Source organism: Pseudomonas sp. IT-93MI4 (genome assembly GCF_949767635.1).
Classification (GTDB): Bacteria; Pseudomonadota; Gammaproteobacteria; order Pseudomonadales; family Pseudomonadaceae; genus Aquipseudomonas; species Aquipseudomonas putida_A.
Genome location: NZ_CATKPP010000011.1, coordinates 509,609 through 736,912 on the forward strand (window position 1 = coordinate 509,609; position 227,304 = coordinate 736,912).

At 59.6% G+C, this 227,304-nt stretch carries 212 protein-coding genes, 10 tRNA genes and 3 pseudogenes (2 of these 225 only partly in view); 84 read left to right on the forward strand and 141 right to left on the reverse strand.

All coding sequences use genetic code 11. The features are described from left to right. The 3 genes from ACM6I7_RS09535 to ACM6I7_RS09545 all read left to right on the forward strand — a co-directional run. Positions 1-785, forward strand: partial view of an RHS repeat-associated core domain-containing protein gene (locus tag ACM6I7_RS09535; RefSeq protein WP_414888447.1) — the final stretch only. It extends 3,901 nt beyond the left edge of the window; only the last 785 of its 4,686 coding nucleotides appear in the window; the start codon falls outside the window, past its left edge; it ends in the stop codon at positions 783-785. 6 nt (positions 786-791) lie between these two features. Then, on the forward strand, positions 792-1,079 hold the full coding sequence (locus tag ACM6I7_RS09540; RefSeq protein WP_115987052.1) for a barstar family protein: 288 nt from the start codon (positions 792-794) through the stop codon (positions 1,077-1,079). 353 nt (positions 1,080-1,432) lie between these two features. Further along, entirely contained in the window at positions 1,433-1,777 is a 345-nt protein-coding gene (locus tag ACM6I7_RS09545) for a hypothetical protein (protein ID WP_414888448.1), read from the forward strand. 228 nt (positions 1,778-2,005) lie between these two features. On the opposite strand, the gene ACM6I7_RS09550 is transcribed toward ACM6I7_RS09545, so the two are convergent. After that, the gene (locus tag ACM6I7_RS09550) at positions 2,006-2,821 is read right to left on the reverse strand and encodes a VanW family protein (RefSeq protein WP_414888449.1); all 816 of its coding nucleotides are present in this window, start codon (positions 2,819-2,821) and stop codon (positions 2,006-2,008) included. 215 nt (positions 2,822-3,036) lie between these two features. Here ACM6I7_RS09550 and ACM6I7_RS09555 point away from each other — a divergent pair, with 215 nt between their 5' ends. Continuing rightward, positions 3,037-3,843 carry a glycosyltransferase family 2 protein gene (locus tag ACM6I7_RS09555; protein ID WP_135296161.1) on the forward strand — a complete coding sequence of 269 codons (807 nt, stop codon included), beginning with the start codon at positions 3,037-3,039 and terminating at the stop codon, positions 3,841-3,843. A 329-nt stretch (positions 3,844-4,172) separates the two neighbouring features. Here ACM6I7_RS09555 and ACM6I7_RS09560 read toward each other — a convergent pair whose 3' ends face one another. From ACM6I7_RS09560 to ACM6I7_RS09590, 7 genes are all read right to left on the reverse strand, one after another. Next, complete coding sequence (locus ACM6I7_RS09560) at positions 4,173-4,757, reverse strand: hypothetical protein (protein ID WP_115989426.1); 585 nt, start codon at positions 4,755-4,757, stop codon at positions 4,173-4,175. Between the two features lie 85 nt (positions 4,758-4,842). Next, positions 4,843-5,025 carry a hypothetical protein gene (locus ACM6I7_RS09565; protein WP_027611616.1) on the reverse strand — a complete coding sequence of 61 codons (183 nt, stop codon included), beginning with the start codon at positions 5,023-5,025 and terminating at the stop codon, positions 4,843-4,845. Between the two features lie 11 nt (positions 5,026-5,036). Continuing rightward, a complete protein-coding gene (locus tag ACM6I7_RS09570; protein ID WP_414888450.1) occupies positions 5,037-5,279 on the reverse strand; it encodes a hypothetical protein in 243 nt (80 codons plus the stop codon). A 168-nt stretch (positions 5,280-5,447) separates the two neighbouring features. Then, on the reverse strand, positions 5,448-6,518 hold the full coding sequence (locus tag ACM6I7_RS09575; protein ID WP_183780808.1) for a lipocalin-like domain-containing protein: 1,071 nt from the start codon (positions 6,516-6,518) through the stop codon (positions 5,448-5,450). Beyond that, entirely contained in the window at positions 6,508-8,979 is a 2,472-nt protein-coding gene (locus tag ACM6I7_RS09580) for an ABC transporter permease (RefSeq protein WP_414888451.1), read from the reverse strand. Before ACM6I7_RS09580 ends, ACM6I7_RS09575 begins: the two co-directional genes overlap by 11 nt. Then, positions 8,976-9,629 (reverse strand): ABC transporter ATP-binding protein, encoded by a 654-nt coding sequence (locus tag ACM6I7_RS09585; RefSeq protein WP_027611612.1) that lies wholly within the window; start codon positions 9,627-9,629, stop codon positions 8,976-8,978. Before ACM6I7_RS09585 ends, ACM6I7_RS09580 begins: the two co-directional genes overlap by 4 nt. Before the next feature lie 304 nt (positions 9,630-9,933). After that, a complete protein-coding gene (locus ACM6I7_RS09590) occupies positions 9,934-11,631 on the reverse strand; it encodes a sulfatase-like hydrolase/transferase (RefSeq protein WP_414888452.1) in 1,698 nt (565 codons plus the stop codon). Positions 11,632-12,020: 389 nt separating this feature from the next. Here ACM6I7_RS09590 and ACM6I7_RS09595 point away from each other — a divergent pair, with 389 nt between their 5' ends. The 17 genes from ACM6I7_RS09595 to ACM6I7_RS09675 all read left to right on the forward strand — a co-directional run bounded on the left by ACM6I7_RS09595 (position 12,021) and on the right by ACM6I7_RS09675 (position 30,862). Beyond that, entirely contained in the window at positions 12,021-13,373 is a 1,353-nt protein-coding gene (locus ACM6I7_RS09595) for a UDP-glucose dehydrogenase family protein (RefSeq protein WP_096796216.1), read from the forward strand. Then, entirely contained in the window at positions 13,370-14,407 is a 1,038-nt protein-coding gene (locus ACM6I7_RS09600; protein ID WP_097088761.1) for an NAD-dependent epimerase, read from the forward strand. Before ACM6I7_RS09595 ends, ACM6I7_RS09600 begins: the two co-directional genes overlap by 4 nt. An 18-nt stretch (positions 14,408-14,425) precedes the next feature. Further along, positions 14,426-15,172 (forward strand): sugar transferase, encoded by a 747-nt coding sequence (locus tag ACM6I7_RS09605; protein WP_414888453.1) that lies wholly within the window; start codon positions 14,426-14,428, stop codon positions 15,170-15,172. Continuing rightward, the gene (locus ACM6I7_RS09610) at positions 15,172-15,819 is read left to right on the forward strand and encodes a CpsD/CapB family tyrosine-protein kinase (RefSeq protein ID WP_041066276.1); all 648 of its coding nucleotides are present in this window, start codon (positions 15,172-15,174) and stop codon (positions 15,817-15,819) included. The genes ACM6I7_RS09605 and ACM6I7_RS09610 overlap by 1 nt, the downstream gene beginning before the upstream one ends. Positions 15,820-15,840: 21 nt before the next feature. Continuing rightward, positions 15,841-16,866: a polysaccharide biosynthesis/export family protein gene (locus tag ACM6I7_RS09615; protein ID WP_414888454.1), complete on the forward strand. Its 1,026-nt coding sequence runs from the start codon at positions 15,841-15,843 to the stop codon at positions 16,864-16,866. A gap of 17 nt (positions 16,867-16,883) precedes the next feature. Beyond that, positions 16,884-18,476, forward strand: coding sequence for a GumC family protein (locus ACM6I7_RS09620; protein ID WP_097088755.1), 1,593 nt, complete (start codon positions 16,884-16,886; stop codon positions 18,474-18,476). After that, on the forward strand, positions 18,473-19,564 hold the full coding sequence (locus ACM6I7_RS09625; RefSeq protein ID WP_027611606.1) for a glycosyltransferase family 4 protein: 1,092 nt from the start codon (positions 18,473-18,475) through the stop codon (positions 19,562-19,564). The genes ACM6I7_RS09620 and ACM6I7_RS09625 overlap by 4 nt, the downstream gene beginning before the upstream one ends. Beyond that, positions 19,561-20,931 carry an O-antigen ligase family protein gene (locus tag ACM6I7_RS09630; protein ID WP_414888455.1) on the forward strand — a complete coding sequence of 457 codons (1,371 nt, stop codon included), beginning with the start codon at positions 19,561-19,563 and terminating at the stop codon, positions 20,929-20,931. Before ACM6I7_RS09625 ends, ACM6I7_RS09630 begins: the two co-directional genes overlap by 4 nt. After that, the gene (locus ACM6I7_RS09635; protein ID WP_414888456.1) at positions 20,928-21,896 is read left to right on the forward strand and encodes a glycosyltransferase; all 969 of its coding nucleotides are present in this window, start codon (positions 20,928-20,930) and stop codon (positions 21,894-21,896) included. Before ACM6I7_RS09630 ends, ACM6I7_RS09635 begins: the two co-directional genes overlap by 4 nt. Further along, the gene (locus ACM6I7_RS09640) at positions 21,889-23,025 is read left to right on the forward strand and encodes a glycosyltransferase family 2 protein (RefSeq protein WP_134786786.1); all 1,137 of its coding nucleotides are present in this window, start codon (positions 21,889-21,891) and stop codon (positions 23,023-23,025) included. Before ACM6I7_RS09635 ends, ACM6I7_RS09640 begins: the two co-directional genes overlap by 8 nt. A gap of 13 nt (positions 23,026-23,038) precedes the next feature. Then, positions 23,039-24,040 (forward strand): polysaccharide deacetylase family protein, encoded by a 1,002-nt coding sequence (locus ACM6I7_RS09645; RefSeq protein ID WP_027611602.1) that lies wholly within the window; start codon positions 23,039-23,041, stop codon positions 24,038-24,040. Next, positions 24,037-25,341 carry a lipopolysaccharide biosynthesis protein gene (locus ACM6I7_RS09650; RefSeq protein ID WP_027611601.1) on the forward strand — a complete coding sequence of 435 codons (1,305 nt, stop codon included), beginning with the start codon at positions 24,037-24,039 and terminating at the stop codon, positions 25,339-25,341. Before ACM6I7_RS09645 ends, ACM6I7_RS09650 begins: the two co-directional genes overlap by 4 nt. Continuing rightward, positions 25,338-27,257, forward strand: coding sequence for a hypothetical protein (locus ACM6I7_RS09655; protein ID WP_414888457.1), 1,920 nt, complete (start codon positions 25,338-25,340; stop codon positions 27,255-27,257). The genes ACM6I7_RS09650 and ACM6I7_RS09655 overlap by 4 nt, the downstream gene beginning before the upstream one ends. A gap of 215 nt (positions 27,258-27,472) precedes the next feature. Next, positions 27,473-28,162, forward strand: a complete 690-nt coding sequence (locus ACM6I7_RS09660) for an N-acetyltransferase (RefSeq protein WP_097088741.1) — start codon at positions 27,473-27,475, stop codon at positions 28,160-28,162. Between the two features lie 4 nt (positions 28,163-28,166). Beyond that, positions 28,167-29,351, forward strand: coding sequence for a GNAT family N-acetyltransferase (locus ACM6I7_RS09665; RefSeq protein ID WP_414888458.1), 1,185 nt, complete (start codon positions 28,167-28,169; stop codon positions 29,349-29,351). Further along, on the forward strand, positions 29,323-30,114 hold the full coding sequence (locus tag ACM6I7_RS09670) for a ChbG/HpnK family deacetylase (RefSeq protein WP_414888459.1): 792 nt from the start codon (positions 29,323-29,325) through the stop codon (positions 30,112-30,114). The genes ACM6I7_RS09665 and ACM6I7_RS09670 overlap by 29 nt, the downstream gene beginning before the upstream one ends. Positions 30,115-30,169: 55 nt before the next feature. Then, on the forward strand, positions 30,170-30,862 hold the full coding sequence (locus tag ACM6I7_RS09675; protein WP_285375835.1) for a GNAT family N-acetyltransferase: 693 nt from the start codon (positions 30,170-30,172) through the stop codon (positions 30,860-30,862). Between the two features lie 134 nt (positions 30,863-30,996). Here the strand turns inward: ACM6I7_RS09675 and ACM6I7_RS09680 are convergent, their stop codons facing one another. Together ACM6I7_RS09680 and ACM6I7_RS09685 are read right to left on the reverse strand one after the other, a co-directional pair. Then, positions 30,997-31,803: a class I SAM-dependent methyltransferase gene (locus ACM6I7_RS09680; RefSeq protein WP_103367642.1), complete on the reverse strand. Its 807-nt coding sequence runs from the start codon at positions 31,801-31,803 to the stop codon at positions 30,997-30,999. Between the two features lie 201 nt (positions 31,804-32,004). After that, positions 32,005-32,892, reverse strand: coding sequence for a LysR family transcriptional regulator (locus tag ACM6I7_RS09685; RefSeq protein ID WP_414888460.1), 888 nt, complete (start codon positions 32,890-32,892; stop codon positions 32,005-32,007). A gap of 129 nt (positions 32,893-33,021) precedes the next feature. Between ACM6I7_RS09685 and ACM6I7_RS09690 the strand changes: the two genes are divergently transcribed. After that, positions 33,022-34,038, forward strand: coding sequence for an alpha/beta hydrolase (locus ACM6I7_RS09690; RefSeq protein ID WP_414888461.1), 1,017 nt, complete (start codon positions 33,022-33,024; stop codon positions 34,036-34,038). Between the two features lie 206 nt (positions 34,039-34,244). Next, positions 34,245-35,672, forward strand: a complete 1,428-nt coding sequence (locus ACM6I7_RS09695) for a mechanosensitive ion channel domain-containing protein (RefSeq protein ID WP_414888462.1) — start codon at positions 34,245-34,247, stop codon at positions 35,670-35,672. Positions 35,673-35,864: 192 nt separating this feature from the next. Here the strand turns inward: ACM6I7_RS09695 and ycaC are convergent, their stop codons facing one another. The 6 genes from ycaC to ACM6I7_RS09725 form a co-directional block, all read right to left on the reverse strand. Beyond that, the gene (ycaC, locus tag ACM6I7_RS09700; RefSeq protein ID WP_007961287.1) at positions 35,865-36,488 is read right to left on the reverse strand and encodes an isochorismate family cysteine hydrolase YcaC; all 624 of its coding nucleotides are present in this window, start codon (positions 36,486-36,488) and stop codon (positions 35,865-35,867) included. Positions 36,489-36,556: 68 nt separating this feature from the next. Further along, a complete protein-coding gene (locus ACM6I7_RS09705) occupies positions 36,557-38,395 on the reverse strand; it encodes an amidohydrolase (RefSeq protein WP_103367640.1) in 1,839 nt (612 codons plus the stop codon). 30 nt (positions 38,396-38,425) lie between these two features. Continuing rightward, positions 38,426-39,052 (reverse strand): antibiotic biosynthesis monooxygenase, encoded by a 627-nt coding sequence (locus ACM6I7_RS09710; protein WP_095136682.1) that lies wholly within the window; start codon positions 39,050-39,052, stop codon positions 38,426-38,428. Further along, positions 39,045-39,461, reverse strand: coding sequence for a DoxX family protein (locus tag ACM6I7_RS09715; RefSeq protein ID WP_096796196.1), 417 nt, complete (start codon positions 39,459-39,461; stop codon positions 39,045-39,047). Before ACM6I7_RS09715 ends, ACM6I7_RS09710 begins: the two co-directional genes overlap by 8 nt. A 201-nt stretch (positions 39,462-39,662) precedes the next feature. Continuing rightward, entirely contained in the window at positions 39,663-40,586 is a 924-nt protein-coding gene (locus ACM6I7_RS09720) for a LysR family transcriptional regulator (protein WP_096796195.1), read from the reverse strand. Between the two features lie 57 nt (positions 40,587-40,643). After that, a complete protein-coding gene (locus ACM6I7_RS09725; RefSeq protein WP_263399141.1) occupies positions 40,644-40,775 on the reverse strand; it encodes a hypothetical protein in 132 nt (43 codons plus the stop codon). A 119-nt stretch (positions 40,776-40,894) separates the two neighbouring features. On the opposite strand from ACM6I7_RS09725, the gene ACM6I7_RS09730 reads away from it, so the two are divergent. Continuing rightward, positions 40,895-41,350 (forward strand): helix-turn-helix domain-containing protein, encoded by a 456-nt coding sequence (locus ACM6I7_RS09730; RefSeq protein ID WP_097088725.1) that lies wholly within the window; start codon positions 40,895-40,897, stop codon positions 41,348-41,350. Positions 41,351-41,384: 34 nt separating this feature from the next. Here the strand turns inward: ACM6I7_RS09730 and ACM6I7_RS09735 are convergent, their stop codons facing one another. Further along, the gene (locus ACM6I7_RS09735) at positions 41,385-41,954 is read right to left on the reverse strand and encodes a flavodoxin family protein (RefSeq protein ID WP_414888463.1); all 570 of its coding nucleotides are present in this window, start codon (positions 41,952-41,954) and stop codon (positions 41,385-41,387) included. A 354-nt stretch (positions 41,955-42,308) separates the two neighbouring features. Here ACM6I7_RS09735 and ACM6I7_RS09740 point away from each other — a divergent pair, with 354 nt between their 5' ends. After that, complete coding sequence (locus tag ACM6I7_RS09740) at positions 42,309-45,116, forward strand: ATP-binding protein (RefSeq protein WP_414888464.1); 2,808 nt, start codon at positions 42,309-42,311, stop codon at positions 45,114-45,116. Here ACM6I7_RS09740 and ACM6I7_RS09745 read toward each other — a convergent pair. Continuing rightward, complete coding sequence (locus tag ACM6I7_RS09745) at positions 45,081-46,550, reverse strand: ATP-binding protein (protein ID WP_414888465.1); 1,470 nt, start codon at positions 46,548-46,550, stop codon at positions 45,081-45,083. The two genes, ACM6I7_RS09740 and ACM6I7_RS09745, sit on opposite strands and share 36 nt — an antisense overlap. A gap of 90 nt (positions 46,551-46,640) precedes the next feature. Next, complete coding sequence (locus ACM6I7_RS09750) at positions 46,641-47,591, reverse strand: GlxA family transcriptional regulator (RefSeq protein ID WP_103367636.1); 951 nt, start codon at positions 47,589-47,591, stop codon at positions 46,641-46,643. 220 nt (positions 47,592-47,811) lie between these two features. Here ACM6I7_RS09750 and ACM6I7_RS09755 point away from each other — a divergent pair, with 220 nt between their 5' ends. Beyond that, positions 47,812-48,534 (forward strand): pirin family protein, encoded by a 723-nt coding sequence (locus ACM6I7_RS09755; RefSeq protein WP_095136690.1) that lies wholly within the window; start codon positions 47,812-47,814, stop codon positions 48,532-48,534. A 50-nt stretch (positions 48,535-48,584) separates the two neighbouring features. Here ACM6I7_RS09755 and ACM6I7_RS09760 read toward each other — a convergent pair whose 3' ends face one another. Together ACM6I7_RS09760 and ACM6I7_RS09765 are read right to left on the reverse strand one after the other, a co-directional pair. Next, positions 48,585-49,073: a hypothetical protein gene (locus ACM6I7_RS09760; RefSeq protein WP_223849601.1), complete on the reverse strand. Its 489-nt coding sequence runs from the start codon at positions 49,071-49,073 to the stop codon at positions 48,585-48,587. Positions 49,074-49,244: 171 nt separating this feature from the next. Then, positions 49,245-50,120, reverse strand: coding sequence for a LysR family transcriptional regulator (locus tag ACM6I7_RS09765; RefSeq protein WP_150369101.1), 876 nt, complete (start codon positions 50,118-50,120; stop codon positions 49,245-49,247). A 111-nt stretch (positions 50,121-50,231) separates the two neighbouring features. Between ACM6I7_RS09765 and ACM6I7_RS09770 the strand changes: the two genes are divergently transcribed. From ACM6I7_RS09770 to ACM6I7_RS09780, 3 genes are all read left to right on the forward strand, one after another. Then, the gene (locus ACM6I7_RS09770; protein WP_027611579.1) at positions 50,232-51,422 is read left to right on the forward strand and encodes a YbfB/YjiJ family MFS transporter; all 1,191 of its coding nucleotides are present in this window, start codon (positions 50,232-50,234) and stop codon (positions 51,420-51,422) included. A 61-nt stretch (positions 51,423-51,483) separates the two neighbouring features. Continuing rightward, positions 51,484-52,482: an NAD(P)H-quinone oxidoreductase gene (locus ACM6I7_RS09775; protein ID WP_414888466.1), complete on the forward strand. Its 999-nt coding sequence runs from the start codon at positions 51,484-51,486 to the stop codon at positions 52,480-52,482. Between the two features lie 109 nt (positions 52,483-52,591). Further along, entirely contained in the window at positions 52,592-53,536 is a 945-nt protein-coding gene (locus tag ACM6I7_RS09780) for an alpha/beta hydrolase (RefSeq protein ID WP_414888467.1), read from the forward strand. Here the strand turns inward: ACM6I7_RS09780 and ACM6I7_RS09785 are convergent. From ACM6I7_RS09785 to ACM6I7_RS09810, 6 genes are all read right to left on the reverse strand, one after another. Further along, a complete protein-coding gene (locus ACM6I7_RS09785) occupies positions 53,533-55,344 on the reverse strand; it encodes an ABC transporter ATP-binding protein (protein WP_414888468.1) in 1,812 nt (603 codons plus the stop codon). The two genes, ACM6I7_RS09780 and ACM6I7_RS09785, sit on opposite strands and share 4 nt — an antisense overlap. A gap of 332 nt (positions 55,345-55,676) precedes the next feature. Further along, the gene (locus tag ACM6I7_RS09790; protein ID WP_007961262.1) at positions 55,677-56,006 is read right to left on the reverse strand and encodes a hypothetical protein; all 330 of its coding nucleotides are present in this window, start codon (positions 56,004-56,006) and stop codon (positions 55,677-55,679) included. A gap of 106 nt (positions 56,007-56,112) precedes the next feature. Next, positions 56,113-57,141 (reverse strand): RNA 3'-terminal phosphate cyclase, encoded by a 1,029-nt coding sequence (gene rtcA, locus ACM6I7_RS09795; RefSeq protein ID WP_027611575.1) that lies wholly within the window; start codon positions 57,139-57,141, stop codon positions 56,113-56,115. 8 nt (positions 57,142-57,149) lie between these two features. Next, positions 57,150-57,938 carry a nucleotidyltransferase domain-containing protein gene (locus tag ACM6I7_RS09800; RefSeq protein WP_027611574.1) on the reverse strand — a complete coding sequence of 263 codons (789 nt, stop codon included), beginning with the start codon at positions 57,936-57,938 and terminating at the stop codon, positions 57,150-57,152. Positions 57,939-57,952: 14 nt separating this feature from the next. Further along, complete coding sequence (locus ACM6I7_RS09805; protein ID WP_414888469.1) at positions 57,953-59,179, reverse strand: RtcB family protein; 1,227 nt, start codon at positions 59,177-59,179, stop codon at positions 57,953-57,955. Between the two features lie 335 nt (positions 59,180-59,514). Continuing rightward, complete coding sequence (locus tag ACM6I7_RS09810; protein WP_414888470.1) at positions 59,515-61,062, reverse strand: RNA-binding protein; 1,548 nt, start codon at positions 61,060-61,062, stop codon at positions 59,515-59,517. A gap of 204 nt (positions 61,063-61,266) precedes the next feature. On the opposite strand from ACM6I7_RS09810, the gene rtcR reads away from it, so the two are divergent. Then, complete coding sequence (gene rtcR, locus ACM6I7_RS09815; RefSeq protein WP_414888471.1) at positions 61,267-62,868, forward strand: RNA repair transcriptional activator RtcR; 1,602 nt, start codon at positions 61,267-61,269, stop codon at positions 62,866-62,868. 180 nt (positions 62,869-63,048) lie between these two features. Continuing rightward, the gene (locus tag ACM6I7_RS09820; RefSeq protein ID WP_027611570.1) at positions 63,049-63,309 is read left to right on the forward strand and encodes a hypothetical protein; all 261 of its coding nucleotides are present in this window, start codon (positions 63,049-63,051) and stop codon (positions 63,307-63,309) included. A 30-nt stretch (positions 63,310-63,339) separates the two neighbouring features. Here ACM6I7_RS09820 and ACM6I7_RS09825 read toward each other — a convergent pair whose 3' ends face one another. The 12 genes and pseudogenes from ACM6I7_RS09825 to thrS form a co-directional block, all read right to left on the reverse strand. Then, positions 63,340-63,762, reverse strand: a complete 423-nt coding sequence (locus ACM6I7_RS09825) for an RDD family protein (protein WP_414888472.1) — start codon at positions 63,760-63,762, stop codon at positions 63,340-63,342. Positions 63,763-63,844: 82 nt separating this feature from the next. After that, a complete protein-coding gene (locus tag ACM6I7_RS09830; protein ID WP_098964618.1) occupies positions 63,845-64,192 on the reverse strand; it encodes a hypothetical protein in 348 nt (115 codons plus the stop codon). Between the two features lie 96 nt (positions 64,193-64,288). Continuing rightward, positions 64,289-64,950 (reverse strand): annotated as a pseudogene (locus ACM6I7_RS09835) (DUF2625 domain-containing protein). 79 nt (positions 64,951-65,029) lie between these two features. Next, positions 65,030-65,106: transfer RNA gene (locus ACM6I7_RS09840), tRNA-Pro, on the reverse strand. An 88-nt stretch (positions 65,107-65,194) separates the two neighbouring features. Continuing rightward, positions 65,195-65,551: a MerR family transcriptional regulator gene (locus tag ACM6I7_RS09845; RefSeq protein ID WP_003179985.1), complete on the reverse strand. Its 357-nt coding sequence runs from the start codon at positions 65,549-65,551 to the stop codon at positions 65,195-65,197. Next, complete coding sequence (gene ihfA, locus ACM6I7_RS09850) at positions 65,532-65,834, reverse strand: integration host factor subunit alpha (protein ID WP_002553164.1); 303 nt, start codon at positions 65,832-65,834, stop codon at positions 65,532-65,534. Before ihfA ends, ACM6I7_RS09845 begins: the two co-directional genes overlap by 20 nt. Positions 65,835-65,837: 3 nt before the next feature. Next, positions 65,838-68,216, reverse strand: a complete 2,379-nt coding sequence (pheT, locus tag ACM6I7_RS09855) for a phenylalanine--tRNA ligase subunit beta (protein WP_414888473.1) — start codon at positions 68,214-68,216, stop codon at positions 65,838-65,840. A gap of 26 nt (positions 68,217-68,242) precedes the next feature. After that, positions 68,243-69,259, reverse strand: coding sequence for a phenylalanine--tRNA ligase subunit alpha (gene pheS / locus ACM6I7_RS09860; protein ID WP_003226365.1), 1,017 nt, complete (start codon positions 69,257-69,259; stop codon positions 68,243-68,245). Between the two features lie 109 nt (positions 69,260-69,368). Continuing rightward, on the reverse strand, positions 69,369-69,725 hold the full coding sequence (rplT, locus tag ACM6I7_RS09865; RefSeq protein ID WP_002553161.1) for a 50S ribosomal protein L20: 357 nt from the start codon (positions 69,723-69,725) through the stop codon (positions 69,369-69,371). A 28-nt stretch (positions 69,726-69,753) separates the two neighbouring features. Beyond that, complete coding sequence (gene rpmI, locus ACM6I7_RS09870; protein ID WP_002553160.1) at positions 69,754-69,948, reverse strand: 50S ribosomal protein L35; 195 nt, start codon at positions 69,946-69,948, stop codon at positions 69,754-69,756. Between the two features lie 60 nt (positions 69,949-70,008). Then, positions 70,009-70,560: a translation initiation factor IF-3 gene (gene infC / locus ACM6I7_RS09875; protein ID WP_170929410.1), complete on the reverse strand. Its 552-nt coding sequence runs from the start codon at positions 70,558-70,560 to the stop codon at positions 70,009-70,011. Further along, positions 70,560-72,482: a threonine--tRNA ligase gene (gene thrS, locus ACM6I7_RS09880; protein WP_007961251.1), complete on the reverse strand. Its 1,923-nt coding sequence runs from the start codon at positions 72,480-72,482 to the stop codon at positions 70,560-70,562. Before thrS ends, infC begins: the two co-directional genes overlap by 1 nt. A 382-nt stretch (positions 72,483-72,864) precedes the next feature. Between thrS and ACM6I7_RS09885 the strand changes: the two genes are divergently transcribed. Together ACM6I7_RS09885 and ACM6I7_RS09890 are read left to right on the forward strand one after the other, a co-directional pair. Then, positions 72,865-73,164 carry a hypothetical protein gene (locus ACM6I7_RS09885; RefSeq protein ID WP_003226370.1) on the forward strand — a complete coding sequence of 100 codons (300 nt, stop codon included), beginning with the start codon at positions 72,865-72,867 and terminating at the stop codon, positions 73,162-73,164. A 292-nt stretch (positions 73,165-73,456) separates the two neighbouring features. Beyond that, a complete protein-coding gene (locus tag ACM6I7_RS09890; RefSeq protein ID WP_003179963.1) occupies positions 73,457-73,669 on the forward strand; it encodes a cold-shock protein in 213 nt (70 codons plus the stop codon). Between the two features lie 72 nt (positions 73,670-73,741). Here ACM6I7_RS09890 and ACM6I7_RS09895 read toward each other — a convergent pair whose 3' ends face one another. Next, entirely contained in the window at positions 73,742-74,059 is a 318-nt protein-coding gene (locus tag ACM6I7_RS09895) for an I78 family peptidase inhibitor (RefSeq protein WP_007961248.1), read from the reverse strand. A 168-nt stretch (positions 74,060-74,227) separates the two neighbouring features. Next, the gene (locus tag ACM6I7_RS09900) at positions 74,228-74,533 is read right to left on the reverse strand and encodes a hypothetical protein (RefSeq protein ID WP_097088685.1); all 306 of its coding nucleotides are present in this window, start codon (positions 74,531-74,533) and stop codon (positions 74,228-74,230) included. 132 nt (positions 74,534-74,665) lie between these two features. Here ACM6I7_RS09900 and ACM6I7_RS09905 point away from each other — a divergent pair, with 132 nt between their 5' ends. After that, positions 74,666-74,878, forward strand: a complete 213-nt coding sequence (locus ACM6I7_RS09905; RefSeq protein WP_096796226.1) for a hypothetical protein — start codon at positions 74,666-74,668, stop codon at positions 74,876-74,878. A gap of 33 nt (positions 74,879-74,911) precedes the next feature. Here ACM6I7_RS09905 and ACM6I7_RS09910 read toward each other — a convergent pair whose 3' ends face one another. From ACM6I7_RS09910 to ACM6I7_RS09945, 8 genes are all read right to left on the reverse strand, one after another. Beyond that, positions 74,912-75,940 (reverse strand): nucleoside hydrolase, encoded by a 1,029-nt coding sequence (locus ACM6I7_RS09910; protein WP_096796176.1) that lies wholly within the window; start codon positions 75,938-75,940, stop codon positions 74,912-74,914. Positions 75,941-75,984: 44 nt separating this feature from the next. Then, positions 75,985-76,389: a D-ribose pyranase gene (gene rbsD / locus ACM6I7_RS09915; protein WP_027611553.1), complete on the reverse strand. Its 405-nt coding sequence runs from the start codon at positions 76,387-76,389 to the stop codon at positions 75,985-75,987. Beyond that, positions 76,386-77,303 (reverse strand): ribokinase, encoded by a 918-nt coding sequence (gene rbsK / locus ACM6I7_RS09920; protein ID WP_096796175.1) that lies wholly within the window; start codon positions 77,301-77,303, stop codon positions 76,386-76,388. The genes rbsD and rbsK overlap by 4 nt, the downstream gene beginning before the upstream one ends. A 24-nt stretch (positions 77,304-77,327) precedes the next feature. Continuing rightward, positions 77,328-78,347, reverse strand: coding sequence for a LacI family DNA-binding transcriptional regulator (locus tag ACM6I7_RS09925; RefSeq protein ID WP_027611551.1), 1,020 nt, complete (start codon positions 78,345-78,347; stop codon positions 77,328-77,330). A 3-nt stretch (positions 78,348-78,350) separates the two neighbouring features. After that, a complete protein-coding gene (locus ACM6I7_RS09930; RefSeq protein WP_007961238.1) occupies positions 78,351-79,328 on the reverse strand; it encodes an ABC transporter permease in 978 nt (325 codons plus the stop codon). Next, on the reverse strand, positions 79,325-80,878 hold the full coding sequence (locus ACM6I7_RS09935; RefSeq protein ID WP_027611550.1) for a sugar ABC transporter ATP-binding protein: 1,554 nt from the start codon (positions 80,876-80,878) through the stop codon (positions 79,325-79,327). Before ACM6I7_RS09935 ends, ACM6I7_RS09930 begins: the two co-directional genes overlap by 4 nt. A gap of 57 nt (positions 80,879-80,935) precedes the next feature. Beyond that, positions 80,936-81,892: a sugar ABC transporter substrate-binding protein gene (locus ACM6I7_RS09940; protein WP_003226388.1), complete on the reverse strand. Its 957-nt coding sequence runs from the start codon at positions 81,890-81,892 to the stop codon at positions 80,936-80,938. A 202-nt stretch (positions 81,893-82,094) separates the two neighbouring features. Further along, positions 82,095-82,550 carry a hypothetical protein gene (locus ACM6I7_RS09945; protein WP_027611549.1) on the reverse strand — a complete coding sequence of 152 codons (456 nt, stop codon included), beginning with the start codon at positions 82,548-82,550 and terminating at the stop codon, positions 82,095-82,097. 348 nt (positions 82,551-82,898) lie between these two features. Here ACM6I7_RS09945 and ACM6I7_RS09950 point away from each other — a divergent pair, with 348 nt between their 5' ends. From ACM6I7_RS09950 to ACM6I7_RS09960, 3 genes are all read left to right on the forward strand, one after another. Next, positions 82,899-83,987, forward strand: coding sequence for an asparaginase (locus ACM6I7_RS09950; RefSeq protein WP_027611548.1), 1,089 nt, complete (start codon positions 82,899-82,901; stop codon positions 83,985-83,987). A gap of 177 nt (positions 83,988-84,164) precedes the next feature. Continuing rightward, positions 84,165-84,455 (forward strand): DUF1654 domain-containing protein, encoded by a 291-nt coding sequence (locus ACM6I7_RS09955; protein WP_003226395.1) that lies wholly within the window; start codon positions 84,165-84,167, stop codon positions 84,453-84,455. Between the two features lie 4 nt (positions 84,456-84,459). Further along, the gene (locus ACM6I7_RS09960; protein ID WP_003226397.1) at positions 84,460-85,149 is read left to right on the forward strand and encodes an endonuclease; all 690 of its coding nucleotides are present in this window, start codon (positions 84,460-84,462) and stop codon (positions 85,147-85,149) included. Between the two features lie 55 nt (positions 85,150-85,204). Here ACM6I7_RS09960 and ACM6I7_RS09965 read toward each other — a convergent pair whose 3' ends face one another. Beyond that, positions 85,205-86,116, reverse strand: coding sequence for a siderophore-interacting protein (locus ACM6I7_RS09965; RefSeq protein ID WP_103367622.1), 912 nt, complete (start codon positions 86,114-86,116; stop codon positions 85,205-85,207). Between the two features lie 86 nt (positions 86,117-86,202). Next, positions 86,203-86,571, reverse strand: a complete 369-nt coding sequence (locus ACM6I7_RS09970) for a sporulation protein (protein ID WP_047293271.1) — start codon at positions 86,569-86,571, stop codon at positions 86,203-86,205. A gap of 250 nt (positions 86,572-86,821) precedes the next feature. On the opposite strand from ACM6I7_RS09970, the gene csrA reads away from it, so the two are divergent. Further along, positions 86,822-87,016: a carbon storage regulator CsrA gene (csrA, locus tag ACM6I7_RS09975; RefSeq protein ID WP_003179932.1), complete on the forward strand. Its 195-nt coding sequence runs from the start codon at positions 86,822-86,824 to the stop codon at positions 87,014-87,016. A 225-nt stretch (positions 87,017-87,241) separates the two neighbouring features. On the opposite strand, the gene ACM6I7_RS09980 is transcribed toward csrA, so the two are convergent. From ACM6I7_RS09980 to ACM6I7_RS09990, 3 genes are all read right to left on the reverse strand, one after another. Next, positions 87,242-87,697: a DUF2214 family protein gene (locus tag ACM6I7_RS09980; RefSeq protein WP_115989376.1), complete on the reverse strand. Its 456-nt coding sequence runs from the start codon at positions 87,695-87,697 to the stop codon at positions 87,242-87,244. Between the two features lie 37 nt (positions 87,698-87,734). After that, positions 87,735-87,998, reverse strand: a complete 264-nt coding sequence (locus ACM6I7_RS09985; protein WP_414888474.1) for a hypothetical protein — start codon at positions 87,996-87,998, stop codon at positions 87,735-87,737. Between the two features lie 224 nt (positions 87,999-88,222). Next, positions 88,223-88,299, reverse strand: a tRNA-Val gene (locus tag ACM6I7_RS09990). Between the two features lie 184 nt (positions 88,300-88,483). On the opposite strand from ACM6I7_RS09990, the gene ACM6I7_RS09995 reads away from it, so the two are divergent. After that, positions 88,484-89,767 carry an NAD(P)/FAD-dependent oxidoreductase gene (locus tag ACM6I7_RS09995; protein ID WP_414888475.1) on the forward strand — a complete coding sequence of 428 codons (1,284 nt, stop codon included), beginning with the start codon at positions 88,484-88,486 and terminating at the stop codon, positions 89,765-89,767. 145 nt (positions 89,768-89,912) lie between these two features. Here the strand turns inward: ACM6I7_RS09995 and ACM6I7_RS10000 are convergent, their stop codons facing one another. From ACM6I7_RS10000 to leuC, 23 genes are all read right to left on the reverse strand, one after another. Continuing rightward, positions 89,913-90,884: an XdhC family protein gene (locus ACM6I7_RS10000; RefSeq protein WP_150369129.1), complete on the reverse strand. Its 972-nt coding sequence runs from the start codon at positions 90,882-90,884 to the stop codon at positions 89,913-89,915. Position 90,885: 1 nt separating this feature from the next. Beyond that, positions 90,886-92,121, reverse strand: coding sequence for a c-type cytochrome (locus tag ACM6I7_RS10005; protein ID WP_414888476.1), 1,236 nt, complete (start codon positions 92,119-92,121; stop codon positions 90,886-90,888). Between the two features lie 2 nt (positions 92,122-92,123). Next, on the reverse strand, positions 92,124-92,663 hold the full coding sequence (locus ACM6I7_RS10010; protein WP_414888477.1) for a (2Fe-2S)-binding protein: 540 nt from the start codon (positions 92,661-92,663) through the stop codon (positions 92,124-92,126). Beyond that, complete coding sequence (locus tag ACM6I7_RS10015; protein ID WP_414888478.1) at positions 92,656-95,487, reverse strand: xanthine dehydrogenase family protein molybdopterin-binding subunit; 2,832 nt, start codon at positions 95,485-95,487, stop codon at positions 92,656-92,658. Before ACM6I7_RS10015 ends, ACM6I7_RS10010 begins: the two co-directional genes overlap by 8 nt. Positions 95,488-95,987: 500 nt before the next feature. After that, positions 95,988-96,064 (reverse strand) — tRNA-Asp (locus tag ACM6I7_RS10020). 94 nt (positions 96,065-96,158) lie between these two features. Continuing rightward, positions 96,159-96,235: transfer RNA gene (locus ACM6I7_RS10025), tRNA-Asp, on the reverse strand. 55 nt (positions 96,236-96,290) lie between these two features. Next, positions 96,291-96,366: transfer RNA gene (locus ACM6I7_RS10030), tRNA-Val, on the reverse strand. Between the two features lie 168 nt (positions 96,367-96,534). Beyond that, positions 96,535-97,311 carry an SDR family oxidoreductase gene (locus tag ACM6I7_RS10035; RefSeq protein WP_027611540.1) on the reverse strand — a complete coding sequence of 259 codons (777 nt, stop codon included), beginning with the start codon at positions 97,309-97,311 and terminating at the stop codon, positions 96,535-96,537. Beyond that, on the reverse strand, positions 97,308-98,519 hold the full coding sequence (locus ACM6I7_RS10040; RefSeq protein WP_027611539.1) for an O-succinylhomoserine sulfhydrylase: 1,212 nt from the start codon (positions 98,517-98,519) through the stop codon (positions 97,308-97,310). The genes ACM6I7_RS10035 and ACM6I7_RS10040 overlap by 4 nt, the downstream gene beginning before the upstream one ends. A gap of 80 nt (positions 98,520-98,599) precedes the next feature. Next, a complete protein-coding gene (gene purF, locus ACM6I7_RS10045) occupies positions 98,600-100,105 on the reverse strand; it encodes an amidophosphoribosyltransferase (protein ID WP_003226416.1) in 1,506 nt (501 codons plus the stop codon). Between the two features lie 41 nt (positions 100,106-100,146). Beyond that, complete coding sequence (locus ACM6I7_RS10050) at positions 100,147-100,707, reverse strand: CvpA family protein (RefSeq protein ID WP_027611538.1); 561 nt, start codon at positions 100,705-100,707, stop codon at positions 100,147-100,149. 98 nt (positions 100,708-100,805) lie between these two features. After that, the gene (locus tag ACM6I7_RS10055; RefSeq protein ID WP_414888479.1) at positions 100,806-101,459 is read right to left on the reverse strand and encodes an SPOR domain-containing protein; all 654 of its coding nucleotides are present in this window, start codon (positions 101,457-101,459) and stop codon (positions 100,806-100,808) included. Continuing rightward, positions 101,443-102,750 carry a bifunctional tetrahydrofolate synthase/dihydrofolate synthase gene (folC, locus tag ACM6I7_RS10060; protein WP_414888480.1) on the reverse strand — a complete coding sequence of 436 codons (1,308 nt, stop codon included), beginning with the start codon at positions 102,748-102,750 and terminating at the stop codon, positions 101,443-101,445. The genes ACM6I7_RS10055 and folC overlap by 17 nt, the downstream gene beginning before the upstream one ends. After that, positions 102,747-103,667: an acetyl-CoA carboxylase, carboxyltransferase subunit beta gene (accD, locus tag ACM6I7_RS10065; protein ID WP_027611535.1), complete on the reverse strand. Its 921-nt coding sequence runs from the start codon at positions 103,665-103,667 to the stop codon at positions 102,747-102,749. The genes folC and accD overlap by 4 nt, the downstream gene beginning before the upstream one ends. Before the next feature lie 200 nt (positions 103,668-103,867). Next, positions 103,868-104,512: a phosphoribosylanthranilate isomerase gene (locus tag ACM6I7_RS10070; RefSeq protein ID WP_027611534.1), complete on the reverse strand. Its 645-nt coding sequence runs from the start codon at positions 104,510-104,512 to the stop codon at positions 103,868-103,870. A gap of 64 nt (positions 104,513-104,576) precedes the next feature. Continuing rightward, entirely contained in the window at positions 104,577-105,401 is an 825-nt protein-coding gene (gene truA / locus ACM6I7_RS10075; RefSeq protein ID WP_177439981.1) for a tRNA pseudouridine(38-40) synthase TruA, read from the reverse strand. A 267-nt stretch (positions 105,402-105,668) separates the two neighbouring features. Then, positions 105,669-108,305, reverse strand: coding sequence for a FimV/HubP family polar landmark protein (locus ACM6I7_RS10080; RefSeq protein ID WP_414888481.1), 2,637 nt, complete (start codon positions 108,303-108,305; stop codon positions 105,669-105,671). A 209-nt stretch (positions 108,306-108,514) separates the two neighbouring features. Continuing rightward, complete coding sequence (locus ACM6I7_RS10085) at positions 108,515-109,525, reverse strand: aspartate-semialdehyde dehydrogenase (RefSeq protein WP_027611531.1); 1,011 nt, start codon at positions 109,523-109,525, stop codon at positions 108,515-108,517. Between the two features lie 247 nt (positions 109,526-109,772). Then, on the reverse strand, positions 109,773-110,885 hold the full coding sequence (gene asd, locus ACM6I7_RS10090; RefSeq protein ID WP_003226428.1) for an aspartate-semialdehyde dehydrogenase: 1,113 nt from the start codon (positions 110,883-110,885) through the stop codon (positions 109,773-109,775). A gap of 66 nt (positions 110,886-110,951) precedes the next feature. Continuing rightward, positions 110,952-112,034, reverse strand: coding sequence for a 3-isopropylmalate dehydrogenase (gene leuB / locus ACM6I7_RS10095; protein ID WP_027611530.1), 1,083 nt, complete (start codon positions 112,032-112,034; stop codon positions 110,952-110,954). 54 nt (positions 112,035-112,088) lie between these two features. Further along, positions 112,089-112,856: a class I SAM-dependent methyltransferase gene (locus ACM6I7_RS10100; RefSeq protein WP_414888482.1), complete on the reverse strand. Its 768-nt coding sequence runs from the start codon at positions 112,854-112,856 to the stop codon at positions 112,089-112,091. Positions 112,857-113,001: 145 nt separating this feature from the next. After that, on the reverse strand, positions 113,002-113,646 hold the full coding sequence (gene leuD / locus ACM6I7_RS10105) for a 3-isopropylmalate dehydratase small subunit (RefSeq protein WP_007969234.1): 645 nt from the start codon (positions 113,644-113,646) through the stop codon (positions 113,002-113,004). Positions 113,647-113,659: 13 nt separating this feature from the next. After that, positions 113,660-115,078 (reverse strand): 3-isopropylmalate dehydratase large subunit, encoded by a 1,419-nt coding sequence (gene leuC / locus ACM6I7_RS10110; RefSeq protein ID WP_414888483.1) that lies wholly within the window; start codon positions 115,076-115,078, stop codon positions 113,660-113,662. Between the two features lie 141 nt (positions 115,079-115,219). Here leuC and ACM6I7_RS10115 point away from each other — a divergent pair, with 141 nt between their 5' ends. Continuing rightward, the gene (locus ACM6I7_RS10115; RefSeq protein WP_103367614.1) at positions 115,220-116,110 is read left to right on the forward strand and encodes a LysR family transcriptional regulator; all 891 of its coding nucleotides are present in this window, start codon (positions 115,220-115,222) and stop codon (positions 116,108-116,110) included. 68 nt (positions 116,111-116,178) lie between these two features. After that, positions 116,179-119,457, forward strand: a complete 3,279-nt coding sequence (locus tag ACM6I7_RS10120) for a PAS domain S-box protein (RefSeq protein WP_414888484.1) — start codon at positions 116,179-116,181, stop codon at positions 119,455-119,457. A 48-nt stretch (positions 119,458-119,505) separates the two neighbouring features. On the opposite strand, the gene ACM6I7_RS10125 is transcribed toward ACM6I7_RS10120, so the two are convergent. The 10 genes from ACM6I7_RS10125 to gltX form a co-directional block, all read right to left on the reverse strand. Then, positions 119,506-119,949, reverse strand: a complete 444-nt coding sequence (locus tag ACM6I7_RS10125) for an Hsp20 family protein (RefSeq protein ID WP_007969230.1) — start codon at positions 119,947-119,949, stop codon at positions 119,506-119,508. A gap of 121 nt (positions 119,950-120,070) precedes the next feature. Next, complete coding sequence (locus ACM6I7_RS10130) at positions 120,071-121,030, reverse strand: tRNA dihydrouridine synthase (protein WP_096796151.1); 960 nt, start codon at positions 121,028-121,030, stop codon at positions 120,071-120,073. A 97-nt stretch (positions 121,031-121,127) separates the two neighbouring features. Next, positions 121,128-121,577: an acyl-CoA thioesterase gene (locus ACM6I7_RS10135; RefSeq protein WP_096796150.1), complete on the reverse strand. Its 450-nt coding sequence runs from the start codon at positions 121,575-121,577 to the stop codon at positions 121,128-121,130. Between the two features lie 46 nt (positions 121,578-121,623). Beyond that, positions 121,624-122,457 carry an alpha/beta fold hydrolase gene (locus ACM6I7_RS10140; RefSeq protein ID WP_096796149.1) on the reverse strand — a complete coding sequence of 278 codons (834 nt, stop codon included), beginning with the start codon at positions 122,455-122,457 and terminating at the stop codon, positions 121,624-121,626. Positions 122,458-122,487: 30 nt separating this feature from the next. Then, positions 122,488-123,027: a TetR/AcrR family transcriptional regulator gene (locus ACM6I7_RS10145; RefSeq protein WP_007969225.1), complete on the reverse strand. Its 540-nt coding sequence runs from the start codon at positions 123,025-123,027 to the stop codon at positions 122,488-122,490. Positions 123,028-123,208: 181 nt separating this feature from the next. Continuing rightward, positions 123,209-123,284 (reverse strand) — tRNA-Glu (locus tag ACM6I7_RS10150). Positions 123,285-123,365: 81 nt separating this feature from the next. Then, positions 123,366-123,441, reverse strand: a tRNA-Ala gene (locus ACM6I7_RS10155). Between the two features lie 53 nt (positions 123,442-123,494). Further along, positions 123,495-123,570 (reverse strand) — tRNA-Glu (locus ACM6I7_RS10160). Positions 123,571-123,649: 79 nt separating this feature from the next. Then, positions 123,650-123,725: transfer RNA gene (locus ACM6I7_RS10165), tRNA-Ala, on the reverse strand. A 203-nt stretch (positions 123,726-123,928) separates the two neighbouring features. After that, positions 123,929-125,410, reverse strand: a complete 1,482-nt coding sequence (gltX, locus tag ACM6I7_RS10170; protein WP_414888485.1) for a glutamate--tRNA ligase — start codon at positions 125,408-125,410, stop codon at positions 123,929-123,931. A gap of 229 nt (positions 125,411-125,639) precedes the next feature. Between gltX and ACM6I7_RS10175 the strand changes: the two genes are divergently transcribed. Together ACM6I7_RS10175 and ACM6I7_RS10180 are read left to right on the forward strand one after the other, a co-directional pair. Beyond that, on the forward strand, positions 125,640-126,689 hold the full coding sequence (locus ACM6I7_RS10175) for an HlyD family secretion protein (RefSeq protein ID WP_027611523.1): 1,050 nt from the start codon (positions 125,640-125,642) through the stop codon (positions 126,687-126,689). Next, a complete protein-coding gene (locus tag ACM6I7_RS10180) occupies positions 126,679-128,229 on the forward strand; it encodes an MDR family MFS transporter (RefSeq protein ID WP_414888486.1) in 1,551 nt (516 codons plus the stop codon). Before ACM6I7_RS10175 ends, ACM6I7_RS10180 begins: the two co-directional genes overlap by 11 nt. A 114-nt stretch (positions 128,230-128,343) precedes the next feature. On the opposite strand, the gene uvrB is transcribed toward ACM6I7_RS10180, so the two are convergent. Then, a complete protein-coding gene (gene uvrB / locus ACM6I7_RS10185; protein ID WP_007969222.1) occupies positions 128,344-130,359 on the reverse strand; it encodes an excinuclease ABC subunit UvrB in 2,016 nt (671 codons plus the stop codon). Between the two features lie 337 nt (positions 130,360-130,696). Between uvrB and ACM6I7_RS10190 the strand changes: the two genes are divergently transcribed. Beyond that, positions 130,697-131,893: an amino acid aminotransferase gene (locus tag ACM6I7_RS10190; protein WP_027611521.1), complete on the forward strand. Its 1,197-nt coding sequence runs from the start codon at positions 130,697-130,699 to the stop codon at positions 131,891-131,893. A 220-nt stretch (positions 131,894-132,113) separates the two neighbouring features. Further along, positions 132,114-132,314, forward strand: a complete 201-nt coding sequence (locus ACM6I7_RS10195) for a hypothetical protein (protein WP_027611520.1) — start codon at positions 132,114-132,116, stop codon at positions 132,312-132,314. Here the strand turns inward: ACM6I7_RS10195 and ACM6I7_RS10200 are convergent. Next, a complete protein-coding gene (locus ACM6I7_RS10200) occupies positions 132,311-132,541 on the reverse strand; it encodes a hypothetical protein (RefSeq protein WP_003226459.1) in 231 nt (76 codons plus the stop codon). The genes ACM6I7_RS10195 and ACM6I7_RS10200 overlap by 4 nt on opposite strands. Before the next feature lie 228 nt (positions 132,542-132,769). Here ACM6I7_RS10200 and ACM6I7_RS10205 point away from each other — a divergent pair. Beyond that, positions 132,770-132,845 (forward strand) — tRNA-Asn (locus ACM6I7_RS10205). A gap of 186 nt (positions 132,846-133,031) precedes the next feature. On the opposite strand, the gene ACM6I7_RS10210 is transcribed toward ACM6I7_RS10205, so the two are convergent. Further along, positions 133,032-134,555, reverse strand: coding sequence for a nucleobase:cation symporter-2 family protein (locus tag ACM6I7_RS10210; RefSeq protein WP_096796934.1), 1,524 nt, complete (start codon positions 134,553-134,555; stop codon positions 133,032-133,034). A 253-nt stretch (positions 134,556-134,808) separates the two neighbouring features. On the opposite strand from ACM6I7_RS10210, the gene ACM6I7_RS10215 reads away from it, so the two are divergent. Beyond that, on the forward strand, positions 134,809-135,093 hold the full coding sequence (locus ACM6I7_RS10215) for a BrnT family toxin (RefSeq protein WP_103484283.1): 285 nt from the start codon (positions 134,809-134,811) through the stop codon (positions 135,091-135,093). A 3-nt stretch (positions 135,094-135,096) separates the two neighbouring features. Continuing rightward, positions 135,097-135,429 carry a BrnA antitoxin family protein gene (locus ACM6I7_RS10220; protein WP_414888487.1) on the forward strand — a complete coding sequence of 111 codons (333 nt, stop codon included), beginning with the start codon at positions 135,097-135,099 and terminating at the stop codon, positions 135,427-135,429. Between the two features lie 2 nt (positions 135,430-135,431). Here ACM6I7_RS10220 and ACM6I7_RS10225 read toward each other — a convergent pair whose 3' ends face one another. Both ACM6I7_RS10225 and xth read right to left on the reverse strand, forming a co-directional pair. Further along, positions 135,432-136,259 carry an arylamine N-acetyltransferase family protein gene (locus ACM6I7_RS10225; RefSeq protein ID WP_414888488.1) on the reverse strand — a complete coding sequence of 276 codons (828 nt, stop codon included), beginning with the start codon at positions 136,257-136,259 and terminating at the stop codon, positions 135,432-135,434. 100 nt (positions 136,260-136,359) lie between these two features. Beyond that, a complete protein-coding gene (gene xth, locus ACM6I7_RS10230; RefSeq protein WP_096796937.1) occupies positions 136,360-137,154 on the reverse strand; it encodes an exodeoxyribonuclease III in 795 nt (264 codons plus the stop codon). Positions 137,155-137,281: 127 nt separating this feature from the next. On the opposite strand from xth, the gene ACM6I7_RS10235 reads away from it, so the two are divergent. After that, the gene (locus tag ACM6I7_RS10235; RefSeq protein ID WP_414888489.1) at positions 137,282-137,866 is read left to right on the forward strand and encodes a GNAT family N-acetyltransferase; all 585 of its coding nucleotides are present in this window, start codon (positions 137,282-137,284) and stop codon (positions 137,864-137,866) included. Positions 137,867-137,956: 90 nt separating this feature from the next. After that, positions 137,957-138,256, forward strand: coding sequence for a hypothetical protein (locus tag ACM6I7_RS10240; protein ID WP_096796939.1), 300 nt, complete (start codon positions 137,957-137,959; stop codon positions 138,254-138,256). Positions 138,257-138,348: 92 nt separating this feature from the next. Here ACM6I7_RS10240 and ACM6I7_RS10245 read toward each other — a convergent pair whose 3' ends face one another. The 4 genes and pseudogenes from ACM6I7_RS10245 to ACM6I7_RS10260 all read right to left on the reverse strand — a co-directional run bounded on the left by ACM6I7_RS10245 (position 138,349) and on the right by ACM6I7_RS10260 (position 141,739). Further along, positions 138,349-139,917, reverse strand: a complete 1,569-nt coding sequence (locus ACM6I7_RS10245) for a diguanylate cyclase (RefSeq protein ID WP_414888490.1) — start codon at positions 139,915-139,917, stop codon at positions 138,349-138,351. Positions 139,918-140,153: 236 nt separating this feature from the next. Next, positions 140,154-140,678 (reverse strand): hypothetical protein, encoded by a 525-nt coding sequence (locus ACM6I7_RS10250; protein WP_097088632.1) that lies wholly within the window; start codon positions 140,676-140,678, stop codon positions 140,154-140,156. Positions 140,679-140,826: 148 nt separating this feature from the next. Further along, positions 140,827-140,937: pseudogene (locus ACM6I7_RS10255) on the reverse strand (PAAR domain-containing protein); the annotation flags it as partial. Positions 140,938-141,073: 136 nt separating this feature from the next. After that, positions 141,074-141,739 carry a ribonuclease T2 gene (locus ACM6I7_RS10260; protein ID WP_027611510.1) on the reverse strand — a complete coding sequence of 222 codons (666 nt, stop codon included), beginning with the start codon at positions 141,737-141,739 and terminating at the stop codon, positions 141,074-141,076. 165 nt (positions 141,740-141,904) lie between these two features. Here ACM6I7_RS10260 and ACM6I7_RS10265 point away from each other — a divergent pair, with 165 nt between their 5' ends. The 6 genes from ACM6I7_RS10265 to ACM6I7_RS10290 all read left to right on the forward strand — a co-directional run bounded on the left by ACM6I7_RS10265 (position 141,905) and on the right by ACM6I7_RS10290 (position 147,186). Then, a complete protein-coding gene (locus tag ACM6I7_RS10265; RefSeq protein ID WP_098964677.1) occupies positions 141,905-142,375 on the forward strand; it encodes a hypothetical protein in 471 nt (156 codons plus the stop codon). Positions 142,376-142,477: 102 nt separating this feature from the next. After that, positions 142,478-144,184, forward strand: coding sequence for a copper resistance system multicopper oxidase (locus ACM6I7_RS10270; protein ID WP_414888491.1), 1,707 nt, complete (start codon positions 142,478-142,480; stop codon positions 144,182-144,184). An 11-nt stretch (positions 144,185-144,195) separates the two neighbouring features. Further along, on the forward strand, positions 144,196-145,062 hold the full coding sequence (locus ACM6I7_RS10275) for a copper resistance protein B (RefSeq protein WP_414888492.1): 867 nt from the start codon (positions 144,196-144,198) through the stop codon (positions 145,060-145,062). 32 nt (positions 145,063-145,094) lie between these two features. Then, a complete protein-coding gene (copC, locus tag ACM6I7_RS10280) occupies positions 145,095-145,469 on the forward strand; it encodes a copper homeostasis periplasmic binding protein CopC (protein WP_414888493.1) in 375 nt (124 codons plus the stop codon). A 3-nt stretch (positions 145,470-145,472) separates the two neighbouring features. Beyond that, positions 145,473-146,342: a copper homeostasis membrane protein CopD gene (gene copD, locus ACM6I7_RS10285; protein ID WP_414888494.1), complete on the forward strand. Its 870-nt coding sequence runs from the start codon at positions 145,473-145,475 to the stop codon at positions 146,340-146,342. Between the two features lie 58 nt (positions 146,343-146,400). After that, positions 146,401-147,186, forward strand: coding sequence for a transporter substrate-binding domain-containing protein (locus ACM6I7_RS10290; protein ID WP_097088620.1), 786 nt, complete (start codon positions 146,401-146,403; stop codon positions 147,184-147,186). Here the strand turns inward: ACM6I7_RS10290 and ACM6I7_RS10295 are convergent. Then, a complete protein-coding gene (locus tag ACM6I7_RS10295; protein WP_414888495.1) occupies positions 147,155-148,006 on the reverse strand; it encodes a helix-turn-helix domain-containing protein in 852 nt (283 codons plus the stop codon). The genes ACM6I7_RS10290 and ACM6I7_RS10295 overlap by 32 nt on opposite strands. 161 nt (positions 148,007-148,167) lie before the next feature. Here ACM6I7_RS10295 and ACM6I7_RS10300 point away from each other — a divergent pair, with 161 nt between their 5' ends. Continuing rightward, the gene (locus tag ACM6I7_RS10300) at positions 148,168-149,079 is read left to right on the forward strand and encodes an alpha/beta hydrolase (RefSeq protein WP_414888496.1); all 912 of its coding nucleotides are present in this window, start codon (positions 148,168-148,170) and stop codon (positions 149,077-149,079) included. Between the two features lie 259 nt (positions 149,080-149,338). On the opposite strand, the gene ACM6I7_RS10305 is transcribed toward ACM6I7_RS10300, so the two are convergent. From ACM6I7_RS10305 to ACM6I7_RS10325, 5 genes and pseudogenes are all read right to left on the reverse strand, one after another. Next, complete coding sequence (locus tag ACM6I7_RS10305; RefSeq protein ID WP_027611503.1) at positions 149,339-149,554, reverse strand: hypothetical protein; 216 nt, start codon at positions 149,552-149,554, stop codon at positions 149,339-149,341. 102 nt (positions 149,555-149,656) lie between these two features. Then, positions 149,657-150,436, reverse strand: coding sequence for an EAL domain-containing protein (locus tag ACM6I7_RS10310; RefSeq protein ID WP_414888497.1), 780 nt, complete (start codon positions 150,434-150,436; stop codon positions 149,657-149,659). 136 nt (positions 150,437-150,572) lie between these two features. Continuing rightward, a complete protein-coding gene (locus tag ACM6I7_RS10315) occupies positions 150,573-151,445 on the reverse strand; it encodes a methyl-accepting chemotaxis protein (RefSeq protein ID WP_401065649.1) in 873 nt (290 codons plus the stop codon). Next, positions 151,431-152,507, reverse strand: a pseudogene (locus tag ACM6I7_RS10320) (methyl-accepting chemotaxis protein); the annotation flags it as partial. The pseudogene ACM6I7_RS10320 and the gene ACM6I7_RS10315, both read right to left, overlap by 15 nt. 447 nt (positions 152,508-152,954) lie before the next feature. Next, positions 152,955-153,317, reverse strand: coding sequence for a DUF6124 family protein (locus ACM6I7_RS10325; protein ID WP_414888498.1), 363 nt, complete (start codon positions 153,315-153,317; stop codon positions 152,955-152,957). Positions 153,318-153,758: 441 nt separating this feature from the next. Between ACM6I7_RS10325 and ACM6I7_RS10330 the strand changes: the two genes are divergently transcribed. From ACM6I7_RS10330 to ACM6I7_RS10350, 5 genes are all read left to right on the forward strand, one after another. Further along, positions 153,759-154,304: a PAAR domain-containing protein gene (locus ACM6I7_RS10330; RefSeq protein WP_414888499.1), complete on the forward strand. Its 546-nt coding sequence runs from the start codon at positions 153,759-153,761 to the stop codon at positions 154,302-154,304. A 10-nt stretch (positions 154,305-154,314) separates the two neighbouring features. Next, complete coding sequence (locus ACM6I7_RS10335; protein ID WP_414888500.1) at positions 154,315-155,097, forward strand: hypothetical protein; 783 nt, start codon at positions 154,315-154,317, stop codon at positions 155,095-155,097. After that, complete coding sequence (locus ACM6I7_RS10340) at positions 155,082-155,447, forward strand: hypothetical protein (protein WP_414888501.1); 366 nt, start codon at positions 155,082-155,084, stop codon at positions 155,445-155,447. The genes ACM6I7_RS10335 and ACM6I7_RS10340 overlap by 16 nt, the downstream gene beginning before the upstream one ends. Before the next feature lie 51 nt (positions 155,448-155,498). Then, positions 155,499-155,951, forward strand: a complete 453-nt coding sequence (locus ACM6I7_RS10345; RefSeq protein ID WP_414888502.1) for a hypothetical protein — start codon at positions 155,499-155,501, stop codon at positions 155,949-155,951. 105 nt (positions 155,952-156,056) lie between these two features. Next, positions 156,057-156,440, forward strand: a complete 384-nt coding sequence (locus ACM6I7_RS10350; RefSeq protein WP_414888503.1) for a hypothetical protein — start codon at positions 156,057-156,059, stop codon at positions 156,438-156,440. 129 nt (positions 156,441-156,569) lie between these two features. Here ACM6I7_RS10350 and ACM6I7_RS10355 read toward each other — a convergent pair whose 3' ends face one another. Then, positions 156,570-157,517 carry a hypothetical protein gene (locus ACM6I7_RS10355; RefSeq protein WP_414888504.1) on the reverse strand — a complete coding sequence of 316 codons (948 nt, stop codon included), beginning with the start codon at positions 157,515-157,517 and terminating at the stop codon, positions 156,570-156,572. A gap of 252 nt (positions 157,518-157,769) precedes the next feature. Here ACM6I7_RS10355 and dusA point away from each other — a divergent pair, with 252 nt between their 5' ends. After that, positions 157,770-158,756: a tRNA dihydrouridine(20/20a) synthase DusA gene (gene dusA, locus ACM6I7_RS10360; RefSeq protein ID WP_414888505.1), complete on the forward strand. Its 987-nt coding sequence runs from the start codon at positions 157,770-157,772 to the stop codon at positions 158,754-158,756. Between the two features lie 52 nt (positions 158,757-158,808). Here the strand turns inward: dusA and ACM6I7_RS10365 are convergent, their stop codons facing one another. Continuing rightward, positions 158,809-159,642: an undecaprenyl-diphosphate phosphatase gene (locus tag ACM6I7_RS10365; protein WP_027611490.1), complete on the reverse strand. Its 834-nt coding sequence runs from the start codon at positions 159,640-159,642 to the stop codon at positions 158,809-158,811. A 508-nt stretch (positions 159,643-160,150) separates the two neighbouring features. On the opposite strand from ACM6I7_RS10365, the gene ACM6I7_RS10370 reads away from it, so the two are divergent. The 3 genes from ACM6I7_RS10370 (at position 160,151) to ACM6I7_RS10380 (ending at position 163,596) form a co-directional block, all read left to right on the forward strand. After that, a complete protein-coding gene (locus tag ACM6I7_RS10370; protein WP_414888506.1) occupies positions 160,151-160,891 on the forward strand; it encodes a winged helix-turn-helix domain-containing protein in 741 nt (246 codons plus the stop codon). Between the two features lie 278 nt (positions 160,892-161,169). After that, on the forward strand, positions 161,170-161,814 hold the full coding sequence (locus tag ACM6I7_RS10375) for a winged helix-turn-helix domain-containing protein (RefSeq protein ID WP_096796999.1): 645 nt from the start codon (positions 161,170-161,172) through the stop codon (positions 161,812-161,814). 387 nt (positions 161,815-162,201) lie between these two features. Further along, the gene (locus ACM6I7_RS10380) at positions 162,202-163,596 is read left to right on the forward strand and encodes an undecaprenyl-phosphate glucose phosphotransferase (RefSeq protein ID WP_414888507.1); all 1,395 of its coding nucleotides are present in this window, start codon (positions 162,202-162,204) and stop codon (positions 163,594-163,596) included. Positions 163,597-164,291: 695 nt separating this feature from the next. Here ACM6I7_RS10380 and ACM6I7_RS10385 read toward each other — a convergent pair. The 6 genes from ACM6I7_RS10385 to galE form a co-directional block, all read right to left on the reverse strand. Continuing rightward, positions 164,292-166,370 carry a YjbH domain-containing protein gene (locus ACM6I7_RS10385; RefSeq protein ID WP_414888508.1) on the reverse strand — a complete coding sequence of 693 codons (2,079 nt, stop codon included), beginning with the start codon at positions 166,368-166,370 and terminating at the stop codon, positions 164,292-164,294. Then, positions 166,367-167,128, reverse strand: coding sequence for a capsule biosynthesis GfcC family protein (locus ACM6I7_RS10390; RefSeq protein WP_414888509.1), 762 nt, complete (start codon positions 167,126-167,128; stop codon positions 166,367-166,369). The genes ACM6I7_RS10385 and ACM6I7_RS10390 overlap by 4 nt, the downstream gene beginning before the upstream one ends. Beyond that, positions 167,125-167,790, reverse strand: coding sequence for a YjbF family lipoprotein (locus tag ACM6I7_RS10395; protein WP_414888510.1), 666 nt, complete (start codon positions 167,788-167,790; stop codon positions 167,125-167,127). Before ACM6I7_RS10395 ends, ACM6I7_RS10390 begins: the two co-directional genes overlap by 4 nt. Positions 167,791-167,798: 8 nt before the next feature. Then, entirely contained in the window at positions 167,799-168,860 is a 1,062-nt protein-coding gene (locus tag ACM6I7_RS10400) for a polysaccharide biosynthesis/export family protein (RefSeq protein ID WP_096797780.1), read from the reverse strand. A 144-nt stretch (positions 168,861-169,004) separates the two neighbouring features. Further along, positions 169,005-169,241: a hypothetical protein gene (locus tag ACM6I7_RS10405; RefSeq protein WP_003226528.1), complete on the reverse strand. Its 237-nt coding sequence runs from the start codon at positions 169,239-169,241 to the stop codon at positions 169,005-169,007. A gap of 231 nt (positions 169,242-169,472) precedes the next feature. Then, on the reverse strand, positions 169,473-170,489 hold the full coding sequence (gene galE, locus ACM6I7_RS10410) for a UDP-glucose 4-epimerase GalE (protein WP_285373630.1): 1,017 nt from the start codon (positions 170,487-170,489) through the stop codon (positions 169,473-169,475). A 389-nt stretch (positions 170,490-170,878) separates the two neighbouring features. Here galE and galU point away from each other — a divergent pair, with 389 nt between their 5' ends. After that, entirely contained in the window at positions 170,879-171,712 is an 834-nt protein-coding gene (gene galU, locus ACM6I7_RS10415) for a UTP--glucose-1-phosphate uridylyltransferase GalU (protein ID WP_414888511.1), read from the forward strand. Between the two features lie 38 nt (positions 171,713-171,750). Next, positions 171,751-172,155, forward strand: a complete 405-nt coding sequence (locus ACM6I7_RS10420) for a mannose-1-phosphate guanylyltransferase (RefSeq protein WP_414888512.1) — start codon at positions 171,751-171,753, stop codon at positions 172,153-172,155. A 90-nt stretch (positions 172,156-172,245) separates the two neighbouring features. On the opposite strand, the gene ACM6I7_RS10425 is transcribed toward ACM6I7_RS10420, so the two are convergent. From ACM6I7_RS10425 to ACM6I7_RS10460, 8 genes are all read right to left on the reverse strand, one after another. Then, positions 172,246-173,373: an SGNH/GDSL hydrolase family protein gene (locus ACM6I7_RS10425; RefSeq protein ID WP_414888513.1), complete on the reverse strand. Its 1,128-nt coding sequence runs from the start codon at positions 173,371-173,373 to the stop codon at positions 172,246-172,248. A gap of 214 nt (positions 173,374-173,587) precedes the next feature. Continuing rightward, on the reverse strand, positions 173,588-174,631 hold the full coding sequence (locus ACM6I7_RS10430) for an acyltransferase family protein (protein WP_414888514.1): 1,044 nt from the start codon (positions 174,629-174,631) through the stop codon (positions 173,588-173,590). Positions 174,632-174,643: 12 nt separating this feature from the next. After that, a complete protein-coding gene (locus ACM6I7_RS10435; protein WP_003226536.1) occupies positions 174,644-175,747 on the reverse strand; it encodes a hypothetical protein in 1,104 nt (367 codons plus the stop codon). Next, complete coding sequence (locus tag ACM6I7_RS10440; RefSeq protein WP_414888515.1) at positions 175,738-176,967, reverse strand: polysaccharide biosynthesis C-terminal domain-containing protein; 1,230 nt, start codon at positions 176,965-176,967, stop codon at positions 175,738-175,740. The genes ACM6I7_RS10435 and ACM6I7_RS10440 overlap by 10 nt, the downstream gene beginning before the upstream one ends. Continuing rightward, a complete protein-coding gene (locus ACM6I7_RS10445) occupies positions 176,964-178,076 on the reverse strand; it encodes a polysaccharide pyruvyl transferase family protein (RefSeq protein ID WP_414888516.1) in 1,113 nt (370 codons plus the stop codon). The genes ACM6I7_RS10440 and ACM6I7_RS10445 overlap by 4 nt, the downstream gene beginning before the upstream one ends. Before the next feature lie 15 nt (positions 178,077-178,091). Beyond that, a complete protein-coding gene (locus tag ACM6I7_RS10450) occupies positions 178,092-179,174 on the reverse strand; it encodes a glycosyltransferase (RefSeq protein WP_414888517.1) in 1,083 nt (360 codons plus the stop codon). A gap of 39 nt (positions 179,175-179,213) precedes the next feature. Then, entirely contained in the window at positions 179,214-181,442 is a 2,229-nt protein-coding gene (locus ACM6I7_RS10455; RefSeq protein WP_414888518.1) for a polysaccharide biosynthesis tyrosine autokinase, read from the reverse strand. 38 nt (positions 181,443-181,480) lie between these two features. Then, the gene (locus ACM6I7_RS10460; protein ID WP_027611472.1) at positions 181,481-181,921 is read right to left on the reverse strand and encodes a low molecular weight protein-tyrosine-phosphatase; all 441 of its coding nucleotides are present in this window, start codon (positions 181,919-181,921) and stop codon (positions 181,481-181,483) included. Between the two features lie 291 nt (positions 181,922-182,212). Here ACM6I7_RS10460 and ACM6I7_RS10465 point away from each other — a divergent pair, with 291 nt between their 5' ends. Next, complete coding sequence (locus tag ACM6I7_RS10465; protein ID WP_027611471.1) at positions 182,213-183,163, forward strand: hypothetical protein; 951 nt, start codon at positions 182,213-182,215, stop codon at positions 183,161-183,163. A 207-nt stretch (positions 183,164-183,370) separates the two neighbouring features. Next, complete coding sequence (gene tal / locus ACM6I7_RS10470) at positions 183,371-184,297, forward strand: transaldolase (protein ID WP_027611470.1); 927 nt, start codon at positions 183,371-183,373, stop codon at positions 184,295-184,297. Between the two features lie 214 nt (positions 184,298-184,511). Here the strand turns inward: tal and rssC are convergent, their stop codons facing one another. Next, positions 184,512-184,994, reverse strand: coding sequence for an anti-sigma factor antagonist RssC (rssC, locus tag ACM6I7_RS10475; RefSeq protein ID WP_003226553.1), 483 nt, complete (start codon positions 184,992-184,994; stop codon positions 184,512-184,514). Beyond that, on the reverse strand, positions 184,991-186,175 hold the full coding sequence (gene rssB, locus ACM6I7_RS10480; protein WP_414888519.1) for a two-component system response regulator RssB: 1,185 nt from the start codon (positions 186,173-186,175) through the stop codon (positions 184,991-184,993). The genes rssC and rssB overlap by 4 nt, the downstream gene beginning before the upstream one ends. Before the next feature lie 274 nt (positions 186,176-186,449). Here rssB and ACM6I7_RS10485 point away from each other — a divergent pair, with 274 nt between their 5' ends. Next, on the forward strand, positions 186,450-186,749 hold the full coding sequence (locus ACM6I7_RS10485; RefSeq protein ID WP_134786945.1) for a PilZ domain-containing protein: 300 nt from the start codon (positions 186,450-186,452) through the stop codon (positions 186,747-186,749). A 52-nt stretch (positions 186,750-186,801) separates the two neighbouring features. On the opposite strand, the gene ACM6I7_RS10490 is transcribed toward ACM6I7_RS10485, so the two are convergent. Further along, entirely contained in the window at positions 186,802-187,491 is a 690-nt protein-coding gene (locus ACM6I7_RS10490) for a VacJ family lipoprotein (protein ID WP_115989289.1), read from the reverse strand. A 197-nt stretch (positions 187,492-187,688) separates the two neighbouring features. On the opposite strand from ACM6I7_RS10490, the gene ACM6I7_RS10495 reads away from it, so the two are divergent. Both ACM6I7_RS10495 and ACM6I7_RS10500 read left to right on the forward strand, forming a co-directional pair. Then, positions 187,689-188,309, forward strand: a complete 621-nt coding sequence (locus ACM6I7_RS10495) for an HAD family phosphatase (RefSeq protein WP_150369279.1) — start codon at positions 187,689-187,691, stop codon at positions 188,307-188,309. 109 nt (positions 188,310-188,418) lie between these two features. Then, the gene (locus ACM6I7_RS10500) at positions 188,419-188,682 is read left to right on the forward strand and encodes a DUF4404 family protein (protein ID WP_247269278.1); all 264 of its coding nucleotides are present in this window, start codon (positions 188,419-188,421) and stop codon (positions 188,680-188,682) included. 193 nt (positions 188,683-188,875) lie between these two features. Here the strand turns inward: ACM6I7_RS10500 and queF are convergent, their stop codons facing one another. Then, a complete protein-coding gene (queF, locus tag ACM6I7_RS10505) occupies positions 188,876-189,706 on the reverse strand; it encodes an NADPH-dependent 7-cyano-7-deazaguanine reductase QueF (protein WP_027611464.1) in 831 nt (276 codons plus the stop codon). A gap of 61 nt (positions 189,707-189,767) precedes the next feature. Continuing rightward, positions 189,768-190,301, reverse strand: coding sequence for a plastocyanin/azurin family copper-binding protein (locus ACM6I7_RS10510; protein ID WP_096797165.1), 534 nt, complete (start codon positions 190,299-190,301; stop codon positions 189,768-189,770). 154 nt (positions 190,302-190,455) lie between these two features. Between ACM6I7_RS10510 and ACM6I7_RS10515 the strand changes: the two genes are divergently transcribed. Both ACM6I7_RS10515 and ACM6I7_RS10520 read left to right on the forward strand, forming a co-directional pair. Then, the gene (locus tag ACM6I7_RS10515; RefSeq protein WP_027611462.1) at positions 190,456-191,136 is read left to right on the forward strand and encodes a heavy metal response regulator transcription factor; all 681 of its coding nucleotides are present in this window, start codon (positions 190,456-190,458) and stop codon (positions 191,134-191,136) included. Then, positions 191,136-192,485 (forward strand): heavy metal sensor histidine kinase, encoded by a 1,350-nt coding sequence (locus ACM6I7_RS10520; RefSeq protein ID WP_414888520.1) that lies wholly within the window; start codon positions 191,136-191,138, stop codon positions 192,483-192,485. Before ACM6I7_RS10515 ends, ACM6I7_RS10520 begins: the two co-directional genes overlap by 1 nt. A gap of 163 nt (positions 192,486-192,648) precedes the next feature. On the opposite strand, the gene ACM6I7_RS10525 is transcribed toward ACM6I7_RS10520, so the two are convergent. From ACM6I7_RS10525 to ACM6I7_RS10535, 3 genes are all read right to left on the reverse strand, one after another. Then, the gene (locus ACM6I7_RS10525; protein ID WP_414888521.1) at positions 192,649-193,893 is read right to left on the reverse strand and encodes a lipoprotein-releasing ABC transporter permease subunit; all 1,245 of its coding nucleotides are present in this window, start codon (positions 193,891-193,893) and stop codon (positions 192,649-192,651) included. A 64-nt stretch (positions 193,894-193,957) separates the two neighbouring features. Beyond that, the gene (gene lolD, locus ACM6I7_RS10530; RefSeq protein ID WP_164747873.1) at positions 193,958-194,641 is read right to left on the reverse strand and encodes a lipoprotein-releasing ABC transporter ATP-binding protein LolD; all 684 of its coding nucleotides are present in this window, start codon (positions 194,639-194,641) and stop codon (positions 193,958-193,960) included. Positions 194,642-194,648: 7 nt separating this feature from the next. Continuing rightward, complete coding sequence (locus ACM6I7_RS10535; RefSeq protein ID WP_336838500.1) at positions 194,649-195,899, reverse strand: lipoprotein-releasing ABC transporter permease subunit; 1,251 nt, start codon at positions 195,897-195,899, stop codon at positions 194,649-194,651. Between the two features lie 94 nt (positions 195,900-195,993). Here ACM6I7_RS10535 and ACM6I7_RS10540 point away from each other — a divergent pair, with 94 nt between their 5' ends. Further along, positions 195,994-196,575, forward strand: a complete 582-nt coding sequence (locus tag ACM6I7_RS10540) for a PilZ domain-containing protein (protein ID WP_007968195.1) — start codon at positions 195,994-195,996, stop codon at positions 196,573-196,575. 14 nt (positions 196,576-196,589) lie between these two features. After that, positions 196,590-197,312 (forward strand): glycerophosphodiester phosphodiesterase, encoded by a 723-nt coding sequence (locus ACM6I7_RS10545; RefSeq protein WP_047600122.1) that lies wholly within the window; start codon positions 196,590-196,592, stop codon positions 197,310-197,312. 42 nt (positions 197,313-197,354) lie between these two features. Here the strand turns inward: ACM6I7_RS10545 and sthA are convergent, their stop codons facing one another. After that, positions 197,355-198,749, reverse strand: coding sequence for a Si-specific NAD(P)(+) transhydrogenase (gene sthA, locus ACM6I7_RS10550; RefSeq protein WP_003226580.1), 1,395 nt, complete (start codon positions 198,747-198,749; stop codon positions 197,355-197,357). Between the two features lie 197 nt (positions 198,750-198,946). Further along, positions 198,947-199,996, reverse strand: coding sequence for an FAD:protein FMN transferase (locus ACM6I7_RS10555; RefSeq protein ID WP_330207083.1), 1,050 nt, complete (start codon positions 199,994-199,996; stop codon positions 198,947-198,949). A gap of 72 nt (positions 199,997-200,068) precedes the next feature. On the opposite strand from ACM6I7_RS10555, the gene ACM6I7_RS10560 reads away from it, so the two are divergent. Further along, on the forward strand, positions 200,069-201,370 hold the full coding sequence (locus ACM6I7_RS10560; protein WP_096797170.1) for an MFS transporter: 1,302 nt from the start codon (positions 200,069-200,071) through the stop codon (positions 201,368-201,370). Between the two features lie 181 nt (positions 201,371-201,551). Here ACM6I7_RS10560 and ACM6I7_RS10565 read toward each other — a convergent pair whose 3' ends face one another. Continuing rightward, positions 201,552-203,015 carry a glyceraldehyde-3-phosphate dehydrogenase gene (locus ACM6I7_RS10565; RefSeq protein WP_003226583.1) on the reverse strand — a complete coding sequence of 488 codons (1,464 nt, stop codon included), beginning with the start codon at positions 203,013-203,015 and terminating at the stop codon, positions 201,552-201,554. A gap of 354 nt (positions 203,016-203,369) precedes the next feature. Here ACM6I7_RS10565 and mfd point away from each other — a divergent pair, with 354 nt between their 5' ends. From mfd to ACM6I7_RS10580, 3 genes are read left to right on the forward strand one after another with little or no spacing between them, the layout of a single operon-like run. Then, on the forward strand, positions 203,370-206,819 hold the full coding sequence (gene mfd / locus ACM6I7_RS10570) for a transcription-repair coupling factor (RefSeq protein ID WP_096797171.1): 3,450 nt from the start codon (positions 203,370-203,372) through the stop codon (positions 206,817-206,819). Between the two features lie 10 nt (positions 206,820-206,829). Continuing rightward, complete coding sequence (locus tag ACM6I7_RS10575) at positions 206,830-207,396, forward strand: CsiV family protein (protein ID WP_027611454.1); 567 nt, start codon at positions 206,830-206,832, stop codon at positions 207,394-207,396. Between the two features lie 11 nt (positions 207,397-207,407). Continuing rightward, positions 207,408-210,098 (forward strand): DEAD/DEAH box helicase, encoded by a 2,691-nt coding sequence (locus tag ACM6I7_RS10580; RefSeq protein ID WP_414888522.1) that lies wholly within the window; start codon positions 207,408-207,410, stop codon positions 210,096-210,098. Positions 210,099-210,223: 125 nt separating this feature from the next. On the opposite strand, the gene ACM6I7_RS10585 is transcribed toward ACM6I7_RS10580, so the two are convergent. The 4 genes from ACM6I7_RS10585 to ACM6I7_RS10600 all read right to left on the reverse strand — a co-directional run bounded on the left by ACM6I7_RS10585 (position 210,224) and on the right by ACM6I7_RS10600 (position 216,152). Further along, positions 210,224-213,517: an SNF2-related protein gene (locus tag ACM6I7_RS10585; protein ID WP_414888523.1), complete on the reverse strand. Its 3,294-nt coding sequence runs from the start codon at positions 213,515-213,517 to the stop codon at positions 210,224-210,226. 9 nt (positions 213,518-213,526) lie between these two features. Continuing rightward, positions 213,527-214,264, reverse strand: coding sequence for an S-methyl-5'-thioinosine phosphorylase (locus tag ACM6I7_RS10590; protein ID WP_414888524.1), 738 nt, complete (start codon positions 214,262-214,264; stop codon positions 213,527-213,529). 11 nt (positions 214,265-214,275) lie between these two features. Continuing rightward, complete coding sequence (nagZ, locus tag ACM6I7_RS10595; RefSeq protein WP_414888525.1) at positions 214,276-215,286, reverse strand: beta-N-acetylhexosaminidase; 1,011 nt, start codon at positions 215,284-215,286, stop codon at positions 214,276-214,278. Positions 215,287-215,444: 158 nt separating this feature from the next. Then, positions 215,445-216,152 carry a TetR/AcrR family transcriptional regulator gene (locus ACM6I7_RS10600; protein ID WP_007961819.1) on the reverse strand — a complete coding sequence of 236 codons (708 nt, stop codon included), beginning with the start codon at positions 216,150-216,152 and terminating at the stop codon, positions 215,445-215,447. A 229-nt stretch (positions 216,153-216,381) separates the two neighbouring features. On the opposite strand from ACM6I7_RS10600, the gene lexA reads away from it, so the two are divergent. Further along, positions 216,382-216,990, forward strand: coding sequence for a transcriptional repressor LexA (gene lexA, locus ACM6I7_RS10605; protein WP_003226590.1), 609 nt, complete (start codon positions 216,382-216,384; stop codon positions 216,988-216,990). A gap of 10 nt (positions 216,991-217,000) precedes the next feature. Beyond that, positions 217,001-217,474, forward strand: a complete 474-nt coding sequence (sulA, locus tag ACM6I7_RS10610; protein WP_097088550.1) for an SOS-induced cell division inhibitor SulA — start codon at positions 217,001-217,003, stop codon at positions 217,472-217,474. Positions 217,475-217,568: 94 nt separating this feature from the next. Here sulA and ACM6I7_RS10615 read toward each other — a convergent pair whose 3' ends face one another. The 7 genes from ACM6I7_RS10615 to ACM6I7_RS10645 all read right to left on the reverse strand — a co-directional run bounded on the left by ACM6I7_RS10615 (position 217,569) and on the right by ACM6I7_RS10645 (position 225,977). Continuing rightward, positions 217,569-217,802: a hypothetical protein gene (locus tag ACM6I7_RS10615; protein WP_003226592.1), complete on the reverse strand. Its 234-nt coding sequence runs from the start codon at positions 217,800-217,802 to the stop codon at positions 217,569-217,571. Between the two features lie 106 nt (positions 217,803-217,908). Further along, the gene (locus ACM6I7_RS10620) at positions 217,909-218,433 is read right to left on the reverse strand and encodes a DUF6586 family protein (RefSeq protein WP_097088548.1); all 525 of its coding nucleotides are present in this window, start codon (positions 218,431-218,433) and stop codon (positions 217,909-217,911) included. A 144-nt stretch (positions 218,434-218,577) separates the two neighbouring features. Continuing rightward, positions 218,578-221,208 (reverse strand): type I DNA topoisomerase, encoded by a 2,631-nt coding sequence (gene topA, locus ACM6I7_RS10625; RefSeq protein ID WP_414888526.1) that lies wholly within the window; start codon positions 221,206-221,208, stop codon positions 218,578-218,580. Between the two features lie 114 nt (positions 221,209-221,322). Then, positions 221,323-221,559 (reverse strand): DUF1653 domain-containing protein, encoded by a 237-nt coding sequence (locus tag ACM6I7_RS10630; RefSeq protein WP_414888527.1) that lies wholly within the window; start codon positions 221,557-221,559, stop codon positions 221,323-221,325. A 100-nt stretch (positions 221,560-221,659) separates the two neighbouring features. Then, positions 221,660-222,835 carry an acetyl-CoA C-acyltransferase FadA gene (gene fadA, locus ACM6I7_RS10635; protein ID WP_047600135.1) on the reverse strand — a complete coding sequence of 392 codons (1,176 nt, stop codon included), beginning with the start codon at positions 222,833-222,835 and terminating at the stop codon, positions 221,660-221,662. Positions 222,836-222,864: 29 nt separating this feature from the next. Then, complete coding sequence (fadB, locus tag ACM6I7_RS10640) at positions 222,865-225,012, reverse strand: fatty acid oxidation complex subunit alpha FadB (protein ID WP_024013640.1); 2,148 nt, start codon at positions 225,010-225,012, stop codon at positions 222,865-222,867. Positions 225,013-225,539: 527 nt separating this feature from the next. After that, a complete protein-coding gene (locus tag ACM6I7_RS10645; RefSeq protein WP_027611444.1) occupies positions 225,540-225,977 on the reverse strand; it encodes a hypothetical protein in 438 nt (145 codons plus the stop codon). A gap of 103 nt (positions 225,978-226,080) precedes the next feature. Between ACM6I7_RS10645 and ACM6I7_RS10650 the strand changes: the two genes are divergently transcribed. Continuing rightward, positions 226,081-226,518 carry a universal stress protein gene (locus tag ACM6I7_RS10650; protein ID WP_330207089.1) on the forward strand — a complete coding sequence of 146 codons (438 nt, stop codon included), beginning with the start codon at positions 226,081-226,083 and terminating at the stop codon, positions 226,516-226,518. A gap of 180 nt (positions 226,519-226,698) precedes the next feature. Here the strand turns inward: ACM6I7_RS10650 and ACM6I7_RS10655 are convergent, their stop codons facing one another. Next, a protein-coding gene (locus ACM6I7_RS10655; protein ID WP_098964816.1) for an ATP-binding cassette domain-containing protein crosses the window boundary here: on the reverse strand, positions 226,699-227,304 show its end. The gene runs 1,317 nt beyond the window's last position; 606 of the gene's 1,923 nt are visible here — the last part of the coding sequence; its start codon lies beyond the right edge, outside the window — the gene reads right to left on this strand; its stop codon occupies positions 226,699-226,701.

The following is a 227,304-nucleotide window of genomic DNA, read 5'->3' on the forward strand; positions in this document are numbered from 1 at the left end:
CACTGGCGATGCTCGATGGCGAAGGCCCGCGCAAAGCCACGCCGTTTTACTACCAACTCGACCACCTCGGCACACCGCAGGAACTTACCGACTACAGTGGCGAGATCATGTGGTCGGCCAAGTACCGCGCCTACGGTAACCTCGCGGCGCTGGACGTCAGCGAGATCGATAACCCGTTGCGCTTCCAGGGTCAGTATTTCGACGCCGAGACGGGGTTACATTACAACCGCCACCGCTACTACAATCCGGGCACAGGACGGTTTTTGACGCCGGATCCGATCAAGCTTGCGGGTGGGTTGAACAACTACCAGTACGTGCCTAACCCTACGGGGTGGGTGGATCCGTTGGGGTTAGCAAGTAAAGAGTGTGATGAGCCAGAACCCTATGACAACTCAGCTCATAACGCCGCCAAATACGAAGCCATGAAACGTGACCTTAGAACGACTGAGGCTGCCAACCCCTTAGTCGAAAGTTTGCGAGCCACTGGTGATCTTCCCCCAAACTACGTTACTAAAGCTCAGGCAACACAAAGCGGATGGAAAAAAGGTAAAGCAGTCAACAATAGCGTTCCTGGTGGGCAGCTAGGCGGGGATGTTTTCTATAATGATACAAACGTACTTCCATCAGCCCCTGGCCGAACCTGGTATGAAGCTGACGTAGGTCTCAATAATACGATGTCTCGAAGCAATCAGCCTGGAACCAGATTGCTCTACTCAGATGACGGACTACTTTACATCACTAGCGATCACTACGAAACTGTCACCCCTATTGGAAAGTGGAAGTAAATCAAAATGATAATTGAGCTTGATGGATTATCCATCTCATCCGAGCAAGAATTCCATAAGCGAATAGCATCTGCTTTTTCCGTTACCCAATATTATGGAAACAACCTCAATGCTCTTTGGGACCTGCTCAGCACCGACGTAGAACGTCCAATTGAATTAATTTGGACGAACTCAAAACATTCAGAAGAACGAATGGGTGATGCATATAAAAAAATCTTAACCATTCTTGATCGAGTAAAAAGTCAAGATGAAAGCTTTGGACTGGATGAAAAATTCAGCTACCAACTGAAATAGAGAAAGCAAACTATAAAAAAATTGGCAGTTTCGTCTTTTATCGCTGAAAAATAAACTGCCTTTTTTCCGAATAAATGGCGAACAACAAAGGACAACCTGAACCACTCATTTAGCATGACTAAATACAGTGGCACGTTTTGGCGTCGAGGGCACCTGCAACAAAGGTGACAGATTTATTATTAATAGATGACCCAAAAGGCATTAAAAATGGATTCGTCATTTTGCTTACTAAAAGAGGGTGAAAACTCACTTACGCACTTGCTTTGAGACCCCTGCAGATCAAGACTTCGGCACAGCTGATGATGAACATTTGAGTATGGTATGATCACGTTAATACCAACGGGGAAATTTCCATGAAATTTAAATCAGCCGGCACGGAAATCAATTTAAACACGGTCTCTTACAGGAGCCTTGGCTTTGGAGAGAAATCTATTCTTGAAACAAAAAAATACGCGATAACGATAAAAAACGATGAGTTTCCGGAGCAATTCATCAAACACGCAAACTCATTTATTATCGAGTGCAAAGTTGAAGACTCTAAGCAAGGCCACGCGGACATTCCAGAGCTTGAAAAGATAAATTACCCAACCTTTGATAAAATTTTAAAAACCCATCACTATTTAGCGGCCAGCCTTATAAAAGATTATCTTTATTTCGAGCTTTCTTTATTTTCTATTTCAAAAATCAGAAAAACCTGAACTAGTTATAAATAGCATAAAAGATGTAAAATCAGATGAAATATCAATTACGATCATGGGTGATACGTATCCAGCTCAGAAAAGTTGATGAACAAAAGGTGACAAATTTATTTTTCAACTCTAATCTAAAGAGATTGAAATAAACCCGCCTCCTTTTACACGACCACACTTCGCATACGGAGTCTCGCCGCCCATTAAATGATTTTTTCACCATCTACAATATAGCAATCATCTCTCCACCATTTCTTCCGCCACCTCATACTTAACCACCACCCGATTCCGATACAACCTCACCCGCTCCACTAATTCCCCCACCTGCCCCTTCTCCCGCACTTCCCGCCAGATCTCATTCTCCCGATACACCCGCTCCCCCTCCCGCACAAACCGATGCCCTTCCTGAAACACGTGATACCGATACGCCCGCACCCGATCGCACAACAACTCCCCCTCCAACTGCGTGTCCCCCACGTTCAACTTCAACTGAAACGTCCGATCAGTCGGGTTGTGCAATACCAAGTCAACGTAGTTGTAGAAAATCGCCGCGCCAGAACCGAATGGCAGGACTCGTCCTTCGTCCGGGAAGGGATCGAAGCTGTGGTTGGAGCGTTCAACGACTATCAGTGGCGAGTGAATCGCCATCCAGTGGATCAGGTTGCTCAGTTGGCAAATCCCGCCGCCAATACCGCTGCGTGCTTCGCCGAAGGACAGTTCCATGCCTTCGACGTAGCCGCGTTTGCGGGTTGGGCGGCCGACGAGGCGGCAGAAGGAGAAGTGTTCGCCGGGGGCGATGATGAGGCCGTCGATGGCGGCGACGGCGAGTTTGAGGTTGATGACTTTGTTGTGTTGCAGGGCGAGGTCGGAGTCGCCGAGTTTGCGGATGAGTTTCGAGGTGTGTTTGAGGTAGCGGAATGGCAGACGGTCAGCGCCGGCAACCAGGCGTGCGTAGCGTTTGCTGGAGCAACGCCAGGCGATCTGGCGGAACAGTCTTTTTTGCCACACGCGCAGCCAGTAAAGGGCCGGGTGGTAGAGGGAAAGTGGTTTCATCCGTGAGGCAACGGCAGGCGCCGTTTTGTCCTTAAAGCGTGTTAGGGGCGCGCAGTTTAGCCTGTGGGACGGCTTGCGTCGTGCGCGAGATGTCGTGGCTCGACACACTTCGAATTGCTTGCTGAACGGCGAATTAAGCTTCAACTAAGCTTGCGTCGCTAGCATCCCGGCCCGAGAGACACCTGTCGCCGATCAACCGCGGATGAGCTTACCGAATGAGCCAGTTTGATTTACCAGCCGTTACGCAGCCGAATTTCAGTCTTGTATTGGTAAATTACAAAACCCCGGACATCACCCGGATGTGCCTGGAGTTATTGCGTCAGCACGTTCAGGCGCAGCGCATTCCGGTTTGGGTGGTGGACAATGATTCGGCGGATGCCAGCCTGGATTACTTGCGTTCGCTGGACTGGATCAATCTGATCGAACGTCCCTCCCCCGGCAAAGAAGCGGGACATATTGCGCATGGCAAGGCGCTGGATCTGGCGCTGGAAAAAGTTGAAACCGACTATCTGTTTCTGCTGCACACCGACACCTTTGTCTACGACAAGGAAGTCTTCGCGATGATGCTGCGTGAGTGTACAAAGTCTGCGGACATCGCCGCAGTCGGGTGTGTCGAGCAAATCAATCGAGGGATTCTGAGAGACACCTGGCGACTAACTTCGCGGTTTTGCAAACACTATATTCGCCGGGCGAAAACTGCGTTGGGTTTGCGCAGTAAAGAGCCGAAACCTTATCGGGAAACTCACCTCAAGAGTTTCTGCACTTTGTGGAACGCCAAGTTGATGAAGTCCCATGGACTGCACTTTTGCATGGATGACCGAGTGCCCGGTTATACCCTGCAGGATCGAATGGTCGGTCTGGGCTATGGCATCAAGCTGCTGTCACCACGCAAGATTTTCCGCTATCTGGATCACATCCAGGCAGGAACCGTCGCCGCCGCCGGCACGTACGGCAAAAACCACCGCCGCACCAAGATGTATGAAGCCACCCTCAAACGATTTGAGGGGCAGGCATCGGCATAATCGCGAACACAAAAAAGGGCGACTGCAAAGTCGCCCTTTTTTTATCTGAAATTGTATACATCCGCTCCGAAGAGGTGTTCGCCCAGTGTAATGGCCTGGCAATCCATGCACCGGTAAAGAGCCCTGACACTGGGCGAACGGGAAGGATTTTAATAGAAGTTGGCAGATATGTCGTCATACACAAAGGTAAATTTTATGTACGAAAAAGTTAATAGATATTTATCGACGAAATCCTTTCGTGAAACTTTCAAAGCACGGCTCAGCTCATTTCAGATGATTGTTCTCATACAATAATCTGTACAAGAACAATCATCTTGTAGAGTTAATACTCAGCTTTCATGCTGACTGGTCACTTTTAATACATCGGTATAAGTGACAACTACGCTCTGCCCGACTTTCAAATCTTTCAGCTTGGCCTGAATTTCAGGCTTTTTGACGTCGAGGATTTTCGACTTACCTTGAGGGTTTTCCAGGGTCACCTGATTATTCTTCAAATCAATTTTGGTGATTTTCAGTTGCACCTGAATCTGGCGATAAGCCTCGCCGCCCGGGTTTTCGCTGCCCGGTGCCTTGCGCAGCTCGCCGCTACGCTCGACGGTGCCAGGCAGACCTTTATCCACATCGGTATCGAGGTAAGCCGCCACCGAGCGTTGTACTTCGACTTTTACCAGATCGCCGACCTGAAGATTGGCGAGGTTTTTCGCCTTGTCGCTGAGCTGAACGTGAACCTGACGACCTTCGGCGCCTTCGAGCACGACCTGATGGTTGGCCGCATCGACGGCCAGCACTTTGGTGGTGACCTGATCGGCCTCGACGGTAGCAGAAAGCGGAATATCGGCCGCCATGGCGCCGAAGCTGGTGGCGGACAGGACGGTTGCGAGGGTGATGGCCTTGGCCAGAGCGTGGAACTTCATAAGCGGTACTTTCCCTGTAATGAATGGCAGCAACCGGCGCCAACGTGTGATTGGCGCCGAATGTGCCACTGAGCATAGACGCTGTTCAGGGCTTGGCTTTCGTTTCTGCCGCGGCGGTCTCCTGCGCGGTGGATTCGCCACTGGTGGTGCCCTTGCCGCTGTCCTCGCGCTGTTTGGGGTCGGTCGGGCGCAGGGCGTCGTTGTCGCGCTCGGTTTCTCCCGGTGGCCGGGGTTCGTCGGGGTGTTCGCTGGGGGATACGGGTTTCATGGCGGGGCTCCTCAGGCTTCAGGGTCATCCAGTTCATTGGCGACGTTCACGGCAGGCGAATCCTTGTGCAGGTTATCGGCTTTGGCACGGAGGATCTGCCACTGCTCCAGATCGATCGCGCCCTGGCCGAGCAGGTCGTCGGCAATGCGTTGCAGGTCGAAATAGTGAGCGTCGGGGGATTGCTGCCAGTAGGTCTGGTCGTCGAACAGGCGCTGCCAGGTGGTGAGGTCTGGGGGTTGCAGGTCGTCGCTCATGGTCAATCCTCCACGGGTATTACGTTGTAGAGGCTGCGCGACGAAACGGAGTTCAACCCAATGTAGGAGCTGCCGAAGGCTGCGATCTTTTGATCCTGTTTTAAAAAATCAAAGTCAAAAGATCGCAGCCTTCGGCAGCTCCTACAGGGATTGGTTGCGGGGTGCCGGTCAGTACCCGGTCATTTCCAGATAGCCGCGCCCGCCATGGCTGCCGCTGATCCGCACCGGCCCTTCCCAGTAAGGGATGCGCAGGTTCATCCAGGCGGCGGGATTGAGCGCGTCGAGGCTGATGTCGAGGTGTTTGTCGGGAATGCTGATCGACCAGCGCACCGGCATCTTGCGTCCTGCGACTTTGGCGGTGTCCTGAGGGGTGAGTTTGATCTGCTCGCCGTGCAGGGTTTCGGTCCGGCCGTCGGCGTTAATCCAGGTGCCGGTCAGATACGGCGCGCCGTCGGTTTGCCGGGTGCGGAACAGCATCAGCGACTCACCACTGTCCAGGTGCAGGGAAAACCAGTCCCACCCGGTCTGATTGGCCGCCAGCGGCTGACTGCTCCATTCACGATCCAGCCACGCCGGGCCGTTGACGGTGTAGGTCTGGCCGTCAATTTGCAGGGTGCCGCTGGCCTGAAAAAAAGGCTGACTGTAATAGTACGAAGCCTGGCCTTGTTCGGATTTGCGGCTGAAGCCCTTGTCACCCTGCAACACCAGCGGCCGACTGGAAGTGAGGTGCAGTTGATAGCTGAAAGCTTTGTCGCTGGCACTGAGTTGCAGATCGGTCAGCGGATCCTGCGCCTGACTGGCGAAGCGCCAATCATCGATCCACGCCTCGAACGGCGCGACGTTCACCCCGGCCTGCCCCACTCCGCCTCGGGCATAGCGCTCGGCGGCATGGTGCGCGGTGGCCGACGTCACCGCGGCATGCCCGAGCCAGATCGTCTGATTGCCCCAGCCCGGCTGCTCTGCCGCAGGCTTTAACGCACTGCGAAACAGAGTCCATTGCACACCGAAATCGTGACCCTGCCGGTCCTTGAGATTGGCGGTGACGTACCACCACTCGATACGAAAACCGTCATGCGCGCCGTGATCCGCCGGAAAGCTGAATACCCGCCCCGGCACCACAGCGGTGAACTGCGCAGCCTGATCGCCAAGCCCGGCGAAGCCCTTCTGCTCAGGCACAGGCTGATCGCAACCGGCCAACAGCAGCAGCGCGAACAGCAGCGCAACCCGGTTAATCCTCATGAGCAAACGTCCTCAGCAGATCCGCCGGTTGTGTGCGGTACAACGAATACAGCGGCCACGCCGAGGCCAACAGCGTCGCCAGCAACGCCAGCCCGAGCAACTGCAGCAGTTGCAGCGGAAAAATCCGCAACGGCAGACGCCAGCCGAATGCCTGCACATTGATCACCGCGTCCAGACACCACGCCAACGCGATCCCCAACGGCAACGCCAGCACCAGCGTCAACACCGCCAGCAGCCACGTCTGGCCAAGGTTGAGCAGCATCAACTGGCGGCGCGTCACGCCCAAGGCCCACAGCGGCGCCAGTTGCCCGAGGCGGCTCTGGCTCTGAGTCAGCAGGCTGATGAACAGCGCCACACCGGCCACCGCCAGGGTCAGGCTGTTGAGCGCGGCGGTGGCGGCGAAGGTGCGCTCGAAAACCTGCACCGACCAACCCTTGAGTCGCGCCTGATCGACGATGCGGCTGTCATCAAGCTGAAAGCGCGTTTGCAGTGCGCGCAAAAACGGCGGGATGTCCGGCGGCGCGATGCGCAAGTTGAAACGGTTCGGTGTCAATGATGGCCACAGCCGCAGCAGATGATTGCTGTTGACCAGCACGTGCCCCTTGGGATTGCCGTAGTCGGCGTAGATCCCGACGATCCGCGGTGACCACGCCCCGCCCGGTGTCGGCACGTTCAAATGATTCCCCACCCGCACCTTCAGCCGTCGTGCCAGTTGTTCGCTGAGCATCACTGAATCGTCGTTCGCCAGATGCGCCCACGGATCTCCGGCAATCGCCTCGAGCAACGGCCAGTGCTGCCGGTAATACGGATGATCGATCACCCCGAAGACATCCGCCGGCCAGCCTTGCAGGGTCACCGCGACTTGCCAGTTGGGCAACACGGCGCTGACGTTCGGTTGTTGTTTGAGCCAGGCGTACATCTCGCGCGATTGCGCCGGATTGACCGGGTTGAGGTACAGCTCGGCACTGAGGCGTTGTTCGAGCCAGTCGTCGAAGGTCTGGCGAAAACCGGCGGTCATGCTGCCCGCGCCGATATTGGCCGACAGCGCCAGCAGCAACGCCATCAGCGCCAGGCTGAGTGCCGGCAGTTGCTGGCGGCAATCGGCGAGAAACCACTGACCGAGCACCGAACGACTGCGCCCGAGCAACGGATTGAGCACTGCGCTGAGCACCACCGGCAACGCCAGCGCGGCGCCGAGCAGCAACCCGGCCATCAACACAAAACCACTGCTCAGGCTGTCACCGAACAGCAACGCCAGCAGCGCGATCAGTCCCAACACCGCCGCCAGCCAACCCTGACGGCGCAACCAGCGCGCATGTTGCTGATGCCAGGCCTGCGGATCCGCCACCGCCAACAGCGGCAAACGTGCCGCACGCAACAGACTGTTGGCACCGGCCAGCAACGCGCCGAACAGGCTCAAACCGATACCGCTGAACCACCACCAAGGACTCAGGCGCAACTGCCCCGCCACTTCCGCGCCGTACAGACCGCGCAGGCTGGCGGCGACATCCGGCAGCAACACGCTCGCCAGCCAGTAACCGCTGATGACCCCGAATACCCCGCCAACCAACGCCAGCACACCGAGTTCGACGATCAGACAGCCGATCAGCATCCGCGCACTGACCCCGCAGGCACGCAACGTGCGCAACAGACCACGACGCTGTTCCAGCGCCAGACCGATGGCCGCGTGCACGATGAACAGCCCGACCAGAAACGAGAGAAAGCCCAACGCATCCAGGTTGAGGTGAAAGCTCTCGGTCAGGCGCGCCAGATTGTTTTCCTCGGCGCTGCTTTTGAGCTGCAGCCGGCCATTGAACGCGGCCGGCAGCTCGCCATGAAAATCCTTCGGCAGTAACAAGCGCGATAATTGCCCGGGCTGTTCGAGCACGGTTTGTGCGACACCGATGTCCACCAGCAACACGCCCGGCGCCATGTCTTGTTGCGCGTGCAGGGGCGGCAGTGTCTGGCCGTTGACGGTTTGCGGCGTGGCGCCTTCGGTCAAGCCAAGGGCGTGCAGGGTTTCCGGTGAAATCCAGGTGCTGCCCGGCGGCGAGAAGAACGCGACGATGCGCTCGATCGGCATAGCCTGTCCGGCCACCGCAGCGTCCGTGGGCAGCGACACCGGTTCGATGCCCATCAGTTGCAGGCGCTGGTCCGGGTGATCCTTGAGCAGCAGCCGTCCCTGCAGCAGCGGCGACACCGGCCAGCCTGCGCGGCGCAGATCGACAAACCACTGCTGACTGAAGGTCGCACCGCTCGGTGTGGCCAGACTGGCCTGGGGTTCGCCACCAATCATCTGACTGGCCCGGGCGTAACTGTCGCGGGCCTGACTGTTCAGCGCCTCGACCCCGGTCAGCAGACTGGTCGCCAGCCACAACCCGGTCAGCACACTGAAAAACTGCACCGGATGCCGCCGCCAGTGGCTGAGCAGCGCGCGCAGGGTTTGCAAGAACACGTTCACGTCAGGCGACCGTTGGACAACACCACCCGTTGCGCCAATCGCGCCGCCACGCGTGGGCTGTGCGTGACCATCAGCAGCGTGGTCGGGGTGTCGTCGAGCAGCTCCAGCAACAGGCGCAGCACTTCATCACTGGTGGCTTCGTCGAGGCTGCCGGTGGGTTCGTCGGCCAGCAGCAGTTTCGGCCGCGACGCCAATGCCCGCGCCAGCGCCACCCGCTGCTGCTGGCCGCCCGACAACTGCTCGGGATAACGCTTGAGCAAATCGCCCAGCCCCAGACGCTGCACCAGATGCGCCTGCCAGCGCGGTTCATGGCGCCCGGCCAGACGGGCCTGAAACGCCAGATTATCCTCGACCCGCAGACTGCCGATCAGGTTGAACTGCTGGAACACCAGACCGATTTCCGTGCGGCGCCAGTCGGCCAGTTGCGCTTCGTTCATCTGCTCCAGCCGATGCTCGCCGCTGTGGATGCTGCCGCGATCAACCTTGTCGAGGCCGGCAATCAGGTGCAGCAAGGTGCTTTTGCCGCTGCCGGATTCGCCCATCAGCGCCAGACTGCTGCCGGCTTCGAGCGTCAGGTCGACGCCTTGCAGCACCGGGAGCGGACCTTGGGGGGTGAGGTAACTTTTGAACACGCCTTGAACCTGAAGCATGCCGCCATCCGTTGGGTCAATGTGGGGCAAGGATAGCGGATAGCGGCCTGATTGGATCAGTGGTGTTCGTACTGGTCTCATCGCTGGCAAGCCAGCTCCCACAGAGATTGAGGTTGCTCACAAATACTGGACTCACCATCAAACACCGTAGGAAATATCTTCAGATCAGCGGTGTTTGAACTGGCCCCATCGCTGGCAAGCCAGCTCCCACAGGGATTGAGGTTGTCCACAAATACTGAGTACACCCCAAAACACTGTGGGCGCTGGCTTGCCAGCGATGAGGCCAGTGAAACCGGCACAAATCTCACTCCCCGGTCGCCACACTGGTCGCCGCCGCACCCGGTGTGACGATGGTCTTCAGATCAATGTGCTTCCACTCAGGCTTGGCCCCCAGCCGCGCATTGAAGCGGTAGTTGAAGGTGAAGTCGTCCGCCGTCGGCAGCGTCAACGGTTTGCCGTACAGCGCCTCGACTCCAGCCAGGTCATAACCCATCAACTGCAGCAGCGTCGGAAAAATGTTGTAGTGACTGGAGCGATCCTTGTTCGCCGGCAACGCTTGCGCCCAGTCCGGCCCGTGCAGCTGATCGCCCTGAATCACCACCAGTGGCACCAGCCCTTCTTCCTCCACCGGATCGCCGCCGCAGTGGGTATTGAGCCCGGGGTTGCCGCGTTCATGCAGGTCCTGACCGTGATCGGAGGTGTAGATGAGCAGCGCATTGTGCAAATTGGCCTGGGCAAATACCCGGGCGAAGAACTCGCCGACATTCCACAGCACGGTGTTCTTGTAGGCGCTGCGGTACAGCACCCAGTCATCCGGCTGGCCGTTGAAACCGTCGCGTTTGCCGGTGTCGGCGACTTCGGTGAATTGCCCGCGCGGCAAGGTCGGACGGTAGGTCATGAAGGCGTCGGGGTATTTGTCGTGCACCGGGAAATGCGCGCCGACCTTGTTGATCACCACCAGCTCCGGTTGATCATCGTTGAGCAGCTCGATCAGCTTGGCGGCGGCGGCCATGTCGCGGTCACGCACGCTGGTCTGGTCAAACTGGACGAACTCGTCGATGTCTTTTTTCTCGGTGTCGGTCATCAGGTTCTGCAGATTGCCGGCAGTGCGCTGAGCGTCGATGTACACCGTGCGCAACCCGGCCTTTTTCGCGTACTGCCAGATCGACGGCAGCGTGCTGTTGATGCGCATGTAATCGTCGCGGGTGCCGCCGTAGCGCAACGTGACGTTGGTGTCGGCGCTGCAATTGGCGATGGATGCGGCGTAGCCGTAGTTGAAAATGTCGACGCCCGGATGCGCCTGATTCAGGTTGCTGTGCACGCCGAACGGCGCATTGATGTCCAGGTAATTGCCGGAGATGCTTTCATCGATGATCAGCACGATGTCGTGATTGACCGCCACTGCGTTGCGCGCCAGCGTCACCGGCTCGCGCGGGCCGACCGTGTTGTGCAGCGCTTCATAAGCGAACAGGTTCAGATAGGCCAGCGGCGTGTACATGATCGGCAAACCGCGCGCGCCCTCGCCCGCCCGCAGGAACAACACCGCGCTCAACAGCAGCACACCACACACCGGCGCCGCCACACGCAACGCGTTGGGCACCACCAGTGCATGGCGCGGTTTCAGACCGATGCCGAACAGCAACAGCAGACCACTGAGCGCGCCATGAATGATCGCGTCGCGATACTGGTAGGCGGCCTCCTGAATGAAGCCGCCGGAGTACACCAGCGAGACAAAACTGCTGTAGCTCAGGTAATCCGCGGTGACCCGGGTATAGACATCGAAAAACACCGCCGAGACAAACAGTGTTATTGCGAATAAGTGGCGAATGAGAGCCTGACGAATATAAGCCGTTAGATATAACGCTAAAGTAAGCGCCAAAAACATCGCGCCAAAAAGAAGTACAGCAAAACCGACGCCGATAGCATTTAACCGATCAACGTAATATTCGGAATAAAGCAGCAAATAAACAATTAAAAGTACTTCTTTGGCATATCTGAACATGGCGATACCGCTCGTGCAAAACGGCAGGGAGTCAAAGGTTTGTCGGTCAGAACCTGACACTAGCACCCAGCCATCAAAGCGCAAGAATTGACTGTTTTCTTTAGAAAGCGTCAAAAAACCGGTGACTCAAATCTGACACACACCAAACGCTAGAAGCCTTTAAATTAAAGACTTACAACCGTTTATCGCTTATTTTAAATCTGAACAAATCTGCAAAAAAACAACAAATCCAATCGCAGCAATGACTTGATGGCCAATCGCCAAAAAGCGCTCAAGTGTTATACAGGTGCAACATGTCATTTTGCTGACACGCTTTCCAAACCCTGCGCTATACCCCTTTTACAGTCTTCTTCCGAACTTCTTCTTTTCGCTCTATCGAGGGTGCGCAGATGGACGTGAGCGTATTTGGCACCGGCTATGTCGGATTAATTCAAGCCGCCGCACTTGCAGATGTAGGGCATCGGGTTTTATGTGTCGATATTGACCCCAACAAGATCAAGCAACTGCAACAAGCCGTGCCACCTATTAGTGAGCCAGGTCTTTCCAGCACCCTCGAAGAAAACATCAAGGCCGGCCGCTTGCTCTTTAGCACCCAGGCCAGCGACGCGGTGGAGCATGCCGAGCTGATTTTCATCGCCGTGGGCACGCCGGCCGATGAAGACGGTTCCGCCGACCTGACCCATGTGCTGAACGTGGCTCGGGAGATCGCCTCGCACATGGAGGCCGATCGCACCCTGATCATCAAGTCCACGGTGCCGGTCGGCACGGCGGACCAGGTCGCCGCCAAGGCCAGCGAAGAGTTGCTGCGTCGCGGCAAAAGCGCCCTCAAGGTCCGCGTGGTGTCCAACCCCGAATTCCTCAAGGAAGGCAGCGCCCTCGCCGATTGCATGCGCCCGGACCGGATCATCGTCGGCACCCGCGATGACGAAGCCCGCGAACAGATGAGCGAGCTGTACGCGCCGTTCTGCCGTAACCACGAAAAACTGATGTTCATGGACAACCGCAGCGCCGAGCTGACCAAGTACGCGGCCAACGCGATGCTCGCCACGCGCATCAGCTTCATGAACGAACTGGCCAACCTCACCGAACTGCTCGGCGCCGACATCGAAGCGGTGCGCAAAGGCATCGGCTCAGACCCGCGCATCGGCTACCACTTCATCTATCCCGGTTGCGGCTTCGGCGGTTCATGCTTTCCTAAGGATCTGCGCGCCCTGCTGCATACCGCCGAACACAACGGCATGCCGCTGAAACTGCTGCGCAGCGTCACCGACGTCAACGACAGCCAGCGGCACATCCTCTTCGGCAAACTCAAGGCGCAGTTTCCGCAGGGTCTGGCCGGCAAGTCGATTGCGATTTGGGGCCTGGCGTTCAAACCCAATACCGATGACATGCGCGAAGCCCCCAGCCGCTACCTGATGGACGCGCTGTGGGCCGAAGGCGCCAGCGTGCAGGCCTACGATCCGGAAGCCATGTCCGAATGCCGGCGCCTGTACGGCTATCGCAACGACCTGCACCTGTGCGCCACCCGCGACGACACCCTGGAAGATGCCGATGCGCTGGTGATCTGCACCGAGTGGAAGAATTTTCGCGTAGTGGATTTCGAGCTGCTGGCGAGCAAGCTGCGCTCGAAAGTGATTGTCGACGGTCGCAACCTCTACAACCCGGAACACGTGGCCGCCGCCGGTCTGCATTACAGCGGCATCGGCCTGCGCCACATCGCTCCGGAAGGACTGCGCCCATGAAAATCCTGGTCACCGGCGCAGCCGGCTTCATTGGCGCCCATTGCGTGTTGCGGCTGATGCGCGACGGGCATGCGGTGGTCGGCCTGGATAACTTCAACGGCTATTACGACCCGCAGCTGAAACACGATCGGGTGCAATGGGTGCGCGATCAGGTCGGGCATTTCCCGCTGGCGCGGATTGATCTGGCCGATGCCGCGGCGATTGAAGCGCTGTTTGTCCGCGAGCAACCGCAAGTGGTGATCCACCTCGCGGCGCAGGCCGGGGTGCGCTACTCGCTGGAAAATCCGAAGGCCTACCTCGACAGTAACCTCTGCGGTTTCCTGAATATTCTCGAAGGCTGCCGGCACCATCCGGTGGAGCACTTGATCTACGCCTCGTCGAGCTCGGTGTATGGCGCCAACCAGCACACGCCGTACTCGGTGCATGACGGGGTGAATCATCCGCTGTCGCTGTACGCCGCGACCAAAAAAGCCAACGAGCTGATGGCCCACAGTTACAGCCATCTGTTCGGCATTCCCAGCACCGGTCTGCGCTTTTTCACCGTGTACGGGCCATGGGGTCGGCCCGACATGTCGCCGATCCAGTTCGCTCGGGCGATCACCGAAGGCACGCCGCTGAAGCTGTTCAACTACGGCGAGCACCAGCGCGATTTCACTTATATAGACGACATCGTCGAAAGCATCGCGCGCCTCACCGACCATCCGCCGCACAGCCACCCGGAGTGGGATCGTGAACATCCCGACGCGGGCAGCAGCATGGCGCCGTGGTGCCTGTTCAACATCGGCGGCCACCACCCGGTGGAGCTGAAAACCTATCTGGCGCTGATGGAAAAACACCTCGGCCAGAAAGCCATTGTCGAGCTCTTGCCCCTGCAACCGGGCGATGTGCTCAACACCTGTGCCGAGACCGATGATCTGGCCCAGGCCACCGGGTTCCAGCCCCGGATCGAGCTGGATGAAGGACTGGGGCGTTTCATCGCCTGGTTTCGCGACTACTACCCCACTGCCTATCGCCCACGCGCCGCTCGCGGCTGAACATCAGCGGAGGACCCCATGACTGGACATGAACAAGGTGTACCGATCAATCAGATGCGCCGCGACAAGCGCATGGATCCCGAGCACCGAATGCGCCTCGATTCCGCCATCCACCGGCAGGGCCGTGGCTGGCTGACCGGCCGCGACGGCGGCCGGCCATGGACGCTGTCACGCACCAACCGGGTATTGGCCTGCTTCGGTGCGCTGCTGATTCTGGTGGTGTTTTCGCCGCTGCTGCTGGGCCTGGCGCTGGCCATCAAATTCACCAGCCCGGGCCCGGTGATGTTCGTGCAGAAACGCACCGGTTATCGCGGCCGCACCTTCGGTATGTACAAGTTCCGCACCATGGTCTGCAACGCCGAAGAACTCAAGGAATCGCTGCGCCACCTCAACAAGCATGGGATCGACGCCATCGATTTCAAGATCGACAAGGATCCACGCATCACCGGCATCGGCGGTTTTCTGCGGCGTACCAGCCTCGACGAACTGCCCAACCTGTTCAACGTGGTCAGCGGTGACATGCGCCTGGTCGGCCCGCGGCCGACCTCGTTCAACGCCTACCGCTACAAGGACAACCACCTTGCGCGCCTGAGCATCTACCCCGGCATGACCGGCCTGTGGCAGATCTCCGGGCGCAGCAACATCGACTTCGACCAGCGCGTTGAGTTGGACCTCAGCTATATCGCCGAGCAAAGCCTTTTGCTTGATCTGAAGATCTTGTTGAAAACCCCCTTCAAAGTATTCAGCGGCCACGGAGCAAGCTAATGGACGGTTCAACCAACAAAAGCCTGAGCATTGCCAACCCCAGCGAATCGAACCTGATTTCGACCGTGCTGGATCTCGATCTGCGGATCCTGTTCCTGACCGCCGCCAACCCCGGCGCAGGCACCACCACCAGTGCCCTGGCACTGGCCAGCCAACTGGCGCAGATGAGCAGCGGCCAGGTGTTGCTGGTCGATGCCAGCCAGTCGGCGGGCAGCCTCACGCAGCAATTGAACCTGGGCAAGGAGCGTGGGCTGCGCGACCTGCTGTTCAACCCGGACAACCCGCCGCTGTTGCAGGACTGCGTGGTGCAGGTGTCGAGCCTGCCTTTTCATGTGCTGCCCAATGGCCGGCCGATCCGCACCCTCGAACACCTGACCGCCGAGCGCCTGAGCCCGCTGCTCGACCGCCTGGGCACCCAGTACCGCTTCGTGGTGATCGACGGTGACGCGGTGTATTCCGCCGCCGACACGCTGGTGCTCGCCACTCAGGTCGATGGCGTGGTGTTTGTGGTGCGCGCCGAAGACACCCGCTGGGAAGTTGCCCAGGCCGCCGTGCAACGCCTGACCCAGGCCGGGGCAAAAGTGGTCGGCAGCGTGTTCAACCGGCGCAAGTACTACATGCCCAAGTGGCTCTACAAAAACCTGTAAGCAAACGCGAAGGATGACGCCATGAACGCCAAGATACTGGTTCTGCTGATGCTGCCGCTTGCAGGCTGCTCGAGCAATTCCGAAACCCAGAACATGCCGGTGAACATTCTCACCGCCACCCCGGCCAACGCCCAGGCCACCGACATGCCGAAGATCGAGCAGACCTTGCGCCCGCAAGACGTGCTGGATGTGATCTTCCACATCAGCACCAGCGGCTCGGACGCCTACCGCGTGCAGTCGGGTGACCAGATCGGCCTGAACTTCACCGCCGCCAGCCAGCTCAATGGCAACCAGTTGGTGCTGCCCGACGGCACCATCAACCTGCCCGGCGCCAACACCTCGGTGAAAATCGCCGGCCTGACCGCCGATGAGGCGCGCGATGAAATCCAGCGTGCCTACCAGCGCAAACAGCTGTTCCAGCCCAACCGCAATCAGTTGACGGTGCAGGTCATCAGCCCGCTGACCAATGAGCAGAACCTGAAAAGCGCACTGAATCACCCGGCCACCGGCATGAGCCGCGAGATCACCGTGGGCAATGACGGTTATGCGAGTTTTCCGGAAATCGGCGCGGTGCCGCTGCAAGGCATGACCATCAACCAACTGGAAACTTTCCTCAACCAGAAGTACGCGCAATTGCCGGGGCGGATGAGCGTCGATGTGATGCTCAAGTCCACCGCCGGCAACGAGATCTACGTGCTCGGCGAAGTCGGCCAACCGGGTTCCTACCCGATCCGCCGTCCAGTGTCGGTGCTTGAAGCGCTGACCCTGGCGCGCGGCACCAATGTCAAGGCGCGCCTCGACTCGGTGGTGATCATGCGGCGCAACGGCAACCAGGTGCAGGCCGTGCACTACGACGTGGAAAAAGCCCTGTCGGGCGATGCGTCGCAGATCGCCTATCTGCAACCGGACGACATGCTGTTCGTGCCGAAAACCAAACTGGCGAGTGCCGGCGATCTGGCCCGGCAACTGGCGGACGTGGTGCTGTTCCAGGGCGTGGGCTTCAGCTTCGGCTACCGCGTCGACAACAAAGACAGTAACAACAACTGACTCTCAGGTGACCGATCATGAATCCAAAGGAAAACTACCTGCATGAGTTCTTCAGGATCTTCTTCGCCAACAAGCAATTGGTGAAACGGGTCTTCCTGATCTTTGCAGTCATCGCGTTGCTGCTGCCGTTGGTGCTCAAACAGAGCTTCGATATCACCGCTCAGGTGATCGTGCAGTCGAAAAAACTCTCCCAGGGTGACGCCACCACGTCACTGACGGTCGATAACGCCACCTTCATTCCGCCGTCGCTGGCGGACATGGAAACCGAAAGCAACATCCTGCGGTCCCCGGCGCTGATCCGCCAGACCATCAGCGAGCTGCGCGACAAGGGCGAGTACAACCCGCCGGTGGGCGTGTTCGCCAAACTGGTGAGCGAACCGTTCCGCCGCTATGTCACGTCGCCGCTGCGGCAGTACCTGATCAACCCGCTGCGCAACATGCTCGGGCTGCAAACCGATCCGGTACGTGACACCGTGCTCGACGGCCTGACGCAAGATGCGATCAACAGCCTGAAAATCGAGACCCTCCCAGGCTCCAACGTGATTTCGATCGTCTACAGCTTCCCCGATCCGCATCAGGGCACGACGTTCGTCGCCACCCTGCTGCAGAACTATCTGGGCAGCCGTCAGGCGCTGCAATCGATCGACCTGCCGCAATCCTTCTACGAAACCAAGAAGCACCTGTATCAGGTGCGTCTCGACGGGCTGGAAGGTAATCGGCAAGCGCTGCTGGAAAGTGTTGCATCGTCCGATCCGAAGGAAGAAATCACCTTCCGCCTGAACGCGATCAACACCGAAGAGCAAGCCCTGAACCTGTACCAGGATCGTCTGCTACAGAGCCAGCGCTGGCTCGAATACCTGAAAACCGCGCTGACGGCCGCCAGCAGCAACAAGCTCAACGACTACACCTTCCCCTTCACCTTCACCACCACCGTCGATAACGTGGCGTTCGAGGATCGGGAAATCAAACAGTTGGGCGAGCAACTGACCACTCAGGTCAGCCGCTACATGAATGACCTCGCGGTGTTCCAGCCCGGCAGCGAGCCGATGCTGCTGACCCGCGAGCAGATAGCCCGTACCCGCCAGCAGTTCCTCAAAGTGGTGAGCAACCGCATTCAGGAACGCACCAACGACCTGGCCGTGGTGCAACAGGTGATCAATCAGAAAACCGCGCGCATCGCCGAGTTCAAGAACCGCATCCACACCTTGCAGCAGACCCAGAGCAAGCTGCGGCAGATGGACACGGAAATCGACGCGCTGCACACGGCGTTCTCGACCTACGCGCAACGCTTTGCCGAAAGCAGCACCGCCGGTTCGCTCAACGACGACCTGTCGAACGCCAAGGTGCTCAGCCCGCCGTTCGAGCCGACCGAGCCGGCGTTCCCCAAACCGCTGCTGATCATTCCGTTCGGGCTGTTCACCGGTCTGCTGCTGGCGATTGCCCTGGTCTATGTGCGTGAGTTCTTCGATCACCGTTTCAAACACCCGGCGCAGATCACCCACGAACTGGGCCTGCCGGTGTTGCTGGTGATCAACGACGAGAACGTGCTGCCGAGCAATCCGCACAAGAACTGGACCGTGCCAAGCTTCGTGCACTGGGTGCGCAATTGAACACGCTGTCCACCCCGAACGCCGCGCTGCCGATCATTCACTTGCTCAGCAGCGGCGGCTTCTATGGGGCCGAGCGCATGTTGCTCGATCACTGCCTGGCGACACCGGGGCAGCACCAGGTGCTGTTTCTCGATGCGCCACCGGCATTGATCGCGCGCTTTCGCGAGGCCGGGGTGGACTGTCGTGGTTGTGCCGGGCTCGGCGAGTTGTTGCGCCACCTACGGGCGCGGCGCAGCGAACGGCCGCTGATCAATACGCACAACTTCAAGGGGCTGTTGTTCGGCTGGGTCGGTGCGACGCTGTTGCGTTTGCCGCTGGTCATCACCCAACACGGCTTCACCCCGCGCAGCCGCAAGCAGAAGTTCTACACCTGGCTGAGCCTGCAGTTGTGCCGCACGGCGTCGGTGGATCGGGTGGTGTGCGTGGCCGAGAGCATTGCCGTGCTGCACCGTCAGGCCAGCGTGCAGGCGGAAAAACTCCAGGTGATCCCCAACGGATTGCCCGCCGCCGACGCGCTGGTCAGCACCGTTGACCGCCAGCGCTGGCTCGCCGGTTACGTCGGGCGCCTGAGCAGCGAGAAAGGTCCGGACCTGTTTCTCGATGCGCTGATTCCGCTGTGTCACCAGCATCCGCAACTGGACGCGGTGATGCTCGGCGACGGCCCGGAACGCGAGGCGCTGCAGGCGCGGATCGACGCCGCAGGTTTGCAGCAACGGATTCGTCTGCCCGGCTACCAGACCGCCATGCAAACGTGGTGGCAGCGCCTGGATGCGCTGGTGATCAGCTCGCGCACCGAAGGCACGCCGATGATTCTGCTCGAAGCGATGCAGAGCGGCGTGCCGGTGGTGGCGTTCGCCGTCGGCGGCATTCCCGATGTGCTCGAGCACCGGCATAACGGTCTGCTGGCGACACCCGCCGACAGCGCCGACCTCGCCCGTCAGCTCGACAACCTGTTGAGCGAGCCGAAGCTGGCCCGGCATTTGTGCGACAACGCAAAGCGTACGCAACAGGATCGCTACGACCTCAAGGCCCTGGCCGAACGCTGGTCGCAGCTGTACATCCGCACGGCACGGGAGGCACGCGCATGATTTTCCCGCTCTCGATCGTCACGCTGCTCGGTCTGGTGTGCATCGGTTTGCTCGCCAGCCCTTATCCATTTCTCGCACCCGGCGCGGTCATTGGCCTGGTGGGTTTCACAGTGTTGTATCGCAAGCCGGCCTGGGGTCTGCTGGGCATTGCCGCGCTGGTGCCGTTCGAAGGTTTCTTCAAGGACAGCGCGCTGTCCGGGAGCAAACTGATCGGCGCTTCGCTGGCAGTGATCCTGATGCTGCAACTGGCCATGCATCAGATTCCTTCCGAGCGCCTGCGCAGCAATATCTGGCGGTTTCTGCTGTGGTTTCTGGCGCTGTATTTCCTCAGCCTGTTCAACACCGATGACCTGGGCATGTCGCTGGGGCATCTGCGCGAACTCAGCGTCGGGCTGATCCTGTTTGTCATCACCCTGCTGATCGGCCGTGAACTGAACCTCGACCTGTTCGCCCGACTGGTGACCCTGAGTGTCAGCGCCACCTGTGCCATGGCGATGTTTTCAGTCAAATTCCAGGATCAGGGCCGCGCTGCCGGTCTGCTGGAAGACCCCAACGCCTTCGCCCTGCTGATCGCCTTCGCCATTCCGCTGGCGCTGCTGCTGGTGATTCGCGGGCCGAATCTGTTGCATCGGCTGTTCTGGGGCGCTTGCTGCCTGTTGCTGCTCGGCGGCATGACCAAGACCGAATCGCGCTCCGGGCTGGTGGTGGTGGCGTTGAGTCTGCTGATCGGCTGCTGGCACTACCGCGCGCAACTGACCCGCATTCGCCCACGGCACCTGGGATTCGCCATGCTCGGCGCAGCCATCGTGATTCCGCTGGCGATCTACGCCATGCCCGCCGGTTACCTCGCGCGCATTCAGTCCCTGAGCGTGTTGAGCGCCGGGGCCAAGGGCCACGACGACGAATCCCTCGGCCGCCGTGCCTCGTACATCGTGGTCGGCGGGCAGATGATCCGCGAGAACCCGCTGCTCGGCTCCGGTCCCGGCACCTTCCCGCTGCACTACGCGACCACCGGCTACGCCAAAGCGTTTTCCGCCAACCGCAAGATCGGCGACCTGTACCGCCGTGCCCACAACACTTATCTGGAAATTTTCAGTGAACTGGGGATTCCCGCCGGCCTGCTGTTTGTCGGCATGCTCGGCCTGGGCCTGTACAACCTGATCCGCGCCCGCGCCGCGTGGATGCTGCGGCGCGATTGGCAGCAGGCGGACCTGATGACTCACCTCGGGGTGAGCTTTCTGTCGCTGACCCTGTTCCTGATGTTCCTCAGCGCACCGAACCAGAAGTACGTGTGGATCATGCTCGCGCTGACCAGCGTCCTGCGCCTCAAGGCCGAACAGGCGCCACTGACCGAGGCCAGAACATGAGCCGGATCAGCATCATCATCCCGATGTACAACGAGGCCCGGCACATCGGCCGTACGCTGCTGGCGGCGCAAAAAGCCGCACATGCGGCCGATGTCGAGTGCGAGTTGATTGTGGTCGACAACGGTTCGAGCGACGACGGTCCGCACATCGCCCGTCAGTTCGGCGCGCAGGTGCTGGTGCTGCCGGGCCTGCTGATCGGTGCACTGCGCAATCGCGGTGCCGTGCTGGCAAGCGGCGAGTGGATCGCGTTCATTGATGCCGACGTCGAAATGCCCGAAGACTGGCTCAAGCCCTTGTTCGAACTGCAAGCCGAGGGTCAAGCCGAAGTGTTCGGTCTCGACCTGCATACCCCCGCCACTGCGCCGTGGTACGCCGCCGCCTGGCAACGGCGCACGCTGCGCCCGTCCAGCCAGAGCTCGCACCCGGTGGACTGGCTGCCCAGTTCCAACCTGCTGATGCGCCGGTGCTGGTTCGACAAGGTTGGCGGCTTCAACGAACACCTGCGCACCGGCGAGGACAAGGAGTTCACCCTGCGCCTGCACGAACAGGGCGCGCGGCTGCTGTCGGTGAACAGCAGCGTGGCCCTGCATTGGGGCTACGAGATGAACTGGCGCGAGTGGATGGGCAAGGAAATGTGGCGTCAGGGCAGTCATCTGCAACTGCTGCGCACTCACGGTTTCAGCCTGCGTCTGTTGCGCTTTCCGCTGCTGTCGATTGCGGTGTGGATCCTCGACTTTCTGGCGATTTCAGCGTTGCTCGACGGCTTCCCGCATCACGCCGCGTTCATGGTCGCGTTGACCCTCCTGCCGGGGCTGGTGCTAAGCGTGCGGCAGAGTATCAAACACCACGACATCGGCCTGACCGTGCAACTGTGGGGCCTGCACTGGGTGCGTCTGCACCTGGCGGGCGCCGCGTTCATTCTCAGTCTGTGTCATTGGAACGCCAGGAGGCCTGCCCGTGGCTGAATTCATTTTCTGGATGTGCCTGTTGCTGCCGGTGTACGCCTACCTTGGCTACCCGCTGCTGCTGACTGTACTGGCGCCGCTGTTCCCGGCCTGGCGTCACAGCCCGGCGCCGCCGCTGAACATCAGCATCGTGATTGCCGCGCACAATGAGGCGCGGCACATCGAGCACAAGTTGCGCACGCTGCTGGCGCAGGACTACCAGCCGGCCACGCTGCAGATCATTCTCGCCAGCGATGGCTCGACCGACGACACCGTGGCTTGCGCGCACAAAGTGGTTGATTCGCGAATCACTGTCCTCGACCTGCCGCGCCAGGGTAAAGCCGCGACGCTGAATGCCGGCGTAGCCCTGGCGACTGGCGATATTCTGGTGTTCACCGACGCCGACAATCAGTGGTCGCGGGAAACCCTCGGCTATCTGCTGGCGCCGCTGAGTGACCCGAATGTCGGCGCCTGCGCCGGGCACATGGTGATTCCGGTGACCGGCGGCGGCCTCAGCGTCGGCGACAGTCTGTACCGGCATTACGAGGGCTGGCTGCGTCGGGTGGAGAACCGCACCGGCTGCATGGTCTCGGCCGACGGCGCCCTGCTCGCCCTGCGCCGCGAGCTGTTCCAGAGCGTGCCGGCGGAGGTCAACGACGACTTCTTTCTCAGCACCTGTGCACCGGTGGCCTTCAAGCGCATTGTGTACGTGCCCGAGGCGCAAGTGATCGACCACGGTGTCGACGAAGCGGACAAACAGTTCCGCCGCCGTCAACGCGTCACCGTCGGTGGCCTGCAAAGCCTCGCCCAGCGCAGTGAGCTGCTCAACCCGCTCAAACATGGCCTGTATTCGCTGGCGCTGATCAGCCACAAACTGATCCGGCGCCTGGCACCGATCCTCCTGCTGCCGCTGCTGCTGAGCAACTTCTGGCTGTGGGATGACCACGGTTTCTATCGACTGGCCCTGATCGCCCAACTGTTCGGCTACGCCATTGCGCTGGCCGGACTGCTGGATTCGCAACATCGCTTGCCCAAACCGTTTCGTCTGGCCGCGTTCCTGCTGGTCACCCTCGCCGGGATGAGTCTCGGCCTGTGGCAGTTCCTGCGCGGCCACCGATATGCCCAGTGGAACCCTGAACAAAACCGTTGAGAGGACCGAAGCCATGGCGATCAAACAATTAATAAAACGCACCAGTGGCTGGCTTTACCTCAACTCGCCCGTGGGACGAAACCAGTTGCACGGCGCCGGGGTGATTCTGATGCTGCATCGGGTGCTGGCCAACGACCGCGCCGCCGACTTGCCGCACCGCAATGAGCTGTGTGTCGGGCCCAAGGCGTTCGAGCACCTGCTGGTGTGGCTGCGCCGGCACTTCGATTGCGTGCCGCTGATGGACATCCTCACGCCCACTGCATTGCGCAGCGAACGCCCACGGGTGGCGCTGACCTTCGACGATGGCTGGCGCGACAACGCGGTCAATGCGTTCCCGTTGCTGCAAAAACATCAGGTGCCGGCGAGCATTTTCCTCTCCACCGATTTCATCGGCAGCCGTCAGCGCTTCTGGTGGGAAAGCCTTGGCGAAACCCTGTGGGGCAGCCACGGCGAAAAGGCCCGCATGCATCTGATCGAATGCCTGCACATGATCCATCACCCGGTGCCGGTGCTGGTGGATGACATCGACGTCGATCGCCGCAGCCTGTCGCTGCTGCATTACCTGCAAAGCCTGAAAAACCTTGAACCGGCGATGCTCGAACGCCTGACCGACGAATGCCCGCCCGAAGCGCAGCCGCAAGCGCTGGACTGGCATCAGGTACGGGCGCTGGAAGCCTCGGGGCTGGTGCGCTTCGGCCCGCACGGCGCCAGCCACGCGATCCTCACTGAACTGGACGATGTGCGCCTGAGCGAAGAAATCAGCCGCAGCCGCGACGCCTTGAGCAACGGCTGCAACCGGCCGTTACCGGTGTATTGCTACCCCAACGGCAACAACGACGAGCGAGTCAGAAAACAGATTGCCGCGCACGATTATCCGTTCGCGCTGGGCACCGGCACCGGGATTTATCGCGGTGAAGGCGATCCGCTGAACCTGCCGCGTTTCGGCGTCAGCCAGCGTACTGCGCGCAATCCTGAGCTGCTTTCGTGGCGCATCTTTCGTGGAAACCGGCCATGAGCCGCAGCCATTACCTCAAGCATCTGGCGCTGAGCATGGGCACCAAACTGGCGATGATCGCCTTGCGCCTGCTGCGTAACGTGTTGCTGGCGCGGATCCTCGGGCCGAGTGAGCGCGGGTTGTTCGCGCTGCTCAGCACATTGCCCGACCTGATCAGCGCCGCCACCAGTGGCGGGCTGAATTCGGCCGTGGGGTATCAAGCCGCCAAACAACGGCCGATGGGCCTTCTGCTGAGTCAGGTGCTGGTCTTCGGTTGTTTGCTCGCGGGTCTGCTTACCCTGCTGGTGGTGGCGCTGGTACGTGAGTTCGGCAGTGAGCTGGATGTGACTGTGCAGCTCGGTCTGCTGGCCTGGCTGTTGCTGCTGGCGGTGCCGCTGACCGTGCTGAAAAGCGGCCTGCTGACTCTGCACAACGCCTCCGGTGGCGTGGTTGCGTTCAACGCCTTGCGCCTGACCGAATCACTGGCGCCGTTGCTGCTGTTTCTCGCGCTGTTCTGGATGTGGAAAAGCGCGGCGCTGGAAGCCGCGTTGATCAGTTGGCTGGCCGGGATCAGCCTGGTAGTGCTGGCCGGTTGGGTCTGGCTGAAACGGGCGCAACCGCTGCAGTTGCAGTGGGATCGCGCCAGCCAGAACGAACTGCTGCGCTACAGCGCGCGCAGCCATCCGGATCTGCTATTCCAGCAAGTGATTCTGCGCTCGGATTACCTGTTCATCGGCGCCCTGCTCGGCAGCACCGCACTGGGTCATTACGCGATGGCCAGCGCCGCCGCCGAACTGCTGCTGATCGTTCCGGAAGCGGTGACCACGCCGCTGATGAAACGCCTGTTGCAACAGGACGAAGGCATGGACAAGGTCACCCCGCTGGCTCTGCGCCTGACCGCCACGGTGATGCTCGGCGCGTGCCTGAGCATGGCCGTGATCGGCAACTGGCTGATCGTCACCCTGTTCGGCATCGCCTACCAACCGGCGTATCCGGCGCTGCTCGCCTTGCTGCCGGGGCTGCTGGGGCTGTGCTATGCGAGCATCCTGCGTCTGGACCTGCTGGGGAAAAACCGCCCCGGTACGGTGTCGCTGCTGATGGGCCTCGGCGCCCTGCTCAATCTGGCGCTGAACCTGGTGTTGATTCCGGCCTACGGCATCGTTGGCGCAGCGGCGGCTTCATCGATTGCCTATCTGGCCGTGACCGTGGCGATGCTGGTGTTGTACTGCCGTCTGAGCGGCGTGGCGTTCTGGCAAACCCTGATCATCCTGCCCAGCGACATCGCGCCGATGTGGCAGATGTTGCAACGGAAGGCCGCATGAAAGGCCTGGTCCTGCTGCTCGGTCTCGGCCTGTCGCTGGACGCCTTTGCCGCGTCGATGCGCTGGGGCGAGATCCGCGACGGCAGCCTGTATCTGCAAACCGACCGCCCGGACAGCGTGACCGTGCGCTGGACCCCGGCGTGGCAGGCCGATGCCAACGAAGAGCATCTGTACCTGCTCGACGGTCAGGGCAAATTGCAGGGCGAGCGCTTGATCAAAGCCAGCGAAACCCGTGGCACCCAGAGCTGGGCGTTGCTGCCGGGTGCCGCCAGTTATCGCCTGGAAATTCCCGGCTACAGCTTCCGCAATTACCGGGTCGAACACAACGACCGAACCGTAGCGCTGTTCGAGCCGGCCAAGGTGCATTTCAGCGCCCAGACGCAGAATGGCGACGAGCTGTATTTCAAGGTCGCGCCGGGGGAACACGCGGTGCTCGCCGGCAAGTTCCATGGCGGGGTCAATGCGTTGCAGGCGCAGCGGGTAGGCGAAGATCAGTCACTGACGCTGACACTGAAACCCTATCGCGCCTATTGGCAGTTCGATCAACTGGCGTTGCCGGTCAGCGAGCGCGAACAGGTCTGGCGCCTGCGCCTGCAAGGCAGCGGCAAAGCAGCATTCTGGCTCGACGGCACGGCCAATCGGTTTGCGCAGACTGCGCAGCAACTCAAACCCGTGCGCGAAGAGACCGGCCAGATCCACCTGACCCTGCACGACAAAATCCTCGGGCGCACGCCGGATCTGGGCATCGCTCTGCCCTACGTGATGCCACCCGCCAGTAGTCACGCGGTGCTGGATGCGCTGAAAGCGACCGCCGCCAGCTACTACAGTTTTGTCGATGTCACGGCGAAGAATCCGCACTTCGAAGACGCGTTCCGCCAGGCTTATCAGGAGCGCTTCGGCATCCGTCAGGACATCACCCTGCTCGCCGGCAGCCAGCGTCAGGCCGATCTGCGCGCCGACGTGCAAAGCAATGGCGGCCTCGATGCATGGCTGGCCGGCACGCGCGCGCTCGGCGGCAAGGGCACGCACTACATCGGTTTTGCTGATGAGCCGAACCTCAACTATTCGAGCTTCGAGCAATACCGGGCGATTTTCGCCAGCATGGCCAGGCAAGTGCGCAGCGATCCGGCGAATGCCCGGGCCGGGGTGCGCATCGCCATGCCGGCCAGCTCACGACTGGTCAACGGGCCATTCGCCGATAACGCGGCAGACAAGCGCGGCATCGACTGGGCGCGGCGCCTGCTCGGTGAATCCGCCGAACAGATCGACGCACTGGCGTGGCACGAATGGATGATCCGCGACCTGCTCGCCACCCGGGTCTACCGCGACAGCGTGCGCCGCGCCGCCGAACTGGTCGGCCTCGACGCCCACGGTCAGCCGCGCAAGGCCTTGCTGCTGGATCAGACCAATATGTCCAGTGGTTCCAGCCTCAGCCCCTACGATCAGGAGACGCACTACGCCTCGCTGTGGTGGGCGTCGGTGGTGATCAACGCTTCGCAGGACGGTTTGCTGACGATGCTCAACTGGTTTCAGGCCGCCGATGAACCGCAGTATCCCAAGGGCATGATCCGGGTTTTGGGCGATGAGCGTTTTGAGCTGAAACCGGTGGGTCTGGCCCAGCAGTTCATCGCGCAGCATTGGCTGCACCAGGTGCTGTGGCTGGAGAACGATGGCTTTGAAGTCGATGTGCTGGCGATGGCCGGCGACGAGCAGCGGGGCCTGCTCGGTGTGAACAAAGGCACGCGTTTGCAACGTGTTGACCTGAGTGGCGCCAAGTGCCCGCTGAACAACGGTGCGCTGCGTTACTTCGGCACGGACAACCGCAGCCGCGACGCACCATTCGCCTGCCGCGACGGACGCGTCAGCTTCGACTTGCCAGGGGAAACCCTGTTCGCCCTGAGCTGGAGCGCGTCATGAAGCCAATTCCGAATATCAGAAAAGGTAAAGCGAACAAAGATTTGTGGGTAGGGAGTTTTTGTGGCGAGGGGATTTATCCCCGATCGGCTGCGCAGCAGTCGTCGCTTTTAGCCTGTAAATGCGGGGCCGCTTCGCAGCCCATCGGGGATAAATCCCCTCGCCACAGAGCCCCTCGCCACAGTTGTTCGCCCTGCCGGAACGCCGGAGTACAGAACATGGGTACCGTCAGCAAACTCAGCCAGCACATCAAACAAAAAGGCCTGCGCGCCACCCTCGCCAAGGCGTGGAAGCACTACGTGTTTTTTCATCAGGAATTGCTGTGGATGGAGCGCGACCTGGTCAGTCCGGTGCCACCGCACAGCCTCAAACCGTATCCGCCACTGCGGGTGGTGAAGATCACCGCCAACAACGCCAGCGCCTTCGCCCGCTACTTCGGCGACCGCGTCGGGACCATGGCCGAGCTGGCCAACGAAGGCCACACCGGGCACATGCACCTGGACGATCACGGCGATGCCGTGGCGTTCATCTGGGGCAGCGCACGGGACTACTTCGACCGGCATTACTACGGCTGCCTGTTCCCGGTGAAACCCGGCGAGTTCTTCGAATTCGGTGGCGAGCTGACCCGTGCCTACTGGGGCAGCGAACTCTCGGTGGACCTGCAACTGGAACTGTGGAAAGCCATGGCGGCCCAGGGCTGCAACAAGGTGGTGGACGTCTGCGAGTTCCACAACGTCCCGGCGCTGAAACTGCACCTGCGCATGGGTTACACCGAGCAAGGCCGGATCATGAATGTCTACACCCTGTTCGGTCGCTGGCGTTTCTACCGCGAAACCCGCTACAGCGGTTCGCGACTGGATGCGCTGCGCAAACCGTCCCGTCCACCTGTCACAGCCACGGCGGTCTGAGCCTATGACGGCGCGATTCGAATGGCGCACTTCACTGTGCGCCGCCGACTTCCCGGCAGCCGCCTATGAAGCGCTGCGCCTGCAGGTGACGGATCACACGCCGTTCAACCACCTGGGCTGGTTGTGCGCGGCGGAGCAGGCACTGGTCGCGGGTGAGCGCCTGCACATCCTGCTCGGCTGGGAAGCGGACGAATTGCGCCTGTGCCTGCCGCTGGTAGCGGGTCGCGAGCGTTTTGCCGGCGTGCCGTTTCGTGTACTGCACCACTTGGGCTATCCGCTGGCAGACCGGCTGGCGCTGCTGTCATTGCTCAAGGGCGAAGACATGCGCGAAGCCTTGCACCTGATCCGCCGACAGCTGCCGCACGCCCTGCTGCAACTCAACGAATTGTCCGAGCCGGCGGGTGAGGAAAGCGCCCTGACCGAATGGATGGCCCACAGTTCTGCGGGCGAACGCCGCCTCAGTTGCCGGGTGCCGGTGCATCTGATCAGCGACGCCGATCATCAGGAAGTCTCCGGCGACCCGCGTTACAAGCTGCGGCGGGCGCGCAAACGAATTGTCGCGTGTGGCGCCCAGGTGCGGCGCATCACTCCCGACGCGCTGAGCATGGGTCCGCTGTTGCGGGCGATCAGCGAAGTCGAAGCGGTGAGCTGGAAAGGCGACGAAGGCGTAGGGATCTTTGCCAGCGAACGCAGTCGGCAATGGATCGAACGCGCCTTCACCGCCCTCGCCGGCCAGGGCCTGGTGCGGGTGGTGACGCTGGAACTCAACGGGCGTTGCATCAGCTATCGCCTCGGCTTGCTGGAGCAGGGCCGACTCTACGATTACAACCTCGCGTTCCTGCCGCAATACGCCGATCTGGGCAGCGGCCGGGTGCTGCTGGAGGAATGGATTCGCTGGGGGCTGGATGAGCATTGGCGCTGGATCGATGCCTCGCGGGTCAGCCTGAAAAACTCCAGCCACCAACTGCACGAACGCATGACCGGACAACTGGAACACTGGCGCTGGAGTTTCTATTCCTGGCGCCCCAGCGGGATGTTGCTGGGGCTGGGGTTGCGGCTCTGGCAGCGCTTGAAACCGACGGTGCAGCAATGGCGCGCGCGACGTGCGGCCAGACCGGCATCGGCGCCCACACCTGTCGTCATCACCACGGAGGGCGATCATGCCTCGCCAAGTCATAGTCAACGCTGACGATTTCGGTTTGAGCCCGAACGAAAACGCGACGATCTTCGCCGCGTTTCAGGCCGGGGTTATCAGTAGCGCCACAGCCATGGCCAACATGCCGGCCTTCGAAGCGGCCTGCGCGATGGCCCGGCATCCGTCGCTTCAAGGTCGGGTCGGGTTGCATTTCAACCTGACCTACGGGCGACCGCTGAGTACCTCGATCCTGCGCAGTCGAACCTTCTGCGACGGCCACGGCGTGTTCGACCTCAGCCTGCCACGGCACAACTTTTGGCTCAGTCGCGAAGATCGCGAAGCGGTGCGTGAAGAGTTGCAGACGCAGTGGCAGCGCTGCGTCGAACATGGCGTGCGACCTAGCCATATCGACTCGCATCAGCACGTGCACAACATCTGGCCGATCGGCGAAATCGTCGCACGGTTTGCCGCTCAGCAAGGCGTGCCGATTCGTCTGGCGCGCAATTTGGGGCAGAACCTCAGCCTGCCGAAACGCATATTCAAAGGTTTGCTCAACTGGCGCTTGCAGAGTCTGGCCGGAGCCGCGGCGGACTATGTGTGCACGCCGGTGGATCTGCGTAACGACCCCGCGCCGAGCGACGGCGTGCTGGAAGTCGTTGCCCACCCGAATCAGCTGGGCAGCGATTTCGGTGATGCCTACCTCAATCCCGGAGAATCCCTGAGCCGCGTGCTGGAGCAACGGCTGTCGGGTGTGCCACGGGTCTCCTATTCCGATCTGCACAAGGATTTTTTACGCGGTGCCGCGGCACTCGATTGATTCATCCCCACAACAGCAACATCCACCACACCGGGCTTCGGCCACGGAGGGCAACATGAGTGTTATCGAAAAACTGCGCGAACGCATTCGTCAAAAAGGCCTCGGCCGTCTCTTCGCCACCCTGTGGAAACGCTACGTGTTCTTCCACTGGGAGCTGCTGTGGATGGAGCGCGATCTGGTTTCCCCGGTGCCACCGCACAAGCTGCGCCCGTACGAAGGTTTGCGCAAAGTCGATATCACCCAGCTCAACACCGGGGCCTTCGCCAAGCACTTCGGCGACCGCGTGGAAACCATGGCCGAACTCGCCGCCGAGGGCCACACCGGGCACATGTACCTGGATGCCGACGGCCACGCGGTGGCATTCATCTGGGGCAGCATGCGCGACTACTACGACCGCCACTATTACGGCTGCTGGTTCCCGGTCAAACCCGGCGAGTTCTTCGAATTCGGTGGCGAAATGGCCCGCCCGTATTTCGGCACCAGCCTGTCGGTGGACGTGCAAGTCGCCCTCTGGGAAGCCATGGCTGCCCAGGGTTGCGACAAAGTCGTCGATGTCTGCGAAACCCACAACATCCCGGCGCTGAAACTGCACATCCGCATGGGCTACCACGAACAGGGCCGCGTCACCCACGTCTACGGCCTGTTCGGCCGCTGGCGCTTCTACCGCGAAAGCCGCTATGACGGCTCACGCCTGGACCCCCTGCGCAAACCTGGGCGGCCGGTGGTGAGTGCGGCGGCGCAGGCGTGATCAATCGTTAGAGGCATGGCGGCCATTTGGCCGCCATCGCGAGCAGGCTCGCTCCCACAGTGGATTTGTGTACGACACCGATCACGTGTAGGAGTGAGCCTGCTCACGATGAGGCCAGATGGAGCAACAAATTCTCAGGTTTTGCGAGCGACCAAGGTGAAGCACAACGGCATCTGCGCCTCGCGATTCAGATACTGGTCATACACCTCCTCCCGATTCGAGTGCGCATACTCCTTGAAGTGCGCGATGTTCAGCCCGGCCGCGATGGCGCCGCTGAAGATCGCGCCGAGGGTGTGTACGAACCAGTAGGACTTGGCAGCCTGCTGCTCGACCTTGCCGACGTAGACGATCGGTTCTTCCTGCACGAATGGCTCGGCGCGGAAGTAGGAGCTGGCGAGGCGGTACGGGTCTTCGGCGTCGGGGTCGACCATTTCCAGAAACGGATGGGTTTCGTAGATCACCAGTTTGCCGCCCGGCTTCAGGGTCAACGCCACGTGGCGAAAGAACTCGCCGATGTCGGGCATCCAGTTCAGCACGCCGATGGTGATCAGCGCGACGTCGAAGCGGCTGTGCAGCGCAGCCGGCAGGTGATGGATATCGCTTTCGATGAATTCGGCGTTGTACGGCGAGCGCTGGTTCAACTCACGGGCCTGTTCGAGAAACGCCTCCGATTGATCGACGCCGACCACACTGCACGCACCGAGGGCGAACAGCGACAGGCTTTCGCGACCATTGTTGCAACCGAGTTGAATCAGCGCTTTACCGTCGACGCCGACCTGTTCCAGCACGCCACGCAAGGTGTCGTCGAGGCAAGAGAAATCAGCCTTTGACACGTCGTTCAACAGCGCTTGCCATTCCGCCGACTCACGGTGATGACGAGCAGAATCGTTCCACGCCTGTCGATTGCTGTCGATGGCGGTTTTATTGTCGGGCACTTCCATGGCGCACTCCGGGCGATGCTCGTGATTGAGCGGACCCGAGTCTAGAACAGCCCGATCAGTACGGTTGTTGCGACTTTGTAAGCCGCACCGCCGTTCCACTGTGGGAGCGGGCTTGCTCGCGAAGGCGGTGAGTCAGGCAACGGAGATGTTGGCTGACAGGACGCTTTCGCGAGCAAGCCCGCTCCCACACTTTTGGCGTGGTCACATCTGGTTCAGGCGTTCGCGCAGGAATTCGACCAGTGCCTGCACCGGGCGCGAAGCCTGGCGGTGCTGCGGATACACCGCCGACAAGGTCAGCGGTTCAGGGCGGTAATCGTCGAGGACAGGTACCAGACGCCCGTCCTTCAGCGCCGCGCCGACGATGAACGTCGGCAGATAAGTAATCCCCATCCCCTGCACCGCCGCGTCCCTCAGCAGCTCGCCATTGTTCACCCGCATGCGTCCGGTGACATTGACCAGCAGCGGCTTGCCCTGCCCCGCATTGAAGCGCCATTGCACCGAACGACCATGGCCGTACGGCAGGCAGTCGTGGCTGTGCAGGTCTTCGGGATTGAGCGGCGTGCCGCGTTCGGCCAGATATGCCGGGCTGGCGCAGTACACCCGTTCGATGGCGGCGATGCGCCGGGCGATCAATGTTGAGTCTTCCAGTACACCAATGCGCAGTGCCAGGTCATAACCTTCGCCAAGCAGATCCACCGGGCGGTCGCTCAAATCCACCTCCACGGTGACATCGCGATAGCGCTGCAGAAACAGCGGCAGCAGACAGCCCAGATGCGCGACGGCAAACGACAGCGGCGCACTGACGCGAATGGTCCCGCGCGGCTCGGCGGTCTGCCCGGCGATGCCCTGCTCGACCTGTTCCACTTCGCTCAGCAGACGCAGCGCCGATTCGTAGTAGCTCTGGCCCAGTGGCGTGACGTCTAGGCGTCGGGTGGAACGGTTCAACAGCCGCACACCGAGGCGCTCTTCGAGCTGCATCAAACGGCGGCTGACGAACTGCTTGGACAGGCCCAACTGATCGGCCGCAGCAGTGAAACTGCCGGAGTCCATGACCTGGCAAAAAATACGCATGTCTTCGAACGGGTTCATTGTCACTCTCTGGTAGACAGTCAAACGCTTTATAGCCGCTTTTTCACTTTTCGACAGCTCATTAATCTGTGCTCACGGTTTGAAAACAGCCCGACACAACACCAATAACTTTCGAAAATGGAATTGAGCATGAACATCAAAAAAACCCTGACCGCATCCCTCCTCGCCCTGTCCATCGGCAACGCGTTCGCCGCCGGCAGCCCGGGTGTCGAACACAACACCCAGGCGTTCCTCGAAGCCCTCGCCGCCGGCGGTGGCAAACCGCTGGAGCAACTCAGCCCGAAGGATGCCCGTGCGGTGCTGACCGGTGCGCAAGCGTCGGTAAAGGTTGACCTGTCCGGGGTTGAAGTCAGCGACAAGGCAGTCAAGGTCGATGGCCAGACGATTAACCTCAAAGTGGTGCGGCCGGCCAAGGTCAAAGGTGAATTGCCGGTGTTCATGTTCTTCCACGGCGGCGGTTGGGTATTGGGCGATTACCCGACGCACCAACGCTTGATTCGCGATCTGGTGGTCGGCTCTGGAGCGGTCGCGGTCTACGTCGATTACACGCCGTCGCCGGAAGCGCAGTATCCGACAGCGATCAATCAGGCTTACGCCGCGACCCAATGGGTCGCGAAAAACGGCAAGCAGATCGGGGTCGACGGCAAGCGTCTGGCGGTGGCCGGCAACAGCGTCGGCGGCAACATGGCAGCGGTCGTGGCGCTGATGGCCAAAGAAAAGCAGAGCCCGGCCCTGCGCTTCCAACTGCTGATGTGGCCGGTGACCAACGCGCAGTTCGACGACGGCTCGTACCAGCAATTCGCCGAGGGCCACTTCCTCACCAAGGGCATGATGCAATGGTTCTGGGACAACTACACCACCAACCCGGCCGAGCGCGCACAGATCCACGCCTCGCCACTGAACGCCAGCAGCGAACAGCTCAAGGGCCTGCCCGCCGCGCTGGTGCAGACCGCCGAGTTCGATGTGTTGCGTGATGAAGGCGAAGGCTATGCGCGGCATCTGGATGCGGCCGGTGTGCCGGTGACGTCGGTGCGTTACAACGGGATGATTCATGACTTTGGCTTGCTCAATCCGCTGAGCCAGATTCCCGAAGTGAAAGCGGCCGTGCGCCAGGCCGCGGCTGAGCTGAAAACACATCTGAACTGAGCCCCCTCCCTCGCCACACCTGACGGTGTGGCGAGTTTTTTGTCTGCAGGAACCCTTGTGGTGAGGGGATTCATCCCCGATGGGTTGCGAAGCGACCCCGCCGCTAACCAGAAAGGCAGGGGACTGCTGCGCAGTCCATCGGGGATGAATCCCCTCACCACAAAAGCCTCTTCAACACCAACGTTCATGCAGTTCCGGAGATCGCCATGTCCATCCTCCTCACCCACCCACTGTCCTGGAGCGCCGCCCTGCTGCTGCTCGACGCGCTGCTCTGGCACCTCGCCCCGTTCAAGCATCGCGCACCGAGAGTCGGCATTCGCCTGGCGCTCTTTCTGGCGTTCAGCGCATTGATCCTCAACGCCGAGATCAGCCCGTTGCAGGCGCCGCTGTTCGCCGACGACCGGGTGATGCAACTGGGCGCAACGGCGCTGGGAATTGTCTGGTGGCTGTACGCCGCGCGGGTGCTGACCGAAGTCATCGGCCTGGCGCTGATGCGGCGCATCGGCCACAGCGGTCGGCTGTTGCAGGATGTGATCGGCGCGCTGGTGTTTCTGGCGGCGATCGTCGCGGCCGCCGGCTATGTGCTGGAGCTGCCGGTCAAAGGTTTGCTGGCGACTTCCGGGGTGGTGGCGATCGTCGTCGGTCTGGCGCTGCAAAGCACCTTGAGCGACGTGTTCTCGGGGATCGTGCTCAACACCACCAAGCCGTATCAGGTCGACGATTTCGTGGTGATCGACGGCGTCGAGGGCAAAGTCATCGACATCGACTGGCGCGCCACGCATCTGTTGACCAGCACCGGAACCCTGGCGGTGGTGCCGAACTCGGTGGCGGCCAAGGCGAAAATCGTCAATCTCAGTCGCCCGACCAACCTGCACGGCGTCTCGATCAGCATCAAGGTGCCGAATCACATTCGCCCACGACGGGTACTCGACGCCCTCGACCGCACGCTGCAGGGCAGCAGCAGTCTGCTGCTCAATCCGCCGCCCAAAGCCGTGTTGAAAGAGGCCGGCGAGGAGATGTCGGAGTACGTCGCCAGCGGTTTCATCAGTGAACTGAGCAAGAAAGGCGAAGTGCGCAATCAACTGTTCGACCTCGCCCACCGGCATCTTGAAGCCGCAGGAATTTCCCGGCATCCGGATGGCGTGATCGAACCCTCGACCCGCGCCCGGGCACTGCTTGATGAAGTGAAAGTTTTCCGCTCGCTGAGCCATGAGGAACGTGATCGCCTCGCCGAATCGATGGTCGCGCAGCAGTACGCGGCCGGTCAGGTGGTGTTGGGTCTGGATGAGGTGCCCGACAGTCTGTTTGTCATCGCCACTGGCGTGGTCAGTGCGACCGTGCCCGATGGCAGCGGCCAGACCGAAGCCGGACGCATGGGGCCGAGCGAGGTCATGGGCGAACAGAGCATCCTCGCCGATACCCCGTCGCAGGCCACGTTCACCGCGCTGACGTCGAGCATCATCTACCGCCTCGATAAAAACCTGACCCGTCAATGCATGGAGCAGCGCAGCGAAGTCGGCCAGGCGTTGAACAAATTGCAGGCCGTGCGACAGCAGAACAGCCGGCTGGCGTTGATGGCCAAACCGGTGGCGGTGCGCAAGGGTGGTTTTTTGGGTTGGCTGCAAAAGCGCTGATGCGAAAGCAAGATCAAGAGCCCCCCTCACCCCAACCCTCTCCCCCAAGGGGGCGAGGGGGAAAGGGAGCCGATCTCCGGGTACTTCAATTTCGGAGATCGGCTCGGTATTGCAGGTCGGCGTATCGCGAACAAACCCCTCGGTCAGTCCCCTCTCCCTCTGGGAGAGGGCTAGGGTGAGGGGCTTCAGGCATCACTTGGCCGTGAACTTGGTGTAGCTGTTGATCAGGTTGCGATAGTTCGGCAGACGTTCGGACAGCAGATGCGCCAGACCTTCCATGTCGTTGCGCCAGTCACCTTGCAGCTCGCACGCCACCGAGAACCAGTTCAGCAGGTGTGCACCGGCGGCCGACATGCGCGCCCACGCGGCTTGTTGCACGGTGGTGTTGAAGGTGCCGGAAGAATCGGTGACCACGAACACTTCGAAACCTTCAGCAATGGCCGACAGGGTCGGGAATGCTACGCAGACGTCCGTCACCACACCGGCGATGATCAGTTGCTTGCGGCCGGTGGCCTTGATCGCCTTGACGAAGTCTTCGTTGTCCCAGGCATTGATCTGCCCAGGGCGCTGAATGAACGGTGCATCGGGGAATTGCTCGCGCAGCTCAGGCACGATCGGGCCGTTCGGGCCGGCATCGAAACTGGTGGTGAGGATGGTCGGCAGCTTGAAGAACTTGGCGATGTCGCCCAGCGCCAGCACGTTGTTCTTGAACTCGTTGGGGGTGAAATCCTGTACCAGCGAGATCAGTCCGGTCTGGTGGTCGACCAGCAGCACGACCGCATCATCTTTGTTCAGACGCTTGTAGGGAACGCTCATGGGAAACTCCTCGGTGGATGGTTGTTGCGTGAGGCGCCGACCGGATGGCCGGCGCTTTTTTGTAGTGATCAGAAAGCGAAACAGGAACAGCCGAACGCGCCCCAGAAACCGGCGAAGTCGCTGACCGGTGCGTTCGACAGTCGGGCTTTTTCATGGCTGTGCGCGTGCACTGCGCAGGCACCGACGCACTGGTGCACTTGCGCCTGCAACGGCGAGTTCGGGCGCCAGTGGCCCGGCACCTTGACCACCGGCGACCAGTCCGGCAGCACGGGGATCGAGCGTGGGCCGAGGTCTTCGAAGTCGCCGGCGGCGTAGACGATCTTGCCGCCGACCACGGTCAGCACCGACTCGATCCACTTGATCGCTTCTTCCTCGACGTGGAAGAAGTCCGCGCTCAGCGCCGCCAGATCCGCCAGTTGCCCGACCTTGATCTGGCCCTTCTTGCCCTGCTCCGACGAGAACCAGGCGCTGCCGTGGGTGAACAGTTCCAGTGCGGTAGTGCGTGGCAGACCTTCTTCGTACAAGGCCAGACCGCCGACGGTGCGACCGCTGACCATCCAGTACAGCGAGGTCCACGGGTTGTAGCTGGAAACCCGCGTGGCATCGGTGCCGGCGCCGACCGGTATGCCTTCGGCGAGCATGCGTTTGATCGGCGGCGTGGCTTCGGCGGCTTTCGCGCCGTAACGGTCAACGAAGTATTCGCCCTGGAACGCCATGCGATCCTGAATCGCGATGCCGCCGCCCAGCGCCCTCACCCGCTCGATGTTCTGCGGGGTGATGGTTTCAGCGTGGTCGAAGAACCACGGCAAGCCATTGAACGGAATGTCGCGATTGACCTTCTCGAACACGTCGAGCATGCGGCTGATCGATTCGTTGTACGTGGCGTGCAAACGGAACGGCCAGCGCTGCTCGACCAGATGGCGCACCACCGGTTCCAGCTCCTGCTCCATGGTCTGCGGCAGGTCCGGGCGCGGTTCGAGGAAGTCTTCGAAGTCGGCCGCAGAGAACACCAGCATCTCGCCCGCGCCGTTGTGCCGCAGGTAATCGTCGCCCTGGTGCAACTTGACGCTGCCGGTCCAGTTCTGGAAGTCGGTCAGCTCTTCTTTGGGCTTCTGGGTGAACAGGTTGTAAGCGATGCGCACGGTCAACTGGTCGTCCTTGGCCAGTTGCTCGATCACCTGATAGTCGTCGGGATAGTTCTGGAAACCACCGCCGGCATCGATCGCGCTGGTCAGGCCGAGGCGATTGAGTTCGCGCATGAACTGCCGGGTCGAGTTGACCTGATATTCCAGCGGCAGCTTCGGCCCCTTGGCCAGCGTCGAGTACAGAATCATCGCGTTGGGTTTTGCCACCAGCATCCCGGTCGGATTGCCATTGGCATCACGGACGATCTCGCCGCCCGGTGGGTTCGGCGTGTCGCGGGTGTAACCGGCGACGCGCAGTGCGGCACGGTTGAGCAGCGCGCGGTCGTACAGATGCAGAACGAACACCGGGGTGTCCGGCGCCGCCTGGTTGAGTTCTTCGAGGGTCGGCATGCGTTTTTCGGCGAACTGGAATTCGTTCCAGCCACCGACCACACGCACCCATTGCGGAGTCGGCGTACGGTCAGCCTGCTCCTTGAGCATGCGCAGTGCATCGGCCAGCGACGGCACGCCTTCCCAACGCAGTTCGAGGTTGTAGTTGAGGCCGCCACGGATCAGGTGCAGGTGCGAGTCGTTGAGGCCGGGAATCACGCAGCGCCCGTGCATGTCGATCACTTGCGTGGCCGAACCACGCAGGGCCATGGCCTGGGTGTCGTTGCCAACGACGACAAAGCGGCCGTCCTTGATCGCCACGGCACTGGCCAGCGGCTTGCTGCGGTCTACGGTATGAAATTGGCCATTGAACAGAATCAGATCGGCGTTCATCGCAGTTCCTTTCGAGTAGATGAATGGGTGTCAGCGTGACGGCTGTTTCGCCGGCTCGACGTGAGCATGGGCCTGACCGGCTTCCAGCCACGGCGCGAACAACCGGGTCACGCGGGGCATGAACACGTACACCACCGACAGGACGATGGTCAGGGTGATCAGGAACGTGGCGACCACGTAGTTGGACAGCAGCGGGTGCAGCTTGAGCAGCGGCCCCCAGATCAGCGGCACCAACAGCGTGTGCGGCAGAATCACCAGCAGGGTGATCACCGCTTGCTTCCAGCGCGGCGGCGGCTTCGCGGCATCGGCCAGCGGCGCGAACCAGAATTCGTTGACCGGTGCGACTTCAGTCTGGTCGCCATCGGCGAGCATCGGCGCCGCCTCATCCACCAGCGCCTGACGCTGCGGCGACTCCAGCCACAGCTGCATGGCCTCGGTGGAGGAAAAGCGCAGGACGCAGGTGTAGGTGTCGAGACCGGCCAGTTTGCCGCGCACCACGTCGACCCCGAGGTGACCGTCGCGCTGCCCGGCGACCCGGACGATGTTGCGCAACCACGCCTCGTAAGGCTGTTCGAATCCGGCCTTGACCCGGTGCTTGACGATCAGGGTCACGGTTTCACCGACCCCCGGTGCTTTTGGACTCAGGGCTTCAGGCATAACGCAGCACTCCGGGCAGACGAACATTGAGCGCCAGGCGTCCCGGCCCGGCGATAAACACAGTGGCGAACAGGATCAACAGCAACCAGCCGAATTGCCCCTCGGCCACACTCCATTGCGGATGCACGACCAGCAGCGCCACCAGCAGAACAAAAAGAATAGGCAAGCAGGCCAATCGCGCCAGCACCCCGGCGACGATCAGTAGCGGGCAGAGGACTTCAGCGAAAATCGCCAGGCAGAGTGTGAGGTGCGCACCGAGGTGGAACGGGTCTTCGATCTGCTGCAATTGCGCGTTGAAATCCAGCAGCTTGGGCAAACCGTGGACCCACAGCAGAAACAGCCCGCCGCTGACCCGCAGAAACAGCAGACCGATATCCTGTGCCTGTTCATCGTGTTGTGATGCGCTCATGACCCTACCCTTAAATCCTTATCGGGTTGAATCATGCTCGGTGCGGGCGAGGGAAAATTGAATGGATGTGCTCTCTTTCAAGCCATCCGGGCTTGTGTAGGAGTGAGCCTGCTCGCGATGCGGTGTGTCAGGCGCCAACAATGGTGACTGTGGAGATACCTTCGCGAGCAGGCTCGCTCCTACCGGGCTATTGCGGTGTCTTCAGGCGGGCGGGATATCCAGCGGCGCCGCCATGAACTGGCTGATCCGCGAACGCAGCCAGCGCTCGGCCGGGTCGTTGTCATGCACCCCGCTCCAGGCCATCGACAGCTGTGCGGCGTCGATCGGGAACGGTGGATCTTCAGCGCGCAAGGCGCAACCTTCGACCAGCGCACACGCGGCATAGTCCGGCACGGTAGCAATCATTTCGGTGCCGGCGAGCAACGCGCGCAAACCGCTGAACTGCGGCACGCCGAGCACCACGCGCCGACGCCGGCCAACCTTGGCCAGGTCCAGGTCGATGTTGCCGCTCAAGTCACCGGAGAACGACACCATCGCGTGCGGGCGCTCGCAGTATTCGTCCAGCGTCAGCGGCCCCGGGCGATCATCGCCGCGTAGCACTTTGCAGGGAATGTCGCGCAGTTTCTTGCGCTTGGCGTTGGCCGGCAGATCGGTGGTGTAACTGACCCCGACCGAGATTTCCCCGGACGCCAGCAGCGCCGGCATCAACAGATAATTGGCACGGCGCACCACCACGACAATCCCCGGTGCTTCCTGCTGAAGCTGTCGCAGCAGCGGCGGAAACAGACCGAACTCGGCGTCGTCCGACAGGCCGATGCGGAACACGTCGCAACTGCTGGCCGGGTCGAACTCCTTGGCCCGGCTGACCGCACCGGAGATCACATCCATCGCCGGTTGCAGCTCCTGCAGAATCGCCAGCGCGCGGGCGGTCGGCTCCATGCTGCGACCGTTGCGCAGCAGCAAAGGATCATCGAACAGGTCGCGCAAACGACCCAGCGCCGCACTGACCGCCGGTTGGCCCATGAACAGTTTTTCAGCGACGCGGGTCAGGTTCTTTTCGAACATCAGCGCTTCGAAAATCACCAGCAGGTTCATGTCGACGCGACGCAGATCGTTACGGTTCATGGGCTCGAGTTCCTTGCTTGAGAAGTCATGTTCAGTCAGGTGCGATAGCGCCGTACTTTACTTGATCAACGGTACGCTGGCCGCACGTTTGTATGGGCCGTATTTCACCGGCACCCATTGGAAGTGTTTGTCGATGGCGACGACTTGCAGCGATGTGCTGAGTTCAACGTTTTGCGGCGCAATTAACAACGTTTAACTCGTCAGTCTTCCGGCCCCGTCCAACAATGAAACCCTCTGCGAAACATTGTTTTTTTGACCAGAGGGAAACGTGCCGAGCGTGCGTTACCCCCCCGACACGGACATTGGCCATGGCTCACTTACAACAAACAGTCGCCCTCGCCCCCTCCAGCGAATCCCGCACACCGCGCATCGGCGGCCTCAGTCCGCAACGCGAACGGCGGGCCAAACAGTTGATCCTCGATCGCCTGGGTGAAAGCCTGGAAGTCACCGAACTGGCAGAGGCCTGTTCGTTGTCACGCAGTCATTTTTCCCGGGCGTTCAAATGCAGTACCGGACTCTCGCCACAGGACTGGATCCGCACCCAGCGCATCGCTCGCGCCAAGCAGTTGATCCGGTTCACTCACTTGAGCCTGACGCAGATCAGCCTGGAGTGTGGCTTCTGTGATCAGGCACACTTCTGCCATATCTTCACTCGCAGCGAAGGGATCAGTCCGTTCGCCTGGCGGTGTCGTGAGGTGCCGGGCATGAAGCCCGAAAGACCGCAGTCAGCGGCCGCGCCTGTCGGCATACGCCTGGCGGTCTAGACGCTGTCGCGCGCCAAGCTCATTTCCCTGCGCTTCATTGCTGCCTCAAGCGCTGCGCCACTTGCGCCACCCGCTCGCCCAGGTGTGCCGCCGTGCGCCGGTCTTCGAGCGGCGGAGCCTGCTCGGGGGGCTGTTCGACATTGGATTGGGACATGGCCCCGAGCGCGCTGCCCAGACGATTCAACTGTCCATCGAAGCAGCCCGCCACCGAGCGCGCCGGGAGCAGGTCGAGACCCACCCAGATCATCGAATGCTGCGCGGCGAACACCGCCATTTGCAGCAATGTATTGAGCTTGTCCCCGCACAGGCTTCCGGAATTGGTGAACCCGGCGGCAACCTTGTTGCGCCATGGTTTTGCCAGATAGAACGCCGCGCTGGCCTCCATGAAATGCTTGAAGCCCGCCGACGCGCTGCCCATGTAAGTCGGCGCACCGAAAATGATCGCGTCGGCGCGGTGCAACTCATCCCAATAGCGTTCGACTTCCTCTACCGCCACCAACCGACAGGTACTGCCCAAGTGCCGTTCAACGCCTTGCGCCACGGCTTCTGCCATGACCCGTGTGTGGCCATAGCCGCTGTGATAAACCACCACCACGTTGCTCATTGCGCCGTCCTCCGCTCGGGTGCACTCCATTGCAGCCATCAGGTCCTGGCCTGAGGCCAGCTTGATTCAGCGGATTTTTGGGCTTGAAGCGAACACAGACGAGTTAATCGTTGTTAATTGTCCGCGAGACAAAGCGCTGGTCTGAACATTGCAGCGGGCAAAAATGCCAATCGCTGCATCGCTTTCGAGTATTGCCGGCAATCTGCACGTTGCACTGACGCCAGAACCTGCGGAATATGTCGGCAAAACTGCGGATTAGAAGGCTTGCGTGCCGCTGACGCTGATCCGCGCTGCCCTTCACGGAGGCTTCACACGCCGTGGGCAGGATTATAAAAATTTCGCAGGAGTGAGCTGTTGAGTCTTCCCCCGAATCAGGCCCTCGGTTTCGGCCCCTATCGGATTCAACCCGGCAAACGGCTGCTGCTTGAGGGCGAGCAGCCGTTACGCCTGGGCCGACGTGCCATGGACATTCTGCTGATCCTGCTGGCGCATGCCGGCGATGTCGTGAGCAAACAGCAACTGATGGCCGGCGTGTGGCCGGACAGCATCGTCGAAGACATCAATCTGCGGGTGCACATGGCGGCTTTGCGCAAAGCCCTGGGCGACGGTCAGGGCGGGCAGCGATACATCGTCACGGTGGCGCAGCGCGGCTACAGTTTTGTCGCACCGATCAGGCTGCAATCGATCGAACAGCACACCTGCGCCGAAACCGGCACCCGGCATAACCTGCCACTGCGCCGCACGCGAATGATCGGCCGCCAGCCGCTGGTCGACAGCCTGATCAGGCAGTTGCCGCGCCAGCGCTGCATCACACTGGTCGGCCCCGGCGGCATCGGCAAAACCACCGTGGCCCTGCGCGTTGCCGAGCAGATGATCGGCCACTATCGGGACGGTATCCGGCTGCTGGATCTGTCGCCGATCAACGACGCACGAATGATCTGCTCGCACCTGGCGGCCCTGCTGGACGTGGTGCCGCATGACAACGATCCGCTGACCCACCTCGTCAATGCGCTGCGCGAGCGCCAGATGCTGCTGGTAATCGACAATTGCGAACACCTGATCGACGCCATGGCACTGCTCAGCGAGAGCATTTTGCGCGGTGCGCCGCAGGTTCACATTCTGGCCACCAGCCGCGAGAGCCTGCGTGCCGAAGGCGAGTATGTGCAACGTCTCGAATCCCTCGATTACCCGCCGCCGATTGCCGTGCTTGATCGTGCGCAGGCGTTGAGTTTTTCGGCACTGCAACTGTTTGCCGAACGCGCCCTGGCCGCGCACGAGGGCTTTGAATTGAGCGACGCCGAGTTGCCCGATGCGCTTGAAATCTGTCGGCGTCTGGATGGCATTCCACTGGCGCTGGAGCTGGCGGCGGCGCAGGTCGGAGAACTCGGCCTGCAGGGTTTGCTCAGCCAGCTGCAAGGGCGTCTGCCGGTATCGGCTGCCGGCAATCAGAGCAGCGTGGAGCGCCACCAGACGCTGCGTGCCACGCTGGACTGGAGCTTCAACCTGCTGACCGATTGCGAACAGACCTGCCTGCGTCGACTCGGTGTGTTTCGGGGTGGCTTCACGCTGGAGTCCGCCGCTGCGGTGATCGGTGGACAGCACATCCAGCCCGGCGAGGTGTTCGCTTCAATCACACAACTGGTCGCCAAATCGTTGCTCAACGTCGAAGTCGGTGACGAAGAAGTGTTCTATCGGTTGCTCGACACCACGCGTCGCTATGCCCTGGAAAAACTCGAGCAAGGCGCCGAACTCGCCGAAACCCGCGAACGCCACGCTGAACGTTGTCTGGCGCTGATGTATCAGGCGCAGACCGATTGGGAAACCACCTCAACCGCCCTGTGGATCGAACGCTACGCACGCGGTCTGGAAGACCTGCGCGCGGCGCTCGACTGGAGTCTGAACGGTGCAGGCCCCAATGATGTGGGGATTTATCTGGCCGCGACCTCGGCGCCCCTGTGGCAAGAGTTGTCGCTGCTCAAGGAATACGGCGGTTACGTGCGTCAGGCGCTGGCCCTGCTGGAAAACGCTGCCGAACCTTGCCCTCGGGTGAAGATCGCGCTGAAACTGGCGCTCGGCAGCGCCTGCTACCACACCTGGGGTGGTACCCCGGAAACCATCGCCGCATTCGTCGATGCCCATGCGCTGGCGCAAGAGTACGACGACGTGGCTGGCCAGCTGCGTGCAGTGTCCGGGCACATGGCGGTCAACCTCAGCTGTGGCCACTATCGATCGGCGCTGGAACAGAGCGAACAGTTCGATCGCCTCGGCCTGCACGGCGACCCGCAGTTGTCGCTGAGTACACATCGCCTGCGGGTGTTGGCGCTGCATTACGCCGGCGACCAGCAGCAGGCACGCCTGCATGCCGAGCAAGTGATTCAGCACATGGCGCAAAACGGCAATCCCAACCGTTTCACCCATGGCTTCGGCGTGCAGTACGACCAGAGCGTCGCCTCGCTGACGGTGCTGGCCCGGGTGTTGTGGCTGCAAGGTTTCCCTGAACAGGCCTGGCGTACGGCCAGGCAGGCACTGGACATCGCCGTGCAAATCAACCACGGCACCTCGATCTGCTACACCCTGGCGCTGGCCAGTTGCCTGATTGCTCATTACAACGGTGACGCGCAAAACGCCCGTGCTTTGCTGCAGCTGTTGCTGGAGCAGGCGCAGAAGCATTCCGTATTGCTGTTCTATCGCTGGGCACGGCAATACGCGCAGGTCCTCGACGCCGATGCCGCCGTGCCGATAGCGACCGATGACAGCGGTCTGATCAGAGAAATCATGGTGACCCTGGACAGCCGCTTTGTTGATGATGCGTTGCTTGAGCGGGCACACAGCGGAGCTGCAGGCTGGAGCACGGCGGAGATTCTGCGGGCTCGGGCCGATCGCATGTTGCTTGAACAATCGGCTTGCCCCGACAGCAGCACCCGGCAAGCCGAAAAGGTCTTGCTCCAGGCACTGTCGATCGCGCAAACCCAGGGCGCCCTGGCCTGGGAACTGCGCAGTGCTACTTCGCTGGCGCAGTTGTGGCAACGGCAGAACCGCTACCGCGAAGCACTGGAGTTATTGAACCCGATCTATCAACGCTTCACCGAGGGCTACGCCACCCCGGACTTGCGCAAGGTGCGCTGGTTACTCGACGAGTTGAGCAGCCAACTGCGAGCCTGACACCCAACGACTGCGGCTGACAAAGCGCGCATACCGGCGCTCGTACTCGTTGGATTCACCACTGCCTTCCAGTTGTTCGCGGGCGTAACGACGGGTGGTGTTGAGCATGCGATAGCGCAACCCGGCACTGCCCCGCTCCACCGCCAGCAAAGACTTCTGCGCCAACCGATCAATCATCAGGGCCAACGTCGACGGGGGTAATAGCGCGCAACTGATGACGCCCATCGCCGCATCAATGGCAAACGCCGTTTTGAAGACCGACAGGCGTTGCAGCACCCGCTGTTCCTGCTCACTCAGGTGCTGATAGCTCCAGTCCAGCGCGGCTTTCAGGGTTTGATGGCGTGGCACGGCAGTACGCCGACCATGGCTGAGCAGCTGTAAACAATTGTCGAGTTGTGACTGCAAGCCGACCAACGCCAGCGCATCAATGTGCGCCGCCGCCAGTTCAATCGCCAGTGGCAGCCCATCGAGCCGCCGACAGATGTCGCGCACAGCATTGAGATCCTGTTCACGCAGGGTAAAACCCTGCTGCCGGGCTCGGGCACGACTGACAAACAATTGCACGGCCGAATAGCTCATGGTCTCTTCGACACTGCCCAACGCTGAGGACTTGGGAATGGCCAGTGGCGGCAGGATTTGCACGGTCTCCAGACTGGCCTGCAATGCTTCGCGACTGGTCGCAAGAATCGACAACCGTGGCGCGGCCTCCAGTAAACGTTCAACCAGAGCCTTGCAGGCTTCACGCAGATGCTCGCAGTTATCCAGCACCAGCAAGCTGTGACGCGCTGCCAGCGTGACGAGATCGGTTTCGAGGGTGTGCAACAGATAATCGAGCAGTGGCGTGGCGTCGTTGACTACCGCCAGGTCCACCAGCCAGACCCCGTCGCGAAAATGCTGTAACAGCAACTCTGCAGCACGCAACGCCACCGTGGTTTTGCCGACACCCGCAGGCCCCGTCACGGTCATCAATCGGCACAGTGGCAATTGCCGCACCATCGAGCCCACCACTGAATCGCGACCGGTCACCGGCGTCAGCCGCACAGGCAAGTTGTGTTGTGGCGCTTGCAGGTGTTCCAGGGCCACGTGCTCGAAATTGTCGCCGTGCACCGGAGCAACAAAGCTGTAGCCACATTGCGGCACATTGACGATGTAGCGTTGGCCGTTCTCACCGTCACCGAGCGCCCGGCGCAGGGCGGCAATGTGGACGCGAAGATTGATCTCTTCGACCACCGAAGTGGGCCAGACCCGTGCAATCAACTCTTCCTTTCTGACCACTCGGCCTGCACGCTCGACCAGCACCTGCAGAATGTCCAGCGCCCGCCCGCCCATGCGCAGTTGCCGATCCCCGTCGAGGATCAGCCGTTGGCGCAAATGAAAGGCGTAAGGGCCGAAATACAGGACTGACGCCGAGTGCAAATCGTTGAGGCTGTTCATGCCAACTATCTTGGCAGCCTGCGATGACGGCACAACCTTCACACAGGGCGCAGCACGGACATCCGGGTGCGCACAACGGACAGAACCGCTCTAGCTGAACTGTTCGCGGTATTGCACAGGGGTAAGGCCGAGTTTTTCCGCGAACAACAGACGCATGTGCCGAACACTGCCAAAACCACTCTTGTAGGCCACGGTTTTCAAAGGCAGGTCAGTGGTTTCCAAAAGATTTCGTGCGCAGTCGATACGCGCACTTTGCAGGAACTCCATCGGCGTCATATTGATGTCGCGGACAAACGTCCGCGCGAAGTGCCGTGCACTCATGTTGGCCAATCCTGCCATGCGCTCGACAGTGAACACTTCGTCGAGATGGTCCAGGACGTAATTCTGTACTCGGGTGATCGGTGTTTCCTGAGGCGCCACCGCCGCCATCAAGGGGCTGAACTGCGCCTGTCCGCCTTGACGTTTCATCACCACCAGCAGCACTTTGGCGACGTCCTGGGCCAACTTCTTGCCGTGATCCTGCGCCACCAGCGCCAGCGCCAGGTCGATGCCGGCCGTGACCCCGCCAGAGGTGATCAGATTGCGATCCTCAATGAAAATCTGGTCGGTGGCGACGCTCGCCTTTGGAAATGCCTTGATCAGGCGTTCGGTGTAGTTCCAATGAGTGGTCACCCGATAGCCGTCGAGCAACCCGGCATGGCCGAGCACGAAGGCGCCGGTGCAGATCGAACCATATCGCTCGGCACAGGGCACGGCCGCTTTCAGCCAGGCCAGCAACGCCGGGTGTTTTTCGTTGTAAGCCCCCGGCCCTCCTGGCACCAGCAGCAAATCGTAGCGCTCAAGGGCTTGTTCGATATGCCGGTCGGTGTGTACCAGCACACCGTTGGACGCACGCAACGGCCCGCGCTCGGTGCCAAGGGTCGTCAGCTGATAGTGCGACTCCGGTTTCAAATAGCGATTGGCCACCGAAAACACTTCCAGCGGCCCGGCCATGTCGAGCAGCAGAAAGTCGGGGAACAACACCATGGCCACGGTTTTCATGGGGTACACATCACTGATAATCAAAAGTAAGCGGACAGGACAGGCTGAGCATTATGGCCAACTGCGGCACAGTCGTCGGAAAAAAATACGTGATCGAGCGCACACAACTGTCAACCAGAAACGGACAGTATTTCAATTTCCATCTACTTATTACCCCGCAGAGTAAACAGTAATCTTCTCCTCACTCGGACGAATTCACGTCCCCCAAGGAGATTTCATCATGCTGACTCTTCGCAAAGCCTCCGATCGTGGCCTCGCCAATCATGGCTGGTTGAAGTCGTTCCACACCTTTTCCTTTGCCAGCTACCGCGACCCGCGTGAACAGGGTTTTTCCGACCTGCTGGTGATCAACGATGACCGCGTTGCCGCCGGTAAAGGTTTCGGCCAGCACCCGCATCGTGACATGGAGATCTTTTCCTACGTGCTCGAAGGCGCACTGGAACATAAAGACACGTTGGGCACCGGCTCGGTGATCCGCCCTGGCGACGTACAACTGATGAGCGCCGGCAGCGGCGTGGCGCACAGCGAGTTCAACCATTCGGCCACCAAACCCGTGCACTTTTTGCAAATCTGGATTGTGCCGGAGATCAGCGGCGCCAAACCGCGCTATCAGCAGGAGCACTTCAGCGCGCAGAAAAAACGCGGTCGTCTGCAACTGATCATCTCGCCGGACGGCAGCGATGGTTCGCTGACAGTGCGCCAGGATGCGCGGGTTTACGCCGGGTTGTTCGACGGCAAGGAAAGCGCCACCCTGAAACTGTCCGCCAACCGTTACGCCTACGTGCATGTGGCTCGCGGCAGTGTTGAACTCAACGGCCAGTTGCTGCAGGAAGGTGACGGCGTGCGGGTTCGCGAGGAACAGGCGTTGACCCTGAGCAATGGCGTGGATGCCGAAGTGCTGGTGTTTGACTTGCGTCCGCAAGAACTGCCGCAAATGCCATGAGGCATGGGCTTCCTAGCCAACAAAAACGGCCTTCGATTGAAGGCCGTTTTTTATTTTGGCAACACCGATGATGGCTGCTCGGCAGGCTTGGCTGCACCGACATCTTTGCCTGCCTGAACCGCCGCCAATGTTGTTTGTATCGCTGCATACAGGTTGGCCTGACTGGCGAAATAGCCACCGACGACAATGCTGACCACACCAAACAGATGCACAGCCGTTGCCATCCAGACGTTGGCATTTACGGTACCCGCCTTTTTGAGCGCCTCTCTGGACTCGATGGCAATGCCTTGAATCATCGAGTCGTAGCGTTTATCCCGTTCGACCTGAATGCGCTCATTCGCCTTGTCTCGCTCTGCCTGGGAGCAAAGGAACTCTCGAATATCGGCGTGCACTCGCTCTACCCGAGCATCCATCCTTGCCTCGATGGTCTCGATCCTGGCGTTGAATTCTTCACGGCTGATAGCGTTCATGATTTGTGTGTTACGACCTTTGCTCAATGTGTCGAAGCTTTGATATTGCTCGAATTCCCTGGCTTTCAATCCGATCCCCTTCCCTGGGTTAGCGATACCTTCTCTGGCGCACCGATTTCCTGGCGCTGCGAGTTGCATCAACCTTAAGGCTGGCGCTCCAAGCCCACAAGCCGGCAGATTCTGCTGTGGATGTAGGGCGTTTCGTCAGACGCTGTAGCTTGTCCAAAACGCTTTGAGCCGTCACTCATTCTCCAGTGCAAACGCCTCGACAATCTGCTCAATCACCGCCCTGACCCGTGCGGTGTGGCGCAAGTCCGCGTGGGTCACCAGCCAGACCTCATACGGTTGCGGGCGATTGCGCTCCGGCCAAAGCCTGACCAGGCCATCGCGCTCACCCATGTACACCGGGATTTCTCCTACGCCCAGGCCAGCCGCAATCGAGCGGCGTACCAACAGACTGGAACTCAGGCTGGCGACAATCCGCCCGCGATGCAGCGGTTCGCAAACCAGCGTCATGTCTTTGTGCGCCTGCAAATACGGCTGGTAGACCACCAGGTCATGGCCTTCGAACGCCGTACCCTGCGGCGGGATGCCATGGGCGTCGATATACGCCTGTGAAGCGAACAATCCCACGGGCCAGCGTGCAATCCGCCGCGCGATCAGATCGGGATTGTCAGGCCGGGTATTGCGCACAGCGATGTCCGCCTCGCGCTTGGCCAGGCTAAGGATCTGCGTGGAGGCGTCCAGTTGCACACGCACGTCCGGGTGCAGCGCGTGCAGGCGACTAATGGCCGGAATCAGAAAGTCGATGGCCAGTGAGTCGGTGGTGCTGACGCGTACGGTGCCGGTCAGACGATCATCCAGGCCCTGAATCTGCCGCTCAAGTTCCAGCGCCGAATGCTCCATTTTTTCCACGCTTTTGAGCGCGGCTTCGCCGACTGCGGTCAGTGCGAAGCCGTCGGAGGTGCGCAGGAACAAGGTCGCGCTCAGGGACTTTTCCAGCGCCGTGATCCGTCGCCCGACGGTCGCCTGATCCACCCCCAGAACCCGCGCTGCGCCGCGTAATGTCGACTCCCTGCATACCGCGAGAAATACCCGCGCATCATCCCAGTTCATGCTGCCCCCAACCGATGCGAATTTGCATCACTATAAAGCCAAATCGCTGCATTACCGCAGCAAAGATAGCCGATATCCTGAGCGCCATAGACCTTCCTCAGGAATGCTGTCATGCGTACATCCACCTCAGCGTTACCGATTTTCTCAGGACTCTGCGCCAGCCTGGTCGGCATTGGGCTGGCGCGTTTTGCCTACACACCGCTTATTCCCTCGCTGATTCAGGCGCAGTGGTTTTCTGCCAACGACGTGGTCTACCTCGGCGCAGCCAATCTGGTCGGCTATCTGATCGGCGCCCTGCTCGGCCGGCCGATAGCGCGGCAACTGGGCAATAAAAACGCCCTGCGACTGATGATGCTGCTGGTCACCGCAGCGTTTTTTGCCTGTGCATTTCCATTGTCGGTGATCTGGTTCTTTGGCTGGCGGTTGTTGTCGGGGATTACCGGCGGCGCAATTATGGTGCTGGTGGCGGCGACTGTTCTGCCCCACGTGCCGGCATCCCGCAAAGGACTGGCCAGCGGTGCGATTTTTCTCGGTATCGGCCTGGGCATCGCCGCCTCCGGAACCATCGTCCCGCCCTTGTTGAATATGGGCCTGCACGCCACCTGGTTGGGACTGGGCGGATTGTCGTTGTTGCTGACCGCAATAAGCTGGTTTGGCTGGCCTGCTGATCTACCGCACCCGACCGCCACTCACGCAGGCGCGACGGTTGAGCCAACCCCCTCCGCCGTCTATTTGCTGTTCGGCCAATACGCATTCATGGCCGCAGGTCTGGTGCCGGCCATGGTGTTTCTGGTGGATTACGTGGCTCGCGGGCTCGGTGCCGGGGCGCAGATTGGTGCACTGATTTGGGTGATGTATGGCCTGGGCGCAATTGTCGGCCCGGTAAGTTACGGCTTTCTCGCGGATCGGCTTGGCGCGCGGATGGGCATTCGGCTGGTATTGGTGGTGCAGGCGATTGCGCTGGGACTGCTGGCGGTTTCCCACTCTTTCATGGCGTTGGCCGTACTGGCAGTGATCATCGGTTCATTCCCGCCGGGCATCGTCCCGCTGGCCTTGGCCCGCGTGCATGAACTGGTACCGGATCACCATCGCCAGCAAATCGCCTGGAGCCGCGCCACCGTATCGTTTGCCACGTTTCAGGCGCTGGCCGGTTTTGCCTATTCGGCGCTGTTCAATGCCACGGGCGGTCAGCACGCAATGCTTTTCGTGATCGCCGCCGGGGCGATTGTCGTGGCGATTTTGTTGGAGCACGCCCTGAAATGGCTGCCCTCAGCGACTGAACCACGCGTCTGTGAAAATTGAAGGGAATCATTGCCTGCGGGCTGCGCTCCCATCTTCAGAACCTCAAGCAACAGGAATCGACATGACTTTGCCCAGCGAAATGACCCGTATCGAAATCACTCAACCCGGTGGCCCCGAAGTCTTGCAGGCCAAACACGTGCCCCTGCCCGTCGCTGCAGCCGGCGAAGTGCTGATTCGCGTGCATGCCGCCGGGATCAACCGCCCCGACGCCCTGCAACGCGCCGGCAAATACCCGATGAAGCCGGGGATGAATCCGATCCCCGGTCTGGAAGTGGCCGGCGAAGTAGTGGCGCTGGGTGCCGGTGTCAGTCAGTTTGCCGTCGGAGACAAGGTCTGCGCGCTGACCAACGGTGGCGGTTACGCCGAATACTGCAACGTCCCGGCCGGGCAAACCCTGCCGATCCCCGTCGGACTGGATTGGGTGCAGGCCGCCGCTATCCCGGAAACCTTCTTTACCGTGTGGGCCAACCTGTTCGGCCTCGGCGACGCCCAGCGTGGTCAGCGCGTGCTGATCCACGGCGGCACCAGCGGCATCGGCACCACCGCACTGATGCTGTGCCGCGAATTCGGCATCGAAGCCTTTGCCACCGCCGGCAGTGCCGATAAATGCGCGGCAATCAGCAAACTGGGTGGGCAGCCGATCAATTATCGCGAGCAGGATTTCGCCACGGTCATCGCCGAAAAAACTGCAGGCCAAGGGGTGAACGCGATTCTCGACATCATGGGCGCCTCGTACCTCAACGGAAATGTCAGCGCATTGGCAATGGATGGCCGGCTGGTAATGCTCGGCTTTCTCGGCGGCGGACGGGCCAACGACGTCGACCTGCTGGCGATCATGGCCAAACGCACGGTGATCACGGGTTCGTTGCTGCGTGCGCGTACCTCGGAGGAAAAGGCCGCAATTGCCGAGCAATTGCGCGAACACGTGTGGCCGGCGCTGACCGCCGGACGCTGCTTGCCGATCATCGACAAGGTTTATTCGCTGAACGATGCGGCCCAGGCGCATGCGCGCATGGAAGGTGGCGACCACATCGGCAAAATCGTCCTGCGCGTGGGCTGAGCTGCAGCATTTTGTAATCGTTGCGAGTAGACGGTGGTCGAAAAAGTCACGCGCAGACCGAGCCTTCTGGTAAAAAGCCTTCTTTGTCTGCGCTGTGGTGAACCGTTTAATGTTCCTGTCCTTCATGACCCGTTTGCGTCGTCGCCGTCTGGCGTTCGCCTGCATGGCTGCGCTGATCATTGGCGTGCCGACGAGTTGTGCGGTGCTCGAACACACCGAGCGCACACTGCTGTTTCGCATCGAACCGGGCACGGCCGGCTGGTATCACGGCTTGCCGGGCAGCGTGCAGGAACTCGACTTGCAGCCCAAGAGCTTCAAGGCCGGGCAGAATATTCATGCCTGGTGGTGGCCGGCAGAAAAAACCAATGCACCGGCAATTCTCTATCTGCATGGTGTGCGCTGGAACCTCACCGGACAGCTGTTCCGCATCGAGCAATTGCGCGCGGCCGGCTACTCGGTACTGGCGATCGACTACCGTGGTTTCGGCCAGAGCAAGGGCGATCTGCCTTCGGAAAGCAGCGTGTACGAAGATGCCCGTGTGGCGTGGGAGCGCTTCAAACTGCTGCAGCCCGACCCGAGCAAGCGCCTGATCTACGGTCACTCCCTGGGCGGTGCCGTGGCGATTGATCTGGCCGCCGAACTCGGCCAGGACGCGGCTCGGGACCATACCCCGCTGCCGGTCAAAGGCCTGGTGATCGAGTCGACTTTCACCTCTCTCGCCGATGTGGCGGCGGCGGTGGCCAACACTTCGCTGCCGGTACGCTGGCTGCTGTCGCAGAAATTCGACTCCATCGACAAGATCGCCGAGATTCACATGCCGCTGCTGGTGGTACACGGCATGGCCGACGCGCTCGTGCCGCCGCGCTTCAGCGAGCAGCTGTTCAACGCCGCCCGACAACCGAAACGACTGCTGTTGGTGCCGGGTGCCACCCACAACAACAGCATGGCGCTGGGCGGGCAGAATTATCGCAAGGCGATCGATGCGCTGATGCAGTCCAAACCCGCGCCGCGCGTAGCAGGCCCAGCATTGGTGCGCAGCGCGCAGGATTCCTAGCGATAGCCGCGAGCCTGCAGATCGAACAGCTTGGCGTAGTGCCCGTTTGCAGCGATCAGGCTGTTGTGATCGCCCTTCTCCAGTATCCGTCCGCCCTCCAGCACCATGATCTGATCGGCATTGCGCACACTGGAAAAGCGGTGGGAAATCAACAAGGTCATGCGCCCTTCGGTGTGTTGGCTGAAATGCTCGAACACTGCCGCTTCCGCTGCCGGATCCAGCGCCGAGGTCGGTTCGTCGAGAATCAGGATGTCGGCATCGCGGCGCATGTAGGCCCGGGACAAGGCAATCTTCTGCCATTGCCCGCCCGACAACTCCTGACCGCCAGCGAACCATCGGCCTAATTGCGTTGCATAGCCACGGTCGAGCCCTTCAATGAACGGCGCGGCCATGCCTTCGGCCGCTGCGGCCTGCCAGCGCGATTCATCATTGAACGCCGAGGTATCCCCCACGCCGATGTTTTCGCCCAAGGTGAACTGGTAGCGAATGTAGTCCTGAAAAATCACCCCGATACGCCGCCGCAATGTGTTCTCTTCCCAATCCTGCAAATCGCTGCCATCAAGCAGAATCCGCCCCTGATCGGGCCGATAAAGGCGCGTCAGCAATTTGATCAGCGTGGTTTTGCCTGAGCCGTTCTCCCCCACCAGCGCCACACTCTTGCCCGGCACCAGGTGCAGGTCGATGCCTTCCAGTGCTGCACGGCTGGCCCCCGGATAGCGGAAACCGACGTTCTCAAAACGCAGGCCATCACCCGGATGCGCGCCGACGGTGAGATGACCGCAATCAGCCAACACCGGTTCGGCCAGATACTCATACAGGCTCGACAGGTACAGACCGTCCTCATACAAACCGCTGATCGCACTCAGGCTGCTGCTGACCGCACTCTGCCCCTGCTTGAACAACACCAGGTACATGGTCATCTGACCGAGACTGATATTGCCGTGCACCGCATCAATCACCACCCAGGCATAAGCCAGATAGAACGCCCCTGTACCGAGCAAGCCGAGACCGAAACCCCAGCCATCACGACGCAATGTCAGGCGCCGATCCTCGGCGTAGAGCTTGGCAAAAGTGTCCCGATAACGCTGCAGCAGCAACGGCGCAAAGCCGAACAGCTTGACCTCTTTGATGTAGGCCTCATGGGACAGCAAGGTTTCGATGTAATTTTGCTGCCGACTCTCCGGAGCGCGGCGGGTGAACAAGCGGAAAGCGTCGCCGGAGAAGTGCGCCTCGGCAAAGAACACTGGCAACGCGCCAATCACCAGCAACAACAGCGCCCACGGCGAAAAATGCACCAGCAGCACACCGAAGCTGATCAGCATGATCAGGTTCTGGATCAACCCCAGCGACTTCATCACCAACGCCAGCGGCCGGGTCGAGGCTTCGCGGCGCACGCGCACCAGCTTGTCGTAGAACTCGGAGTTCTCGAACTGCACCAGCGACAGGGTCTGCGCCTTTTCCAGAATCAGCGTGTTGACCTTCTGCCCCAACTGCACCCGCAACAACGACTGCTGCACCGAGAGCGCCCGTTGCGTACCGGACAACAACGCCAACACCCCCGCCTCCATCAGCACATAACGCAACACCGGCCACAGCGGTGCAGCGCCCTGCTGCGCATGCAACTGCATCGCCGCCACCACCGCATCGACGATCCGCTGGCCCAGCCATGCGGCCAGCGCCGGCAGCACACCGGCAATCAGAGTGGCCAGCACCAGACCCAGAAACAAACCGCGAGATGTCGCCCAAACCAGTAGCAAGGCGCGCCGGGCCTGATCGAACAAAGCGTGGAAGCGGGAAATCAAAGGCATGGAACACAGAGCTCGACGGCGGATGGAGCGTGCCATGGTACTCCGCAGGTTTGATCCGTGCTGAAACTGCGCTTTTTCATGAGAAAAACACCTGGAAAAACTCTGGCCTTTGCAGCGTCCAAAGCTCTGCTATGTTTTAGCCGCCCTTCGCGGAACCTGGCGAAAATCGCCTCTCTCCGCGCCTACTGCCAGGAACCCCCGCCATGCGAATCAATCCCTGCCTGATCTTCAACGGCAACTGCCGTGAGGATTTCAATTGCGAGACTGACAAGTGACGCTGACTTTTCGTCAGGCATGAAAAAGCCCAACCTCTTCAGGTTGGGCTTTTCGATTTATCGCTGGGCCAGCTCATGCCGCACGCATTGTTCATAATAGGTCTGCTTGACCGCTGCCGGCTTGAGCTTCGAGGTGCTGTTGTAGGTCTGCTCGGTAATCCCCATTGCCGTCATGCGCATCCAAGGTTGCTGGAACTTGCGCACCTGCAACTGCTTGCGCGCGCCGTACAACGAGATCCCCGACAGCTTCGACTGCTGCGCCCCGGCGGCGATGTCCGAGCCCCAGGTACAGGCGAACCGGTGACTCTTGCTCAACTCCCTCGCTTCAATGGCCGAAGCGAAGGCAGCCAGGGAAAGCGTTGCAACGGTTATGACAATCGTCCGCATATAGCCAACCTAACCTTTTGAAAAAAGGCGATTTTGCCGGGGAAGCCCAAGCCTGGGGGCCAGCAAATTGCCGCATTCGCGAGATTGATCCGGGCTTGCGACGCGGTCAGCGACCGTTGCGGACCTCAACCCGCAGACGCTCGGGGCCCGCTTCCGAGCATTCGATAGTGACCGGCAAGAAGCGCTCGATCACCGCGATGTTGCTGTGCAGATGCTCGGTCATTCTTGGGGTAGTGAATGATCCGCCACCGGCCAGCGCCATCGGCAGCAGCAACTGGTCGGCGAGGTGTTCCGCCACCGCAGCGTCACTGCGTAACCAGTCTGTCGCCTGATTGATTGCGCTATCAGCGACCTTCTCCGCCCGTAACAACACCTGGCCAAAGGCACTGAAGACTTCGGTGACCTGCTCGAACACGTACTCCAGTAACAGCACGTTACCGGGGCCACGCGCCGGGTCGAGCGTGATCGGATGCAAAGTTTCCGCTGCCCAGCGCATGCGTTTCGCCACCTGATTCAGTTCACGCTCGGCGACGCTCGGTGCGAGACCGGCCGTCAGCGCCAAGGCTTGCTGCGACAGCAGCGCCCCACGCTCACACAGGTCCAGCGGCGTCAGTTGCGACGGCTGCACCGTGACGTCGATCTCACCGCCACCGGCCGGGACAAAGCCGTGACGCAGCAGATCCAGCTCAATGCCGGCACCCATGCGCCGCATCAACGGCAACCAGCTGCGCGTAAGGAAATCGACAGGCGGCGCCAACGGATTATGCGTACCGCCGCTGATCCGTACGCGACTTGTGCCCGGCGCCTGCAACAGTGCCGGCAGCAATGTCTGCAACACCAACGTGCAACTACCGGCCGTGCCGATCGCAAACCGGTAATCACCCGAACGAATCGCTCCCGGCTCGAAAAACAGCGCCTGCGAGCCCAGTTCCGCTCCCGCGATCCGTGCGCCGCAGACTTCGGCGGCCGCCATCACTGCCGTCAAATGCTGGCGTAACAATCCCGGCCGACTGCGGCGGGCACGAATCTGTTTAATGCGAAACGCCTGGCCCGTCACCATCGACAGGCTCAGCGCGCTGCGTAACACCTGACCGCCGCCAATCGCGCCGTCCAGTTCAATCACTTGCGGTTCCATTTCAATCCTTACGCATACAACCTGACGATGTCCCTGAGGTAGTCATCCAGTCGTCGCGAGTCTTCCTGAGTTCTGAGTAATGTGGGCACATCGCGTTCGAGTTCGGCATTGATGAACCTGTGCAGCGCCGGACGACGCGGGCCGTAGGCGCGCTCGTCGGCATTGCGTTTAAGTGCCAGCAGCTCGTCGACTTCAGCCAGCAGTGCCCGGTCGTCGACCGTGGTCAGCAGGTCGGCGAAGGTCATCGGTGGACGCCCGCGCCCCTGATCGATCCAGCGCACCGCCAGCAACGGCCGCAGCACGTAGAAGTACTTCTTGAACCGTACGCTGTCGCCTTGCAGGTACTGGCGAAAGTTGTTTTTCGCCATCGACAGATAGTGGTTGCGGGCTGCCGGCGGGCTGTAGAACGCTTCGGCCAGTTCCCGCAGTTGCGCAACCTGCGCGCTTTCGCTGCGGTACACCAATGGCGAGTCGAGCCACTCCAGCAACGTCGGATTGGACTTGCGCAATAACCCGAGGGTCTTGCGCAGTTCCCAGCCGCTGACGTCCAGCTCGTCGTCCAATGGCCGCTCGATCACAGCGCGCGGCGTGTCGACCTGAACGAACCACTGCGGTTTTTCCACGTACACGAACCGTACGTCGTAGTCGCTGTCGGTCGAGGCAAAGCCCCAGGCCCGACTGCCGGACTCACAGGCGTACAACACCGTGACATTGCGCTCACGCTCTATACGCGCCAACTCTTCCAGTACCCGCGCACGCATCGTGGCGCACAGCGGGTGGCGTTCTGCAAATTCCATGACTGCTGATCCTTTTATCCTTTGACGCACACCACTTGCCGCAGGGTGTGCAGCACTTCCACCAACTCGCGCTGGGCGTGCATGACTTTGTCGATGTCCTTGTAGGCCATCGGAATTTCGTCGATCACCGCTTCGTCCTTGCGGCACTCGACATGCGCCGTGGCGCGGATCTGGTCTTCGACGGTGAATGTATTCTTTGCCTTCGTTCGGCTCATGGTGCGGCCAGCGCCGTGGCTGCAGGAGCTGAACGACTCTTCGTTGCCCAGGCCGCGCACAATGAAACTCTTGGCGCCCATCGAACCCGGAATGATCCCGAGTTCACCTTTCTTCGCCGACACCGCGCCTTTGCGGGTGACCAGGATTTCTTCGCCGAAATGCCGCTCTTTCTGCACGTAGTTGTGGTGGCAGTTGACCGCTTCCAGCGCCACCTCGAACGGCTTGCGAATGATCTGGCGCGTGGCATGAATCACCGCGCGCATCATCAATTCGCGGTTCTGTCTGGCGAAGTCCTGCGCCCAGCTCACCGCTTCCACGTAATCATCGAAGTGCTGGCTGCCTTCTTCGAAGTACGCCAGGTCACGATCCGGCAAGTTGGCGATGTGTTGCCGCATATCCGCCTGAGCCATCTGAATGAACAGGTTGCCAATGGCGTTGCCGACACCGCGAGAACCACTGTGCAACATGAACCAGACCCGGTTGGCTTCATCCAGGCACACTTCGATGAAGTGGTTGCCGCTGCCGAGCGTGCCCAGATGCCCACGGTTGTTGGTGTTGGTCAGTTTCGGGTACTTGTCGGTGATCAGTTTGAAACGTGGCTGAAGCCCCGCCCAAGCCTGATCGGCTTGCTGCGGAATCTCGTCCCATGCGCCCTTGTCGCGCCGAGAACGGTTCGAACTGCGGCCATGGGGCACCGCTTGCTCGATGGCGCTGCGCAGACCTTGCAGATTGTCCGGCAAGTCGGCTGCGGTCAGCGACGTGCGTGCGGCGATCATGCCGCAACCGATGTCCACGCCGACGGCCGCCGGGATGATCGCACCCACAGTCGGAATCACGCTGCCAATAGTCGAGCCCTTGCCCAGATGCACATCCGGCATCACCGCCAGATGCTTGAAGATGAATGGCATCTTTGCCGTGTTCATCAGCTGCTCGCGGGCCTCGTTTTCCACCGGGACGCCTTCGGTCCAGAGTTTGATCGGCTTGCCGTTGGCGACTTCGAGCAGTTGGTAAGTGTGTGCTTTCATTTCTCTATTCTTTATTCGTTGGCCGATGATTCGGCGTTGTTCCGTCATGTGCAGCGACAAAAAAACAGACACTGTGGCTCTGCCAGTCGAGCCCCCGTTGCCGGGGCGGGATTCGAACCCGCGTTCCGATGGAGTACCTGTTGCATTCGCTGCTTTCTTTTCCAATAAGGTGGCACGACAAAAGTTGATGACTGTTGCGCGTCGCCGCGCACCGGGGTTAACCGGCCTCAGATGTACAGCCATCAGGCATTCGTGCCGTCACACACGCTGACAAGGGTTTGATGAGACGTCTTGGATGTAGTCCCACCGGCATTCAGCGCCTGTGACAAATCAATTCATTGCATCTTCTCGATCGCTTCGACCCAGTGCTGGGCACCGTAACGACCGCTGGTGAACTGCTCGACCACATCGAACACCGCATCGCTGAAACCGCCGACATTCAGGATGTCATCGCGGTCGGCTGCCTGCGTTGCATAACCCGGCTGGATATCGATGCACACCAGCCGTGCCTGCGGGTTGATCCGCTTGATGCGCTCCCACTGGAGCATGGTCTCACTGGCACCACGGCGCCGCGTGTCGATCCAGGACTCGTTGTCCGATACCAGAATCAGCGTATCGACCCTGGCCTTGCTGTCCGCCAGTTTCTTCAATGGCGCCGAGCAGTTGGTGCCGCCGCCAAAGGCCGCGGCCAGTTTCTCCGCATTGCTGATCACGCTGTCCCGTGGATTGAGCTTGATATCCACCACCTTCACTTCGAACGGCATCACCCGCGCCGCCGGCTGTTTGCGCAACACCGCTGCCGCGACCAGTGCCGCCACATCGATGCAACGCACCGCCGTGGTCGCGCCCTGACGATAACCGGTCGCCGGGCTGCCCATCGAACCCGATACGTCCGGGCAAACCACCACCGCGCCTTGCAGCTTCGGCACGTTGGCCAGCGACAGCTCAAGTGCATCCTGCAACGCCTCGCGGATCTGCAGCGGTACGTTATCGCCAACCATCCGATAGGCCGCCAGCAACTGGTATGGATAAACCCGCGCCTTAGCCACTTCTTGCGGATCTGCAAGTCGCGCTGCCACGTACTCGACGCAACCCGGTACCTCGAACGCGCCATGCCGCTCCAGGGTGTTGAGGTTGATGCGCAATCCCTGCCAGCCCATGTTGTAAGCCTGCGCAGCCCATTGCTCTTTGCTCAGGGTTTCGTTGCCGAGCAGTTGGAACGGTACCGCGGGTACTTGATGACTCGCGCCGCTGCGAAATGCCAGCAGATCGCGGGTCAACTCAGGCAATGCCTGCACATCCACCGGTTTACCGATCAACCACGCGAAGAACGCTTCGCGCCAGGCCTCAGCCGGCTTTGGGTGAACCATCTTCACCACGTCCGCCAGCGATGGCTGGTTGCCAATCGACGCTTGTAGCAGTTGACGTTCGGTCGCGCCGTTCAGCCAGTTCTGCACCAGACGTTTGGGTTGCGAACCAAGGGATTTGCGCCCGGTGGCGCCACTGCGCAGGATCTGCACGTAGTTGCGCAACATCTTGCCGCTGTCGATCACTTGTTCAAACACCTCAGGCACCAGCGTCGAACGGTTCGCCGTCAACGCCGCCAGCAACAACGCCGGCATGTCTTTCATGTGGCCCTTATGGCGAGCGTAGACAGCAGCCTTCGCCACGAAACGGCTGTCGAGTTCAGCCACCAGCTTCAATACTTGATCCAGTTGACTCTCTGCACTGGCGTAAAACGTCTGGTTCAGGCAACCGGTGACCGCCAGTTGAGCCAGTTGATGCTTCGGCGTGTAGGCATATGCCGAGGCGCCGGAGGCATTCAAAGTGTCGCAGGCTGGCAGTTGTTTCGATTGCGTGTTGAAGAGTTTGAAGTTGGCCATCGTGGCGTCTCGCTCTGTTGTCCTGTTCGTTGCGATAGGTATTGCAGCGGCTGTGCCAGTTTTTGAGAGGCGCAAAATTTATTTTTTATCTTATTGATTTATATAGTTTTTTTATTTTTTATCGATTTCTTTGAGCTGAACCGAAGACAACCCCAGTGTGAGAAACCTATCATTTGATATCGTCATTTATCTTTTGAGATAGCCATGCCCAACAAACGCACCGTCGCCATCGGTTTTATCGGCGCCACCCTGGACCGCGTTGGCAAAGGCGCCAATCGCTGGAGCCACTGGCGACCGAGCGTTGGCCTTTGCCAGCAACCGGACGTGCTGATCCATCGCCTGGAACTGATTCACGGTATCGACGCGCGCGACATCAGCCTCGCTGAACGGGTTCGCGCCGATATCCAGCAGGTCTCGCCGGAAACCGAGGTACACCTGCACCCCATGTCACTGCGCAATCCGTGGGATTTCGAAGAGGTCTACGGCGCACTGCATGACTTCACGACGGCCTACAGCTTCGATACCGAGCACGAGGACTATCTGGTTCACATCACCACCGGCACCCACGTCGCGCAGATTTGCTGGTTCCTGCTGACCGAAGCACGCTATCTGCCGGCGCGCCTGATCCAGACCTCCCCCGCCCGACGCAAAAGCGAAGATGAACAAGCCACCGGCACTCACGCGCTGATCGACCTCGACCTGTCGCGTTATGACCGCATTTCCTCGCGTTTCGCCAACAAACGCCTCGAGGGCCTGGAGTTCTTGAAGTCCGGCATCGCCACCCGTAACGCGGCGTTCAACCGCTCCATCGAACAGATTGAACGCGTGGCCGTGCGCTCCAAGGCGCCCATGCTGCTGATCGGCCCGACCGGCGCCGGCAAATCGTTTCTCGCCCGACGCATCTATGAACTCAAACGCAGCCGCCATCAAATGCAGGGCCGGTTTGTTGAGGTGAACTGCGCCACCCTGCGGGGCGACGGTGCGATGTCGGCTCTGTTCGGTCACGTCAAAGGCGCATTCACCGGAGCGCAGAACGCCCGCGACGGCCTGCTACGGGCAGCGGACGGCGGCATGTTGTTTCTCGATGAAATCGGTGAGCTGGGCGCGGACGAACAGGCGATGCTGCTCAAGGCTATCGAAGAAAAGCGCTTCTTTCCGCTTGGCTCCGACAAGGAGGTCGACAGCGACTTCCTGATCATCGCCGGCACTCACCGCGATCTGCGCAGCCGCGTCGCCGAAGGCCTGTTCCGCGAGGATCTGTACGCACGCATCAACCTCTGGACATTTGATTTGCCCGGCCTGGCCGGCCGCCGCGAAGACATCGAGCCCAACATCGATTTCGAGCTCGAACGTCACGCTCGCGATCACGGCCAACTGGTGCGCTTCAACCTCGAAGCGCGCCGACGCTACCTCGCCTTCGCCAGCTCTCGGGAAGCGGCATGGCTGGGCAACTTTCGCGAACTGTCAGCGTCGATTACCCGGATGGCCACGCTGGCGGACAGCGGACGAATTGATGAGGCGCAAGTGCAGGAAGAAATTGATCGACTGCGTTATGCGTGGGGACTGGCGCAAGCGGACGGCGTGTCGGATGACCTCCCGGGAGACGTCGATAGCCTCGACCTGTTTGATCGACTGCAATTGAAAGCGGTGCTTGAAGTATGTCGGCAAGCGGACAGCCTGTCGGATGCCGGACGCAGACTGTTCGGCGTATCGCGCCAAGCCAAGGTGCAGCCGAATGATGCAGATCGCTTAAGAAAATACCTGAGCCGCTTCGGGATTGAATGGGCCGACTTGCAAGGCCGCTAAATATAGCGCGGTGCTTTCGCGGCGCTCTGTCGCAGTCATGTTTGTGGTCGGCGTGGTAGAAATCCTTCTGCTTTCACATTGGGCCGGGTATCTGTGACCTTACCGCTCGTCCAACGGCCAGCACCTTAAGCCTGTTCATGCCTCCAAAGAGTTACCCCCATCGCGCGGAAGACTCAGATCATGAACAAGTCGATTGCAACCCTGACGCTTGCAAGCCTGCTGTTGACTGGCTCGCTCTTCACGCAGACCAGCTCGGCAGCAACACCGACAGCCTCCTCCGGCACAAATCAGGCGCAAAGCTCAGAGTCCAACGAGGAAAAAGCCAATAAAAAAGGCGAAGAAGCGTCAGGCTCAAACTCCGGCGCCGAACCGCAAGAAACGCAGAAGGACGCCGCAACCTCCAGTGACTCGGAGGATATTCAGCAAGATTCGAAACCTTAACACTTGGGCGACTGCCGTCGCCCACTTGACTCACCTGACACGAATCACAATTGTTGACGCAAGCATGTCGCCCAGGCGTTTGCGCGAGCCAAAGAAAATGAAAATCCAGTCGAGGATGTTCAGAAACGGCGTTGTGATATTGCGTATGAACGATTGATACAGATTGCAGTTCAAGTAGCTACGCTCATCAATCACCGACATCCCCAGCAGCTTTTTACCCAGGCTTTGCCCGTTGGGCATTGCGTCGGAAAACAGGTAATACGCCACACCCGTACCAAGAGCCAGGACAGCCACCACATTTGGCGGCAAACCAATAAACTCCGCCAGCCGTCCTACGAAGAGGATCAAAAAGTAGGTGATCAACGTATCGGTGATCTGCCCACCCCAGCGACGGCCCAGCCCGGCAAGATTTTTCGGCTTTTGATATTCACTGCTGGTATTGCTGATGTCCATGCGCCTTCGCTCGATCGGAATTTAGATACCGGAGTATCGGCAACCGATCGCCAATATTTAATGGCGCTTCAGGGGAGTGCGGTCAATCAAACCCACAAGATTGCTCCGAATGAATAGGCTCACTGAAGGTAAAGAAGTAGAACGATATTTTCTCGTCCTCTACGTCTTTTAATTCATATCTGATCCTGTCGAGCCCACGATCGATTCGGGTAACGACGAGCTCCATGAATTGAGTCAATCCGCCGCCAAAGCCACTTAGATCAAGCGCACTGACATCCTGAAAATTTATAGTGATCGCGCTTTCTGCTGCGTCATCGAGCGACGACATCGTCAAGGCCAGATTGTACTTGAAGTCTTGAATTTCGATATTCAGCGAAACGACTGCATTGTGTTGAATCAAAAGCGAGTTCAAGCGAGATAACTTATCCATTTTCTTATGAACCAATGACGGAAAAGATGTGGCCTGCAACATTCGTGTATTTGAGCGAGCATCTTCAGCCCTGGCAGGCAGAGTATCAACCCGACATCAGAGTAACTGCGCAGAACCTTTGCCGAGCTTGCGTGCCAACTCGACATTCATTTCGAACTGTTCGCTGACATCAATCGCCGTACGGCGACTCTTTTCGACTGAGCCTTCCCGAGTCCAGAGAAACGGGAAAAACGAAAAGCACTGATCCGCTTCCAGCGCCTGCAGGTCGTGAATCCAGCCGTTCCAGCGCAAACCGTCGTAGAAGGTCGCGAGCCGATCACTCAACGCCCAACCCAGAAAGTCGGTGTAAGCAATGTGCAATGGCTCCCACAACAGCGTGTCAGGCGCCCAGTAATACATCGCCCCAACCTCTTCACCCAAACCACCGCCATTGAGAGCAAAAAAACCTCCAGCGGCATCGTCGGCGACCAACATATAAGCATCAGCACGGCCGCCATTCCAATCCAGAAGATTTCGCGGTAATTGCGGATGACCGGAGCCGAGCACACGTAACCAGCCGCGATCAATCAACAGCCCACCCGTTTCGAAGGCGATCGCACCCAACGTCGATTTAGTCGTGAGCTGAAGACTGAAAGAACTCTGCCATTTTCGGTGGAGGGAGGGAGTAACTGATAGTTGAGTACGGCTTCCCCCAGCATTTTTTCAATGATGGGCAGCGCCGGATCCCGCTTGTCTATCAAGTGATCCAAACTTTTCATCCAGCGACCTTTTTTTGCCCAGGCACAAAAAAGCCGATCTAGATGATCGGCTTAAGTGTCTGATTTTACTCAGGAATAATGGTCGGGACGGAGTGATTCGAACACTCGACCCCTAGCACCCCATGCTAGTGCGCTACCGGACTGCGCTACGCCCCGACTGGTTTGAAACCCGCCCCTCGTCTCGAAGAGCGCTCAAGAATATATCGCAAGCTTTTGAAAACTGGAAGTATTCAAACGCAGCTTTTTATTTCTTGAGCACCACCAGTACATCTTCAAGCTCAGCGATCATCTGGCGGATCATTTGCTTGTATTGGGTGGTGTCGTCTTTGGCTTCATCACCGGACAAGCGCAGACGCGCGCCGCCGATGGTGAATCCCTGATCGTAAAGGAGCGCGCGGATCTGCCGGATCATCAGCACATCCTGGCGCTGATAATACCGGCGGTTTCCGCGGCGTTTGACGGGGTTGAGTTGAGGAAACTCCTGCTCCCAGTAGCGCAGCACGTGTGGTTTTACCGCACACAGCTCGCTGACTTCACCAATGGTGAAGTAGCGTTTGCCCGGGATGACGGGTAGTTCGTCGTTATGACTTGGTTCCAGCATAAGCCTCAACTCGGGCCTTCAACTTCTGCCCTGGACGAAAGGTGACCACACGGCGAGCCGTGATCGGGATTTCTTCCCCCGTTTTCGGGTTGCGGCCAGGCCGCTGGCGTTTGTCCCGAAGGTCGAAATTGCCGAAACCGGACAATTTGACCTGCTCGTTGTCTTCAAGAGCGTGCCTGATTTCCTCGAAAAACAGTTCAACCAATTCCTTGGCTTCCCGCTTGTTCAGGCCCAGCTCTTCATACAGACGTTCCGCCATCTCAGCTTTCGTCAAAGCCCCCATACGTCACTTCCTTAACGTGGCGTTCAACCTTTGTTCGAGCGAGGTGAGGATATTTTGCGTCGTCGAATTCACCTCATCGTCATTAAGAGTGCGCGATGGATGCTGCCAGGTCAAGCCAACTGCAAGGCTTTTTCTATCAGGATCAATGCCTTTACCCTGATACACGTCAAACAGCCTGAGATCCGTGAGCCATTCGCCTGCATTTTCACGGATTACGTCCAGTACAGCCGAGGCCGCGACGTCTTTGTGCGCGATCAGCGCAAGGTCACGACGCACTTCAGGAAAACGCGACAACTCGTGGAATTGCGGCATTTTTCCGGAAGCGACTTCAGCCAGAACCAGCTCGAAGACGAAGACCGGACGATCCAGACCCAGGGCCTTGGACAGCTCCGGGTGAATCGCACCGATAAAGCCGACTTCACGCCCGTCCCGTTCGATGCGCGCGGTTTGACCCGGGTGCAGCGCCGGGTGTTTACCCGGAGTGAAAGTGAAGGTATCCAATGCACCGGCAAAGCCCAACACCGCTTCAACATCAGCCTTCACGTCGAAGAAATCGACGGTGTCGCGACCCTGCGCCCAACCTTCCGGCAGACGGCTGCCGCAAACAACACCCGACAGCATCGGTTCTTGCTTCAGACCTTCCAGCTGACCGACGAAGCGCAGACCGCTTTCGAACAGACGCACGCGATCCTGCTGGCGGTTCAGGTTGTGCTGCAACGCCTTGACCAGGCCCGGCCACAGCGAGGAACGCATGGCAGCCATATCATTGGAAATCGGGTTGGCCAGCAACAGCGGCTCAACGCCCGGGTTGAACAGTTCGAACTGTTTCGGATCGATGAAGCTGTAAGTGATCGCTTCCTGATAACCACGGGCTACCAGCAGACGACGCAGCTCAGGCAATTCGCTGCGTGCTTCAGCCTTCGCTTGCGGCGCCAGACGCGCTTGCGGGTAACGAACCGGCAGACGGTTATAGCCGTACAGACGCGCCAGCTCTTCGATCAGATCGACTTCCAGACTGATGTCGAAGCGGTGACTTGGCACTTCTACTCGCCACTGCCCTGCGCCGTCAGCGGAAATCTTCAGACCCAAGGCGCTGAGCAGACGCTCGACCTGCGCCGAATCCATTTCCATCCCCAGCATTTGGGTGATGCGCTGCGCACGCAAGGTGATCGGCGCGATCGACGGCAGGTGCTGTTCGCTGACGGTCTCGATGATCGGGCCGGCTTCACCACCGGTAATTTCCAGCAGCAGGCCAGTGGCGCGCTCCATGGCTTCACGGGCCAGTTGCCAGTCCACGCCACGCTCGTAACGGTGCGAGGCGTCGGTGTGCAGGCCGTAGGAACGAGCCTTGCCCGCCACAGCGATCTGATCGAAGAAGGCACTTTCCAGGAAAACGTCGCGAGTGGTTGCGGACACACCGCTGTGCTCGCCACCCATTACGCCGGCAATCGCCAGAGCGCGGGTGTGGTCGGCAATCACCAGGGTTTCGCTACGCAGGCTGACTTCCTGACCGTCGAGCAAAACCAGCTTCTCACCCTCTTCCGCCATACGCACGCGGATGCCGCCATTGATTTCGGCGAGATCGAAAGCGTGCAGTGGCTGACCCAGCTCAAGCATCACGTAGTTGGTGATGTCGACGACAGCGTCGATGCTGCGCACATCGGCGCGGCGCAGACGTTCAACCATCCACAGCGGGGTTGGTTTGGACAGATCAACGTTACGGATGACACGACCCAGGTAACGCGGGCAGGCGGCAGGCGCCAGCACTTCTACCGGACGCACTTCGTCGTGCACAGCCGGAATGGTCATGACCACCGGGCGAGTGACCGGCGTGTCGTACAGCGCACCCACTTCACGGGCCAGACCGGCCAGCGACAGGCAGTCGCCACGGTTCGGGGTCAGGTCGACCTCGATGCTGGCATCTTCCAGATCCAGGTACACACGGAAATCTTCGCCCACCGGCGCATCGGCCGGCAGTTCCATCAGACCGTCGTTGCCTTCACCAACCTGCAGCTCGGCTTGCGAGCACAGCATGCCGTTGGACTCGACGCCACGCAGCTTGGCCTTCTTGATCTTGAAGTCGCCCGGCAGTTCGGCACCGATCATGGCGAACGGAATCTTCAGGCCCGGACGCACGTTTGGCGCACCGCACACGACCTGGAAGGTTTCCGCGCCATTGCTGACCTGGCACACACGCAACTTGTCGGCATCAGGGTGCTGCTCGGTGCTCAGCACCTCGCCCACGACCACGCCGCTGAATATACCGGCGGCCGGGGTCACGCTATCGACCTCCAGACCCGCCATCGACAGACGAGCAACCAGCTCGTCGCGACTTACCTGCGGGCTAACCCAGCCACGCAGCCATTGTTCACTGAATTTCATCCTGCTCTCCTAAGAATTCGTTACGACTAGCGAAATTGCGCGAGGAACCGCAAGTCGTTGTCGAAGAACAGACGCAAGTCGTTCACGCCGTAACGGAGCATTGCCAGACGCTCGACACCCATGCCGAAGGCAAAACCGGAGAACTCTTCCGGATCGATGCCGGACATGCGCAGCACGTTCGGGTGCACCATGCCGCAGCCCATGACTTCCAGCCAGCCGGTCTGCTTGCAGACGCGGCAGCCTTTACCGCTGCACATCACGCATTCCATGTCGACTTCAGCGGATGGCTCGGTGAACGGGAAGTACGAAGGACGGAAACGGACGGCCAGCTCTTTTTCGAAGAACACCCGCAGGAATTCTTCGATGGTGCCTTTGAGGTCGGCGAAATTGATGTCGCGATCGACCAGCAGGCCTTCGACCTGGTGGAACATCGGCGAGTGGGTGATATCGGAGTCGCTGCGATACACACGGCCTGGGCAGACGATGCGGATCGGCGGTTGCTTGGACTCCATGGTGCGGACCTGTACCGGCGAGGTATGGGTGCGCAGCAACATGTTCGCATTGAAATAGAAGGTGTCATGCATCGACCGGGCCGGGTGGTGGCCTGGGATGTTGAGCGCTTCGAAGTTGTGATAGTCGTCTTCGACCTCAGGGCCTTCGGCGATGCCGTAGCCGATGCGGGTGAAGAATTGCTCGACTCGTTCCAGAGTCCGGGTCACCGGATGCAGACCACCGGAGGTCTGGCCACGGCCCGGCAACGTCACATCAATGGATTCGGCAGACAGTTTGGCAGCCAGTTCAGCTTCTTCAAACAGAGCCATGCGCGCATTGAGAACGCCTGTGACACGCTCCTTGGCAACGTTGATCAGGGCGCCGACTTGCGGACGCTCTTCTGCCGGCAAATTCCCCAGGGTCTTCATCACCTGAGTCAATTCACCCTTTTTGCCAAGGTATTGAACCCGGATTTGCTCCAGGGCATTGATATCTTCAGCGCTTTGCACAGCCTCTAGTGCTTGAGAGACCAGCGCATCCAGGTTTTCCATGTACAGACTCCAGATACAAAATAGGGGAAGAGCTTGAAGGCTCTTCCCCTATTTATGACGTTTAACACCTGGCCCCACAGAGGTGAGGCCGGGTGACTGTCGGGGGTACTTAAGCCAAGGTGGCTTTAGCTTTCTCGACAATCGCAGCAAACGCCGCTTTTTCGTTCACTGCCAGATCAGCCAGAACCTTACGGTCGATCTCGATGGACGCTTTTTTCAGGCCAGCGATGAAACGGCTGTAGGACAGACCGTTAACACGAGCACCAGCGTTGATACGAGCGATCCACAGAGCGCGGAACTGACGTTTTTTCTGACGACGGTCACGGTAGGCGTATTGGCCTGCCTTGATTACCGCTTGCTTGGCAACACGGAATACGCGGGAGCGTGCGCCGTAGTAGCCTTTAGCAAGTTTCAGAATTTTTTTGTGACGCTTACGGGCAATGACGCCACGCTTTACACGAGCCATGAGTTACTTCCTCTATTCTTGACTAAAATTAACGAAGGCGCAGCATGCGCTCGACTTTTGCCACGTCAGACGGATGCAGCAAGCTGCTACCGCGCAGTTGACGCTTACGCTTGGTCGACATTTTGGTCAGGATGTGGCTCTTGAAAGCGTGCTTGTGCTTGATACCGTTAGCAGTTTTCAGAAACCGCTTAGCAGCACCACTTTTGGTTTTCATTTTTGGCATGTTCGGATACTCCGCATTCAGTTGATAAACATAATCAGAAGGCCTGCCGTGCCCTGTTGATTACTTCTTCTTTTTCGGGGCGATGACCATGATCAGCTGGCGTCCTTCCATCTTAGGATGCTGTTCGACCGAACCGTACTCGAGCAGGTCAGCTTCAACCCGCTTGAGGAGTTCCATCCCCAGCTCCTGGTGGGCCATCTCACGGCCGCGGAATCGCAAGGATACCTTGGCCCTGTCCCCGTCACTCAGGAAACGTACCAGGTTGCGCAGTTTTACCTGGTAATCCCCTTCCTCCGTCCCTGGACGAAACTTGATTTCTTTTACCTGAATCTGCTTCTGGTTTTTCTTCGCTGCTGCAATCTGCTTCTTCTTCTCGAAGATCGATTTGCCGTAGTCCATCACCCGGCAAACCGGTGGGACTGCGTCAGCAGAGATTTCTACCAGATCAAGCTTTGCTTCTTCAGCAATACGAAGCGCTTCATCAATCGAGACGATGCCAATCTGCTCGCCATCAGCGCCAATTAACCGAACCTCGCGTGCCGAGATATTCTCGTTGATCGGGGCTTTCGGTGCAGCTCGTTTATCTTGTCTCATTTCACGCTTAATAATAATTACTCCGAATCTGGGCGACCACGCCGGGAAACCGCTTGCGCGAGAAACTCAGCGAACTGGGCGACGGGCATCGAGCCCAGGTCAGCACCTTCACGAGTACGCACAGCGACAGTCTGCATCTCGACTTCCTTATCTCCGATAACCAAAAGATAGGGAACCTTGAGCAAAGTATGCTCGCGGATTTTAAAGCCGATCTTTTCATTTCTCAAGTCGGACTTGGCACGAAATCCGCTTTCGTTGAGAGTTTTTTCAACCTGAGCGACGAAATCTGCCTGTTTATCAGTGATATTCATGATCACTGCCTGGGTTGGCGCCAGCCACGCAGGGAATGCACCTTCGTAATGCTCGATCAGAATCCCGACGAAACGCTCGAACGAACCCAGGATCGCACGGTGCAGCATCACTGGGTGTTTGCGGCTGTTGTCTTCGGAGACGTATTCGGCGCCCAGACGGACAGGCAGGTTGAAATCGAGCTGCAAGGTACCACACTGCCAGACGCGACCGAGGCAATCTTTCAGCGAGAACTCGATTTTCGGACCGTAGAACGCACCTTCACCCGGCTGCAGATCATACGGCAGACCCGCAGAATCAAGGGCTGCAGCCAGTGCCGCTTCGGCGCGATCCCACAGCTCGTCGGAACCTACGCGTTTTTCCGGACGAGTGGACAGTTTCATCTCGACGTCGGTGAAGCCGAAATCGCGGTAAACGTCCATGGTCAGCTTGATGAACGCCGCGGATTCGGCCTGCATCTGCTCTTCGGTGCAGAAAATGTGGGCGTCGTCCTGAGTGAACGCGCGCACACGCATGATGCCGTGCAACGCACCCGACGGCTCGTTACGGTGGCACGCACCGAACTCGGCCAGACGCATCGGCAGCTCGCGATAGCTCTTCAGGCCCTGGTTGAACACCTGCACGTGGCACGGGCAGTTCATCGGTTTGATGGCGTAGTCGCGGCTTTCCGACTCAGTGGTGAACATGTTGTCGGCGTAGTTGGCCCAGTGCCCGGATTTCTCCCAGAGGCTGCGGTCGACCACTTGCGGGGTCTTGATCTCAAGGTAGCCGTTGTCACGCTGCACTTTGCGCATGTACTGCTCGAGCACTTGATACAAAGTCCAGCCGTTCGGGTGCCAGAACACCATGCCCGGCGCTTCTTCCTGGGTGTGGAACAGGCCCAGGCGCTTGCCGATCTTGCGGTGATCGCGCTTTTCCGCTTCTTCGATGCGCTGGATGTAAGCCGCCAGCTGCTTCTTGTCAGCCCAGGCGGTGCCGTAAACGCGCTGCAATTGCTCGTTCTTGGCATCGCCGCGCCAGTAGGCGCCGGACAGCTTGGTCAGCTTGAAGGATTTCAGAAAACGCGTGTTCGGCACGTGCGGGCCGCGGCACATGTCGACGTATTCTTCGTGGTAGTACAGGCCCATGGCCTGCTCGTTCGGCATGTCTTCAACCAGACGCAGCTTGTAGTCTTCGCCGCGGGCCTTGAACACTTCAATCACTTCGGCGCGCGGAGTGACTTTCTTGATGACGTCGTAATCCTTGTCGATCAGCTGATGCATGCGCTGTTCGATGGCGGCCATGTCGTCCGGCGTAAAAGGACGCTCGAAGGCGATGTCGTAATAGAAGCCTTCGTCGATGACCGGCCCGATGACCATTTTCGCAGTCGGGTACAGCTGCTTGACCGCGTGGCCAACCAGGTGCGCACAAGAGTGGCGAATGATCTCCAGCCCCTCTTCATCCTTTGGCGTGATGATTTGCAGCGTCGCGTCGCTGTCGATGATATCGCAGGCGTCGACCAGCTTGCCGTTGACCTTGCCGGCCACGGTGGCCTTGGCCAGGCCTGCACCAATGGAGGCGGCGACCTCGGCTACGGAAACCGGGTGATCGAATGAACGTTGACTGCCGTCGGGAAGAGTAATAGTTGGCATGGCGCCTCCTCTCCTAGTGGTGACCCCTACCAAAGGTCACGTGGGTTGGGATGAGCCAGTACAAGATCCGATCCAGGCCATTCAATGACGAACGCCTGCCTTACAGCGGCAGGAGCCTTGCGGCCAACCGGAAAACCGAACCAGAGTGACTGGGATTCAAATCAGAATTTTTCGCACGCTGACCGCTGCCGGGGCTGAAGGCCAACCGGAGCCTGAGAACGCTTGAGCCCGGCATGCTAGCACAGATGAGCGGTCATCGACGTCATCGAATTGAGGTGTTGCTGATTTGCGCATTTTTGCGGCGCGAAGTGAACTTGGGATATACGCTTTGCCTCAAATAGGCTGAGAATCGTCGCCGATATCAACCCAAGGAGTTTCCGACATGCGCCTCATCCGACTTTTTGCTTTCGCGGCCCCGCTGGCCCTGCTGCTGCCGCTGAGCGCCAACGCGGCCTGGCCTGCCGGCGTCAAAGCCCAATACATGAACGACTGCACCGCCGCAGCCAGCAAGAGCGTCAATCCGGCCGAAGCCAATAAACATTGCGCTTGCGGTGCCGACGTTCTGGAAAAGAAATTCACCACGCAAGAGATCGCGCAACTGATGGACAAGAACACCCCGCCAAGTGGTGAACTGGGTCAGCGCGCACTGAAAGAAATCTCGGTTTGCCGAGTCCAGAAATAAGCGCTGACGAATGTTTTTTCCGGCGTCCAGCAGGCTGAAAACCGCCAAAAAGACCCCAAAATCGATAATTTACGCAGGTTTTATAGCTTTTTTTACACCCTCTTCACTCGGCTGAAAGCCACTGAAACCGGGGCTTGCAGACATTTCAGAGGTTGAAATCGATGCAATATGAAAGCAAACAGCACGTCCGGGGGGCTACCAAAGCGAACATTTCGACTATGATACTCCGGTGTGCCCAGTTGGCCTGAGCAGCACAGTACTACTGAAAATATATGTTTCTTGGAGATACACCATGTCTAATCGCCAAACCGGCACCGTTAAATGGTTCAACGATGAAAAAGGCTTCGGCTTCATCACTCCTCAAGGTGGCGGTGACGACCTGTTCGTACACTTCAAAGCTATCGAATCCGACGGTTTCAAAAGCCTGAAAGAAGGCCAGACCGTCTCTTTCGTGGCTGAGAAAGGCCAAAAGGGTATGCAAGCTGCACAAGTTCGCCCAGAGTAATTTCCTGGCGCACTAAAAAAACCCCGTCCATGTGACGGGGTTTTTTATGCCTGCAACAAAAGCGTTCTGCGATCAGCCGCAGTTGACGCGAGTGACCACCAGGTTGTTGTCGGTGTTCAGATTCAAGCGATCGGAGCGGTACTCCAGAGTGATCATGTCGGTTGGCTTGAGGAAGCGGGCGTTTTGCGCGCCAGCCTTGGCACGAGCCTGATCGAGCAGTTCCGGCGAAGCCTTTTTCCCGATGGCAAATTCCGCGGCTTTTGCTTCACAGCGGCTATGACCGGCATCGGTCGCCACAGGATCCTTTGCCGACTCGCTGGAGGTTGTGCTGCAACCGGCCAACATGGCAACGGCCATAAGTGCACCCAGAGACGCGAACTTCAAAGGCATGAAGCCTCCTTCTTTCAAATGGTTAAGCTGAGATCGTGCGACCGCCAATCCGGCGTTTGGTTTCACAACCGATGCTGTCACCCTGCCCCACGATCCGGAAAAACGCTGAGTCTGCCTGAAGTGCGCGCATCGCATCCTCACGCAATCGTCACCGAATATTAACGAAGCTCAATAGACGTCGATGTAATCGTGCGGCGGATTCGGCCAGTTGTCTTTCAGCGCATTGAAAATCTGCATCACCCAGACTTCATCACTGGCCGCGACCTTGCCGACATACCCCGAGCCCTTGGCCCAGGTCTCCAGGCGAAACAGCAGGCCATCAATATCCTGGCCGCCGGTCACACCGGAAGAGATATAGGCAATCCCACCCTTGGTCACACGCAGCTGCGTGTGCACATCATCGCTGGCCGACGCCAGCAACTGGCGCACAGCGTCGAGTGTGAGGCCGTCGGGGGTGTTCAAATCGATCTGCACAGCACATTCCTTGGATCAGCCGGAAAAGACCAAGTGTCGCATAGCGACGCGCTCATGCCTAAGTCGCAGTGCCAAACGCCCGCCAAAGTGGTTAACTCGCTTTCAGACATTTCCGACTTTTCGAGCGCACTCATGAACACCGTAAGCATCTCCGCCGACATCAAGGTTCATTGGCCGAAGGGGCACAGCTCGTACAGCCCGGGCAGTGCGGAGGAGTTGGCATTGATCAGCATCGATCTGCTGGTCAAGACGATGGGAACCCAGGGCGCACAAACGTTTATCGCCCAGGTGTTCGAGCGGTACCAGCATGACGGCGAGAACACGCAGGACACCGAGAGAAAATAAAAACCCGCAGGTTGGCACCTGCGGGTCACAGCCTTACTTCAAGCGCTTCAGACGCTCGGTCAGCAGATCGAAGAAGCCTTGAGCATCCCCATTTTCCACCCAGAAGGCGTTCTTCGGCGCCTTCAGACCGTCATACCAGTCAACGATGGTCTGGCCAAAAGTCGGACCTTCGCGACTATCCACCACAACATTCACCGAACGACCGGTGAACAGCTCAGGCTTGAGCAGGTAAGCGATAACGGTAGCGTCGTGCACCGGGCCGCCCGGGATGCCGTAGTGCTCCATGTCACCCTTGATGTACTCGTTGAGAATGTCGCCAACAATCTTGCTTGCGTTGTTGTTCAGTGCAGCGATCTGTTTCAGGCGTGCGTCGCTGGTGAGGATCTTGTGGGTCACGTCCAGCGGCAGGTAGGTCAGTTTCACGCCGCTCTTGAGTACCACTTCCGCCGCTTGCGGGTCGGCGAACAGGTTGAATTCGGCCACCGGGGTGATGTTGCCGCCATTGAAGTGCGCACCGCCCATGATCACCACTTCCTTGATGCCATTGACGATCTCCGGCTCCTGGATCAGCGCCAGCGCCAGATTGGTTTGCGGGCCAAGCATGGCGATGGTGATGCTGTGCGGCTTGGCTTTTTTCAGGGTGTCGATGAGGTAGTTGACCGCATTGCCTTCGGCCAGGCCTTTTTTCGGCTCATGCACGGTGACACCCGACAGGCCTTCCTTGCCATGGATGTTCTCGGCGTAGATCGGCGTACGCATCAGCGGTTTCGGCGCACCGGCATACACCGGAACGTCTTCGCGTCCTGCCCACTCGCGAGCCAGGCGCGCGTTGCGCGATGTCTTGTCGAGGCGCACGTTGCCGGCCACGGTAGTCAGTGCACGAATGTTCAGTTCGTCCGGCGAAGCCAGGGCGAACAGCAAAGCGACCACGTCGTCGGCACCCGGGTCGGTGTCGATGATCAGGTCGATCTTTTCAGCAGCCTGAGCGCCGGTGGCGGTAATAAAAGACAAAAGCAGCAGACTCCGAAGCAATTGGTGGAGTTTTTGAGCATAGCGGTGCATGGCGCATTCCTTGTGCTGATGAAAATGAAAGGGTCGGAACCCGATTAGAACGTTACCCCGGCCACCAGCACGATGTTGCAGTACGGCTGACATTCGCCTGTACGAACAATCGCCCGTGCCTGTCGGCTGAGAACCTTGAATTGCTCATGCGTCAGCAGATCGCGCCGACCGAGGGCGCCCTCTTCCTGCAACTCGTCCAGCGCGACCAGGGCGGTCGGCTGCTTGTCGAGAATTTCGTTGGCCAGCACATGGCTTTCCACCTGCATCTCGCTGAGCACGACTTTCAGGGTACTGACAAAATCCGGAACGCCGTGGGTCAGCGCCAGATCAATCAATTCAACACCCGGTGGCACCGGCAGTCCGGCGTCACCGATGACCACCATGTCACCATGGCCCAGGGAGGCGATCAGCCGCGACAACGCGACGTTGAGCAGAGGAGTCTTTTTCATGCGGGTTTGAACGCCTGTACGTCGGACATGGTTGGAATGGAAGGTTGTGCGCCGGCCCGGGTCACAGATAGCGCTGCCGCGACTTGCCCGTACCGGATCGCCTCGGCCTCGGATTTGCCACTGGCCAGCGCCGCGGCAAACCCGCCGACGAAGGTATCGCCGGCGGCGGTGGTATCGACAGCCTTCACTTTCGGCGCCGGGAAATGCTCGAAACCTTTGCCATTGGCAAACAGTGAACCTTGCGCACCGAGGGTAATGATGACCTTGCCCGCGCCCATTGCGATCAACTGGTTGGCAGCGCTTTCTGCGCTTTGCAGCGAATCGACCGGCAACCCGCTCAACGCGGATGCTTCACTTTCGTTGGGGATCAGGTAGTCGATGGCGGCAAACCAGTCTGCCGGTAGCGGACGACTGGCCGGCGCCGGATTGAGGATCACCGTCTTGCCCAACGCACGTGCACGCTTGAGCGCATGCCCTACCGTTGCATCCGGGATCTCGAGCTGGCAGATAATCACGTCGGCCGCTTGCAGCACCGCATCAAAACGGTCGATCACTGCCGGAGTCATTGCACCGTTGGCGCCAGCAACGATCACGATGGCGTTCTGACTGTTGTCATCGACCACGATCAGCGCCACGCCACTGGAATCTTCGACCGTGCTCACCGCCTGACAATCGATCTGCTCGGCCAGCAATGCCTCACGCAATTGCACGCCGTAGTCATCGTTGCCAACACAGCCGACCATTGCCACCCGCGCACCCAGGCGCGCAGCAGCAACTGCCTGATTGGCGCCCTTGCCGCCGGACACGGTGGCAAAGGAATGACCGATCAGCGTTTCACCGCCCTTGGGCAGCCGTGGTGCCCGGGTGACCAGATCCATGTTCAGGCTGCCTATTACCACTACATTTGCTGGCATACATCACTACTCGTCAATTCGGTTTCAGCGGTACTCGGTGAATACGCCGGACAGCGGCGCAGTCGATTCGCGCAAGACAATACTCGGGGTCACGATCCGTTGATCGGTGACCAGACTCGGGGTAGCAATCCTTCGCAGCAACACTTCGGCAGCCATCTCGCCCAACTGCAGGATCGACTGGCCAACGGTGGTCAGCGCCGGGTACACGTAGCGACTCATCTGGATATCGTCGAAGCCGATCACCGACAGCTCGCTCGGTACGCGGACATTGCGCTCGGCCGCCGCGCGGAGCACACCGATACCGATCATGTCGTTACCGGCGAAGATCGCACTCGGCGGATTGCTTTCAAGCAGGATCGCCGCCGCGTTGTAACCGCCAGTGCTGGTGAAATCGCTTTCCAGCATGCGCTCGGCCCGCACCTTGATGCCCGCCTCCTGCAGCGCCCGACAAAAACCGGCCTGACGCATTTGCGCCACGCTGGTGCTCGACGGACCACCGATGGTGGCGATATCGCGATGGCCCAGCTCCAGCAGATGCCGCGTCGCCAGATAAGCGCCATATTCATGGTCGATACGCACCAGGTCGGCGTCGACGCCATCCAGCCCGCGGTCGACGATGACCATCGGCGTCTTCACCCCGGCCAGCCCTTGCGCGAGCCCGATGTCGCCACCGGCGGAGGCGACGATCAGGCCGTCAATACGCTTCTCCAGCAGCACGCGCAAATAGCTGCGCTGTTTTTCCGGGTTGTCGTCAGAATTGCAGAGGATCACGCAGTAGCCGTTACGCTCGCAGTAATCCTCGATGCCCCGTGCCAACTCGGCAAAATACGGGTTGAGACTGTTGGGCACCAATAAGCCAATGGTCGCAGTGGTCTTGGCTTTCAGCGAACGCGCCACCGCACTCGGCACATAGTCGAGGCTTTTGATGGCCGCCTCGACCTTCAACCGCACTTCCTGGCTGACCGGGCGCGTCTTGTTCACCACGTGAGAAACCGTGGTGTAGGAAATCCCCGCGAGCGCCGCCACATCCTTGATCGTTGCCATCTGTTAGCCCCGTCGACTGGCGCGCTGGCTGCGATAGGTATCGAGCACTACCGCGATGACAATCACCGCGCCGGTGATGATGCGTTTGGTTGGCTCGGTCGCGCCGATCTGCGCCAGACCGGCGGCCAGTACCGAAATGATCAACACACCGAAAAAGGTGCTGATCACCGAACCACGGCCACCCATCAGACTGGTGCCACCGATCACCACGGCGGCGATCACTTGCAATTCGAGACCGGAGCCGGCATTCGGGTCTGCAGCTTCCAGACGGGAAATCTGGAACAGTGCGGCAATCCCGGCCAGCAGCCCCATCAGGCTGAACACCAGAATCTTGTACGGTTTTGGATTGATCCCGGCCAGCCGCACCGCTTCCTCGTTGGTGCCGATACCGATCAGGTAACGACCAAACACGGTGCGGGTCAGCACAGCTTGCGCAATAAATATCACCAGCAAGGCAATGATGAACGACGGCGAAATGCCGAACGCGATCGGGTTCGACAGCCAGGCAAACGAATCACCGATGTACGCGGTGCGCGAACCGGTCATCTGGTACGCCAGGCCACGGGCCATTTCCAGCACACCGAGCGAAACGATGAACGACGGAATGCGCCACGCCACGGTGATCGAACCGGTCACCGTACCCGCCAGTGCCGCTACCGCCATACCGAGCAACGCGGCCGGTAACACGCTCCAGCCCCAGCCGAGAATCGCCACGCTGACTGTCGAGGCGGCAAGTGCCAGCACCGAACCGACCGACAGGTCGATGCCGCCGATGATCAGTACAAAGGTCATGCCCACCGCCAGCACCATCAGATCGGGAATCTGGTTGGCCAGCGTGCTGAAAGTGTCATAGGACAGAAAGTGGCTGCTCATCATCGAGAACAGCGCCACCATCGCCAACAAGGCCCCGGCCAGGCCCAGATAGGTGCCCAGACCGTAGAAATTGCCACTACGTTTGCCGGCGGAAGATGCAGTTTTCATGGGAGATCCCTAGGCGCCGCTTCATTGAGCAACGCATCACGTTTTTGGTAGCCGGCGAACGCGGCGGCAAGCAAATCATCCTGGGTCCAGCTGTCGCGCTCGAAGGTATCGATCAAACGCCCTGCCGACAGCACACCAATCCGGTCGCAGATCAGCATCAGCTCGCGCAGGTCACTGGACACCACCACCAGCGCCTTGCCCTGACGCGTCAACTCGCCCAGCAAGGCGTAGATATCGAACTTGGCACCGACATCGATGCCGCGGGTCGGCTCGTCGAACAACAGCACCGAGCAATCGCGCTCCAGCCAGCGGCCGATCACCACTTTCTGCTGGTTGCCGCCAGACAATTCCGACACCAACTGAGTTGGGCTGGAACTGCGGATGCGCATGGCGTTGATCTGACGCTGCGCCAGGGAAATTTCGTCGCTGGCATTGACGATTCCTGCCCTGGAAATCTCCGGCATGTTGCCCAGGGCGATGTTGGCGCTGATCGACTGACTGAGCAGCAAGCCTTCACCCTTTCGGTCTTCGGTGATCAAGGCAATGCCATGGTTCACCGCATCAACCGGCGAACGCACACTGACCACCTGCGCCGGCGAACCCAGCGCGATCGTGCCGCTGTCGGCCAGGTCGGCGCCGAAAATCAGCCGCAGCAATTCGGTGCGCCCTGCCCCGATCAGCCCCGAGATCCCGAAGATCTCGCCGGCACGCACTTCGAAGGAAACATCACGCACTTTGTCGGAGCGGGTCAGGCCCTTGACCGTCAGGGCCGGGGCGCCGATCTTGCGCGGGCCCATGTCGATGTGTTCGCCCAGTTCGCGACCGACCATCAAGGTGACCAGTTGCTCACTGTTGTAGTTGGCCATCGGCTCGACGCAAACCAGGTTGCCGTCGCGCAGTACGGCAATGCGTTGCGCGACGCGCGCCAGCTCTTCGAGACGATGGGAGATATAGATGATGGAGACGCCACGCGCCTGCAAACGAGTAATCTGCTCGAAGAGCATTTCCACCTCGCGGGCGGTGAGCATCGCAGTCGGTTCATCAAGGATCAGGACATGGCAATCGCCGATCAGGTTGCGTGCGATTTCGACCATCTGTTGATGGCCAATGCCCAGTTCGCCGACCAGGGTGTCCGGGTCAATGGCATCGAGGCCAACCTGCGCCATGGCCTCGATCGCGGCTTTGCGCAATTGCTTGCGACTGATCCAGCCGCCGTTGCTGGGCAGATTGTCGAGAAACAGGTTTTCCGCCACCGACAGGGTCGGCAGCAGATTGAGTTCTTGCATGACCATGCGCACGCCAAGCTCTTCGGCCTGGGTGCGACTGCCCGGACGGTAGTCCTTGCCCTGGAATTGCATCTGACCGGTGGTGGGCGTAACCAGACCACCAATGATCTTCGACAGCGTGCTTTTACCGGCGCCATTCTCACCGGTCAGCGCCAGCACTTCACCGCGCATCAGCGTCAAGTCGATGCCCGTGAGCACCGGTTGCGCATAGGTCTTACCGATACCGCTGACCGAGAGGACAGCGTTCGGGGCGGAAACTGACATAAAAAACTCTCCATGCGCTCGTCCGGACGGACGAGCGCCGTTGTGTCGCCGGAAGACTTACTTAGTGACCAACTCGACTGGCGTTTCGATCACGCCATTGACGCCGCTGTCGACTTTTTCGCCCTTGAGGATTTTCAGCGCGGTCTCGATACCGAACACGGCCTGCTTGGCAGCGAACTGATCGGCCGTCGCCAGTACACGACCATCCTTGAGCATCGGCTTGATCGCATTGATGTTGTCGTAACCGACCACTTGTACCTTGCCCGCCTTGCCGGCAGCACGCACAGCGGAAACAGCGCCAACGGCCATGCTGTCGTTACCCGCCAGCAGCGCTTTCACATCCGGGTATTCGCTGAGAATCGAAGCGGCAACCTTGTTGCCCTTGTCGATCTCCCAGTCACCGGATTGCAAGGAGACCACCTTGATCTGCGCCGCCTCCATCGCATCCTTGAAGCCTGCGGTGCGTTGCTGGGCGTTGGTGGTGGTGGATACGCCTTCGATGATGCCGACTTCGTCACCGGCCTTCAGTTGCTTGGCCAGGTATTCGCCGACCAGACGCGCACCTTTGCGGTTGTCCGGGCCTACGAATGGCACGCTGATGTTTTTGCTTTTGACGATCTGCGGATCGAGCTGGTTGTCGATGTTGATCACGGTGATGCCGGCATCGACGGCTTTTTTGATCACCGGCACCATGGCTTTGGAATCGGACGGTGCGATAACGAGCGCGTTGACCTTGGCCAGAATCATCTGCTCGACGATACGGGTCTGGCCGGCGGTATCGGTCTCGTCCTTGATGCCGTTGGAGATCAGGTCGAAGTCGGCGGAGTGTTCTTTCTGGTAGGCCTTGGCGCCATCTTCCATGGTCAGGAAGAATTCGTTGGCCAGGGATTTCATGACCAGTGCGACTTTGGGTTTTTCCGGGGACTCGGCGAAAGCCGAAGAGACAGGTAGTGCGGCGGCTGCGGCAGCCAGCATAGCGACAGCAAGAAGACGTCCAGCGAATGGCAGCTTCATGGGTTCACTCCGATCTTATGATTATTGTGAGCAACGCTCGCGCTGGCGTAAGCTTCAGCGCTCACTTCCGGACAATAGTGCACCGGGGAAGCCGCGCAAACGTTTGCGTAGACCGAACTATGCGAATCCCGCCGACATTTGTCAACAATCAGAAATCGTCGTTGTATTGCGGGGCGCAATCGTCTGATTCGCCCCTTACCGCTTAAGCCGTGGTGCTGACCAGGTTGCCGCTGGTGGAATCCTTGGACATTTCCTTGACCAGTGCCGCTGCGACTTCCATCAGCGCGCCGCTGGTTTGCGCGATCTGCCCCTGAACGGACATCACCGCCTGTGACTTGGCCTCGGGCGTCGGATAGCTCGCCGCCTGAGCCGCCGCCAGTTGCTGTTGCTGCTCCTGCAGTTGCTTCTGCAATTCCTGCATGCGCTTGAGCAACATTTTCACGGTCACGCTCAGACTATCGCCGCTGTCAGCGCTATCCGCCTTGCTGGCTTCTTGCGCGGGACCACCGGTGCGAACTTGATTGCTCGGTTCTTTTTCAACGCCAAGCGCCTCGTCGGCCGCATCTGCTTCCGCCTGGTTCATTGCATTGATTGTCGCTGCGGTTTTACCGCCAATGGTGACTGAGCCGGGATTTGAAAAACCGATCGTCAGTGACATGTGAACTCCCTAAATAAACGTTTCCTTCCACAGCCATCGGCCTGCTGACGGGTTTCTTTAGCGGAAAACCTGAACCGGCAAGCCGTTGCGGTCGCCAGGAGGTGTAGTCCCTTTCGGTGAACCGAACACGAAAGCTTCCTTTGTTCGGAAACCCGGATAAGCCATTCACTCAAGAATCCGCCAACTTAGAAAATATTGATATAAATCATCAGGTTAAACATTTCTCTAAAGCAAAGTAGCACTGGTACAGATCCTGCTCCCTAGCCTGCACCCCGGGCATTCAGATCGGCTCGGGGCGCATCTAGATGAACCTGCATCAGCACCGTCTCACTACTAGAGAGAAAAATAATGAAATCTGCTTTCAACACCTTGGTTCCGGGCGCTTTGGCCCTCCTCCTGCTCCTGCCCACTGCCCTTCAGGCAAAAGAAGTCGAAACCCAGACCAAACTCGCCAACGTCGTGGTGCTTGCCACGGGCGGCACCATTGCCGGTGCCGGCGCCAGCGCAGCCAACAGCGCCACCTATCAAGCGGCCAAAGTCGGGATTGAACAACTGATCGCCGGCATCCCCGAACTGAGCAAACTGGCGAACGTGCGTGGCGAACAAGTCATGCAGATCGCTTCGGAAAGCATCACCAACGACAACCTGCTGCAACTGGGTCGCCGCGTATCCGAACTGGCCGACAGCAAAGACGTCGATGGCATCGTCATCACCCACGGCACCGACACCCTGGAAGAAACCGCGTACTTCCTGAACCTGGTGGAAAAAACCGACAAGCCGATCATCGTGGTCGGCTCGATGCGTCCGGGCACCGCCATGTCGGCGGACGGCATGCTCAACCTGTACAACGCCGTCGCCGTCGCCAGCAGCAAAGAAGCGCACGGCAAAGGCGTGCTGGTGACCATGAACGACGAGATCCAGTCCGGTCGCGACGTCAGCAAGATGATCAACATCAAGACCGAGGCGTTCAAAAGCCCTTGGGGCCCGCTGGGCATGGTGGTCGAAGGCAAATCCTATTGGTTCCGCTTGCCGGCCAAGCGTCACACCATGGATTCGGAATTCGACATCAAAAACATCAAGAGCCTGCCTGACGTAGAAATCGCCTACTCCTACGGCAACGTCGACGACACCGCTTACAAGGCTCTGGCCCAGGCCGGCGCCAAAGCGATCATCCATGCCGGTACCGGTAACGGTTCGGTGTCTTCGCGCGTAGTGCCATCCCTGCAAGCCCTGCGTAAAGACGGCGTGCAGATCATCCGTTCGTCCCACGTCAACGCCGGCGGCTTCGTCCTGCGTAACGCCGAACAACCTGACGACAAGTACGACTGGGTGGTCGCTCACGACCTGAACCCGCAAAAGGCCCGCATCCTGGCCATGGTCGCCCTGACCAAAACCAACGACAGCAAAGAACTGCAGCGGATGTTCTGGGAATATTGATTGGCCCTCGCCTGACCCTTTCGGGTCGGGCAACCTGCTCACCACTCGCCCGTGCGGCGGGTGGTGCTGCCACTTACGCTGAGCGCGACTTTTTCATACAAAATAATCGACCCGACCTACACCAAAATCGGAAAAGCGCTGTCAGAGGATTTTCTTGAATTTTAAGCAGTTGCGAAAATGCTTACAGTTAAATACTGTATGCACGTACAGCTTAATAAGGATAACCTCGTGGCCACCTCTCCTGATGCTCCTGACGCTTACGAACGCATGGGCATGCGCGTTCAGAAAATCATCAATTCTCCTACCGCACAAAAAGCCAAAGCCGCACTGATCTTCCGCCTGCCGGACGAGCCTGTGGATGCATGGGAGCAACTGCTCGAGGAAATCGACGAGAACGACAACGTCACACTCGCCTATCGCGACGATGGCGGCGTGCAGATTTTTTGGGTTGTGCCGAAGGAAGATTGATTCAATGAGTGTCCGCTGTTTTGCTTTGCTGCTGCTGTTCATCGCTTTTGGCGCCCAGGCTGGCGCGCCCCGCACCTTTACCGAGGCCAAAAAGGCCGCCTGGAAACTCTATGCACCGCAGTCCACCGAGTTTTACTGCGGGTGCAAGTACACCGGCAACAAGGTGGACTTGAAGGCATGCGGTTACGTGCCGCGCAAGAATGCCAAGCGTGCTTCACGCATCGAATGGGAACACATTGTCCCGGCGTGGGAGTTCGGTCACCAGCGTCAATGCTGGCAGTCGGGCGGGCGCAAGAACTGCACCCGCTATGACCCGAGTTACCAGAAAGCCGAAGCCGACCTGCACAACCTGGTGCCGAGCATTGGTGAGGTCAACGGTGACCGCAGCAACTTCAGTTATGGCTGGCTGCCGGTGCAATCCGGGCAGTACGGCTCGTGCCTGACCCAGGTCGACTTCAAGGCCAAGAAGGTCATGCCGCGCCCGTCGATTCGCGGCATGATCGCGCGCACCTATTTCTACATGAGCAAGCAGTACGGCTTGCGCCTGTCGAAACAGGATCGGCAACTGTACGAAGCGTGGGACAAAACTTATCCAGTGCAGGACTGGGAACGTCAACGCAATCAGAGCGTGGCTTGCGTGATGGGACGCGGCAATGAATTTGTCGGGCCGGTAAACCTGAAAGCCTGCGGCTGATTCTTCAGCGCAAAAGAAAAGGCCTCGAACGTGATGTTCGAGGCCTTTTTTGTTTTTAGCTGCCAGCCTTGTTGTAGCGCCAGTAGCCCATCAGATTGAGTGACTCGCGGGGGATACCGCACTCCCTGATCAGGTATTTGCGCAGACGCATGACCGCCGCGCTTTCTCCGGCAATCCAGCCATAAAACCCTTCAGGGGCCGTGTTGGCGATCTCCCAGAGTATGTCTTTGTCGATATCGACTTCGGCGAGTTCGGCAGCTTGCCCGACCGATGAATCCTCTGCCGGCAGGAACGCCTGCTGCACTGCCTTTACCATCAGCGCCCCAGCCACTACTTCTGGCGCCTGATCGCGAATCAGCCACTGCACCGACAGCCCAGGCCAATCCGGCACCGGGAGCATGTCTGGTGCGCTGTCCACTTCAAAGTAAGCCTGAGTCTGAGGCGGTTCAGCCATGGCAGCCAACTCGTCAAGAATGCCCATGGCGGCCGGCAATGCCGTGGCATCGGCCACCAGCAAAACCTCCTTGAGCACCTGCGGCGGTTTCCATTCGAACCCTCCGGCGTCCTGCGCGGAAAAACCGCTGTCAGGAGCGAGAATCTGCATCGACGCTCCTGGCTGCGCACGCAGCGCCCAGCGCGACGCGGGACCGGTTTCGCCATGCAGAACAAAGTCGATGTCGACCTCGCCTTGCTCGGCGCGCAAATGACGAATGGTGTAGGTACGCATTGCTGGCCGCCGGCTCGCCAGCATCGAACGAAAACGCGCGTACCAGCCCTCCTCCTGCGCAAGCCGTGCAGGCGATCCATCTTCAGCAGGGAAGAACAGTTTGACGCGCTGATCCGGCGCCCAAGTGGCCATGCCACCTATCGAAGGGTCGGCGAGCGTGATCCGCATCATGTGCGGACTCACCAGCGTCTTGCGGTGCAAAACCGCATTGAAGAGTTTATAGGGAGCGGCGGAGGCCATGCGGAGCTCCTTCGGGAAATCGTGATTGACTCGTATAAGACGAATCGCCCGCGATGTCCTTTAGGCCGCTGCGCTGAAAGTGCTGCTTACGGCGCGAGCGGATGCTCGACGATCACCGACTCGACGTTCTGCTTCTTGGCCTTCACCAATGCCGCATCCACCTCTACCTTGCGCGCTTGCGCGTCGGCCTGGGAGTTGAACGGACCAATCAGGATCCGCGTCTTGCCGCTGCTGTCCTTGATCACGGTCGGCACGAACGCATGCTCGATCAACCAGCCACTCAGGTCACTGACAGCCTGAGGCGTTTCGCCGCGTACTTCGAGGTCCCATTGCGGGGCGGACGCTGCCGCAGGTGCGGCCGCGACGGCCGTTTTCGGCTTCTGCACGTCTACACTCTTGCCTTCACCACATCCCGCCAATGCCAGTGCCGCGACCATCCAGACCAGTTTGCGCACAACGCTTTCCTCGAAAATCACAAAGCGGCGATCTTAACATTCATAAATACTTCGCGAGGCCCGCAAAATGGGCACAAAACAACGAGATTGATGATTGCAGCCTCTGTATAGTTACGCCCTGGGAATTAATGCCGCATCTGCGCGTCAGAAAGAGGCACCCAAACCGTGAGACTTCGCACTAATCTATACGTACCACCGACCTCTGCACTGTCTGAATCAGGTGCCCTACAAAGCAATCAAGGAGAAGACCATGCTGATACTCACCCGCAAAGTCGGTGAAAGCATAAATATTGGTGATGACATTACGATCACCATCCTCGGCGTAAGCGGTCAGCAAGTCCGTATCGGCATCAACGCCCCGAAAAACGTTGCCGTGCACCGTGAAGAGATCTATCAGCGCATTCAGGCTGGCCTGACCGCCCCGGACAAGCCACAAACTCCCTGAGCCGCATTGCAGTCAGTAGCCAGTCCGTTTGCCTCTGCGTAATGACTGGCTAAAGATTCACGCGCCGTACTGCCATCCGCTCCCCAGTCCACTGGGCACGGCGCCTGACACATCCCTTCTCCGCTTCATTCGCTTCCCTTCCTTTCTCCAGCAGCGCGATACTACCTGCGACTGCCAAGCCTGGCTGTCAGACATTTCCGAGAGGACGCAGGGAATTGCTCCCTGCTAGCCGAACGTCACGCCGCGCGCCATGCCGGTAGCTGCAATCATCATCAGTACCAACAGCAGCGCCTCGACATGGCTGATCCGTGCGAACAGCTTTGCACGTCCGGTATCGAGCGCCTTGCCCCGCGCCAATGCGATCCGCCATTTGACCAGCGTGATCATCGGCGCCAGCTCTGTCAGCAGAATCAGCACGAACAACGTCATCTTCAAATGAAACAGCGGCTGGTGCAGATAATAGTCAGTGCCCTTTTCAAAGCCACCGAAGGCGCGCATGCCACCGGTCACCAGTAGCACCAGCGCAGCAATCCCCCACAGATTATCAGCGAGCAAAACCCGCTTGGCCTCACCGACGCCAGCGGCCAGACGACTGAACGCCGTGCCACGGGTCAACACGGCCCAGAAGCCCAGTGCAAAAGCCAAGAGATGAATCGCGGCGAGAAACCAGTGAACCAGCATCGACGAACTCCTTTGAGAAAGCCCTGGAAAACGCCAGTCAGTAGTAGTCGAAAAAAGCCGGTTGCGCCCGCACACAGCAATGGGGCTGGAAAGCTTCGCACTGGAAGCCGGGAGACAAAAAGCGCGATTCACCAAATCGCAGGCAAAAAAAATCCCAAGCAGCTGATGGAAGCTTGGGATTTAAAAATGCATAAACCGTGGTGGTGAACGCGGGGCAGATGTTACTGAAATTCACGAACTGCAACAACATTTTTTTGATAACCGGTCGGTTAAAAATACCGGTAACCCCTTCAATATCCACACTTTTTCGACGGATCCAAAAAAAGAACAGAACGCCATATCAACAGATCGTGTTATTTCGAAACACGCTAAGCGCTTGGGTAACGGAAGAGATGCAGTGTTGGAAGGTGCGCTGAGGTGGGGGTTTTGAAAAAGCTTTGCAAAAGTTTTGCAAATCGCAGACAACAAAAAAGGGCCCACCTTTCGGTGAGCCCTTCTAGACCGCCCAGCAGAGCGGATTTTGTTTGGTAGGCGCGATTGGACTCGAACCAACGACCCCCACCATGTCAAGGTGGTGCTCTAACCAACTGAGCTACGTGCCTGCTGTGAGGCGGCATTCTACGGAATTCCGGAGGGGTGTCAACACCTTTTTTTCACCTAACCCTATGAATATGCAAAATATTTAATTTCGGGCCGGCAGATAAGATTTTTCCGGTGGCTGGCGGAGGTTTTTCAACTCGGGTAGGATCGACGCACTCGTAAAATATATTAAACAGAGGCTGCAGGATGGCGAACACCCCTTACCCAGAGTCTTATTACGCTGCGTCGGCCAATGCCGTACCGCCACGTCCGGCCTTGCAGGATGATGTGGAGACGGATGTCTGTGTGATCGGCGCCGGGTATACCGGGCTGTCCTCGGCGTTGTTTCTGTTGGAGAACGGTTTTCGCGTGACAGTCCTGGAAGCGGCCAAGGTCGGCTTCGGTGCGTCGGGGCGTAATGGCGGGCAGATCGTCAACAGCTATAGCCGTGACATCGACGTCATCGAGCGCACGGTTGGCCCAAAGCAGGCGCAACTGCTCGGGCAGATGGCCTTCGAAGGCGGACGGATAATCCGTGAGCGCGTGGCCAAGTACGACATCCAGTGCGACCTGAAGGACGGCGGCGTGTTCGCCGCGCTCTCCGCCAAGCAGATGGGACACCTGGAATCGCAGAAGCGCCTGTGGGAGCGCTTTGGCCACAAGCAACTGGAACTGCTCGATCAGCGCCGCATTCGCGAAGTGGTGGCGTGCGATCAATACGTCGGCGGCATGCTCGACATGAGCGGCGGCCACATTCATCCGCTGAACCTGGCGCTCGGTGAAGCTGCTGCGGTCGAGTCCCTCGGCGGCACCATCTATGAGCAATCGCCAGCCGTGCGCATCGAGCGTGGTGCCAACCCGGTGGTGCACACGCCGCAAGGCAAGGTCAGGGCCAAGTTCATCATCGTTGCCGGCAACGCCTACCTCGGTAATCTGGTGCCGGAACTGGCGGCCAAATCGATGCCGTGCGGCACCCAGGTAATCACCACCGAACCGCTGGGCGATGAGCTGGCGAAAACTCTGTTGCCGCAGGATTACTGCGTTGAAGACTGCAACTACCTGCTCGACTACTACCGCCTGACCGGCGACAAGCGCCTGATCTTCGGCGGCGGCGTGGTTTATGGTGCGCGAGATCCGGCGAACATCGAAGCGATCATCCGCCCGAAAATGCTCAAGGCGTTCCCGCAACTGAAGGACGTGAAGATCGACTACGCGTGGACGGGCAACTTCCTGCTGACCCTGTCGCGCCTGCCGCAGGTTGGGCGTCTGGGCGATAACATCTACTATTCGCAAGGCTGCAGCGGCCACGGCGTGACTTACACGCATCTGGCCGGCAAGGTACTGGCCGAGGCGTTGCGCGGTCAGGCCGAGCGTTTTGATGCGTTTGCCGATCTGCCGCACTATCCCTTCCCGGGCGGGCAGTTGCTGCGCACGCCCTTTGCGGCATTGGGTGCGTGGTATTACGGGTTGCGTGACAAGCTGGGGTTCTGATCAGTTTTCTTGACTGACAAGAAACTGTGGCGAGGGAGCTTGCTCCCGCCGGGTCGCGCAGCGGACTCTCTTTTATCTAAAAAGAAGGCCTGCTGCGCAGTCCAGCGGGAGCAAGCTCCCTCGCCACAAATTTGCAGAATCCAGATCAGAGCTGGTCTCGGGCAATTCCGCTACGAATCCGCAAGATATCCGCCAGCACCGCCAAAGCGATCTCCGCCGGTGTCTTGCTGCCGAGGTTAAGCCCGATCGGCGCATGAATCCGCGCCAACTCGACCTCCCCCAGCCCACCAATCCTGCGCAGGCGCTCGAAGCGTTTCTGCGAAGTCTGCTGCGAACCCATGACGCCGATGTAAAACGCCTCGGTGCGCACCGCTTCCATCATCGCCAGATCGTCGATGCGCGGATCATGGGTCAGCGCCACCACCGCGGTATCGCGATGACAACCACCATCGGCGATGAACACTGACGGCAGTTGCCGACGAATCTCCACACCATTCAGCACCACGCCTTCGAGCACTTCATCGCGCGGATCGCAGAGAATCACTTCGAAACCCAGACCCACCGCGAACTCGGCACAGGCCTGCGCCACGCTGGAGTATCCCGCCAGCAACAGACGCTGAGCAGCACCCACGCGAATCCGCACCCGATCGATCTCGCGCTCGATGCGCGCACCCTGCTCGCGATCAGTGAACAGACTGCGCGCACCGCTGGCCAGATCGACCTCGCGAATCAAACGGCGCTGGCCGAGCAATGCCGATTCGAGTTCACGCAGATGCGCCTGCACCTCGCAGTCGGCGTCAAATTTCTCTACCAGTACGTCGAGAATGCCGCCACAGGGCAGGCTGACCCGCGAGCGCGGATCATCACCTTCGCCGTAACGCACCACGTTGACCGCATCGAGAAACGCGCCCTCAGCCACGCGCTCGAGAAAGTCTTCCTCAACACAGCCACCGGACAGCGACCCGATCCACTGGCCGCTATCGTTCACCGCCAGCAGCGAACCCGGCGCACGCGGCGCCGAGCCGTAAGTGGTCAGCACCGTGCAGAGCCAAATGCGCTGCCCCGCCACCGACCACTCCAGTGCCCGCCGCACAACCTGTAGATCGAGATGCTGCATGTCAGTGCGCCTTGTGCTCGACGGCCGGAGCGTCAGCCTGCAGTTTCTGCACGTCGCTCACCGCCAGTTCAGCCGATTGACCGCCCCAGCCTTGACGCAGGTAGTTCAGCAGATCAGTCAGTTGCTCAGGTTTGAGCTTGTCGGCGAAACCCGGCATCGGTTGCATGTGTTCGAACCCGGCGAATTTCTGCTCGCCGATGCCGTCCTCGATCACCCGCACCAGGTTGCGCGGATCTTCCAGGCGCAGCGTGGTATTGCCACGCATGGCCACGGCGATGTGCGGTTTGCCTTCACCACCAGCGGCATGGCAACCGGCGCAGACGTTCAAATATTCCTGACGGCCGCGCTGGGCGCTCGGGCTGAGCTTGTCCAGCGACACTTCAGTCAGCTCTTTCGCCGCTGGCGGCTGGTCGCCAAGCAGGAACGTCGCCATCGCCGCCAGATCCTGATCGTTCAGACCCTGAGTGCTGTTGTGGAACACCGGGAACATCTCGTTGAACATCGTGCCCTGGGCGCTCATGCCGTGCTTGAGGAACGTGCTCAGATCCTGCTGATTCCAGCCGCGCGCCGCCAGATCGGTGGCGAGCAGGCTCGGTGCCAGATAACCGTTGAGGATGCCGCCGGTCAAGCGCTTATCCAATTGCATCGCGCCCGGCAGGCCGCGTGGCGTGTGGCATTCGCCGCAGTGACCGAGCACTTCGACCATGTACTGGCCGCGCTTCCAGGCTGCGCTTTTGCCTTCGGTAGATTCCAGCTTCAAGGCCTTACCGTACAGCATGTTCCAGCCGATCAGGCCCGGACGCACGTTGAACGGAAAGCTCAAACTGGTGACCGGCGCGGCGCGCTCTATCGGCTCGATGGTTTTCAGATACGCGTGAATCGCATCCGAGTCTTCCCGCGGCATCAGGTGATACGAGGTGTACGGCATCGCCGGATACAGATTCGCCCCGTCGCGACGCTTGCCTTCGGTCAGTACAGCGAAGAATTCGTCATCGCTGTACAGGCCGATGCCGTGCTCTTTGCTCGGGGTGATGTTGGTGCCGTAGATCGTGCCGAATGGCGAGACGATCGGCAGCCCGCCGGCAAACGGCGCGCCGCCCGGCGCGGTGTGGCACGCCATGCAGTCGGCGGCGCGAGCAAGATATTCGCCGCGCTTGACCTGATCATCAGCGTGAGCAAACAACACGGGCGCAGCCAGCCCGACCGCCAGGGTCAGGCGGGTGAATAGATGCTTCATGCTCAACCCTCCTTGACCAGGCCGAGATCGGTCAGCACGTTGCGCGTGGCGTTGTAGTAACGCACGTACCCGGTGCAACGGCAGATGTGGTGGCCGAGGCTGTCCTCGATGACTTTTTCCAGTTGGCTTTTGACGATCGGCTGGCGCTGCAGCTTCTCTACCAGCACCGTCGCGGCGTTGACGAAGCCCGGCGCGCAGTAGCTGCACTGGAAGGCGAATTCGTCGACGAAACGCTGCTGGATCGAGTTCAGCTCAGTGACCTGGCCACTCTCATCACGCTTGGCGTGACTTTCGATGGTGCGGACTTTCTTGCCTTCGAAGTAATGCGCGCCGGTGATGCAGGTGCGCACTTCTTCACTGGTGCCGTCCGGGTTGTCGACGATCACCACGCAGGCGTGGCAGATACCCTGGCCGCAGCCCAGGCGCGAGCCGGTGAGGTTCTTGTATTCGTGCAGATAGTCGATCATCGGCAGGTCATCAGGGATGTCCACCGGGCCGACGGATTGACCATTGAGGGTCAGTTGAAGCGGACGGTTAGCCATTGAGGACCTCCTTGATGCGCGCAGCAGTGATTGGCAGATCGCGAACACGTTTACCGATGGCATGCGCCACGGCGTTACCGATGGCACCAACCACCGGGATCATCACCACTTCGGCGATGCCTTTGGACGGATCGCTAGGCGACAGCGGCGGCAGAATCTCCGCGGTCTGCTTCCACACCGCCACGTGGCGGGCCATCGGCAGGCGATAACGGTTGAAGTTCCAGTCACCCTCCCCCGGTCCGCCTTCGTACAGCGGCATCTCTTCCATCAGCGCGTGACCGATGCCCATGGCGATCCCGCCTTCGAGCTGGCCCTTGACCAGTTCTTCGACCAGCACCCGACCACACTCGACCCACGAATGGTGGTTGAGCACTTCGACTTCCGCCGAGCCTTTGTTGACCTTCAATTCCACCAAGGTGGCCACCGGGCTGTAGTAAGTCACCGCCGCATTGTTCAACTGAACCACCGGGTAGTTGATGTTCTGGCGATCCAGCAGGTGGAAACCCGCCGTGCTCATCAGCGCTTTCTTCGCCTTCGGCGCGCCGTCCCCGTACTTCACTGCGAGACCGTCGAGTGGCAGACGCTCGCGCACGCCGTCGATGCTGTACTCGGCCTCGGCCCAGCTCCAGCGGTTGAACGCGTGAACGGTGGCGCCGGTCACCAGACCACGCTCGTGAGCACGCTTGGCCAGCTCTTCGAAGCTCAATGGCTGCATGCCGTTGGCAGTGAGCTTGCCATCGACCCAATGCGCATCTTCACGACGCACCACGTAAGGGTTGGCTTGACCGCCGTAAGGGCCCTGACGCCAGATTTCCATGGCCGCCGGCCACAAACCGTTGTTGAACAGCACGCGCGCCGCTTCACGGGTGGCGTGACTGAAGTAGTAGGCCGAGTTGGTCGCGGACGACGCCGAGGCCAGCTTGCCAACCCAGCGCGGGTTGCGCAGCAGGTTGTCCTGTTCGGCCTGGCTCATGATGTAAGGGTTGCCGCTGGTGATCAGCTGCATTTCCTTCCATTCGGTTTCGCCGGTCTTCACGTCGTGCGCCGGGCTGCCAAGGAAATCGGCCACCACCAGCGCCTGCGAAGTGGACATGCCAGTACCGATTTCAATGCCGATGTGACGCAGGGTGATGCGACCTTCAGCAGTGAATTCGATGCTGGCCATCGGCGCTTCGGAACCGGTGCCGAAGTCTTTCTGGCAAATGGCAAAACCCACGCCGTACCAGTTGTCCGGGTCGGCAGCTTCGCGCTGTTTCTTGATCGCGTCGCGGTTTTTCCAGACTTCGTGCACCGAGGCCTTGTCGAGAATCTCGTGCAGGCGCAGGGCACCGGCCGGAATCGCGCCCTGGGTGTTTTTCATGCCCGAACGCAAGGCGTTCTTGCGACGCAGATCAATCGCGTCAACGCCGAGGCGGTTGGCGATTTCGTCGACCATCATTTCGGTCGAGGCCATGCTTTGCAGGGTGCCGTAACCGCGCATCGAACCCGCTTCAACACCACGTGAGTGATAAGCGGTGACCTGCAGATCGTTCTGCGGCATGTAATAGATCGACTGCGCTGCCGTGGCACCGACTGCCGCTACCGACGGGCTGTAGTTGATACGGCCACCACCGTCGACGCTCATCTCGGCACGGAAAATCTTGAAGCTGTAGTCGTTCTTGTCCACTGCGAGCTGATAGCGGATATCGAACGGGTGACGCTTGATGCCGCTCTGGAACTGCTCGTAGCGGTCGTTGGCCAGACGGATCGGCACACCGGCGCCGTACAGCGCAGCGAGGGCCGCGTAGTAGACGAAGATGTTGTGGTCTTTGGAACCATAGCCCACGGTGTAACCCGGGTGCATGTTCAGGTTAGCCAGGCCGAAGCGCGACGGCGCGATCATTTTCGCGGTCTCGGTCGCAGCTTCCAGCGGGCACTGGGTGGCGACCACGAAGTGCAGGGTCTTGGTTTTCGGGTCGTACCAGCCGTTGCCGTTGTCCGGCTCCATGGCGGCCGGTTCGATCGACGGGGTCTTGTAGCGCTCGTCGAACACCAGCCAGTTGTCCGGCGGCGTATCGATCTCTTTTTTCATGCGGTCGGCGTAGAACAGGCCGCGCTCGGTCAGGTTGCCGTGCAGGTTCGGCTGGGAATTCCACACCGGACGCCGGTTTTTCAGCATCGGGAACAGAATCGAGTCTTTCAGGCTGGCGAATTCGTCTTCGTCGGCCGAGGTCGCGCCGCCCACGCGCACGTAGCGGAAGCTGCCATAAGGGTCGCCTTCGTAGTACGGCACTTGTGCACCGTAACGAATCGCCTTGTCATTGAATTTGAGTTTGTTCTTGGCCTGGCGGAAACGCTCGAAATCGTTCCAGATCAGGATCGCCACCGGGTGGCCGATGAACATCGGCACTTTGCCTTCCGGCAGCAATGGATCCGGCGCGTGTTCTTCAGGGAACACGATGCCGTCCTTGTCCAGATCGGCCGCTGTGACAATGCGGTCAGGTTGCAAGTCGGCGCCCAGCCACGACAGGTCGTAGCCTTCGTAGATTCGGTCGGCCTTGATGGTTTTCAGCAGCATGGCGTGGCCTTGCTGTTCAGGCCAGCCCGGCATGTCCTTGGAGCGAATGTCGCGGGCAAATACTTTGCTGCCGCAGACCTTGGACAGGGCGTCGTTACGTTGGCGTGCCTTGCCGTTGTTGCCGAGCCACTTCTCGGACGGCACGGTGACGCTGTTTTCCATCAAGGCAGCCAGCGCCTGACTGCTGAGCGGCGTGAGCGTGACGCTCACACCCGCCACCAGCCCGCCTTGGAGGAACGAGCGCCGGGATATATCACGGTTGGACATGGATCATCCTCTGGGCGGTTATGTGTCCGCCCTTCTGGTTATCTACTGGGAATCTCGAGTCTTGCAGAAGCCCTTCTTGGCGAAACAAAGGGCGTGTTGACAGTGCAAAGCTGACCGAAAGGTTAACTTTAAAGGTTTCTGAGCGTCCGGCAAACAACCAGTTACAAAAATTTGACTAAAGAATCAAAAAATCAATGCGACGTGGCACCGCAGCAGATCGCAGGGCACACAGACAACCCCCTGTGGGAGCGGGCTTGCTCGCGAAGGCGTGGTGTCAGGCAGCCCTTTTTCAACTGACATACCGCTTTCGCGAGCAAGCCCGCTCCCACAGGGGGATTTGTGTTGGATTCCAGGGTGGAGGCACGAGTCAAAGGAGGGAAAAGCCAAATTTCAGACACAAAAAACCCCGGCCTTTCGACCAGGGTCTTTGCTATCGATTCCGAAACAACCAACGGTTGCTTTCGGTGTTTCAAGGCGTTCAGTGGTCCTTGAAACAGATATGGCGCAGCGGACGGGACTCGAACCCGCGACCCCCGGCGTGACAGGCCGGTATTCTAACCGACTGAACTACCGCTGCGTATCGCTTTGAGCTTGCGCTCAAGTAACTCGTTTTGACTGAAAGCTTCGGTGCTTTGCAATCGCGAACCAGACAATGTCTGACTCGTAAAATATGGCGCAGCGGACGGGACTCGAACCCGCGACCCCCGGCGTGACAGGCCGGTATTCTAACCGACTGAACTACCGCTGCGCGTCGGTGGAGGCACTTTCAGCCTACCTCTTGCTTTCGCAAGTTTCTCGGGGAGTGGTGGGTGATGACGGGATCGAACCGCCGACATTCTGCTTGTAAGGCAGACGCTCTCCCAGCTGAGCTAATCACCCGTTTGCATCTCCGAGGCCGCGAAATTTACGCAGGTAGCGAACCTAAGTCAATAGCAGGATTGAAGTTTTTCTGAAAAAGACGAAATTGCTTCATTCCTTGAAGAAAGCAACAACCCTGAAACCGCTATCGCGAGCAGGCTCACTCCTACAGGTTTGCGGCTTCGCTTCTTAGTCCGTGTAAATCATCTTCTTGGTCATGCCGCCATCCACGACGAATTCCTGCCCGGTGACAAACCCGGCATTGCGCGACAACAGCCACGCGACCATCGCCGCCACATCCTCGACCGTCCCTACCCTGCCCGCCGGATGCTGAGCATGATCGGCATCGGCCAAAGGTTCTGCTCGCCGCGCAGAAGGATCCCGGGCATCAATCCAGCCAGGGCTGACCGCATTGACGCGAATTTCCGGCCCGAGGCTGATCGCCAGCGCGTGGGTCAGCGCCAACAACCCGCCCTTGCTCGCCGCATACGCCTCGGAATCAGCCTCCGACTGCCGCGCACGGGTCGAGGCCAGATTGACGATCGAGCCGTTGTGCGCGCGCAGATACGGCGCACAGTGCTTGGCCAGCAGCATCGGCCCGCTGAGATTCACCGCCAGCACCCGATTCCAGTACGCCAGATCAAGACTTTCCAGGGTGATGTTGTGCGGGTCAGCGACTGCCGCGTTGCACACCAGCGCATCGAGACGACCAAATTGGCCGAGCACCTCGGCAACGCCCAGCGCGACCTGACTTTCATCCGCCACGTCCATGGCGATGAACCAGGCATTCTCGCCCAGCACCTTCGCCACTTTCGAACCGCGCACACGATCGAGATCAGTCAACACCACTTGCCAGCCTTCGCTGATCAACCAGGCCGCGATACCCAAACCGATGCCGCGCGCAGCACCGGTAACCAGCGCCACGCGGCCATGGGTGCCCGCCTTCGGAGTAGACAACTCGATCACAACGCCGCCAGACCGCGCGACAGATCAGCCTGCAGGTCCGCCACGTCTTCCAGACCGACCGCGATGCGGATCAGGCTGTCACGAATCCCTGCTGCTTCACGCTCCTGTGGCGCCAGACGGCCATGGGAGGTGGTGCTCGGATGAGTGATGGTGGTTTTGCTGTCACCAAGGTTGGCGGTGATCGAGATCAACCGGGTGGCATCGATAAAGCGCCACGCGCCCTCTTTGCCGCCCTTGACCTCGAAACTCACCACCGCGCCGAAGCCCTTCTGCTGACGCTGGGCCAGTTCATGCTGCGGATGGCTCTTGAGACCGGCGTAATGAACCTTCTCGATACCGTCCTGCTGCTCCAGCCATTCGGCCAGTTGCTGGGCGTTGGCGCAGTGCGCCTTCATCCGCAGATTCAGGGTTTCCAGGCCCTTGAGGAAGATCCACGCGTTGAACGGACTCAGTGTCGGCCCGGCGGTGCGCAGGAAACCGACAACTTCTTTCATCTGCTCGCTGCGACCGGCCACCACACCGCCCATGCAGCGGCCCTGGCCGTCGATGAACTTGGTCGCCGAGTGCACGACGATGTCCGCACCGAGTTTCAGCGGTTGCTGCAAGGCAGGCGTGCAGAAGCAGTTGTCGACCACCAGCATCGCGCCTTTGGCGTGAGCGATTTCCGCCAGTGCGGTGATATCCACCAGCTCGGCCAACGGATTGGACGGCGACTCGACGAACAGCAGCTTGGTGTTCGGCTTGATCGCCGCATCCCAAGCCGAGAGATCGGCCAGCGGCACGTAGTCAACTTGCACACCGAAACGCTTGAAGTATTTCTCGAACAGGCTGATGGTCGAACCGAACACGCTGCGCGACACCAGGACGTGATCGCCGGCACTGCACAGGCTCATCACCACCGCCATGATCGCGGCCATGCCCGTGGCGGTGGCGACCGCTTGCTCAGCGCCTTCCAGCGCAGCGATACGCTCTTCGAACGCGCGCACGGTCGGGTTGGTGTAGCGCGAGTAAACGTTGCCCGGCACTTCCCCGGCAAACCGCGCGGCCGCGTCGGCAGCGGTGCGGAACACGTAGCTGGAAGTGAAGAACATCGGATCACCGTGTTCGCCTTCCGGCGTACGGTGCTGACCGGCACGTACGGCCAGGGTATCGAACGCTACGCCTTCGAGGTCGCTGTCCAGCCGACCGGCATCCCATTCCTGACTCATGCTGTCACTCCTTGCCCTGTTCTGAATAAATGAAAGTCTTTTGCCAGATACAAAACCGGCCCCTCAGGGCCGGTAGAAACTCAGTTGTTGTACAGATCGATGATCGCACTGACCGCCTGGGTCTTGACCTTGGAGGCATCGTTGCGTGCCTGCTCGATCTTGTCCAGGTAGGCCTCATCGACGTCGCCGGTGACGTACTTGCCGTCGAACACCGCGCAATCGAAGTTTTCGATCTTGATCTTGCCGCCACCGACTGCTTCGATCAAGTCAGGCAGATCCTGATAGATCAGCCAGTCTGCACCGATCAGATCCGCCACATCCTGAGTCGAACGATTGTGTGCGATCAGTTCGTGAGCGCTCGGCATGTCGATGCCGTAAACGTTCGGGAAGCGTACGGCCGGGGCCGCCGAGCAGAAGTAGACGTTTTTCGCGCCGGCTTCGCGGGCCATCTGGATGATCTGCTTGCAGGTGGTGCCGCGTACGATCGAGTCGTCGACCAGCATCACGTTCTTGCCGCGGAATTCCAGCTCGATCGCGTTGAGCTTCTGGCGAACCGACTTCTTGCGGGCAGCCTGGCCCGGCATGATGAAGGTCCGGCCGATGTAACGGTTCTTGACAAAGCCTTCGCGGAATTTCACGCCCAGGTGGTTCGCCAGCTCCAGCGCGGCGGTGCGGCTGGTGTCCGGAATCGGGATGACCACGTCGATGTCGTGCTCCGGACGCTCGCGCAGGATCTTCTCGGCGAGTTTCTCGCCCATGCGCAGACGCGCCTTGTACACCGACACGCCGTCGATGATCGAATCCGGACGCGCCAGGTAAACGTGTTCGAAGATGCAGGGGGTCAGGGACGGGTTGGTCGCGCACTGACGGGTGTGCAGTTTGCCGTCTTCAGTGATGTAGACCGCTTCGCCCGGGGCCAAGTCGCGGATCAGGGTGAAACCGAGCACGTCTAGCGAAACGCTTTCGGAAGCGATCATGTACTCGACGCCTTCGTCGGTGTGACGCTGGCCGAACACGATCGGACGGATGCCGTGCGGGTCACGGAAACCGACGATGCCGTAACCGGTGATCATCGCCACCACCGCGTAACCGCCGACGCAACGGTTGTGCACGTCGGTCACGGCGGCAAACACGTCTTCTTCGGTCGGCTGCAGCTTGCCGCGCTGGGCCAGCTCGTGGGCGAACACGTTGAGCAGCACTTCCGAGTCGGAACTGGTGTTGACGTGACGCAGGTCGGATTCGTAGATCTCCTTGGCCAACTGTTCAACGTTGGTCAGGTTGCCGTTGTGCGCCAGGGTGATGCCGTAAGGCGAGTTGACGTAAAACGGCTGCGCTTCGGCCGAGGTCGAGCTGCCGGCAGTCGGGTAACGGACGTGGCCGATACCCATGTGGCCGACCAGGCGCTGCATGTGACGCTGCTGAAACACGTCACGCACCAGACCATTGTCCTTGCGCAAGAACAACCGGCCATCATGGCTGGTCACGATACCGGCAGCGTCCTGGCCGCGGTGCTGGAGCACGGTTAGCGCGTCATACAGCGCCTGATTGACGTTCGACTTACCGACGATACCGACGATGCCACACATGCGACGCAACCCCTACTTAATGGATCTGAACTGAACAACACTCACTGAGGCGTTTTGGCCGACGGCAAGAGTTGCTCCTTGAACGGAATATCAGCGGGTACGCTGATTCCGCTGGCAAGCCACCGACTGCTCCACCCGAGAATCAGGTTTTTGGACCAGTCGGCGACCAATAGAAACTTTGGCACGAGCTGTGATTCTTTCCACCACCCGTCCTGCTGTACCGGCCCCAGGCTCAACAGCCCGACTGCCACGACCACCAGCAACACGCCACGCGCCGCGCCGAAGGCCATGCCCAGGAATCGATCGGTGCCGGACAATCCGGTCACCCGCACCAACTCGCCGATAAGATAATTGATCATTGCGCCCACGATCAGTGTGGCGACAAACATGATGGCACAGCCCGCGATCACGCGAGCCGATGGGGTTTCGATGTATCCGGCGAGGTACTCGGACAGTGAGCCACCGAACATCCAGGCAACCGCTCCTGCGATGATCCAGGTCACCAGCGATAATGCTTCCTTGACGAAGCCGCGGCTCAAACTGATCAAAGCGGAGATGGCGATGATTGCAACGATCGCCCAGTCAACCAGGGTAAATGGCACAGTGCAGCCTACAGACGGATAAGGCGGCGCATTTTAGCAGAGCGCACCGCTGTCGGTAAGCTGCGATTTTCAGTGCATTTCAATCGAATCGATAGATCCTAGCCGCGCTCGGGCTGGAAGCGCACGACAAAACCCTTGAGGTTCTGCTGGCGGCTCAATAGATCACGCAGACGATCGGCCTCGGCACGCTCGATCAGCGGCCCGACGAACACCCGATTCTTGCCATCGGCGGAACGGATATAGGCGTTATAGCCTTGGCTGCGCAGAGTTTTCTGCAGGCTTTCGGCGCTGGCGCGACTCGACAGGCTGGCCAGTTGCACCGACCAGCTGACCGACAGACCGTTGGCATCGACGCGACTTTGCGTGGTGTCAGGTTTCGACGCAGCAGCAATAGGCTGAGCAGGTGCCGGAATCGGTTTGGCCACCGCAGGCGGCGCAGGCGGCTTGGCGATTGCTATGGGCGCCGTCGGCGCCGGGGCTGCCGCGATTGGTGCAGCAGGCGCAGTATCTTCTGCGACTTCTTCATCCGCTGGCACCGGTTCTTGTGGCAAAGCTTGCGGCTCAGGCACGGCCACCGACTCCATTTGCACCTGCGGCATCGAAGGGGCTTGCGGCGCGGCAGGCGCCTCGACCGTCACTTGACGTTGCTCGTCCTGGCGGGAAAACAGCATCGGCAGGAAAATCACCGCCAGTGCCACCAGCACCAGGGCGCCAACCATGCGCTGCTTGTACGCTTTATCCAGCAAAGCCATTTGCCGCTTCCTCCGTGGAGCGCCGGGCCAGCCATTCAAGGGCCTCGGCGACACAATAAAATGATCCGAACAACAGAATCTCGTCGTCGCTGGTTGCGATCTCGCACTGCCCTTCCAGCGCAGCCGCGACACTGTCATAGGACGTGACGGACGCGCCAAGGTTCTGCAATCCGGCGTGCAATTCACTGACCGGACGCGAACGCGGCGAATCCAGCGGCGCGACCGCCCAATGCTGGACACTAGCATTCAATTCGCCGACAACACCATCCAGATCCTTGTCGGCCAGCAAGCCGAACACCGCCAGGCGCTTGCCTACCGGCGGCCGACTGGCCAGGCGCCGCGCCAGATACTCCGCCGCGTGCGGGTTATGCCCCACGTCCAGTAGCAGGTTCAGGCGCTTGCCGTTGAACTCGAACGAGCGGCGATCCAGCCGACCCACCACACGGGTGGCCTGCAAGGCCGCAACAATTTGCGACGGATTCCACGGCAAGCCGAGCAGCAGATACGCCTGCAACGCCAGCGCTGCGTTTTCCATCGGCAGATCGAGCAGCGGCAAATCATGCAATTCGACCACCTGACCTTGGGCGTCAGTGCCGCGCCATTGCCAGTCGTGATCGGTGATCCCCAGATCGAAGTCGCGCCCGCGCAGAGAGAACGGGCACGCCAACTCGCGGACCTTGTCGAGCAACGGTTGCGGAGGATTCAGGTCACCGCACAGTGCAGGTTTGCCCTGACGGAAAATCCCGGCCTTCTCGAAGGCCACGGATTCGCGGGTATTGCCCAGGTATTCGGCATGATCGACGCCAATGCTGGTGACCAGCGCGATATCGGCGTCCACCACATTGACCGTGTCCAGACGCCCGCCCAGCCCGACTTCCAGCACCACAGCGTCAAGTTTTGCCTGTTGAAACAGCCAGAACGCCGCCAGGGTGCCCATTTCGAAGTAAGTCAGGGAAGTGTCGCCACGCCCGGCCTCCACCGCAGCGAAGGCTTCGCACAGCTGAGCATCAGTGGCTTCGACGCCATTGAGCTGCACCCGCTCGTTGTAACGCAGCAGGTGCGGAGAATTGTAGACACCCACGCTCAGGCCCTGCGCCCGCAGCAATGAAGCCACGAAAGCGCAGGTCGAACCCTTGCCGTTGGTGCCGGTGACCGTAATCACCCGAGGCGCCGGCTGGCCCAGTCCCATGCGGGACGCTACCTGTTGCGAACGCTCCAGCCCCATGTCGATGGCCGATGGATGCAACTGCTCAAGGTAGGCGAGCCACTCGCCAAGGGTACGCTCGGTCATACGTTGGCAGGCACCGGTGGAACGACGATTGGCTCGACAGGAGCGGCGACGTAGGTCGGAGTCGGCTGGCCGGTCAGTTGCGCCAGCAGATTGCCCAGGCGTGGACGCAGTTCACGACGATCGATGATCAGATCGATCGCGCCATGCTCCAGCAGGAACTCGCTGCGCTGGAAGCCTTCCGGCAGTTTTTCACGCACGGTCTGCTCGATCACGCGCGGACCGGCGAAGCCGATCAGGGCTTTCGGCTCACCGACGATCACGTCGCCGAGCATTGCCAGGCTGGCGGAAACGCCGCCGTAGACCGGATCGGTCAGCACCGAGATGAACGGAATGCCTTCTTCACGCAAACGCGCCAGTACCGCCGACGTCTTGGCCATCTGCATCAGCGAGATCAGCGCTTCCTGCATGCGCGCACCACCGGAGGCGGCGAAGCAGATCATCGGGCAACGGTTTTCCAGGGCGTAGTTGGCGGCGCGCACGAAGCGCTCACCGACGATGGCGCCCATGGAACCGCCCATGAAGCTGAATTCGAACGCCGACACCACCACCGGCATACCCAGCAGGGTGCCGCTGACGGAGATCAGCGCGTCTTTTTCGCCGGTCTGCTTCTGTGCAGCGACCAGACGGTCCTTGTACTTCTTGCCGTCGCGGAATTTCAGACGGTCAACCGGCTCCAGATCTGCACCCAGCTCGTTGCGGCCTTCGGCATCCAGGAAGATGTCGATGCGCGCCCGTGCGCCGATGCGCATGTGGTGGTTGCACTTGGGGCAAACGTCCAGGGTCTTTTCCAGCTCAGGGCGATACAGCACAGCCTCGCAGGACGGGCATTTGTGCCACAGACCTTCAGGCACCGAGCTCTTCTTGACCTCCGAACGCATGATCGAAGGGATCAGTTTGTCTACCAACCAGTTGCTCATGCTTTCTTTCTCCAGTACCGGCGGCCCGAACGCTCTGGTTCGCAGCCCCGCGTATGCCCTTCAGCTAAATTCATGTGTGTGGCGATGATTGATGGAACGCCGCGGTCAGCGCGGAACATGACCTGCGTGCAACTCCAGAAACCCTCAGCCTCGCCTGCTTTGTGCAAGTGCATTGATGGACGGCGGCAGTTCGCCAGCCGTCACATCGAAGTAGACGCTCCCTGCGAGCTTCTACGTACGGCATTGATGAACGCGCGGATCTTCGCATGATCCTTGATGCCCTTGCTCGCTTCTACCCCGCCGCTGACATCGACCGCGTACGGTTTGACCCGGGCCACAGCGTCGGCGACGTTTTCCGGGGTGAGGCCACCGGCCAGAATCAGTGGCTTGCTCAACGCTTGCGGAATCAATGACCAGTCGAACGCCTCGCCGGTTCCGCCCGGCACGCCTTCGACGTAAGTGTCGAGCAGCACGCCACTGGCACTCGGATAGGCATCGACGGCAGCCGCGATGTCGTCGCCGGCCTTGACCCGCAATGCCTTGATGTACGGACGATGCCAGCCTTCGCACTGTTCAGCGGTTTCGTCGCCATGGAACTGCAACAGATCCAGCGGCACGGCATCGAGGATTTCCCCCAACTCGCAGCGGCTGGCATTGACGAACAGGCCCACCGTCGTCACGAACGGTGGCAAGGCCTGGATGATCGCCCTTGCCTGCTGCACGCTCACTGCACGCGGGCTCTTGGCGTAGAACACGAACCCGATCGCGTCCGCCCCGGCCTCGACCGCTGCCAACGCATCTTCTATGCGGGCAATCCCGCAGATCTTGCTGCGAACGGCTGACATATCGAGAAAAACTCCGCGTCAAATTCGGGAAAGTCCCGGATGGTAACAAAAGCGCTCGAGGGCGTCAGCCGTCAAGTTCCGAGAAACCCGTAAGGAAATGTGGCCCGATAAAACGCTCGGGCAACGGAAATTCATCGTGATACTCGACCTGCACCAGATACAACCCGTACGGATGCGCTGTCACGCCACCGGAACGGCGCTCGCGGCTTTCCAGCACTTCCTTCATCCACTCGACCGGGCGCTCGCCAGCACCGATGGTCATCAACACACCGGCGATGTTGCGCACCATGTGGTGCAAAAAGGCGTTGGCGCGGATATCGAGCACGATCATCTTGCCGTGACGGGTCACGCGCAGGTGGTGCATTTTCTTGATCGGCGACTTGGCCTGGCACTGGCCGGCGCGGAACGCACTGAAATCATGAGTGCCGATCAGGTATTGCGCCGCTTCAGCCATGCGCTCAACGTCGAGTGGGCGGTGGTTCCAGGTGATCTCTTCGTTGAGATGCGCCGGACGAATCTGATCGTTGTAGATCACATAGCGATAACGCCGGGCGATGGCTTTGAACCGCGCATGGAAATGCGCCGGCATCACCCGCGCCCAACTGACACTGATGTCGTGGGGCAGATTGATATTGGCGCCCATCACCCAGGCTTTCAGCGAACGATCGACTGGCGTGTCGAAATGAACCACTTGTCCGCAAGCATGCACCCCGGCATCGGTACGCCCGGCGCACTGCAGCGAAATCGGCGAATTGGCGACTTTCGACAAGGCTTTTTCGAGCTCTTCCTGCACCGTGGCCACGCCGGTCAACTGACGCTGCCAGCCGCTGTAGCGCGAGCCTTTGTACTCGACACCCAGTGCCACACGGTAAAAGCCTTCGGGTGCCATTTCGGCGACCGGGTTATCTATGTTTGCCAAGGTGGGACAGCCTGCTGATGTACAAAGGCGGGCATTATAAGGCTGTGAGTCGGGGATGCCAGTCAGTTCTGTGTTGACCGATCCGGCCTCTTCGCGAGCAAGCCCCCTCCCACAGGTAGAGCACATTTCAAATGTGGGAGCGGGCTTGCTCGCGAAAGCGCCATTCCAGGCGCTGCAGAATCCAGCCCAAACAAAAACGGCAGCCTCAATGGGCTGCCGTTTTTATTTACTGCTGGCTCATGCCAGGTGCGAAAGCATTTCCTTGGCTTCGCCACGCTGCTTTTCGTCACCCTCGGTCAACACTTCGTTGAGGATGTCGCGTGCGCCGTCGCTGTCGCCCATATCGATGTAGGCCTGGGCCAGATCGAGTTTGGTCGCGGCTTCGTCGGTGCCGGCGAGGAAGTCGAAATCGTCCTCGCCCAGATCATCGCCCATGGCCGCATCGGCTTCGGTGAAGGTCGGCTCGGCGATGCTCTGCGACAGGCGATCCAGCTCGGCGTTGACGTCATTCAGTTCCGCTGCGAATGCGTCAGGCTCGGCCGCCGGGTTGCTGTCCATTTCATCAGCCAGCGACAGATCGAAATCCGCCGGCAGCTCCAGATCGTCCTGTGGCACTTCGTTGGCGACCACAGGCTCGGCCGGCGACAGATCTTTCACGCCTTCGTCCAGATCCAGCAGGAAGTCATCATCCGCCAGATCCGCCGCCGGGGCTGGCGCAGGCTCGGCCCCCAGATCCAGATCGAGGTCGAAGTCCGACAGGTCGTCGAGGTTCTCTTTGATCTCGGTCTGCTGTTGCAGCACCGATTCAAAGCTCAGATCGTCGTCTGCCGGGAATTCGTCCAGCTCTACCGGCGCGTCAGGCTCAACAACAGGTGCAGGCTCAACCGGAGTGATGTTGTCGAGATCGTCCAGGCTCAGGTCGAACGCGCTATCGAGATCGTCTGCCGCAGGCTCAGGTGCAGGCACCTCAGGCTCGTCGAGCAGCAGCTCCTTGACGTATTGCGCGTCCAGCTCGGCGGCGGCTGCCGCTGCAGCCAGACCCGCGACAGCGACGACCGCCATGGCCGGGAAGCGTTTTTTCAGCTCTTCGACCTTGGCGAAGTTATCACCGTTGGCCACCAACTGACGCTCCTGCCCCACGAACGCATCGCGATCACCCTGCTGACCGTAGACTTCCATCAGCTTCAGACGCAGATCACTGCGTTGCGGCTCGAGGCTGACGCCCTCTTCCAGCAACGCTGCGGCCTGATTCAGGCGACCGGCATTGATGTGCGACTGCGCCTTGTCCAGCACGTCATCGGAACGCTCGGCGGACGGTGCGACCAATGGCGCGGCAATCGGCTCAGCCATCACCACCGGAGCCACTACCGCAGCAGGCGCTGGCGCAGGTGCCGGGGTGTTGAGCTTGACGCTGGCAGCAGGTGTTTCCAGGCCTTCGAAGCTGCTTTCCGGCAGATCCTGCTCGGCGGAGAACTCTTGCTCTTCCGCCAGAGCGCGGGCCATGCGCAGGTGTTTCTCGGCTTCCTGCTGGGCTTTGCGGCGACGGGCCAGCAGCAACAGCAGAAGCAGCAACACCACCGCACCGCCACCGATCAGACCCAGCAGGATCGGATTGGTCAGCAGTTCATTGAAGGTTTTGTCTTCATCGACTACCGGTTTTGGCGCAACCACTGGCGTCTCGGCAGGCGTGTCGACCGGTGGCGCAATCGCCGATTCAGGTGTTGGCGCCGCTTCTGCCGGGGTGGCTGGAGGGGTTGCAGCCAGTTCGGCGGTGATCGCCGGTACGGCAGCAGTGGCGGCTGGCGCAGCGCCCGGGCCTTCGGCCTGCATCTTCGCCAGTTGATTGTTCTTCAGCTCGATCAGGCGTTGCAGCTTGTCCAACTGACTTTGCAGATCGGCCATGCGGCTTTTCAGTTCCTCGTTGTCACGACGGGTCGTGTCGAGGCTTTCCTGAGTCACCGCCAGCTTGTTGCTCAAGGCCTTGGCATCGCCGGCCGGGCCTTTGCCACGCCCTTTGGCGTTTTCGGCAGAGACCAGACTCAGGTTGTCCTTGGCATTCTGGCCGGCGCCGACATTGCTGCGACCACGCTTGGTGGCATCGAGCTGCTGCTGGCCGGTACCCGGCTTGGCCACATAGCGACGACCCTGACGCCAGGCTTCGTTCTGCGCGGCGACTTCGGCAATCGCTTTCGATTGCGGCAGCGCGGTGCTTTCCACCGAGTCCGGCAGGCGCAGCACCTGACCGGTTTTCAGCCGGTTGATGTTGCCGTCGATGAACGCATCCGGGTTGAGCGCCTGAATCGCCAGCATGGTCTGCTGCACCGAACCGCCGGTGCGCGCCTTCGCGGCAATTTCCCACAGGGTGTCGCGCGGCGTGGTGGTGTATTGCGACGGGTGCGTGGCGCCGGTGGTCGGTGCGGTGATGGTCTGCGACGGTGCCGGTTGCGCAGCGGCGTCAGCGGTCTGTGGCGAGAATTTCGACGGATCCAGCAGCACACTGTAATCGCGCAGCAGACGGCCATTCGGCCACATCACCTGCACGAGGAATTTCACCATCGGTTCCGACAGCGGCTTGCTCGAAGTCACGCGCAGCACGCTTTTGCCGCTGGCGTTGAGCACCGGGGTGAACGTCAGGTCGTTGAGGAAGGCCTGGCGATCGACGCCGGCCTTGGCGAAATCTTCGGGTGAAGCCAGGCTCGGCACCACTTCGGCAGCAGTGAGATCCTTGACGTCGAGCAGCTCGATCTCGGCCACCAGCGGCTGGTTCAGGGTCGACTTCAGGGTCAGCTCCCCGAGCCCGAGGGCATGCGCCATACCGGAGGACAGCGCCGAGGCGGCCGCTATTGCTAACACCAGTTTGCGAACTTGAACCATAGCCTCATCCTTTGTTTGAACGTTCCTCGGCCAGCGAGAAGATGTTGATTGCCGCTGCCGTAAGGCATTGCGCGCGACGACGACAGACTGCCGCGCGCGATCATTTCTTTGATGCCCCGGAAAGTCCCGGAGGGTGACACGTTATCAAGTGCTCCGGGCAAGCATAGCGCTCACCTAGAATCAGTCGACAAATTGTTGCCAAGTATCTTTTACAGCAGGTCTTTTATCAACAATTCAGCGACCTGCACAGCATTCAGGGCCGCGCCTTTGCGTACGTTATCTGACGTCAGCCACAGATTAAGTTCCGCCGGGTCGTCGACACCGCTGCGCACCCGACCGACATAGACAACGTCCTGCCCCACCGCGTCACCCACCGCAGTCGGATAATCGCCGGCCTCAACCAGCTCGATGCCGGGCGCATCCTCAAGCGCAGCGTTGACCTTTGCCAGGTCAACCGCACTCGCTGACTGCAAGGTGACGCTATAGCTATCGCCAAAAAACACCGGGGCTTGAACGCAAGTGGCGGAAATCTTTAATAAAGGCTGCTTCAGCACCTGACGCAACTCGCGCACCAGCCGTTTTTCCAGCAGCGTGTGGCCTTGAGCGTCGGGCGTGCCGACCTGGGCCAACAGGTTGAAGGCCATCTGCCGATCAAAGAAAGTCGGCTCCAGCGGACGCATGTTCAGCAACTCAGCGGTCTGCCGCGCCAGCTCGGTCACAGCTTCGCGACCTTGGGCGGACACGGCCAGATTGGCGGTGACGTTGACGTATTGCAGTTCGAGCAAATCGAGCAGCGGCGCCAGCACCACGGCCAGCGTCGTCGCCGAAGGGCTTGGGCTGCTGACCTGGAACGGTGCTTTCAGACCGGCAATGACCTCGGCGTTGGCCTCCGGCACCACTTGCGGCGCCTGCTCGGCCGGCAACGCGCCGGACAGGTCGATCAGCGAGCAACCGGCCGCGTGGGCACGCGCCGCGTAACTCAGGGAAACGGCAGCGCCAGCGGCAAAGAATACCAGTTTGACCTTGCTGAAATCGAACTCGTCGACTTCACGCACGCGCACGTTCTTGTTGCGAAACAGCACCGAACTGCCGGCGGATTCGCTGCTGGCCAGGAGGTGCAGGTTGCCTACCGGGAAGTCGCGCTCTTCGAGAATCTGAACGAGGGTTTCGCCGACAGTACCGGTGGCGCCGACGACGGCAATATCAAGGGTCTGGGTCATGGTTCTACCTCTGGCGAAACGGGGGGAGCGGCACTTTACCGGGTGAGTGAGATGCAGGCAATTTCTGTCGGAATGCACAGTGTCTGCACCGAACCCTTCGCGAGCAGGCTCGCTCCCACAGGGGAACGCATTTCAAGGGTGGGAGCGGGCTTGCTCGCGAAGGCGCCAGACCTGACACCGGGAACCCTCAGGCATAAAAAAACCCGCACCTCTCACAAGGCACGGGTTCTTTCATTGCATCAAGCGATCAACGCTCAAGCAGGATCCGCAGCATGCGACGCAGCGGTTCGGCCGCGCCCCACAGCAGTTGGTCGCCGACGGTGAAGGCACCGACGAATTGCGAGCCCATGTTCAGCTTGCGCAGACGACCCACCGGTACGTTCAGGGTGCCGGTGACCTTGGTCGGGCTCAGCTCCTGCATGCTGATGTCGCGGTTGTTCGGCACCAGTTTGACCCAAGGGTTGTGCTGGCTGATCAGCCCTTCGATATCAGCGATCGGCACGTCTTTGTTCAGCTTGATGGTCAGCGCCTGGCTGTGGCAACGCATGGCGCCGATGCGCACGCAGATGCCGTCGACCGGGATCGGGCTCTTGAAGCGGCCGAGGATCTTGTTGGTCTCGGCCTGGGCCTTCCACTCTTCGCGGCTCTGGCCGTTCGGCAGTTCCTTGTCGATCCACGGAATCAGGCTGCCGGCCAGCGGTACGCCGAAGTTTTCGGTCGGGTACGCGTCGCTGCGCATGGCTTCGGCCACGCGACGGTCGATGTCGAGGATCGCGCTCGCCGGATCGGCCAGCTGATCGGCCACCGCAGCATGGGTCGCGCCCATCTGCTTGATCAGTTCACGCATGTTCTGCGCGCCGGCACCGGAGGCCGCCTGATAAGTCATGGCGCTCATCCACTCGACCAGACCGGCCTCGAACAGACCGCCCAGGCCCATCAGCATCAGGCTGACGGTGCAGTTGCCGCCGATGTAGTTCTTGGTGCCCGCGTCCAGTTGCTGGTCGATGACCTTGCGGTTGACCGGGTCGAGAATGATGACGGCGTCATCGTTCATCCGCAGGCTGGAAGCCGCGTCGATCCAGTAACCCTGCCAGCCGGCTTCGCGCAGCTTCGGGAACACTTCGCTGGTGTAGTCGCCGCCCTGGCAGGTCAGGATCACGTCGAGGGTTTTCAGCTCTTCAATGCTGTAAGCGTCCTTGAGCGGAGCAATATCCTTGCCCACGGACGGGCCTTGGCCACCGACATTGGAAGTGGTGAAAAACACCGGCTCGATAAGATCGAAATCCTGCTCTTCCAGCATCCGCTGCATGAGCACGGAACCGACCATGCCGCGCCAACCGATCAGACCTACACGTTTCATCGCAACTACACCTTCTTGAAAAGTGGGCCGCTGCTTTGTATTGAATTTCGCAGCGGGCCCGAGAGATTACAGATTCCGCAGCGCGGCGACTACTGCGTCACCCATTTCCTGCGTTCCGACTTTAGTGCAACCGGCCGAATAAATGTCACCGGTGCGCAAGCCTTGATCCAGCACCACGCTGACGGCTTTCTCGATGGCATCGGCCGCATCGTGCAGATTGAAGCTGTAACGCAGCATCATCGACACCGACAGAATGGTCGCCAACGGGTTGGCAATGCCTTTGCCGGCGATGTCCGGGGCCGAACCGTGGCACGGCTCGTACATGCCCTTGTTGTTCGAATCCAGCGAGGCCGACGGCAGCATGCCGATCGATCCGGTAAGCATCGAGGCTTCGTCGGAGAGAATGTCGCCGAACATGTTGTCGGTGACGATCACGTCGAACTGCTTCGGTGCGCGCACCAGTTGCATGGCGGCGTTGTCGACGTACATGTGGCTCAACTCGACTTCAGGGTAATCCTTGGCGACCTGCTCGACCACTTCACGCCACAGTTGGCTGGACGCCAGCACGTTGGCCTTGTCCACCGAGCACAGCTTTTTGCCGCGAACCATGGCCATGTCGAAACCGACGCGGGCGATACGGCGGATTTCGCTTTCGCTGTACGGCAGGGTGTCGTAAGACTGACGCTCGCCGTTTTCCAGGGTGCGGGTGCCGCGTGGCGCGCCGAAGTAGATGCCGCCGGTCAGCTCACGGACGATCAGGATGTCCAGCCCGGCAACGATTTCCGGCTTCAGGCTCGATGCATCAGCCAGTTGCGGGTAGAGGATCGCCGGACGCAGGTTGCCGAACAGACCCAGTTGCGCACGAATCTTCAGCAGACCGCGCTCAGGGCGGATATCACGCTCGATGGTGTCCCATTTCGGGCCGCCCACTGCGCCCAGCAGCACGGCGTCGGCAGCACGGGCACGCTCGAGGGTTTCGTCGGCCAACGGCACGCCATGCTTGTCGATGGCCGCGCCACCGATCACGTCATGGCTCAGCTCGAAGCCCAGGCTGTACTTGTCGTTGGCCAGCTCCAGCACCTTGACCGCTTCGGCCATGATTTCCGGACCAATACCGTCACCTGGGAGAATCAGAATCTGCTTGCTCATGCTTTCCTCGTGTCTTCAATCGGTGCGCCACTCAGGGCGCGCCCGGAAAAATTCTTAGCGCTCAGCCATCAATACGATTACATCTGTACTGAACGAGCCGTCGGCATCAATCTCAAAATATTCTCGTACTTCGTTGCCCATCGACTGCTGCAACTGGCGGATCGCCGCGCGCATCACCTCGGGCGTGCGCATGCGCTCGACCCAACTGCGGTACTCCAGACGCAGGCGCTGACGCGTGGTGCTGCGGGTATGCAGCCCGGCCTCGCTGACCTGACGCAACCACTCGCCGGCGGAATAATCGCGCACGTGGCTGGTGTCGCGCAGCACTTCGACGCTTTGCAGGTAAGTGTCGAACAACGGACTGCCCGGTGACAACACGTCGATGAACGCTGCCACACCGCCCGGTTTCAGCACCCGACGCACTTCACGCAGGGCCACCCCGAGGTCGCTCCAATGGTGCGCCGAATAACGGCTGAACACGTAATCGAATTCGCCATCGGCAAACGGCAGGCGCTCGGCGGCGCCGTTGACCGTGGCAATGTTGTTCATGCCGCGATCAACCGCCGCAGCGGCCACCACATCGAGCATCTGCTGCGACAGGTCGTAGGCCACCACTTCCTTGACCAGTGGCGCCACATGAAAACTCACATGACCGGCGCCGCAACCCAGGTCCAGCAGCCGGGCTTCGCCCTGCCCGGCCAGTTCAGCCTGTAGCAGCGCGAATTCGGTGCCTTGAGCGTGAACAGCGCTGCTCAGGTAGGCGGCGGCCTGTTCACCGAATTGCTTTTGTACAACCTGACTGTGTTGGGCGGTGCTGGTCATAGGGACTTCCTTTTGATCTTGTGGTGCCTGTTCCGGCCTCATCGCTGGCAAGCCAGCTCCCACATTGATTTGCAGCGTTCACAAAACCTGTGGGAGCTGGCTTGCCAGCGATGGGGCCAGCTCTGACTACATCAGCTTCGAATCATTACGCGTCGCGGAACAACCACGGCTGGCTCACACGATGCTTGGCCTCGAACGCGGCAATCGCATCACCGTCCTGCAAGGTCAGGCCGATATCGTCCAGACCATTGAGCAGGCAATGCTTGCGGAACGCGTCGATCTCGAAGCGGTACACCTTGCCGTTCGGGCTGGTCACGGTCTGCTCGTGCAGATCGATCTGCAATTGATAGCCCGGCTCGGCCTCGACCTGCTTGAACAATTCATCGACTTCAGCGTCGCTCAGGATGATCGGCAGCAAGCCGTTCTTGAAGCTGTTGTTGAAGAAGATGTCGGCGTAGCTCGGCGCGATGATGCTGCGGAAACCGTATTCTTCCAGCGCCCACGGCGCGTGTTCACGGCTGGAGCCGCAACCGAAGTTCTCGCGGGCCAGCAACACACTGGCGCCCTGATAACGCTCGGCGTTGAGCACGAACTCCTTGTTCAACGGACGCTTGGAGTTGTCCTGATACGGCTGACCGACATCCAGGTAACGCCACTCGTCGAACAGGTTCGGGCCGAAACCGGTGCGCTTGATCGACTTCAAAAACTGCTTCGGGATAATCTGGTCGGTGTCGACGTTGGCACGATCCAGAGGCGCGACAAGACCAGTGTGCTGGGTAAAAGCTTTCATGCTGCGCTCTCCTTCAGATCAATTCACGAACGTCGATGAAACGACCGTTCACCGCCGCCGCAGCGGCCATGGCCGGGCTCACGAGGTGGGTACGACCACCGGCGCCCTGACGGCCTTCGAAGTTACGGTTGGAGGTCGAGGCGCAATGCTCGCCAGACTCCAAACGGTCCGGGTTCATCGCCAGGCACATCGAGCAACCCGGCTCACGCCATTCGAAACCGGCTTCGAGGAAGATCTTGTCGAGACCTTCGGCTTCCGCCTGCGCCTTCACCAGACCCGAACCCGGTACGACAATCGCCTGCTTGATCGTCGAAGCGACTTTGCGGCCCTTGGCAATCACTGCCGCAGCGCGCAAGTCTTCGATGCGCGAGTTGGTGCAGGAGCCGATGAACACGCGATCCAGCTGAATGTCGGTGATCGCCTGATTGGCGGTCAAACCCATGTATTTCAAGGCGCGGACGATCGAATCGCGCTTGACCAGATCCATTTCCTTCGCCGGATCCGGCACGTTCTGATCAACGGCCAGCACCATTTCAGGCGAAGTGCCCCAGCTGACTTGCGGCTTGATCTGTGCAGCGTCCAACTCAACTACGGTGTCGAACTTGGCGTCGGCGTCGGAGACCAGGTCTTTCCAGGCTTCAACCGCCTGATCCCACTGCGCGCCTTTCGGTGCGAACGGACGGCCCTTGACATACTCGACAGTCTTTTCGTCCGCAGCCACCAGACCCACACGGGCGCCGGCTTCGATGGACATGTTGCAGATGGTCATGCGGCCTTCGATGGACAGGTCGCGGATCGCGCTGCCGGCGAATTCGATGGCATGGCCGTTACCGCCGGCGGTGCCGATCTTGCCGATCACCGCGAGGACGATGTCCTTGGCGGTCACACCGAATGGCAACTGACCTTCGACGCGCACCAGCATGTTCTTCATTTTCTTCGCGACCAGGCACTGGGTGGCGAGCACGTGCTCGACCTCGGAAGTGCCGATCCCGTGCGCCAAGGCACCGAACGCGCCGTGGGTCGAGGTGTGCGAGTCGCCGCAGACTACGGTCATGCCCGGCAAGGTTGCGCCCTGCTCCGGGCTGATCACGTGGACGATGCCTTGGCGGATGTCGTTCATCTTGAACTCGACAATGCCGTACTCATCACAGTTGTCATCGAGGGTCTGAACCTGCAAACGCGAGACCTGGTCGGCAATCGCGGCGATGCCGCCCTTGCGCTCCGGTGTGGTCGGTACGTTGTGGTCCGGGGTCGCGATGTTGGCATCGATTCGCCAAGGCTTGCGCCCGGCCAGACGCAGGCCTTCGAAGGCTTGCGGCGAGGTCACTTCGTGGATGATGTGACGATCGATATAGATCAGCGCCGAGCCATCGTCGCGCTGTTTGACCAAATGCGAATCCCAGAGCTTGTCGTAGAGCGTTTTGCCGGCCATCAGACGGTTCCTCATCAGCTTGTTTCTATGCCCTGGGCTTATCAATAACCCTTTGGCTTGTGAGGCCGATCCTATGGGGTTAGATTAAATAACTCAAATTCATATTTTTTATGCTTTGGATAACCAACTGGAATACGATTCATGGATCTGGCCAACCTCAACGCTTTTATCGCGATTGCCGAGACCGGCAGCTTCTCCGGCGCCGGTGAACGCCTGCACCTGACGCAACCGGCGATCAGCAAACGCATCGCCGGACTGGAGCAACAATTGAAGGTGCGGCTGTTCGACCGACTCGGTCGTGAAGTCGGCCTGACCGAGGCCGGCCGCGCCCTGTTGCCCCGGGCTTATCAGATTCTCAACGTGCTGGACGACACCCGCCGTGCCCTGACCAACCTGACCGGCGAAGTCAGCGGTCGGCTGACCCTGGCCACCAGTCACCACATCGGCCTGCACCGCTTGCCGCCCCTGTTAAGGGAATTCACCCGCCGCTACCCACAGGTGGCGCTGGATATTCAGTTCCTTGATTCGGAAGTGGCCTACGAAGAGATTCTCCATGGCCGTGCGGAACTGGCGGTGATCACCCTGGCGCCAGAGCCGCACACACTGGTCAAAGCCGCGCCGGTGTGGGACGACCCGCTGGATTTCGTGGTGGCGCCGGAACATTCGCTGATCAGCAATGGCGCGGTGAGCCTGGCGGACATTGCCGGTCATCCGGCGGTTTTTCCCGGAGGCAACACCTTTACTCATCACATTGTCCAACGCTTGTTCGAAGCCCAAGGGCTGACGCCGAACATCGCCATGAGCACCAACTACCTGGAAACCATCAAGATGATGGTCTCCATTGGTCTGGCCTGGAGTGTTCTGCCCCGCACCATGCTTGATGAACAGGTGGCGCGCATACCTTTGCCGGGCATACAGCTCAGTCGCCAGCTAGGCTATATCGTGCACACCGAACGGACGCTGTCGAATGCGGCAAGGGCTTTCATGGCCTTGCTGGATGCGCAAATCGATCTGCCAGGGACTCCAGGCTAACTTGTGCTACTCCTATAGAGCCGCTGTCCCTGTGCCTAACGCCACCATCAGCTCAAGGCCCGTTAACAATGCCGAAATCTGTTGACCGAATTCCGCCGATGCCGCGTATTCAGGCCATTGATCCGCGACGTTCCGAGCAGAGCTGGGAGAGTGCGCCGCAATTGCTCGCCGCACTCAACGGCGCCCGGCTCGGCGCCTGGTATTGGGACATCGAGCGCGGGCAGATCAGCTGGTCACGGGGCACCCAGGCGCTGTTTGGCTTCGATCCTCGGCAACCGCTGCCCCAGGATCTGGAATATCTCGACCTGCTGCCGCCCGAGGACCGGGCGAAAACCGTGCGCGCCTTCCACGCGGTGATTGCCGGTGCGCCGCTGGAACAGGCGATGCACCACCGCATCCGCTGGCCCGACGGCAGCCTGCATTGGCTGGAAATCAGCGGCAGCCTGCTGCCGGACAAAAACGGCCGGCCCCGAATGATCGGGGTGATTCGCGAAATCACCCACCAGCGCCAGCGCGAACAGGCTCTGAGCAGCTCGGAGAAACGTTTCGCCACACTTTTTCACCTGTGCCCGAACATGGTGCTGCTGACGCGCCAGGAAGACGGCCTGATCACCGAAGCCAACCAGTATTTCGAAAGCCTGTTCGGCTGGCCGGTCCAGGACGCCATCGGTCGCACCACGCTGGAACTGGGCCTGTGGGTGCACCCGGAGCAACGCGCCGAACTGGTGAAAAAGACCAAGGCCAAAGGCGAATTGATCAGCATGGAAGTGCAGTTCCGCGCCAGCGACGGGCAGATTCATGACGGTATCCTCAGTGCGCAAAAGGTCGAACTCGAAGGCCAGCCGTATCTGCTCAGCACGTTTCTCGACACCACCGAACGCAAAGCCGCCGAACACGCCTTGAAAGACAGTCAGGAACGCCTTGATCTGGCGCTGGACTCGGCGCAACTCGGCACCTGGGACTGGCACATTCCCAGCGGCATGCTCTACGGCTCGGCGCGGGCCGCGCAACTGCACGGGCTGGAGCCGATCCCGTTTCACGAGTCGTTCGAGGAGTTTTTCGAAGGCGTGCCCGGCGAGGAGCGCGACAGCATGCGCGACGCCTACCGCAGCCTGCGCGAAGGCCCGGCCGGCAACTATCAACTGACCTATCGCGTGCAACTGGCGGATGGCAGCTCACGTTATCTGGAAAGCCGCGCCCGCCTCTACCGCGACGAAAATGGCGCGCCACTGCGTATGGCCGGGACCTTGCTGGACATCACCGATCAGGTCGAGCGCGAGCAACGTCTGGTCGCTTCGGAAGAGAAATTCGCCACGCTGTTCCAGGTCAGCCCCGACCCGATCTGCGTCACCCGTCAGGACAGCGGCGAGTTCATCGAAATCAACAACAGCTTCACCCAGACCTTCGGCTGGAGCGCCGCCGACGTGATCGGGCGCACCGCCGAGGACATCGGCCTGTGGGACGCCTCGGCGAAAAGCCTGCAACGTATCGAGCGGGTGATCCGCGAACAGGGCCTGAGCAATGTCGCGATCATCGTCCAGCACAAGGACGGCCAGTCGCTGACGTGCGTGATTTCCAGCCGGCAGATCAGCGTCGGCAATCAGCCGTGCATCGTCACCACCCTGCGCGACATCACCCAACAACAGCGCTCCGAGGCCGCACTCAAGGCCAGCGAAGAGAAATTCGCCAAGGCGTTTCACTCCAGCCCCGACGCGATCACCATCACCGAACGTGACACCGGGCGCTATCTGGAGGTCAACGACGGTTTCTGCCGCCTCACCGGCTATCGCGCCGAAGAAGTGGTGGGCAAAACCGTGTACCAGATCGGCATCTGGGCCGAAGAGAAACAACGCTCGGCGCTGCTTGCCGAACTGCAGATCAAGGGCCGCGTGCACCATCAGGAAATGCTCGGGCGCAACAAGCGCGGTGAGTTGCTGACGGTGGAAGTGTCGATCGAACCGATCACCCTCAACGAAACCGCGTGCCTGCTGCTGACCGCCCGGGACGTCAGCCTGTTGAAAAACGCTGAAGCACAGATCCGCCATCTGGCCTATCACGATCCGCTGACCAATCTGCCCAACCGCGCCTTGCTGATGGATCGCCTGAGCCAGCAGATCGCCCTGCTCAAGCGCCACAACCTGCGCGGTGCGCTGCTGTTCCTCGACCTCGATCACTTCAAGCACATCAACGACTCGCTGGGTCATCCGGTCGGCGATACGGTGCTGAAAATCATCACCGCGCGGCTTGAAGCCAGCGTGCGCATGGAGGACACGGTGGCGCGTCTCGGCGGCGATGAATTCGTGGTGCTGCTCAGTGGCCTCGAAGGCACGCGCAACGAGGTCAGTGCACAAGTGCGGGAACTGGCCGACACCATTCGCGAACTGCTCTCGGAGCCGATGTTCCTCGACGGCCAGCGCCTGCAAGTGACACCGAGCATCGGCGTGGCACTGATTCCCGATCACGGCTCGACCCCGACCGACCTGCTCAAGCGCGCCGACATTGCGCTGTACCGAGCCAAGGATTCCGGGCGCAACACCACGCAGATGTACCACAACACCATGCAGAAGGCGGCCAGCGAACGGCTGCGCATGGAGACTGACTTACGTCTGGCGTTGTCGCGCGGTGAATTCAACGTGCACTACCAGCCGCAGGTCGATGCGCGGGACAACCGCATCATTGGCGCCGAGGCGCTGGTGCGCTGGAATCACCCGGAACTCGGCGCGCAATCGCCCACTGAATTCATCAAGGTGCTGGAAGACAGCGGGCTGATTCTGGAGGTCGGTACCTGGATCCTCGATGAGGCCTGTGAGGCGTTCAAACAATTGATCGCGCTGAAACTGGTCGACCCGCTCAACTTCAGCCTGTGCGTAAACATCAGCCCACGGCAGTTCCGCCAGAACGACTTCGTCGAACGCATCGAACACAGCATGAGCAGCCACGGCCTGCCCTGCTCGCTGCTGAAACTGGAGATCACCGAAGGCATCGTCATCCAGAACCTGGAAGACACCATCAGCAAGATGCGTCGCCTGAAAAAACTCGGCGTGAGCTTCGCCATGGACGATTTCGGCACCGGCTATTCATCGCTGACCTACCTCAAGCGCCTGCCGGTGGACACCCTGAAAATCGACCAGTCATTCATCCGCGACGCGACCACCGACCCCAACGACGCCGAGATCATCCGCGCCATCGTCGCCATGGCCCGCAGTCTGGAACTGGAGGTGATTGCCGAAGGCGTGGAGACGCCGGAGCAACTGGCGTTCCTGCAGGGGCTGGGCTGCCATTTGTATCAGGGTTATCTGCACAGTCGGCCGGTGGCGTTGGAGGCGTTGAAAAAGATGCTCGAATGACGAGCACAAAAAAAGGGCGCCAGTGGCGCCCTTTTTTCTTGCTCGGCCTTATTGCAGAACCGGCTTTTGCGCTCCGTTGATCGGGATGCGCTTGGCTTTCGCTTCTTCCGGGATCACGCGCAACAGGTCGATGCTCAGCAGACCGTTGCTCAGATCGGCGGCCTTGATCTCGATGTGATCGGCCAGGCGGAAGGACAGCTTGAAAGCACGCTGGGCAATGCCTTGATGCAGGAAGGTCACGCCTTCGTTGGCATCACGCTTGCCGCCACTGATGGTCAGCACACCCTTCTCGACTTGCAGCTCCAGGTCTTCTTCCTGGAAACCGGCGGCCGCTACGACGATACGGTATTGATCGTCACCGTGTTTTTCCACGTTGTAGGGTGGGTAGGTGCTGCCTGGCTCGTTGCGCAACGCGGTTTCGAACAGGTCGTTGAAACGGTCGAAACCCACCGAGGAACGGAACAGTGGTGCCAGGGAAAATGCAGTACTCATGGTTCAAATCTCCTGAAAACAATCAGCAAGGTTTTTTGACTCCGCGACCCGAATTCGGCATCGCGTAACCCTTAGATAGGGACCGCCAAAATGATTTCAAGAGAGTATTTGCAGATTTTTTTCAGGCTGCGGCGGCGACCGGCAAACCCAGTAAACGCGAGACTTGATCCGGTTCTGTCTCGCGACGCAGCACGGTAAACAGCTCGGTCGCCTCGGGATAATTGCGCGTCAGCATCGCCAGCCATTGCTTCAAGCGACCCGGCGATTGCCGTGCGGTCATCTGCGCCTTGGCTTGCAGCCAGAAGTCCTGAATCAGCGGCAGCAGCTCGGCCCAGGTCATTTCGACCACTTCTTCACCGGCGCGCGCGGCAGCGATCTGCCGGGCCAGATCCGGGCGCGACACCAGACCGCGTCCGAGCATGATGTCTTCGACACCGCTGATCTCGCGGCAGCGGCGCCAGTCCTCGACGCTCCAGATATCACCGTTGGCGAACACCGGCACCTTGACCACGTCCTGCACCCGCGGAATCCACTCCCAATGCGCCGGCGGCTTGTAGCCATCAACCTTGGTCCGGGCATGCACCACAATGTGTTCGGCGCCGCCCTCGGCCAGCGCCGTGGCGCAGACCAGCGAGCCGTCCGGGCTGTCGAAACCGAGGCGCATTTTCGCGGTGACCGGGATGTGCGCCGGCACGGCGCGACGCACGTGTTCGACGATGCTGTTGAGAAGTTCTGGCTCCTTGAGCAGCACTGCCCCGCCCCGGGATTTGTTGACGGTCTTGGCCGGGCAGCCGAAGTTCAGGTCGATCACTTCCGAGCCGAGCTCGCAGGCCAGCGCCGCGTTTTCCGCCAGGCACACCGGATCGGAGCCCAACAATTGCACGCGCAACGGCACACCGGAACGGGTGCGGGCGCCGTTGAGCAGCTCCGGGCCGAACTTGTGGAAGTAGGCCGGAGTGAGCAACTGATCGTTGATCCGAATGAACTCGGTCACGCACCAGTCGATGCCGCCAACGCGGGTCAGCACGTCGCGCAGGATGTCGTCGACCAACCCCTCCATGGGCGCCAGGGCAATTTGCATGGGGAAAACACTACTCAGGAAGAAAAAACGTGCGGCAGTTTACTGGATTACGAGAAAAACCGCAGATCCCTTGCAGGAGTGAGCCTGCTCCCACAGGTTAGATTTTCGCTACCCCTGAAGTCTGGATTGCCGGGCCGTAACCCTCGATGAACTCCGCCGGCATGCGCTTGGGTTTGCCGCTGGACAGTTCGATGCAGACGAAAGTGGTCTGGGCGCGCAGCAGGGTGGCGTTGTCGCTGGGGCGGATCAGCTGGAAGTGCCGGGTCATTTTCAGGCGCTGATCCCAATCGACGATCCAGGTCGCCAGTTGCAGTTCGTCGCCTTCGTAGGCCGCCGCCAGATAATCGATTTCGTGACGCACCACGGCCATCGCCCGATCCAAGCGCCGGTATTCGACCAGATCCAGCCCCAGACGCTGCGAGTGGCGCCAGGCGCAGCGCTCGAGCCAGGTCACGTACACCGCGTTGTTCGCGTGGCCCAGCCCGTCGATGTCCTCGGCGCCTACTTGCAGATCAATGGTGAACGGCGTTGCCCGATCCCAGCCCATGCCCCACTCCCGGTCAGATGATTCAACCGGGGCAGTGTAACGGATGTCAGGCCGATTGCCGCGCTTGAAGGCTGCGCCCCGCCAACAGTGATAACACGCCATCAACCACTCGAGGGTCGGCCAGCACCCGCTGGTGGCCGCCGCTTTCCAGGCGCAGCAGGCGACTGTCGAACCATGACTCGTGGATCAATTGCGATTCCTTGACCGAGACAAAGGTGTCGTCCTCGGCATGCACGATCAGGCCCGGCATATCCAGTTGATAGTGCGCGACATCGAGGGTCGCGGCGCGCATGCCGACGTCCTGCTCGACCTGGCGGATGAACGCCGAGCGCGCCCGCGGTGGCATGCCGACATAGCGGGCAAAACCGCGCAGTACGCCGAGGATCCGTGCGGGGGCTGCGATGCTGACCAGGGTTTCGGTGCGCAGGCCCAGTTGCACCGCGAGCATGGCACTGGCGCCGCCCATGGAGTGGCCGATGACGGCTTGAAGAGGAGGCAATTCGGCGGCCGCTTCGAGCATGGCGCGGGCGAACAGTACGACGTTGGCTTCACGCCCCGGCGAACGACCATGGGCCGGGCCATCGAGGGCAACGACGGTGTAACCGGCCTCAACCAGCGCCGTGATCAACGCCGCAAACTGGGTGGGCCGCCCTTCCCAACCGTGCATCAACAGCACCGCCGGCCCCTGCCCCCAACGCAGCGCCGACAGGCCGAAGCGCAGCGTGATGCGTTCGGCACTCGCCAGCAGCGGCAGCTCCCAATCACGCAGCGGCAACGTGCGCGGCGTCATGAACGCCTGACGCATTTTGCTTGCTACTCGTTGCGGTGCAATCCAGCCCAAGGTGCCATTAACGCCACGAACCCACTTCAACGTGTTCATCGCTTTCTCCTCAGGCGTGTTGCCTTCAGGTCAACGCACCGCCGACTTGGCAGCGCGCAGCAATCGATCGGATAAATCGCCCGGGCCCAGCGCGCGTGCCAGCGCCAGACCACCCACCATCAACGCCACATCAGCCAATGCTTTGTCGGTGTCCTCGGGGCTGGACGCCAACTGCGCAATCATCAGTTCCAGGTGTTCGTTCAGCGCAATGCGGAAGGATTCCGGCAGACGCCCCAGTTCGCCGATGGAAGCCGGAATCGGGCACGCGGCATCGCTGGAATCACGGTGCTTGCGTGACAGATAGAACGCAGCGACCAGGGCACGACGCTCTTCGCCAGTCAGCTCGGAATCCATGTCGGCAATCAGGTCGCGTCGACGGCTGAGCAGTTGTTTGAACGCCTCGAGCATCATCGCGTCCTTGCTTTCGAAGTGCGCGTAGAAACCACCGACGGTCAGGCCGGCGGCGCCCATCACTTCGCCCACGCTGGGATCCGCCGGGCCACGCTGCATCAGTGCGGCGCTGGCCGCCTTGAGGATGCGTTCGCGGGTTTGAGCTTTTTTATCGTTCATCGTTGCCTCCGAATATTACGACTAGAATATTATTCGCATAATAATATTCCGCAAGTCGAGGATATGACCGCTGGTCTGAAGCACAGTGTAAGGAAAAAGGAGAGTTGGCCAAACGCCAGACAAACAAAAGGGCCATTCAATAATTGAATGACCCTTATAAATCCCGCAGAGCGGGTAATCGTGGCGTCCCCTAGGGGACTCGAACCCCTGTTACCGCCGTGAAAGGGCGGTGTCCTAGGCCACTAGACGAAGGGGACACAAACCCTTCTATACAGCTGATCAGTGCTGAGATCTGATCTGATTCAAGGCCGGTGTGGCCAGACCTTGAACTGTAAAATTGGTGGAGCTAAGCGGGATCGAACCGCTGACCTCCTGCATGCCATGCAGGCGCTCTCCCAGCTGAGCTATAGCCCCGGATTTTTCGCCTCGCGGCGGAGCGACATCTTGCAACATCGCTTCTGTAAAACTGGCGTCCCCTAGGGGACTCGAACCCCTGTTACCGCCGTGAAAGGGCGGTGTCCTAGGCCACTAGACGAAGGGGACGCAAACCCTTCTATACAACTGATCAACGCTGAGTGTTGATCGCTTCGGAGCCGGTGTGGCCAGGCTTCGAAGTGTAAATTGGTGGAGCTAGACGGGATCGAACCGTCGACCTCTTGCATGCCATGCAAGCGCTCTCCCAGCTGAGCTATAGCCCCTCATCGTTGATGTCATCGCTGAGGACGGGGCGAATCTTAAGGGCGTATCGAAAGCCTGTCAAACTTATTTTTGAAAAATTTCAAAGTTTTTTGTCGGCATAACAATCACTTACCGCCCTCCCCCCGAAAATCCGGGGGAAAAACGCCGAAGGCCGGAATCAAACGATCCCGGCCTTCGGCGGTTACCGCAGAGTCAGACGTGCTTAAGCAATCGCGCCCAGCAGCTTTTCCCACTCTTTGTTTTCTTTCTTCGACACGCCACCCAGCAGGTCAATCGCCTGGCGCAGACGGAAACGAGTCAGGTCCGGACCGAGGATTTCCATCGCATCGAGCACCGACACCGAACTGGCCTGCCCGGTGATCGCGGCAAACATCAGCGGCATCGCATCGCGCAGCTTCAGTTCGAGGGATTCGACCACCGCCTGAATCGTTGCAGTGATGTTGTCCTTCTCCCACTGCCGCAGGTTTTCCAGCTTCCACAGGATCAGTTGCATCAGTTGACGCACCTGATCGCCCGAGAGCTTTTTCGACTCGAACAGCTTGGCATCCGGGTTCACGCCACCGGCAAAGAAGAAGCCGCCCAGCGGTGCAACCTGGCTGAAGGTTTCCACGCGCCCCTGCACCAGCGGTGCGATCTTCATCATGTATTCGGCGTTGAATGCCCACTTCTGCACTCGCGCGGCGAATTCTTCCACCGGCAGATCTCGCAGCCACTGGCCGTTGAGCCACGACAGCTTCTCGATGTCGAAGATCGGTCCGCCGAGGGACACACGCTTGAGGTCGAAGTTGTCGACCATTTCCTGCAGCGAGAACTTCTCGCGTTCGTCGGGCATCGACCAGCCCATGCGACCGAGGTAGTTGAGCATCGCTTCGGGCATGAAGCCCATGCGCTCGTAGAAGGTCACCGAGGTCGGGTTCTTGCGCTTGGACAGCTTGCTCTTGTCCGGGTTACGCAGCAGCGGCATGTAGCACAGCTCCGGTTGTTCCCAGCCGAAATATTCGTAAAGCAGAATCAGTTTCGGCGCCGATGGCAGCCATTCTTCGCCGCGCAGCACGTGGGTGATGCCCATCAGGTGGTCGTCGACCACGTTGGCGAGGAAGTACGTCGGCAGGCCGTCGGTCTTCATCAGCACTTGCATGTCCATGCGATCCCACGGGATCTCGACATCGCCACGCAGCATGTCCGGCACCACGCAGACGCCTTCGGTCGGCACTTTCATGCGGATCACGTGCGGTTCGCCGGCGGCCAGACGGGCGGCGACTTCTTCCTTCGACAGCAGCAGCGCGCGGCCGTCGTAACGCGGGGTCTCGCCGCGCGCCATTTGTTCGGCGCGCATCTGGTCCAGTTCTTCAGCGGTGCAGAAGCATGGGAACGCATGGCCCATGTCGACCAGTTGCTGGCAATACTTCTGATAGATATCGCCACGCTCGCTCTGCCGGTACGGGCCGTGCGGGCCGCCAACGTCCGGGCCTTCGCTCCAGTCGATCCCCAGCCAGCGCAGGGCGTCGAAGATCTGCTGTTCGGACTCGCGGGTCGAACGCAACTGGTCGGTGTCTTCGATGCGCAGGATGAACTCACCGCCATGCTGCTTGGCAAAGCAGTAGTTGAACAATGCGATGTAAGCGGTACCTACGTGGGGGTCCCCGGTAGGCGATGGCGCGATGCGAGTGCGGACGGTGGTCATGGCATGTCTCGAAAAGAATGAAAAGCAAAACAATCAAGCGGCGAATGGTAACAGGCGACACCCGCCCCGCTCCAGCGGGCAGGGCATTTAAGCCAAGTTTGCGTCTGTAACGCCCATAGACCGTGGTGACGGGCCGAATATCAGCCATCGGCATTTACCGTTTATCGGCGGTATGCCAGATTCAGCCGCAGATAACTTTCCTTACAATTCCTCGACTACAGTTTGCCTCATGCCTGCCCAACTCAAGCGTCGCCTGTTTATTTTCCTGCTCCTGGTGCTGTTGATTGCCGGGGGCTTCTTCGCCCATTGGTTTTTCAAGGGGCGCTTTTATGAAAGCACCGATAACGCCTATGTCCAAGGCGAGATCACCCGCGTCTCCAGCCAGTTGAGCGCACGCATCGACGAAGTGCTGGTGCAGGACAACCAGCACGTGGAAAAAGGCCAGTTGCTGGTGCGCCTCGAACCCAACGATTTCCGCCTGGCCGTCGACCGCGCCAATGCCGCCCTCGCCACCCGCGAAGCCGAGCGTTTGCAGGCACAAAGCAAATTGACCCAGCAATCGAGCCTGATCGCCGCCAGCGACGCGCAAGTGGCGACCACCCAAGCCACCCTTGGCCGTTCGCAGATGGATTTATCGCGCGCCGAAACCTTGCGCAAACCCGGTTACGTTTCCGAGGAACGGGTGACTACCCTCTCCGCTGACGCCCATATCGCCCGCTCGCAAGTGGCCAAGGCCCAGGCCGATGCGCAGAGCCAGCGCCAGCAGGTCAACGCACTGACTGCCGAGATCAAACGCCTCGACGCGCAGATTGCCAACGCCCGCGCCGATCTGGCGCAAGCCGAGCTCAACCTGACCCGCAGCGAAATCCACGCGCCGATCAGCGGCATGGTCGGCCAGCGCGCCGCACGCAATGGCCAAGTGGTGCAGGCCGGCGCGTATCTGCTGTCGATCGTCCCGGACGAAGACATCTGGGTGCAGGCCAACTTCAAGGAAACCCAGATCGGCCACATGCAGCCCGGACAGAAAGCCGAGCTGACCTTCGATGCCTACAGCGACACGCCGATCGAAGCGCGGGTCGACAGCCTGTTCGCCGCCTCCGGTGCCCAGTTCAGCCTGTTGCCGCCAGACAACGCCACCGGCAACTTCACCAAAGTCGTGCAGCGGATTCCGGTAAAACTCACCTTCAAGGCCGACAACCCACTGCACGGCAAGATCCGCCCGGGCATGTCGGTCACCGCCACCGTGAACATCAAAGACGCCCCAGACAATGGCCGGTGATTCGCTGATCCGCCCGGTCGGCGAACCGACCCGGCGGGACTGGATTGCGGTAATGAGCGTGATGCTCGGCGCCTTCATGGCGGTGCTCGACATCCAGATCACCAACTCCTCGCTCAAAGACATTCAAGGCGCGCTGTCGGCGACGCTGGAAGAAGGCTCGTGGATTTCCACCTCGTATCTGGTCGCGGAAATCATCATGATTCCGCTGACCGCGTGGCTGGTGCAGTTGCTCTCGGCGCGACGCCTGGCGGTGTGGGTGTCGCTGGGTTTTCTGATTTCGTCCTTGCTGTGTTCGATGGCCTGGAGCCTCGAAAGCATGATCGTCTTTCGCGCCATGCAGGGCTTCACCGGCGGCGCGCTGATCCCGCTGGCGTTCACCCTGACCCTGATCAAACTACCCGAACACCACCGCGCCAAAGGCATGGCGATGTTCGCCATGACCGCGACCTTCGCCCCCTCCATCGGCCCGACACTGGGCGGCTGGCTCACGGAAAACTGGGGCTGGGAATACATCTTCTACATCAACATTCCGCCGGGGCTGATCATGATCGCCGGGCTGATGTACGGGCTGGAGAAGAAGGAAGCGCACTGGGAACTGCTGAAAAGCACCGACTACACCGGAATTCTCACGCTGGGTGTCGGCCTCGGTTGCCTGCAGGTGTTTCTTGAAGAAGGCCACCGCAAGGACTGGCTGGAATCGAACCTGATCGTGACCCTCGGCAGCATTGCCCTGCTGAGCCTGATCACCTTCGTCATCGTGCAGATCTCCAAACCCAATCCGCTGATCAACCTCGGCATCCTGCGCAATCGCAACTTCGGCCTGTCGAGTATTTCCAGCCTGGGCATGGGCGTCGGTTTGTATGGCTCGATTTATCTGCTGCCGCTGTACCTGGCGCAGATCCAGAATTACAACGCCCTGCAAATCGGCGAAGTGATCATGTGGATGGGCGTGCCGCAGCTGTTTCTGATTCCGCTGGTGCCCAAGCTGATGAAATTCGTCTCGCCGAAGTGGCTGTGCACGCTGGGCTTCGGGTTGTTCGGGCTGGCGAGTTTTTCGTCGGGGGTGCTCAACCCGGATTTCGCCGGGCCGCAGTTCAATCAGATCCAGATCATCCGCGCGCTGGGTCAGCCGCTGATCATGGTCACCATTTCGCTGATCGCCACCGCGTACATCCTGCCGCAGGACGCGGGATCGGCATCGAGCCTGTTCAACATCCTGCGCAACCTCGGCGGCGCGATCGGCATCGCCCTGCTCGCCACGCTATTGGATGCACGCACCAAAACCTACTTCGATTATTTGCGTGAAGCGGTGGTGCCGACCAATCCGCAAGTGGCCGAGCGGCTGGCGTCGATGACAGACCGGTTTGGCAGTGACACGGCGGCGCTCGGCAAGTTGAGTGAGATCGTGCATCAGCAGGCGCTGATCATGGCCTACAACGATGCGTTTCACTTTGTCGGGATTGCGCTGGGGGTCAGCATGCTGGCGATCTTGTTGACCAGGAAATTGCCGCGAGGGCTGAAGGCTGGGGAGTCTCATTAAGATCGCGTTGCCGCCATTCGCGAGCAGGCTCGCTCCCACAGGGGATTTGTGAACGACACAGATCCAATGTGGGAGCGAGCCTGCTCGCGAAGAGGCCCGGTCAGACGATGAAGATCAAACCGCCAAAAGCCGCTCACGCAGTTTGGCAATCTCATCGCGCATCTGCGCCGCCGCTTCGAACTCCAGATCCCGCGCCAACTGGTACATCTTCTCTTCCAGCGCGCGAATGCGTTTGGTGATTTCGCTTGGCGAACGCAGTTCGGCTTCGTACTTGGCGTTTTCTTCGGCAGCCTTGGCCATGCCCTTGCGCTTCTTGCTGCGCGAGCCAGGTACGGTGGCGCCCTCCATGATGTCGGCGACGTCCTTGAATACGCCTTTCGGGGTGATGCCGTTTTCCAGGTTGAAGGCGATCTGCTTGTCGCGACGACGCTCGGTCTCGCCAATCGCCCGTTCCATCGAGCCAGTGATGCGGTCGGCGTAGAGAATCGCCCGGCCATTTAGGTTCCGCGCGGCCCGGCCGATGGTCTGGATCAGCGAGCGCTCGGAACGCAGGAAGCCTTCCTTGTCCGCGTCGAGAATCGCCACCAGCGACACCTCCGGCATGTCCAGACCTTCACGCAGCAGGTTGATCCCCACCAGCACATCGAAGGTGCCCAAACGCAGGTCGCGGATGATCTCGACCCGTTCGACGGTGTCGATGTCCGAGTGCAAGTAACGCACGCGCACGCCGTGGTCGGCGAGGTAATCGGTGAGGTCTTCGGCCATGCGTTTGGTCAGCGTGGTGACCAGCACCCGCTCCTCGACCGCCACGCGCTTGGTGATTTCCGAGAGCAAATCGTCGACCTGAGTCAGCGCCGGACGCACCTCGACTTGCGGGTCGACCAGACCGGTCGGACGCACCACTTGCTCGACCACGCGACCGGCATGCTCGGCCTCGTAGTTGCCCGGCGTTGCCGAGACAAAAATCGTCTGCGGGCTGACCCCTTCCCACTCGTCAAAGCGCATGGGCCGGTTGTCCAGTGCCGACGGCAAGCGGAAGCCGTATTCGACCAGGGTTTCTTTACGCGAACGGTCACCCTTATACATCGCGCCGACTTGCGGCACGCTGACGTGAGACTCGTCGATCACCAGCAAGGCGTCGGCCGGCAGATAGTCATACAGCGTCGGCGGCGCGGCACCGGCCGGACGTCCGGACAAGTAGCGCGAGTAGTTTTCGATGCCGTTGCAGTAACCCAGTTCGAGGATCATTTCCAGGTCGAAACGGGTGCGCTGTTCGAGGCGCTGCGCCTCCACCAGTTTGTTGTTGCTGCGCAGGTATTCGAGGCGTTCCTGCAATTCGACTTTGATGTGTTCGATGGCGTCGAGCAGGGTCTCGCGGGGCGTCACGTAGTGACTCTTCGGATAGAAGGTGAAGCGCGGCATCTTGCGGATGACTTCGCCGGTGAGCGGGTCGAACGCGGAGATGCTCTCGACCTCGTCATCGAACAGTTCGATGCGGATCGCTTCCAGATCGGACTCCGCCGGATAGATGTCGATCACATCGCCGCGCACGCGGAACGTCGCGCGGGCAAAATCCATGTCGTTGCGGGTGTATTGCAGATCGGCCAGACGCCGCAGCAAGGCGCGCTGATCGAGTTTGTCGCCGCGATCGACGTGCAGCACCATCTTCAAATAGGTTTCCGGGCTACCGAGACCGTAGATGCACGAGACCGTGGTAACGATGATCGCGTCCTTGCGTTCGAGCAACGCCTTGGTCGCGGACAGACGCATCTGCTCAATGTGGTCATTGATCGACGCATCCTTCTCGATGAAGGTGTCGGACGACGGCACATAGGCTTCGGGCTGGTAGTAGTCGTAGTAGGAAACGAAATACTCGACCGCGTTGTTCGGGAAGAACGCCTTGAACTCACCATACAGCTGCGCGGCGAGGGTCTTGTTCGGCGCCAGCACCAGCGTCGGGCGCTGTACCTGCGAGATGACATTGGCGATGCTGAAGGTCTTGCCCGAGCCGGTCACACCGAGCAGCGTCTGGTGCGCCAGCCCGGCTTCGATACCCTCGACCAATTGGCGGATCGCTTCTGGTTGATCGCCGGCGGGCTCGAAGCGGGTGACTAGCTGGAATTCGGACATACACACCTCTGGGATCGCGGCTCGCGCAGAAAACAGCCGAGCCGCGGGGATGACCGCAAACGACCGTTGTCGCCCAAGGAAAAACGAAGATTGTGCTCAATGTGGAGCCGATTGCCTCGCCTTTCAAGGCAAACGTCCTACATCCGGTAAAGTCTCTGACAGAGTCAATCGACTAACGGTCAAGAAATAATCGGAAAAACTTGCTGGAAAAGCTGAATCGCCTGTCGCCATTGCTCAGTGATGGCCTCTATACTAGCTCCCCGTTTGTGCACCGCTCTAGTGCATTCGGCTGGAGCGCGACACGTCCCTCCACTCTCCATTCAGAGCCGCCGTAATAATGAGCCTGTTCTCCGCTGTCGAAATGGCACCCCGCGATCCAATCCTGGGCCTCAACGAAGCATTCAACGCCGATACCCGGACCACCAAGGTCAACCTGGGTGTAGGTGTTTACTGCAACGAAGAGGGGCGAATTCCCCTGCTGCGCGCGGTGATCGAAGCCGAAACCATTCGCGCTGCTCAGCACGCCTCCCGTGGCTACCTGCCGATTGACGGCATCGCGGCCTACGATCAGGCGGTGCAAAAGCTGCTGTTCGGTAACGACTCGCCGCTGATCGCTGCCGGTCGCATCGTGACCACTCAGGCTGTCGGCGGTACCGGCGCACTGAAAATCGGTGCCGACTTCCTCAAGCAACTGCTGCCGAACGCCGTTGTGGCGATTAGTGACCCGAGCTGGGAAAACCACCGCGCGCTGTTCGAAACCGCTGGTTTCCCGGTGCAGAACTACCGTTACTACGACGCCGCCACCCATGACGTGAACCGTGCCGGCATGCTCGACGACCTCAACGCCCTGCCGAACGGCTCGATCGTTGTGCTGCACGCCTGCTGCCACAACCCGACCGGCGTCGACCTGACCCCGGCTGACTGGAAAAACGTGCTGGACGTGGTCAAGGCCAAAGGTCACGTACCGTTCCTCGACATGGCTTACCAAGGTTTCGGCGACGGCATCGACGAAGACGCCGCGGCTGTGCGTCTGTTCGCTGAATCGGGCCTGACTTTCTTCGTTTCGAGCTCGTTCTCCAAGTCGTTCTCGCTGTACGGCGAGCGCGTTGGTGCATTGTCGATCGTCAGCGAATCGAAAGAAGAAAGCGCGCGCGTGCTGTCGCAGGTCAAGCGTGTGATCCGCACCAACTACTCCAACCCGCCGACCCACGGTGCAAGCATCGTCGCCGCTGTGTTGAACAGCCCGGAACTGCGCGCCCAGTGGGAAGCCGAACTGGCAGAAATGCGCCTGCGCATTCGCGGCATGCGCGAGCAGATGGTTGCTCTGCTGGCGGAAAAAGCCCCGCAGCGTGACTTCAGCTTCGTCGGCCGTCAGCGCGGCATGTTCTCCTACTCCGGCCTGACCACCGAACAGGTGCATCGCCTGCGCAACGAGTTCGGCATCTACGCCCTGGACACCGGCCGCATCTGCGTCGCGGCACTGAACCAGAGCAACATCAAAGCGGTCACGGATGCGATCGTTCAGGTCATCTGATTTCGCCTGGCAATGAAAAACGGGAAGCCTTGGGGCTTCCCGTTTTTTATTTGTCCGAAGGAATCCAACATTCCCTCTAAACTGCACACAAATCTGAATTGTGGGAGCGAGCCTGCTCGCGAATGCGGTGGGTCAGTCGCCATTGTTGGTGGCTGACAGCATTCGCGAGCAGGCTCGCTCCCACAGGTTTCGTACATCCAGGAATTTTGTGAGAACCCAAATGAAAAACGACAACCTGCGCGCCGACCGAGACGACCTGGATGACTTCATCCCCCGCACCCCGGCCAAACGCGAAAAAAGCTTGGTGCTGCAAGTCGCAGCGGGCGTCTTCCTCGGCGGCCTGGCCCTGTGGCTGGTGCAACTGGCCGCCACCGCCGCTTACGCCAAACTGATGCTCGGTACGATCACCTTCGGCGGTTAGGCGAGTTCCGTCGCCCGTTGACTGGCCGCATCGTCATACGCGACGTAGAGCGATTCGGCGATCTGGCTCTTGATCGCCTTGGTGCTTTCCAGACCGAGCACGAACCCTTCGGCCTTGCCGCCAGCACGGTTCAGCTCTTCAGCGGTGCTGGCCTGGGTGATCGCGTCGAAGAGTTTCTCGGCGTGCGGGCCAACGCCCTTGGGCAGACTGATTTGCGTGACGCTCATACGAGCACCTCGCGTGAAAGGGAAACAACAACGGTTCGAGTCATGGCGCGTACCTTTTCGGCGAATGGCCGGCAGCGCGTGTCACCACTTCCGGGCAACCATGGTAGACCTGTGAGGCGGTTCTGGTAACCGCCAATCGCTGACAAAACACCGTCCGTCCTGCCTAACGCAGAAAATTTACACCCGACGCTTGACTTCTCTTTTTGAATCAGTAACATACGCACCAATTCCGCAATAGCTCAGTTGGTAGAGCAAATGACTGTTAATCATTGGGTCCCTGGTTCGAGTCCAGGTTGTGGAGCCAAATAGCAAAGCCCCTGAATCGCAAGATTCAGGGGCTTTTTTGTGGGCGCTCGAAAAGTCAAAAGATCGCAACCTGCTGCAGCTCCGATCCCCTGTAGGAGCTGCCGCAGGCTGCGATCTTTTGCTCTTCAAACCAAAAAGGCCGATCTGTCTCACAACAGATCGGCCTCTTTCATCCATTCAGCGCTCAAACATGCTCGCTGCTCTTCATCTGGGTCTTCGGCGCACCATGCCCATGATCGTGTTCATCAGGCTCGATCACCGGCACTTCCTTGCCATCGCAATCGTGCAGCTTGCCGTCGCTGAAGTAATCGCCTTCACGCAGCGCCGCCAGGTCGCGATAACGCAGGGTGCGCTCTTCTGCGGCGGCAAACACCGACTGTTGGTCAGAGTTGCCGGCGGTAAAGTGGTTGAAGGTCAGATTCAGCACAATCGCCATGATCGCCGACGAGCTGATGCCCGAGTGGAAAATGGTCGCGAACCAGCTCGGGAAATGATCGTAGAAGTTCGGCGCGGCAATCGGGATCATGCCGAAGCCGATCGAGGTGGCGACGATGATCAGGTTGACGTTGTTGCGGTAATCGACCTTCGACAGTGTGCGAATCCCGCTCGCCGCCACCGTCCCGAACAGCACGATACCGGCGCCGCCCAGCACCGAGGTCGGCACCGCAGCGATCACCCGGCCCATGAACGGTAGCAGCCCGAGAATCACCAGGAAGATGCCCCCGGTAGCCACCACATAACGGCTCTTGATCCCGGTCACCGCCACCAGCCCGACGTTCTGCGCGAAGGCGCTCTGGGTGAACGATCCGAAGATTGGCGCAAACATGCTCGACAGCATGTCCGCGCGCAGGCCGTTGCCCAAGCGCTTGGAGTCGACCTTGGTGCCGATGATCTCACCGACCGCCAGAATGTCCGCCGAGGTTTCCACCAGGGTCACCATGACCACGATGCACATCGACAGGATCGCGGCGAAGTGGAAGGTCGGCATGCCGAAATGGAACGGCGTCGGGAAGCCGAACATCGGCCCTTGGGTGACACTGGAGAAATCGGCCATGCCGAGGAACACCGCCAGAATCGTGCCGATCACCATGGCCAACAGGATCGACAGACGCGAGATGGTCGAGCTGCCGACCTTGCTCAGCAGCAACACCAGCACCAGCGTCACGGCCGCCAGACCGATGTTCTGCATGCTGCCGAAGTCCGGCGCATGGCTGTTGCCGCCCATGGCCCAGCGCGCAGCCACCGGCATCAGCGTCAGGCCGATGGTGGTGATCACGATGCCGGTGACCAGTGGAGGGAAAAACTTGGTGATTCGCGAGAACACCGGGGTGATCAGCAAGCCGATCAACGATGCGGCAATCACCGCGCCCAGCACCGACTGGAAGCCGCCCTCCCCGCCACTGCTGACGATCGCGACCATGGTCGCCACACCGGAGAACGACACGCCCTGCACCAGCGGCAACTGACAGCCAAAAAACGGTAGACCCAGGGTTTGCAGCAGTGTTGCCAGCCCCCCCGCAAACAATGAAGCAGCAATCAACAAACCAATGTCCGCCGGCGACAGCCCGGCCGCCTGGCCGATGATCAGTGGCACCGCAACGATACCGCCGTACATGGTCAGAACATGTTGCAGGCCGTAAGCCATATTCGCGCCGACCCCGAGATTTTCGTCCTCGGGCCGTTGGTGTGAAACATGGGGCGTTTTCATGTGGGGGGTTCCCTGGTTTTTGTTATGCGCACACTGTATTCAATACTCGGGACAAATGTCCATAGAGTTGTATACAACTTGTCAGTCACATAATGGATAGGTAGCCATCCAAGCTTCTATCTCGCCACCTCCATCTCCCACAAATCCGGCAACACATCCCCTCCTGCCCCCGGTTCTTATCGCACTAGGCTGAATTATTCATGGCGACCAGCGGTGCACCGGCGCTCTTTTTTATACATATAAAGTATGCATAATTAAGTCATTCGAAATTCAGTACGACAAAAGCAAGAACGCAGCCAACAAACTCAAGCACAGGGGCGTCAGCCTTGCCGAGACCGAGCCGGTCTTTCATGACGAACGCGCGCTGACGATCGAGGACAACGACCATGACGAACAGCGCTGGATCACCCTCGGTCTCGATGGCAAAGGACGTTTGCTGGTGGTTGCGTACAGTTATCGCGAAGCCAACGTCGTACGAATCATTTCTGCACGTGTCGCCACACCGAGCGAACGTTGCGCTTATTTTCAGGAGGCTTGAACGATGAAAGACGAATACGACTTCTCGCAGGGCAAACGCGGAGCCTTGGCGTCCACCAAGGGCAAGACTCGCATCACCATCATGCTCGATGACGCGGTCATCGAAGCCGCCCGCAGCGTGGCGGAAAACGAAGGCTTCGGTTATCAGACGGTGATCAACAACACTCTGCGCCATGCCCTGCTGGAGGCAGGCAGCAAAAAGCAGGAAGCCGAGCCGCCCCACTCCGGGCAATTCAAGAAAGGCATCACCGCCGCCGACCTCAAGAGTCTGGAAAAAAAGCTCTCGGCGGCGGTCGGGGAAATCCGCCGGGTACTGGAACCGGAGGCCAAGCCCTGAGATCAGGCCGGTACGAGCATCCGCGCCAGCGACTGACGCACGTGCGGCTGGTCAGGCAGACGCAAGCCGAACTCCTGCTCCAACACCTCGATCAACTCATCGACATCCGCCACCTCGCGCCGCTCGCTGTCGGCGCCCATGTGATGAATCGCGAAGCTGCCGTTGTTCAGGGTCCGCCGCCAGCCATCGCCAGTGCGCGCAACCATCAGCCGTTTGGCGAACGGCGACTCGGGATGGGTCGAGACGTACCAGTTGCCGAGGGTGTAATCGATGTCTTCCTGGCGTTGCAGATCAAACAGGTACATCGCGCGCCACTCGCCTGCGACACCGGCGCGCAGCATGTAGCCGTCGGCCTGTTTTTCGATGCGATAGGATTCATGCGGCGTCGGTTGTTCAGCCTCGGTATCGAGCAGCAACGGCGCGGTCGGCACCATGCCACCGAAGCCGACATCGGTGATGTAACGCTCGCCGTCGATGATCACCAGGCTCAAGCGATGCGTGCGGGCCGTCCAGGTGCCCTCGGGTTGCGCCAGCACCACGCGCCCGGAGATGCCACGGGCCTCGAAGCCCAACTCCTGCAGCAACGCCAGAAACAGATTGTTCAGTTCGTAGCAGTAACCACCCCGACCACCGTGGAGAACTTTTTGTTCGACCGACGCCAGATCGATCAGCACCGGCGCGCCAGTGATCGTCGACAGGTTCTCGAAGGGAAAGACGCCGGTATGCCGCAACTGCAACTGCCGCAGGGTTTCCAGGGTCGGTGCCGGTGGAGCGTCGAACCCCAGGTGTTGCAGGTACAACGTCGGATTCGCCAGACGTGGCTCGCTCATTGCTCAGTCCTTTTGCATGTGGCCGCGCATTGCTGCGCCGATGGCCGACATGTATACGGGATCGCCCCCGGACTCCGACAATTGATTTCGCCAATCAGCGCTACCGACGCTTGCGCGAACCGATGCGAATCCAGGTCGGCGCATGGTCGCTGGCGTGCGGTTCGTTGCGCACCCAGGCGTCGACGCCGGCCTCGTGCAGATACGGACTGAGTGCCGGGTTGAGCAGCAGATGATCGATGCGCAGACCGGAGTTGGTTTGCCAATGCTGGCGAAAGTAATCCCAGAAGGTGTAGAGGCGATCATCGGGATACAGATGGCGCAGCGAATCGGTCCAGCCTTGATCAAGCAGCCGTTGATAACACTCGCGGCTTTCGGGTTGCAGCAGCGCATCCTTGAGCCAGGAGCGGGTGTTGTAGATGTCCATGTCAGTAGGCACCACGTTGTAATCGCCGGCCAGCACCACCGGATGGTCGCTGCTTTGCAAATCCTTGGCGTAGCGGATCAAGCGTTCGAACCAGGCCAGTTTGTAGTCGAATTTCGGCCCCGGCTGCGGATTGCCATTGGGCAGGTACAGGCAGCCGACCAGCACACCATGCACAGCCGCCTCCAGATAACGACTGTGCTTGTCCTCGGGATCGCCCGGCAGACCGCGGCGGCTCTCCAGTGGCTGCGCGTCGCGGGCGAGAATCGCCACGCCGTTCCATGACGCCTGCCCGTGCCAGATCGCGCCGTACCCCGCTGCCTCCAGTTCGGCGGCGGGGAATGCACTGTCGACCGACTTGAGTTCCTGCAGACAAGCGATGTCCGGTTGCTCGCGCTTGAGCCACGCCAGCAGGTTCGGCAAGCGTGCGCGCAGGCCGTTGACGTTGAACGTGGCGATCCGCAGGTTTTTCATCGTTCAGGCTCCGGCGAACAAGGTGTGAAAATTGTGACCCTGTGCTAACGGCGGTGGTTGCATCGGATCAACCGGCTGCGGCGTAATAGGCGCTCGTCACTGCCCCGAACTGCCGAGACTTGATTCCATGCTCACCACCCTGCAAGGCCCGCGCATCCTCCTGCGCCCGCTTCAGTACAGCGACGCCGACGCCCTGCTCCGCGCTGCCGCCGACGGCGAATTGTGGAACCTCACCGTCACCGTGGTGCCTTCGGCGAGCACTATCGACAGCTATCTGAAAAAAGCCCTCGACGGTCGTGATGCCGGCACGGTCATGCCGTTTGTGATCGTGTTGAAGGATAGCGGCGCAGTGATCGGCTCGACCCGGTTCTGGAAGATCGACCCGCTCAATCGCAAGCTGGAAATCGGCAGCAGCTGGATCTCGGCACGCTGGCAGAAATCCTTCGTCAACACCGAAGCCAAATACCTGATGTTGCGCCACGCCTTCGAGGTGCTCGACTGCGTGCGAGTGCAGTTCACCACCGACGAGAACAACCAGAAGTCGCGCAACGCGATTCTGCGCCTCGGTGCGCAACAGGAAGGCATCGTGCGCCACGAGCGGATCATGCCCGACGGCCGCAAGCGTAACTCGGTGCGTTTCAGCATCATCGATGACGAGTGGCCGCAGGTGCGGCAGGTGCTGGAGCAGAAACTGGCTGAGGATCGAGGCTGAGGCTCGACAACCGCTCGTCAGCCAATCGGCACCAACAGCTGCGGCCGTCAGACCAAAGTCAGGTAACCGAACCTTTTTGGGAGACGTACCATGACAACGCGCAAACTGACTTCCCTGTTGCTCGCCGGGCTGCTGGCCACCGCCTCGGTCGGCGCCTTTGCCGCCAATGACGGGGCGGATGCCTCCGGCACCAAATCCGGTGCTACAAGCGGCACCAACATGCCACCCAACAGCACCCCCGGCGCTCCGAAAAACGGTGACAGTACCGATGGCGCCGGCAAGGGTACCGGCACCAACAGTGGCACCATGGGTTCTGGATCGGGAGCGGGGGGCGGCACTGGTTCGGCCGGCGGCGGAACTGGCGGTGCCGGTGGTGGCACAGGCAGCTGAACGAATAAGCGTGACCGCTGGTGATCCGGCATGAAGGCATGAATCTGTGGCGCTGGAATCCGATTCCTCGCCACAGATCAAGCGCGGAGGCTTTAGCGATCCGACCGCATCAACTCGGCAACACCCTCCTCCAGCGACAACACCGCCGCGCGATTGCGCCCGGCATTTTTTGCCTGATACAACGCCGCATCAGCACGCTGGATAAACACTTCAAGGCTGTCATTGCCGCTCGGAATAAATGAGTAGCAGCCCAGACTCACCGTCAGGTAACCGGTGGGCGAACCGCTGTGAGTAATGCGTTTATCCATCACGCTGCGGCGAATCTGCCCGGCAATCGCCAGCACGCCGTTGATGTCGGTATCCGGCAGCAACACCGCGAACTCTTCGCCACCGTAACGCACCGCCAGGTCAGACTTGCGTTGAGAGCAATGCTTCAACACCTGGGCCACCTGAGTCAGGCAGTGATCCCCTGCCACGTGCCCGTAGGCATCGTTGTATCGCTTGAAGAAATCGATATCGAGCATGATCAAGCCGACTGGACTCGACTGCCGTTCACCGCGAGCAAATTCGATCTCCAGCGATTGCTCGAACAGGCGCCGATTCGCCAGCCCCGTCAGGCTGTCGTGGGTCGCGATCTGCTCCAGTGTGCGTTGTGCCTTGCGCAGGTTTTTCTCGATTCGCTCGCCGTCACGCACCTGATGAATGAACACCCAGCCGAACAGGCCGACGCCAAGAATCACCAGCGCCACAATCACGCTGGACTGAAAGGCCCGCTCATACCAACCCTTGAGAATCGTGTCGCGCGAAGAGGCGGACGCTACCACCAGCGGATAAGCCGCCAACTGGCGGTAGCCGTACAAGCGCACCACGCCGTCGACCACCGACTTGATCATCGCGGTGCCGGCCGGGGCTTCGGGCAGCAGCTTCTGGTAGATCCTGCCTTGCGCCAGCGACGAACCGATCAGGCCTTCGTCGAACGGTCGCCGCGCCAGCAGCGTGCCGTCCTTGAGTCCGAGAAACATGATGCCGTTGTCATCGAGGCTGAAACTTTTGAAGAACCGGTCGAAGTACGCCATCTTGATCCCGGCCATCAGCACGCCCTGGAAATTGCCGGCGCGGTCGTTGATGCGTTTCGAGATCGGGATGATCCACTCGCCATTCTCGCGGCTGCGAATCGCCGGGCCGATGTGCGCCACGATAGAAACGTTCTGCTGGTGAAACCTGAAGTACTCGCGGTCGGCCACACCCTTGCCACGGGGCAGGTCCGGGAACGAGGTGATCACCCACTGGCCCTCGCGATCGAAGAGGAACATGCCGTGCAACTGCTCCAGTTGTTGCACCCGACGCGCGAAGGTTTTTTGCAGACGTGGTCGCTGCGCGGCGCCATAACCATCGTCCTCGACCCAATCAGCGAGACTGGTGAGCACCAAATCGGCGGCCAGAAACGTGTCTTCGGCCTGCTGCGCCATGGCTCGGGTCAGGTTGGTCGACGCGATCTGCGCGTTCGCCAGGTCCTGACGCCGTGTCTGCTCGAGTTGCAGATAAAGCAAGCCGGACAGGCACAGGCATACCGCAACGATGAACAGCGCTGCCGCCTTGCGCAGTGGCAGGCGTTTAAGCGTGCCGGGAGTCTGATGGGGGTCGTGAATGGGGATTGGCAAAAACGTGTCCTGGGCAGGTACGACAGGGGCCGCAGCCCGAAACCCTTACTTTTCATGAGCGTAGCCCAGCGGGGTGCGCACAGCAAACCCGCCCCGCCAACACACGCCTGCCCCGTTGTATCGGCGCGCAAGGGATTTGGATGATCTCCGCACGTCGATTTATTTTCAGTGGTGGTTTTGCGGGTGATCGCCCTCGCGTATCTGCGTAGGGCAATCGCGCAGTGCACCGATGACGGCTATCGGGGTTTGTTGATTTCCCGCAGCAAATCCGCGACCGGCAGGTTCATGGTGTTTGAGTAGTAGGGTTTGTAGCCGTACGCGGTGACGACGACTTTGCAGGGGATTTGTTGTTTGTTCGCGAGGAGTTGATTCAGTTCTGTTACTGAAAGATTTCTCTCAGAACTTCGGTTGCTGGAAGTTTCACTGAGGAATGCGCGAGTAAGGTAGGAAAACTTTCCCTTGTTGTTTTCATTTTTTTCCGATCGTATCAAACCGGATGCGGAGAACTGTATGGCTTTGCCTACTGAGAAATCATGATCATCCGCCAATGCGCAATGAAGCATGCCCGAAATCATCCCAACTCGCTCCCCGCGATCAAAAAGATCCAACACATCAACGTCCGACTGATACCGGATGATGTATAGCAGCGACTTTTCTCTTTCCACAGATTCGAAGTTCAGGTTTGCGGGAGGCTTTGTATGGTCTTTCGCACAACCTGAGCAAATAGCGAGCAAGCAACAAATGAGCACCCTGTACATCATGGAAAATCCTTCATGATTGAGTCAAAAAGCATATCGGCTGCCGATTTGCTCCCCGCGATACGGGCAGTAAACAACCCCAAAGCATTTGCATGATTTGTGTCTACATTGACGTTTAATGAAGGGCCAAAGGAGATAAGCCACTTTTCACCAATCCGTCGAAATTCACATTCGGCGAGCCACTGGCAATCGGATTGGTGCCATGTCCCGGGAGTGGGCAGGCGGTCGGATCGGTGACGCGGGCGGCGGGTTTTCCGCTCATGAACAGCTCCTTGCAGTGTGGCGGGTCATCCTTTTGGGGCGCGCAAGCATGCGTGAATTTTCCGGGTGCTTCAAACCTTCAGGCAAAAAAAAGGCGCCCGCTCGGGCGCCCTTTCCTGTTCGTGGAACCGCTCACATCACCGCGACGGCGGCACCCGAATATCCCCCGCCCGGCACTGGGTCTTCACGCCCTTGCCGCACGCGCCGAACTGCAGATCCTTGCCCATGCACACCCGCACTTCCGAAAGCTCCGGGCCGCTGCAGATCACCGCGATGCCATTGGCCGGGATCCCCGGGTTGGCCTTGCGGAACAGGTCGGCGATTTCCTGGGCTTCGAAGTAATACGAGGAGCTGAACGGTTGCAGCTCCTGCGGAATTTTCACCGCGCCAACTGCTTTGTCCGCTTCATCCAGATAACCCATCGCGCCGAGACCGCTGCAGGTGCCGTGCTTGGACCATTCGTGATCGAGCAGTTTCTTCGTCGGGAACAGTGTCAGGCCCTTGGTGGTTTCCGCCGCCGACAACGTGGTCAGCGGTGGGCAGGATTCCGGCCAGCCGCCGTTGGCGTATTGCGGCCACAAGCCGTGCAGCACGAAGCCGTAGCCCTTGCCGGAGCATTGCACGTCATCTTTGTGGGTGAGGCAGAAGGTTGGCGACCAGGACAGCGTCAGCAGGTAGTAATCGAACTGCCCCGCTACCGCTTCCGTTTGCACCTTGCTGGCGTTCGACTGACGCGCCGAACTCAGGCCGATGCTACCGGCCGTCAGCGCGATCAGCGCCAGAATTGTAAACAGCTTTTTCATGTACCCGCTCCTTGGGACGCCTGCGTCCGTGGTTTTTGATGCTGACCAGACTTGGCCAGCGCTGATTTCGCCATGCTTGTGTTGCAAGCGCATGACGCAAGGCAAGGCCGTACGCCGTTGAACGGTCTACGATTAACAGGCAGACATCAAACCAAGGGATCCGAAATGAGTAAAGCAGACGAACTGGCCGCCAAACTCAAGCAAACCCGGCACACCCATGCGGATGCCGCGCTGGAGATCGATTGCTGGCCGGCGCAGGTCTACGATCTGTACCACCGCATCGAGGCCTGGCTGCAACCCGTCACCGAAGTCGGCCTGAAAATCCGTCGCAACCCGACCCACGTTTGCGAAAGCTCACCCGATGGTGAAAGCCACGATTACGCGATCGACCAACTGGTGATCGAAGCCAATCAACAAACCCTGACATTTGATCCCATCGCCCGGTTTACCGAGGACGGCGCCGGTCGCGTGCAGATCACCCTGCCCGAGCGCAACACCTATCTGCTGCGCACCGTCGATGAACATCATGAGAGCCATTGGTGGTTGCAAACGGTGGAAACCGGGCAGGAACTGGATGCCATTGCGCTGACCGAGAACAACCTGTTGCAGGTGGTGCAGGAAGGGCTCGGTCTGTAACGCGAGCGGCCAAACTGTCAAAACTGTAATCCCCCTCTCAGCCAACTGAAAGCCAGCGCTGGGTAGCCTCCCCGTCATGAATCAAACGGGGACTTCCAGCGCATGCCTTCCAACACCTCAAGACGCACCTTCGTCAAAGGCCTGGCCGCCAGCGGCCTGCTCGGCGGCCTCGGTCTGTGGCGCGCGCCGGTCTGGGCGTTGCCCCCGCCTGGGCAGATCAACGAACTGAGCAGCAGCGAATTCGAGCTGTTCATCGGCGAAACCCCGGTCAACTTCACCGGCAGCCCGCGCACTGCGCTGACCATCAATGGCAGTCTGCCCGGCCCGTTGTTGCGCTGGCGCGAGGGTGACACGGTGACGCTGCGGGTGCGCAATCGGCTCAAGGACAGCACCTCGATTCATTGGCACGGGATCCTGCTGCCGGCCAACATGGACGGCGTGCCGGGTCTGAGTTTTCACGGCATCGAACCGGGCGGCGTGTACGTCTACCAGTTCAAGGTGCGGCAGCACGGCACTTACTGGTATCACAGCCATTCCGGCTTGCAGGAGCAGGCCGGGGTTTACGGGCCGCTGGTGATCGACGCCAGAGAACCGGAGCCGTTCCACTACGACCGCGAGTTCGTGGTGATGCTCAGCGACTGGACCGACGAAGACCCGGCCAGCCTGATGAAGACCCTGAAAAAGCAGTCCGACTACTACAACTACCACAAGCGCACCGTTGGCGATTTCATCGACGACGTCAGCGAAGAAGGCTGGGGGGCCAGCGTCGCCGACCGCACGATGTGGGCCGAAATGAAGATGAACCCCACCGATATCGCCGACGTCAGTGGCGCCACCTACACCTTCCTGATCAACGGCCACACGCCCGACAGCAACTGGACCGGACTGTTTCGCCCCGGTGAAAAACTGCGCCTGCGGCTGATCAACGGCTCGGCCATGACTTACTTCGACGTGCGCATTCCGGGGCTGAAAATGACCGTGGTCGCGGCAGACGGTTTGCACGTCAAACCGGTCAGCGTCGACGAGCTGCGCATCGCCGTGGCGGAAACCTACGACGTGATCGTCGAGCCTGACAGCGAGGCCTGCACCCTGTTTGCCCAGGCCATGGATCGCAGCGGTTACGCCCGCGCCACCCTCGCCACCCGCGCCGGTCTGGTAGCACCGGTGCCTGCGCTGGACTCGCGCCCGTTGGTGACCATGGATGACATGGGCATGGCCGGCATGGATCACGGCTCGATGGACATGAGCGCCATGGCGGGCATGGATCACTCGGCGATGGGCCCGATGCAATCGCACCCCGCCAGCGAACAGGACAATCCGCTGGTGGACATGCAAGCCATGAGCACCGCGCCGAAACTCGACGACCCTGGCCTCGGCCTGCGCAACAACGGCCGTCGCGTGCTGACCTACGCCGACCTGCGCAGCACTTTCGAAGACCCGGACGGCCGCGATCCCGGGCGCACGATCGAGCTGCACCTGACCGGGCACATGGAGAAATTCGCCTGGTCGTTCAACGGCATCAAATTCTCCGACGCCGAGCCGCTGCGCCTCAAGTACGGCGAGCGCATTCGTCTGGTGCTGGTCAACGACACCATGATGACCCACCCCATCCACCTGCACGGCATGTGGAGCGATCTGGAAGACGAGAACGGCAACTTTCAGGTGCGCAAACACACCATCGACATGCCCCCCGGTACCCGTCGCAGCTATCGGGTGACGGCCGATGCATTGGGCCGCTGGGCCTATCACTGCCATCTGCTTTATCACATGGAAACCGGCATGTTCCGCGAAGTGCGGGTGGAAGAATGAAGGGGCCGAACATGACTCGATTCGCAGCGTTCTCCTTGTTAATCATCGGCAGCTCCGTCATGGCCGCCGACGACATGCAAGGCATGGATCACAGCCAGATGCCCGGCATGGATCACTCGATGCAGAGCATGGACGACGGCATGATGCAGCCCGCCGCGCCGACAGAAAGTCGTACGCCGATCCCGGTGCTGACCGACGCCGACCGCGCCGCCGTGTTCGTCAGCCCCGGCGGCCATCAGGTGCACGACAGCGCGATCAACAGCTACTTCCTCGCCGACAAACTCGAATGGCAAAACGCCGATGACGGCAGCGCTTTGGCCTGGGATCTGTCCGGCTGGATTGGCGGCGACATCGATCGCCTGTGGCTGCGCTCCGAAGGCGAACGCAGCAACGGCAAGACCGAGGACGCCGAGCTCCAGGCATTGTGGGGCCACGCGATTTCGCCGTGGTGGGACGTGGTCAGCGGCGTGCGTCAGGACTTCAAACCCGGCGCGCAGCAAACCTGGGCCGCGTTCGGTGTGCAGGGCATGGCGCTGTACAACTTCGAAGCCGAGGCCACGGCGTTTCTCGGTGACGGCGGACAAAGCGCACTGCGGCTGGAGGGCGATTACGACATTCTGCTGACCAATCGGCTGATCCTGCAGCCCACCGCCGAACTCAACGTCTACGGCAAAAACGACCCGCAACGGGGCCTCGGCTCCGGCCTGTCGAACACTGAAGCCGGCCTGCGCCTGCGCTACGAAATCCGCCGCGAATTTGCGCCGTACCTCGGCGTGACGTGGCACCGCACCTACGGCAACACCGCCGATTACGTCCGCGAAGAAGGCGAAAATCGCAGCGAAGCACGGCTCGTGCTCGGTGTGCGGCTGTGGTTCTGAATTCCCACTGAAAAACACCCCAGAGGTCTTGCATGCGCACATTGAATATCACCCTTGTACTCGCCAGCGGATTGCTCCTGAGCAGCCTCGCTCAGGCTCACCCGAAACTGCTGTCATCAACCCCGGCCGAAGGTGCCGACGGCGCGGCTCCCGACAAGATCGAACTGCACTTTTCCGAGAGCCTGCTGACTCAGTTCTCCGGCGCCAAACTGGTGATGACCGAGATGCCCGGCATGGCCCATTCGCCGATGCCGATGAAGGCCAGAGTCAGCGCCGGCAGCGACCCGAAATCGATGCTCGTCACCCCGCTCACGCCGTTGCCCGCCGGCACCTATAAGGTCGAGTGGCGCGCGGTGTCGTCCGACACGCACCCGATCACCGGCAGCGTCACGTTCAAAGTGCAGTGAGCGATGGCTGAACTGATCAACATCATTCTGCGCCTGGCGTTGTATGTGGATTTGCTGCTGTTGTTCGGGGTGGCGTTGTTTGCGCTGTACAGCGTGAACGCGCCGCTGCGGTTCAGGCCGCTGTTGCGTGGATTGGCGTTGCTCGGTGCCCTGCTGTCAGTGGCTGGATTGCTGCTGATGACGAGCGCCATGAGTGGCGAAACCGAACTCGCCGCACTCTGGCCGCACCTGCAGATGATGCTGCTGGAAACGGACGTCGGGTTGGCGTGGGCGCTGCGCATGATTGCACTGATCGTGGTGCTGGCTCAGCCGGGGAAGTGGCTCGCGTCGATGGCCGGCGCGGTCGCCCTCACCTCCCTTGCGTGGAGTGGGCACGGAGCAATGGACGAGGGCTCGCTGCGTTTCTGGCATTTCCTCAGCGACATCCTCCATCTACTGGCGGCGGGGGCATGGTTGGGCGGCATGCTGGCGCTGGTGCTGCTGGCGCGGGGTGGTGTGGATGAAGCACGGATTCGCCTGCTGGCAGAGGCGGTGAAACGCTTCGAATGGATCGGCGCGGCGATTGTGCTGACGCTGTCAGTGAGCGGCGTGGTGAATTACCTGTTCATCGTCGGCCCGAGGCTGGATGAGGTGCTGCTCGGCACCTATGGGATGTTGCTGGCGATCAAGGTTTTGCTGTTTGCCGCGATGCTGGTTCTGGCGGCGCTGAACCGCTTTCACCTTGGGCCTGCGCTGGAGCGATCGCTACGCGATGGACAGCACGTCATCGCGGCGCATGCACTCAGGCGCAGCGTGCTGCTGGAACTGGGCATGGCCCTGCTGATCGTGGCGTTGGTGGCGTGGCTCGGCACGTTGAGTCCGGACGCGGGATGACACCCGAGAAGGCCTTTCACTACACTGGCTCACCGTCCTCTGCAGAAGCCCGATGTCCATGACCATTCTAAAAAGCACGATGATCCTTTGCGGCGCGCTGACCCTGGCCGCCGGCGTTCAGGCGCAGGAAAGCCCTTCGCACCTCGACAGCATCCAGCAACAAGGCCAACTGCGCGTCTGCACCACCGGCGACTACAAGCCCTACACCTTCAAGCGCACCGACGGCGACTTCGAGGGCATCGACATCGCCATGGCGCGCTCGCTGGCCGACAGCCTCGGAGTGAAAGTCGAGTGGGTGCAAACCACCTGGAAAACCCTGATGCCGGACATGCAGGCCGGCAAGTGCGACATCGGCATGGGCGGGATTTCGGTGACGCTGGACCGGCAGAAAAAAGCCTACTTCAGCGACACCCTCGACAGCGACGGCAAGATCCCGCTGGTGCGCTGTGCCGAGCAGGCCAAGTACCAGACCATCGAGCAGATCAACCAGCCCAACGTGCGTCTGGTCGAACCCGCCGGCGGCACCAACGAAGCCTTCGTCCACGCCTTCCTGCCCAAGGCGCAACTGGCGCTGCACGACAACGTGACGATCTTCCAGCAACTGCTCGACAACAAGGCCGACGTGATGATCACCGACGCCTCGGAAGCGCTGTATCAGCAGAAACTCAAACCGGGGTTGTGCGCGGTGAATCCGCACCAATACATGCAGTACGGCGAGAAGGCGTACCTGCTGCCGCGCGATGACATCAGCTGGAAACTGTACGTTGATCAGTGGCTGCATCTGAGTAAAGTCACTGGCAGTTATCAGAAGGTCATTGGTGAGTGGCTGGCAGTGCCGCAATAAGCGTTTCCAGCGCTTCGCTGGCCTCGCTGCCCGGCGCGGCGGTCATGACGATGAGCGCCTGATCCGGGCTCTCGGCGCATGACACCATCTGCCAGTCGAGGCTGAGTTTACCCACCTGCGGATGCAAAAAGGTTTTGCTGCCGCAGGTCGGGCTGGCCACCAGATGCGTCGCCCACCAGCGGCGAAAATCTTCGTCACGCAGCGACAGTTCGCCAATCAGCGAAGCCAGCCTCGGGTCATCGGGAAACCGCGCGGTGTCCATGCGCAAAAACGCCACGCAGTTGCGCCCGTTGTTCTCCCAATCGATGTACAGACTGCGAAACCTCGGGTCGAGAAATGACAACCGAATCAGGTTGCGCTGCTCGATCGGTATCTCGGCGAAGTCGACGTAAAGTGTGGCAGCCAACGGGTTCCACGCCAACACATCCATGTAGCGCCCGATGACCATCGCCGGAATGCCCTGCAGATTGTCCAGCAATCGTTGGGTCTGCGGGCCGACGGTTTGCCGGCGATGCTGATCGACCGTGGTTCGCCCCAGACGCGCCAGTCGATAGAGGTAATCCAGATCATCCTCGCGCAGGCGCAACGTGCGGGCGACCGCCGCCAATGCGGATTTAGACGGCGACAAGCGCCCCTGCTCCAGGCGTGTGTAGTAATCGACACTGATGCCGGCCAGCATCGCCACCTCTTCGCGGCGCAAACCGGCGACGCGGCGTGCCCGACCGGCGTCGGCGGGTAAACCGACTTGCGTCGGTTCGAGTTCGGAACGACGGGCGCGGAGGAATTCGCCGAGGTCGTTGGGGCTGGTGTGTGTATTCATGGGGCGATCATTGCGCGCGAGCGCGTCCGGGGGAAGGCAATCCTTATCATAGGAAAGTTTTTCCCAGGATCCGCGCTCTCTTTTTGCCTCCCACCCACGGCGGCAATCTGTGCCTCGTCAGCCGCCACCTGCGGCATCGCAGCAACCCGTGGAGTGCACCTATGAAAACCAACGTCAGCTTCCTCAGCAACGGCCTCAAACTCGCCGGCCACCTCTACACCCCGGACGACCTGCAACCCGGTGAACAACGCCCGGCCATCGTCGTCGCCCACCCGTTCGGCGGCGTCAAGGAGCAGACCGCCGGCCTCTACGCCGCCAAACTCGCGGCCAAAGGCCTGATCGCCCTCGCCTACGACGCCAGCTACCAGGGTGAAAGCGCAGGTGAACCGCGCTACCTCGAAGACCCGTTCGTCCGCGCCGAAGACATCAAGAGCGCGGTGGACTTCCTCGCCAACCACGCCTCGGTCAACTCACAACGCATCGGCGCCCTCGGCATCTGCGCTTCCGGTGGTTACGTGCCCTTCGCCGCCCAGACCGACCGCCGCATCCGCGCCGTCGCCACCGTGAGCGCCGCCGACATCGGCCTGCTTTACCGCGAAGGCCTTGGCGGCAGCGTCAGCCCGGAACAGCTCAAACAACTGCTGGAACAAGTCAGCGAACAACGCACTCGCGAAGCCCGTGGCGAACCGGTGCGCATCGACCCGATCGTCCCGGAAACCGCCGATATCAACGCCGACACCCCGCCCCTGTTCCGCGAAGGCAGCGACTACTACCGCACCCCGCGTGCGCAACATCCCAACTCGCCGAACAAGTACGTGTTCACCAGCATCGGCCGGATCGCGGCGTACTCGTCCTACGAGCACATCGACCTGATCTCGCCGCATCCGCTGCTGATGATTGCCGGCTCGGAAGCCGACACCCGTTACTTCAGCGAAATGGCGATCAAGAAGGCGCTGGAGCCGAAGGAATTGGTGCTGATCGAGGGCGCAAGCCACATCGACCTGTACGACAAGGAACAGTTCGTCGGGCCGGCGGTGGAGAAAATGGTGGGGTTCTTCAAGCAGTATCTGTAAGCGACAGGCACAAAAAAAGGCGCCCGACATGGGCGCCTTTTTATTGGCCTGTACACTGAACCTGAGGATCTAATTGAAGCTATGGAGCTAATTGCACCTGTAGAGCCAAGTAAACCTGTGGAGGCAATTACACCTGTGGCGAGGGGATTTATCCCCGATGGACTGCGTAGCAGTCCTGCTGTTTTAAAAGTGGGGTCGCTTCGCGACCCATCGGGGATAAATCCCCTCGCCACAGGGTCAGGGTCAGCCTCGATTTTGATCAATCGTCATGCAACATCCCGGAGCTGTACTGGTTCAAGCTGCTGCCAATGCTGTTGCCGCCAAACTTCAGGGTCGTCGCATGACTGCGCCCCTCCGGCGATTGGCAATCCGAGGAGAAACAACTGGTGGTGGTCAAACCTCCGGCGCCCGAACAGGCACTCAATACCGAGACAGCTGCGGCGATCAACAGCACTTTGACGACATTGGTGCGCATGGTACGGCTCCCCTTGGGATGATCTTGTGCAAGCATCGTAGGCCTTCGCTGCACTCGGGAAGATGAAACCTTGCCGATCGACAGCACGGGTTCAGGTTCGCATCAAACCGCCCGCCACGCCCCCACCGGAATCTGCGCCATCGCCTCAAACGCCGGTTTGGCGAACCAGAAACCCTGCATCAGATAAATCCCGCAATCGGCGAGAAAGTCCCGTTCCTCCGGGTGCTCGATGCCCTCGGCAATCACCTCAATCCCCAGTTCAGTACACATGCCCACCACGCCCCGCACAATCGCCTGACGCACACGGTCGCGATGGATATCGCGAATCAGCGCCATGTCCAGTTTGATCAGATCCGGCTGAAAGTCCGCCAGCAGATTCAGCCCGGAATACCCCGCACCGAAGTCATCAATGGCGGTCTTGAACCCGAACTCGCGGTATTCGCGCAAGATGTTCATCAAGTGTTTGTTGCTTTCGACGTGCTCGCCCTCGACCGCTTCGAAGATCAGTCGATCAAGCGGGAACGCATGTGCGCGGGCCGCCTCCAGCGTGCTGCGAATGCACAAGTCCGGACGATAAACGGCGTTCGGCAGGAAGTTGATCGAGAGGAACCCGGTGAGCCCCAGCTGCGCTGCCGTAGAGATCGCCCGCACACGACACAGTTGATCGAAGCGATAGCGGTTCTGGTCATCGACCTGCTGCAGAACCGACAGTGCACCTTCGCCCTGCACGCCCCGGACCAGCGCCTCGTGGGCGAAGGTCGATTGATCACGCACATCGACAATCGGCTGGAACGCGAAGGAGAACGCCATATCGGCCTCGCCTTTTTGCCGGCATCCTTGGCACCCCCCGCTGGGCTGGGGGAAAATTGGTGTATTGGTCATGACGCCCCCTGAGAGCGGGTTGCAACCATCCATGGCCCAGAAAAAAATCACTGCACGGACCGGGTGGCGCCGCTTGGCGGCCCCCGCTTATACAGGCTGACCGGTCAATTCCGGCCAAGTTCATTGCGAAATGCCATCAGGTGCGGAAATGCGCCGTCATGCGTTGCAGGTCCTGCCCGAGCGACGCCAGTTCAATGGTCGCGGCAGCGCTTTCTTCGCTGGCGACGGCCGACTGATCGGCCACATCGCGCACACTGACGATGCTGCGATTGATCTCATCGGCCACTGCACTTTGCTGCTCGGCGGCGGCGGAAATCTGCAGGCTCATTTGCTGGATCGTGCCGATGGAATGGTTGATCTCGGTAATCGCCTGTTCGGCCTTCTGCGCCAGCACCACGGTGTCCAGCGTGCGCTCGCGGCTGGATGTCATCAGCGTAGATGCCGCTTGCGTGCCCTGCTGCAAGGTGACAATCAGCGCTTCGATTTCCTTGGTTGAATCCTGCGTGCGCTGCGCCAGCGAGCGCACTTCATCGGCAACCACCGCGAAACCACGGCCCTGCTCCCCCGCCCGCGCCGCTTCAATCGCCGCGTTCAGCGCCAGCAAATTGGTCTGCTCGGCGACTGCCTTGATCACATCGATGACCTTGCCGATCTGCTCACTGTCCTGGGACAGCACGTTCATCGCTCCGCCCAACTCTTCGATCGCCACCGACAGTTCGCTGATCTGCACAGTCGCCTGCTTGACCACCGCACTGCCGTGACGCGCCTGCTGATCGGCCAGGGTCGCGGCGGCGGATGCGTCGGTGGTGTTGCGCGCCACCTCCTGCACGGTCGAGGCCATTTCGTGCATCGCCGTGGCGACCTGATCCACCTCGACTTTCTGCTGGCGCACACCGGCGCTGGTCTGCTCGCTCATCGCCGAGAGCTTCTCGGCCGATGTCGAAATATGTGTCACGCCGTTACCGATCCCCTGCACCAGCGTGTTCAGACTTTGCGCCATGTCCTGCATCGCGTTTTGCAGATCGCCCAACTCATCCTTGCGGCTGGATTTGGCTTGCACCGTCAGATCGCCCTTGGCAATCCGTCGCGCCAGCTCCACCGTCAGCGCCAGCGGCCCGGTGATCTGCCGCGAGATCAGCACCGAAGCCAACAGACCGACCACCAGCGCCAGCACCGTCAGCACTGCAATCTGAATAAAGGCACGCTGTTGATCGTCCCGCGCCAGACGCTGCTGAGTGTCCATCAGGCCGGTCATGATGCTGTCCATCGCCTGGCTCTGCTGATCCACCTGCTGACGCAGGCTCTGCTTCTGCTCGAACAGCACGGCGACCTCGACCAGCACCTCGCGATAACGGCGCATCCCGGCCTGCGCCTCTTCAAGCTGACTCGCCAGGGCCGCCGGCAAACCGCTGCGCGCCTTGCTCATGTCGGCCAGAAACGCATCGGTGGTGTCCAGCAGCACCTTCTTGTTGGCCTCGCTCGGCACGGCGATATAACGCCGCAACATCAGCCGAAACATCGTCATGCCATTGCGCAGATCCGCCACGGTGCGCAAGTCCGCCACCCGCGCGCTGTCGGCAGACGCCAACGCGCTGGCCGTGGTGCTCTCGAACATGCTGTTGAAGGTCTCGGCGTACTTGTCCGACATCGCCCCCAACGGTTTCAGCGCATCACTGGTCGCCTTGTCCGCCTCGACCAAACGCTTGACCTGCTGATCGTAAGCCAGCGTGGTGTCCTGCAAACGCTTCAAGGCTTGCTGGTTTTCCGCCCGCGTCAGGGTCTGCAACGCCTTGGCGATCAGCCCCTGCAACACCGTCAGCTGCGACTGATAAGCCTCGGCATAAGCGACATCCGCCGCCGCTTCGTACTGCTTCTCCGACAGACGCATGTCCTGCGTCGCATCGTTGAGCGTACCGATCAAACGCGTGGTACCCAGGCGATCAACCAGCACATTGCTACTGCTATAGCCAATGAAGGCCACCGCCCCCACCGCCAGCAAAAGAACGCCAAACCCGGCCCCCAACTTTCGGGAAACCTTGATGTTGCCCAGGAAATTCGATGCTTCTGCCATGTTCAGCCTCTAACGCCCTGACGCGATTCAGCGTCAGGCACAAAAAGTAGTTCTCTGATAACCGGAGTTACCGCTCATATTCGGGGTCGTCGTCCTGGGCGAAATACGGGCAGCTTCCACTGACCCGGCTGCAACAACCTGACGCGAAAAGCCGTACCGACGGCCCACGCACCAGCGGACAAATCCAGGACTGACGCTGGATTTATCGTTTCAGCAAAGGTGTTGGAACGGATGCTATAAATTTTGGGAAAAGTTGTACAACTTTATATTTTTGTATAATCGTTGAACTTTTTTGAGCGCGTGATGACGCATTGCCATCATTTTTTGTAGCACATCGCTATTACTGCGAAAACAGGCTGAAACACGCCATTTTGGCCGGTTGTTTTGCGCATCGACAGAACGCCCTCCGCGACCACGACCTCGCCGCTCGCCACGGAGGGCAGCGATCTACGCCTTGAGCTCGACGTTATCCAACGCCTGATTCACCGCCAACTCCCCCAACATCACCACCTGCGCAATGCCGAGCAGCGTCTTGCGGTGCGAGACATCCAGCAACGCGGCGAAGTCGTTGAGCATGGTCGTGGCGGAACCCAGGGATTCGCTGGCGTTGGCGAGCAGGGATTCGGTGTCGTAGGCCGGGTTGGCGAGGAACATTGGTTTGGATTGGTCACCGCAGGCCATGATCTGGCTGGCTGGAGTGAGGTAGTGATCGAGGGCGCGCTCGGCGGCTTCGTGGAGTTTGCGGGAATCGAGGGATTCGTAGGGGGATGCGGGGTCGGTTTCTGGGGGGTTTGGGGTTGGTTTGATCATGGATGAAACTCCTAACACTTTTAGTGAAGGCTTCACTCTTTCGCTACCAAACGAAGGGTGGCGGCCATGAACAGGTTGGTAGACCGGGTGTTAGGAGCCGGCGCGCCCAAAGACGCCCTGTACATGGCCACCATAGACCCCGATCGAAAGTACGATCGGTGATGGTGACGCTGTACATCTAACACTCGGGCTACCAAACCCGATCACTGGTTTTCAGTGACCCGAGAACGATAGAACCCACGGTCTAGACGCACAAGCCGGCGGATTCTGTCTTAGGTGTAGGTGGAGGCGCAAGGTGGTGTAGGGCCGAATCCGTGCTGACCACCACACTTTAAACAGACTGAATCTCAACCGTTTAAATTGAAGGCGCTGTACCAAGGCACGGGTCCAGGCAAGTCTGATAAAGTCGGCACCGGTTCATTCGTTGACAGGGAGTCAAACATGGCAAAGCCAGCCGCACGCATCACCGATCCCACCAGTTGCCCAATGCCCGGGCACGGCCCCAAAGCCATCGCCTCCGGTTCCCCCGACGTATTCTTCGACGGACTTGCAGCCGCCCGACAAGGCGACGCCTGCACTTGTGGCAGCGCGTTGGCTTCAGCGGTTTCAGGGACAGTGTTCATCAATGGAAAAAATGCTGCTCTCGTCGAGACGGTCGGCACTCATGGCGACGTTGTCATTGGAGGTTCAGGTACGGTGATCATTGGTGATTCGCATACCCCTGCCCCTTTCATTCCACCTATACCAATGGTCGTTCATGGCAACTGGATTGGGTTCAAAGTTCCGGCCAACGAAAGCTATGAAGGACTTTCCTGCATCGCTCATTTTGAAGACGGCTCGAAAATGGAAGGCGTGTTTGACGCAAAAAACACGGTGAAATTTTTAAATCCCACGGGCAAGGCCTGTACTGCCATTGATTATGGAACTGACGAGGTCCAGAGCGGCCCGTCGATTCTGGAAACTATTCTCGGCAAAATTCAGAGATAAGGAATATCTCATGACAGAACCAATGCTCATTACCGGTAGCTACGTCTTGAAGAGAGAGCACGATCTTCATAGCTCACCTTTAGAAATGGCGATCGCTGGGATGGAGGGTGCAGCAGCACGTTTTGCGACTGATGCTATCAAAGACGCTAATACTCGTTTGAAATACCAAGCCAAGATCAAGGAAATGTCTCGCCTGGTTGAGGCTGAGGTCATGGCAGGAAATGTTTCAGCCAAAGACGGCGTTGCTTACTGCCAAGAAATGCGAAACAACATTATGAACGAGCACCGCAAGTTTACGTCTGCTCAGGGCGTCGCCGTTGCGGAATACATCAAGCTCAACGGCCCAACACTACAGACCACTCTAGACAAATACGCTCACACGCTATTCAAGAGAAAGTTTGACCTTTTGACCGATGCAGAAAAGTCTAAAGTCCATTATCTGATTCTGAAAAAATCCGGTGTAGACAATGCCAAGGTTACTCGTGGCACGAAGATGATGAAAGTTACCGGTAAAGTCGCATGGATTGTAACCGCTGCCTTCGCTGCCTCTGAGATCTACAAAGCAAACAACAAGCCAAAAGAAGCCGGACGCCAAGGGATTATTCTGGGTGGAGGCGCCGCCGGTGGTGCGTTAGCCGGATTGAGTATTTCTATGCTGTGCGGCCCCGCCGCCCCGGTCTGTGCAATCGCAGTTGTGGTTGCGGGAAGTGTAGTAGGAGGTATTGTTGGGGACTTGGTGGCAGATGGTCTGGATGAAGAACTGGAGGAATTTTTGACATGGGACGTTCAATGACGGATGAGGAACTCGCTTACGTCTATTGGGCGCTGTCTGACGCTTTTGTTGATACAGAAGTTGATTATGAAGCTATTGCGCGTCAGACGGAAGACTACGATCCTAGCGAAATCAAGAGAATTCTTTATCATGAGGTAGCACCGGTCTGCCATACAAACTTAGAGACCATTATACCAATAATATGGTCTGCTTTTAATTTGGAAAGCCTGAAAAATGATATTAAAGAAACTTTAAAAGCTCGAGAAGCGAGCGCTTTACGAAGAATAAAAGATAAGCTACTGATCCGATGGCTTGAGTTTAGATACAGATACATATGGACCGAAATATCAAAAAATTACAAAAAAACATGACAAAAAAAACACCACAACTTGCTCCCCACCGACAAAAGGCACTCCCTCCCGATGGATAAATTACAGACACTTATAACAACCATGAAAAACCACATCTCACCTTTAATAGACAACCTATTCAATCTTTCAACCTGGGAAACAATAAAGTCTTTTTCAAACTCTTCATTCACCACATCATTAGTTGGTGCGTTAGCTGGTGCATTTGCTGGTGCCATGGCTGCACAACGGATAGCTGAGCGTAGCAAACTACGAGATGAGCTCACCAAAGAGATCCGCAACGTAAATGCCGGGATGACAATAGCATTATCAATTGCGAGCTCAGCCATTGGACTGAAGAAACAATACCTACAACCAATAAAAGAAAAATACGCCACTGACAAAAAAACAATTGAACAGATAATAAAAACCAGAAAAAGCCATCCTGAAAGTTCAGAAACTTATGCATTTTCAGGTGACCTTCGCACGCTATCAACTTCAAAACCACCGATTGATCCGCTGAAATAAATTGTGTTCACACGACTATCAATAAACAACCGGTCGCTAAGTTTAACATCTGCCATCGCCGAATCACTTGAACAGTTGAACTACTCCATCGCTACCCGAAACGAATTGATCAAGTCATTCAAATCTGGAAATTTCTCTTTTGGCGCGGATATCATCTCTATGTACTTTGGACTTCCTTTCGGTGACGGACACGTAAATCAAGAATTTGGCGACTGCATAGAAGGAATGGCCTCCCACAATGACGAAATTATTTTCTTTAGCGTTTTACTATGCAAAGACCTGCACCAACATGGATTATATACCGCCACACGATTCGAAAAAAAACTAAAATCCACGGCGCCAAACATTAACGAAGTTTCTTTCGACGAAGCCCGTAGAGAGGGATTAATTCCAGAGAATGAAGAATACCCCACCTGGTTCTCTAGCTTTCAAGAAAAACCGAAAAAAAACGAGAATTTCTGGCGCCGACTATGCAATAAAAATCCTTGATCAAAAAAAACCAAAGGGGACGGATTTATTTTTCGCGAGAAGTTTCCTACTGAAACTAACACTGCATAAAAAAGTTGACGAATTATCTAGCCCCCCCTTTCTCTTTATATAAATCCGCCAACTTATTTTCTAAAACCTAAAAACCATTCCGACAATGCTAACCAACAAGTAAATAACAACAATAACCAACCCAGATAAAACAGAAAGAACCAATAAAGGCTGCTCCTCTATTCTCACCCACTCCCACAACACCGGTTTGAATCGATCAATGCGCACGCACACATATGCAATGCTGTATGCCGCAATGTACCCCCACAACCATATCGAAGTAAGAAGACTTGTAAAAAAGAATACCCCTTCAGGAAATGCGTAAACCACCTCGGTAGATAAAGGTACGTCTGTTGTGAAACGCCCCTGCCCATCCGCTTTAAAGTTAGACATATCAAAGTCTTCTACAACCCTTAGTAACGTGGTCAGATTATTAGGATCTAACCACACACCCAGAGACGTCACGGGAGAAGCTGCGCCATGGTGCAATAAAATAAATTTAGCAACCGTCAGCCCTACGTAATACAATACTACAGAACCAACAACATCAAAAATTAGCGCCCAACCAAATGTTTTCTTCCCATCAGACAAAGTAACTCGATATATCTTCCGAGTAAGGCTTATCGATAAAAACTCAACGATCAAGATGGTGCAGTAGATAGCTAAAGCAGGCCACCTCAAACTGCTTAATTCAACAATATTCAGCATCCACTCTCGAAATAAAGAATATTTAAAACTGAACACCAAGATAAATATCCCAGCCCAAACATTTGTTAGTAAAAAACTAACCCAAAGCGCCCTCCATGAAAAAATCCTGCTCCCAAAAACCGCATTATTCATATGCAACCATAATGCAATAATTTTTCTCGCCCCAACACGAAAACTTACCTCCATAACCCCAATCACTACGCGCTGCAACTTCTCTTTTCTAATAATTTTTTCGAAGGTTTCACACAACTTACACCATGCTAAAAATGCACCGATTGCACACCCAATAGCCAAAAGAAAACTCTGAATAGCATCAACCACTGATTACTCTCCGCTCACTCAAGAATATTTTTGAAAATTAAGCCGCCATCATTTGGCCATACCCCAGTAAGCGTAGCAACTTTTCTCAAGGACAGTGGAAAGGGGACTGATTTATTCAAGACACCTATCTACACGCTTTCTCCTTCGCCCATAAATCTCTGAAGATCTCCAACTTCAGAGCCTCACCCATGCCCCTCCCCACCATTCCTGATAAACTCCCCCGCCTTCGCCCCTGTGATTCAGATCTTCCCAATGTCTCTAAATCCCGCCCCACTCTCCCGCCGCTTCTCCGTCGCCCCGATGATGGATTGGACTGACCGCCACTGCCGTTTCTTCCTACGCCTCCTGTCGAAGAACGCCCTGCTCTACACCGAAATGGTCACCACCGGCGCCCTCCTCAACGGCGATCACGAACGTTTCCTCCGTCACAACGAAGCCGAGCATCCGCTGGCGCTACAGTTGGGCGGTAGTGTTCCGCTGGATCTGGCCGCTTGCGCGCGCATGGCGCAGGAGCATGGTTACGACGAGGTGAACCTTAATGTGGGCTGCCCGAGTGATCGGGTGCAGAACAATATGATCGGTGCGTGCCTGATGGGGCATCCGCAGTTGGTGGCGGATTGTGTGAAGGCGATGCGCGATGCGGTGTCGATTCCGGTGACTGTGAAGCATCGGATCGGGATCAATGGGCGCGACAGTTATGCCGAGTTGTGTGATTTCGTCGGGACGGTGCGGGATGCCGGGTGTACCAGTTTTACCGTGCATGCGCGGATTGCGATTCTGGAGGGGTTGTCGCCGAAGGAGAATCGCGACATTCCGCCGTTGCGGTATGACGTGGCGGCGCAATTGAAGGCGGATTTTCCGGAGCTGGAGATTGTGCTGAACGGCGGGATCAAGACGATGGAGGCCTGCCATGAGCATTTGCAGATCTTCGACGGTGTGATGCTCGGGCGTGAGGCTTATCACAATCCGTATTTGCTGGCGGAGGTCGATCAGCAGTTGTTTGGCAGCAGCGCGCCGGTGATCAGCCGTGCCGAGGCGCTGGCGCAGTTGCGGCCTTATATTGCAGAGCATTTGCAGGCGGGCGGTGCGATGCATCACATCACCCGGCACGTGCTGGGGTTGGGTACCGGGTTCCCGGGGGCGCGTAAATTCCGTCAGTTGTTGTCGGTGGATATTCACAAGGCCAAGGATCCGCTGGCGTTGCTGGATCAGGCCGGCGAGTTGCTGCAAGGGCGTTGATGCCCTCCTTCCGTAAAATGCGCCAGGCGGGTAGACCCGCCTGGCGTGCGCATCACCCCGCCGCCGCTTCCGTCCAGTTCACCCAGCCAAACACCCACGTCGCCAGAATCAACAAGCCAAACGCGATCCGATACCAGGCGAACGCGGCGTAGCTGTGGTTGGCGATGAATTTGAGCAGGCCGCGCACGGCGATCATGGCGAAGATGAAGGCGATGACGAAACCGAGGGCGAACACTGGCAGGTCGCTGGCCTGGAACAGGTCGCGGTATTTATAGCCGGAGTACACCGCGGCGCCGACCATGGTCGGCATGGCGAGGAAAAACGAGAACTCTGTGGCGGCTTTCCGGGACAAGCCGAACAATAAACCGCCGATGATGGTCGAGCCGGAGCGCGACGTGCCGGGAATCATTGCCAGGCATTGCACGAAACCGATCTTCAACGCGTCTGACCAGCGCATGTCGTCGACATGATCGACGCTCACCACATGATTGCGCTGTTCGGCCCACAACATGACGATGCCGCCCACCACCAAGGCCATGGCCACAGTGATCGGGTTAAACAGGTATTGATGGATTTTGTCAGCGAACAGTACGCCGAGGACCACCGCCGGGAGGAACGCGATCAGCAGGTTGAGGGTGAAACGTTGCGCATTGCGTTGGGTGGGCAGGCCTTTGACGATGTCGAAGATCTTCGGGCGAAACTCCCAGACCACGGCCAGGATCGCGCCCAGCTGAATAATGATGTTGAACGCCATCGCGCGTTCGCCGCCGAAGTCCAGCAGGTCGGCGACGATGATCTGGTGACCGGTACTGGAGATCGGCAAGAACTCGGTCAGGCCTTCTACCGCGCCCAATATCAACACCTGGATAAAGGTCCAGAAATCCATTAATCCTCCGTCAGAGCGCTCTTGATGAGCGACCGGTCAACTGTTGTTCAGGAATTGAGTATCTGAAGTTAAACAATCGGTATAACGCGACACCCATTGCCTGATCAGGCGACGGAGAATATGTCTTATCAAAAGACACACTCAAGCCATGTTAATAAACGTCCGCCTACGAACTACACGAAAAATATTTAGGGCTATAGTAGAAAAAAGTTCGACCGGCCAATAAAGTGTGACCCAGCTCACATTGTCTCAGGATCGTCGACAGTGGCAATTGGACATGAATAAAGCCATCGCCATAGATTCAAAATAGTGGCACAATTCCACATCGCCATCATGTAACGACTAGTTCACAACCCCGAGAAAATCAACTAAAAGCTTGAAATGCTTAATTATTGTTAGAAAACTCGGGAGCCACGTCTAAAAATCGCGTGAATGTTACCAATTGTCAGTCACAGATGAGAACCGGTGCTTTAACATCCCGATGTCAGCACCTAATTCGAGTCAAAGCATGATGCTCTCAGGGAACTTGGCGACTAGAAGTCCGCGCCCGACAAACGACGTACCCGGTGTTCTTACTCTGGGTCGTACCCGTGGCGTGGCCGAACATTTCAGGGCGCTGATCGCAAAGCACGTACGCACTGATATGGCACTTGAGGCCAGTTCGTACACTAGTTCCTATAACAATGAACTTTCTGGTTCGTATCGAGCCATCTTCATCGTTATCGACAGTCCGCAAGCGCTGGAAGACAATCTTGCGCTGATCGAGAGCCTGCGCAGCGACAACTTGAAGCCGATCATTTGCGCGGTCATAACCGGTCGCGGCGCCTTCAACAAGATCAAGTACTTCCTGGCCGGCGCCGACTTCTGTATCAAACTCAATACCCTTTCCGACGAGGGCGACGAGTTGCTCGGTGAGTTCTTCAACAGCGAAGAATGGCAGCGGGATATCAACCTCACGCTCGACCCGACGCGCATCTGCCTGCAGGGCGGCACCAGCCAGAAACTCGACATCTCGTTCGCCGAGATGAAGATCCTGGAAGCCTTTGCGCAGACCAGCAATCACATTCTCAGCCATGATGAAATCGCCAGCATCATGGGGCTCAATACCAATTTCTACGACCCGAGAGCGCTGGAAAAATCCATCAGCCGCTTGCGTGGAAAAATCAAGGACATGTATGGTACCAACGCGATTCAGAGCATCCGCGGCTACGGCTATCGCCTGATGCGGGGTCTGATATCGACTGCCTGACTCTCGGGCAGCCATTCTCTTTGCATAATCACGAAGGATCGTCATATGCAACCATACAGCTCAAGTTGTACTTCAAATCTACTAATAATCAAGCCATTGAATGAGCACGGCTACACCGAACCATAACAATAAACTTAACAACATAGCAGCAGAACGAGTGGAATTTATCGAGGCCATTTTGGGCCCAGACCCTGCCTGTCGGTTACTTCCAAGGAAGTTATTGCTCGCCTGCCGATTTACCTTTTCGCCCATTTTGGTGCACATTTTAGGAGAGAGACATGGAAACTAGTACAACCCTCCCAAGAAAATATTTTGTCGTCGTGACCAACAGTACAACGTCGCAGCGTGAACTTGAGAGCATTCTGTCCAGCGAGCGCTTCAATTCGTTTGGCACGTCTCAGGCACAAATGTTTATTGAAGGTGCTACTTCGCCCTCTTCCGCTCCCATGCTGATGGAGTTCACTTACCCAAGGGGCACCCGGAAAAACGTTGCCCGCACGATTGAACACGACACCCAGCGCATATTGGCCACCCTCGAATCGGAATGGCTGTCCGCACAATCGGCGAAGCCGTTTCAAAGTGCAGAGAGCGACACCCGCACTGCCGCCATCGAAGACGCCGCCACCTGCAACGAAACCTGGCATCTGGACAACGATCAAGGCGCCCTGGTCAAGGAAGGCGTCGAGATCAGCCTTACCGGACTGGAAACCGCGCTGGTGCGCAAAATGCTCCATCACGAAGAACGTGTAGTCAGTCGAGATGACCTGATCCTCAGCATCGGCCGCGAGCCGGAGCAATATCGCGGCCTGGAGATGTGCCTGAGTCGCCTGCAGGACAAGTTCAAAAACGCGAGTAATGGTGAGCGATTGTTCCGTGCCGTAAGAAACCGCGGTTATTGCCTCATTCAGGAAATCGTTGCGTAAATACCGCCGATATCCGCGAACAAAACAAACAGAAAACAGTGCGATTACAAAAACAACAAGAGCACTCTGTTTGGCTTTCCCCCTGGTAATAATAGCTCCCTGCCTCCACCCCTCCTACAGTAACAAACACAACATAATTTATTCACCCCCCGCTCTGCGACCTTTTCTAACACCCTTGTATTTGATTATTAAAAAGTTGGCACTGTGCCATCTTGTTAGAACTCGTCAGACACCCTCTCCGGCAATAACTTAGTCTATTGATTGACGACAGTTCGGCCTATCGACGTTGTTACCTCAGGACACTCGTCCAATAACAACAACAAGCCTATCTAGCAACTCGGACTTCAACTGTCGAAACCTGAATGGACGTATTTCTGGGGATATCTCATGGAACTTTCTCTACGGATCAATCGAAATAACGGCCTCAAGGGACTTACCTTCTGGGGCCAATGGGCACTGGCGCAGGCTTTCATTGTTGCGTTGTTATTCATACTGGCTGAACGGCAGACCGGCACCGTCGAGTTCTATTACCGCATGTGCGCAACACTGGCGGTATTGGCCTCGGTACCGGCGTATACGTTTAGCGGCGTGTACCGCAAGCAGGACAATTACCTGACCGGGCTTGGACGCTTGTTCATGGGCTGGTCGATGACCATGGTGGCGCTGGCCGGCATCGCGTTCGTGTGCAAGGCTGACGAGGTGTTCTCCCGCGAGGTGACGCTGAGCTGGGCGGTCTACGGCTTCCTCGGTCAGGCGCTGATGTACGCGCCACTGCATGCCTTTTCCAAGTACTACCAGCGTTCCCGCACCAGCGCACAGAAGACCCTGATCGTCGGTACCGGCGAGCTGGCTCTGGGTCTGGCGAAGAAGATCAGTCAGGTGGAAAACCTGCCGCTGGTAGGTTTGGTCAGCAATGGCGCGACACCGAATCTGGATTCGGATGCACCGCGTGTGGTCGGTGATCAGGAAGATTTGCTGGAGCTGATCAAGGATCATGACATCCGCCGGTTGTACATCACCCTGCCGCTGGCCGAGGCCGCAAAAATCGAAGCGATGTACGTCGATTTGCTCGGCGCCAACGTCGATGTGGTCTGGGTGCCGGACTTGAACAGTCTGACCCTGCTCAACCACTCGGTGAAGGTCGTGGATGGTCTGCCGGCGATCTGCCTCAACGAAAGTCCGCTGACCAGCCGCCCTACTGCTGCGCTGAGCAAGAGTCTGGTGGAAAAAGGCGTGGCGCTGCTGGCGATCATCCTGCTGAGCCCGGTGCTGCTGTTCATCGCGTTGGCGGTGAAGATCAACTCGCCGGGGCCGGTGTTCTTCAAGCAGGATCGCCACGGCTGGAACGGCAAGGTGATTCAGGTCTGGAAATTCCGCTCGATGCGCGTGCACGATGACCGTGAAGTGGTTCAGGCCAGCCGTAATGACTCGCGTATTACTGCGGTCGGGCGCTTCATTCGCCGCACCTCGCTGGATGAGCTGCCGCAATTGTTCAACGTGCTGCAGGGGCAGATGGCCCTGGTCGGTCCACGTCCGCACGCTGTAGCGCACAACCACTACTACTCGGGGAAAATCCTCGCGTACATGGCCCGTCATCGAATCAAACCGGGCATCACCGGGCTGGCGCAAATCAGCGGCTGCCGTGGCGAGACCGACACCATCGACAAGATGCAGCGGCGTGTGGAGATGGACCTGCATTACATCAACAACTGGTCGTTGTGGCTGGATCTGAAGATCCTGGTGAAGACGCCGTTTACGTTGTTGTCGAAAGATATTTATTGATGGACTGGTGAAAAGCCAGGCGATACCGCAAGGGGACGAAAGTCCCCTTTTTTGTGGGTGGGATTTGCTGGTGGGTCAGGCTGTTGCGAGGGTGGCAGTGCCGACGCCTTCGCGAGCAAGCCCGCTCCCACAGGGGATCTCGGCATGGATCGGGATATGTGCCTCAGCACAAAACACTGTGGGAGCGTGGCTTGCCCGCGAAAGCGGTGGGTCAGGCAGCTCAGATGTTGAATGTGCCGACGCCTTCGCGAGCAAGCTCGCTCCCACAGGGTCCGGCGGCGTTCACTCAAATCGGGCACACCACAAAATCACTGTGGGAGCTTGCCTGCAAGCGATAGCGGTGGGTCAGGCAACATGGATTTTGAATGGACTGGCGCCTTCGCGAGCAGGCTCGCTCCCACAGGGATCGGGGGCGTTCACTCAAATCGGGCACACCACAAAATCACTGTGGGAGCTTGCCTGCAAGCGATAGCGGTGGGTCAGGCAGCACAGATGTTGAATGGGCCGACGCCTTCGCGAGTAAGCCCGCTCCCACAGGGATTGGGGTGTGGACCAAGATATTTACTTCATCCTCGAACCACTGTGGGAGCGTGGCTTGCCCGCGAAAGCGGTGGGTCAGGCAGCACAGATGTTGAATGTGCCGCCGCCTTCGCGAGCAAGCCCGCTCCCACAGGTCTCAAGGGGGGTTCTCGGGTTTACTCGGTAATCTTCGAGAAGTTGCGGTAGAACATGTCACCCTCGCGGCTATCGGTCATCGAGTGCAGCTGGAAGCTGCGATTGAGCCTGGCGCCGCCGTCACGGGTCAGGGGGGCCCAGACCAGGTTGGCGCGGCGCATGGTCGACATGCTCATCATTTCGTCGAACGGGATCGACAGGTAGATGCCCTTGTCGAAACTACCCTCCCCGTACTCGGCACTGCCAGCCGTGGTGATCGTCGCCCAGGCGCCGAAGCGCACGCCGTTGAAAAACTCGCGGGAGATGTCCAGCGTACCGCCCCAGTCGCCGGCCAGATAACGACCGACGCTGACTGCAGCCAGCGTGTCGTACGGCAAGTCGGTGTAGCCGGTGATGTGCCCGGTCCAGACCGAGTAATCGCGCAGGCCAAAACCCTGGTCGAACTCGCGCTGGCGCACATAGTTCAGATCCGCTCCCACCGACCAGCGCTCACCGGTCGGCCGGAACAGCACCTCACCGCCGACACCGGCAAACATCGATTCCAGATAGCCGCCGTAGACCATGCCATACAGGTCCTTGTCCAACTGCTCGGCATGGCTGACCTGGAACAACGGCATGGTCACTTCCGAGGTGGTCAGGTACTGACGCAAATCGGTACGCACCCGCGGCAGGCCGCTCGGCGCATCGTAAGTGAACTTGTCGAAGTTGTTCACCAGGTTGGCACTGAGCAGACCGTTCCACCAGGTGTTGCGGTTGAAGCGGTACTCGGCGTCCGCGTCGGCACTGAATTGATAGAGCAAACCATCCGGGCCACCGACGTTCTGCTTGAAGCCCAGGCCGACGCCATAGTTGAAGTGCTGCGGCGCTTCGCTGTAGAGGGTTTTCTCGTTGTGTGGCATCGCCGGGTTGATCTCGGTGGTGCGGTGCAACGACTCCAGCGGCTCCTCGTTGTTGATCACTTCGCGGAAAGTCTGGCGGGGCACGCTGGTCTCTTCCAGCGGCAGGTCGTAGCGCTTGTTGACCACGGTGAACCAGTTGATGTCGTCGTTCACACTGTTGTCGAGAATCCGGCTCGCGCGGCCGACAGCCTTCGACGAATGGAAGTAGCGCTGCTGCTCGCCGTAGACGATCAGCTCGGAATCACGCTGGCTGATGCGCTCAACCTTGTAGCCGGCATTCTGCTGCAGGCGTTGCGACACGTCGGCCCAGTCGACCTGCTCCATCGGCGTGGTCGGCATCTTCGCCGGCAGCGGTTCCGGCGTCGGATCGTAAGTCTTGGCCGGCGCCTTGCGGCTGACGAAATTGGTGTGGAACGTGATGCCAAACATCGCCGTATTGCCACGCTCCCACGCCGCGCTGACGTCCACCGAATCGGCCACCTTGAACACCGCGCCGAAGTTGATCGGCGAGTCTTGCTTGATCACGTTGTCCTTCGGCTCGTGCTTGTAGTCGTTGCCTTCGTATTCGAGCTTCAGGCTGAGTCGATCCCACGGCGTCTGATAGCTCACACCACCGAAGAACGACGGCCGACCGCGAAAGTACGAGCCGGAGTTGACGTCACCGGTACCCTCAAGGGCCGGCCGGGTGTCGAAGCGATCACTGACGTAGCCCAGCGGGTTGTCGAGATCACCGCGATTACCGAGATAACCCCAGGCAATACCGGCGCTGAAATCGAAATTGTCGAAGCGTTTGTTGGCGACGAAAAATTCACTGGAGAACAAGCCCGTACCACCGATGTCTCGGAAGCCCAGCGCGACTTCCGGCGCCCAGTGGCTTTCCTGCCACAGCCGGACTTTGGCGTCGACCGCCTTGTCCTTGTAGCTCTGGCTGCCACTCAGCGCCTCGGAGCCGTACGGCCGGTTGGTGATCGCGGTGTAGCGGAACGAACCTTCGAGCCAGTCCAGTGGCTGCAACGACACGCTGTAGCGGCTGTAAGGCTCGGTGCGGTTGGCGTTGACGCTCAGCTCTCCGGCCGGAGCCATGCGCGCGGTCGGGGTCTGCAACAGACCGGTGCCGCCGAAATCATTTTGGGTAATACGCGGCTCGGCATGCACCAGACCGCACGGCAATAACAACACAGCTGCAAAACGTAACTTCAACGAACCACCTCAGCCAGCTGCGTGGCAATCAATTCGGCCAACTGCTGATTCAGTTCAGGAACAGGCGGATCCAGATCATCATTCTTCACCGGCACCAGAATCTTGCTGCCGGCCACGGGGAACTGCCCGCTCTCGCGATTCCAATGCGCAATGCCCACCCGCCGCACCGCACCATTGGGCTGGATCAGCCACAGGTAATCGGCCTCGGCATCGTCTAGCGGCGTGCAGCTTTCCAGATACTCGCGCGCCTCCAGCAGCGGCTGATAAGGCAGGTGGCAGGTCTCGGCGACCGCGCCCAGCACTTGCACCTCGTCGACCCGTTTCGGGTAGATCAGCCGATCGCCATCGTCGAGACGAATGTTGCGCGCGAAACCGACTTCCACCGCGACCGGATCGAGGTCCGCCACCTGACGCCCGGTGACCGGCATTTGCCGCACCTGCTCAGCCAGGCGCAGCGCCAGCGCCGCGCGACTGGGTCGGTCAAACAACGAGGCCATGCGCTGCAACACATCGAGATCGAACATCACCCCGGCCTTGAGCCGCGCCTGTTCTTCCAGCAACGACTGACGCAGCAACACGCCGGCCAGCCAGTAACCCTCGGCATTCGGCACCGCCACGCTGATCACGTCGAGCAAGCGCCCGCCCGGCGGTAATTCCACCGGCCCCGGATTGGCCACATCACCACTGACCGTGACCGCTGCCTGACTGATGCCGCTGAGCAACAGCAAACCCGCCGATAACATTCGTAAGCGCTTCACGGCAGATGCCTGCGATCAGGGGTCAGTTGCACGATGCGCACGCGCATTTGCGCGGTCAGTTGCTGCTCGCTCTGCAGGATGAATCCGTCCAGCGGGTCGACCCAGTAATGGTTGGTCGCGCGCAGGCCGATCGCCGGGACGTCGATACGTTCGTCGACACGCAGCACGGTGTATTCCTTGTCGAGAATTTGCAGGGTTTGCGTGGATCGGCGAGAGAACCGGCTGTTAACGATCAAGCCGACTTCCTGGCCCTTGTACAGGTCGATCCAGCGCTGACTGGTGAAGCCATCGGCGACTTGATGCAGGCCGCGCTTGAACGGCGCGTCGTCGGCCAGCCGCGTACCGTCCAGGTCGCCCTCGACGCCGAGGCCGATGGTGCGCACAGCGAGGCCGTCACGCAGCAGCAACACCTGTTTGCCGGAGGCCACCCAGAACTGCAGGTCGCCGCGCTCGCGCACCAGCGCCAGCACCCCTGAGCCGGACGGCGTGGTCAGTTTGACTTGCGGGTACTTGACCTCGGCCACCTGCGCCGCACTCACGTCCAGCTCGTCCGGCCCGATCACCGCCGACTTGAGGTTGCGCACCGAAGCGGTCATCAGCGGGTTACAGCCACACAACATCAAGGCCGCCATCAGGCAGACGCCAACTTTCAAGGTTTTCACGGTCGGCCTTATTTGCTGTTGTTACTGAATTCGCTCCAGTTCTTCGCAGCGGAAGCCCCGGTCCCGACAATCGATGCCGACGGCACCAGTTGGCTGATGAAGCGGTTCCAGCGCGTGACATTGGCCGGGCCGACGTACACCACGTCCTGTGGACGCACTTCAAAGTGCGAAGCGAGTGCCATGGCGGTCGGCGACTGGGCTTCCAGTTGATAGATCTTCGCCGGCTCGACATCGAGGTTTTCCACCCCGCGAATCACGTACACCGCGTTGCCGTTGGAGGTGGTCTGGCTCAAGCCGCCGACCGAACCGAGCACGTCGGAGAGGTTCATCGTCGCAGTCTTGAAACTCAGCGCACGGGGCTGATTGACCTCACCCATGACGTAGATGCGCTTGTTGTCGTTGTACGGCAGGTACAGCTGATCGCCGCCCTTGAGGAAGACGTGCTGCAACTCGGAATCCTGCTGGTTGAGCGAGTCGAGATTGAGCGGATACACCCGGCCATTGCGGGTCAGCAACAGGCCCGACAGATCGGCGTTATTGGTGTCGATGCCGGCAGTGCCGAGGGCTTCGACCACGCTCAACGGGTTGGTGGAAATCGGCTGCGGACCGGCCTTGGCCACGGCGCCCGAGACCACCACTTTCTGACTGGCGAAACGCAGCACCGCGACATCCACCTGCGGCTCGGCGATGAACGCCGACAGGCGGGTTTCGATGTCCGAGCGCAGCTGTTGAATGGTCTTGCCGGCCGCCTGCACCTCCTTGATGAACGGGTAGTACAGCGTGCCATCGGAGCGCACCAGTCGACCGTTGGCGTCGATCTGCTGTTGTGCCCCCGATGGCGCGGTCAGCTCCGGGTGATCCCAGACCGTGATGTACAGCACATCGTTGCTGCCGATGCGGTATTCCGCAGGCGTTGCCAACAGTTCCGACGGTACCGTCTCACGCTTCTGCGTGGCACGGGTCATCGAGATCAGCTTGGGCGTGATCGGAATCAGCTCGACCCGACTGCTTTCGCTGGCGCCCTGGCGCGTGATGTCGCCGGTGCTCAGGTATTGGCCGGGGGAAAACATGCAACCTTGCAAAGCGATACTTGCCAACAGCAAAAGAGAAAAACTACGAGTCATAATGGCACTACGCTATTCAAGGGCGAATCTAAAAATAAAGTCACCCGACTTACGTCGGGCGACCCTGTACTGCACTAACAAATGTTCCTGTTAGTTGTGCGTGCCGGTGGTGCCGGTAGTACCGGTGGTGCCAGTGGTACCGCCGTTGGCACTTCCGCCGCTGTTGGACGCCGCGACTGCACTGGCAACCATTGCAGTACTGGCAGCAGGCGCTGTAGAAGCCGCAACACTGCCAGATACATTGGTCACCGCAGTAAGCGGCGCTTCAGCAGCGGACGCCCAGTTGCTCAACATCGTCAACAGGGCAATCGCCATCACTTTTTTCATATCAACTCCTTTCTAACATTCGACCTGTTAAAAACCGGTCTTTGTTAGCGGTGGTAGCGTTCAAGTCCGCGAAAAGCGCGAACAAGATCCGTCGTTCTTTCACAGTCTTACCCAACTGATAAAAGTCGAACGGCAGGTTTATATCTACGGACTTGCAAAAGGCATTTCCAGCGTATTTTCCCGACGATATCTAACAGCTGACCGAAACTAACATTCAGTATTAGAACGACATCATTCGAGATAACCGCGTGGATGATTCGATTGCCAGCGCCAGGTATCGGTGACCATGTCCTGCAGACTGCGCGTGGCTTTCCAGCCGAGTTCTTTTTGCGCTTTCGAGGCGTCGGCCCAGCTCTCGGCAATGTCCCCGCTGCGCCGTGGCATTACCCGGTACGGCACCGGACGTCCACTGGCTTGTTCGAAGGCATGCAGCACTTGCATCACGCTGTAGCCGTCGCCGGTGCCAAGGTTCCAGGTATGAATGCCCGGACGGTCGGCAATCGATTGCAAGGCTTTGAGATGGCCATCGGCGAGGTCGACGACGTGGATGTAATCGCGCACCCCGGTGCCGTCGATCGTCGGGTAATCGTCGCCGAAAATCGACAGTTCCTGCAGGCTGCCAACCGCGACCTGGCTGATGTAAGGCAGCAGGTTGTTGGGGATGCCGCTGGGGTCTTCGCCCATATGCCCGCTGTGATGCGCGCCGATCGGGTTGAAGTAACGCAGCAAGGCGATGCTCCAGCGCGGCTCGGCCTGACTCAGGTCGCGCAGCACGTTCTCGACGATCAGCTTGGATTGACCATAAGGATTGGTCGGAATGCCGGTGGGGAAATCCTCGCGGATCGGCATCTGCTCAGGCTCGCCATACACCGTGGCCGACGAGCTGAACACCAGCCGGAACACCCCCGCTGAGGCCATCGACTGACACAAGGTGATGCTGCCGCCGACGTTGTTCTCGTAGTAATCCAGCGGCTTGCGCACGCTCTCGCCGACGGCTTTGAGCCCGGCAAAATGCAGCACCGCGTCGATCGCATGCTCGCGGAAGATCCGGTCGAGCAACGCCCGGTCGCAGACATCGCCGCGAATCATCAACGCGCTTTTGCCGCAGATACCTTCTATCGCGTGCAATGCCGCATCGCTGCTGTTGCAAAGATTATCCAGTACAACAACTTCATAACCTGCTTCAAGCAGCGCAAGTGTGGTGTGCGAGCCGATATAGCCGGCGCCACCCGTTACCAGAATCTTCATAGCGCGGTCCGTCATTGGATAAGTGACAAGTAGCCTGTCAAGTCCCTTTCATTGAATCTGTGGCGCACCACACAAATAAGGACGACAACAGCCTTAAACAAAATTAGTTCAACCACTGGCAATAAATATTTTTGCAGGTCAAACTGTATTGCCCGGTACTTATTAGCACCCCAAGTACACTCATCACTATCAACAGATACCGACTAAAAATAACTAATAACGCCTTAACCGACATCTCATAACATTGTCATGTTTTACCCCCTGCGCTAATTGCCATTAACAACCTGACTCAGGTATTAAAGTACTCGTTCAATAATCATTGAAACTTGTGCGCTTTGATAAGTGCGCGCATCCGTTGCCTGTGTTCCATGACTGTCCAGGATACTTTTATGATTCGTAAATGTTTGTTCCCCGCTGCCGGTTACGGCACGCGTTTCTTGCCGGCGACCAAAGCCATGCCGAAAGAGATGCTGCCGATCGTCAACAAGCCGTTGATCGAATACGCCGTTGAAGAAGCACGGGACGCCGGCCTGCAACACATGGCCATCGTCACCGGTCGGGGCAAGCGCGCGCTGGAAGACCACTTCGACATCAGCTACGAACTCGAACACCAGATCCGCGGCACCGAGAAAGAAAAATTCCTCGCCGGCACCCGCGAGCTGATCGACACCTGCACCTTCTCCTACACACGTCAGGTGGAAATGAAGGGCTTGGGACACGCGATTCTCAGCGGCCGCCCATTGATCGGCGATGAACCTTTCGCCGTGGTGCTGGCCGATGACCTGTGCCTGAACCTGGAAGGTGACGGCGTGCTGTCGCAGATGATCCAGCTGTACAAGAAATTCCGCTGCTCGATCGTCGCCATCCAGGAAGTCCCGGCCGACCAGACCCACAAATACGGGGTGATCGCCGGCGAGCTGATTTCCGAGGACATCTACCGGGTCAATAACATGGTGGAAAAACCGGCGCCGCAGGACGCGCCGTCGAACCTGGCGATCATCGGCCGCTACATCCTGACGCCGGACATCTTCGACCTGATCGCCGACACCCAACCGGGCAAGGGCGGCGAAATCCAGATCACCGACGCGCTGATGAAACAGGCGCAGAACGGTTGCGTGCTGGCCTACAAGTTCAAGGGCCTGCGCTTTGACTGCGGCGACGCCGAGGGTTACCTGCAGGCGACCAACTTCTGCTACGACAACGTCTACCTCAAGGGCCGCTGAGACGGCCCCCGCCCACTTCTCTTTTCAGGAGGCAACCGATGAACATGGCACAGCATGCAGCAGAGATTGAACAGGAGGTGGGCAACCTCGGAGCGGTGAGCTGGCTGTCACGCCATCAGCCGTTGCCCAGCGCCAACGAGTCGTGGCTGGGCAGTATTTTGCTGGTGGAGCGCATCGGCATGTTTCCGGCGTCCGGCGACATTCGCCGCACGCTGGCGGATCCCTATCCCCTGCTCGCCCATCTGAAACAACGGTATGCCGAGCAGGCGCTGGAAATGGACGATCGTGATGGCCTGAAGGTGATCTTCAGCGACTGGCGCTTCCGCGTACGCCTGTGCTGCAACGAGCCGGCGATCATCATCAATGTCGAGACCCGGTGTGCCACGCAACTGATGCCGCAGAAGACTGCGGAGCTCCTGAGCCAGATAGATAACTTCAAATAAAAACACTGTCCTGCAGGAACTGCGGCACGCTGCGATCTTTTGATTTTGTTTTCAAGAGCAAGATCAAAAGATCGCAGCGTGCCGCAGCTCCTACAAGTCGCAACTGTCCGCGTTGATGCCACTGACGATCCAGCGATAGAAGTAATCGGCAATCACCTTCCCGCCCGTGGCCGGCTGCGGATGAATCTTGTCCGGGCCGATCATCGCCGCCGCATAGCGTTTGACGTCAGGGCCGAACGCGCATTGCAGATTGGCAAAACCCAGCTGCTGCTCATGCGCCCACGGCTGCAGCACCTGCGCATACGCCGACATCGGATAGGCACTGGAACGTGTGGTGTCCTGACGCATGATCAGGTTGATGCTCGCCGCCGGTTGGATCTCGCGGATCATCGTTACCAGGCCCTGAACGTTCTGCAGATACTCCGCAGGTTTGACGCCGAAGCCTTGGTCGTTACCGCCGAGCATGATCAGATAAACGTCGGCGGGGATCTTCGACACGGCGATTTTCCACTGCACCTGCCATTGCGGGTCCTGGTGATAGAAATCCGCGGATGCCGCGCCCGAGGCCGCCAGTTTCGACACCCGCACGCCGTTCTGTTCGTTGCTCATCCACAAGCCAAACAAGGTCGGTGCGCCCTTCACCACTTCCAGCTTGAACGACCAGTCTGGCGCTGAAGAGAGACCTGCAAGCGGTACTTCCTGAACGCCCGACCCCTTTAGCGTCAATGGCTGCCAGTCTTCCGAGGGTGTCCAGCGGTAGCGCAGCTCACTGGTTTCGCCGTTGCCCAGGTAGAGCAATTTCGCCTGGGTGACTTGGGTGTCGATGGCCGGTGTCGGGCTGGCATCGATTTGCAACCAGGCGCCGGGCTTGCCGGTCACCGTGCGGCTGTCGGGGCTGGCTTGGCCGAGGCCGGATACTTGCCAGCCACCACCGAAGTATTTTTCGCTGCTGCGGGTGTATTTGAAATGCGTGCCGCCCAGCGCGGCGCCGTGGTTGAAACCGACGTAACCGGGGCCGGCAAAACCCACTTCGCCGGCCACGCGCTGCACCAGTTTGTTCAGGTAGAAATCCTGCCCGGCGCTGTAGCTGTCGCCGATAACCGAGACCGACAAGACCTTCCCGGCCTTGCCTTCGCGCCACTGCGCAAAGCGCTCGCGGGCATCGCCCACTTCCACCACCGACGCCGCGACGGGCTGAGCGTCATTTACTGCCAACATGCATTATTTCCTTCAGTCTGGAATGCGGGGACTGGAGTACGACCCAGATCCATTGTAGGAGTGAGCCTGCTCGCGATGGCGTTGGTTCAGACGGTGCAACTCTGATTGACAAACCGCTATCGCGAGCAGGCTCACTCCTACAGAGATTGCGGTCATCTGCTGAATCTGTGTCCAGCACCGAAAACTGTGGGAGCGGGCTTGCTCGCGAAGCTTTTCAGCTATTGGCCGGCACCACCGGAGTAACGCTCGCCACCGGTTTTTTCTTCGCCGCACGCTCCCCGAGAAACAGCACCGAAGTGACATTGAAGCGGCTGAAAATCATCGACAGCACCACCGGCCCCAACAGACCCGACAGCAGTCCGCTGAGCACCATAATGCTTTCGTCTTTCACCCCCAGCCGTCCCATGACAAACCGCGAAGTCGCCGCGAACAACACATGGAACAGAAAGATCGCGTAAGAGTAGCCGCCCAGCCAGGTCAGCCACTTCGAGCGCATGTCACTCGACAGCAAAGCAATGCAGGACACACACCCCACGGTCAGACCGATCAGGCTGCGGCGGTCGACGATCAACTCACGATCAATCGCCGCCACGTACAGCAGCGTCAACGAAATCAACACAAACACCAGCGGCCCGACCATCTTGAACCGCTGCTTCAACGCCTCGACATTTTCCTGGCCGATCATCCCCGCCACAAAGAACGGCAGCAGGTAAATCGCGCCATTGATGCCGAACGCATCGAGCTTGAACGGTGGCAACAGAAACAGCGCCGCAGCGAAGGCGAACAGCAGATACAAACGCGTCATCAAGCGCAGCATCCCGCGCCATTCCAGCAGACCGACGAACATGAAAATGATGAACACCGCCTGCAGGAACCAGAAGTGATTGACCGGCACCCAGAACGACAACAGCGCATCGATCACGCCGACGTCCTTGTTCACCCCCGGCCCTACCGCCTGCAACACCGAGAACGGCACACCGACGCAAAACAGCGGTACGATCAGCCGTCGCACCTTGCCACTGAAGAACGCGGAAAAGTCATTGCCGCGAATTTTGTAGATCGAATAGATGTAGCCGGAAATGAAGGTGAACAGCGGCATGCGCACGTACACCATCGAGTCGGCGATCACCCGGAACGGCGAGCCGATATCGATTTTCAGCCCTCCGCCCAACGGGCCAATGACGTGATAGAGCACCAGCAGCAGGCACGCCAGACCACGCAGGGTTTCGATCTCCAGCGATTTTTTCTTGCTCGACATACAGCACCTGCCTCAATTCAGAACTCGTGATTCAACCCGCACCGGTTTGTTGGCGCGCAACATCAGACCCAAGCCGACAAACAACACCGGCACCACCATGGAAAAGTGCCGGGCGAAGGAACCGAAATCCGGCTCGAACAAGCCTTGCACCAGCAGGAACGCCAGCGGAATCGCGATCAGCTCCTTGGGTTTGGTCTCGATCGGCGCGCCTTTGTAATCGGTGGAGGTGATGACTTTGAACAGCAGCAGCGCGGTCATGATCATCAGCGCCACAAAGATCACCTGGCCCGGCCCGGACAACAGAATCAGCTCTACCGGGAACGACAGCCGGAAGAAGATGATCATCGAGTCCAGCGCCTGCGAGACGAAGTCACTGCCGCTGAGCCACGAGACGATCAACGATTTCGAACCCTCCTCCCCCGCCGTACGCAACTCGTTGTTGCTGGCGCGAATCGACGACACCGGAAACCCCAACGCCAGCTGAATCGCCATGGCCACCGCCAGGTAAAACAGGAACAGCATCAGGAAGAAGGTGAAGCGCGACACATACTTCTTCATCACGCAGACGCCGACCCACGACAACGAAAACAGAATCCAGTAAGGCCGGATCAGCACGCCGTAGATCACCGCCGACAGAAAAAAACCGCCGCGGTATTTGCGCGTCAGCGAGCTGAACAAGATGCTCAGCACCGCCACCGAAACGATGATTTCCTTGGTCAGGTTTTCCAGAAAGAACGAACGCACAATTCCCCACAGGCACAGGGTGCCGAAGATCGCCAGCGGCATGCGCCGGAACACCACTACCGGAATCGCCGTGAGGAAGAAATTGCAGAACATCCCGTAGGCCCAGGCGTTGGTCAGGTTGATCCCGGTGGGCCGCAGCAGGAACGCCGAACACTCGTAGGAGGAGCGATCCGGCGAGAACGGGTTCCAGAAATTGCAGTTGTCGGCGCGCGCATAGGAAGACCACAATGTCATCGCATCCGGGCCCGGAGCGCGCGGGATCAGCAGCGGCATCGCCACCGACAGAAACAGCCCGGTGAACAGAATCAGGAACGACAGCGAAGAATCGAGTTTGCGGCCGCGAAACTCGATGCACGGCAACTTCAACCCCATGCCAGCGCCCCTTTGGCACGGGTCGCCCGAGTCAACACGGCGATCACTCCGAGCTGGACGATGATCGCGAAGACATTGCCCCACGCCGCGCCATAAATCGAATAGTGTTTGATCAGCAGGTAACTGACCGGCACCGACACCAGCAAGCAAATGGCCGCGCTGGCGAATGACACCCGACTGTTTTTCGAAGCGATAAGACCGCCCCAGACGATGTCGCCGATGGCCCGCAGGGCAAAGGAAAAAATCAGTACACCGAGGATCGCGTTATCCGGACGCGGCACGCTGCTGGCGACGTAATCGAGCACCACGTTGAAGAACAGATAGATCAGCACCGCCACCGCCGCCGACACCAGCAGCGAGCGCATCACCCATTTGTTGACGAACAAATGGGTGACCGTGAACGCCTGCTGATCCGCCTGAAACCGCTTGGCCAGCACCGGAATCCCCACCACCGCCACCACCGCGTAGGACAGCGCCTGCAAAGTGTTCGCCGCCGACCACGCGTACACATATTTACCCAAGCTGGCGTAGGGCTCGAGATCGGCAATCAGGAAGCGCTCGACGGACTGACTCAAGGCGATCAACCCCGTGCCGAAATAAAACGGCAACCCGGCTTTCCACACGGTCGCGGTTGTCAGTGCTTCGCTGACCCGGCCCTTGTGCACGTTCACCACGATCAGGTAACCAGCGACGATCACCAGCACGTTGGCGGCCACCCACAGCCACAGCACACTGGCGATGCCGGAGACCCAGTCGAGCATCATCCCGCCCACTGCCAGTAGCGCCCAGAGACCGGTCTTGATGAAGAACAGCAGCGCGCCTGCCGTGGCCTTCTGCGCAGAAAAAACGAACGAGTTGATCTCGAACGACAGGTGTTCGGTGAGCAGCACCAGCGTCACGCAAATAATCAACGCGGTGCTCGCCTCGACCTGCTGGAACAGCGAGTAAATCCCCACCGTCAGCAGCGACAGCAGCAGCCCCACTGCCAGGTACAGCAACAGGACTTTGTCGACCACCCGCCGCGAGCTGCCGCCGACGCTGATCAACCGGTTGATCTCGGAACTGAATCCAACGCTGTAGAACTTCGAAGCGATCAGCGACGCTGCGACCACCACGCCATAAAACCCCAGCGCTTCGTAGCCCAGGTAATGGGTGATGGCCAACACCAGCAGAAACTTCGCGCCCAAGGCTCCGCCGCGCAGCAGCAAGCGAAATATCATCGAACGACGCCTTTGATGATCTCGTCCATCATCACCGTCTTGGCTTCGATTTCGCGGCAAGTGTCGGTCAGGCGCTTGCCGAAGTTCGACAGCGCGTTCGGCGCGTACACGGTGTCGATGATCTGCTCGACATTGATGTCGCCACCGTTGATCACCCAGTCTTCCACGCCCATGTCCTGATAGGCGCCAAAGCCTTTGCGCTCATAGCTGATGTGGTACGCCGGGACACCGGACAGCAGCGACTCGATGGCGCCGTGCAGACGCACCGAGATCACCAGGTCCGGCTGATATTTGGCAATCGTCGCCTTCAACGACAGCAGGTCTTCGCTGATGCCCAACTCACGATAGAACGCACCGTCATCGTTGCCGCGAACGGCGCTCTGCACCGCGCAGACCACTTTGCTTTTGTTCTTCAGGCGCTGCAGCAGCAACTTCAGGTTGGCGACGTAGGCGACCTTCTTGTCCTTGCTCCACTCCGGCGGCTTGCGCAGCACCACGCACACAGTGGCCGGCGACGCGGCGCAGCGGGTGAACTTCGGTTGCTGAAGGATCTTGCTGGCCAGCGACTGGACCGCCAGATCCGGCGCGCGGTAGACGTTTTCACAGGCATCGAACATTGCCGAGGAACGGTTATCGCGCACGAACACCGCATCGGCGCTGGCGTAGTGATCGACGATCTGGCGGCTCTCGCCATGGAACGGACCGATGCTTTGCGGCAGGTACACCGACGGCACCTTGCTGAGGATCGCCGTTTCCAGTTGCTTGGCGTGGCCGAGTTTCAGCTTGATGTGCTCGAAGGCGCTTTTGGAGCGCATGTAGCCGCCACCGACGCCGACGATCAGATCGGTCTTGCGCAACAGATCCGCCAGCCCGGCATACGACTGATTGAGAAACACCGCCTGCTTGACCCGCCCCAGGCCCTTGGCCGCCATCACCGGCGCGTCGAATCGCGGGTACGGCAAGTAGGCGAAAGACTGCGGGTCGGACGCCACGACATTGATCGCGGTGTCTTCGCCAAAGTTGCGCTGCACCAAGGCGATGGCCAGATCGACGAGCAGGCCGTCACCGGAGTTGGAGGCACTGTAGCCATGCAAAATCGTTACGTTCATAAGCTTGAGTTCTACTTAATAAGTGGGAGCGCAATACACGTCGTAGGTCTGGCGGATCATCAGCGCGGCACTGAAGCGCTCGCGCACGATGTTCCGGCCTTCGCTGCCGAGGTCGAGCAACCGCGGCTTCTGGATTCGCGCCAGCACGTCGGCCAGCGCCTGATGATCACCGGTGGGAAAGACGTAGCCGGACACTTCATGGGTGACCAGTTCGGGCAGTGACGTGCAGTTGCTAGCGATCACCGGCAAGCCCATGGCCATGCCTTCCAGCGGCACCATGGCAAAACCTTCCCAGCGGCTCGGAACGATCAGCGCGTCGGCCTGTTGATACAGCGCCTGCACTTCGGCCGGCGTGACCCACGGCAGGTACTCGACCGCGTCCATCTCAGGGCACTCGACCGTGTCCTCGTTGACCGCACTGCCGACCACCGTCAGTTTCAGATCACTTCGCTGCACCTTGGCGAAGGCCTTGAGCAGCACGTCGAAACCTTTCTGGTAGTCGAGACGACCGACGAACAGCAGATGGATCGGCGCGGGGCTCTCGGCCTTCGGCGCTTCGTCTCGCTGGTGGATGCCGTTGTAAATCAGCTTCATGCGCGAGCGCTGAATGCCGAACCGCGCAGCCTTGTCCATCTCGTAGCGGCTGACGCAGATGATCACGTCGGTGACCCGCTGCAGGACCCGCTCGATCCATGCGTAGATCTTCTGCTTGGTCGGCGAGCTTTCCATCAGGAACGAAAAGGCGTGCGGGCAGTAGACGATTTTCGGCTTGCGCCACGGTCGCAGAAGCACACAGACCGCGCGGCCGATCACCCCGGAAAAGGTGCTGTGCAAATGCACCACATCGGGTTTTTCCATGAGCATCACCCGGGTCAGTTGCCAGGCAAAACGCAGCAGCGAACGCACATCACGCCCGCTGCGTTCGAACGTGCGAATCTGCTGTGCATCAATGCCGTGCAGCTCTTGTTTCTGGTCGAGCGGCACCAGATAGACCAGCTCGTAATTCGAATCCTGGCCTTCGGGCGACGCCGAGATGGTGCGGATAACGGTGGCGACCCCACCTTTTATCGTTTCAGCCACGTGCAGTATTTTCTTCACAACCCACCCACTTTCATGCCTGTTGGAACGCCCCTGATTTCAGGATTTGTCCGACGCGTATTCGTAGTTGTAATAGCCATAGCTGCCATTGCCGTAGTAGCTGGCAGCGCGCTTCTCGACGCCGTTGAACACCGCGCCCTTGAGCTCGATGCCGTTCTGCGCGAAGCGGCGAATGGTCGCTTCAATTTCCTTGGCCGGGTTTACCGCAAACCGCGTGACGATCAGGCTGATCCCGGCTTCACGCCCGACAATCGCCGCGTCCGTCACCGCCAGCAGTGGCGGCGTATCGATAATCACCACGTCGTAGCGCTGACTCAGTTCGGCGAGCAGGTCGCGGAAGTTGGCATGCATCAGCAGCTCGGAGGGATTCGGCGGAACCTGACCACGGCTGATGAAGTGCAGGTTGTCGATTTCCACCGTGTTGATCGCCTGCTCAATGCTGCAGCGCTTGACCAGCAGGTCCGACAGACCATTGGCGATCGGTACATTCAGCGTCTTGTGCAAGTGGCCCTTGCGCATGTCGGCGTCGATCAGCAACACGCGCTGACCGCTCTGCGCCATGACCGCGGCGAGGTTGGAGGAGACGAAGGTCTTGCCGACCTGCGGACTGGGGCCGGAGATCATGATGCGGTTGTTGGTCGAATCCAGCGCGGCGAAATGCAGGCAGGTGCGCAGGCTGCGGATCGACTCGATGGACAAGTCGGTCGGGTTGCGCAGCGCCAGCAGATAGGCCGGTGTTTCGGCGGTGATTTTGGCCCGGCCCTTTTTCGTGTCCTCTTCGCGCTGCAAGGCACTGTAGGGAATCGAGGCATACACCGGCAGCCCAAGCTGTTCGATGGCTTCCGGCCCTTCCAGACCTTTGCTCAACGATTTGCGCAACAGCACCAGGGCTACGCCGACAAAGGCGCCGAGGAACGTTGCGATCAGCACGATCAGGGCTTTTTTCGGTTTGACCGGGCTGCTCAGGTCAACATCCGCCGGATCGATCAGGCGCACATTGCCCACCGCCCCGGCGCGGACGATGTCCAATTCCTGGGATTTGTTCAGCAACTGCGTGTAGATCTGCGAAGCCACTTCCACATCGCGGGTCAGGTTGAGCAGCTCCTGCTGCGTGGCCGGCAGATCGCCGACCTTGCCTTCCAGCGACTTCTGCTGCTGGGTCAACTCACCGATCTGCGACATCAAGGCGCGATACGCCGGATGCTGTTTGGTGAACTTGCGATCCATTTCCGCCTGCTGCATTTTCAGCTCGGAAATCCGCGTTTCCAGCGCCACGGACTGACCAAGCACCGATTGCGTTTCCAGAGAAATATTCACGGTCTTGCCGTGGGTCTGATACGCGTTGAGCGCATCGCTGGCCTTGGCCAGATCACGCTTGACCTGCGGCAACTGGCTTTGCAGGAACGCCAGGCTCTGCGCCGCTTCCGCCGAGGTGCGGCGCACGTTCTGGTCCACGTAGAGCGCGGCGATTTTGTTGAGGATCTTCACCGCCTCGGCCGCATCGGCGCTGGCCAGCGCCAGACGGATAATCCCCGACTCTTTACCTTGCTCGGAGATATCCAGCGCATCCTGGTAACCCTGAATGGTCACGATCCGTGGATTGCGCACCACTTCAAAGCGAGTACCCGGGTTGGCTTGCAGGCGCTCGATCAAACCCTCGACGCCGTCCTGGGCGAAGGCTTCGCCGGCGACGCCCTCGACCAACAGGTTGTCGTTGTCATCGAGCAACTGAAAGTGCTGTTGTTCGCCAGCCACCAGGGTGAGCTTCTTGCCCAACAACTCTTTGGGCAGATTGAGCCGAGTGAACTCCAGACGCTCGCCGCCCCAGGCGTAGCTGTTGAAGCCAAAACGCGGCGGCGCCACGCTGAACTCGGTTTCACCGCGATAACGCCGGGCGAGAAAACCGCCGACCACCGGGAAGGTGTTGGGGGTGACGTCGATATCCAGGCGCAGGTCATCGACGGTTTTGCCGATCACCGCACGGGATTTGATGATGCCGATTTCGGTCACCGACGGCGATTGCCCGCCGAGCATGCTACTGAGGTCGGAAAAACCGAGCATGTCGTTCTTTTTCGGTTCGACCTGCACCAGCGCGTTCGCCAGGTACACCGGCGTCGCCAATACCGCATAGGCAACGCCGGCGGCCATGAATGCACCGGTGAATGCACCGATCAACCATTTCTGGTCGATCAAACTGCCGAATATGCCGAGAAGATCAATACTGTCTTGATCGTTATCACGGTTGGCGATTACTGACGGTAATTGCATAAGTCTTTCTTACCATTCACTGATCTGAAGAATATTCATCAATGTCCGAGGCGCTGCGCCCACGAGCTAACAGCATCTTCAATCAATGCATGGGCATGAATAAAAGCGGCCTTACCTTGACGATACGGATCCTGTATTTCTCGTTCGCTCTGCCACTTGCCGAGAAGAAATACTTTGCCTCGGGCGTGCGAGGCAATCTTCAGCACCTGATTCACATGTTGTTTTTCCATGACCAGAATCAGGTCTGATTCATTGACGATATCGGCGGTCAATTGCCGGGCCTGGAAACCTTCGGCACTGTGCCCGTGGTCTTCCAGCACCTGGCGCGCCGAGGCTTCCATGCCTTCGCCGACCCGCGCAGAAAGACCTGCGGACGTCACCGAAATGGTTGAGGGGGTCAGCGCGTTGCGCAGCAGAAGTTCTGCTGTCGGACTTCGGCAAATATTGCCAACGCACACGACGAGGATCTTTTTGAACAAGGTTTACATTCCTGTGTAATATCATTCTGCCAACATCTAGAGCGGATTTTAATGAACCCACTAGATCATTCTGCACTCAGAAATAGATTCGCCCTGTTAGTACCAGCGTATTAAGTACCACAGGGTCAAAAGCCGCCAAAACACAATTAACGGACTAAAAATAACTGTGATTTTCAGGTCTGGTTTTCCTGACAAAAATTAACATTGGCGCACTTAGTGCCATTGTCAGTTTCGAAACAGTTATCTCGAGATATCTTTTCGCCGTTGTCACTTCTCACCCGGAGAACCGACATGAAATCAGCCCATCTCAAACCCCTGAGCGCCCTGACCCTGTTACTGCTGGCGGCAACCGGCCAGAGCCAGGCCAATGAACTGTTCCCGGCATTGCCCGCCAATAAAACCATCGGGGTTCAGGTCAAAGTCCAGACCTTCTCCGCTGCCGACGCCGAGCACGTCAAAGCCACCGGCTTCAGTTTCGTGCGTTTTGGCGTATGGACTGACAGCCTGCCCAGCGCGGCCTACCAGAAGCAGATCAGCAATGCCTTCGCCGTGGCCCGCGCGGCCGGTCTGCCGGTGCTGATGACCCTGCGCGCGACCAAGCCGTTACCGGCCAATGAACTGGCGAACGCGGGGGTCGCGTATGCCAACGCGCTGACCAGCCTGGCAGCGACCTATGGCTCACAACTGGTGGCGATCGAGCTATGGAATGAGCCGGACCTCGGCACCTACTGGCCGACCGGCAATTTCGACACGACCTTCGTGCCGTTCATGAGCGCAGCGTGCAAAACCCTGCAGGACAAACCCCAGACTGTCCCGGTGATCGGTTTTGGCTTCGCCCGGCCGCCGACTGCCGGCTCGGCGTCCACCGTGGCACTCAACCGAATCGTCAGCGAATACCCCAAATGCCTCAACGCGGTCTCCTACCATCCCTACGGCATGAGCGGCACGCAGATCAGCAACGCCCAGGCGTTTATCCAGCAGAACTTCCATCTGCCGGGGGTGATCAGCGAATGGGGCATCTCGGCGCTCGCCTCCAACGGCGGGATTGAGGGTCAGGCCAGCAAAATCAGCGCATTCGTCGCCGATATCAAAACCCGCAACATTGCCCTTACCTCGATTTACGAGTGGAAAAACAGCGACACCGGCAGCAATGACCGCGAGAAGAATTTCGGTCTGTTGACGTCCGATGGCCAGCCGAAACCGGCAGAAACTGCGGTCAAAACCCAGCTAAGCCAGCAATAACCTCTATCAATGTGCTCAAGGGGCGCTGGCCGTCAGTTGCTTTGAACCTGCGGCCGATTTTGGCATCGTATTCATCGATACCGCGCCCCACCGTTCAAACAGCCGTTCTCAGGTTGTTGCCCCCGGGGAACCCGTTGCGCCTTGATGCCCTTGAGTGGCTGTCAACGCTCGGGTAATGTCGTCAAACCCACAGGACAGAGCACACCCATGACTTCCAAGCTGGAACAACTCAAACAGATGACCACTGTAGTTGCCGACACCGGCGACTTCGAAGCGATCGCCCGGGTCAAGCCGGTCGATGCCACCACCAACCCTTCCCTGCTGCTCAAGGCAGCCGCCATCCCGGCCTACGCCGAACTGCTGAACGCCTGCGTCAGCGACTGCAAGGGCGACGTAGGTCTGGCCAGCGACCGTTTCGGCGTCGCTGTCGGCCAGGAAATCCTCAAAGTGATTCCGGGCCGCATTTCTACCGAAGTGGATGCGCGCCTGTCGTTCGACCAGGACGCCGTGCTCAAGCGTGCGCATCGCCTGATCGAGCTGTACGACAAGGCCGGCATCGGCCGTGACCGCGTGCTGATCAAGATCGCTTCGACCTGGGAAGGCATCCGCGCTGCGGAGATCCTCGAGAAGGAAGGCATCCAGACCAACCTGACCCTGCTGTTCTCCTTCGCTCAGGCTGCCGCTTGCGCTGACGCCGGGGTGTTCCTGATCTCGCCGTTCGTGGGCCGCATCTACGACTGGTACAAGAAGGCTAACGGCAACGACTACACCGGCGCCGATGATCCGGGCGTGCAGTCGGTCACCCGCATCTACAACTACTACAAGGCCAATGACTACAAGACCGTGGTCATGGGTGCCAGCTTCCGCAACCTGAGCCAGATCGAGCAACTGGCCGGCTGCGATCGCCTGACCATCAGCCCGGACCTGATCGACAAGCTCGCGGCAGACACCGGCAAACTGGAGCGCAAACTCGCCCCGGGCCACGCCGGCGAAGCGCGCCTGAGCCTCAACGAAGCGCAATTCCGCTGGCTGTCCAACGAAGACGCGATGGCTACCGAGAAACTGGCTGAGGGCATCCGTCAGTTTGCCCGTGACCAGGAGAAGCTCGAGGCGCTGCTGCAGGCCAAGCTGTGATCTGAGTCGCTGAAACATAAAAAAAGGGCGAACCCAAACGGGTTCGCCCTTTTTTTATGCGTGCTGAAAGATGCATCGTCTGGACTGGCGCCTTCGCGAGCAAGCCCGCTCCCACAGGGTCAGGTGTGGAATGAAGATCTCGGGGTCACTCAATCACTGTGGGAGCGGGCTTGCCCGCGAAGAGGCCGGAACAGACAACCTCAACCCCAAAGAATCAGTGTCTTTCGAGGGCGTTAACCAGATCATGAAAGGCTTCACGATTGGAGTCGTTCAGGCCCATGAGGATCTTGTGCGCTTCGAGCACCTTGATCCGCACCACTTCTTCGGACTGGTCCTGATCCGGGAGGTCATCCAGGCACTCGGGGCACGGCACCGGGTGGTTGACGATGTTGAACACCTGCTCGAAGCCCATCGACTGCAGCAGACGGGTGATGTCTTCGTGGGTGGTGACGACGGTCGGCAGCAGGCCGACCTTTTGCCGCGACAGGATCGACAGTTTGGCCAGCAGGCCGAGGGTGGTGCTGTCGATGCTGCGGGTTTCGGTCAAATCGATCACGATCGCGTTGAAATTCAACGCGGTGAAGATTTTCTCAATAGTCGCATCCAACGCCGAACACAGGGTCAGGCGAACTTCACCGACGAACTTCAGGACGAAGGTGCCGTCCTGCTCGGCGAACTGGATTCTACCGGTACTCATTGAAGGTTCCTGCTCAACACCAACAGGGCGATATCATCCGGCATCTCCCCTAGCGTGGCCAATCCAAACACTTGCCGCAGACCATCCAGGCTGCCGCCCGCCGCCTTCACCCGTTGGGGCAAAGCGGCTTCTTTTTCCTTGAGCGTCGGTTCTGGCAACAGATCCAGAATGCCGTCGGACATCAGCGTCAGGCTGAACGTCGGAGGCAGCTCAAGCACGTGATCTTCGTAGGTGGCCTCATTGAACAGGCCCACCGGCAAACCGCGGCCTTCGAGGTAACGAACACTGTCAGGCGTGTACAACACAGGCAACGGCAGATGGCCGCCGATGCTATAGGTCAACAAACCGGTCTCCTCGTCGATGACTCCACCGACCATTGTGACGTGTTTGCCCAGCTTACAACTGATCAGCCCCCGGTTGATATGACCAAGGACTTCCGAAGGCTTGAATTCCGGCAACGTGCCGTTGCGCTTGGACTCGAACAGCAGGCGCGTGGTCATGAACTTCAGCAGCACCGTGACGAACGCTGACGAGGCGCCATGGCCCGATACGTCGGCCAGGTAGAACGCCACCCGACGCTCGTCGACACGGAAGTAGTCGACAAAATCACCCGACAGGTACAGCGACGGGATGATCTGGTGGGCAAACTGGAACTCGTCGATGCGCCACGGGCTTTCCGGCAGCATGTTCATCTGCACCTGACGACCGGCGTTCTGGTCCTCCTGGAGCAGGTTCAGGCTGGCTTCGAGCTCGCGGTTGGCCTTCTCCAGCTTCTCGCGGTAGCGCTGGTTCTCCAGCAGCAGGCGCGCACGATCCAGCGCGCGACGCACCGAATGCTCGAGCACGGCCAGGTCTTCGAGAGGCTTGATCAGGTAGTCCGCCGCACCCAGGCGCAGCGCCTCGACCGCGTCGTTCATCACGCCGGCACCCGAAACGACGATCATCGGCGTTTGCGGTGAGCGCTCGGTGACCTGACGGATGAGTTCGAGACCGCCCATCTGCGGCATGCGCAGATCGCAGATGACCAAGTCGGGCTTGTCTTGCTCGAATACCTGAAGACCCTGTTGGCCGTTGCTGGCCTGCAGGACGCTGAAACCACTGTCTTCCAAATAGGCCGCGAGGCTCGCGCGCACTACTTCGTCATCATCGATTATCAGCAGCGTGGCACTGGTTTTTGGCATGTGGGCAAACGGCGCCAGAATTAGGTTGGCGTAGCAGGCGGGGCATCGGCCCGGCTCAGACTACTGGATTCGCTTTCTAGCCTCTCTGCTGCACCGCTTTCGAGCATTGAGCCGGAACGCGATTGCACCAGAGGTGCCCTTCTAAGGCGCAGACGGTACTCCCATCCGCGGGGCGTTTCAAGCATGCGCCGATGGTCGCTTGACGACTTTACTTGTCAAATCACCGAGAGTTATAAGAACAGCTCAAACCGTAACCCAATGGAAGGTCGAAGCCATGAGTCAAACCGGTCGGGACTACAGCGAAAAGCGCGATTTCATACGCATGCGGGTCGATGCCGATGTGGTGTTGATTCATGAAGGTGATGAGATCGCCGGCGTGTGCATCGACCTCTCCAGCAGCGGCATGCAGGTCGAAGCACCGCGCCAGTTCGCGGTCGGTGACCGTTTGAGCGTGCGCATCGATTCCGATCATGCGGCGCTGAGCGGGCTGGAGGCGGAGACCGAAGTGGTCTGGGTCAAGGCCCAGGACGGCGATGGCCAGAAGCTCGGCCTGACCATTCTGCAGATGAAATAAGCGCACACAAAAAAGGCGGCCTCATGGGCCGCCTTCTTGTCATCGGTCGAAATTAAAAATCGTCTTCGACCTGACCATCCTTGACCTTGAACTCGCGGTTCTGCAGGTAGGCGTTGCGGATGAAGGTGTATTTGTCGCCGCTGATCAGCTTCTCGCTCGACAGCAGGCTGGCGCGGGTGTCGACGATGTTCAGGCCGAACACCGAGTTACGGACAGGCACGTCGTTGATGTAGCGGTACGGACCGGTGTAGCTGTCGACGTACTTGGACGGTGCATCACGCAGGGTGCTCGGGCCGAGCAACGGCAGCATCACGTAAGGGCCGCTGCTGACGCCCCAGTAACCGAGGGTCTGACCGAAGTCTTCGTCACTGCGATTCAGGCCCATTTTGGTACCGACATCGAAGAAGCCCAGCAGGCCGAAGGTGGTGTTGAAGATGATACGCGCGGTATCGACACCGGCTGCTGCCGGCTTGGCCTGCAGAATGTTGTTCGCCAGGTTGGTGACGTCACCGACGTTGCGGAACATGTTGTGGATGCCGTCTTCGAGGAACTGCGGCGTCACGAACTCATAGCCCTGCGCCAGCGGCTTGAGCGCGTAGGTGTCAACGAAGTCGTTGAACTGGAAGATCGGGCGGTTGACGCTTTCCCAAGGGTCTTCTTCCGTTGCAGCGTTGGCGGCGAACGGAACCAGCAGGACGCTGGCACATACACATAGCTGAGCGAGAGGATTGCTCCAGCGCATAGAAAAACTCCTTGGATTTTTACTGGCGCGGGCACCCGGGCCCAGGCGTTAAGAGCGCTAGTATAAGCGCAAAAGCCGTTTTGGGCAGTCCACCCGTGAAGAGTAATGCAGGACGTTTCCAGGGAGCGCCTTCACACACCTGTCATCCAACTGTCACCGATGTCCCCTAGCCTCATGCCTATTTCAGGGACGTTGCCATGACCCACGCTGAAGTCTTGCCTGTCGCCGCGCCCGGCCTGACCGCCGTGCTGTTCGGACTCAGTGGCTGTCTGGTGGATTTCGGCGCCCGTGCCCATCAACACGCCAGCGTACTGCCCGAGCACGCCCACGCCACACCCGGCGCTCTCGACAGCCTGCTCAGCCTGCAGCGCCAGCAGATTCCCTGTGCGTGGATCGACGAGCTGCCCCCTGCCCTCGCGCAACCCTTGGCGGCCTCTCTGCCGGCGTGGATCAAACCAACGCAATATTCAGCAACAATCAATCCATGGCCCGCGCCGAACGCCTGCTGGCAGGCGTTGATGGGCTTGAACGTCAGCCGTCTGGATGGCTGCGTACTGGTCAGCGGCGAGCCGCGCCTACTGCAATCGGGCCTCAACGCCGGGTTGTGGACCATTGGCCTGGCGTCCTGCGGCTCGCTGTGCGGCCTGTCGCCGAGCGAGTGGCAAGCGCTGAGCCAGAACGAACGCGACCAACGACGCGGTAAGGCAACCCTGCAGTTGTTCGGGCTGGGCGTGCATTCGGTGATCGATCATCTGGGCGAGCTCGACACCTGCCTGGCGGACATCAACCTGCGCCGCCTCAAGGGCGAAAAGCCCTGACCGGGATCATGCAGGTTGCCGCAGAGTGGATTAATCTAAAGGTCAGCCATAGACCTTTGGCGCGCGGCTGCGGTCAATGCCAGTGCCTCTTGATAAAAGGAACCCCACCATGCCCGCCCAAGAACTGCAAAAACAACTCGACACCCTGCGCGAGCAACTGGAGCAGAATCCGCCGCTGTCCGAAGCCGAACGTGACGATCTGCGTGAGCTGATGGCGCAGATTGAATCGGAAATCAAACTGGAAACTGCCACTCAGGACGCGAGCATCGCCGACGGTGTGAACCTGGCAGTGGAACGCTTCGAAGTCGAACACCCGGCCATTGCCGGCACCCTGCGCAATATCGTCAATGCGCTGGGTAGCATGGGGATCTGATTTTCCTCCCCTGAAATGCAAAAAGCCCTGCCAGCGCTGGCAGGGCTTTTTCATTTCCACAATTTGAAACGCATTCCAATGTGGGAGCGGGCTTGCTCGCGAAAGCGTCGTGTCAGTCGACAGCATCGTTGAATGACATACAGCCTTCGCGAGCAGGCTCGCTCCCACATTGGATATGCCACATCCTGATTCTTTATTGACGGACCAGGCGGTGGTTCGGCAGTTGTACCGCTTCAGTGCTGCGATACGGGTTTATATCCAGCCCGCCCCGGCGCACATACCGTGCAAACACCGTGAGTTTCTCCGGCTTCAGCAAACGCTGCAGGTCGAGGAAGATCCGCTCCACACACTGCTCGTGGAAGTCCGAGTGCTGGCGGAAACTGACGATGTATTCCAGCAGACTCGCGTGATCCAGCGCCGCACCACGATATTCCACCACCACGCTGCCCCAGTCCGGCTGACTGGTCACCGGGCAGTTGGATTTGAGCAGATGGCTATGCACGCTCTCTTCGACAATCTTCGAATCATCGCAACGCAGCAGTTCCGGACGCGGATGCTCATAGTTGCTGACGCTGATGTCCAGATCGTCGATGCACACGCCCGGCAACGCCACGACGCCTTCGGCTTCGACGTCCTTCAGGCTGCGTACCCGTACGCCGACCGGTTTGCCGGCAGCGGCCGACAAGTCCTTGACCAGTGTTGCTTCCAGGCTGGCGATGTCGGTAAACGACGTCTGATTCAGCGAGTTCAGGTACAACTTGAACGACTTAGATTCGATGATGTTCGGCGAATCCGCCGGAATGCTGAATTCACCGATTGCCACCACCGGCTTGCCCGACGGCAACAGCCACGACAGTTCGAAGCAATTCCAGAAATCCACGCCTTTATACGGCAGGGTTTCGGCGGTCAGGCCCAGCTCGGCCCATTTCGCGGTGCGCGGAATCGGGAACAGCAGGGACGGCGTGTACGTGGCGATGTATTCGCTGGATTTGCCCAGCGGCGAATGTTCGGCTGCGGGATGCATGGCGGAAACCTGACTGAAGAATCAGCGGATTCTATCAGCCTTTGCGCCCGCCTTTGAGTGCTTACTGACTGACAGTCAGTTTGCCGACCATGCCCGCCTGGTAGTGACCGGGAATATTGCAGGCGAATTCCAGGCTGGTGGCCTTGCTGAAGGTCCAGGTCAGCTCGGCGGTCTTGCCCGGCTCGACCAGCACGCTATTGGGGTCGTCGTGCTTCATGCCGTGGTCCATGCCGCCGTGATCCATGTCCGCCATGTCGTGAGACATTTCTTTCATGCCGGTAGGCGTGAGCATGCCGCTTTGCTGCATCTGCAACATTTCCTGCTGGTGCTGGGCATGCATCGCGGCGTCACCGAGGTTGAATTCGTGCAGCAACTGGCCTTTATTCACCAGCACAAAGCGAACCGTCTCACCGGCCTTGACCTGAATCGCCTTGGGGTCGAACGACATGTCGTTCAGTACAACTTCAATGCTGCGAGTAGCCTTGGCTGCTGGTGCCGGTTGGCCGAAATCATAGCTGTGCGCGGGTGCGGCCCAGACAGGTGAACTCAGCGCCAGCACACAGGCGGCGACGGTCAGAGGGTTGCGCAAAAACATAGTCATACTCCAACAAGATAAGGTTCAGCCTGTGGGAAACTCTAGCCCGCCTGCGCTGGCAGCTACCTGACAGGCAGATTACAACTTTGTCAGGTTGGCGTGCGTCGCCTGCTCCCACGGTATAACGCTTTTGTTCCTACAACCCGAGTCGCCCATGAAACTGCTGATCGTCGAAGACCAACCGAAAACCGGCCACTACCTGCGCCAGGGCCTGACCGAGGCCGGTTTCAACACAGAACTGGTGGCCGACGGCGTCAGCGGTCAGCAACTGGCGTTGAGCGGAGATTATGCGCTGTTGATTCTCGACGTGATGCTGCCCGGGCGCAGTGGCTGGCAGATTCTGCAGGCGGTGCGTAGTGCCGGCCTCGACACGCCAGTGCTGTTTCTGACCGCCAAAGATGCAGTCGAAGATCGGGTGCACGGACTCGAACTCGGCGCCGACGATTATCTGGTCAAACCCTTCGCCTTTTCCGAATTGCTGGCCCGGGTGCGCAGCCTGCTGCGCCGTGGCAGCGCCCTGCCCCAGGAAACCAGTCTGCAACTGGCCGATCTGCGTCTGGACCTGATCCGTCGCCGGGTCGAACGCAGCGGTCAGCGCATCGACCTGACTGCCAAGGAATTCGCCCTGCTGGAAATGCTCCTGCGCCGCCAGGGTGAAGTGTTGCCGAAATCGCTGATTGCCTCGCAAGTCTGGGACATGAACTTCGACAGCGACACCAACGTGATCGAAGTGGCGATCCGTCGTCTGCGCCTGAAAATCGACGATGACTTCCCCAATAAACTGATTCACACCGTGCGCGGCATGGGTTACGTGCTTGAAGAGCGTCCGGCCTGATGCGTCGCCTGTCCTTGAGCTCTCGTCTGGCCTTGCTGTTTGCCGCCTGCACCGCCGTAGTATCGCTGTTCGCCGGGGTGCTGTTCAGCCGCGCCAGCGAGGCGCACTTCATTGAGCTCGATCAGCAATTGCTGGACGGCAAGCTGATCGGTTTGCGCCGGGCCTTGCAGGATGTGCAACCCGTTCAGCGTGAGGCGCGGCTGGCGGATGAGCTGAGCCGTCAGGCCGATCTGGCGCTGCGTGTTACCGGCAGTGACGGCCAGCGCTGGTACGACAGCTCGATCAATTTACCGCAGGACTTGCCGCAACAGCCGGGCCTGTCGACCATCAGCCATGACGGCGCCGACTACCGCGTGCTCAACGCCCCGCTCTACCCTGACAAAACCGACTCGCCACAGCTCACTCTGCTGCTGGACATCACCCATCACCAGCACTTCCTGCAACGCATGCAGCATCTGATCTGGCTGACCGTCGGCTTGTCGGCCCTGGCCACCGCGCTGCTCGGCGCGTGGGCGGCGCGCAGCGGTTTGCGTCCGTTGCGCCGTATGAGTGCAGTAGCGCGTGGGATTTCCGCACAATCGCTGAATGCCCGACTGCCGGAAGCGCAAATGCCGCCAGAGCTTGCGGAAATGGCCCACAGCTTCAACGCCATGCTCGGACGCCTCGATGACTCGTTTCAACGGCTGTCGGCGTTCTCGGCCGACATCGCCCATGAACTGCGCACTCCGCTGTCGAACCTGCTGACCCACACCCAGGTCACCCTCACCCGCCCGCGACCGATCGAGGATTACCGCGAAGCCCTGCACAGCAACCTCGAAGAACTGCAATGGATGGCCCAACTGGTCAACGACATGCTTTATCTGGCCAAGGCTGACCACGGTTTGCTGATGCCCAAGCGTGAGGCACTGGAACTGGCGGATGAGAGCGATGTGCTGCTGGAGTTTTTTGCGCCACTGGCCGAGGACGCCAGGGTGACGCTGAGCCGTGAGGGCCATGCGTGCATTAAGGGCGACCGGAGCATGCTGCGCCGGGCCTTGTCGAATCTGCTGGATAACGCGCTGCGCTTTACCCCGGCGGCGGGCAGCGTGCGCCTGTCCATCGTCGATCAACCGCACATAGCGCAGCTGTCGGTGGAGAACAGTGGCGAAGGCATTTCGGCAGAGTTGTTGCCACGGCTGTTTGACCGGTTTTATCGAGCAGATCCGGCGCGGCAGGAAGGCAGCAGTGAACATGCGGGGCTGGGGCTGGCGATTACCCAATCGATCGTCCGCGCGCATGGCGGGCAGATTCATTGCGAATCGGCTGCGGGGTGGACGCGGTTTGTGATCGAGTTGCCCAAAGGAGAATGAGGTCGATAGGACCGGCCCCTTCGCGAGCAAGCCCGCTCCCACATTGGATCTGCGTTAACCCTGAATTTGTATCACTGTGGGGGTTAGCTAGCCACACAGGGGATCTGTGTCATACACAAATCCCCTGTGGGAGCGGGCTTGCTCGCGAAGGCGGTATTGAAGCTCAGGAATATCTCAGCGCATGCGCCGGCTCAATCTTCGCCGCCCGCAACGCCGGGTACACCGTCGCCAGGAAGCTCAGAACAAACCCCGCCGAGCAGATCAACAGCACATCCCCGCCCTGCAATTCCGAAGGCAGGTTGCTGACGAAGTACACGTCGGAACTGAAGATGTGCTGCCCGGTAACGCGCTCAACCCAGCCTACCATCTCACTGACATTCAGCGCCGCGATCACGCCGAGCACGCCGCCAATCAGTGTGCCGACAATGCCGATCACCGTGCCCTGCACCATGAAGATCGCCATGATCTGCCGTGGCGTGGCGCCGATGGTACGCAGGATCGCGATGTCTGCGCCTTTGTCGTTCACCACCATGATCAGCGTGGCGATGATGTTGAACGCCGCCACAGCGACGATCATCAGCAACAGCAGGCCGATCATGGTTTTTTCCATTTTCATCGCGCTGAACAGACTGCCCTGGGTGTGAGTCCAGTCGTCAGCCTTGAACTCGGCACCGAGGCCTGCGGCGATGTCCGAGGAGACTTTCGGCGCGGCGTACAGATCCTTCACCGCCAGGCGCACGCTCTGCACTTGATTCGGCTGCCAGTGCTGCATGGTCGCGGCATCGGCCACGTGGATCAGCCCCATCGAGCCGTCCAGTTCAGCGCCGACCTTGAACACACCGACCACGTTCAGGCGCTGCATGCGCGGGGTAATGCCCCCCGGTGCGGCGCTGACCTCCGGGACGATCAAGGTGATCTTGTCGCCGACATTGAGGCGGAAGCGGCGCGCGGTGATTTCACCGATCACCACGCCGAACTCGCCCGGCTTCAGGTCATCCAGACGCCCCTGCACAATGTGCTGGGCCACGATCGACACCTTGCCTTCCTGGGCCGGGTCGACGCCGCTGATCTGGATCGGCTGCATCAAACCCTTGTAGGACAGCATGCCTTCCATCTCGGTGAACGGCACGGCGGCGGTCACTTCCGGATTTTTCAGCGCGGCGGCGGCGACCGGCTGCCAGTCATCGATCGGCTTGACGCCAACGATGGTCGCGTGCGGCACCATGCCGAGGATGCGCGAGCTCATTTCACGCTGGAAGCCGTTCATTACCGACAGCACCACGATCATCGCCAGCACGCCGAGGGCGAGCCCGATCATCGAAGTCATCGAGATAAACGAAACAAAGCGATTGCGGCGCTTGGCGCGGGTATAGCGCGTGCCGATAAAGATCGATAACGGTCTGAACATTCGCTGGGGCACCGTATAAAAATAAAAGACCCGATGCCTTACACAGGCACCGGGTTTCGGTCGGTCAGATGGCGGTCAGGCAACCTTCTTGCAACTGCAGGACGCGGTCCATCTGGCGGGCCAGGTTCATGTCGTGAGTCACCACCAGGAACGCCGTGCGCATCGAAGTGCTGAGTTCCAGCATCAAGTCCTGGATGCCTTCGGCGGTGTGCGAATCAAGGTTGCCGGTTGGCTCGTCGAGCATCACCAGGCCTGGATTGTTCACCAGCGCCCGGGCGATGGCCACACGCTGGCGCTCGCCACCGGACAGCTCGGCCGGTTTGTGCTCCAGACGATGGCCCAGCCCCACGCGCTCCAGCAACGCGGTAGCGCGCTGGCGTGCTTCCGGGATCGCGGTCTTGCCGATCAGCAGCGGCATGCAGACGTTTTCCAGCGCGGTGAATTCCGGCAGCAAGTGGTGGAACTGGTACACGAACCCGAGGGCGCGGTTACGCAGCAGGCCACGCTTCTTCTCGCTCAGCGCCGACAGTTCTTCGCCATCGAGCCAGACGCTGCCCTCGGTTGGGGTGTCGAGACCGCCCAGCAGGTTGAGCAAGGTACTTTTGCCCGAACCGGACTTGCCGACGATCGCCACACGCTCGCCCGGGTGCAACTCCAGTTGCAGACCGGCCAACACTTGTACCGACTCCGGGCCTTCCTCGTAGGATTTGCCCAGGTTGCGGCAGCTCAAGATTGCTTTATCACTCATGCCCGACTCACTCATAACGTAGCGCCTCCGCCGGCTGGGTGCGCGCGGCACGCCAGGCGGGATACAGGGTGGCGAGGAAACTCAGGACCAACGCAGCAGCGCAGACCATGACCACGTCCTGGCTCTGCACCTGCGACGGCAGGTAATCAATGAAATACACATCGGCGTTGAGGAACTTGTGGCCGATTAGCCCTTCGAGGGCGGAAATCGCCGCACTGACGTTGAGCGCAGCGAGAATACCGAGCACCGCACCAATCGCCGTACCGACCACGCCGATCACGGTGCCCTGCACCATGAACGTGCGCATGATCGTCCCCGGCGTGGCGCCGAGGGTACGCAGAATGGCGATGTCGCTCTTCTTGTCATTTACCACCATTACCAGCGTGGAAATGATGTTGAACGCAGCCACCGCGACGATCAGCAGCAACAGCAGACCGATCATGGCTTTTTCCATGCGGATCGCCTGATACAGGTTGCCGTGGGTGCGGGTCCAGTCGCGGGCGTAGTAATGGTCTTCGCCCAACTGCTGGGCGATGGTCCAGGCCACGCGCGGCGCCTGGAACAGATCATTGAACTTCAACCGGATGCCCTGCACCTGATCAGGCTTCCAGCGGTGCATTTTCGCCAGATCCTGCAGGTTGGTGACACCCAGATAGCCGTCCAGCTCACCGGCGCCGACATGGAAGATGCCGACCACGGTAAAGCGCTTCATGCGCGGGAACATCCCGGCGGGGGTCACGCTGACCTCCGGCGCGACGAAGGTGACTTTGTCACCGAGGCCCACGCCGAGCTTGGTCGCGGCCTTGTCGCCGATGACGATGCCGAAGCTGCCCGGCGTCAAATCGTCGAGATTGCCCTGCTTCATGAAGTTGTCGATGATCGACACATTGCGCTCGAGCGCGGGGTCGATGGCGTTGAGCAACACCTTGGACACCTGGCCGTTGTTGGTCAGCAAACCCTGCATCTGGGTGAATGGCGCAACCGCCGTCACCTCAGGATTGCGCTTGACCTTGGCGGCGAGGCTCTGCCAATCGTTGATCGGTTCACCGGTTTCAAGAGTCGCGTGGGGCACCATGCCCAGCACGCGGGTGCGCATCTCATGATCGAAGCCGTTCATCACCGAGAGCACCACGATCATCACGACCACGCCAAGGGCGAGCCCGATCATCGAAGTCAGGGAAATGAATGACACAAAATGATTGCGACGCTTTGCACGGGTATAACGCGTGCCGATAAATACGAAGAGAGGTCTGAACATGTCGGGGCTTGTTCGGAGGGAAAAGGAACGTCCTTGTGGCGGGGGTCGATAACCAGCTTTACACTCAGACCACCGCCGCTACCATGGGTTCGCCATGTCGACATTAGATGAAGAAGATCGCCGCGAATACTACCGTATCGAGGACATGATCGCACTGGAAATTCGGCCCCTGTCCGCTCCCGAAGCCGCAGGCCAGGAAGTGTTGCAGGATGCTTCTCCACTGTTCAACCTGCTCAGCGAACTGCACCTGAGCGAATTCGAGTCGCAGCACCTGTTGCGCCAGATCAGCGAACGCGACCGGGCTATCGCCGCGTTCCTCAAATCCCAGAACAAACGCATCGACCTGCTCAGCCAGGTGGTCGCCCTGACCGTGCTCGGCCATATCGGCGAGCCACAACCGGTGATCATCTCCGAAGGCGGGATCGACTTTCAGCACCCGACCCCAATCGCCACCGGCGCGCACCTGTCGGTGAAACTGGTGCTGATGCCGCAGGCACTGGGCCTGCTGCTGCGCGCCCGCGTCACCCATTGCGACCGCAAGGGCGACGGCTACGACGTCGGCACCGAGTTCGAACACTTGACCGACGCCCAGCGTCAGTTGCTCGCCCGCTATATCTTGCAGAAACAGGCCCAGGAACGACGCCTGGCCCGTGAACAGAACGAATCCGGCATTTAAATTAAGGAAGCACCGTGACCCTCATCTACGGCCACCGCGGCGCCAAGGGCGAAGCACCGGAAAATACCCTGACCAGTTTTCAGGAATGTCTCAAGCACGGCGTGCGCCGTTGCGAACTGGATCTGCACCTGTCCAAGGACGGCGAGCTGATGGTGATCCACGACCCGACCCTCAAGCGCACCACCGACCGGCGCGGCAAGGTGGTCGAACACACCGCCGCCGAACTGGTGACCTACGACGCGCGCAAGGGCGGCCCGGGCTGGATCAAACCGTGCCCGATTCCGACCCTGGAAGAATTGTTCGAGCAGTGTGATTTCGAGCACTGGCAACTGGAAGTCAAAAGCGCTTCACGCACCCGCGCCGCGACTACCGTACTGGCGATTCGCGAAATGGCCCAGCGTCATGGCCTGCTGGACAAGGTCACCATCACTTCGAGCTCGCGGGAAGTGCTGAAAGCGGCGCTGGACCTGGTACCGGACGTGTCGCGTGGACTGGTGGCCGAATACGCCTGGCTCGACCCGCTAAAGGTCGCGGCCAGCTATGGCTGTGAGATTCTGGCGTTGAACTGGACGCTGTGTACGCCGGAACGCCTGCAGAAGGCGCAGCGTCAGGGGCTGCATGTCTCGGTGTGGACCGTCAACGAGCCTGCGCTGATGCGCAGACTCGCCGACTTCGGCGTTGACAGCCTGATTACAGACTTTCCCGGTTTGGCCACTGCCACCCTCGAGAATTGCTGAAATCGGTCTCCCCGGCCGGCTCAGGCCACCGGCCGGAGCCCGTCAAAAAAGCCGGTTGAGGCCGTCGTACGCCGCTACCCGATAGGCTTCGGCCATGGTCGGGTAGTTGAACGTGGTGTTGACGAAGTACTTCAGGGTGTTCAACTCGCCCGGCTGGCTCATGATCGCCTGACCGATGTGCACGATCTCCGACGCCTGATAACCGAAGCAGTGAACACCCAGCACTTCCAGGGTTTCACGGTGGAACAGGATCTTCAGCATGCCTTGCGGCTCGCCGGCGATCTGCGCACGCGCCATGCTCTTGAAGAACGCCTTGCCGACTTCGTACGGCACCTTGGCCTGGGTCAGCTCCTGCTCGTTCTTGCCGATCGAACTGATCTCCGGAATGGTGTAGATACCGGTCGGCACGTCATTCACAAAGCGCCAGCTGCCGTTATCGACGATGCTGCCGGCAGCCGAACGACCCTGGTCGTGGGCGGCACTGGCCAGACTCGGCCAGCCGATCACGTCGCCAGCGCCATAGATGTTCGGCACGCAGGTGCGGTAGGCCTCGTCGACTTCGATCTGGCCACGGCTGTTGACCTTGACCCCGATGTTTTCCAGACCGAGCTGGTCGGTGTTGCCGGTACGGCCGTTGCACCAGAGCAAGGCATCGGCCTTGATCTTCTTGCCGGACTTCAGGTGCAGGATAACCCCGTTATCGACGCCCTCAACGCGATCGTAATCTTCGTTGTGGCGCACGGTGATGTTGTTGTTGCTGAAGTGATAGCTCAACGCCTGGGAGATTTCCGAGTCGAGGAAGCTCAGCAACTGACCGCGGTTGTCCACCAGTTCAACCAGTACCCCCAGACCGCTGAAGATCGAGGCGTATTCGCAACCGATCACACCGGCGCCGTAAACGATGAGTTTGCGCGGGGTGTGGCCGAGGCTGAGGATGGTGTCGCTATCGTAGATACGCGGATGATTGAAATCGATGTCCGCCGGGCGATAAGGGCGCGAACCGGTGGCGATGATGATGTGCTTGGCCACCAGCTTCTCGACCACGCCGTTGGCGCAGACCACTTCGATGGTTTGCTCGTCGGCGAAGCTGCCGGTGCCGAAGAACACGTCGACGCGGTTACGAGCGTAGTAGCCAGTGCGCGAAGCGACTTGTTTGGAAATGACTTTCTCGGCGCTTTTCAACACGTCCGGGAAGGAGAACCAGCGCGGTTCGCCGATCGCCCGGAACATCGGGTTGGTGTTGAACTGCATGATCTGCCGCACCGAGTGACGCAGGGCCTTGGACGGGATGGTTCCCAGGTGGGTGCAGTTGCCGCCGACCTGGCGACGGCTGTCGACCATTGCCACCTTGCGCCCCGCTTTGGCGGCGTTCATTGCCGCGCCTTCTCCCGCCGGGCCGGAACCCAACACCACCACGTCGTAGTTGTAGACAGCCATGCGTACTCCTCAGAACAGGCCGCGGTGCCAGCAGCACCTGCGGCTAAATCACGCCGAATCGTGGCGCGAAGGAACAATTGGGGGTCAGTAAAGAACCCGGACACAGTCTATAGAAGCGTCAACGCCGCGCACATTAACCCTTGGTCGCGTCGTAGGCTACTTTTGCCTGCACTACAACGCCAGCTTTCGTACTGTTTTCAGTCAACTTTTGCGCCACTGAGGCGTTCGAAAGCTGCACTGGTGCGGATAACAAAACCTGTATCGGCACGAATCACGAAGAATGCACCAATGTCGTGTTTTTCGGCATAGTCCCAAGCCCTTTCCGGCCCGAGAATCAGCAACAGCGTCGATAGTCCATCGGCCATCAACGCTGAAGGATGAATTACCGTGACTGACGCCAGGCTGTGTAGGACCGGCGCCCCGCTCCGCGCATCGAAGGTGTGGGAATAACGCCGGCCACCTTGCAGGAAATAGTTACGGTAATCACCGGAGGTGGAAACCCCGTAGCCGTCGACCTGAATGATCCGTTCGGCCACCTGTTGATCGTCTCGCGGCTCTTCCAGCGCAATACGCCAGGATGAGCCATCAAGCTTCTTGCCCTTGGCCTTTAGCTCACCGGTGGCTTCGGCGAGATAGTCATGGATGCCCATCGACTCGAGCCTGGCGGCGATGGTGTCGACCGCGTAACCGGCGGCGATGCTGTTGAAGTCGACTTCGACAGCGGCGTCCTTGCACAAGCGGTCGCCGTCGATATGCAAATGGCGGTAGCCGACTCGCTGCAGGGTTTCGGCCAGCGCGGCGGAGTCGGGGACTGTCTCTTCACGCCCTTGCGGGCCGAATCCCCACAGGTTCATCAGCGGTTCGACAGTCAGGTCGTAGGAACCTTCGCTTTGCTCCGACAGCTGCTCGCCGACACGGACCAATTCGAGCGCGGCAGCCGGCATGGTCTGACAGCTGTTCGCTGGCAAGGCATTGAAACGTTCGATGTCGGAGTCATTGCGATAGGTCGACATCTGCCGATCCACTTTCGCGAGGATAGCCTCCACTTCCCGGCGAACTTGCGCCGGTTCGGCAATACCCGAGTGCCGCACGTACTTGATCGAATACGTGCTGCCCATGGTCGGCCCCCCAAAGCTTTCCATGGACTCACCGTTGCCACAGGCAGCGAGGACAACCGTCACACTCACAAGCCAAACCCACCGTCCAGTGAACAATTCTTCATCTCCCCATAAAAGCGCGCCGGCCATTATGGATCAAAGGCCCGCACGCTCCCCAACGGATGCAACGCGTCATAAGAAACCAATAATGAGTAACTGAAAATGTCCTCGACCACGGGCAAAGGCAAAGCGATTTTTCGCGTTGTCAGCGGCAATTTTCTCGAGATGTTCGACTTTATGGTCTATGGCTTCTACGCCACGGCCATCGCCAAAACCTTCTTCCCGGCCGACAGCGCCTTCGCTTCCCTGATGCTGTCCCTGGCCACCTTCGGTGCCGGTTTCCTGATGCGTCCACTGGGCGCGATCTTCCTTGGTGCCTACATTGACCGTCACGGTCGTCGCCAGGGTCTGATCATTACCCTTGCGTTGATGGCCGCCGGTACGATCCTGATCGCCTGCGTGCCGGGCTATGCCACTCTGGGTGTCGCAGCGCCGTTGATCGTGCTGTTCGGTCGCTTGCTGCAAGGCTTCTCGGCCGGCGTCGAGTTGGGCGGTGTTTCGGTCTATCTGGCGGAAATCGCCACGCCGGGCCGCAAGGGCTTTTTCGTCAGTTGGCAGTCCGCCAGCCAGCAAGCGGCGGTGGTGTTTGCCGGCCTGCTCGGGGTGGGCCTCAATCACTGGCTAAGCCCGGAACAGATGGGTGACTGGGGCTGGCGTGTGCCGTTCCTGATCGGCTGCATGATCGTTCCGGTGATCTTCGTCATTCGTCGTTCGCTGGAGGAAACTCCGGAATTCCAGGCGCGCAAACATCGCCCTACCCTGCGGGAAATCGTCCGCTCGATCGGTCAGAACTTTGGCATCGTCATCGCCGGCATGGCGCTGGTGGTGATGACCACGGTTTCGTTCTACCTGATCACCGCCTACACCCCGACCTTCGGCAAGGCTGAACTGCATCTGTCGGATTTCGACGCGCTGCTGGTGACCGTGTGCATCGGTCTGTCGAACTTCTTCTGGCTGCCGGTGATGGGCGCGGTGTCCGACAAGATCGGGCGCAAACCCCTACTGCTGGCGGCGACCATTCTGGCGATCCTGACCGCCTATCCGGCGCTGTCGTGGCTGGTGGCGAACCCGAGCTTCAGTCATCTGCTGATCGTCGAACTGTGGCTGTCGTTCCTGTACGGTTCGTACAACGGCGCGATGGTCGTGGCTCTGACCGAAATCATGCCGGTGGAAGTGCGCACCACCGGATTCTCGCTGGCCTATAGCCTGGCGACGGCGACCTTTGGTGGCTTCACGCCGGCAGCCTGTACTTACCTTATCCACGTGCTGGACAACAAGGCTGCGCCGGGGATCTGGCTCAGCGGTGCGGCGGTGCTGGGACTGATTGCGACGCTGGTGCTGTTCCGTGGCAATAAGCATGAGCTGCGGACTGCGCAAGCGGCCGTGGCAGGTGGCGCCCGATAAAACGCCTTCGGGAGCAAGCCCCCTCCCACAAGGTCCGGTGGTGCCAACATGATTGTGTGAACACCGCCAAACCTGTGGGAGGGGGCTTGCTCCCGAAGAGGCCGGTACAGGCAATAAAGATTCAGCAGGCATAAAAAAACGCCCCGACCTAAGTCGGGGCGTTTTCATTTGCAGCGAAGGCTTAGCGCGGGAACGCTGGCGGGTTTACACCGGCCATGTCTTCCATCACGCGAACCACCTGGCAGCTGTAGCCGAACTCGTTGTCGTACCAGACGTACAGCACAACGCGGTTGTCCTGAACGATGGTCGCTTCAGCGTCGACCACACCGGCGTGACGCGAACCCACGAAGTCAGTGGACACCACTTCCTGCGAGTTGACGAAGTCGATTTGCTTGTGCAGATCGGAGTGCAGCGCCATGTAGCGCAGGTACTCGTTCATCTCTTCACGGCTGGCGGCTTTCTCAAGGTTCAGGTTGAGAATGGCCATCGACACGTTTGGCGTCGGAACGCGGATCGCGTTACCGGTCAGCTTGCCGGCCAGCTCAGGCAGGGCCTTGGCAGCGGCGGTGGCAGCACCGGTTTCGGTGATCACCATGTTCAGCGCGGCGCTACGGCCACGGCGATCGCCCTTGTGGAAGTTGTCGATCAGGTTCTGGTCGTTGGTGTACGAGTGAACGGTTTCGACGTGACCGTTGATGATGCCGAACTTGTCATTCACAGCCTTCAGCACCGGCACGATGGCGTTGGTGGTGCAGGAAGCGGCGGACACGATCTTGTCGTCAGCGGTGATTTCGTTGTGGTTGATACCGTGAACGATGTTCTTCAGCTTGCCTTTGCCAGGCGCGGTCAGAACAACACGAGCCACACCCGGGCATTGCAGGTGCTGACCCAGGCCATCGGCGTCACGCCATACACCGGTGTTGTCCACCAGCAGCGCGTCTTTGATGCCGTACTGGGTGTAATCCACCTCGGTCGGGTTCTTCGCGTAGATCACCTGGATCAGGTTACCGTTGGCGGTGATGGTGTTGTTTTCTTCGTCGATGACGATGGTGCCGTTGAACGGACCGTGTACCGAATCGCGACGCAGCAGGCTGGCGCGCTTGGTCAGGTCGTTTTCGGCGCCTTTGCGCACGACGATGGCACGCAGACGCAGACCGTCGCCACCACCGGTTTTCTCGATCAGGATGCGCGCCAGCAGACGGCCGATACGACCGAAGCCGTACAGCACAACGTCAGTGCCTTTGCGGGCCGAAGCGTTTTGCTGACCAACCACGTCAGCCAGTTCTTCACGCACGAACTGCTCGGCGCTGCGGCCATTGCCTTCGCTGCGGAATTTGAACGCCAACTTGCCCAGGTCTACCGAAGCCGCGCCGAGCTTGAGCTCGCTCATGGCTTTCAGCAGAGGGAATGTTTCGTGGACGGAGAGTTCGCTATCGTCGGAGGAACGGTGGCGAGCAAAGCGGTGAGCTTTGAGAATCGCGATGACAGACTGGTTGATCAGGCTGCGGCCATAGATCGAGCTCACCACGTTGTTATTGCGGTAGAGCTGACCGATAAGCGGAATCATCGCTTCTGCGAGTGCTTCACGGTCGATCCATTCACCAAGACACTGGTCGGGCTTCTGAGTCACGGGAACCTTCCACATGTAGGGGCAGAAAAAAGGGGCTACATTATGCCGCCGAGAACCTCTTGTAGCAATGCGCGCTTGTCGCGCAATCGGTAACAAAATTCCGTTCAAAAAAATTACGCCCCGCGCCAGCCCAGTAAAACCGGGGCTTCCAGCGCAGTCAATTTTTCGACGACTGTTAGACGATGTCTGTAACCCTCCGTAACACCAGTCGATTTCGGCACTACATAACCACTAAAAAAGTGCTCGTTTTTATGGTTACCACTACATTTTGCGCAAACCGTGAAGATAGACGCAGTCTGCAACTGACAGCCGGCACCGGACGCCGCTACAATTACCGACTTTGTCGCAAAGCCTGGAGCTCAACCTTCCGTGCCCGTTCTGCGTCTACCGCTTCTCCCTGCCGCGGCAGGTAAACAGCATTGGGGCAACCTGCCCGGTGCTGCCCTCAGCCTCGCGATTGCCGAGGCTGCCAGCGCTGCCAAGCGCTTCACCCTGCTACTGACCGCCGACAGCCAGAGTGCCGAACGGCTGGAACAGGAGCTGAGTTTCTTCGCCCCGGATTTGCCCGTGCTGCATTTTCCCGACTGGGAAACCCTGCCGTACGATCTGTTCTCGCCGCACCAGGACATCATCTCCCAGCGTATCGCCAGCCTTTATAGACTGCCGGAACTGGCGCACGGCGTGCTGGTGGTGCCAATCACCACCGCCCTGCACCGCCTGGCGCCGACCAAGTTTCTGCTCGGCAGCAGCCTGGTGCTGGATGTCGGGCAGAAGCTCGATGTCGAACAGATGCGCTCGCGGCTTGAGGCCAGCGGCTATCGCTACGTCGATACGGTCTACGAGCACGGCGAGTTCACCGTCCGTGGTGCGCTGATCGACCTGTTCCCGATGGGCAGCAAACTGCCCTATCGCATCGACCTGTTCGACGACGAAATCGAAACCCTGCGCACCTTCGATCCGGAAAACCAGCGCTCCATCGACAAAGTCGATTCGGTCAAGCTGCTGCCGGCCCGAGAGTTCCCGCTGCAGAAAGATGCGGTCACCCGCTTCAAGGCGCGCTTTCGCGAGCGTTTTGATGTCGACTTCCGACGCTGCCCGATCTTCCAGGACTTGAGCAGCGGCATCACCCCGGCCGGTATCGAGTACTACCTGCCGCTGTTCTTCGATGAAACCTCGACACTATTCGATTACCTGCCGCAGGACACTCAAGTGTTCTCGCTGCCGGGTATCGAACAAGCGGCAGAAAACTTCTGGAACGACGTGCGCAATCGCTACGAAGAGCGCCGCGTCGATCCATCGCGCCCTTTATTGCCGCCAGCGGAATTGTTCCTGCCGGTGGAAGACTGCTTCGCCCGCCTCAAGAGCTGGCCACGCGTAGTCGCCAGCCAGCAGGACGTCGAGTCCGGCGCCGGTCGCGAGCGCTTCCCGGCGCAGGCACTGCCAAACCTGGCGATCGAAGCCAAGGCCACACAACCACTGGCGGCGCTCTCGACATTCCTCGACGAATTCCCCGGACGCGTGCTGTTCACCGCCGAATCCGCGGGCCGGCGTGAAGTCCTGCTGGAGCTGCTGGAACGTCTGAAGCTGCGGCCGAAAACCGTCGACAGCTGGCCGGACTTCGTTTCGAGCAAGGATCGCCTGGCGATCACCATCGCGCCGCTCGACGAAGGCTTGATGCTCGATGACCCGGCGCTGGCGCTGGTGGCGGAGAGCCCGTTGTTCGGTCAGCGCGTCATGCAGCGTCGTCGCCGGGAAAAACGCGCCGACGCCAACAACGATGCAGTGATCAAAAACCTTACCGAACTGCGCGAAGGCGCGCCGGTGGTGCACATTGACCACGGTGTCGGGCGTTATCTGGGCCTGACGATTCTGGAAATCGACAACCAGGCGGCCGAATTCCTCACTCTGGAATATGCGGAGAACGCCAAGCTCTACGTGCCGGTGGCCAACCTGCATCTGATCGCGCGTTACACCGGCAGCGATGACTCACTGGCGCCGCTGCACCGCCTCGGCTCCGAGACCTGGCAGAAAGCCAAGCGCAAAGCCGCCGAACAGGTGCGCGATGTCGCCGCTGAGCTGCTCGACATCTATGCCCGTCGTGCCGCCCGCGAAGGCTACGCGTTTGCCGACCCGAAAGCCGATTACGCGACCTTCAGCGCCGGTTTCCCGTTCGAAGAAACGCCGGACCAGCAAGCGACCATCGAAGCGGTGCGCGAAGACATGCTCGCGCCAAAGCCGATGGATCGTCTGGTCTGCGGCGACGTCGGTTTCGGCAAGACCGAAGTGGCGATGCGCGCCGCGTTCATTGCCGTGCACGGCGGGCGTCAGGTGGCGATTCTGGTGCCGACCACCCTGCTCGCCCAGCAGCACTACAACAGTTTCCGCGACCGTTTCGCCGACTGGCCGGTGACCGTGGAAGTGATGAGCCGCTTCAAATCGGCCAAGGAAGTCAACGCGGCGATCGCCGACCTGGCGGAAGGCAAGATCGATATCGTCATCGGCACGCACAAGCTGCTGTCCGACGATGTGAAGATCAAAAACCTGGGTCTGGTGATCATCGACGAAGAGCACCGCTTCGGTGTGCGGCAGAAAGAACAGCTCAAGGCCCTGCGCAGCGAAGTCGACATTCTCACGCTGACCGCCACGCCGATTCCGCGCACGCTGAACATGGCGGTGTCGGGCATGCGTGATCTGTCGATCATCGCCACCCCGCCGGCGCGCCGCCTGTCGGTACGCACCTTCGTCATGGAGCAGAACAAGAGCACGGTCAAAGAGGCTCTGCTGCGTGAACTGCTGCGCGGTGGGCAGGTTTACTACCTGCACAACGACGTCAAAACAATCGAGAAGTGCGCGGCGGATCTCGCCGAACTGGTGCCGGAAGCACGGATCGGCATCGGTCACGGACAGATGCGCGAACGCGAACTCGAACAGGTGATGAGCGACTTCTATCACAAGCGCTTCAACGTGCTGATTGCCTCGACCATCATCGAGACCGGCATCGACGTGCCGAGCGCCAACACCATCATCATCGAGCGCGCCGACAAGTTCGGTCTGGCGCAATTGCACCAGCTGCGCGGACGTGTCGGCCGCAGTCACCACCAGGCTTACGCGTACCTGCTGACCCCACCGCGCCAGCAAATCACTTCGGATGCTGAAAAGCGTCTGGAAGCGATTGCCAACACCCAGGATCTGGGCGCCGGATTCGTGCTGGCAACCAACGATCTGGAAATCCGTGGCGCCGGCGAACTGCTGGGCGATGGCCAGAGCGGGCAAATTCAGGCCGTGGGTTTTACGTTGTACATGGAAATGCTCGAGCGCGCGGTGAAGTCGATCCGCAAGGGCGAGCAACCGAATCTCGATCAACCGCTCGGCGGTGGCCCGGAGGTCAACCTGCGCGTGCCTGCGCTGATTCCGGAAGACTATCTGCCGGACGTTCACGCCCGCCTGATTCTGTACAAGCGCATCGCTTCGGCCACCGACGAGGAAGGCCTGAAGGATCTGCAAGTGGAGATGATCGATCGTTTCGGCCTGCTGCCGGAGCCGACCAAGAATCTGGTGCGCATCACTGCGCTGAAGTTGCAGGCCGAACAGCTGGGCATCAAGAAAGTCGACGGTGGCCCGCAGGGTGGACGCATCGAGTTCGCCGCGCAGACGCCGGTCGACCCGATGACCTTGATCAAACTGATCCAGACTCAGCCAAAACGCTACAAATTCGAAGGCGCCACGATGTTCAAGTTCCAGGTGCCGATGGAACGCCCGGAAGAGCGCTTTAATACTGTAGAGGCGCTGTTCGAGCGCCTCCTCCCGAAAACTGTTTGAAGGACGCCGCATGCGCCTGTTTCGCTCACTGACTTTGCTACTTGCCTTGGTAGCCCCTTCGGTTTTCGCCGATGACCTGTATCAGGTCGAAATGATTCTGGTGCGCCAGAACGCCGTGCCGGCTATCGTCAGCCGCGCCGCCCCGGAAGACTGGGCCGCCGGCGCTCAACGCCTGGGTGATGACAGCCTGCGCACACCTGCGCTCGGCGACGTTGCCAGCAAACTCAGCGCCAGCGGTGATTACAGTGTGCTGATGCACAAGGCCTGGCAGCAGACCCTCGGCGAAGCGCCGACCAAGGTGGCCGTCAGCGACGGCAAGGAACAGTTCGGCCAGTTCCCGATCGAGGGCACGCTGGAAATGAAACTCGGACGCTTCACCGACGTGAACGCCGACTTCTGGGTCAACCAGATCGACGCCAACGGCATGGTCACTGCCAGCGAACACCTGAAACAGGACAGTCACACCAAAAACGGCCAGCTCAACTATCTCGACAACGGCCACCTGGCGCTGCTGATCAAGATCACGTCCCTGACGGCGCCCGCCCCACGGCAAGCCCCTGAAGCGATTCCGGACTGATCGAAGTCCTTATGTCCCCGCCCCTGAGTAAACCGTTGGCACCCTCCTGGGTCAGCCGATTCAAGGAACAGAGCCTGGAGCGTGGCCGCCGCTACGCCCTGGAGAACCGGGTACGCATCGCCCAGGTCGGCGATGCGACCATCACCGCCAGTTGCGAAGGCTCTGGCGGTAATGTCTACCGTCAGACCATTCACCTGCGCGAGTCAGCCAAAGACACCCTGCTGCTGGTTGACGCCACCTGCACCTGCCCGGTGCGCAATAACTGCAAACACTGCGCCGCAGTACTCCTGCAAGTGCAGGAAACCCTCGAATACCCTGCCGCAGCGAAAGACGCCGAACTGCTGGAAAAACTCCAGGCCGTATTGGAGAACCGTAACCCCAAAGCGCCGCCGCAAGTGCTGGTGGACAACGTGCAACCGCTGCCGCGCCTGTGGCTGGCCAGCGTTGAGTTCAGCGCGTTCGAGCCGCGCAACGGCAAGATGCAGCGCTATATTCAGCATCGGGCGGCGCTGTCGTTCAGCTATCTGGATGAATACGTCAGCGGACAGAAAAACAGCGACATTCTGATTCGTCAGGAAACCCAGACCCTGCGGATAAAACGCCATCCGGAAGTGGAGCAGTCCTACCGCGAACAGTTAAGAATCCTCGGCTTCCGTATCGCCACGCGCCAGAGCAAAGCGCTGCCGGAAAGCGCAGGCGAGCTGTACGAGATGGTCAACGACAGCGCCTGGCTGACGTTTACCCTCAACGAACTGCCGAAGCTGCGCACCCAAGGTTGGGAATTGCAGATCGACGAGGAATTCGGTTTCGACCTGACCGCCGTCGACGACTGGTACGCCACCGTCGAACAGGCGCCGGAGCGCGACTGGTTCGATCTGGAATTGGGGATCATCGTCAATGGTGAACGCCTGAGCCTGCTGCCGATCCTGCTCAACCTGATGCGCTCGCACACGGAAATCCTCAACCCGGAACGCCTGGCGCGGCGCCGCGATGACGAGCTGATTCTGGTCAATGTGCCGCAACGCAACAGTCAGCACGGGCCGCTGCAAGTGGCGCTGCCCCTTGGCCGACTAAAACCGGTACTGGCAACGCTGGGCGAGTTCTACTTGCAGGAGCCGGGCGAAACCACCCTGCGCCTGAGCAAGGCCGACGCCACACGGCTCAACTCGCTGGAAGGCATTCCCCTGCTGTGGGAGGGTGGCGAACAGATTCGAAGTTTCGCCCAACGCCTGCGCGACATCCGCGACTACAGTGCACAAGCGCCGGAAGGCTTGAACGCGACGCTGCGTCCCTATCAACTCGAAGGCTTGAGCTGGATGCAGTCCCTGCGTCAGCTTGAGGTCGGCGGGATTCTGGCGGACGACATGGGTCTGGGTAAAACCTTACAGACCCTGGCGCATATTCTCAGTGAGAAAAACGCCGGGCGTCTGGATCGACCGTGCATGGTGGTGATGCCCACCAGCCTGATCCCGAACTGGCTCGACGAAGCCGCGCACTTCACGCCGCAACTGAAAGTGGTCGCGCTGTACGGTGCCGGCCGCAAAAAGCATTTCGAGCATCTGGCCGACTTCGACCTGATCCTGACCACCTATGCACTGCTGCCCAAGGACGTCGAACGGCTGGCACAACAGCCGCTGCACGTTCTGGTGCTCGACGAAGCGCAGTACATCAAGAACCCTAACAGCAAGGCCGCGCAGGCCGCTCGCGAACTCAACGCGCGCCAGCGCCTGTGCCTGAGTGGCACACCGCTGGAAAACCACCTCGGCGAGTTGTGGTCGTTGTTCCACTTTTTGCTGCCGGGCTGGTTGGGCGATGTCAAAAGCTTCAATGCCGACTACCGCGTGCCGATCGAAAAGCGCGCCAGCGAAGTCAGGCTGCAGCACCTCAATGGGCGGATAAAACCGTTTCTGCTGCGCCGCACCAAGGAACAGGTGGCCACCGAACTGCCGCCCAAAACCGAGATCATCCACTGGGTCGATCTCAATGAGGCGCAGCGCGACGTGTACGAAACCATGCGCCTGGCGATGGACAAGAAAGTCCGCGACGAGATCACTCGCAAAGGCGTGGCGCGCAGCCAGATCATCATTCTTGAAGCCCTGCTCAAGCTGCGTCAGGTCTGCTGCGATCTGCGCCTGGTCAACGACGCCACCCTGCCCGCCCGTGGCAGCAGCTCGGGCAAACTCGACAGCCTGATGGAAATGCTCGAAGAGCTGTTCGAAGAAGGTCGGCGGATTCTGTTGTTCTCGCAGTTCACCTCGATGCTTTCACTGATCGAAGACGAACTGAAAAAACGCAACGTGGCCTACGCCTTGCTGACCGGCCAGACCCGCGATCGGCGCACGCCGGTGAAGGAATTCCAGAGCGGCAAGCGTCAGATTTTTCTGATCAGCCTGAAGGCCGGCGGCGTCGGCCTGAACCTGACCGAAGCGGACACGGTGATCCATTACGATCCGTGGTGGAACCCGGCGACCGAGAACCAGGCAACCGACCGCGCCTATCGAATCGGCCAGGAGAAACCGGTGTTCGTCTACAAGATGATTGCCCGGGGCACAGTGGAAGAGAAGATTCAGCACCTGCAGAAGGAAAAGTCTGATCTGGCAGCGGGCGTGCTGGATGGGCGCAAGGCCGGGGACTGGAAACTGCAGAGCGATGATATCGAGGCGCTGTTTGCGCCATTACCGGACAAGTTCGACAAGCGTTGAGATGTGCAGTGTTTGCTAGATAGCTTTCGCGAGCAAGCCCGCTCCCGCAGTTGGATCGCATTTCCCCTTGTGGGAGCGAGCCTGCTCGCGAACGGATCACCTCAGTTGAAGGTTCAAACTGAAGCTTACTGCCTGGAAGCGGGCAACGGCGCAAACAGCGCTTCGATATCACTCTGTTCCAGTTTGAATCCACCCGTCGTACCACCTTCAAGCACCGCCCCGGCCAGCGCAGCCTTCTCCTGCTGCAGCGCCTGGATTTTTTCCTCCACGGTACCTTTGGCAATCAACTTGTAAACAAACACCGGATTGTTCTGCCCGATACGATAAGCGCGATCAGTTGCCTGATTCTCCACTGCCGGGTTCCACCACGGGTCGAAGTGGATCACCGTGTCCGCAGCCGTCAGGTTCAGACCGGTACCGCCAGCCTTGAGGCTGATGAGGAACAACGGCACCTTGCCGCCCTGGAAATTCTTGACTGGCGTGCGCCGGTCGGTGGTGTCGCCAGTCAGCAACGAATAACCGATAGCGCGCTGCTGCAACTCCTGCTCGATCAGCGCCAGCATCGAGGTGAACTGGGAGAACAGCAGGATGCGCCGACCTTCGCCGAGCAACTCTTCGAGCATCTCCATCAGGCTGATCAGCTTGCCGCTGCCCGAGCGCAATGCCTTCGCCGTGAGAGGCATGTTGATCAAGCGCAGATCGCAGCAGACCTGACGCAGCTTGAGCAAGGCATCAAGAATGATGATTTGACTGCGCGCCACACCACTGCGGGCAATTTCATCGCGCACTTTTTTGTCCATCGCCACGCGCACCGTTTCATAGACGTCGCGCTGGCCGTCGCTGAGTTCAACCCAATGGATGATTTCGGTTTTCGGCGGCAGCTCAGTGGCGACCTGATCTTTCTTGCGACGCAGCAGAAACGGCTTGATGCGCGCCGTCAGGTGCTGCATGCGCTGGACATTGCCATGCTTCTCGATCGGTGTGCGGTAATCGCGGTTGAAGGATTTGCTGTCGCCCAGCCAGCCAGGCATGAGGAAATGAAACTGCGACCACAGCTCGCCGAGATGGTTTTCCAGTGGCGTGCCGCTCAGACACAAGCGCTGACGGGCCTGCAAGTCACGTGCGGCCTGCGCCGCTTTGCTCAGCGGGTTCTTGATGTTCTGCGCTTCGTCGAGAATCAGCACGCTCCACGACTGCGGCCGCAACGTTTCAAGATCCCTGGGCAGCAAGGCGTAAGTGGTCAGCACCAAGTCGTATTCGGCGAGATTGGCGAAGTCTTTTTGCCGCCCGGCCCCATGCAGCGCCAGGACCTTCAACTGAGGCGTGAAGCGCTGGGCCTCGTCGAGCCAGTTGGGAATCAGGCTGGTCGGCATCACCGCCAGTGCCGGGCAATCGAGGCGACCAGCGTGCTTTTCCGTGAGCAGATGCGCCAGGGTCTGCAGGGTTTTGCCCAAGCCCATGTCATCGCCAAGAATGCCGCCGACCTCCAGCTCCCGCAGAGTCTGCATCCAGCCAAGGCCTTCGAGCTGATATGGGCGCAGTTGCGCATTAAGGCCGGCCGGCGCAGCAATATGGGTGTGACTGGAATTGTGCAGCCGCTTGGCAAAAGTGCGCAGGCGTTCGCCGCCCTGCCATTCCAGTGGCATGCCATCGAGCATACTCAGGCGCGCGGCGTCTGGAACAGTCAAGCGCAGCGCATCGCCCTGATGTCCGCCCAGGTACAGCTCGCCCAGCGTCGCCATCAGCGGTTTGACCCGACTCAGCGGCAACGCCACCTTGGCGCCTGCCGGGTCGCCAAAACCGCTGGGCTTGAGTTCGATCAGGAGTTTTTCGTCGTCGCTGCGTTGCGCCAGATTCACCGGGTCGAGCAAACGTGGCTGGGTGCGCAACAGATGCAGAAGGATCGGCAACAAGCTGTAGCGCTCGCCATTGACGACGATGCCCAGTTGCAGATCAAACCATTGATGCCCGGCCTCTTCTTCGACCTCCGCGTACCAGTGTTCGACCGGCTGCACATCGAAATGGAAGCCGGGACTGATTTCGATTTCCCAGTCCGCGGCGCGCAGTGTGGCAAGCCCTTCATGCATGAATCCGAGCCAGGCGGAATCATCCGGCAAGGTGAACATCTCGCCGAGACGATCCATAGCGCTCTTGCGCGTGGCTTTTTTGAAGCCGTGCTTTTGCAGGCTCTGGCGCAGCTTCTTTTCCATCGCAGGCTGGCGTCGAATGCGCTGGGTTTCAGTGCCATTGAGGATCATCACTTCCGGATTACGATCCACCGCCGGATGACCGTTGTAGGTAAACACCAGAGCGGCGCGGTGCTCCAGAACGTATTCCCAGCGCGAACGCTCCCGGCCGCTGACCAAGGTCAATTGCGGTTGCGGAAGCACGTCATCGATGATTCGTTCGGTGAGCTTGTGCGGCGGCGGGATTTTGGTCATCGCGCTCATGCGATGGCTGAACTGCATCGCCTGACGCGCCGGGATGTCTGGGGCGAGGGTCAAATGGCAGGCCAGTTTTTCTTCCAACTCACTGAACAGAGGGCCAACCTGTCGCTGCTCACGATCGATGTAATAAAGCGGCTCCAGCGCCAGCACGGTTTCCTGCGCAGCCTCGGCACTGCTCCACTGGGCGCGGAACCCACCGTCGGCCTGCTCGGCCCAAGAGAACAGACCCATGCGTTTCGCGCCCGGCGTCAGTGGCTGCAAGTTTTCGAAGTCGAGGAACAGGCGGGAGGTGCGCAGGAGCATTTCCAGCAGTTCCGCGCCACTGCTGCCTTCCAGCGGATAGCCGCTGTAATAGGCGTGATGGGAATGCATGGCGACCAACAGCCTGGCAACGCGCAGATCCAGGTCGGACAGATAACCGGGCTGACGCATGAGCATGTCCGACAGCGAATACATCGGTTTTACTTCGCGTAACTCGCCGCTCTTGAGCTGATAGACCTTGAAAATATCCAGCAGCCACTTGCCGTTCGCAGACGTGGGTTTGAGTTTGTAAAACAGGCGCGTGCCCGCGGTTTGCGCCCCTTCGTCGACGGGCCTGGCCGGGACGGGGACTGTCGAAAGCCAATGCTCCAGCGCCCGACCCAAGGGGATCTGTGCGTCACTTTCGGACGTATCGTCGTCAATGCCCTGCAGGTGATAGAGCACCGCCGCGCAGTGCTTGCAATCAATCGCGACGGGGCAGGTGCATAAGCAACGCAAATTAACCGATCCCAGGCGATCATCGGACAGGTAGATGCTTTGTTCATACGCCTGAGTTTCCGAACCGACGCAGAACGCCTCGATTTTCCTGTCATCGATCTCGATGATCTCTACCCGATCATCGGCAGCATAAGCGCGGGCCTTGGCCAACGCCTTGCTACTGAATGCGTGAGTCCATGCCAGCCCTTTAAGCCGCTCGATGAAACTGCTCATGGACAGTCCTTAGCTGGCCAACACCCGCGCCAACGTCGATTTCACCTTGCCCATCCCGTCATGCAGCGCCTGCTCGATCTCGGCCATGGTGATCACCGCCGTGGTCTTGCCCGCCGCCGGATTCACCACCAGCGACAGGCAGGCGTAATCCAGATCCAGCTCACGAGCCAATGCCGCTTCCGGCATGCCGGTCATGCCGACGATGTCGCAGCCATCGAGCTCCAGACGCACGATCTCGGCCACAGTTTCCAGACGCGGGCCCTGGGTGCAGGCATACACGCCCTGATCGCTGTATTCGCAACCTTCGGCAGCCAGCGCGACGATCAATTGCTGACGCAGCGGCTCACTGTAAGGGAAGCTGAAATCGATATGGGTGACGTGCTCCAGATCATCGGCGAAAAACGTGTGTTCGCGACCGCTGGTGTAATCGACGATCTGGTGCGGCACACAGAAATGCCCGGTACCCATGGCCGGATGGATCCCGCCCACCGCGTTGACCGCGATGATCGCCTCGGCGCCGGCCTGCTTCAGCGCCCACAGGTTGGCGCGGTAGTTGACCTTGTGCGGCGGGAAACGATGGGGATGGCCGTGACGGGCGAGGAACAGCACTTCCTTGCCGGCATATTCGCCGATCTGCACTTCAGCCGACGGCGAACCGTAAGGCGTATCCACCGCCAACGACTGACGAATGCTCAGGCCTTCGAGCTGGGTCAGGCCGGTGCCACCGATGATTGCGTAAACCGTCATAGCAAAAATCCTTAATCGATCAGTTGAGCGTCTTTGAGCGCGCCGATGGCGGTGAGCCAGCGCGGATCCTGACGGTAGTCGGTGCTGGCGAACGCCTGCCCGCGCATCCGCGCAATGCGTGCGGACGGCTTGACCTTCATCCGTTGCGCAGCACTCAGGGCCAGTTCGGCCGCAGCGCGGTCATTGCACACCAGGCCCATGTCGCAACCGGCAGTCAACGCGGCTTCGATCCGGCTGGCAGCGTCGCCGACCACGTGGGCGCCGGCCATCGAAAGGTCGTCGCTGAAGATCACGCCGTCAAACTGCAACTCGCCGCGCAGGATGTCCTGCAACCAGCGACGGGAGAACCCGGCCGGCTGCGAATCGACTTGCGGATAGATGACGTGCGCCGGCATGACCGCAGCGAGTTGCTTGCTGAGTCTGGCGAACGGTACGAGGTCGTTGGCGCGGATCTCGTCGAGACTGCGCTCGTCATTCGGGATCGCGACGTGGGAGTCGGCTTCGGCCCAACCGTGACCGGGGAAATGCTTGCCGGTAGCGGCCATGCCCGCGCTGTTCATGCCGCGGATGAAGGCGCCGGCGAGCAACGCTGCGCGCTCGGGATCCCCTTCGAACGAACGAGTGCCGACCACGGCGCTGCGCTGGTAATCCAGATCCAGCACCGGGGCGAAACTCAGGTCGAGGCCGACCGCCAACACTTCGGTGGCCATGACCCAGCCGCATTGTTCGGCGAGGTATTCGGCGTTCGGGTTGTCGGCGATGGCACGCATCGCGGGCAGGCGCACGAAGTCCTGACGCAGACGCTGCACCCGGCCGCCCTCCTGGTCGACCGCCAGCAGCAGATCCGGGCGAATGGCGCGGATCGCAGCACTCAGCTCGCGCACTTGGCGCGGGTGCTCGATGTTGCGCGCGAAAATGATCAGGCCGCCCACTTCGGGCTGGCGCAACAATTGGCGATCTTCGGCCGTCAGCCAGGTACCGGCGACGTCCACCATCAACGAGCCTTGCAGGCCAGCAGTCATAGAGATTCCTTGAAAACGAAAAACCCGATCCGCCAGAAATCGCTACCGTGAGCAGTGCTCGGCAGGCCAATAATTTCTATGGAGATCGGGTTCAGAACGAAAGTCGGCATGGGCGGCTAGCTTAGCGGATACAAGCAGCCGCGCCCACCCGTGTGCGGTTAAACCTTGGCGGCCACCGGAGTCGATTTGCTGCGCGGGCGAAGCTGCGCAGTCGCCATCGCCGGGTCGGTGACACCGGTTTCGGCACGCATGCCGGCGGCAAGGAACGGCACCATCAGACGCATCACCTGTTCGATCGAGGTGTTGACGCCGAAATCGGTCTCGGCAATCGCGCGCAAGGCCTTGATCCCGGACATGCTGAACGCCGCAGCGCCGAGCATGAAGTGCACGCGCCAGAACAGCTCGATTGGCGGGATGCGCGGAGCCGCTTCGTTGACCAACAGCATGTAGCGGCGGAACACCTTACCGTACATGTCTTCCAGATAACGACGCAGGTGACCCTGGCTCTGGCTGAACGCCAAACCGAGCAAACGCATGAAGATCGACAGGTCGTTACCGCTGCGTGGCTGCACCACGAGCGCTTGCTCGACGAGGATTTCCAGCAACTCTTCAAGGGTCGGCTTGTTTTCAGGCTTGGCCTGGCGACGCTCCAGCTCTTTATCGAGGCTGATGCAGAACGGCCCGAGGAAGCGCGAGAAAACCGCCTGGATCAGCGCTTTCTTGGAGCCGAAATGATAATTCACCGCCGCCAGGTTTACCCCGGCCTTGCTGGTGATCAAACGCAATGAGGTTTCAGCGAAACCTTTCTCCGCGAACAACTGCTCGGCAGCATCAAGAATGCGTTCAACGGTTTCCGACTGGGCCATGGCTACTCCGCCTGACAAACACTTGTTTGAAACATACGTTTCAGCCTGTGCCTTGTCAAGCCTGCCAGTTCGTTTTGGGAATGGTCGGTCAGCTATTTAACCACACTCGACCGGCGCATTAATAAGCACGGCAACCGACCGTCCGGCGGGCTGCAAAAAAACGGGCATTGCCAAGACCGCTTCACTGTATATAATCCCAGTCACTGTATAAAAAGACAGAGCGATCAATATGCTAAAGCTGACGCCACGCCAAGCCGAGATTCTGGCCTTTATCAAACGCTGCCTCGAAGACAACGGCTACCCGCCAACCCGCGCGGAAATCGCTCAGGAACTGGGTTTCAAGTCACCCAACGCGGCGGAAGAACACCTCAAGGCCCTCGCCCGCAAAGGTGCAATCGAAATGACCCCGGGCGCCTCCCGCGGTATTCGCATCCCCGGTTTCGAAGCCAAGGCTGACGACTCTACCCTGCCGATCATTGGCCGGGTCGCTGCCGGCGCACCGATCCTCGCCCAGCAGCACATCGAAGAGTCCTGCAACATCAATCCTGCGTTCTTTCACCCACGGGCCGATTACCTGTTGCGCGTACACGGCATGAGCATGAAGGACATCGGCATTTTCGACGGTGACCTGCTGGCGGTTCACACCACCCGCGAAGCACGCAATGGCCAGGTGGTGGTTGCACGGATCGGCGATGAAGTGACGGTCAAGCGCTTCAAGCGCGAAGGCAGCAAAGTCTGGTTGATTGCCGAAAACCCTGAGTTCGCCCCTATCGAAGTCGACCTGAAAGATCAGGAACTGGTGATCGAAGGCTTGAGTGTCGGCGTAATCCGCCGCTAAAGGAGGCTTTATGCAGTTCCCACACACACCCCAGCAAACACAACTGCCTCTATTCGAAGCGTTTCTGGCACAACCGATGGCACCGATCCTGAAAGATGTGGTCGAGCGCCCATGGATTGCCGAACCGGAAGTATTCAGTGAGCTGTCACTGCGCGGTGCGACCGGGAACTGCCTGAACCTGCTGGCCCCGATCCTTCGCGAACTGAGCGAGGATCAGGATGCACGCTGGCTGACGCTGATCGCCCCTCCAGCCAGCCTGACCCAGATCTGGCTGCGAGAGGCCGGCCTGAACCGTGAACGCATTCTGCTACTGCAACCTCGTGGTGCGCAAAGCGCTCAGCAACTGGCCTGCGAAGCACTGCGCCTGGGTCGTAGCCATACGGTGGTAACCTGGCTCAATCCGCTGAACACAAGTTCACGGCAACAACTGATCAGCGCAGCCCGCACGGGCGACGCTCAGAGCCTGAACATTCGATTGGGTTGATTCACTTGTAACGCGCGCTGTGTGAAGCGCAGGGCTTCTCCAGGGACAGAGAAGCCGATCTGATGTTGCAGCGGCAAGCGCCGACAGGCGGATCTCAGTGAAGAACCCGCGGCCCTTCTTCCTTATCAAATTCGCCTTCGACCATACGGCCGGCCATCTGTACGCCGACGCTCAACATCGCTTTCGCGATTTCCACATGCTGGCCTTGCAGGAATGCTTTGGCATCCTCGGAGAAATCCAGCGTCACCAGAGAACCCTCGTCCTCAGCCCTGCGCAGTTCGATTCGGCCGTCTGGTAACTCGACAATTTCTAGAAAGGACGTTGGCATATAGGTCTGTTCTCCACGAAAGGCAGGGATTATATAGACATCATTCGGGCTTCGCTCGGGATCTTGACCAGCAGCATGTTTCAGATTGCCACCGTGTCAATTGTCCTCAGCATTCGTTCAAGCCTTCGCGAAAGCGGATTGCCAGGCCCTTGAGATTCTGCCGCCAGCTCTCCAGCTCTTCCCGACTCAACTCCTGCGGCGCCTCTTCTTCATCGAGATTAATGGCCTGAATCAATGGCTGTGTCACATCGCCCTTGGGCTTGTGTGGCACCCGTGGCGGCTGGAACAACGCCGAGTGCGCCGCCAGCAATTTCGCCAGCCAGGTTTCAGGGTTACCAGCCAGCTCAACCATCTCGGCCAGTTCCGGGATCGCAATCGATTCCAGGACTTCGCGAGTCAGCAACGCTTCTGCTCGCGATGCATTGGCCTGAGGCAGACGATAAAAACCGGCGATCTCGTGACACAGTCCCAGAAGCGCGCCATAGAGGTGAAACAATGCTGATTCGCGGCCAGCCTGAATCAGCGCCAACGAATTCATCGCCCGCCCCTCTTCGGCGCGAGCCAGAGCCTCCAGCGACAGGCCGGCGAAATAGATCTTCTGATTGGTGCGGGTATAGAGTTCGTGCGCCATGCCGGCAGTCTCCACAGCGAAATAATTGCGTCACACAGACCCGACAGTGTCGTGGATCAGCGGATCCGACCGCAAGCACAAAACAAAAAGGCCGCATGAAAACCCGAGAGTCATCATGCGGCCTTTTGTGGATCAGGCTAACGCTTACTCAGCCTTGGCTTTCGTGCGCTTGTCTTCAACAGTCCACTTGCCACCGTCGTAGAACGCTTTCCAGCCGGTAGGCTTGCCGTCGACCTCGGTCTGCACATATTGCTCCTTGGTCTTGCGGCTGTAACGGATTACTGCCGGCAGACCATCAGGATCCTTCTGCGGTGCTTCGCAGAGGAAGTGGTACTTCGGATCGATCTCATCCTTGTGCGGCAGAATCTCGATCACCAGCGGAGCACGAGTCTCGCGGTTTTTCGGGAACTGGCTGGCCGCCAGGAACAGACCGGAAGCACCGTCGCGCAGAATGTAGGTGTCGTTGACCTTCTCGCATTTCAGCTCAGGCATCTTCACCGGATCCATCTTCGGCGGCGCCGCGTCACCGCTCTTGAGCAGTTTGCGGGTGTTCTTGCAGGTCGGGTTGGTGCAACCGAAGAACTTACCGAAACGGCCAGTCTTGAGCTGCATCTCGCTGCCGCACTTGTCGCACTCCAGGCTCGGACCTTCATAGCCCTTGATGCGGTAGTTGCCCTCTTCGATTTCATAGCCAGCACAATCCGGGTTGTTACCGCAGATGTGCAGTTTGCGCTTCTCGTCGAGCAGGTAGGCATCCATCGCGGTGCTGCAGATCGGGCAGCGATGCTTGCCGCGCAGCACCAGCGACTCCGACTCGCCCTCGTCGTCCGCAGCGATCTCGTCGCCCGGCACCAGGTTGACGGTGGCCTTGCAGCGCTCTTTTGGCGGCAGGCTGTAGCCCGAGCAACCGAGGAACACGCCGGTCGATGCCGTACGGATCTGCATCGGACGACCGCACGTGGTGCACGGAATGTCAGTCATGACCGGCTGGTTGGCACGCATGCCGCTTTCCGGGTTCTCGGCCACTTCGAGCTTCTTCTTGAAGTCGCCGTAGAACTCGTCCAGCACGTTTTTCCAGTCGCGCTCGCCCTGAGCCACATCATCGAGGTTCTCTTCCATGCCGGCGGTGAAGCCGTAGTCCATGAGGTTCGAGAAGCTCTCCGACAGACGCTCGGTGACGATATCGCCCATCTTTTCCGAGTAGAAACGACGGTTGTGCAGGGTCACGTAGCCGCGATCCTGAATGGTCGAAATGATCGCTGCGTAAGTCGAAGGACGACCGATGCCGCGTTTTTCCATTTCCTTGACCAGGCTGGCTTCCGAGTAACGGGCCGGCGGCTTGGTGAAATGCTGCGACGGATCGAGCTTGATCAGCTTCATCGCATCGCCCTGCGCCATGTCCGGCAGAACATCGTCATCGCCAGGCTTGGTGATTTGCGGCAGAACGCGGGTGTAACCGTCGAACTTGAGGATGCGGCCTTTGGCACGCAGCTCGAAGTCGCCAGCGGCAACGCTGACGGTGGTCGACAGATATTGCGCCGGCAGCATCTGGCAAGCGAGGAACTGGCGCCAGATCAACTCGTAGAGGCGCTCAGCATCACGCTCCATGCCTGCAAGCTTGCTTGGCGTGGTGTTGGCATCGGAAGGACGAATCGCTTCGTGAGCCTCTTGTGCGCCTTCCTTGCTGCTGTAGACGTTCGGCGTTTCCGGCAGGTACTTCTTGCCGAACTCGTCCTCGATATAGGTACGCGCCATCGCCACGGCATCGACCGAGAGGTTGGTCGAGTCGGTACGCATATAAGTGATGTAGCCGGCTTCGTACAGACGCTGGGCCATCATCATGGTTTTCTTCACGCCGAAGCCCAGGCGGTTGCTCGCGGCCTGCTGCAGGGTGGACGTGATGAACGGCGCCGACGGCTTGCTGCTGGTCGGTTTGTCTTCGCGCTTGACGATGCTGTAGCTGGAGGACTTGAGCTTCTCCAGCGCGGCTGTGGCCTGAGCTTCGTTCAGCGGTTTGAAGGCTTCACCCTTCTCGCGCGCCACTTCGAAACGTACGGTCGAACCCTTGGCGGTGCCGAGGTCGGCGTGCACTTCCCAGTACTCTTCCGGGTTGAACGCACGAATCTCGCGCTCACGCTCCACCACCAGCTTCACGGCAACCGATTGCACGCGACCGGCCGACAGGCCACGGGCGATCTTGGCCCACAGCAGCGGCGAGACCATGTAACCCACAACGCGGTCGAGGAAACGACGCGCCTGCTGGGCATTTACACGATCAATGTCCAGCTCGCCCGGCTCGGAGAAGGCTTCCTGAATCGCCTTCTTGGTGATTTCGTTGAACACCACGCGCTTGTAGCGGCTGTCGTCACCACCGATGGCTTCGCGCAGGTGCCACGCAATGGCTTCCCCCTCGCGATCCAAGTCGGTTGCGAGATAGATGGTGTCAGCATCCTTGGCGAGCCGGCGCAGCTCTTCGATGACCTTCTCTTTACCCGGGAGGATCTCGTACTGGGCTTTCCAGCCATGATCGGGATCGACCCCCATGCGCGAGACCAGTTGCTTGCGCGCTTTCTCTTTCGGCGTGAGCACCGGCCCCTCGCCCGCGGCAGCCTTGCCGCGCTTGGCGGCTGGCTCTTTGCTGGCGCTAGCCGAACCGCTGGTGGGCAGGTCTCGGATATGGCCGATACTCGACTTCACCACGTATTGGTTGCCCAGATACTTGTTGATGGTCTTGGCCTTAGCCGGGGATTCCACAATGACCAGCGATTTGCCCATGGATCAGAAAATTCCTGAATTCTAGAAGTGAAAGGCGGTTGGCGCCTGACGCGGCACCGCTATATATAGTGGCTACAAGGTGAGGTCAAGCACAGGGTTCTGTGCGCACTCGCCTTATGCCTTGGAAAAAAGGCTCGGTTCGGCGTGCACCAAAGCAAAGCGTGGCACCAGCTCGCCGTCAACCTCGACCGACTCGACGAACATGCTCAAAGGGCGCACCCAAAAGCCGTAATCGCCATACAGGGCTTGGTAAAACACCACTTCCTCTTCGGTCTCGGAATGCCGCGCCACACTGAATACGCGGTACTGCGGACCTTTGTAATGTTGGTAGAGCCCAGGTTGTATCGGCATGTTTTGGCCCTCACTCAAATTTTTTCAAAATAAATACAAAAATAAATCCGCAAAAAACAAAAACCGGGGCACTTGGCCCCGGCTTCCATCGACGAGACGCTTAAACGCGTTCGAAGACGGTGGAGATGCCTTGGCCGAGACCAATGCACATGGTGGCCACCCCGAAGGTGCCGCCATTCTGCTTCATCACGTTCAGCAAGGTGCCGGAAATACGCGCACCGGAGCAACCGAACGGGTGACCCAGGGCGATCGCGCCGCCGTGCAGGTTAACCTTCTCGTTCATCTTGTCGAGCACTTTCAGATCTTTCAGCACTGGCAGGGCCTGTGCAGCGAAAGCTTCGTTGAGCTCGAAGAAGTCGATATCGTTGATGCCAAGGCCCGCACGCTTCAGGGCTTTTTGTGTCGCCGGCACTGGACCATAGCCCATGATCGCCGGATCCACACCCGCCACTGCCATCGAACGGATCACCGCCATCGGCTGGATCCCCAGATCCTGTGCACGCTGCGCCGACATCACGATCATGCACGAAGCACCATCGGTGATCTGCGACGAAGTACCGGCTGTCACGGTGCCGCCTTTTGGATTGAAGGCAGGTTTGAGGGCCGCCAGACTTTCCAGGGTGGTTTCCGGACGAATGGTTTCGTCGTAGTCGAACAGCTTCAGGAAGCCGTTTTCGTCGTAGCCCTGCATCGGGATGATTTCGTCTTTGAACTTGCCTTCCACCGTCGCTTTATGGGCGAGCTGGTGGGAGCGCACGCCAAAGGCATCCTGCTGCTCACGAGTGATGCCGTGCATCTTGCCGAGCATTTCAGCGGTGAGGCCCATCATGCCCGAGGCTTTCGCCGCGTACAGCGACATGTGCGGGTTCGGATCGACACCGTGCATCATGCTCACGTGGCCCATATGCTCGACGCCGCCAACCACGAATACGTCACCGTTGCCGGTCATGATCGCTTGCGCTGCAGTGTGCAGGGCGCTCATCGACGAGCCGCACAGACGGCTGACGGTCTGGCCGGCCGAGGTGTGCGGAATCTGGGTCATCAGCGACGCCATGCGCGCGATGTTCCAGCCCTGCTCCAGGGTCTGGTTCACACAGCCCCAGATCACGTCCTCGACTTCAGCAGGATCGACCTTGGCGTTGCGTTCCAGCAGTTTGCTGATCAGGTGCGCCGACATGTCTTCGGCGCGGGTGTTGCGGTGCATGCCGCCCTTGGAGCGGCCCATCGGAGTACGACCGAAGTCGACAATCACGACGTCTCTAGGATTCAAGCTCATAAGTTCACTCTCACTCTAGTTGGGGGCGCTTAACCGAAGAAGCTCTGGCCGTTTTTGGCCATTTCGCGCAGCTTCGCGGTCGGGTGGTACAGCGCGCCCAAATCAGCGTACTGGTCAGCCAGGGCAACGAACTCGGCCACACCGATCGAATCGATGTAGCGCAGCGCACCGCCACGGAATGGAGGGAAACCGATACCGTAGACCAGACCCATGTCGGCTTCGGCGGCGGTTTCAACGATGCCGTCTTCCAGGCAGCGCACGGTTTCCAGGCACAGCGGGATCATCATCCAGTTGATGATGTCTTCGTCAGTGACTTCGCGCTGCTCGTAAACGATCGGCTTGAGCACTTCCAGCACCGACGGATCGGCAACCTTCTTCTGCTTGCCTTTCTTGTCGGCTTCGTAGGCGTAGAAGCCCTTGCCGTTCTTCTGGCCCAGACGCTTGGCTTCGTAAAGCACGTCGATGGCCGAACGACGGTCATCCTTCATGCGATCCGGGAAACCTTCAGCCATCACGTCACGACCGTGGTGACCGGTGTCGATGCCGACCACGTCCATCAGGTACGCCGGGCCCATCGGCCAGCCGAATTTTTCCATGACTTTATCGATGCGGACGAAATCCACACCAGCGCTGACCAGCTTGGCGAAACCGCCGAAGTACGGGAACAGAACGCGGTTGACCAGGAAGCCCGGGCAGTCGTTGACGACGATCGGGTTCTTGCCCATTTTCTTGGCGTAGGCAACGGTTGTGGCAATCGCCAGCTCGCTGGACTTCTCGCCACGGATCACTTCCACCAGCGGCATCATGTGCACCGGGTTGAAGAAGTGCATGCCGACGAAGTTTTCCGGGCGCTTGAGGGCCTTGGCCAGCAAGCTGATGGAAATCGTCGAGGTGTTGGACGCGAGGATGGTGTCCTCTTTGACCTTGTCTTCGACTTCAGCCAGCACAGCTTGCTTGACCTTCGGGTTCTCGACCACGGCTTCAACAACCAGATCGACGTGACCGAAGTCACCGTATGACAGGGTCGGACGAATACCGTTGAGCACTTCAGCCATTTTCGCGGCGGTCATGCGGCCTTTGTCAACGCGACCAACCAGCAGTTTGGCGGCTTCGGCCAGCCCCTGCTCGATACCGTGCTCGTTGATGTCCTTCATCAGGATCGGCGTACCTTTGGAGGCCGACTGATAGGCGATACCGCCACCCATGATGCCGGCGCCCAGTACGGCAGCCTGCTTCACGTCCTTGGCGATTTCGTCGTAGGCCTTGGCCTTTTTCTTCAGCTCCTGATCGTTCAGGAACAGACCGATCAAGCTCTGCGCGGCAGAGGTCTTGGCCAGTTTGACGAAACCGGCGGCTTCGACTTCCAGCGCCTTGTCACGACCGAAGTTCGCGGCTTTCTGGATGGTCTTGATGGCTTCAACCGGCGCCGGGTAGTTCGGGCCAGCTTGCCCTGCCACGAAACCTTTGGCGGTTTCGAAAGCCATCATCTGTTCAATGGCGTTCAACTTGAGTTTTTCAAGTTTTGGCTGACGCTTGGCCTTGTAATCGAACTCGCCGGAGATGGCGCGCTTGATCAGTTCAAGGGCAGCTTCCTGCAACTTCTCTGGAGCAACCACGGCGTCGACGGCGCTGACTTTCAGCGCATCTTCAGGACGGTTTTCCTTGCCGGCGGCAATCCATTCGATGGCGTTATCGACGCCAATCAGGCGCGGCAGACGCACGGTGCCGCCGAAGCCTGGGTAGATGCCCAGTTTGACTTCCGGCAGACCGATCTTGGCCTTGGTCGACATGACGCGGTAGTCCGCCGCCAGGCACATTTCCAGACCGCCACCCAGGGCGATGCCGTTGATCGCGGCCACGGTCGGAACGTTGAGGTCTTCGAAATCGCTGAAGATCTTGTTGGCTTCGAGATTGCCAGCAACCAGCTCGGCATCCGGCAGCTTGAAGTTGTCGACAAATTCGGTGATGTCGGCGCCGACGATGAACACGTCCTTGCCACTGCTGACGATCACGCCCTTGATCGAAGCATCTGCCTTGATGGTGTCCACGGCCTGACGCAGTTCGTTCAGGGTAAGACGGTTGAACTTGTTGACGGACTCACCCTTGAGGTCGAATTTCAATTCGACGATGCCACTTTCAAGAGCTTTAACCGTGATGGCTTTACCTTCGTAAATCATCAACTGATCTCCACGATATGGAAGCTGAACAGTACACGTCGGACGCAGGTAAATGGCTCGGCAGGACGCTTTTTCGTCGATGCTGACGCCAATCCACCCGGCACACCCGCCAACGCGATAGTCGGGATTCTGTAGGAGCAGTCTGTAAGACAAACGCTCAATTCATACGCCCGTTTGATTTGGGTACGTCACCTTCACGGAATTTCCAACAATTGTCAATCGCCCAAAATACGGGTTGAAATGCGACTTTGTGGTCATTTCCGTTGCACACAGATCCGCAACACGCAGCTGCATGCAAAGCCATTCATAGAATCAATAGTTAGAAAAGTCGCCCTAATTCCCGGCGAGCCTTGTTTAACAGGCTACGCTGGCTGGACTACAGGGAGAATCGCTGACCGCGAAAAGCCAAGGCAGCGATAAAAACAGTTACCGGCCTGCCTGGCCACCCCGCCCGATGAATCATGTCGGGCTTTTTATTGCTCGTCTGCCGGACGCTCCCCACCCTTGCAGTGGGAAAAGTCCGCGAGTCAGGCCAGCGCTTTCAGAGTCGCGTCGATATCCTGCAAAACCGTGGCTTCGCCCTTCTCGCCCCAGTACAGCGCGATCATCTGCTTGTCGGCCTCGACCTTGAACACGTTGCCCGGCAACTTTTCGAAATGATCGAGCAGCAACCGGTCCTCGCAGACTTCCTGCCACTGATTGACCCATACCCCCGGCGATTTCTGCCAGTAGGTCCAGCACGCCGGCTGAGTGCCACGCCGTGGCCGATGATATTGCGCGCACGGGCTGGGCGGCTCCTGAGACAGCCAGTGCGGCCACTCCTGAGGCGCCAGCTGCATGGCCAGCCCGATGCGTCGCGCCTCCATGCGCAGGGCCATCCGGCCGCTCTGCACGCGCGACGGGCGCAACCACGCCAGTGGACTCAAAACCACCAGCAGGATTGACACCACCAACCAGACCGTCATATCTCTACTCCCGACTTAAGGTGAGCGCATTGTGTCACTTTGGAACCAATGCGCTTGAAACCAGCCATACTTAACAATATTGAACCGTCACGAGGAGCACCTCATGCCCTACAACCATATCCTGGTCGCCGTAGACCTGACCGAAGAGTGCGACCCTGTGATTCACCGCGCCCGCGAGCTGTCGGCGAGCAATGGCGCCAAGCTGTCGCTGGTGCATATCGTCGAACCGATGGCGATGGCGTTTGGCGGCGACGTGCCGATGGATCTGTCACAACTGCAACAGCAGCAGTTCGATCAGGCCAAGGAGCGACTTGAACGCCTGAAAGCCAAATACGCCGAACTTGAGGGCGCCAATTGCCACCTGACCTATGGCCAGCCACGCCAGGAAATCCATCATTTCGCCAAGGAAAACACTTGCGATCTTATCGTGGTCGGCAGCCACGGCCGGCACGGTCTGGCACTGTTGCTGGGTTCCACGGCCAACGACGTGCTGCACGGCGCACCTTGCGATGTGCTGGCGGTGCACCTGATCAAACGCTGAAACACAAAAACCTGTGGGAGCGGGCTTGCTCGCGAAGGCGTCGTTAAATTCAACATTGATGCTGCCTGATACATCGCTTTCGCGAGCAAGCCCGCTCCCACATTGAATCTTCACCGAGACCCGAATATGAAAAGCCCGGCGCTCATCACTGAGCGTCGGGCTTTTTTGTTACCGGATCAATCAGGCATCCAGCTCGGCCCAACGCTCCACCAGTGCATCCAGCTCAGCCTGCAACTGCTCCAGCGAAGCAATCACCTTGGCCGTTTCTGCCGGCGGACGCTGATAGAAGCCGGCTTCAGCCATTTCGGCTTCGACGGCCGCGATCTGCTGCTCCTTGGCATCGATATCACCCGGCAATGCTTCCAGCTCACGCTGCAGCTTGTAGCTCAGCTTCTTCTTGGCTGCCGGCGCGGCAGCGGCAGGTGCGGCAGCCACGACAGGTTCAGCGGTGACCACAGCCGAATTCAGATCAGCCTTGCCCGACTTGCTCTCGGTCACGCCCAGCAGGCGCGGCGAACCGCCCTGACGGATCCAGTCCTGATAGCCACCGACGTATTCACGCACCTTACCTTCACCTTCGAAGACCAGGGTGCTGGTGACCACGTTATCGAGGAACGCCCGGTCGTGACTGACCATCAGCACAGTGCCGTTAAAGGTCAGCAGCACTTCTTCGAGCAGCTCGAGGGTTTCCACGTCGAGGTCGTTGGTCGGTTCGTCGAGTACCAGCAGGTTCGCCGGTTTGCTGAACAGTTTGGCCAGCAGCAAGCGCGCACGCTCACCACCGGA

What these genes read in the sequence shown, in the direction of transcription:
- ACM6I7_RS09540 (WP_115987052.1), top strand. Translation starts at nt 792, where the DNA reads ATGATAATTGAGCTTGATGGATTATCCATCTCATCCGAGCAAGAATTC.
- ACM6I7_RS09545 (WP_414888448.1), top strand. Translation starts at nt 1,433, where the DNA reads ATGAAATTTAAATCAGCCGGCACGGAAATCAATTTAAACACGGTCTCT.
- ACM6I7_RS09550 (WP_414888449.1), bottom strand. Translation starts at nt 2,821, where the DNA reads ATGAAACCACTTTCCCTCTACCACCCGGCCCTTTACTGGCTGCGCGTG.
- ACM6I7_RS09555 (WP_135296161.1), top strand. Translation starts at nt 3,037, where the DNA reads ATGAGCCAGTTTGATTTACCAGCCGTTACGCAGCCGAATTTCAGTCTT.
- ACM6I7_RS09560 (WP_115989426.1), bottom strand. Translation starts at nt 4,757, where the DNA reads ATGAAGTTCCACGCTCTGGCCAAGGCCATCACCCTCGCAACCGTCCTG.
- ACM6I7_RS09565 (WP_027611616.1), bottom strand. Translation starts at nt 5,025, where the DNA reads ATGAAACCCGTATCCCCCAGCGAACACCCCGACGAACCCCGGCCACCG.
- ACM6I7_RS09570 (WP_414888450.1), bottom strand. Translation starts at nt 5,279, where the DNA reads ATGAGCGACGACCTGCAACCCCCAGACCTCACCACCTGGCAGCGCCTG.
- ACM6I7_RS09575 (WP_183780808.1), bottom strand. Translation starts at nt 6,518, where the DNA reads ATGAGGATTAACCGGGTTGCGCTGCTGTTCGCGCTGCTGCTGTTGGCC.
- ACM6I7_RS09585 (WP_027611612.1), bottom strand. Translation starts at nt 9,629, where the DNA reads ATGCTTCAGGTTCAAGGCGTGTTCAAAAGTTACCTCACCCCCCAAGGT.
- ACM6I7_RS09590 (WP_414888452.1), bottom strand. Translation starts at nt 11,631, where the DNA reads ATGTTCAGATATGCCAAAGAAGTACTTTTAATTGTTTATTTGCTGCTT.
- ACM6I7_RS09595 (WP_096796216.1), top strand. Translation starts at nt 12,021, where the DNA reads ATGGACGTGAGCGTATTTGGCACCGGCTATGTCGGATTAATTCAAGCC.
- ACM6I7_RS09600 (WP_097088761.1), top strand. Translation starts at nt 13,370, where the DNA reads ATGAAAATCCTGGTCACCGGCGCAGCCGGCTTCATTGGCGCCCATTGC.
- ACM6I7_RS09605 (WP_414888453.1), top strand. Translation starts at nt 14,426, where the DNA reads ATGACTGGACATGAACAAGGTGTACCGATCAATCAGATGCGCCGCGAC.
- ACM6I7_RS09610 (WP_041066276.1), top strand. Translation starts at nt 15,172, where the DNA reads ATGGACGGTTCAACCAACAAAAGCCTGAGCATTGCCAACCCCAGCGAA.
- ACM6I7_RS09615 (WP_414888454.1), top strand. Translation starts at nt 15,841, where the DNA reads ATGAACGCCAAGATACTGGTTCTGCTGATGCTGCCGCTTGCAGGCTGC.
- ACM6I7_RS09620 (WP_097088755.1), top strand. Translation starts at nt 16,884, where the DNA reads ATGAATCCAAAGGAAAACTACCTGCATGAGTTCTTCAGGATCTTCTTC.
- ACM6I7_RS09630 (WP_414888455.1), top strand. Translation starts at nt 19,561, where the DNA reads ATGATTTTCCCGCTCTCGATCGTCACGCTGCTCGGTCTGGTGTGCATC.
- ACM6I7_RS09635 (WP_414888456.1), top strand. Translation starts at nt 20,928, where the DNA reads ATGAGCCGGATCAGCATCATCATCCCGATGTACAACGAGGCCCGGCAC.
- ACM6I7_RS09645 (WP_027611602.1), top strand. Translation starts at nt 23,039, where the DNA reads ATGGCGATCAAACAATTAATAAAACGCACCAGTGGCTGGCTTTACCTC.
- ACM6I7_RS09650 (WP_027611601.1), top strand. Translation starts at nt 24,037, where the DNA reads ATGAGCCGCAGCCATTACCTCAAGCATCTGGCGCTGAGCATGGGCACC.
- ACM6I7_RS09655 (WP_414888457.1), top strand. Translation starts at nt 25,338, where the DNA reads ATGAAAGGCCTGGTCCTGCTGCTCGGTCTCGGCCTGTCGCTGGACGCC.
- ACM6I7_RS09660 (WP_097088741.1), top strand. Translation starts at nt 27,473, where the DNA reads ATGGGTACCGTCAGCAAACTCAGCCAGCACATCAAACAAAAAGGCCTG.
- ACM6I7_RS09665 (WP_414888458.1), top strand. Translation starts at nt 28,167, where the DNA reads ATGACGGCGCGATTCGAATGGCGCACTTCACTGTGCGCCGCCGACTTC.
- ACM6I7_RS09670 (WP_414888459.1), top strand. Translation starts at nt 29,323, where the DNA reads ATGCCTCGCCAAGTCATAGTCAACGCTGACGATTTCGGTTTGAGCCCG.
- ACM6I7_RS09675 (WP_285375835.1), top strand. Translation starts at nt 30,170, where the DNA reads ATGAGTGTTATCGAAAAACTGCGCGAACGCATTCGTCAAAAAGGCCTC.
- ACM6I7_RS09680 (WP_103367642.1), bottom strand. Translation starts at nt 31,803, where the DNA reads ATGGAAGTGCCCGACAATAAAACCGCCATCGACAGCAATCGACAGGCG.
- ACM6I7_RS09685 (WP_414888460.1), bottom strand. Translation starts at nt 32,892, where the DNA reads ATGAACCCGTTCGAAGACATGCGTATTTTTTGCCAGGTCATGGACTCC.
- ACM6I7_RS09690 (WP_414888461.1), top strand. Translation starts at nt 33,022, where the DNA reads ATGAACATCAAAAAAACCCTGACCGCATCCCTCCTCGCCCTGTCCATC.
- ACM6I7_RS09695 (WP_414888462.1), top strand. Translation starts at nt 34,245, where the DNA reads ATGTCCATCCTCCTCACCCACCCACTGTCCTGGAGCGCCGCCCTGCTG.
- ycaC (WP_007961287.1), bottom strand. Translation starts at nt 36,488, where the DNA reads ATGAGCGTTCCCTACAAGCGTCTGAACAAAGATGATGCGGTCGTGCTG.
- ACM6I7_RS09705 (WP_103367640.1), bottom strand. Translation starts at nt 38,395, where the DNA reads ATGAACGCCGATCTGATTCTGTTCAATGGCCAATTTCATACCGTAGAC.
- ACM6I7_RS09710 (WP_095136682.1), bottom strand. Translation starts at nt 39,052, where the DNA reads ATGCCTGAAGCCCTGAGTCCAAAAGCACCGGGGGTCGGTGAAACCGTG.
- ACM6I7_RS09715 (WP_096796196.1), bottom strand. Translation starts at nt 39,461, where the DNA reads ATGAGCGCATCACAACACGATGAACAGGCACAGGATATCGGTCTGCTG.
- ACM6I7_RS09720 (WP_096796195.1), bottom strand. Translation starts at nt 40,586, where the DNA reads ATGAACCGTAACGATCTGCGTCGCGTCGACATGAACCTGCTGGTGATT.
- ACM6I7_RS09730 (WP_097088725.1), top strand. Translation starts at nt 40,895, where the DNA reads ATGGCTCACTTACAACAAACAGTCGCCCTCGCCCCCTCCAGCGAATCC.
- ACM6I7_RS09735 (WP_414888463.1), bottom strand. Translation starts at nt 41,954, where the DNA reads ATGAGCAACGTGGTGGTGGTTTATCACAGCGGCTATGGCCACACACGG.
- ACM6I7_RS09745 (WP_414888465.1), bottom strand. Translation starts at nt 46,550, where the DNA reads ATGAACAGCCTCAACGATTTGCACTCGGCGTCAGTCCTGTATTTCGGC.
- ACM6I7_RS09750 (WP_103367636.1), bottom strand. Translation starts at nt 47,591, where the DNA reads ATGAAAACCGTGGCCATGGTGTTGTTCCCCGACTTTCTGCTGCTCGAC.
- ACM6I7_RS09755 (WP_095136690.1), top strand. Translation starts at nt 47,812, where the DNA reads ATGCTGACTCTTCGCAAAGCCTCCGATCGTGGCCTCGCCAATCATGGC.
- ACM6I7_RS09765 (WP_150369101.1), bottom strand. Translation starts at nt 50,120, where the DNA reads ATGAACTGGGATGATGCGCGGGTATTTCTCGCGGTATGCAGGGAGTCG.
- ACM6I7_RS09770 (WP_027611579.1), top strand. Translation starts at nt 50,232, where the DNA reads ATGCGTACATCCACCTCAGCGTTACCGATTTTCTCAGGACTCTGCGCC.
- ACM6I7_RS09775 (WP_414888466.1), top strand. Translation starts at nt 51,484, where the DNA reads ATGACTTTGCCCAGCGAAATGACCCGTATCGAAATCACTCAACCCGGT.
- ACM6I7_RS09780 (WP_414888467.1), top strand. Translation starts at nt 52,592, where the DNA reads ATGTTCCTGTCCTTCATGACCCGTTTGCGTCGTCGCCGTCTGGCGTTC.
- ACM6I7_RS09785 (WP_414888468.1), bottom strand. Translation starts at nt 55,344, where the DNA reads ATGCCTTTGATTTCCCGCTTCCACGCTTTGTTCGATCAGGCCCGGCGC.
- ACM6I7_RS09790 (WP_007961262.1), bottom strand. Translation starts at nt 56,006, where the DNA reads ATGCGGACGATTGTCATAACCGTTGCAACGCTTTCCCTGGCTGCCTTC.
- rtcA (WP_027611575.1), bottom strand. Translation starts at nt 57,141, where the DNA reads ATGGAACCGCAAGTGATTGAACTGGACGGCGCGATTGGCGGCGGTCAG.
- ACM6I7_RS09800 (WP_027611574.1), bottom strand. Translation starts at nt 57,938, where the DNA reads ATGGAATTTGCAGAACGCCACCCGCTGTGCGCCACGATGCGTGCGCGG.
- ACM6I7_RS09805 (WP_414888469.1), bottom strand. Translation starts at nt 59,179, where the DNA reads ATGAAAGCACACACTTACCAACTGCTCGAAGTCGCCAACGGCAAGCCG.
- ACM6I7_RS09810 (WP_414888470.1), bottom strand. Translation starts at nt 61,062, where the DNA reads ATGGCCAACTTCAAACTCTTCAACACGCAATCGAAACAACTGCCAGCC.
- rtcR (WP_414888471.1), top strand. Translation starts at nt 61,267, where the DNA reads ATGCCCAACAAACGCACCGTCGCCATCGGTTTTATCGGCGCCACCCTG.
- ACM6I7_RS09820 (WP_027611570.1), top strand. Translation starts at nt 63,049, where the DNA reads ATGAACAAGTCGATTGCAACCCTGACGCTTGCAAGCCTGCTGTTGACT.
- ACM6I7_RS09825 (WP_414888472.1), bottom strand. Translation starts at nt 63,762, where the DNA reads ATGGACATCAGCAATACCAGCAGTGAATATCAAAAGCCGAAAAATCTT.
- ACM6I7_RS09830 (WP_098964618.1), bottom strand. Translation starts at nt 64,192, where the DNA reads ATGGATAAGTTATCTCGCTTGAACTCGCTTTTGATTCAACACAATGCA.
- ACM6I7_RS09845 (WP_003179985.1), bottom strand. Translation starts at nt 65,551, where the DNA reads ATGCTGGAACCAAGTCATAACGACGAACTACCCGTCATCCCGGGCAAA.
- ihfA (WP_002553164.1), bottom strand. Translation starts at nt 65,834, where the DNA reads ATGGGGGCTTTGACGAAAGCTGAGATGGCGGAACGTCTGTATGAAGAG.
- pheT (WP_414888473.1), bottom strand. Translation starts at nt 68,216, where the DNA reads ATGAAATTCAGTGAACAATGGCTGCGTGGCTGGGTTAGCCCGCAGGTA.
- pheS (WP_003226365.1), bottom strand. Translation starts at nt 69,259, where the DNA reads ATGGAAAACCTGGATGCGCTGGTCTCTCAAGCACTAGAGGCTGTGCAA.
- rplT (WP_002553161.1), bottom strand. Translation starts at nt 69,725, where the DNA reads ATGGCTCGTGTAAAGCGTGGCGTCATTGCCCGTAAGCGTCACAAAAAA.
- rpmI (WP_002553160.1), bottom strand. Translation starts at nt 69,948, where the DNA reads ATGCCAAAAATGAAAACCAAAAGTGGTGCTGCTAAGCGGTTTCTGAAA.
- thrS (WP_007961251.1), bottom strand. Translation starts at nt 72,482, where the DNA reads ATGCCAACTATTACTCTTCCCGACGGCAGTCAACGTTCATTCGATCAC.
- ACM6I7_RS09885 (WP_003226370.1), top strand. Translation starts at nt 72,865, where the DNA reads ATGCGCCTCATCCGACTTTTTGCTTTCGCGGCCCCGCTGGCCCTGCTG.
- ACM6I7_RS09890 (WP_003179963.1), top strand. Translation starts at nt 73,457, where the DNA reads ATGTCTAATCGCCAAACCGGCACCGTTAAATGGTTCAACGATGAAAAA.
- ACM6I7_RS09895 (WP_007961248.1), bottom strand. Translation starts at nt 74,059, where the DNA reads ATGCCTTTGAAGTTCGCGTCTCTGGGTGCACTTATGGCCGTTGCCATG.
- ACM6I7_RS09905 (WP_096796226.1), top strand. Translation starts at nt 74,666, where the DNA reads ATGAACACCGTAAGCATCTCCGCCGACATCAAGGTTCATTGGCCGAAG.
- ACM6I7_RS09910 (WP_096796176.1), bottom strand. Translation starts at nt 75,940, where the DNA reads ATGCACCGCTATGCTCAAAAACTCCACCAATTGCTTCGGAGTCTGCTG.
- rbsD (WP_027611553.1), bottom strand. Translation starts at nt 76,389, where the DNA reads ATGAAAAAGACTCCTCTGCTCAACGTCGCGTTGTCGCGGCTGATCGCC.
- rbsK (WP_096796175.1), bottom strand. Translation starts at nt 77,303, where the DNA reads ATGCCAGCAAATGTAGTGGTAATAGGCAGCCTGAACATGGATCTGGTC.
- ACM6I7_RS09925 (WP_027611551.1), bottom strand. Translation starts at nt 78,347, where the DNA reads ATGGCAACGATCAAGGATGTGGCGGCGCTCGCGGGGATTTCCTACACC.
- ACM6I7_RS09930 (WP_007961238.1), bottom strand. Translation starts at nt 79,328, where the DNA reads ATGAAAACTGCATCTTCCGCCGGCAAACGTAGTGGCAATTTCTACGGT.
- ACM6I7_RS09935 (WP_027611550.1), bottom strand. Translation starts at nt 80,878, where the DNA reads ATGTCAGTTTCCGCCCCGAACGCTGTCCTCTCGGTCAGCGGTATCGGT.
- ACM6I7_RS09940 (WP_003226388.1), bottom strand. Translation starts at nt 81,892, where the DNA reads ATGAAGCTGCCATTCGCTGGACGTCTTCTTGCTGTCGCTATGCTGGCT.
- ACM6I7_RS09945 (WP_027611549.1), bottom strand. Translation starts at nt 82,550, where the DNA reads ATGTCACTGACGATCGGTTTTTCAAATCCCGGCTCAGTCACCATTGGC.
- ACM6I7_RS09950 (WP_027611548.1), top strand. Translation starts at nt 82,899, where the DNA reads ATGAAATCTGCTTTCAACACCTTGGTTCCGGGCGCTTTGGCCCTCCTC.
- ACM6I7_RS09955 (WP_003226395.1), top strand. Translation starts at nt 84,165, where the DNA reads ATGCTTACAGTTAAATACTGTATGCACGTACAGCTTAATAAGGATAAC.
- ACM6I7_RS09960 (WP_003226397.1), top strand. Translation starts at nt 84,460, where the DNA reads ATGAGTGTCCGCTGTTTTGCTTTGCTGCTGCTGTTCATCGCTTTTGGC.
- ACM6I7_RS09965 (WP_103367622.1), bottom strand. Translation starts at nt 86,116, where the DNA reads ATGGCCTCCGCCGCTCCCTATAAACTCTTCAATGCGGTTTTGCACCGC.
- csrA (WP_003179932.1), top strand. Translation starts at nt 86,822, where the DNA reads ATGCTGATACTCACCCGCAAAGTCGGTGAAAGCATAAATATTGGTGAT.
- ACM6I7_RS09980 (WP_115989376.1), bottom strand. Translation starts at nt 87,697, where the DNA reads ATGCTGGTTCACTGGTTTCTCGCCGCGATTCATCTCTTGGCTTTTGCA.
- ACM6I7_RS09995 (WP_414888475.1), top strand. Translation starts at nt 88,484, where the DNA reads ATGGCGAACACCCCTTACCCAGAGTCTTATTACGCTGCGTCGGCCAAT.
- ACM6I7_RS10000 (WP_150369129.1), bottom strand. Translation starts at nt 90,884, where the DNA reads ATGCAGCATCTCGATCTACAGGTTGTGCGGCGGGCACTGGAGTGGTCG.
- ACM6I7_RS10005 (WP_414888476.1), bottom strand. Translation starts at nt 92,121, where the DNA reads ATGAAGCATCTATTCACCCGCCTGACCCTGGCGGTCGGGCTGGCTGCG.
- ACM6I7_RS10010 (WP_414888477.1), bottom strand. Translation starts at nt 92,663, where the DNA reads ATGGCTAACCGTCCGCTTCAACTGACCCTCAATGGTCAATCCGTCGGC.
- ACM6I7_RS10015 (WP_414888478.1), bottom strand. Translation starts at nt 95,487, where the DNA reads ATGTCCAACCGTGATATATCCCGGCGCTCGTTCCTCCAAGGCGGGCTG.
- ACM6I7_RS10040 (WP_027611539.1), bottom strand. Translation starts at nt 98,519, where the DNA reads ATGAGTCAGGAATGGGATGCCGGTCGGCTGGACAGCGACCTCGAAGGC.
- purF (WP_003226416.1), bottom strand. Translation starts at nt 100,105, where the DNA reads ATGTGTGGCATCGTCGGTATCGTCGGTAAGTCGAACGTCAATCAGGCG.
- ACM6I7_RS10055 (WP_414888479.1), bottom strand. Translation starts at nt 101,459, where the DNA reads ATGGCTTTGCTGGATAAAGCGTACAAGCAGCGCATGGTTGGCGCCCTG.
- folC (WP_414888480.1), bottom strand. Translation starts at nt 102,750, where the DNA reads ATGACCGAGCGTACCCTTGGCGAGTGGCTCGCCTACCTTGAGCAGTTG.
- accD (WP_027611535.1), bottom strand. Translation starts at nt 103,667, where the DNA reads ATGAGCAACTGGTTGGTAGACAAACTGATCCCTTCGATCATGCGTTCG.
- ACM6I7_RS10070 (WP_027611534.1), bottom strand. Translation starts at nt 104,512, where the DNA reads ATGTCAGCCGTTCGCAGCAAGATCTGCGGGATTGCCCGCATAGAAGAT.
- truA (WP_177439981.1), bottom strand. Translation starts at nt 105,401, where the DNA reads ATGGCACCCGAAGGCTTTTACCGTGTGGCACTGGGTGTCGAGTACAAA.
- ACM6I7_RS10080 (WP_414888481.1), bottom strand. Translation starts at nt 108,305, where the DNA reads ATGGTTCAAGTTCGCAAACTGGTGTTAGCAATAGCGGCCGCCTCGGCG.
- ACM6I7_RS10085 (WP_027611531.1), bottom strand. Translation starts at nt 109,525, where the DNA reads ATGACCCAGACCCTTGATATTGCCGTCGTCGGCGCCACCGGTACTGTC.
- asd (WP_003226428.1), bottom strand. Translation starts at nt 110,885, where the DNA reads ATGAAACGTGTAGGTCTGATCGGTTGGCGCGGCATGGTCGGTTCCGTG.
- leuB (WP_027611530.1), bottom strand. Translation starts at nt 112,034, where the DNA reads ATGAGCAAGCAGATTCTGATTCTCCCAGGTGACGGTATTGGTCCGGAA.
- ACM6I7_RS10100 (WP_414888482.1), bottom strand. Translation starts at nt 112,856, where the DNA reads ATGACCAGCACCGCCCAACACAGTCAGGTTGTACAAAAGCAATTCGGT.
- leuD (WP_007969234.1), bottom strand. Translation starts at nt 113,646, where the DNA reads ATGAAAGCTTTTACCCAGCACACTGGTCTTGTCGCGCCTCTGGATCGT.
- leuC (WP_414888483.1), bottom strand. Translation starts at nt 115,078, where the DNA reads ATGGCCGGCAAAACGCTCTACGACAAGCTCTGGGATTCGCATTTGGTC.
- ACM6I7_RS10115 (WP_103367614.1), top strand. Translation starts at nt 115,220, where the DNA reads ATGGATCTGGCCAACCTCAACGCTTTTATCGCGATTGCCGAGACCGGC.
- ACM6I7_RS10120 (WP_414888484.1), top strand. Translation starts at nt 116,179, where the DNA reads ATGCCGAAATCTGTTGACCGAATTCCGCCGATGCCGCGTATTCAGGCC.
- ACM6I7_RS10125 (WP_007969230.1), bottom strand. Translation starts at nt 119,949, where the DNA reads ATGAGTACTGCATTTTCCCTGGCACCACTGTTCCGTTCCTCGGTGGGT.
- ACM6I7_RS10130 (WP_096796151.1), bottom strand. Translation starts at nt 121,030, where the DNA reads ATGCAAATTGCCCTGGCGCCCATGGAGGGGTTGGTCGACGACATCCTG.
- ACM6I7_RS10135 (WP_096796150.1), bottom strand. Translation starts at nt 121,577, where the DNA reads ATGGGCTGGGATCGGGCAACGCCGTTCACCATTGATCTGCAAGTAGGC.
- ACM6I7_RS10140 (WP_096796149.1), bottom strand. Translation starts at nt 122,457, where the DNA reads ATGAACACGTTGAAGTGGGTTCGTGGCGTTAATGGCACCTTGGGCTGG.
- ACM6I7_RS10145 (WP_007969225.1), bottom strand. Translation starts at nt 123,027, where the DNA reads ATGAACGATAAAAAAGCTCAAACCCGCGAACGCATCCTCAAGGCGGCC.
- gltX (WP_414888485.1), bottom strand. Translation starts at nt 125,410, where the DNA reads ATGACCACCGTCCGCACTCGCATCGCGCCATCGCCTACCGGGGACCCC.
- ACM6I7_RS10175 (WP_027611523.1), top strand. Translation starts at nt 125,640, where the DNA reads ATGCCTGCCCAACTCAAGCGTCGCCTGTTTATTTTCCTGCTCCTGGTG.
- ACM6I7_RS10180 (WP_414888486.1), top strand. Translation starts at nt 126,679, where the DNA reads ATGGCCGGTGATTCGCTGATCCGCCCGGTCGGCGAACCGACCCGGCGG.
- uvrB (WP_007969222.1), bottom strand. Translation starts at nt 130,359, where the DNA reads ATGTCCGAATTCCAGCTAGTCACCCGCTTCGAGCCCGCCGGCGATCAA.
- ACM6I7_RS10190 (WP_027611521.1), top strand. Translation starts at nt 130,697, where the DNA reads ATGAGCCTGTTCTCCGCTGTCGAAATGGCACCCCGCGATCCAATCCTG.
- ACM6I7_RS10195 (WP_027611520.1), top strand. Translation starts at nt 132,114, where the DNA reads ATGAAAAACGACAACCTGCGCGCCGACCGAGACGACCTGGATGACTTC.
- ACM6I7_RS10200 (WP_003226459.1), bottom strand. Translation starts at nt 132,541, where the DNA reads ATGAGCGTCACGCAAATCAGTCTGCCCAAGGGCGTTGGCCCGCACGCC.
- ACM6I7_RS10210 (WP_096796934.1), bottom strand. Translation starts at nt 134,555, where the DNA reads ATGAAAACGCCCCATGTTTCACACCAACGGCCCGAGGACGAAAATCTC.
- ACM6I7_RS10220 (WP_414888487.1), top strand. Translation starts at nt 135,097, where the DNA reads ATGAAAGACGAATACGACTTCTCGCAGGGCAAACGCGGAGCCTTGGCG.
- ACM6I7_RS10225 (WP_414888488.1), bottom strand. Translation starts at nt 136,259, where the DNA reads ATGAGCGAGCCACGTCTGGCGAATCCGACGTTGTACCTGCAACACCTG.
- xth (WP_096796937.1), bottom strand. Translation starts at nt 137,154, where the DNA reads ATGAAAAACCTGCGGATCGCCACGTTCAACGTCAACGGCCTGCGCGCA.
- ACM6I7_RS10235 (WP_414888489.1), top strand. Translation starts at nt 137,282, where the DNA reads ATGCTCACCACCCTGCAAGGCCCGCGCATCCTCCTGCGCCCGCTTCAG.
- ACM6I7_RS10240 (WP_096796939.1), top strand. Translation starts at nt 137,957, where the DNA reads ATGACAACGCGCAAACTGACTTCCCTGTTGCTCGCCGGGCTGCTGGCC.
- ACM6I7_RS10250 (WP_097088632.1), bottom strand. Translation starts at nt 140,678, where the DNA reads ATGATGTACAGGGTGCTCATTTGTTGCTTGCTCGCTATTTGCTCAGGT.
- ACM6I7_RS10260 (WP_027611510.1), bottom strand. Translation starts at nt 141,739, where the DNA reads ATGAAAAAGCTGTTTACAATTCTGGCGCTGATCGCGCTGACGGCCGGT.
- ACM6I7_RS10265 (WP_098964677.1), top strand. Translation starts at nt 141,905, where the DNA reads ATGAGTAAAGCAGACGAACTGGCCGCCAAACTCAAGCAAACCCGGCAC.
- ACM6I7_RS10270 (WP_414888491.1), top strand. Translation starts at nt 142,478, where the DNA reads ATGCCTTCCAACACCTCAAGACGCACCTTCGTCAAAGGCCTGGCCGCC.
- ACM6I7_RS10275 (WP_414888492.1), top strand. Translation starts at nt 144,196, where the DNA reads ATGACTCGATTCGCAGCGTTCTCCTTGTTAATCATCGGCAGCTCCGTC.
- copC (WP_414888493.1), top strand. Translation starts at nt 145,095, where the DNA reads ATGCGCACATTGAATATCACCCTTGTACTCGCCAGCGGATTGCTCCTG.
- copD (WP_414888494.1), top strand. Translation starts at nt 145,473, where the DNA reads ATGGCTGAACTGATCAACATCATTCTGCGCCTGGCGTTGTATGTGGAT.
- ACM6I7_RS10290 (WP_097088620.1), top strand. Translation starts at nt 146,401, where the DNA reads ATGACCATTCTAAAAAGCACGATGATCCTTTGCGGCGCGCTGACCCTG.
- ACM6I7_RS10295 (WP_414888495.1), bottom strand. Translation starts at nt 148,006, where the DNA reads ATGAATACACACACCAGCCCCAACGACCTCGGCGAATTCCTCCGCGCC.
- ACM6I7_RS10300 (WP_414888496.1), top strand. Translation starts at nt 148,168, where the DNA reads ATGAAAACCAACGTCAGCTTCCTCAGCAACGGCCTCAAACTCGCCGGC.
- ACM6I7_RS10305 (WP_027611503.1), bottom strand. Translation starts at nt 149,554, where the DNA reads ATGCGCACCAATGTCGTCAAAGTGCTGTTGATCGCCGCAGCTGTCTCG.
- ACM6I7_RS10310 (WP_414888497.1), bottom strand. Translation starts at nt 150,436, where the DNA reads ATGACCAATACACCAATTTTCCCCCAGCCCAGCGGGGGGTGCCAAGGA.
- ACM6I7_RS10315 (WP_401065649.1), bottom strand. Translation starts at nt 151,445, where the DNA reads ATGCAGGACATGGCGCAAAGTCTGAACACGCTGGTGCAGGGGATCGGT.
- ACM6I7_RS10325 (WP_414888498.1), bottom strand. Translation starts at nt 153,317, where the DNA reads ATGATCAAACCAACCCCAAACCCCCCAGAAACCGACCCCGCATCCCCC.
- ACM6I7_RS10330 (WP_414888499.1), top strand. Translation starts at nt 153,759, where the DNA reads ATGGCAAAGCCAGCCGCACGCATCACCGATCCCACCAGTTGCCCAATG.
- ACM6I7_RS10335 (WP_414888500.1), top strand. Translation starts at nt 154,315, where the DNA reads ATGACAGAACCAATGCTCATTACCGGTAGCTACGTCTTGAAGAGAGAG.
- ACM6I7_RS10340 (WP_414888501.1), top strand. Translation starts at nt 155,082, where the DNA reads ATGGGACGTTCAATGACGGATGAGGAACTCGCTTACGTCTATTGGGCG.
- ACM6I7_RS10345 (WP_414888502.1), top strand. Translation starts at nt 155,499, where the DNA reads ATGGATAAATTACAGACACTTATAACAACCATGAAAAACCACATCTCA.
- dusA (WP_414888505.1), top strand. Translation starts at nt 157,770, where the DNA reads ATGTCTCTAAATCCCGCCCCACTCTCCCGCCGCTTCTCCGTCGCCCCG.
- ACM6I7_RS10365 (WP_027611490.1), bottom strand. Translation starts at nt 159,642, where the DNA reads ATGGATTTCTGGACCTTTATCCAGGTGTTGATATTGGGCGCGGTAGAA.
- ACM6I7_RS10370 (WP_414888506.1), top strand. Translation starts at nt 160,151, where the DNA reads ATGATGCTCTCAGGGAACTTGGCGACTAGAAGTCCGCGCCCGACAAAC.
- ACM6I7_RS10375 (WP_096796999.1), top strand. Translation starts at nt 161,170, where the DNA reads ATGGAAACTAGTACAACCCTCCCAAGAAAATATTTTGTCGTCGTGACC.
- ACM6I7_RS10380 (WP_414888507.1), top strand. Translation starts at nt 162,202, where the DNA reads ATGGAACTTTCTCTACGGATCAATCGAAATAACGGCCTCAAGGGACTT.
- ACM6I7_RS10400 (WP_096797780.1), bottom strand. Translation starts at nt 168,860, where the DNA reads ATGTTTTCCCCCGGCCAATACCTGAGCACCGGCGACATCACGCGCCAG.
- ACM6I7_RS10405 (WP_003226528.1), bottom strand. Translation starts at nt 169,241, where the DNA reads ATGAAAAAAGTGATGGCGATTGCCCTGTTGACGATGTTGAGCAACTGG.
- galE (WP_285373630.1), bottom strand. Translation starts at nt 170,489, where the DNA reads ATGAAGATTCTGGTAACGGGTGGCGCCGGCTATATCGGCTCGCACACC.
- galU (WP_414888511.1), top strand. Translation starts at nt 170,879, where the DNA reads ATGATTCGTAAATGTTTGTTCCCCGCTGCCGGTTACGGCACGCGTTTC.
- ACM6I7_RS10420 (WP_414888512.1), top strand. Translation starts at nt 171,751, where the DNA reads ATGAACATGGCACAGCATGCAGCAGAGATTGAACAGGAGGTGGGCAAC.
- ACM6I7_RS10425 (WP_414888513.1), bottom strand. Translation starts at nt 173,373, where the DNA reads ATGTTGGCAGTAAATGACGCTCAGCCCGTCGCGGCGTCGGTGGTGGAA.
- ACM6I7_RS10430 (WP_414888514.1), bottom strand. Translation starts at nt 174,631, where the DNA reads ATGTCGAGCAAGAAAAAATCGCTGGAGATCGAAACCCTGCGTGGTCTG.
- ACM6I7_RS10435 (WP_003226536.1), bottom strand. Translation starts at nt 175,747, where the DNA reads ATGGGGTTGAAGTTGCCGTGCATCGAGTTTCGCGGCCGCAAACTCGAT.
- ACM6I7_RS10440 (WP_414888515.1), bottom strand. Translation starts at nt 176,967, where the DNA reads ATGATATTTCGCTTGCTGCTGCGCGGCGGAGCCTTGGGCGCGAAGTTT.
- ACM6I7_RS10445 (WP_414888516.1), bottom strand. Translation starts at nt 178,076, where the DNA reads ATGAACGTAACGATTTTGCATGGCTACAGTGCCTCCAACTCCGGTGAC.
- ACM6I7_RS10455 (WP_414888518.1), bottom strand. Translation starts at nt 181,442, where the DNA reads ATGCAATTACCGTCAGTAATCGCCAACCGTGATAACGATCAAGACAGT.
- ACM6I7_RS10465 (WP_027611471.1), top strand. Translation starts at nt 182,213, where the DNA reads ATGAAATCAGCCCATCTCAAACCCCTGAGCGCCCTGACCCTGTTACTG.
- tal (WP_027611470.1), top strand. Translation starts at nt 183,371, where the DNA reads ATGACTTCCAAGCTGGAACAACTCAAACAGATGACCACTGTAGTTGCC.
- rssC (WP_003226553.1), bottom strand. Translation starts at nt 184,994, where the DNA reads ATGAGTACCGGTAGAATCCAGTTCGCCGAGCAGGACGGCACCTTCGTC.
- rssB (WP_414888519.1), bottom strand. Translation starts at nt 186,175, where the DNA reads ATGCCAAAAACCAGTGCCACGCTGCTGATAATCGATGATGACGAAGTA.
- ACM6I7_RS10485 (WP_134786945.1), top strand. Translation starts at nt 186,450, where the DNA reads ATGAGTCAAACCGGTCGGGACTACAGCGAAAAGCGCGATTTCATACGC.
- ACM6I7_RS10490 (WP_115989289.1), bottom strand. Translation starts at nt 187,491, where the DNA reads ATGCGCTGGAGCAATCCTCTCGCTCAGCTATGTGTATGTGCCAGCGTC.
- ACM6I7_RS10495 (WP_150369279.1), top strand. Translation starts at nt 187,689, where the DNA reads ATGACCCACGCTGAAGTCTTGCCTGTCGCCGCGCCCGGCCTGACCGCC.
- ACM6I7_RS10500 (WP_247269278.1), top strand. Translation starts at nt 188,419, where the DNA reads ATGCCCGCCCAAGAACTGCAAAAACAACTCGACACCCTGCGCGAGCAA.
- queF (WP_027611464.1), bottom strand. Translation starts at nt 189,706, where the DNA reads ATGCATCCCGCAGCCGAACATTCGCCGCTGGGCAAATCCAGCGAATAC.
- ACM6I7_RS10510 (WP_096797165.1), bottom strand. Translation starts at nt 190,301, where the DNA reads ATGTTTTTGCGCAACCCTCTGACCGTCGCCGCCTGTGTGCTGGCGCTG.
- ACM6I7_RS10515 (WP_027611462.1), top strand. Translation starts at nt 190,456, where the DNA reads ATGAAACTGCTGATCGTCGAAGACCAACCGAAAACCGGCCACTACCTG.
- ACM6I7_RS10520 (WP_414888520.1), top strand. Translation starts at nt 191,136, where the DNA reads ATGCGTCGCCTGTCCTTGAGCTCTCGTCTGGCCTTGCTGTTTGCCGCC.
- ACM6I7_RS10525 (WP_414888521.1), bottom strand. Translation starts at nt 193,893, where the DNA reads ATGTTCAGACCGTTATCGATCTTTATCGGCACGCGCTATACCCGCGCC.
- lolD (WP_164747873.1), bottom strand. Translation starts at nt 194,641, where the DNA reads ATGAGTGATAAAGCAATCTTGAGCTGCCGCAACCTGGGCAAATCCTAC.
- ACM6I7_RS10535 (WP_336838500.1), bottom strand. Translation starts at nt 195,899, where the DNA reads ATGTTCAGACCTCTCTTCGTATTTATCGGCACGCGTTATACCCGTGCA.
- ACM6I7_RS10540 (WP_007968195.1), top strand. Translation starts at nt 195,994, where the DNA reads ATGTCGACATTAGATGAAGAAGATCGCCGCGAATACTACCGTATCGAG.
- sthA (WP_003226580.1), bottom strand. Translation starts at nt 198,749, where the DNA reads ATGGCTGTCTACAACTACGACGTGGTGGTGTTGGGTTCCGGCCCGGCG.
- ACM6I7_RS10555 (WP_330207083.1), bottom strand. Translation starts at nt 199,996, where the DNA reads ATGGCCGGCGCGCTTTTATGGGGAGATGAAGAATTGTTCACTGGACGG.
- ACM6I7_RS10560 (WP_096797170.1), top strand. Translation starts at nt 200,069, where the DNA reads ATGTCCTCGACCACGGGCAAAGGCAAAGCGATTTTTCGCGTTGTCAGC.
- ACM6I7_RS10565 (WP_003226583.1), bottom strand. Translation starts at nt 203,015, where the DNA reads ATGTGGAAGGTTCCCGTGACTCAGAAGCCCGACCAGTGTCTTGGTGAA.
- ACM6I7_RS10575 (WP_027611454.1), top strand. Translation starts at nt 206,830, where the DNA reads ATGCGCCTGTTTCGCTCACTGACTTTGCTACTTGCCTTGGTAGCCCCT.
- ACM6I7_RS10580 (WP_414888522.1), top strand. Translation starts at nt 207,408, where the DNA reads ATGTCCCCGCCCCTGAGTAAACCGTTGGCACCCTCCTGGGTCAGCCGA.
- ACM6I7_RS10585 (WP_414888523.1), bottom strand. Translation starts at nt 213,517, where the DNA reads ATGAGCAGTTTCATCGAGCGGCTTAAAGGGCTGGCATGGACTCACGCA.
- ACM6I7_RS10590 (WP_414888524.1), bottom strand. Translation starts at nt 214,264, where the DNA reads ATGACGGTTTACGCAATCATCGGTGGCACCGGCCTGACCCAGCTCGAA.
- nagZ (WP_414888525.1), bottom strand. Translation starts at nt 215,286, where the DNA reads ATGACTGCTGGCCTGCAAGGCTCGTTGATGGTGGACGTCGCCGGTACC.
- ACM6I7_RS10600 (WP_007961819.1), bottom strand. Translation starts at nt 216,152, where the DNA reads ATGGCCCAGTCGGAAACCGTTGAACGCATTCTTGATGCTGCCGAGCAG.
- lexA (WP_003226590.1), top strand. Translation starts at nt 216,382, where the DNA reads ATGCTAAAGCTGACGCCACGCCAAGCCGAGATTCTGGCCTTTATCAAA.
- sulA (WP_097088550.1), top strand. Translation starts at nt 217,001, where the DNA reads ATGCAGTTCCCACACACACCCCAGCAAACACAACTGCCTCTATTCGAA.
- ACM6I7_RS10615 (WP_003226592.1), bottom strand. Translation starts at nt 217,802, where the DNA reads ATGCCAACGTCCTTTCTAGAAATTGTCGAGTTACCAGACGGCCGAATC.
- ACM6I7_RS10620 (WP_097088548.1), bottom strand. Translation starts at nt 218,433, where the DNA reads ATGGCGCACGAACTCTATACCCGCACCAATCAGAAGATCTATTTCGCC.
- topA (WP_414888526.1), bottom strand. Translation starts at nt 221,208, where the DNA reads ATGGGCAAATCGCTGGTCATTGTGGAATCCCCGGCTAAGGCCAAGACC.
- ACM6I7_RS10630 (WP_414888527.1), bottom strand. Translation starts at nt 221,559, where the DNA reads ATGCCGATACAACCTGGGCTCTACCAACATTACAAAGGTCCGCAGTAC.
- fadA (WP_047600135.1), bottom strand. Translation starts at nt 222,835, where the DNA reads ATGAGCTTGAATCCTAGAGACGTCGTGATTGTCGACTTCGGTCGTACT.
- fadB (WP_024013640.1), bottom strand. Translation starts at nt 225,012, where the DNA reads ATGATTTACGAAGGTAAAGCCATCACGGTTAAAGCTCTTGAAAGTGGC.
- ACM6I7_RS10645 (WP_027611444.1), bottom strand. Translation starts at nt 225,977, where the DNA reads ATGACGGTCTGGTTGGTGGTGTCAATCCTGCTGGTGGTTTTGAGTCCA.
- ACM6I7_RS10650 (WP_330207089.1), top strand. Translation starts at nt 226,081, where the DNA reads ATGCCCTACAACCATATCCTGGTCGCCGTAGACCTGACCGAAGAGTGC.